The 222,449-nt window shown below is 69.1% G+C and carries 221 protein-coding genes, 2 tRNA genes, 1 pseudogene and 1 riboswitch (2 of these 225 only partly in view); of the genes and pseudogenes, 99 read left to right on the top strand and 125 right to left on the bottom strand.

Translation table 11 applies throughout. The annotated features are described in order from the left end of the window. On the bottom strand, positions 1-125 hold the beginning of the coding sequence (locus tag ACGFJ2_RS34570) for a Gfo/Idh/MocA family oxidoreductase (RefSeq protein ID WP_357944069.1). Its footprint begins 814 nt before the window's first position; the window shows 125 of its 939 coding nt (coding positions 1-125); the start codon lies at positions 123-125; the stop codon falls past the left edge of the window. A 48-nt stretch (positions 126-173) separates the two neighbouring features. Further along, positions 174-1,562: a PLP-dependent aminotransferase family protein gene (locus tag ACGFJ2_RS34575; protein WP_393475451.1), complete on the bottom strand. Its 1,389-nt coding sequence runs from the start codon at positions 1,560-1,562 to the stop codon at positions 174-176. A gap of 68 nt (positions 1,563-1,630) precedes the next feature. Between ACGFJ2_RS34575 and ACGFJ2_RS34580 the strand changes: the two genes are divergently transcribed. Continuing rightward, the gene (locus ACGFJ2_RS34580) at positions 1,631-2,494 is read left to right on the top strand and encodes a DMT family transporter (protein ID WP_393475454.1); all 864 of its coding nucleotides are present in this window, start codon (positions 1,631-1,633) and stop codon (positions 2,492-2,494) included. 168 nt (positions 2,495-2,662) lie between these two features. Next, on the top strand, positions 2,663-4,315 hold the full coding sequence (locus tag ACGFJ2_RS34585) for a fumarate hydratase (RefSeq protein WP_225296469.1): 1,653 nt from the start codon (positions 2,663-2,665) through the stop codon (positions 4,313-4,315). 152 nt (positions 4,316-4,467) lie between these two features. Here ACGFJ2_RS34585 and ACGFJ2_RS34590 read toward each other — a convergent pair whose 3' ends face one another. Then, positions 4,468-4,656, bottom strand: a complete 189-nt coding sequence (locus ACGFJ2_RS34590; protein ID WP_214639679.1) for a DUF5999 family protein — start codon at positions 4,654-4,656, stop codon at positions 4,468-4,470. Positions 4,657-5,431: 775 nt separating this feature from the next. Between ACGFJ2_RS34590 and ACGFJ2_RS34595 the strand changes: the two genes are divergently transcribed. The 3 genes from ACGFJ2_RS34595 to ACGFJ2_RS34605 all read left to right on the top strand — a co-directional run bounded on the left by ACGFJ2_RS34595 (position 5,432) and on the right by ACGFJ2_RS34605 (position 9,948). Beyond that, the gene (locus ACGFJ2_RS34595; protein WP_357944060.1) at positions 5,432-6,541 is read left to right on the top strand and encodes a serine/threonine-protein kinase; all 1,110 of its coding nucleotides are present in this window, start codon (positions 5,432-5,434) and stop codon (positions 6,539-6,541) included. A gap of 35 nt (positions 6,542-6,576) precedes the next feature. Continuing rightward, positions 6,577-8,460, top strand: coding sequence for a protein kinase (locus ACGFJ2_RS34600; protein WP_393475459.1), 1,884 nt, complete (start codon positions 6,577-6,579; stop codon positions 8,458-8,460). A gap of 96 nt (positions 8,461-8,556) precedes the next feature. After that, a complete protein-coding gene (locus ACGFJ2_RS34605; protein ID WP_357651720.1) occupies positions 8,557-9,948 on the top strand; it encodes a class II fumarate hydratase in 1,392 nt (463 codons plus the stop codon). Between the two features lie 37 nt (positions 9,949-9,985). Here the strand turns inward: ACGFJ2_RS34605 and trpD are convergent, their stop codons facing one another. Further along, entirely contained in the window at positions 9,986-11,023 is a 1,038-nt protein-coding gene (gene trpD / locus ACGFJ2_RS34610; RefSeq protein WP_393475462.1) for an anthranilate phosphoribosyltransferase, read from the bottom strand. A 260-nt stretch (positions 11,024-11,283) separates the two neighbouring features. Between trpD and ACGFJ2_RS34615 the strand changes: the two genes are divergently transcribed. From ACGFJ2_RS34615 to ACGFJ2_RS34635, 5 genes are read left to right on the top strand one after another with little or no spacing between them, the layout of a single operon-like run. Next, positions 11,284-12,036, top strand: a complete 753-nt coding sequence (locus ACGFJ2_RS34615; protein ID WP_357944054.1) for an SDR family NAD(P)-dependent oxidoreductase — start codon at positions 11,284-11,286, stop codon at positions 12,034-12,036. Positions 12,037-12,043: 7 nt separating this feature from the next. After that, positions 12,044-13,906, top strand: coding sequence for a GAF domain-containing protein (locus ACGFJ2_RS34620; RefSeq protein ID WP_357944052.1), 1,863 nt, complete (start codon positions 12,044-12,046; stop codon positions 13,904-13,906). A gap of 30 nt (positions 13,907-13,936) precedes the next feature. Next, a complete protein-coding gene (locus ACGFJ2_RS34625; RefSeq protein WP_357944050.1) occupies positions 13,937-15,208 on the top strand; it encodes an MFS transporter in 1,272 nt (423 codons plus the stop codon). Continuing rightward, positions 15,205-16,203 (top strand): alpha/beta fold hydrolase, encoded by a 999-nt coding sequence (locus ACGFJ2_RS34630; RefSeq protein WP_393475467.1) that lies wholly within the window; start codon positions 15,205-15,207, stop codon positions 16,201-16,203. Before ACGFJ2_RS34625 ends, ACGFJ2_RS34630 begins: the two co-directional genes overlap by 4 nt. Continuing rightward, entirely contained in the window at positions 16,203-17,336 is a 1,134-nt protein-coding gene (locus tag ACGFJ2_RS34635; protein ID WP_393475470.1) for an alpha/beta hydrolase family protein, read from the top strand. The genes ACGFJ2_RS34630 and ACGFJ2_RS34635 overlap by 1 nt, the downstream gene beginning before the upstream one ends. Here ACGFJ2_RS34635 and ACGFJ2_RS34640 read toward each other — a convergent pair. Continuing rightward, positions 17,326-19,323, bottom strand: a complete 1,998-nt coding sequence (locus ACGFJ2_RS34640) for a glycosyltransferase family 2 protein (protein ID WP_357944044.1) — start codon at positions 19,321-19,323, stop codon at positions 17,326-17,328. The two genes, ACGFJ2_RS34635 and ACGFJ2_RS34640, sit on opposite strands and share 11 nt — an antisense overlap. A gap of 70 nt (positions 19,324-19,393) precedes the next feature. Further along, positions 19,394-20,029: a lytic transglycosylase domain-containing protein gene (locus ACGFJ2_RS34645; protein WP_357944042.1), complete on the bottom strand. Its 636-nt coding sequence runs from the start codon at positions 20,027-20,029 to the stop codon at positions 19,394-19,396. Between the two features lie 353 nt (positions 20,030-20,382). Here ACGFJ2_RS34645 and ACGFJ2_RS34650 point away from each other — a divergent pair, with 353 nt between their 5' ends. The 3 genes from ACGFJ2_RS34650 to ACGFJ2_RS34660 are packed head-to-tail and all read left to right on the top strand — an operon-like array spanning position 20,383 to position 22,971. Then, positions 20,383-21,057, top strand: coding sequence for a response regulator transcription factor (locus ACGFJ2_RS34650; RefSeq protein ID WP_357944040.1), 675 nt, complete (start codon positions 20,383-20,385; stop codon positions 21,055-21,057). Continuing rightward, positions 21,054-22,466 carry an ATP-binding protein gene (locus tag ACGFJ2_RS34655; RefSeq protein ID WP_393475475.1) on the top strand — a complete coding sequence of 471 codons (1,413 nt, stop codon included), beginning with the start codon at positions 21,054-21,056 and terminating at the stop codon, positions 22,464-22,466. The genes ACGFJ2_RS34650 and ACGFJ2_RS34655 overlap by 4 nt, the downstream gene beginning before the upstream one ends. Further along, complete coding sequence (locus tag ACGFJ2_RS34660; RefSeq protein WP_357944036.1) at positions 22,459-22,971, top strand: hypothetical protein; 513 nt, start codon at positions 22,459-22,461, stop codon at positions 22,969-22,971. The genes ACGFJ2_RS34655 and ACGFJ2_RS34660 overlap by 8 nt, the downstream gene beginning before the upstream one ends. A 15-nt stretch (positions 22,972-22,986) precedes the next feature. Here ACGFJ2_RS34660 and ACGFJ2_RS34665 read toward each other — a convergent pair whose 3' ends face one another. The 9 genes from ACGFJ2_RS34665 to ACGFJ2_RS34705 form a co-directional block, all read right to left on the bottom strand. Then, positions 22,987-24,306, bottom strand: coding sequence for a PhoH family protein (locus ACGFJ2_RS34665; protein WP_357944034.1), 1,320 nt, complete (start codon positions 24,304-24,306; stop codon positions 22,987-22,989). A 207-nt stretch (positions 24,307-24,513) separates the two neighbouring features. Further along, a complete protein-coding gene (locus ACGFJ2_RS34670; protein ID WP_214639665.1) occupies positions 24,514-25,275 on the bottom strand; it encodes an isoprenyl transferase in 762 nt (253 codons plus the stop codon). An 82-nt stretch (positions 25,276-25,357) separates the two neighbouring features. Then, positions 25,358-25,873, bottom strand: a complete 516-nt coding sequence (locus ACGFJ2_RS34675) for a hypothetical protein (RefSeq protein ID WP_357944032.1) — start codon at positions 25,871-25,873, stop codon at positions 25,358-25,360. Positions 25,874-25,892: 19 nt separating this feature from the next. After that, the gene (locus ACGFJ2_RS34680) at positions 25,893-26,726 is read right to left on the bottom strand and encodes an amidohydrolase family protein (RefSeq protein WP_393475480.1); all 834 of its coding nucleotides are present in this window, start codon (positions 26,724-26,726) and stop codon (positions 25,893-25,895) included. 280 nt (positions 26,727-27,006) lie between these two features. Beyond that, positions 27,007-28,800, bottom strand: coding sequence for a phosphoenolpyruvate carboxykinase (GTP) (locus ACGFJ2_RS34685; RefSeq protein WP_357944028.1), 1,794 nt, complete (start codon positions 28,798-28,800; stop codon positions 27,007-27,009). Positions 28,801-29,049: 249 nt separating this feature from the next. After that, a complete protein-coding gene (locus tag ACGFJ2_RS34690) occupies positions 29,050-29,571 on the bottom strand; it encodes a hypothetical protein (RefSeq protein ID WP_357944027.1) in 522 nt (173 codons plus the stop codon). 69 nt (positions 29,572-29,640) lie between these two features. Further along, positions 29,641-30,774, bottom strand: a complete 1,134-nt coding sequence (locus ACGFJ2_RS34695) for a C40 family peptidase (protein WP_393475484.1) — start codon at positions 30,772-30,774, stop codon at positions 29,641-29,643. A 134-nt stretch (positions 30,775-30,908) separates the two neighbouring features. Continuing rightward, positions 30,909-31,409: a transcription elongation factor GreA gene (gene greA, locus ACGFJ2_RS34700; protein WP_225296428.1), complete on the bottom strand. Its 501-nt coding sequence runs from the start codon at positions 31,407-31,409 to the stop codon at positions 30,909-30,911. A 105-nt stretch (positions 31,410-31,514) separates the two neighbouring features. Then, complete coding sequence (locus ACGFJ2_RS34705; RefSeq protein ID WP_357944023.1) at positions 31,515-31,937, bottom strand: DUF4307 domain-containing protein; 423 nt, start codon at positions 31,935-31,937, stop codon at positions 31,515-31,517. Between the two features lie 134 nt (positions 31,938-32,071). Between ACGFJ2_RS34705 and mca the strand changes: the two genes are divergently transcribed. The 3 genes from mca to ACGFJ2_RS34720 all read left to right on the top strand — a co-directional run bounded on the left by mca (position 32,072) and on the right by ACGFJ2_RS34720 (position 33,479). Next, positions 32,072-32,956 carry a mycothiol conjugate amidase Mca gene (mca, locus tag ACGFJ2_RS34710; protein ID WP_357944021.1) on the top strand — a complete coding sequence of 295 codons (885 nt, stop codon included), beginning with the start codon at positions 32,072-32,074 and terminating at the stop codon, positions 32,954-32,956. Positions 32,957-33,020: 64 nt separating this feature from the next. After that, positions 33,021-33,185: a hypothetical protein gene (locus tag ACGFJ2_RS34715; RefSeq protein WP_357944019.1), complete on the top strand. Its 165-nt coding sequence runs from the start codon at positions 33,021-33,023 to the stop codon at positions 33,183-33,185. Further along, positions 33,186-33,479 (top strand): GNAT family N-acetyltransferase, encoded by a 294-nt coding sequence (locus ACGFJ2_RS34720; RefSeq protein WP_357944017.1) that lies wholly within the window; start codon positions 33,186-33,188, stop codon positions 33,477-33,479. A 9-nt stretch (positions 33,480-33,488) separates the two neighbouring features. On the opposite strand, the gene ACGFJ2_RS34725 is transcribed toward ACGFJ2_RS34720, so the two are convergent. After that, complete coding sequence (locus ACGFJ2_RS34725) at positions 33,489-34,640, bottom strand: hypothetical protein (protein ID WP_393475490.1); 1,152 nt, start codon at positions 34,638-34,640, stop codon at positions 33,489-33,491. Between the two features lie 108 nt (positions 34,641-34,748). Continuing rightward, entirely contained in the window at positions 34,749-35,102 is a 354-nt protein-coding gene (locus ACGFJ2_RS34730; RefSeq protein ID WP_393476284.1) for a Uma2 family endonuclease, read from the bottom strand. Positions 35,103-35,244: 142 nt separating this feature from the next. Here ACGFJ2_RS34730 and ACGFJ2_RS34735 point away from each other — a divergent pair, with 142 nt between their 5' ends. Continuing rightward, complete coding sequence (locus tag ACGFJ2_RS34735; RefSeq protein ID WP_393475493.1) at positions 35,245-37,215, top strand: thioredoxin domain-containing protein; 1,971 nt, start codon at positions 35,245-35,247, stop codon at positions 37,213-37,215. A gap of 56 nt (positions 37,216-37,271) precedes the next feature. Here ACGFJ2_RS34735 and ACGFJ2_RS34740 read toward each other — a convergent pair whose 3' ends face one another. Together ACGFJ2_RS34740 and ACGFJ2_RS34745 are read right to left on the bottom strand one after the other, a co-directional pair. Next, entirely contained in the window at positions 37,272-39,398 is a 2,127-nt protein-coding gene (locus tag ACGFJ2_RS34740) for a transglycosylase domain-containing protein (RefSeq protein WP_393475496.1), read from the bottom strand. A 125-nt stretch (positions 39,399-39,523) separates the two neighbouring features. Next, the gene (locus ACGFJ2_RS34745) at positions 39,524-40,003 is read right to left on the bottom strand and encodes an Lrp/AsnC family transcriptional regulator (RefSeq protein ID WP_357944009.1); all 480 of its coding nucleotides are present in this window, start codon (positions 40,001-40,003) and stop codon (positions 39,524-39,526) included. A 103-nt stretch (positions 40,004-40,106) separates the two neighbouring features. Between ACGFJ2_RS34745 and hppD the strand changes: the two genes are divergently transcribed. Both hppD and ACGFJ2_RS34755 read left to right on the top strand, forming a co-directional pair. Beyond that, the gene (gene hppD, locus ACGFJ2_RS34750; protein ID WP_357944007.1) at positions 40,107-41,216 is read left to right on the top strand and encodes a 4-hydroxyphenylpyruvate dioxygenase; all 1,110 of its coding nucleotides are present in this window, start codon (positions 40,107-40,109) and stop codon (positions 41,214-41,216) included. Positions 41,217-41,384: 168 nt separating this feature from the next. Then, on the top strand, positions 41,385-42,797 hold the full coding sequence (locus tag ACGFJ2_RS34755; protein WP_358179225.1) for a M1 family metallopeptidase: 1,413 nt from the start codon (positions 41,385-41,387) through the stop codon (positions 42,795-42,797). Positions 42,798-42,862: 65 nt separating this feature from the next. On the opposite strand, the gene ACGFJ2_RS34760 is transcribed toward ACGFJ2_RS34755, so the two are convergent. Continuing rightward, positions 42,863-44,047: an FIST N-terminal domain-containing protein gene (locus ACGFJ2_RS34760; protein WP_393476287.1), complete on the bottom strand. Its 1,185-nt coding sequence runs from the start codon at positions 44,045-44,047 to the stop codon at positions 42,863-42,865. Between the two features lie 171 nt (positions 44,048-44,218). On the opposite strand from ACGFJ2_RS34760, the gene ACGFJ2_RS34765 reads away from it, so the two are divergent. The 3 genes from ACGFJ2_RS34765 to ACGFJ2_RS34775 all read left to right on the top strand — a co-directional run bounded on the left by ACGFJ2_RS34765 (position 44,219) and on the right by ACGFJ2_RS34775 (position 48,394). Beyond that, a complete protein-coding gene (locus ACGFJ2_RS34765; protein WP_357944003.1) occupies positions 44,219-45,610 on the top strand; it encodes a sigma 54-interacting transcriptional regulator in 1,392 nt (463 codons plus the stop codon). Positions 45,611-45,673: 63 nt separating this feature from the next. Continuing rightward, complete coding sequence (locus ACGFJ2_RS34770) at positions 45,674-46,408, top strand: hypothetical protein (RefSeq protein ID WP_393475501.1); 735 nt, start codon at positions 45,674-45,676, stop codon at positions 46,406-46,408. A gap of 30 nt (positions 46,409-46,438) precedes the next feature. Then, positions 46,439-48,394, top strand: a complete 1,956-nt coding sequence (locus ACGFJ2_RS34775) for a hypothetical protein (RefSeq protein WP_357944604.1) — start codon at positions 46,439-46,441, stop codon at positions 48,392-48,394. Positions 48,395-48,505: 111 nt separating this feature from the next. Here the strand turns inward: ACGFJ2_RS34775 and ACGFJ2_RS34780 are convergent, their stop codons facing one another. Then, positions 48,506-48,928 carry a DUF6292 family protein gene (locus ACGFJ2_RS34780; protein ID WP_358179219.1) on the bottom strand — a complete coding sequence of 141 codons (423 nt, stop codon included), beginning with the start codon at positions 48,926-48,928 and terminating at the stop codon, positions 48,506-48,508. A 140-nt stretch (positions 48,929-49,068) separates the two neighbouring features. Between ACGFJ2_RS34780 and ACGFJ2_RS34785 the strand changes: the two genes are divergently transcribed. Next, a complete protein-coding gene (locus ACGFJ2_RS34785; RefSeq protein WP_357943998.1) occupies positions 49,069-49,194 on the top strand; it encodes a hypothetical protein in 126 nt (41 codons plus the stop codon). Between the two features lie 10 nt (positions 49,195-49,204). Then, on the top strand, positions 49,205-49,639 hold the full coding sequence (locus ACGFJ2_RS34790; protein ID WP_393475505.1) for a hypothetical protein: 435 nt from the start codon (positions 49,205-49,207) through the stop codon (positions 49,637-49,639). Between the two features lie 29 nt (positions 49,640-49,668). Here ACGFJ2_RS34790 and ACGFJ2_RS34795 read toward each other — a convergent pair whose 3' ends face one another. Both ACGFJ2_RS34795 and ACGFJ2_RS34800 read right to left on the bottom strand, forming a co-directional pair. Further along, positions 49,669-50,808, bottom strand: coding sequence for a cystathionine gamma-synthase (locus ACGFJ2_RS34795; protein WP_357943994.1), 1,140 nt, complete (start codon positions 50,806-50,808; stop codon positions 49,669-49,671). Positions 50,809-50,926: 118 nt separating this feature from the next. After that, positions 50,927-51,136 (bottom strand): hypothetical protein, encoded by a 210-nt coding sequence (locus ACGFJ2_RS34800; RefSeq protein ID WP_357943992.1) that lies wholly within the window; start codon positions 51,134-51,136, stop codon positions 50,927-50,929. Positions 51,137-51,724: 588 nt separating this feature from the next. Here ACGFJ2_RS34800 and ACGFJ2_RS34805 point away from each other — a divergent pair. Next, positions 51,725-51,991, top strand: a pseudogene (locus tag ACGFJ2_RS34805) (histidine kinase); the annotation flags it as partial. Between the two features lie 276 nt (positions 51,992-52,267). On the opposite strand, the gene ACGFJ2_RS34810 reads toward ACGFJ2_RS34805, so the two are convergent. After that, positions 52,268-55,894, bottom strand: a complete 3,627-nt coding sequence (locus ACGFJ2_RS34810) for a BTAD domain-containing putative transcriptional regulator (protein WP_393475509.1) — start codon at positions 55,892-55,894, stop codon at positions 52,268-52,270. A gap of 66 nt (positions 55,895-55,960) precedes the next feature. Between ACGFJ2_RS34810 and ACGFJ2_RS34815 the strand changes: the two genes are divergently transcribed. Further along, positions 55,961-56,818 (top strand): NAD(P)-dependent oxidoreductase, encoded by an 858-nt coding sequence (locus ACGFJ2_RS34815; RefSeq protein WP_393475512.1) that lies wholly within the window; start codon positions 55,961-55,963, stop codon positions 56,816-56,818. An 11-nt stretch (positions 56,819-56,829) separates the two neighbouring features. Here ACGFJ2_RS34815 and ACGFJ2_RS34820 read toward each other — a convergent pair whose 3' ends face one another. Then, positions 56,830-58,200: a cystathionine beta-synthase gene (locus tag ACGFJ2_RS34820; protein ID WP_357943986.1), complete on the bottom strand. Its 1,371-nt coding sequence runs from the start codon at positions 58,198-58,200 to the stop codon at positions 56,830-56,832. 129 nt (positions 58,201-58,329) lie between these two features. On the opposite strand from ACGFJ2_RS34820, the gene ACGFJ2_RS34825 reads away from it, so the two are divergent. The 3 genes from ACGFJ2_RS34825 (at position 58,330) to ACGFJ2_RS34835 (ending at position 62,002) form a co-directional block, all read left to right on the top strand. Then, on the top strand, positions 58,330-59,313 hold the full coding sequence (locus ACGFJ2_RS34825; RefSeq protein ID WP_357943984.1) for an SGNH/GDSL hydrolase family protein: 984 nt from the start codon (positions 58,330-58,332) through the stop codon (positions 59,311-59,313). A 58-nt stretch (positions 59,314-59,371) separates the two neighbouring features. Next, complete coding sequence (locus ACGFJ2_RS34830) at positions 59,372-60,715, top strand: hypothetical protein (protein ID WP_393475516.1); 1,344 nt, start codon at positions 59,372-59,374, stop codon at positions 60,713-60,715. 69 nt (positions 60,716-60,784) lie between these two features. After that, positions 60,785-62,002: an acetyl-CoA C-acetyltransferase gene (locus tag ACGFJ2_RS34835; protein WP_393475519.1), complete on the top strand. Its 1,218-nt coding sequence runs from the start codon at positions 60,785-60,787 to the stop codon at positions 62,000-62,002. Between the two features lie 104 nt (positions 62,003-62,106). Here the strand turns inward: ACGFJ2_RS34835 and ACGFJ2_RS34840 are convergent, their stop codons facing one another. From ACGFJ2_RS34840 to ACGFJ2_RS34920, 17 genes are all read right to left on the bottom strand, one after another. Continuing rightward, a complete protein-coding gene (locus ACGFJ2_RS34840; RefSeq protein WP_393475522.1) occupies positions 62,107-62,517 on the bottom strand; it encodes a PPOX class F420-dependent oxidoreductase in 411 nt (136 codons plus the stop codon). A gap of 61 nt (positions 62,518-62,578) precedes the next feature. Continuing rightward, positions 62,579-62,812, bottom strand: coding sequence for a DUF4287 domain-containing protein (locus ACGFJ2_RS34845; RefSeq protein WP_357943976.1), 234 nt, complete (start codon positions 62,810-62,812; stop codon positions 62,579-62,581). Positions 62,813-62,979: 167 nt separating this feature from the next. Continuing rightward, positions 62,980-63,768 (bottom strand): Bax inhibitor-1/YccA family protein, encoded by a 789-nt coding sequence (locus ACGFJ2_RS34850; protein ID WP_393475525.1) that lies wholly within the window; start codon positions 63,766-63,768, stop codon positions 62,980-62,982. A gap of 170 nt (positions 63,769-63,938) precedes the next feature. Further along, positions 63,939-64,011 (bottom strand) — tRNA-Leu (locus ACGFJ2_RS34855). Between the two features lie 49 nt (positions 64,012-64,060). Further along, entirely contained in the window at positions 64,061-64,585 is a 525-nt protein-coding gene (locus ACGFJ2_RS34860; protein WP_358541655.1) for a peptide deformylase, read from the bottom strand. After that, complete coding sequence (locus tag ACGFJ2_RS34865; protein WP_357943970.1) at positions 64,582-65,094, bottom strand: ACT domain-containing protein; 513 nt, start codon at positions 65,092-65,094, stop codon at positions 64,582-64,584. Before ACGFJ2_RS34865 ends, ACGFJ2_RS34860 begins: the two co-directional genes overlap by 4 nt. Positions 65,095-65,187: 93 nt before the next feature. Continuing rightward, a complete protein-coding gene (locus ACGFJ2_RS34870; RefSeq protein ID WP_357943968.1) occupies positions 65,188-66,504 on the bottom strand; it encodes an NAD(P)/FAD-dependent oxidoreductase in 1,317 nt (438 codons plus the stop codon). A gap of 95 nt (positions 66,505-66,599) precedes the next feature. Beyond that, positions 66,600-67,394 carry a uracil-DNA glycosylase gene (locus tag ACGFJ2_RS34875; RefSeq protein ID WP_393475530.1) on the bottom strand — a complete coding sequence of 265 codons (795 nt, stop codon included), beginning with the start codon at positions 67,392-67,394 and terminating at the stop codon, positions 66,600-66,602. Between the two features lie 318 nt (positions 67,395-67,712). Further along, positions 67,713-69,161, bottom strand: coding sequence for a hypothetical protein (locus tag ACGFJ2_RS34880; RefSeq protein WP_357943964.1), 1,449 nt, complete (start codon positions 69,159-69,161; stop codon positions 67,713-67,715). Between the two features lie 177 nt (positions 69,162-69,338). Beyond that, the gene (locus ACGFJ2_RS34885) at positions 69,339-70,283 is read right to left on the bottom strand and encodes an exopolyphosphatase (protein ID WP_393475534.1); all 945 of its coding nucleotides are present in this window, start codon (positions 70,281-70,283) and stop codon (positions 69,339-69,341) included. Beyond that, positions 70,274-70,762, bottom strand: a complete 489-nt coding sequence (locus ACGFJ2_RS34890) for a DUF501 domain-containing protein (RefSeq protein WP_393475537.1) — start codon at positions 70,760-70,762, stop codon at positions 70,274-70,276. Before ACGFJ2_RS34890 ends, ACGFJ2_RS34885 begins: the two co-directional genes overlap by 10 nt. A gap of 43 nt (positions 70,763-70,805) precedes the next feature. After that, positions 70,806-71,198 (bottom strand): septum formation initiator family protein, encoded by a 393-nt coding sequence (locus ACGFJ2_RS34895; RefSeq protein WP_357943959.1) that lies wholly within the window; start codon positions 71,196-71,198, stop codon positions 70,806-70,808. Between the two features lie 110 nt (positions 71,199-71,308). Beyond that, a complete protein-coding gene (gene eno, locus ACGFJ2_RS34900) occupies positions 71,309-72,586 on the bottom strand; it encodes a phosphopyruvate hydratase (RefSeq protein ID WP_357943957.1) in 1,278 nt (425 codons plus the stop codon). A 42-nt stretch (positions 72,587-72,628) separates the two neighbouring features. Continuing rightward, complete coding sequence (locus ACGFJ2_RS34905) at positions 72,629-73,567, bottom strand: MazG family protein (protein ID WP_358179211.1); 939 nt, start codon at positions 73,565-73,567, stop codon at positions 72,629-72,631. A gap of 2 nt (positions 73,568-73,569) precedes the next feature. Continuing rightward, on the bottom strand, positions 73,570-74,187 hold the full coding sequence (locus ACGFJ2_RS34910; protein ID WP_357943953.1) for a SurA N-terminal domain-containing protein: 618 nt from the start codon (positions 74,185-74,187) through the stop codon (positions 73,570-73,572). Between the two features lie 27 nt (positions 74,188-74,214). Then, a complete protein-coding gene (gene mfd, locus ACGFJ2_RS34915) occupies positions 74,215-77,703 on the bottom strand; it encodes a transcription-repair coupling factor (protein WP_357944601.1) in 3,489 nt (1,162 codons plus the stop codon). A 126-nt stretch (positions 77,704-77,829) separates the two neighbouring features. Next, positions 77,830-78,183, bottom strand: a complete 354-nt coding sequence (locus tag ACGFJ2_RS34920; protein WP_393476291.1) for a signal peptidase I — start codon at positions 78,181-78,183, stop codon at positions 77,830-77,832. A gap of 107 nt (positions 78,184-78,290) precedes the next feature. Here ACGFJ2_RS34920 and ACGFJ2_RS34925 point away from each other — a divergent pair, with 107 nt between their 5' ends. The 3 genes from ACGFJ2_RS34925 to ACGFJ2_RS34935 all read left to right on the top strand — a co-directional run bounded on the left by ACGFJ2_RS34925 (position 78,291) and on the right by ACGFJ2_RS34935 (position 81,549). Beyond that, positions 78,291-79,007 carry a methyltransferase domain-containing protein gene (locus tag ACGFJ2_RS34925; RefSeq protein WP_357943949.1) on the top strand — a complete coding sequence of 239 codons (717 nt, stop codon included), beginning with the start codon at positions 78,291-78,293 and terminating at the stop codon, positions 79,005-79,007. 449 nt (positions 79,008-79,456) lie between these two features. Then, positions 79,457-80,671, top strand: a complete 1,215-nt coding sequence (gene cysC / locus ACGFJ2_RS34930; protein WP_357943947.1) for an adenylyl-sulfate kinase — start codon at positions 79,457-79,459, stop codon at positions 80,669-80,671. Then, positions 80,668-81,549 (top strand): sulfite exporter TauE/SafE family protein, encoded by an 882-nt coding sequence (locus ACGFJ2_RS34935; protein ID WP_357943945.1) that lies wholly within the window; start codon positions 80,668-80,670, stop codon positions 81,547-81,549. The genes cysC and ACGFJ2_RS34935 overlap by 4 nt, the downstream gene beginning before the upstream one ends. Here ACGFJ2_RS34935 and ACGFJ2_RS34940 read toward each other — a convergent pair. Further along, positions 81,494-82,537, bottom strand: a complete 1,044-nt coding sequence (locus ACGFJ2_RS34940) for a hypothetical protein (protein ID WP_357943943.1) — start codon at positions 82,535-82,537, stop codon at positions 81,494-81,496. The two genes, ACGFJ2_RS34935 and ACGFJ2_RS34940, sit on opposite strands and share 56 nt — an antisense overlap. 347 nt (positions 82,538-82,884) lie before the next feature. Here ACGFJ2_RS34940 and ACGFJ2_RS34945 point away from each other — a divergent pair, with 347 nt between their 5' ends. The 6 genes from ACGFJ2_RS34945 (at position 82,885) to ACGFJ2_RS34970 (ending at position 89,484) form a co-directional block, all read left to right on the top strand. After that, positions 82,885-84,186, top strand: a complete 1,302-nt coding sequence (locus tag ACGFJ2_RS34945; protein ID WP_393475544.1) for a YveK family protein — start codon at positions 82,885-82,887, stop codon at positions 84,184-84,186. Beyond that, a complete protein-coding gene (locus tag ACGFJ2_RS34950) occupies positions 84,183-85,460 on the top strand; it encodes a hypothetical protein (RefSeq protein WP_393475547.1) in 1,278 nt (425 codons plus the stop codon). Before ACGFJ2_RS34945 ends, ACGFJ2_RS34950 begins: the two co-directional genes overlap by 4 nt. Then, positions 85,457-86,362, top strand: coding sequence for a hypothetical protein (locus tag ACGFJ2_RS34955; protein WP_393475549.1), 906 nt, complete (start codon positions 85,457-85,459; stop codon positions 86,360-86,362). The genes ACGFJ2_RS34950 and ACGFJ2_RS34955 overlap by 4 nt, the downstream gene beginning before the upstream one ends. Positions 86,363-86,367: 5 nt before the next feature. Further along, a complete protein-coding gene (locus tag ACGFJ2_RS34960; RefSeq protein WP_357944598.1) occupies positions 86,368-87,213 on the top strand; it encodes a sulfotransferase in 846 nt (281 codons plus the stop codon). Beyond that, the gene (locus tag ACGFJ2_RS34965) at positions 87,201-88,472 is read left to right on the top strand and encodes a lipopolysaccharide biosynthesis protein (protein ID WP_393475552.1); all 1,272 of its coding nucleotides are present in this window, start codon (positions 87,201-87,203) and stop codon (positions 88,470-88,472) included. The genes ACGFJ2_RS34960 and ACGFJ2_RS34965 overlap by 13 nt, the downstream gene beginning before the upstream one ends. 115 nt (positions 88,473-88,587) lie before the next feature. Further along, positions 88,588-89,484, top strand: a complete 897-nt coding sequence (locus tag ACGFJ2_RS34970; protein WP_393475555.1) for a sulfotransferase — start codon at positions 88,588-88,590, stop codon at positions 89,482-89,484. 240 nt (positions 89,485-89,724) lie between these two features. Here the strand turns inward: ACGFJ2_RS34970 and ACGFJ2_RS34975 are convergent, their stop codons facing one another. From ACGFJ2_RS34975 to ACGFJ2_RS35030, 12 genes are all read right to left on the bottom strand, one after another. Next, the gene (locus ACGFJ2_RS34975; protein ID WP_357943932.1) at positions 89,725-90,561 is read right to left on the bottom strand and encodes a WecB/TagA/CpsF family glycosyltransferase; all 837 of its coding nucleotides are present in this window, start codon (positions 90,559-90,561) and stop codon (positions 89,725-89,727) included. 289 nt (positions 90,562-90,850) lie between these two features. Beyond that, positions 90,851-91,771, bottom strand: a complete 921-nt coding sequence (locus ACGFJ2_RS34980) for a glycosyltransferase family A protein (protein ID WP_357943930.1) — start codon at positions 91,769-91,771, stop codon at positions 90,851-90,853. A 169-nt stretch (positions 91,772-91,940) separates the two neighbouring features. Next, entirely contained in the window at positions 91,941-92,849 is a 909-nt protein-coding gene (locus ACGFJ2_RS34985) for a sulfotransferase (RefSeq protein WP_393475559.1), read from the bottom strand. A gap of 271 nt (positions 92,850-93,120) precedes the next feature. Beyond that, complete coding sequence (gene cysN / locus ACGFJ2_RS34990; protein WP_393475562.1) at positions 93,121-94,383, bottom strand: sulfate adenylyltransferase subunit CysN; 1,263 nt, start codon at positions 94,381-94,383, stop codon at positions 93,121-93,123. A gap of 4 nt (positions 94,384-94,387) precedes the next feature. After that, positions 94,388-95,302, bottom strand: coding sequence for a sulfate adenylyltransferase subunit CysD (cysD, locus tag ACGFJ2_RS34995; protein ID WP_393475565.1), 915 nt, complete (start codon positions 95,300-95,302; stop codon positions 94,388-94,390). A gap of 18 nt (positions 95,303-95,320) precedes the next feature. Further along, positions 95,321-96,085 (bottom strand): 3'(2'),5'-bisphosphate nucleotidase CysQ, encoded by a 765-nt coding sequence (locus tag ACGFJ2_RS35000; RefSeq protein ID WP_357943923.1) that lies wholly within the window; start codon positions 96,083-96,085, stop codon positions 95,321-95,323. Beyond that, positions 96,085-97,437 (bottom strand): sugar transferase, encoded by a 1,353-nt coding sequence (locus ACGFJ2_RS35005; protein WP_358179445.1) that lies wholly within the window; start codon positions 97,435-97,437, stop codon positions 96,085-96,087. The genes ACGFJ2_RS35000 and ACGFJ2_RS35005 overlap by 1 nt, the downstream gene beginning before the upstream one ends. Positions 97,438-97,636: 199 nt before the next feature. Continuing rightward, positions 97,637-98,221: an aminoacyl-tRNA hydrolase gene (gene pth / locus ACGFJ2_RS35010; RefSeq protein WP_357943921.1), complete on the bottom strand. Its 585-nt coding sequence runs from the start codon at positions 98,219-98,221 to the stop codon at positions 97,637-97,639. A gap of 74 nt (positions 98,222-98,295) precedes the next feature. After that, a complete protein-coding gene (locus ACGFJ2_RS35015; RefSeq protein ID WP_225296327.1) occupies positions 98,296-98,910 on the bottom strand; it encodes a 50S ribosomal protein L25/general stress protein Ctc in 615 nt (204 codons plus the stop codon). A 92-nt stretch (positions 98,911-99,002) separates the two neighbouring features. After that, positions 99,003-99,980 carry a ribose-phosphate diphosphokinase gene (locus ACGFJ2_RS35020; protein ID WP_357943919.1) on the bottom strand — a complete coding sequence of 326 codons (978 nt, stop codon included), beginning with the start codon at positions 99,978-99,980 and terminating at the stop codon, positions 99,003-99,005. Positions 99,981-100,044: 64 nt separating this feature from the next. Next, positions 100,045-101,496 (bottom strand): bifunctional UDP-N-acetylglucosamine diphosphorylase/glucosamine-1-phosphate N-acetyltransferase GlmU, encoded by a 1,452-nt coding sequence (glmU, locus tag ACGFJ2_RS35025; RefSeq protein WP_358179191.1) that lies wholly within the window; start codon positions 101,494-101,496, stop codon positions 100,045-100,047. A gap of 119 nt (positions 101,497-101,615) precedes the next feature. Beyond that, positions 101,616-101,687, bottom strand: a tRNA-Gln gene (locus ACGFJ2_RS35030). 232 nt (positions 101,688-101,919) lie between these two features. Between ACGFJ2_RS35030 and ACGFJ2_RS35035 the strand changes: the two genes are divergently transcribed. The 4 genes from ACGFJ2_RS35035 to ACGFJ2_RS35050 are packed head-to-tail and all read left to right on the top strand — an operon-like array spanning position 101,920 to position 106,759. Continuing rightward, on the top strand, positions 101,920-102,858 hold the full coding sequence (locus tag ACGFJ2_RS35035; RefSeq protein ID WP_357943915.1) for an acyl-CoA desaturase: 939 nt from the start codon (positions 101,920-101,922) through the stop codon (positions 102,856-102,858). 58 nt (positions 102,859-102,916) lie between these two features. Continuing rightward, complete coding sequence (locus tag ACGFJ2_RS35040; RefSeq protein WP_393475571.1) at positions 102,917-103,819, top strand: TetR family transcriptional regulator; 903 nt, start codon at positions 102,917-102,919, stop codon at positions 103,817-103,819. Positions 103,820-103,872: 53 nt separating this feature from the next. Further along, positions 103,873-105,933 (top strand): RNA degradosome polyphosphate kinase, encoded by a 2,061-nt coding sequence (locus ACGFJ2_RS35045; protein ID WP_393475573.1) that lies wholly within the window; start codon positions 103,873-103,875, stop codon positions 105,931-105,933. Continuing rightward, complete coding sequence (locus ACGFJ2_RS35050) at positions 105,926-106,759, top strand: NUDIX domain-containing protein (RefSeq protein WP_393475575.1); 834 nt, start codon at positions 105,926-105,928, stop codon at positions 106,757-106,759. Before ACGFJ2_RS35045 ends, ACGFJ2_RS35050 begins: the two co-directional genes overlap by 8 nt. A 3-nt stretch (positions 106,760-106,762) precedes the next feature. Here the strand turns inward: ACGFJ2_RS35050 and ACGFJ2_RS35055 are convergent, their stop codons facing one another. Genes ACGFJ2_RS35055 through ACGFJ2_RS35070 form a run of 4 tightly spaced genes read right to left on the bottom strand, consistent with a single transcriptional unit; the run spans position 106,763 to position 110,581 of the window. After that, positions 106,763-107,938 (bottom strand): cytochrome P450, encoded by a 1,176-nt coding sequence (locus tag ACGFJ2_RS35055; RefSeq protein WP_393475578.1) that lies wholly within the window; start codon positions 107,936-107,938, stop codon positions 106,763-106,765. Continuing rightward, entirely contained in the window at positions 107,935-109,425 is a 1,491-nt protein-coding gene (locus ACGFJ2_RS35060) for a CYTH and CHAD domain-containing protein (protein ID WP_357943908.1), read from the bottom strand. The genes ACGFJ2_RS35055 and ACGFJ2_RS35060 overlap by 4 nt, the downstream gene beginning before the upstream one ends. Positions 109,426-109,478: 53 nt before the next feature. Continuing rightward, complete coding sequence (locus ACGFJ2_RS35065; protein WP_358179183.1) at positions 109,479-109,814, bottom strand: glyoxalase; 336 nt, start codon at positions 109,812-109,814, stop codon at positions 109,479-109,481. Continuing rightward, a complete protein-coding gene (locus tag ACGFJ2_RS35070) occupies positions 109,811-110,581 on the bottom strand; it encodes a trans-aconitate 2-methyltransferase (protein ID WP_357943904.1) in 771 nt (256 codons plus the stop codon). The genes ACGFJ2_RS35065 and ACGFJ2_RS35070 overlap by 4 nt, the downstream gene beginning before the upstream one ends. A gap of 108 nt (positions 110,582-110,689) precedes the next feature. Between ACGFJ2_RS35070 and ACGFJ2_RS35075 the strand changes: the two genes are divergently transcribed. After that, on the top strand, positions 110,690-111,190 hold the full coding sequence (locus ACGFJ2_RS35075; RefSeq protein ID WP_357653720.1) for a MarR family transcriptional regulator: 501 nt from the start codon (positions 110,690-110,692) through the stop codon (positions 111,188-111,190). Positions 111,191-111,214: 24 nt separating this feature from the next. Here the strand turns inward: ACGFJ2_RS35075 and ACGFJ2_RS35080 are convergent, their stop codons facing one another. Together ACGFJ2_RS35080 and ACGFJ2_RS35085 are read right to left on the bottom strand one after the other, a co-directional pair. Then, entirely contained in the window at positions 111,215-113,014 is a 1,800-nt protein-coding gene (locus tag ACGFJ2_RS35080) for an ABC-F family ATP-binding cassette domain-containing protein (RefSeq protein ID WP_358179181.1), read from the bottom strand. 407 nt (positions 113,015-113,421) lie between these two features. Next, on the bottom strand, positions 113,422-113,736 hold the full coding sequence (locus ACGFJ2_RS35085) for a hypothetical protein (protein WP_357943900.1): 315 nt from the start codon (positions 113,734-113,736) through the stop codon (positions 113,422-113,424). Positions 113,737-114,059: 323 nt separating this feature from the next. Here ACGFJ2_RS35085 and ACGFJ2_RS35090 point away from each other — a divergent pair, with 323 nt between their 5' ends. Both ACGFJ2_RS35090 and ACGFJ2_RS35095 read left to right on the top strand, forming a co-directional pair. Then, a complete protein-coding gene (locus ACGFJ2_RS35090; protein ID WP_393475584.1) occupies positions 114,060-114,623 on the top strand; it encodes an RNA polymerase sigma factor in 564 nt (187 codons plus the stop codon). Continuing rightward, the gene (locus tag ACGFJ2_RS35095; protein WP_393475587.1) at positions 114,623-115,558 is read left to right on the top strand and encodes a CU044_5270 family protein; all 936 of its coding nucleotides are present in this window, start codon (positions 114,623-114,625) and stop codon (positions 115,556-115,558) included. Before ACGFJ2_RS35090 ends, ACGFJ2_RS35095 begins: the two co-directional genes overlap by 1 nt. A 294-nt stretch (positions 115,559-115,852) precedes the next feature. On the opposite strand, the gene ACGFJ2_RS35100 is transcribed toward ACGFJ2_RS35095, so the two are convergent. Together ACGFJ2_RS35100 and ACGFJ2_RS35105 are read right to left on the bottom strand one after the other, a co-directional pair. Then, entirely contained in the window at positions 115,853-116,755 is a 903-nt protein-coding gene (locus tag ACGFJ2_RS35100; protein ID WP_357943894.1) for a 4-(cytidine 5'-diphospho)-2-C-methyl-D-erythritol kinase, read from the bottom strand. Positions 116,756-116,846: 91 nt separating this feature from the next. After that, positions 116,847-117,191, bottom strand: coding sequence for a hypothetical protein (locus tag ACGFJ2_RS35105; RefSeq protein ID WP_357943892.1), 345 nt, complete (start codon positions 117,189-117,191; stop codon positions 116,847-116,849). 326 nt (positions 117,192-117,517) lie between these two features. On the opposite strand from ACGFJ2_RS35105, the gene ACGFJ2_RS35110 reads away from it, so the two are divergent. Continuing rightward, positions 117,518-117,976, top strand: a complete 459-nt coding sequence (locus ACGFJ2_RS35110; RefSeq protein WP_393475591.1) for a hypothetical protein — start codon at positions 117,518-117,520, stop codon at positions 117,974-117,976. A 206-nt stretch (positions 117,977-118,182) separates the two neighbouring features. After that, a complete protein-coding gene (locus ACGFJ2_RS35115; protein WP_357943888.1) occupies positions 118,183-118,542 on the top strand; it encodes a hypothetical protein in 360 nt (119 codons plus the stop codon). Between the two features lie 85 nt (positions 118,543-118,627). Here ACGFJ2_RS35115 and ACGFJ2_RS35120 read toward each other — a convergent pair whose 3' ends face one another. Both ACGFJ2_RS35120 and ACGFJ2_RS35125 read right to left on the bottom strand, forming a co-directional pair. Then, a complete protein-coding gene (locus ACGFJ2_RS35120) occupies positions 118,628-118,945 on the bottom strand; it encodes a hypothetical protein (RefSeq protein ID WP_357943887.1) in 318 nt (105 codons plus the stop codon). A 2-nt stretch (positions 118,946-118,947) separates the two neighbouring features. Further along, positions 118,948-119,124: a hypothetical protein gene (locus tag ACGFJ2_RS35125; protein WP_393475595.1), complete on the bottom strand. Its 177-nt coding sequence runs from the start codon at positions 119,122-119,124 to the stop codon at positions 118,948-118,950. 485 nt (positions 119,125-119,609) lie between these two features. On the opposite strand from ACGFJ2_RS35125, the gene ACGFJ2_RS35130 reads away from it, so the two are divergent. Continuing rightward, complete coding sequence (locus ACGFJ2_RS35130; RefSeq protein WP_393476295.1) at positions 119,610-120,344, top strand: arginase family protein; 735 nt, start codon at positions 119,610-119,612, stop codon at positions 120,342-120,344. Positions 120,345-120,585: 241 nt separating this feature from the next. On the opposite strand, the gene ACGFJ2_RS35135 is transcribed toward ACGFJ2_RS35130, so the two are convergent. Together ACGFJ2_RS35135 and rsmA are read right to left on the bottom strand one after the other, a co-directional pair. Next, a complete protein-coding gene (locus ACGFJ2_RS35135; RefSeq protein WP_393475598.1) occupies positions 120,586-120,957 on the bottom strand; it encodes an NlpC/P60 family protein in 372 nt (123 codons plus the stop codon). 1,239 nt (positions 120,958-122,196) lie between these two features. Further along, complete coding sequence (rsmA, locus tag ACGFJ2_RS35140) at positions 122,197-123,060, bottom strand: 16S rRNA (adenine(1518)-N(6)/adenine(1519)-N(6))-dimethyltransferase RsmA (protein WP_363989986.1); 864 nt, start codon at positions 123,058-123,060, stop codon at positions 122,197-122,199. Positions 123,061-123,131: 71 nt separating this feature from the next. On the opposite strand from rsmA, the gene ACGFJ2_RS35145 reads away from it, so the two are divergent. After that, positions 123,132-125,087, top strand: coding sequence for a protein kinase (locus tag ACGFJ2_RS35145; RefSeq protein ID WP_393475602.1), 1,956 nt, complete (start codon positions 123,132-123,134; stop codon positions 125,085-125,087). Between the two features lie 2 nt (positions 125,088-125,089). Further along, positions 125,090-126,283, top strand: a complete 1,194-nt coding sequence (locus ACGFJ2_RS35150) for a hypothetical protein (protein WP_393476298.1) — start codon at positions 125,090-125,092, stop codon at positions 126,281-126,283. Positions 126,284-126,349: 66 nt separating this feature from the next. Here ACGFJ2_RS35150 and ACGFJ2_RS35155 read toward each other — a convergent pair whose 3' ends face one another. Both ACGFJ2_RS35155 and ACGFJ2_RS35160 read right to left on the bottom strand, forming a co-directional pair. After that, on the bottom strand, positions 126,350-127,207 hold the full coding sequence (locus tag ACGFJ2_RS35155) for a ubiquitin-like domain-containing protein (RefSeq protein WP_393475605.1): 858 nt from the start codon (positions 127,205-127,207) through the stop codon (positions 126,350-126,352). A gap of 142 nt (positions 127,208-127,349) precedes the next feature. After that, positions 127,350-128,204, bottom strand: coding sequence for a TatD family hydrolase (locus tag ACGFJ2_RS35160; RefSeq protein ID WP_363989991.1), 855 nt, complete (start codon positions 128,202-128,204; stop codon positions 127,350-127,352). A gap of 19 nt (positions 128,205-128,223) precedes the next feature. Between ACGFJ2_RS35160 and ACGFJ2_RS35165 the strand changes: the two genes are divergently transcribed. Together ACGFJ2_RS35165 and ACGFJ2_RS35170 are read left to right on the top strand one after the other, a co-directional pair. Then, positions 128,224-131,586 carry a BTAD domain-containing putative transcriptional regulator gene (locus ACGFJ2_RS35165; RefSeq protein WP_393475609.1) on the top strand — a complete coding sequence of 1,121 codons (3,363 nt, stop codon included), beginning with the start codon at positions 128,224-128,226 and terminating at the stop codon, positions 131,584-131,586. Between the two features lie 24 nt (positions 131,587-131,610). Continuing rightward, positions 131,611-132,834 (top strand): FAD-dependent monooxygenase, encoded by a 1,224-nt coding sequence (locus tag ACGFJ2_RS35170; RefSeq protein WP_393475612.1) that lies wholly within the window; start codon positions 131,611-131,613, stop codon positions 132,832-132,834. Here ACGFJ2_RS35170 and metG read toward each other — a convergent pair. Both metG and ACGFJ2_RS35180 read right to left on the bottom strand, forming a co-directional pair. Beyond that, positions 132,779-134,560: a methionine--tRNA ligase gene (gene metG, locus ACGFJ2_RS35175; RefSeq protein ID WP_358179164.1), complete on the bottom strand. Its 1,782-nt coding sequence runs from the start codon at positions 134,558-134,560 to the stop codon at positions 132,779-132,781. The genes ACGFJ2_RS35170 and metG overlap by 56 nt on opposite strands. A gap of 61 nt (positions 134,561-134,621) precedes the next feature. Next, the gene (locus ACGFJ2_RS35180; protein ID WP_357943865.1) at positions 134,622-135,845 is read right to left on the bottom strand and encodes a glycosyltransferase family 2 protein; all 1,224 of its coding nucleotides are present in this window, start codon (positions 135,843-135,845) and stop codon (positions 134,622-134,624) included. A gap of 99 nt (positions 135,846-135,944) precedes the next feature. On the opposite strand from ACGFJ2_RS35180, the gene ACGFJ2_RS35185 reads away from it, so the two are divergent. Beyond that, positions 135,945-137,489 carry a hypothetical protein gene (locus tag ACGFJ2_RS35185; RefSeq protein WP_357943863.1) on the top strand — a complete coding sequence of 515 codons (1,545 nt, stop codon included), beginning with the start codon at positions 135,945-135,947 and terminating at the stop codon, positions 137,487-137,489. Here the strand turns inward: ACGFJ2_RS35185 and ACGFJ2_RS35190 are convergent. Further along, on the bottom strand, positions 137,425-139,011 hold the full coding sequence (locus tag ACGFJ2_RS35190) for a phospholipid carrier-dependent glycosyltransferase (RefSeq protein WP_357943861.1): 1,587 nt from the start codon (positions 139,009-139,011) through the stop codon (positions 137,425-137,427). The two genes, ACGFJ2_RS35185 and ACGFJ2_RS35190, sit on opposite strands and share 65 nt — an antisense overlap. Positions 139,012-139,021: 10 nt before the next feature. Then, positions 139,022-139,870 (bottom strand): 16S rRNA (cytidine(1402)-2'-O)-methyltransferase, encoded by an 849-nt coding sequence (gene rsmI, locus ACGFJ2_RS35195; RefSeq protein ID WP_393475617.1) that lies wholly within the window; start codon positions 139,868-139,870, stop codon positions 139,022-139,024. Between the two features lie 189 nt (positions 139,871-140,059). Here rsmI and ACGFJ2_RS35200 point away from each other — a divergent pair, with 189 nt between their 5' ends. Together ACGFJ2_RS35200 and ACGFJ2_RS35205 are read left to right on the top strand one after the other, a co-directional pair. Continuing rightward, a complete protein-coding gene (locus ACGFJ2_RS35200) occupies positions 140,060-141,595 on the top strand; it encodes a phospholipid carrier-dependent glycosyltransferase (protein ID WP_357943857.1) in 1,536 nt (511 codons plus the stop codon). A gap of 113 nt (positions 141,596-141,708) precedes the next feature. Beyond that, the gene (locus ACGFJ2_RS35205) at positions 141,709-142,893 is read left to right on the top strand and encodes a hypothetical protein (RefSeq protein ID WP_393475621.1); all 1,185 of its coding nucleotides are present in this window, start codon (positions 141,709-141,711) and stop codon (positions 142,891-142,893) included. A gap of 115 nt (positions 142,894-143,008) precedes the next feature. On the opposite strand, the gene ACGFJ2_RS35210 is transcribed toward ACGFJ2_RS35205, so the two are convergent. Then, a complete protein-coding gene (locus tag ACGFJ2_RS35210; RefSeq protein ID WP_357944583.1) occupies positions 143,009-143,398 on the bottom strand; it encodes a MerR family transcriptional regulator in 390 nt (129 codons plus the stop codon). Positions 143,399-143,460: 62 nt separating this feature from the next. Between ACGFJ2_RS35210 and ACGFJ2_RS35215 the strand changes: the two genes are divergently transcribed. Both ACGFJ2_RS35215 and ACGFJ2_RS35220 read left to right on the top strand, forming a co-directional pair. Then, entirely contained in the window at positions 143,461-144,249 is a 789-nt protein-coding gene (locus tag ACGFJ2_RS35215; RefSeq protein WP_393475624.1) for an MBL fold metallo-hydrolase, read from the top strand. A gap of 371 nt (positions 144,250-144,620) precedes the next feature. Further along, positions 144,621-145,493, top strand: a complete 873-nt coding sequence (locus ACGFJ2_RS35220; RefSeq protein WP_357943851.1) for a Scr1 family TA system antitoxin-like transcriptional regulator — start codon at positions 144,621-144,623, stop codon at positions 145,491-145,493. 109 nt (positions 145,494-145,602) lie between these two features. On the opposite strand, the gene ACGFJ2_RS35225 is transcribed toward ACGFJ2_RS35220, so the two are convergent. Then, on the bottom strand, positions 145,603-145,818 hold the full coding sequence (locus ACGFJ2_RS35225) for a DUF397 domain-containing protein (RefSeq protein WP_357943849.1): 216 nt from the start codon (positions 145,816-145,818) through the stop codon (positions 145,603-145,605). Positions 145,819-146,049: 231 nt separating this feature from the next. Here ACGFJ2_RS35225 and ACGFJ2_RS35230 point away from each other — a divergent pair, with 231 nt between their 5' ends. The 4 genes from ACGFJ2_RS35230 (at position 146,050) to ACGFJ2_RS35245 (ending at position 149,903) form a co-directional block, all read left to right on the top strand. Then, positions 146,050-146,853: an AfsR/SARP family transcriptional regulator gene (locus ACGFJ2_RS35230; RefSeq protein WP_357943847.1), complete on the top strand. Its 804-nt coding sequence runs from the start codon at positions 146,050-146,052 to the stop codon at positions 146,851-146,853. A gap of 26 nt (positions 146,854-146,879) precedes the next feature. After that, complete coding sequence (locus tag ACGFJ2_RS35235) at positions 146,880-147,365, top strand: MarR family winged helix-turn-helix transcriptional regulator (protein WP_357943845.1); 486 nt, start codon at positions 146,880-146,882, stop codon at positions 147,363-147,365. A 76-nt stretch (positions 147,366-147,441) separates the two neighbouring features. Continuing rightward, positions 147,442-148,902, top strand: a complete 1,461-nt coding sequence (locus ACGFJ2_RS35240) for a DHA2 family efflux MFS transporter permease subunit (protein ID WP_393475629.1) — start codon at positions 147,442-147,444, stop codon at positions 148,900-148,902. A gap of 107 nt (positions 148,903-149,009) precedes the next feature. Further along, positions 149,010-149,903, top strand: a complete 894-nt coding sequence (locus ACGFJ2_RS35245; RefSeq protein WP_393475632.1) for an aminoglycoside phosphotransferase family protein — start codon at positions 149,010-149,012, stop codon at positions 149,901-149,903. Here the strand turns inward: ACGFJ2_RS35245 and ACGFJ2_RS35250 are convergent. The 14 genes from ACGFJ2_RS35250 to ACGFJ2_RS35315 all read right to left on the bottom strand — a co-directional run bounded on the left by ACGFJ2_RS35250 (position 149,900) and on the right by ACGFJ2_RS35315 (position 159,225). Then, complete coding sequence (locus ACGFJ2_RS35250) at positions 149,900-150,223, bottom strand: gas vesicle protein K (RefSeq protein WP_363990040.1); 324 nt, start codon at positions 150,221-150,223, stop codon at positions 149,900-149,902. The genes ACGFJ2_RS35245 and ACGFJ2_RS35250 overlap by 4 nt on opposite strands. Further along, a complete protein-coding gene (locus ACGFJ2_RS35255; RefSeq protein WP_357943837.1) occupies positions 150,213-150,422 on the bottom strand; it encodes a gas vesicle protein in 210 nt (69 codons plus the stop codon). The genes ACGFJ2_RS35250 and ACGFJ2_RS35255 overlap by 11 nt, the downstream gene beginning before the upstream one ends. Continuing rightward, positions 150,412-151,239 carry a GvpL/GvpF family gas vesicle protein gene (locus ACGFJ2_RS35260; protein WP_393475636.1) on the bottom strand — a complete coding sequence of 276 codons (828 nt, stop codon included), beginning with the start codon at positions 151,237-151,239 and terminating at the stop codon, positions 150,412-150,414. The genes ACGFJ2_RS35255 and ACGFJ2_RS35260 overlap by 11 nt, the downstream gene beginning before the upstream one ends. Further along, positions 151,202-151,579 (bottom strand): gas vesicle protein, encoded by a 378-nt coding sequence (locus ACGFJ2_RS35265; RefSeq protein ID WP_393476302.1) that lies wholly within the window; start codon positions 151,577-151,579, stop codon positions 151,202-151,204. Before ACGFJ2_RS35265 ends, ACGFJ2_RS35260 begins: the two co-directional genes overlap by 38 nt. A gap of 17 nt (positions 151,580-151,596) precedes the next feature. Next, the gene (gene gvpO / locus ACGFJ2_RS35270) at positions 151,597-151,986 is read right to left on the bottom strand and encodes a gas vesicle protein GvpO (protein ID WP_393475639.1); all 390 of its coding nucleotides are present in this window, start codon (positions 151,984-151,986) and stop codon (positions 151,597-151,599) included. A gap of 4 nt (positions 151,987-151,990) precedes the next feature. Further along, the gene (locus ACGFJ2_RS35275) at positions 151,991-152,263 is read right to left on the bottom strand and encodes a gas vesicle protein GvpG (RefSeq protein WP_393475642.1); all 273 of its coding nucleotides are present in this window, start codon (positions 152,261-152,263) and stop codon (positions 151,991-151,993) included. Between the two features lie 6 nt (positions 152,264-152,269). Continuing rightward, on the bottom strand, positions 152,270-153,079 hold the full coding sequence (locus ACGFJ2_RS35280) for a GvpL/GvpF family gas vesicle protein (RefSeq protein WP_393475645.1): 810 nt from the start codon (positions 153,077-153,079) through the stop codon (positions 152,270-152,272). A 1-nt stretch (position 153,080) separates the two neighbouring features. Continuing rightward, positions 153,081-153,476 (bottom strand): gas vesicle protein GvpJ, encoded by a 396-nt coding sequence (gene gvpJ, locus ACGFJ2_RS35285; RefSeq protein ID WP_357943825.1) that lies wholly within the window; start codon positions 153,474-153,476, stop codon positions 153,081-153,083. 83 nt (positions 153,477-153,559) lie between these two features. Continuing rightward, positions 153,560-154,714: an SRPBCC family protein gene (locus tag ACGFJ2_RS35290; protein WP_393475649.1), complete on the bottom strand. Its 1,155-nt coding sequence runs from the start codon at positions 154,712-154,714 to the stop codon at positions 153,560-153,562. Next, on the bottom strand, positions 154,714-155,193 hold the full coding sequence (locus tag ACGFJ2_RS35295; RefSeq protein WP_393475652.1) for a hypothetical protein: 480 nt from the start codon (positions 155,191-155,193) through the stop codon (positions 154,714-154,716). Before ACGFJ2_RS35295 ends, ACGFJ2_RS35290 begins: the two co-directional genes overlap by 1 nt. Positions 155,194-155,407: 214 nt before the next feature. Then, a complete protein-coding gene (locus tag ACGFJ2_RS35300; protein ID WP_357943820.1) occupies positions 155,408-155,923 on the bottom strand; it encodes a hypothetical protein in 516 nt (171 codons plus the stop codon). 45 nt (positions 155,924-155,968) lie between these two features. Next, positions 155,969-157,357: a cytochrome gene (locus ACGFJ2_RS35305; protein WP_393475655.1), complete on the bottom strand. Its 1,389-nt coding sequence runs from the start codon at positions 157,355-157,357 to the stop codon at positions 155,969-155,971. A gap of 170 nt (positions 157,358-157,527) precedes the next feature. Beyond that, a complete protein-coding gene (locus tag ACGFJ2_RS35310) occupies positions 157,528-158,136 on the bottom strand; it encodes a dihydrofolate reductase family protein (RefSeq protein ID WP_357943816.1) in 609 nt (202 codons plus the stop codon). Positions 158,137-158,277: 141 nt separating this feature from the next. Continuing rightward, positions 158,278-159,225 carry an NAD(P)H-binding protein gene (locus tag ACGFJ2_RS35315; RefSeq protein ID WP_393475658.1) on the bottom strand — a complete coding sequence of 316 codons (948 nt, stop codon included), beginning with the start codon at positions 159,223-159,225 and terminating at the stop codon, positions 158,278-158,280. Positions 159,226-159,261: 36 nt separating this feature from the next. Here ACGFJ2_RS35315 and ACGFJ2_RS35320 point away from each other — a divergent pair, with 36 nt between their 5' ends. Next, positions 159,262-160,128 (top strand): pentapeptide repeat-containing protein, encoded by an 867-nt coding sequence (locus ACGFJ2_RS35320; protein ID WP_393475661.1) that lies wholly within the window; start codon positions 159,262-159,264, stop codon positions 160,126-160,128. Here the strand turns inward: ACGFJ2_RS35320 and ACGFJ2_RS35325 are convergent. After that, positions 160,094-160,486, bottom strand: coding sequence for a hypothetical protein (locus ACGFJ2_RS35325; protein WP_358179142.1), 393 nt, complete (start codon positions 160,484-160,486; stop codon positions 160,094-160,096). The two genes, ACGFJ2_RS35320 and ACGFJ2_RS35325, sit on opposite strands and share 35 nt — an antisense overlap. A 55-nt stretch (positions 160,487-160,541) precedes the next feature. Continuing rightward, complete coding sequence (locus tag ACGFJ2_RS35330) at positions 160,542-161,726, bottom strand: SMI1/KNR4 family protein (protein WP_393475665.1); 1,185 nt, start codon at positions 161,724-161,726, stop codon at positions 160,542-160,544. Between the two features lie 151 nt (positions 161,727-161,877). Between ACGFJ2_RS35330 and ACGFJ2_RS35335 the strand changes: the two genes are divergently transcribed. Beyond that, positions 161,878-163,401, top strand: coding sequence for a serine/threonine-protein kinase (locus tag ACGFJ2_RS35335; RefSeq protein WP_393475668.1), 1,524 nt, complete (start codon positions 161,878-161,880; stop codon positions 163,399-163,401). A 70-nt stretch (positions 163,402-163,471) separates the two neighbouring features. Then, on the top strand, positions 163,472-163,945 hold the full coding sequence (locus ACGFJ2_RS35340; RefSeq protein WP_393475671.1) for an NUDIX hydrolase: 474 nt from the start codon (positions 163,472-163,474) through the stop codon (positions 163,943-163,945). 18 nt (positions 163,946-163,963) lie between these two features. Here ACGFJ2_RS35340 and ACGFJ2_RS35345 read toward each other — a convergent pair whose 3' ends face one another. Then, a complete protein-coding gene (locus ACGFJ2_RS35345) occupies positions 163,964-164,404 on the bottom strand; it encodes a MarR family winged helix-turn-helix transcriptional regulator (RefSeq protein ID WP_358179136.1) in 441 nt (146 codons plus the stop codon). Positions 164,405-164,495: 91 nt separating this feature from the next. Here ACGFJ2_RS35345 and ACGFJ2_RS35350 point away from each other — a divergent pair, with 91 nt between their 5' ends. Next, positions 164,496-165,950 (top strand): MFS transporter, encoded by a 1,455-nt coding sequence (locus ACGFJ2_RS35350; protein ID WP_393475674.1) that lies wholly within the window; start codon positions 164,496-164,498, stop codon positions 165,948-165,950. 59 nt (positions 165,951-166,009) lie between these two features. Here ACGFJ2_RS35350 and ACGFJ2_RS35355 read toward each other — a convergent pair whose 3' ends face one another. Beyond that, positions 166,010-166,708 (bottom strand): helix-turn-helix domain-containing protein, encoded by a 699-nt coding sequence (locus tag ACGFJ2_RS35355; RefSeq protein ID WP_393476305.1) that lies wholly within the window; start codon positions 166,706-166,708, stop codon positions 166,010-166,012. Between the two features lie 53 nt (positions 166,709-166,761). On the opposite strand from ACGFJ2_RS35355, the gene ACGFJ2_RS35360 reads away from it, so the two are divergent. Continuing rightward, positions 166,762-167,511, top strand: coding sequence for a polysaccharide deacetylase family protein (locus ACGFJ2_RS35360; protein ID WP_393475677.1), 750 nt, complete (start codon positions 166,762-166,764; stop codon positions 167,509-167,511). A 27-nt stretch (positions 167,512-167,538) separates the two neighbouring features. On the opposite strand, the gene ACGFJ2_RS35365 is transcribed toward ACGFJ2_RS35360, so the two are convergent. The 4 genes from ACGFJ2_RS35365 to ACGFJ2_RS35380 all read right to left on the bottom strand — a co-directional run bounded on the left by ACGFJ2_RS35365 (position 167,539) and on the right by ACGFJ2_RS35380 (position 170,789). Then, on the bottom strand, positions 167,539-168,279 hold the full coding sequence (locus tag ACGFJ2_RS35365) for a hypothetical protein (protein ID WP_393475680.1): 741 nt from the start codon (positions 168,277-168,279) through the stop codon (positions 167,539-167,541). Between the two features lie 67 nt (positions 168,280-168,346). Beyond that, on the bottom strand, positions 168,347-168,889 hold the full coding sequence (locus tag ACGFJ2_RS35370) for a dihydrofolate reductase family protein (protein WP_393475682.1): 543 nt from the start codon (positions 168,887-168,889) through the stop codon (positions 168,347-168,349). Next, positions 168,886-170,355 carry an MFS transporter gene (locus tag ACGFJ2_RS35375; protein ID WP_393475685.1) on the bottom strand — a complete coding sequence of 490 codons (1,470 nt, stop codon included), beginning with the start codon at positions 170,353-170,355 and terminating at the stop codon, positions 168,886-168,888. The genes ACGFJ2_RS35370 and ACGFJ2_RS35375 overlap by 4 nt, the downstream gene beginning before the upstream one ends. Further along, positions 170,352-170,789 (bottom strand): SRPBCC domain-containing protein, encoded by a 438-nt coding sequence (locus ACGFJ2_RS35380; RefSeq protein ID WP_393475688.1) that lies wholly within the window; start codon positions 170,787-170,789, stop codon positions 170,352-170,354. The genes ACGFJ2_RS35375 and ACGFJ2_RS35380 overlap by 4 nt, the downstream gene beginning before the upstream one ends. A gap of 149 nt (positions 170,790-170,938) precedes the next feature. Between ACGFJ2_RS35380 and ACGFJ2_RS35385 the strand changes: the two genes are divergently transcribed. Then, complete coding sequence (locus tag ACGFJ2_RS35385) at positions 170,939-173,632, top strand: ATP-binding protein (RefSeq protein WP_393475691.1); 2,694 nt, start codon at positions 170,939-170,941, stop codon at positions 173,630-173,632. Here the strand turns inward: ACGFJ2_RS35385 and ACGFJ2_RS35390 are convergent. From ACGFJ2_RS35390 to ACGFJ2_RS35415, 6 genes are all read right to left on the bottom strand, one after another. Beyond that, complete coding sequence (locus ACGFJ2_RS35390; RefSeq protein ID WP_393475694.1) at positions 173,583-174,725, bottom strand: NAD(P)/FAD-dependent oxidoreductase; 1,143 nt, start codon at positions 174,723-174,725, stop codon at positions 173,583-173,585. The genes ACGFJ2_RS35385 and ACGFJ2_RS35390 overlap by 50 nt on opposite strands. An 81-nt stretch (positions 174,726-174,806) precedes the next feature. Then, positions 174,807-175,976, bottom strand: coding sequence for an MFS transporter (locus ACGFJ2_RS35395; RefSeq protein ID WP_393475697.1), 1,170 nt, complete (start codon positions 175,974-175,976; stop codon positions 174,807-174,809). A gap of 109 nt (positions 175,977-176,085) precedes the next feature. Further along, a complete protein-coding gene (locus tag ACGFJ2_RS35400; RefSeq protein ID WP_393475700.1) occupies positions 176,086-176,883 on the bottom strand; it encodes an ArsR/SmtB family transcription factor in 798 nt (265 codons plus the stop codon). A gap of 33 nt (positions 176,884-176,916) precedes the next feature. Beyond that, complete coding sequence (locus tag ACGFJ2_RS35405) at positions 176,917-177,288, bottom strand: hypothetical protein (protein ID WP_393475703.1); 372 nt, start codon at positions 177,286-177,288, stop codon at positions 176,917-176,919. Positions 177,289-177,310: 22 nt separating this feature from the next. Next, a complete protein-coding gene (locus ACGFJ2_RS35410) occupies positions 177,311-177,970 on the bottom strand; it encodes a TetR/AcrR family transcriptional regulator (RefSeq protein ID WP_393475706.1) in 660 nt (219 codons plus the stop codon). Further along, positions 177,967-178,866 (bottom strand): alpha/beta fold hydrolase, encoded by a 900-nt coding sequence (locus ACGFJ2_RS35415; RefSeq protein WP_393475709.1) that lies wholly within the window; start codon positions 178,864-178,866, stop codon positions 177,967-177,969. The genes ACGFJ2_RS35410 and ACGFJ2_RS35415 overlap by 4 nt, the downstream gene beginning before the upstream one ends. Before the next feature lie 252 nt (positions 178,867-179,118). Between ACGFJ2_RS35415 and ACGFJ2_RS35420 the strand changes: the two genes are divergently transcribed. From ACGFJ2_RS35420 to ACGFJ2_RS35435, 4 genes are all read left to right on the top strand, one after another. After that, the gene (locus tag ACGFJ2_RS35420; RefSeq protein ID WP_357943780.1) at positions 179,119-179,469 is read left to right on the top strand and encodes a hypothetical protein; all 351 of its coding nucleotides are present in this window, start codon (positions 179,119-179,121) and stop codon (positions 179,467-179,469) included. A 112-nt stretch (positions 179,470-179,581) separates the two neighbouring features. Then, the gene (locus ACGFJ2_RS35425; protein ID WP_393475713.1) at positions 179,582-179,725 is read left to right on the top strand and encodes a hypothetical protein; all 144 of its coding nucleotides are present in this window, start codon (positions 179,582-179,584) and stop codon (positions 179,723-179,725) included. Beyond that, the gene (locus ACGFJ2_RS35430; RefSeq protein ID WP_393475715.1) at positions 179,725-180,144 is read left to right on the top strand and encodes a hypothetical protein; all 420 of its coding nucleotides are present in this window, start codon (positions 179,725-179,727) and stop codon (positions 180,142-180,144) included. Before ACGFJ2_RS35425 ends, ACGFJ2_RS35430 begins: the two co-directional genes overlap by 1 nt. 144 nt (positions 180,145-180,288) lie before the next feature. Continuing rightward, complete coding sequence (locus ACGFJ2_RS35435) at positions 180,289-181,128, top strand: hypothetical protein (protein ID WP_358179120.1); 840 nt, start codon at positions 180,289-180,291, stop codon at positions 181,126-181,128. 22 nt (positions 181,129-181,150) lie between these two features. Here the strand turns inward: ACGFJ2_RS35435 and ACGFJ2_RS35440 are convergent, their stop codons facing one another. Further along, a complete protein-coding gene (locus ACGFJ2_RS35440; RefSeq protein ID WP_357943774.1) occupies positions 181,151-181,735 on the bottom strand; it encodes a helix-turn-helix domain-containing protein in 585 nt (194 codons plus the stop codon). 109 nt (positions 181,736-181,844) lie between these two features. On the opposite strand from ACGFJ2_RS35440, the gene ACGFJ2_RS35445 reads away from it, so the two are divergent. Next, a complete protein-coding gene (locus ACGFJ2_RS35445) occupies positions 181,845-183,017 on the top strand; it encodes an FAD-dependent oxidoreductase (protein ID WP_393475719.1) in 1,173 nt (390 codons plus the stop codon). Positions 183,018-183,034: 17 nt separating this feature from the next. On the opposite strand, the gene ACGFJ2_RS35450 is transcribed toward ACGFJ2_RS35445, so the two are convergent. From ACGFJ2_RS35450 to ACGFJ2_RS35460, 3 genes are all read right to left on the bottom strand, one after another. Then, positions 183,035-183,907, bottom strand: coding sequence for a phosphotransferase enzyme family protein (locus ACGFJ2_RS35450; protein ID WP_393475722.1), 873 nt, complete (start codon positions 183,905-183,907; stop codon positions 183,035-183,037). A gap of 42 nt (positions 183,908-183,949) precedes the next feature. Then, entirely contained in the window at positions 183,950-184,861 is a 912-nt protein-coding gene (locus ACGFJ2_RS35455; RefSeq protein ID WP_393475725.1) for an aminoglycoside phosphotransferase family protein, read from the bottom strand. A gap of 104 nt (positions 184,862-184,965) precedes the next feature. Then, positions 184,966-185,466 carry a MarR family winged helix-turn-helix transcriptional regulator gene (locus ACGFJ2_RS35460; protein WP_393475728.1) on the bottom strand — a complete coding sequence of 167 codons (501 nt, stop codon included), beginning with the start codon at positions 185,464-185,466 and terminating at the stop codon, positions 184,966-184,968. A gap of 195 nt (positions 185,467-185,661) precedes the next feature. Here ACGFJ2_RS35460 and ACGFJ2_RS35465 point away from each other — a divergent pair, with 195 nt between their 5' ends. From ACGFJ2_RS35465 to ACGFJ2_RS35475, 3 genes are all read left to right on the top strand, one after another. Next, positions 185,662-186,816, top strand: a complete 1,155-nt coding sequence (locus ACGFJ2_RS35465) for a cytochrome P450 (protein ID WP_393475731.1) — start codon at positions 185,662-185,664, stop codon at positions 186,814-186,816. Between the two features lie 125 nt (positions 186,817-186,941). Continuing rightward, positions 186,942-188,306 carry an erythromycin esterase family protein gene (locus ACGFJ2_RS35470; protein ID WP_393475734.1) on the top strand — a complete coding sequence of 455 codons (1,365 nt, stop codon included), beginning with the start codon at positions 186,942-186,944 and terminating at the stop codon, positions 188,304-188,306. Between the two features lie 141 nt (positions 188,307-188,447). Then, complete coding sequence (locus ACGFJ2_RS35475; protein WP_393475736.1) at positions 188,448-189,365, top strand: phosphotransferase; 918 nt, start codon at positions 188,448-188,450, stop codon at positions 189,363-189,365. A 152-nt stretch (positions 189,366-189,517) separates the two neighbouring features. Here ACGFJ2_RS35475 and ACGFJ2_RS35480 read toward each other — a convergent pair whose 3' ends face one another. Genes ACGFJ2_RS35480 through ACGFJ2_RS35490 form a run of 3 tightly spaced genes read right to left on the bottom strand, consistent with a single transcriptional unit; the run spans position 189,518 to position 191,312 of the window. Next, positions 189,518-190,084 carry a dihydrofolate reductase family protein gene (locus tag ACGFJ2_RS35480; protein WP_393475739.1) on the bottom strand — a complete coding sequence of 189 codons (567 nt, stop codon included), beginning with the start codon at positions 190,082-190,084 and terminating at the stop codon, positions 189,518-189,520. A 25-nt stretch (positions 190,085-190,109) separates the two neighbouring features. Further along, on the bottom strand, positions 190,110-190,712 hold the full coding sequence (locus ACGFJ2_RS35485) for a dihydrofolate reductase family protein (RefSeq protein WP_393475742.1): 603 nt from the start codon (positions 190,710-190,712) through the stop codon (positions 190,110-190,112). A 42-nt stretch (positions 190,713-190,754) separates the two neighbouring features. Beyond that, positions 190,755-191,312 carry a YceI family protein gene (locus ACGFJ2_RS35490; RefSeq protein ID WP_357943753.1) on the bottom strand — a complete coding sequence of 186 codons (558 nt, stop codon included), beginning with the start codon at positions 191,310-191,312 and terminating at the stop codon, positions 190,755-190,757. A gap of 75 nt (positions 191,313-191,387) precedes the next feature. Between ACGFJ2_RS35490 and ACGFJ2_RS35495 the strand changes: the two genes are divergently transcribed. Continuing rightward, on the top strand, positions 191,388-192,596 hold the full coding sequence (locus ACGFJ2_RS35495; RefSeq protein WP_393475745.1) for a helix-turn-helix transcriptional regulator: 1,209 nt from the start codon (positions 191,388-191,390) through the stop codon (positions 192,594-192,596). A 103-nt stretch (positions 192,597-192,699) separates the two neighbouring features. On the opposite strand, the gene ACGFJ2_RS35500 is transcribed toward ACGFJ2_RS35495, so the two are convergent. The 3 genes from ACGFJ2_RS35500 to ACGFJ2_RS35510 all read right to left on the bottom strand — a co-directional run bounded on the left by ACGFJ2_RS35500 (position 192,700) and on the right by ACGFJ2_RS35510 (position 194,589). Beyond that, the gene (locus ACGFJ2_RS35500) at positions 192,700-193,218 is read right to left on the bottom strand and encodes a GNAT family N-acetyltransferase (RefSeq protein ID WP_393475748.1); all 519 of its coding nucleotides are present in this window, start codon (positions 193,216-193,218) and stop codon (positions 192,700-192,702) included. A gap of 166 nt (positions 193,219-193,384) precedes the next feature. After that, the gene (locus ACGFJ2_RS35505; RefSeq protein ID WP_393475751.1) at positions 193,385-193,930 is read right to left on the bottom strand and encodes an NUDIX hydrolase; all 546 of its coding nucleotides are present in this window, start codon (positions 193,928-193,930) and stop codon (positions 193,385-193,387) included. A gap of 2 nt (positions 193,931-193,932) precedes the next feature. Beyond that, a complete protein-coding gene (locus ACGFJ2_RS35510) occupies positions 193,933-194,589 on the bottom strand; it encodes a TetR/AcrR family transcriptional regulator (RefSeq protein WP_393475754.1) in 657 nt (218 codons plus the stop codon). Between the two features lie 129 nt (positions 194,590-194,718). Here ACGFJ2_RS35510 and ACGFJ2_RS35515 point away from each other — a divergent pair, with 129 nt between their 5' ends. Continuing rightward, a complete protein-coding gene (locus ACGFJ2_RS35515) occupies positions 194,719-196,305 on the top strand; it encodes an FAD-dependent oxidoreductase (RefSeq protein WP_393475757.1) in 1,587 nt (528 codons plus the stop codon). A gap of 260 nt (positions 196,306-196,565) precedes the next feature. Here ACGFJ2_RS35515 and ACGFJ2_RS35520 read toward each other — a convergent pair whose 3' ends face one another. From ACGFJ2_RS35520 to ACGFJ2_RS35530, 3 genes are all read right to left on the bottom strand, one after another. Beyond that, on the bottom strand, positions 196,566-197,213 hold the full coding sequence (locus ACGFJ2_RS35520) for a DUF5701 family protein (RefSeq protein ID WP_393475760.1): 648 nt from the start codon (positions 197,211-197,213) through the stop codon (positions 196,566-196,568). Further along, positions 197,210-197,575, bottom strand: coding sequence for a CatB-related O-acetyltransferase (locus ACGFJ2_RS35525; RefSeq protein ID WP_393475763.1), 366 nt, complete (start codon positions 197,573-197,575; stop codon positions 197,210-197,212). Before ACGFJ2_RS35525 ends, ACGFJ2_RS35520 begins: the two co-directional genes overlap by 4 nt. Positions 197,576-197,737: 162 nt before the next feature. Then, positions 197,738-198,127, bottom strand: a complete 390-nt coding sequence (locus tag ACGFJ2_RS35530) for a VOC family protein (protein ID WP_393475766.1) — start codon at positions 198,125-198,127, stop codon at positions 197,738-197,740. Between the two features lie 304 nt (positions 198,128-198,431). On the opposite strand from ACGFJ2_RS35530, the gene ACGFJ2_RS35535 reads away from it, so the two are divergent. Together ACGFJ2_RS35535 and ACGFJ2_RS35540 are read left to right on the top strand one after the other, a co-directional pair. Next, a complete protein-coding gene (locus tag ACGFJ2_RS35535; protein ID WP_357943737.1) occupies positions 198,432-199,079 on the top strand; it encodes a TetR/AcrR family transcriptional regulator in 648 nt (215 codons plus the stop codon). Positions 199,080-199,178: 99 nt separating this feature from the next. After that, positions 199,179-199,733, top strand: coding sequence for a dihydrofolate reductase family protein (locus ACGFJ2_RS35540; protein ID WP_357943735.1), 555 nt, complete (start codon positions 199,179-199,181; stop codon positions 199,731-199,733). A gap of 428 nt (positions 199,734-200,161) precedes the next feature. On the opposite strand, the gene ACGFJ2_RS35545 is transcribed toward ACGFJ2_RS35540, so the two are convergent. Both ACGFJ2_RS35545 and ACGFJ2_RS35550 read right to left on the bottom strand, forming a co-directional pair. After that, positions 200,162-200,731 (bottom strand): lytic transglycosylase domain-containing protein, encoded by a 570-nt coding sequence (locus ACGFJ2_RS35545; protein WP_393475770.1) that lies wholly within the window; start codon positions 200,729-200,731, stop codon positions 200,162-200,164. A gap of 127 nt (positions 200,732-200,858) precedes the next feature. Continuing rightward, complete coding sequence (locus ACGFJ2_RS35550) at positions 200,859-201,635, bottom strand: hypothetical protein (RefSeq protein WP_393475773.1); 777 nt, start codon at positions 201,633-201,635, stop codon at positions 200,859-200,861. A gap of 143 nt (positions 201,636-201,778) precedes the next feature. Between ACGFJ2_RS35550 and ACGFJ2_RS35555 the strand changes: the two genes are divergently transcribed. After that, positions 201,779-202,084, top strand: a complete 306-nt coding sequence (locus ACGFJ2_RS35555) for a hypothetical protein (RefSeq protein WP_393475776.1) — start codon at positions 201,779-201,781, stop codon at positions 202,082-202,084. Between the two features lie 344 nt (positions 202,085-202,428). Here ACGFJ2_RS35555 and ACGFJ2_RS35560 read toward each other — a convergent pair whose 3' ends face one another. Beyond that, positions 202,429-203,142, bottom strand: coding sequence for an MBL fold metallo-hydrolase (locus tag ACGFJ2_RS35560; protein ID WP_393475779.1), 714 nt, complete (start codon positions 203,140-203,142; stop codon positions 202,429-202,431). 107 nt (positions 203,143-203,249) lie between these two features. On the opposite strand from ACGFJ2_RS35560, the gene ACGFJ2_RS35565 reads away from it, so the two are divergent. Then, positions 203,250-204,194, top strand: a complete 945-nt coding sequence (locus tag ACGFJ2_RS35565) for a LysR family transcriptional regulator (RefSeq protein ID WP_393475782.1) — start codon at positions 203,250-203,252, stop codon at positions 204,192-204,194. Between the two features lie 113 nt (positions 204,195-204,307). On the opposite strand, the gene ACGFJ2_RS35570 is transcribed toward ACGFJ2_RS35565, so the two are convergent. Continuing rightward, entirely contained in the window at positions 204,308-205,150 is an 843-nt protein-coding gene (locus tag ACGFJ2_RS35570; protein WP_393475785.1) for a class I SAM-dependent methyltransferase, read from the bottom strand. Between the two features lie 84 nt (positions 205,151-205,234). On the opposite strand from ACGFJ2_RS35570, the gene ACGFJ2_RS35575 reads away from it, so the two are divergent. Continuing rightward, positions 205,235-205,696, top strand: coding sequence for a winged helix-turn-helix transcriptional regulator (locus ACGFJ2_RS35575; RefSeq protein ID WP_393475788.1), 462 nt, complete (start codon positions 205,235-205,237; stop codon positions 205,694-205,696). Between the two features lie 16 nt (positions 205,697-205,712). Here the strand turns inward: ACGFJ2_RS35575 and ACGFJ2_RS35580 are convergent, their stop codons facing one another. The 4 genes from ACGFJ2_RS35580 to ACGFJ2_RS35595 form a co-directional block, all read right to left on the bottom strand. Next, positions 205,713-205,847, bottom strand: a complete 135-nt coding sequence (locus ACGFJ2_RS35580) for a hypothetical protein (protein WP_393475791.1) — start codon at positions 205,845-205,847, stop codon at positions 205,713-205,715. A 197-nt stretch (positions 205,848-206,044) separates the two neighbouring features. Then, complete coding sequence (locus tag ACGFJ2_RS35585) at positions 206,045-206,863, bottom strand: MerR family transcriptional regulator (protein ID WP_393475794.1); 819 nt, start codon at positions 206,861-206,863, stop codon at positions 206,045-206,047. Positions 206,864-206,889: 26 nt separating this feature from the next. Next, positions 206,890-207,396 (bottom strand): VOC family protein, encoded by a 507-nt coding sequence (locus tag ACGFJ2_RS35590; RefSeq protein ID WP_357943727.1) that lies wholly within the window; start codon positions 207,394-207,396, stop codon positions 206,890-206,892. Positions 207,397-207,486: 90 nt separating this feature from the next. Further along, a complete protein-coding gene (locus tag ACGFJ2_RS35595; RefSeq protein ID WP_393475798.1) occupies positions 207,487-208,353 on the bottom strand; it encodes a CPBP family intramembrane glutamic endopeptidase in 867 nt (288 codons plus the stop codon). A 45-nt stretch (positions 208,354-208,398) separates the two neighbouring features. Here ACGFJ2_RS35595 and ACGFJ2_RS35600 point away from each other — a divergent pair, with 45 nt between their 5' ends. Continuing rightward, on the top strand, positions 208,399-209,046 hold the full coding sequence (locus ACGFJ2_RS35600) for a TetR/AcrR family transcriptional regulator (protein ID WP_393475801.1): 648 nt from the start codon (positions 208,399-208,401) through the stop codon (positions 209,044-209,046). A 166-nt stretch (positions 209,047-209,212) separates the two neighbouring features. Here the strand turns inward: ACGFJ2_RS35600 and ACGFJ2_RS35605 are convergent, their stop codons facing one another. Further along, positions 209,213-209,344, bottom strand: a complete 132-nt coding sequence (locus ACGFJ2_RS35605; RefSeq protein ID WP_357943721.1) for a helix-turn-helix domain-containing protein — start codon at positions 209,342-209,344, stop codon at positions 209,213-209,215. 51 nt (positions 209,345-209,395) lie between these two features. On the opposite strand from ACGFJ2_RS35605, the gene ACGFJ2_RS35610 reads away from it, so the two are divergent. The 16 genes from ACGFJ2_RS35610 to xerC form a co-directional block, all read left to right on the top strand. Next, complete coding sequence (locus tag ACGFJ2_RS35610; RefSeq protein ID WP_357943719.1) at positions 209,396-209,527, top strand: hypothetical protein; 132 nt, start codon at positions 209,396-209,398, stop codon at positions 209,525-209,527. Between the two features lie 74 nt (positions 209,528-209,601). Next, positions 209,602-210,129, top strand: coding sequence for an NUDIX domain-containing protein (locus ACGFJ2_RS35615; protein WP_357943718.1), 528 nt, complete (start codon positions 209,602-209,604; stop codon positions 210,127-210,129). 914 nt (positions 210,130-211,043) lie between these two features. Beyond that, positions 211,044-211,394, top strand: a complete 351-nt coding sequence (locus tag ACGFJ2_RS35620) for a serine hydrolase (RefSeq protein WP_393475806.1) — start codon at positions 211,044-211,046, stop codon at positions 211,392-211,394. After that, complete coding sequence (locus tag ACGFJ2_RS35625; protein WP_393475809.1) at positions 211,394-212,128, top strand: serine hydrolase domain-containing protein; 735 nt, start codon at positions 211,394-211,396, stop codon at positions 212,126-212,128. The genes ACGFJ2_RS35620 and ACGFJ2_RS35625 overlap by 1 nt, the downstream gene beginning before the upstream one ends. A 15-nt stretch (positions 212,129-212,143) precedes the next feature. Further along, a complete protein-coding gene (locus ACGFJ2_RS35630) occupies positions 212,144-212,290 on the top strand; it encodes a hypothetical protein (RefSeq protein WP_393475812.1) in 147 nt (48 codons plus the stop codon). 65 nt (positions 212,291-212,355) lie between these two features. Beyond that, entirely contained in the window at positions 212,356-212,511 is a 156-nt protein-coding gene (locus tag ACGFJ2_RS35635; RefSeq protein WP_393475815.1) for a hypothetical protein, read from the top strand. Continuing rightward, a complete protein-coding gene (locus ACGFJ2_RS35640) occupies positions 212,486-212,743 on the top strand; it encodes a hypothetical protein (RefSeq protein WP_357943713.1) in 258 nt (85 codons plus the stop codon). Before ACGFJ2_RS35635 ends, ACGFJ2_RS35640 begins: the two co-directional genes overlap by 26 nt. 4 nt (positions 212,744-212,747) lie before the next feature. Beyond that, positions 212,748-212,832, top strand: a riboswitch (ZMP/ZTP riboswitch). Positions 212,833-212,866: 34 nt separating this feature from the next. Further along, entirely contained in the window at positions 212,867-214,024 is a 1,158-nt protein-coding gene (locus ACGFJ2_RS35645) for a phosphoribosylaminoimidazolecarboxamide formyltransferase (protein ID WP_357943711.1), read from the top strand. A gap of 2 nt (positions 214,025-214,026) precedes the next feature. Then, positions 214,027-214,671 carry a hypothetical protein gene (locus ACGFJ2_RS35650; RefSeq protein WP_393475819.1) on the top strand — a complete coding sequence of 215 codons (645 nt, stop codon included), beginning with the start codon at positions 214,027-214,029 and terminating at the stop codon, positions 214,669-214,671. A gap of 203 nt (positions 214,672-214,874) precedes the next feature. After that, positions 214,875-215,795 (top strand): 2-dehydropantoate 2-reductase N-terminal domain-containing protein, encoded by a 921-nt coding sequence (locus ACGFJ2_RS35655; protein ID WP_358179074.1) that lies wholly within the window; start codon positions 214,875-214,877, stop codon positions 215,793-215,795. Beyond that, a complete protein-coding gene (locus ACGFJ2_RS35660; RefSeq protein WP_225296158.1) occupies positions 215,792-216,139 on the top strand; it encodes a helix-turn-helix transcriptional regulator in 348 nt (115 codons plus the stop codon). Before ACGFJ2_RS35655 ends, ACGFJ2_RS35660 begins: the two co-directional genes overlap by 4 nt. A gap of 264 nt (positions 216,140-216,403) precedes the next feature. Then, positions 216,404-217,480 carry a hypothetical protein gene (locus ACGFJ2_RS35665; protein ID WP_393475823.1) on the top strand — a complete coding sequence of 359 codons (1,077 nt, stop codon included), beginning with the start codon at positions 216,404-216,406 and terminating at the stop codon, positions 217,478-217,480. A 140-nt stretch (positions 217,481-217,620) separates the two neighbouring features. Further along, a complete protein-coding gene (locus ACGFJ2_RS35670; RefSeq protein WP_393475826.1) occupies positions 217,621-217,944 on the top strand; it encodes a hypothetical protein in 324 nt (107 codons plus the stop codon). Between the two features lie 676 nt (positions 217,945-218,620). Then, entirely contained in the window at positions 218,621-219,733 is a 1,113-nt protein-coding gene (locus tag ACGFJ2_RS35675; protein WP_358179066.1) for a TOMM precursor leader peptide-binding protein, read from the top strand. Further along, positions 219,730-220,998: a hypothetical protein gene (locus tag ACGFJ2_RS35680; RefSeq protein ID WP_393475830.1), complete on the top strand. Its 1,269-nt coding sequence runs from the start codon at positions 219,730-219,732 to the stop codon at positions 220,996-220,998. Before ACGFJ2_RS35675 ends, ACGFJ2_RS35680 begins: the two co-directional genes overlap by 4 nt. An 819-nt stretch (positions 220,999-221,817) precedes the next feature. Next, a protein-coding gene (xerC, locus tag ACGFJ2_RS35685) for a tyrosine recombinase XerC (RefSeq protein ID WP_393476321.1) crosses the window boundary here: on the top strand, positions 221,818-222,449 show its 5' portion. Its footprint extends 199 nt past the window's final position; the window shows 632 of its 831 coding nt (coding positions 1-632); its start codon is at positions 221,818-221,820; its stop codon lies beyond the right edge, outside the window.

The raw sequence follows: 222,449 nt of genomic DNA on the forward strand, positions 1-222,449 counted from the left end.
GGTCTGCCGTACGGCGACTCACGTACGGGATCCGAGACGATCAGCTCGTCCACCAGCGGATGTGCGGCCAGGGTGGCCGCGTGAAACGCGCCGATCCTGCCCAAGCCCAGCAGTCCCACGCGCATGGCGCCTCCAATGAGATGGGGATTTCTTTCTAAGCGTGACCTTCTCCATCAGTCAATATTTTGTCCTGACATTCTGACCTTTAAGCCTTGGATGACCCCTGCGGCGCGGTGGGCGGGGAGGCGGGCGAAGCCGACTACGACCCCGGGCGGTCCTGGCGTGAGACGCGTCGGGCCGACCGGGTCGGCGGCCAGGCCCAGCTCGCGCGCCGGCCGTACGAAGGCGTCCTCGTCCGAGCCCGGCGGCAGGTCCAGATAGGCGTGCAGGCCCGCCGCGATGCCCCGGACGCGCACCTCGGGCAGGTGCTCGGCCACCGCCTTGACCAGGGCGTCCCTGCGGCGCCGGTACTCCCGGCGCATCCGGCGCAGGTGCTTGTCGTAGCCGCCGGTACGCAGGAAGTGGGCCAGGGCGTACTGGTCGATGACCGGCGAGCCCAGGTCCAGCTCGCCTCTCGCCTGCCGCATGGACTCGGCCAGCTCGGCGGGAGCCGCCACCCAGCCGAGCCGCAGGCCAGGGGCCAGCGCCTTGCTGACGCTGCCGGAGAGGACCACCCGGGCGGGGGCGAGGCCCTGCAGGCAGCCGACGGGGTCGCGGTCGAAGCGGAACTCGGCGTCGTAGTCGTCCTCCAGGACGACCCCGCCGCTCTCGACGGCCCACTCCATGAGGGCGGCCCGCCGGGCCGGGGAGAGCACGACGCCGGTGGGGTACTGGTGGGCGGGGGTGACCAGGACCGCGTCCGCGCCACGGGCCCGCAGCGCCGTCACGTCGAGGCCCTGGTCGTCCACCGGGACCGGGACGAGCTCGGCGCCCGCCCGGCGGAGGAGGGGGACCTGGCGGTGGCTGTTCGGGTCCTCCACGGCCAGCCGCAGGCCGCCGGTCCGCTTGGCGAGCACGTGCAGCGCCAGGCTGAGCCCCTGGGCCACCCCACCGACGATCACCAGGTTGTCGGGGTGCACGTCCGCGGCCCGGACCCGCCTGAGGTAGCCGGCCAGCTCGTCGCGAAGCTCCCGGACGCCGCCGGGGTCGCCGTAGTCGAACGCGTCGGAGTGCATCGTGGTGAGCACATGACGTACGGAGGCCAGCCAGCGTTCCCGGGGGAAGCACCCGAGATCGGGAGAGGTGGGGCGGTGACCGTAGTGCGGACCGCACGCGGCGACCTCCGGGCGGGCGGTGGCCGCCACCGAGCCGCGGGACGGCGCGGGGGCCACCAGGGTGCCCGCGCCGACGCGGGAGATCAGGAAGCCCTCGGCCACCAACTGCTCGTAGGCTTCGACCACGACGCCGCGCGAGACCTGAAGGTCGGCGGCCAGGTCGCGGCTGGCGGGGAGGCGGGTGCCCGGCGTGAGGCGACCACGCCGGATGGCCTCACGAAGCTCCGAGGCGATCTGCCCGGCGATGCCCCCTTGATCACGATTTATCGTGACATGTAGGTCTGCCACATTGGTCCATCCTTTTGGCGGGACATTGGACTGCTGTTATGAGCCATTGTGTCCCTAGTCTCCTTTTCATGAGAAGCGGAGTCGCCGGGGCCGCCGCCGCCATGTTCCTCGTGGGGACGCTGGCGGGCGTGTCCGGCCTTATCCAGGACTACCCCGTGTACGGCGGGCAGGCGGTGCGCTACCTGGTCGCGGCGGTGATCTGGCTCGTCGTCATCCGGGCGCTCGGCCTGCGGTTCGTCCGGCTGACGCGGCGCGAGACGCTGCTGCTCGTCGGCCTGACGCTGCTCGGGCTGGTGCTGTTCAACATGTGCGTGATCGAGTCGACCCGCACCTCCGGCCCCGCGCTGGTCGGGACCGTACTGGGCACCGTGCCGCTCGCCCTGGCGCTGCTCGGCGGCCGTCCAGCGCCCCGGCTGCTGACCGGCGCGGTGGTCGTGGTGGCGGGCGCGACGCTGGCGACCGGGCTCGGCAGCGGCGACCTGCCCGGCCTGCTGTGGGCGCTGGGCGCGTTGGTGGGCGAGGTCAGCTTCTCGATGCTGGCCATCCCGCTGCTGCCGAAGCTGGGGGCGATCCGGCTGTCGGCGTACTCGACGGTGCTGGCCGTCCCCATGCTGGCCACGATCGGCCTGGTCAAGGAGGGCACCGGCATGCTCAGGACACCGACCACGGCACAGGCCCTCGGCTTCGTCTACCTGGCGGTCGTGGTGACCGTCCTGGCCTTCTTCCTCTGGTACACCGCACTGCCCAAGCTCGGCCCGGGCCACGCGGGCCTGTTCGCCGGCCTCATCCCGGTCGGGGCGATCACCACCGGCCTGGCTTTGGGCATCGCCACCCCAACGGTCTTCGACCTACTGGGCGCCTCATTGGTGATCGCGGGCATCCTGGTCGGGCTGACCACCACGAGGAAACGGGAACCGGTCCACATCGGCTAAGACCACCCAGATAGCCCACATCACGCACGTCACGGCGGCCCGCCACCTCCACCGGAGGAGCGTGTCCCTGGACAGGGCCCGGCCATGGTCGGCGGGTGGGGCCCACCGGGCTGGCCGTAAAAAAGACTGGTAGAAAAGATAGGCTCTGTGCGGCGAATGGGGAGGATCATGGGCGAGTTCGATTACAGCGAGTTGCTGCCGCTGGGGGCCGACGAGACGCAATACCGGCTCATCACGCCGGACGGCGTGCGGCGGGTCGAGGCCGCCGGGCGCAGCTTCCTCGAAGTGGAGCCCGAGGCCCTGCGGCTGCTCACCGAGACCGCGATCCACGACATCTCCCACTTTCTCCGTCCTTCGCACCTCGCCCAGCTGCGGAAGATCGTCGACGACCCCGAGTCCAGCGGCAACGACCGGTTCGTCGCACTCGACCTGCTGAAGAACGCCTCCATCTCGGCCGGCGGCGTGCTGCCCATGTGCCAGGACACCGGCACCGCCATCGTCATGGGCAAGCGCGGCCGCCACGTCCTCACCGACGGGCGCGACGCCGAGCACATCTCGCGCGGTGTCTACGACGCCTACACGCGCCTCAACCTGCGCTACTCGCAGATGGCGCCGCTGAGCATGTGGGAGGAGAAGAACACCGGCAGCAACCTGCCCGCCCAGATCGAGCTCTACGCCGAGGACCCCTACGGCCACGCGGACGAGTACAAACTGCTGTTCATGGCCAAGGGCGGCGGATCGGCCAACAAGTCGTTCCTGTACCAGGAGACCAAGGCCGTGCTCAACGAGAAGCGGATGCTGGCCTTCCTGGAGGAGAAGATCCGCTCGCTCGGCACCGCGGCCTGCCCGCCGTACCACCTGGCGATCGTGGTCGGCGGCACGTCGGCCGAGTACGCGCTGAAGACGGCCAAATACGCCAGCGCCCGCTACCTCGACTCGATCCCCACCTCCGGCTCCCCCTCCGCGCACGGTTTCCGCGACCTGGAGCTGGAGGCCAAGGTCTTCGAGCTGACGCAGAAGCTCGGCATCGGCGCCCAGTTCGGCGGCAAGTACTTCTGCCACGACGTACGCGTGATCCGGCTGCCCCGGCACGGCGCGTCCTGCCCGGTGGCCATCGCGGTGTCCTGCTCGGCCGACCGGCAGGCCCTGGCCAAGATCACGCCAGAGGGCGTCTTCCTGGAGCAGCTGGAGACCGATCCGGCCCGCTTCCTGCCGGAGACCACCGACGAGCACCTCTCGGACGACGTCGTCACCATCAACCTCAACCGGCCCATGCCGGAGGTCCTGGCCGAGCTGTCGAAATATCCGGTGAAGACGCGGCTCTCGCTGACCGGCCCGCTCGTGGTCGCCCGCGACATCGCGCACGCGAAGATCGCCGAACTGCTCGACGCGGGCGGCGAGATGCCGCAATACCTGAAGGATCACGCCGTCTACTACGCGGGCCCGGCCAAGACGCCGGAGGGCTACGCGTCGGGTTCGTTCGGCCCCACGACCGCCGGGCGGATGGACTCCTACGTGGAGCGCTTCCAGGCCGCCGGCGGCTCAATGGTGATGCTGGCCAAGGGCAACCGGTCGAAGCAGGTGACCGACGCCTGCAGGGAGCACGGAGGCTTCTACCTGGGGTCCATCGGCGGGCCCGCGGCCAGGCTGGCCCAGGACTGCATCAAGAAGGTGGAGGTCCTGGAATATCCGGAGCTGGGGATGGAGGCGGTGTGGAAGATCGAAGTGGTCGACTTCCCCGCGTTCATCGTCGTCGACGACAAGGGTGACGACTTCTTCACCGATCGCACCGGGCCGGTCCTGTCGATCGGCCGCCGCTGACGCTCTCGCGGACCGGTCGCCGAAAGGGTGCCGGGTGAGCCGTCTCCGGCCGCTCGGCACCGGCGGTCGGATGGCGCTCAGGCGGCACCCGTTAGGTGAAGCTCAGACGACACCGGTCAGGTGACACTTAGACGGCACTGGTCATTAACGGCTCAAGCGGCCACGAGACCGCGGTGGGGCGCGACGACGGAGCCGTCTGGAAGGAGCAACCCGGTGTCCTCGAACAGCACCACGCCATTGCACAGCAGGCTCCAGCCCTGATCAGGGTGAGCCGAGATCACGTGTGAAGCCTCACGGTCGGGTGAGTCGGCGGTGGGACAAAGCGGGTAGTGACTGCACATCGTGCACCTCTCAGGTGGCGCTCCTGTTGTGGGTTTCAAAAGGGCAGCTGTCGCCCCGACGGCGTGCGAAGGTCCAGTGCGGGTGCGACCGGCCTCTTTGCCGGTCGGCGACGAACCTGACTCTGGCGCATCCTCATCACGTCCCTCAACGAACTCGTCTCGGTTATTGGTTCCGGTAAGCACCAGGGCGTTTGTCCCCAGTGTGACCGCCGCCACTGACAGTTTCGGCCGTCTCCGGGTTCATCCGATCCCCTTAACTTCAGTCTGCCCCTGGGCCCTTACGACACCCTTACAAACTGCTGACGGCTGCGTCAGGCCCCTATGAGCAACCCTGCCGGACGCCTGCGAACTTCTTGCGGGCATCGCGCACAATCCTGGTGACCAACTTGGGCCGATTGCTATATCCGCAGGTCAGCGACCAGAGGCAGATTCGGACTGGCACCCTGCCGAGGCCCTCGGGCGCGACAAGGGCGAGCTCGGCGGCCATGGAACTTGGCGCGTTCCCGAAGCGGACGGCGGTACGCGGGGGTACGGAGCCGGGGTGTGGGGCCGGGGAACCGCTGGGCGGACGGCTGGCCATCGAGCGCGTTTACCACCATGATGGGAACACCGCCGGTGTTCGACGCCTGGGAGCACGCCTACTCCCTAATCAACTGGACCGATGCGGACGGCAGGTTTGCTGACGGCACGAGTCAGACCAGTTGACTTAACTTCGCAACAATTTATCGGCCCCGCCTCTACTGGTCGGTTTAGACAAATAGGTAAGCTGCCTGCCATGCGTGCGCCCTCCGGTTACCTACTAGCCGCGCGCTACCGGCTTCTGGAGCCGGTCGGCCGCGGCGGCATGGGTACCGTTTGGCGAGCGCACGATGAGCTGCTCGACCGGCACGTGGCGGTCAAGGAGGTCCGGCTGCCGGCCGTGCTCGACGAGGAGCTGCGGGCCGAACTGTGCGCCCGCACCGAGCGCGAGGGCAGGGCGACCGCGATGGTCGCGCACCCGTCGGTCATCACCGTGTTCGACGTGGTCACCGAGGACGACCGGCCGTGGATCGTGATGGAGCTGCTTCAGGCCAAGTCCCTTGAGCAGCTGATCCTTGAGGGCGGACCGCTCCATCCCCGCAAGGCGGCCGAGATCGGGCGGCAGATCCTCGGGGCGCTGCGGGCCGTACACGCCAAGGGGATCCTGCACCGCGACGTGAAGCCCAGCAACGTGCTGGTGATGGAGGACCGCGCGGTCCTGACGGACTTCGGGCTGGCCGCACTGGAAGGTGACGTTTCTATTACCCAGGCGGGCATCGTGCTGGGTTCGGCGGGATACATCGCTCCAGAGCGGGTGCTGGGGTCCAAGGCCAGTCCGGCCGGTGATCTGTGGTCGCTCGGCGCGACCCTCTACACCGCCGTCGAGGGCCGGGGCCTGCACGGGCGCCGCACTGCCGCCGCCGCGCTGGCCGCGCTCACCAGCGGCGAGCCGATCCCGATGACGAAGGCCGGGCCGCTGGCGCCGGTTCTCGACGCGCTGCTGCGCATCGACCCGCAGACCAGGCTCGACTCCGTACGCGCCTCGTTGATGCTGGCCAGGGTCGCGGCGGGCGGCTCCGCGGAGGAGCCGCTGGCCCCGACCAGATCGGTACGGCCGGCGCCGGTGATCACCACTCCCTCTTTCGCGCGCAGGCCCGCACACCGCGGGCTGCACCGAGCAGAGGCCACCGCGGCCGCTTTGGCGGTCCCGCCACCACGTCAGGAACGTAAACCGGGTGAAGGCGTCCATCGGAAACGGGTCGAGCCCCGACCTACACCATCCGCTTATGCCCGTTTCAAAGCGACGGTGATAAAGTTGTGCCTTCCTCGACGGTTCTGGCCAAGAGAACTTCGCAAGCGAGGGTAAAGCACTTCCCAAGCGAGAATCGATATCTTCTTCTCATGCCGGAACAGCAGACACGCCTGCTCGCGGAGCGCTACGAGCTCATCGCGCCCCTCGGCCGAGGGACCATGGGCACCGTATGGCGCGCCCGCGACCGCGCGCTCGGGCGCGAGGTGGCGGTCAAGGAAATCCGCCAGGACCCGGGTCTCACCGAGGAACAGCGGTCTGAGCTGCGCGAGCGCATGGTCCGGGAGGGGCGCATCGCCGCCCGGATCCAGCACCCGTCCGTCGCCGCGATCCACGACGTGCTCATCCACGACAACAGCCCGTGGATCATCATGGAGCTCATCGAGGCCCGCTCCCTGGAGCAGGTGATCGACGAAGAGGGCCCGCTGCCGCCCCGGCTGGTGGCGGAGATCGGCGTCGACCTGCTCGGCGCGCTGCGCGCGGCGCACTCCCAGGGCATCACGCATCGCGACGTCAAGCCGGGCAACGTGCTCATCACCGAGAACGGCCGCGTGGTGCTGACCGACTTCGGCATCGCCAAGGCCGAGGGCGACTCCCGGCTCACCAAGACCGGCATGGTCATCGGTTCGCCCGGATACACGGCGCCGGAGCGGGCCAGGGGCGAATACACCGGGCCCGAGTCCGACGTCTGGTCGCTGGGCGCGACGCTGTACTTCGCGGTCGAGGGCCGTCCCGCGTACGAGCGGTCCACGATCGCGGAGACGCTCGCCGCGCTGCTGAGCGAGAACGCCGACCCGCCCACCCAGGCCGGGCAGCTGCGGCCGGTGCTGACCGGGCTGCTGGACAAGGACCACAAGCGGCGACTGTCGGCGGCCAAGGCGGAGACCTTGCTCAGGATGATCGCCGACACGCCCACGAGCGAGATGCCGGCGATCACGGCGGAGGCCCTGATCGCCCAGGAGGCCGGCGTGCCCGACTCGAACGACACGGCGCCCGCCGTACAGCCCCCCAGGGCGGCCGGCACGTGGGGTCCCCCACCCGGCCGTGGGGCGCAGGCTCCGGCCGCGGCGGCCGGTCGGGACGCGCGGTCCCCGCACGCCGCGACGGACTCGAGCGGAATGACGCCGGGCGGAGCGGGTCCGAGCGGCCAGGCGCCGGGCGGGGCGTTCGGTCCCGGTGGGCAAGCCGATCCGCGCGGGCAGGGGCCGATGGGCGGGTCACAGGGGCCCAGGCCCGGTCCGAACGCGTTCGGCACGCCCCCGCAGGGCCCCCAGACAGGAGCACAGGCCGCACGGGCAGGCGGGGCGACCGGAGCGCGGCCACACGGCCCCGCAGGTGCCCCTCCCGGATCTCCCGGAACTCCCGGGTCTTCTGGATCCACGGGCGCGCCATCCGGCCCTGTGGGCGGCCCGCACGGCTCCACGGGCGCTCCGTCCGGGCCCGGTGGCCCTCAGCGTGGCGCCGGAGGGCCTGGCGCCCCGACCGGGCCTCGCCCGAGCGGTGCGTACGACCCCGAGCGGACCATCAGCGTGGCGCGTCCGAAGACCCCCATGCCCCAGGACCCGTCTCGGGGTGGCTCCGACGAGCAGAGCACCGTCACCACCCGCATCCACCACCCTCCGGGGCAGCAGGTCTACCCGGTGCCCCCGCCCCAGCAGAACCCGCGCGGCCCCCAGCCCGGTGGGCCACAAGCAGGGCCGCCCTATATGGGACCGCAGGCTGGACCTCCCATGGGACCGATGGGGCCGCAGCAGGGGCCGCCGACCGGCCCGCACCCAGGCCCGTCACGCCCGGCAGGGCAGTCGGGGCAGGAGCGCCAGGCCGGGCAGGGGCTGGGAACGGACCTGTTCGCCATCGCGAAGGAGCCCGAGCAGGGCCCCACGGGCAACCGCAACGGGATGCTGGTCCTGATGGCCGTGGCCGCGGCCGCCGCCGTGGTGATCGCCGTCCTCATCGTGGCGCTGCTGTCCAGCTGAGCCGAGACAGCCGCGTCCTGTCGAGCTGAGCTGGCGCGGCCTCGTCGTGGCGCCCCTTTCGGGCTGTTCCGGGATGCGTGAGCCAGACTGGGAGGCATGAGCGAGTTCCGCATTGAACATGACTCCATGGGTGAGGTGCGCGTTCCGGTCGGAGCCAGGTGGCGCGCGCAGACGCAGCGGGCGGTGGAGAACTTCCCGGTGTCCGGACGGCCGCTGGAGCCGTCGCACATCGCCGCGCTCGGCCTGATCAAGGCGGTCGCCGCCGAGGTCAACGGAGAGCTCGGCGTGCTGGAGAAGGACCTGTCCGAGGCCATCGCCCAGGCCGCGGCCGACGTCGCGGAGAACGAGCACGACGATCACTTCCCGATCGACGTCTTCCAGACCGGTTCCGGCACCTCCTCGAACATGAACGCCAACGAGGTCGTCGCGACGCTGGCCGAGGAGCGGCTGGGCCGCCCCGTGCACCCGAACGACCACGTCAACGCCTCGCAGTCGTCCAATGACGTGTTCCCGACCTCGATCCATGTGGCGGCGGCGACGGAGGTGACCTACCACCTGCTGCCCTCCCTGGAACACCTGGCGGCGGCGCTGCGAGCCAAGGCGATCCAGTTCGACCAGGTGGTGAAGTCGGGGCGGACGCACCTCATGGACGCCACGCCTGTGACTCTGGGGCAGGAGTTCGGCGGCTACGCCACGCAGATCGAGCACGGCTCCGTACGGGTGAAGACGGCGCTCGGCCACGTACTGGAGCTGCCGCTGGGCGGTACGGCGGTGGGCACCGGCATCAACACCCCGCCGGGCTTCGCGAAGCTGGCGATCGAGAAGCTGCGCGAGGCGACCGGGATCCCGTTCAGGGAGGCGATGGACCACTTCGAGGCGCAAAGCGCCCAGGACTCCATCGTCGAGCTGTCGGGGCAGCTGAAGGTGGTCGCGGTCTCGCTCAACAAGATCGCCAACGACCTGCGGTGGATGGGCTCCGGGCCGCGCGCCGGGCTGGGCGAGATCAACCTGCCGGACCTGCAGCCGGGCTCGTCCATCATGCCCGGCAAGGTCAACCCGGTGATCCCCGAGGCCACGGCCATGGTCGCGGCGCAGGTGATCGGCAACGACGCCGCGATCACGTTCGCGGGCGCGTCGGGCAGCTTCGAGCTGAACGTGCAGCTGCCGGTCATCGCGCGGAACATCCTGGAGTCGATCCGGCTGCTGGCCAACGTCTCGCGGCTGCTGGCCGACCGGTGCGTGTCGGGGATCACGGCGAACGTGCCACGGCTGCGGGAGTACGCGGAGTCGTCGCCGTCGATCGTCACGCCGTTGAACCGGTACGTGGGCTATGAGGAGGCGGCGAAGATCGCCAAGCAGGCGCTGGCCGAGCGCAAGACGATCCGCGAGGTGGTCATCGAACGCGGCCACGTGTCGGCCGGCCGGCTCACGGAGGAACAACTCGATGCCCTGCTGGACGTACTCTCCATGACCCGGCCCGCCGAGTGACGACGACCTCAGAACGCTCGCCGAGTGACGACGGGCCTCAGGCCGCCCTGTGGGTGGCCTGGGCCCAGCGGGTGAGCAGGGTCTCGGCGGCCCCTGAGTCGACGGCGTCCCCCGCCCGCTTGTAGGCGTGGGCCAGGGCCCCGGTGAGGTCGGCGGCGGGCGGTGTGCCGTCGGCCGCGACCAGGGCGGCGGCCGCGTTCAGCAGGACGATGTCGCGGACCGGCCCCCGCTCGCCCGCGAGGACCGCCCGTGCCACCGCCGCGTTGTGCGCCGCGTCGCCGCCGGCCAGGTCCGATGGGCGGGCTCGTGGGATCGACAGGTCCGCCGGGTCGAAGCGGGTCGGGGTGACCGTGCCCTTGCGGACGAGCCAGATGGCCGAGGGGCCGGAGGTGGTCAGCTCGTCGAGGCCGTCGTCACCGCGGAAGACGAGCGAGGAGCCGCCGCGCTCCGCGAGGACGCCCGCGATGACCGGCGCCAGGTCGGGGTGGAAGACCCCGACCGCCTGGGCGGCCGGCAGGGCGGGGTTGGTGAGGGGGCCGAGGAAGTTGAAGACCGTGGGCACCCCCAGCTCCCGCCGCGCCCCCGAGGTGCGTCTCAGCGCCGGGTGGAAGGTGGGCGCGAAGCAGAACGTGATGCCGACCTCCTCCACGACCCGTGCGACACCGGCCGGCGACAGGTCGATGACCACGCCGAGCTCTTCCAGCAGGTCGGCGGCTCCGGTGGCCGAGGAGGCGGCCCGGCCGCCGTGCTTGACGACCTTGGCTCCGGCCGCCGCCGCCACGATGGCCGCCATGGTCGAGACGTTGACCGTGTTGGCCCGGTCGCCGCCGGTGCCGACCAGGTCGACCGGGTCGCCGGGGATCCTGATGGCCGCCGATCTGGCGAGCATGCCGTCGGCCAGGCCGGACACCTCCGCCACGGTCTCGCCCTTGGCGCGCATGGCGATGGCGAACGCGGCGATCTGGGCGTCCGTGGCGGCGCCCGACATGATCTGGTCCATGGCCCAGGCGGCCTGGCCCGAGGTGAGCGAGGTGCCGTCGAGGAGGGTGCTGAGCAGCGCTGGCCAGGTTGTCACTGGACGCCCTTTCGTCTGAGGTGCTCGACAAGGGGGTCCTGACATGACGACGGCCGCCTCGTCGAGGCGGCCGGGATGCGTATGCGCTAGGAGGACCGCCTAGAAGGCGGGCCACCAGGAGTACGAATACGCGTGCATGGGAGAAACCGTATCAGGCAGGCGGGTGCCATGGCCGCCGGGACACACCACATAAGGGGCCAGCGATCTATGTCGTGGACACCCATGCCGCCCTCGGCCCGCGAGCGCTTAGGCTCGAAGACATGGCGAACGAGCTGACGGGGCGGACGGCGCTGGTCACGGGGGGCGGAGCCGGCATCGGGGCCGCCTGCGCGAGACGGCTGGCCGCCGGCGGGGCGAAGGTGCTGGTCGTCGACCGGAGCGCGGAGTCGGCGGAGAAGGTGGCCGCCGAGGTCGGCGGGGTGCCGGTGGTGGCCGATCTGAGCGATCCGGAGTTCGTCGGCGTGCTGCCGGACGGGCCCGTCGACATCGTGGTCAACAACGCGGGGTTCCAGCACATGGCGGCGATCGAGGAGTTCCCGCCCGAGGTGTTCGCCACGATGCTGCGGGTCATGGTCGAGGCCCCGTTCCGGATCGCGCGGCACGTGCTGCCGGGCATGTACGCGCGGGGGTGGGGGCGGTTCGTCAACATCTCCTCGGTGCACGGGCTGCGGGCTTCGCCGTACAAGTCGGCGTACACGGCGGCCAAGCATGGGCTGGAGGGGTTCTCCAAGGCCCTCGCGCTCGAAGGGGCGCCCCATGGGGTGACCTCCACCTGCGTGTGTCCCGCTTACGTACGGACCGGGCTGGTCGAGGGCCAGATCGCCGACCAGGCGAAGATGCACGGCATCGACCCGGGCGAGGTGGTCGAGGACATCATGCTGCAGCCCGCGGCGATCAAGCGGCTGATCGAGCCCGACGAGGTGGCCGAACTGGTCGCCTACCTGTGCGGCCCCGCCGGGTCGTTCATCACCGGCGTCTCCGTGCCCCTCGACGGCGGCTGGACGGCACGCTAAAGACGCCATGATGAGCAGACAATTCCTCGAATTGCTGGCCAGGGAGGCGTCGGCCGTCGAGTTCGAGGGGCCGATCATCCAGGCCAGGGCCGCCGGTGCCGACGCGGCGACCGTCGAGGAGCTGGAGCTGGCCAAGGTCGACGCCCTCAAGGTGCGCGACCTCCTGAGACGCCGGGCCAGGCGCGAAGCCGAGCTGTCGGCCCTCTACGACACCGCCAACGACCTGGCCGCGCTGCGCGACCTGGACGCGGTGCTGGAGGCGATCGTGCACCGGGCCAGGCAGCTGCTCGCGACCGACACCGCCTACCTCACGCTGCACGATCCGGCGCGCGGCGACACGTACATGCAGGTGACCGACGGCTCGATCTCGGCCAAGTTCCGGGCGCTCAGGCTGGCGATGGGGGCGGGGCTCGGCGGGCTGGTGGCGCAGAGCGCCACGCCGTACGCGACCGCCGACTATTTCGACGACGCCCGCTTCCACCACAAGAACCACATCGACGAGGCCGTCACCGAGGAGGGCCTGGTCGCGATCCTCGGTGTGCCGCTGCGGCTGGGGCAGCGGGTGATCGGCGTGCTGTTCGCGGCCAACCGCAGCCGCCGGCCGTTCCTGCAGGAAGAGGTGTCGCTGCTGGCGAGCCTGGCGGCGCACGCGGCCGTCGCGATCGACAACGCCAGGCTGCTGCAGGAGACCAGGAACGCCCTCGAAGAGCTGTCCACCGCGCACCGCACCGTCAGGGAGCACGGCCAGGCCGTCGAGCGGGCCGCGCTGGCCCACGACCGGATGACCTCGCTGGTGCTGCGCGGCGGCGGCATCGAGGACGTGGCCGCCGTGGTGACGGACGTGCTCGGCGGCTCGCTGGCCGTACTCGATGACCTGGGCCGGCCGATCACCGGAGACGTGGGCGAGCTGGACGCGGGCGTGTTCGAGGCCGCGCAGGCGTCCAGGGCGCTGGGCCGTACCGTGCGCAGGGCGGATCTGCTGATCGCCTCGGTGGACGTCGGCGGTGAGCCGCTCTGCACGCTGATCCTGCGCAGCGACGACGCCGACGAGCGCATCCTGGAGCGGGCGGCGCTGGTCTGCGCGTTGCTGCTGCTGTTCCGCAGGAGCGTGGCCGAGGCGGAGGGCCGGGTGCGGGGCGAGCTGCTCGACGACCTGATCTCCAGGCCCGGCTCCCCCGGCCTGGCCGACCGGGCGCGGCGGCTGGGCGTGGACCTGACCGCGCCGCACGTCGTGGTCGTGGTCCGGCATGACGGGCAGCGCGAGCGGGCCGCCTTCTGGGCGTCGTCGCAGGCCGCCGTGCGCCATGGGCTGGCGGCGGGGCGGGCCGATGAGGTCGTGCTGCTGCTTCCCGGCGGCGACGCGGGCGCCATCGCGCAGCGCGTCGCGGCCGAGCTGAGCACGTCGCTGCACACGCCCGCCACCGCCGGAGCCTCACGCAAGAGCGACGTGGCCGCGGCCTACCAGGAGGCCCGGCGCTGCGCGGAGGCGCTCATCGCGCTGGGCCGGGCGGGTGACGGCGCGAGCGCGAGCGAGCTGGGCTTCGTCGGCCTGCTGGTCGGCGACGGCCGCGACGTGCGCGGCTTCGTCGGCTCGGTGCTCGGCCCGGTGGTCGAGTACGACGCCCGCCGGGGCACCGTCCTGGCCGACACGCTGACCGCCTACTTCGGCTCGGGCGGCTCGCCCTCCCGTACGGCCGAGGCCATGCACATCCACGTCAACACCGTCACCCAACGGCTCGACCGCGTCGGCAAGCTCCTGGGCGACGGCTGGCTGGAGCCGGAGCGGGCGCTGGAGATCCAGCTCGCCCTCCGCCTGCACCGGCTCGGCCACACATCCGCACCACAGACTGTGGGTCGCGACGCCATATGAGTGACGCCGGTCACTCCCTAGCGTGACGGCATGGCCACTTCCATCAAGAAGATCGTCGCCGCGAGCCTGATCGGCACCACCATCGAGTGGTACGACTTCTTCCTGTACGGCTCGGCAGCCGCCCTCGTCTTCAACAAGCTCTTCTTCCCCACCGCCGACCCCCTGACCGGGACGCTCCTCGCGTTCCTCACCTACGCCGTCGGGTTCGTCGCCCGCCCGCTCGGCGGCCTGATCTTCGGCCACTTCGGCGACCGGCTCGGCCGCAAGCAGTTGCTGGTGGTCAGCCTGCTGCTGATGGGCGCCGCCACGTTCCTTATCGGCTGCCTGCCGACGTACGCGGGCGTGGGCGCCGCCGCGCCGCTGCTGCTGACCCTGCTCCGGCTGGTGCAGGGCTTCGCGCTGGGCGGCGAGTGGGGCGGCGCGGTGCTGATCGTCTCCGAGCACGGCGACGCGGCGCGGCGCGGCTTCTGGGCCTCCTGGCCGCAGGCCGGCGCGCCGGGCGGCAACCTGCTGGCCACCGGCGTACTGGCGGTGCTGGCCGCCACGCAGTCGGACGAGGCGTTCCTGGCGTGGGGCTGGCGGGTGCCGTTCCTGCTGTCGGGCGTGCTGGTGCTGATCGGCCTGTGGATCCGGCTGTCGATCAGCGAGTCGCCGGTGTTCCAGCAGGCCGAGCCCGAGGAGACCGCGCCGATCATCGGGGTGCTGCGCCACCACTGGCGTGACGTCGTCGTCGCGATCGGCGCGCGGCTGGCCGAGAACATCTCGTTCTACCTGCTCACGGTCTTCGTCATCACCTACGCGAAAGCGAACAAGATCGAGAACACCACCGTGCTCAACGCCGTGCTGATCGCCTCGGCCATCCACTTCGTCACGATCCCGATGTGGGGCGCGCTGTCGGACCGGATCGGCCGCCGCCCGATGTACCTGGCCGGGGCGGCCGGCATCGGACTGTGGATCTTCGCGTTCTTCCCGCTCGTCGACACCGGCAACTTCCTGGCGATCACGCTGGCCATCACCGTGGGCCTGCTCTTCCACGGCATGATGTACGGCCCGCAGGCGGCCTTCTTCGCCGAACTGTTCGGCACCAGGATGCGCTACACCGGAGTGTCGATCGGCGCCCAGCTGTCGGCCATCGTGGCCGGGGCGCTGGCCCCGATCATCGCGGTCGCGCTGTTGAAGAGCTACGGCAGCGGCCTGCCGATCTCCGTCTACCTCGGCCTGGCGGCCGTCCTCACCCTGGTCGCCGTCTACGCCGCCAGGGAGACCCAGGGCCGCGACCTGGCGGAGAAGGTGAACGCGTGAAGGTCACCACGCCCCGGCTCACCCAGCACGTCCTGACCGTGGCGGGCCGGGACAGCGGCGAGCCCGTGCTGTTCGTGCACGGCAACGTCTCCTCCGGCGCGTTCTGGCGGGACACCATGGCCGCGCTGCCCGAGGCGTACCGGCCGCTCGCGGTGGACCTGCGCGGGTTCGGCGAGACCGACCCCGAGCCCGTGGACGCCACGCGAGGCCTGCGCGACTACTCCGACGATCTGAGCGAGCTGATCGACCGGCTGGACCTGGAGCGGGTTCACCTGGTCGGCTGGAGCATGGGCGGCGGCATCGTCCTGCGGCTGCTGCGCGACCGTCCCGGCACGGTCAGGAGCGTCACGCTGGTCAACCCCGTCTCGCCGTACGGCTACGGCGGCACGGAGGGCGCGGACGGCCGGCTCACCCACGCGGACGGCACCGGAGCGGGTGCCGGGGCCGCCAACCCCGACTTCGTGTCCCGCCTCAAGGCGGGCGACATGACGGACGAATCCCCCACGTCCCCTCGCTCGGTGTTCCGGACCACGTATGTGAAGAACCCGGTCCCCGACGAGGACTTCTACGTCCGCTCCATGCTCACCACCCGCGTCGGCGAGGCCCACTACCCGGGCGACCCCGCCGGCTCGGCGCAGTGGCCGGGCGTGGCGCCGGGCAAGCACGGCGTGCTCAACGCCCTGGCCCCCACCCATTTCCGGCTCGACGACCTGCACGAGATCGACCCCAAGCCGCCCATCCTGTGGATCAGGGGCGCCGACGACGTGATCGTCTCCGACACCTCGCTGTTCGACCTGGCCCACCTCGGCCAGTTGGGCGTGGTGCCCGGCTCGCCCGGCACCACCGCGCAGCCCATGGTGACCCAGACCAGGGCCGTGCTCGACCGCTACGGCCGCTACCGGGAGGCCGTGCTGACGGAGTGCGGCCACAGCCCACACCTGGAGCGTCCCGCCGACTTCCAGCGCCTGCTGGCCGACCATCTCGCGGAGTCCTGATGTTCGTCGCGTTAACCCTGGTGGCCGCCCTGCTGACACCCGCCCAAAGCGGCATCACGGTGCCGGGCGCCGAGCACACCATCAGCGCCCGGCTCGACGACCTGACCACGGCGGGCACCGTCGGTACGGGCCACACCGATCCGGCCGACTGGGCCGGGCTGCACTCGGCGGCCACCGTCAACCCCACCGGCGTCCCCGGCGTCCAGATCGACGGCTACTTCCCCGACACCTCGGCCACCAACACCAACCACGGCTGGAACCACGACTCCCAGTTCGTCATCAGACTCCCCGAGAACTGGAACGGCGGCCTGGTCGTCACCGGCACCCCGGGCAACAGGGAGCAGTACGCCAACGACTTCACGATCTCCGACTGGGTCCTGTCGAAGGGCTACGCGTTCGCCGCCACGGACAAGGGCAACACCGGCCTGGAGTTCTACGCCGACGGCCGCCGCCCGGGAGACGCGATCGCCGAGTGGAACGAGCGCGTCACCCAGCTCACGGTCGCCGCCAAGGCCGTCGTCAGACAGCGGTACGGCCGCCAGCCCCGGCGCACGTTCATGGCCGGCATCTCCAACGGCGGCTACCTCGTCCGCTGGCAGCTGGAGAACCGCGGTTGGCTCTACGACGGCGGCGTCGACTGGGAGGGCACGCTCTGGCGGGTCAAGGGCGACAACCTGCTCAACTTCCTGCCCGAGGCGCTGAAGGGGTCTCCGGAGCAGGCCGGCTTCGCCGCAGGCTCGGAGTTCCTGTGGCCCTTCCACCGGCAGTACTACTGGGAGCTCACCCAGCGGCTCTACCAGAAGGAGCTCGACCCCTCCTACGAGGGCGCACCGGCGGACTACGACTACGACGCGCGCAAGCCGTACGCGGCCGTCGCCAAGATCGCGTTGACCGGCCGGATCACCAAGCCGCTCATCACCATCCACGGCACACTCGACTCGCTGCTGCCGATCTCGCGTGACTCCGACGTCTACGCCAAGATGGTCGGCCCGCACCGGCCGTTCCGCTATCACCGGGTCGAGGGCGGCAATCACCTCGACAGCCTGGTGGACGTCTACCCCGACAAGCTGAAGCCGATGCTGCCGGTCTTCAGAGACTCCTTCACCGAGCTGGAGGACTGGGTCAGTCCCTGAGGTAGCGATGCCTGCCCGCGCGCGCCAGCCGGACGATGTGCCGCGCGCCGGGCAGGCGCCGGCCGATCCGGTGCAGCAGCGTGTCCGTGCCCATCGCCGAGCGCCGCTCGGGGTCGACGGCGGCCGACGGCCGCACCTCGATCCTGCCCCTGCGCACCTCCAGCCCGAACCGCAGGCCGATCTCGTCGTCGGCGGTACGCAGCGACGAGAGCCAGGCCCCGGGGCCGAGGCTGTCCTTTCCCGGCATCATCCGCTTGACCGGCACCTTGGCCACCAACTGGCCGGCGATCTTGCCCGGCACCCCCGGCTCTACCAGCGCGGGCGCGCTCACCTCGCGTGGCCGCCGCGCGGTGTTGCGCAGCACCAGCTCCAGCGCGGGACCGCCGCTCGGCGGCACGTACGGCACGGGCAGCACGACGTACAGGTGCCCCTCCTGCCGCCGGATGATCACACCGGGCGACACCAGCGCGATCGACTCCGAGAACGAGCGCGGCTCGACGGCCAGCCCGAGCTCGCCCGCGTCGCTCCAGCAGGGCACCACCAGGCGCATCCTGGGCCGCTGGGCGAGCACGCCGAGGCAGTTCAGCGGGCCGTCCGGGCGGCGGACCCGGCTCCTGGCCTGGTGCGCGCCGCCGAACATGCGGACGTGCACCTCCCACTGGCCGGCCTTGAGCGGCTCGCCGTGCGCCGCGGCCGTCACGTCGACCCTGGCCTCGCCGACGATCCGCACGCGGACGTGGCGGCGCCCGTCCTGGACCCGTTCGACCCGGTAGGCGACCGGCAGGTAGTGGATGACGCTCGTCTCGCTGTGCCGTACGTACACCTCGATGCGGGCCCGCTCGATGGCGGCGGTGACGTCCAGGACGCTGTCGGGCAGCAGCCTGGCGTCGACCGATCGGGGTGGCTGCCAGAGCAGCCGCTCGCCGTCCGTACGGAATCTGGTGGGCCACCCGTCACCGCCCAGGACCTCCACGGACAGGCCGAGCACCAGCACCTGAGCGTCCCAGCGGACTTCGCTCAGGTCCGCCCGCAGCCCGGCCCGCCCGGAGGAGTTGGCCAGGACGACGAGCTGGTCCAGCCGTCCGGTACGGACGAAGGTGGCCACGGCCCGCAGCTGGACCGGCAGGTAGCGGTCGAGGCGCTCGGGGAAGCTGTCGAGCACGAGCTGCCTGATCAACCTGAAGTGCATGCCCCGGTCCACGGACGAGGCGAAGAACCGGCTGCTCAGCAACGGTTTGAGCACGGTGGTGCGCAGCCAGTGGCCGTACATGCGGTCGCGCTGGCGCCCGTCGCTCACGTAGGCGTCGATGTCGGCGAGCAGGATCCGCAGCTCGGCCACGGTGGTGCGCGGGTCCTCCACGACCTCCTCGCGCTCGCCGATGTGGCAGCAGATCTGATCGGCCAGCACGGCGACGACCTTGGCCTGCAGGTAGGCCCGTACGGCGAATGCCTGCTCGGCCACCTGCCCGCCGGGCACGGCGAAGCCCAGCTCGTGCTCCTCCAGGAAGGCGCGGCGGTAGAGCTTGTGCGGGGTGAGCAGGCTGAGCAGCCGGTCGCGCAGGATGTCGGCCCGTCCCCTGCTGCGCACGAACGCGGTCACCGGCGGCCCCACGTCCCGCACCAGGCGGCCGACCAGCACGTCGGCGTCGGTCTCCACGGCCCGCTCGTGCATGCTCAGCAGGGCGCCGCGCTCCAGCCGGTCGCCCTGGTCCATCAGGTAGATGTAGTCGCCCTTGGCGGCGGCCATGCCGACGTTGCGTCCTCGCATCGGTGAGCCGGTGTGTGGCAGGTGCAGCACTCGGACGTTCCTGCGGACCGCGGCGACCGTGTCGAGCCGCTCCGCGATCCCGTCCATGGAACCGTCGTCCACGAAGATCACTTCATAGTCGTCCGCGGGCATGCTCTGCTCCAGGACGGAGCGGATGCACGCGTCGGCGCGGCTTCCCGGGTTGTGGACATTAACGATCACACTGACCTTCACACCCATGTGGTCAGCGTGCGCCGACCTATCTCATGGGGCGCGGCGGCTTGCCGATTGCAGAAGAAAAGATGGCTCGTTAATACCATCCACTGGCCTGCGAGTGCCCCCAGGCGCCGCAGGGCGTGCCGTAGCGGCCCTTGATGTAGCCGAGACCCCACTTGATCTGCGTGGCCGCGTTGGTCTGCCAGTCGCCGCCTGCGCTGGCCATCTTGCTGCCGGGCAGGGACTGCGGGATGCCGTAGGCGCCGGAGTAGCGGTTCATGGCCCGCTCGTTCCAGCCGCTCTCCTTCTGCCAGAGCCGCTCCAGGCAGCCCCACTGGTCGGCGCCGAAGCCCGCCCCGGCCAACATCTGCTTGGCGACGGCCTTGTTACTGCCCGGCGAGGGGTTGCTGCCCGGCGGGAAGTCGGCGGGCGGGAACCCGTCGCCGCCCGGTGACTTCTTCTTGACCACGATCCAGTCGAGGTCGTCGGCCTTGCCGCCCTGGCGGCTCTCCTTGAGCTTGCGCGCCTGGTACGCCTTGACCCCCGCCTCCTTGAGCGCGTCGCTCTCGGGGTCGGGCGCGTAGAGGTCGCCGCTGGCGATCCGGCCGAAGTCCTCCGCCGAGATGGGCGTGGGCGGCGTGTTGGCGTTCTGGATCGCTCGGTAGGCGACGAAGGCACCGCCGCCACAGACGACCACGACGGACAACCCGATGACCACCACGCGCTTCACTGTCCGCGAGGACGAACGGGCCGGTCGACGTGCCGAGCGGGGGGTTTCCGGCGCGGGGCGCTCACTCAACTGCGGACCAGGGCTCACGACCCATGAGCTTGCCCTGTCATGGGGGGTGGTTCGCAACCGAAACGGGATATCCGATTGGCGCCACATTTACTAACGGGCTGGTTGGCGCACAGATTTACCAGCGGTGTGATTTTCGTCACATCATCCGGCCCGCCCTTCGGGCGCCCGTCACCGAAGGGAGGGCCGCTTCTAGCGTGCCTGGCGTTGTTTTGGGTCTTGTGCGCGCCATGTCACAGTTTCATGACAGAACGCAGATAGTCGCAGCTGGGAAGAATAATGTCCGCGTGGCTGGCATCCTCCTCGTCGAAGACGACCCCTCCGTCCGCACGGCTCTAGAGCTGGCGCTGACCAGGCAGGGGCACTCCGTCACCTCGTACGCGACCGGCGAGGAAGCCCTCGAGCACGTCAGGTCCCGCCGCCCCGAGATCGCGATCCTCGACGTCATGCTGCCCGGCATGGACGGGGTCGAGGTGTGCCGGCGCATCCGCCGGCTCGACCAGCTCCCGGTCATCCTGCTCACCGCGCGCGGCGACGACCTGGACGTGGTGGTCGGGCTGGAGGCCGGCGCCGACGACTACGTGGTCAAACCGGTCGAACCCCGGGTCCTGGACGCCCGCATCCGCGCCATCCTGCGCCGGGCCGAGTCCGCCGCCTCCGACCGGATCTCCTTCGGCGACCTCATGATCGACCGGGGCGCGCTGAAGGTCACGCTGGACAGCAAGGAGATCCACCTGACGCCGACCGAGCTGCGGCTGCTGCTGGAGCTCGTACGGCATCCCGGCCAGGTGCTCAACCGTCGCTACCTGCTGCGGGCCGTCTGGGACCACACGCACGTGGCCGACTCGCGCCTGGTCGACGCCTGCGTGCAGCGGGTACGCGCGAAGATCGAGCCGAGACCGGCGGAGCCGGTGTTCATCCACACCGTGCGCGGGTTCGGTTACCGGTTCAGCCCTCCGTGATCCCGCTGCCCACCGGGCTGCGCGCGCGCCTGGTCATCACGTTCACCCTGGTCGCCGTCACCGCCTCCTTCCTCGTCGCCACCATCGGTTTCGAGCTGGCCAAGTCGGCGCTCATCAAACGGGCCGAGGACACCTCCATCGACCTGGTGACCAGGGAACTGGGCCGCATCACCTTCCCGGTCGGCACGCTCCGGCAGGGCGAGGCCCCGCCCACCACCAAGAACCTGGAGAACGTCGCCCAGTCCCTCAACGGCCCCGGCCGCAGCGTCGTCGTCGAGTACAAGAACCTGGCCTACGCCGAAGGCCCGCTCAACATGAACGACGTGCCCAACGAGCTGTACGGCCGCGCCAAGCGGAACGTCGTCACCCAGCGCACCCTCATCCACGACGAGCTCTGGCTCATCGTCGGCGCCGAGGTCTACCGCAGCACCGACGCCGGACCCGAGGCCACCGGCCTGCGGGCCTTCGTGTTCTTCCCGCTGCGCGACGACGAGCGCCAGCTGTCCACGCTCAGGGGCAAGCTCACCCAGGGCGGCGTGGTCATCCTGATGATCGCCCTGGTCGTGGCCTTGCTGTCGGCCAGGCAGGTGCTGCTGCCCGTCAGGCGGCTCAGCGCCGCCGCGCAGGCGCTCGGTCAGGGCCGCCTGGACACGCGCCTGCCCGTACACGGTCAGGACGAGCTGGCCGAGCTCACCTCCAGGTTCAACGACGCGGCGGCGGCGCTGGAGCTCAGCGTGTCGGAGCTGCGCGCGCTGGAGGCGCTGTCGCGCCGCTTCGTCGCCGACGTCTCGCACGAGCTGCGCACCCCGCTCACCGCGATGACCGCCGTGGCCGACATGCTCTCCGAGGAGGCCGAGCGGCTGCCCAGCGAGCCCGCGGAGGCGGTACGCCTGGTGCTGCGGGAGATCGAGCGGCTGCGCGGCCTGGTCGAGCACCTCATCGAGATCAGCCGCTTCGACGCGGGCACGGCGACGCTCAACCTGGAACCGGTCAACGTGTGCGACGCCATCCACGACTGCCTGGAGGTACGCGGCTGGAGCGAGCAGGTGGAGGTGCACACCTCCCGCATCCTGACGGTCAATCTCGACCCGAGGAGGTTCGACGTCATCGTGGCCAACCTCGTCGGCAACGCGCTCAAGCACGGACTGCCGCCGGTGGTGGTCAACGCCAGGGCCACCAAGAACGGGCTGGAGGTCAAGGTACGCGACCACGGCAAGGGCATCCCGGTCGAGGCGATGCCCCATGTGTTCGACCGCTTCTTCAAGGCCGGCGCGGGGCGGGCGCGCAGCCAGGGCAGCGGTCTCGGTCTGGCCATCGCGCGGGCCAACGTACACCTGCACGGCGGCACCATCTCGGTGCGCCGGCAGGAGCCGGGCACGCTCTTCACGGTCTGGCTGCCTCATGGCTGACCGTCGGGCCCTCGTAGCCGCGCTCCTCGCTCTCTTCGCGGTGGCCGCCTGCGGCATCTCCCCCACGGACGTCGAGGAACGTGCCGCGCCGCCGGTCATCGAGGTGCCGCCGCCGTCGAAGACCATCTACCTGCTCAAGAACGGCAAGCTGACACTGGAGCCCGCCGACGTCGACTCCGACACGGTCAGCAGCCTGCTCACCGCCCTGTTCGACGCCTCCGGGATGCCGCTCGGCGACCGGGACACCGCCCTGCGCGGCTTCACCTTCGAGCGCATCGAGGACTCGCTGAACCCCATCCAGCGCGACGAGGTCCAGCTGCCGCGCACCTCGACGCTGACCGTCTTCATCAGGGGCGAGGGCACGCTGAGCAAACTGGCCAAGGCCCAGATCGTCTGTACGGCCCAGCAGGACGCCGCGTTCGAGCAGGTCAAGATCGTCCACCAGTACCCGGACGACCGCCCCTCCAAGACGGAGGGACGGTTCATCTGCGGCGACCTGAAGTGACCTACCTGAAGGGCCTTACAGGGTGATGTCCTCCAGCATCTCGGTCACCAGTGCGGCGATCGGCGAGCGCTCCGACCTGGTCAGCGTCACGTGCGCGAACAGCGGATGGCCCTTCAGCTTCTCCACCACCGCCACGACACCGTCGTGCCGGCCGACCCGCAGGTTGTCACGCTGGGCGATGTCGTGGGTGAGCACCACCCGGGAGTTGGCGCCGATCCTGCTCAGCACGGTCAGCAGCACCCCGCGCTCCAGCGACTGCGCCTCGTCCACGATCACGAACGCGTCGTGCAGCGACCGGCCGCGGATGTGCGTGAGCGGCAGCACCTCCAGCATGCCGCGGTCGAGCACCTCCTCGATCACCTCGGGCGAGCTGACCGCGCCCAGGGTGTCGAAGACCGCCTGGGCCCACGGGCCCATCTTCTCGCCCTCGGAGCCGGGCAGGTAGCCGAGCTCCTGGCCGCCGACGGCGTACAGGGGGCGGAAGACGACGACCTTGCGGTGCTGGCGGCGCTCCAGCACGGCCTCCAGGCCCGCGCAGAGTGCCAGCGCCGACTTGCCGGTGCCCGCGCGCCCGCCCAGCGAGACGATCCCGATCTCCGGGTCCATCAGCAGGTCGAGCGCGATGCGCTGCTCCGCGGAGCGGCCGTGCAGGCCGAACACCTCCCGGTCGCCACGCACCAGCCGCACCGACTTGTCCGGCAGCACGCGGCCGAGTGCCGAGCCCTTGGCCGACAGCATCCGCAGGCCTGTGTGCGTCGGCAGGTCTCTGGCCTCCTCCAGATCCGCCGTGCCGTGCTCGAAGAGCGTTCCCACATCCTCCGTGGTCACCTGGACCTCGGCCATCCCGGTCCAGCCCGACTCGACCACCAGCTCGGCGCGGTATTCCTCCGCGGACAAGCCGATCGAGGCGGCCTTGACCCTCATGGGCAGATCCTTGGAGACCAGCACGACATCGCAGCCCTCGGCGGCGAGCGAGCGCGCCACGGTCAGGATGCGGGTGTCATTGTCGCCAAGGCGGAACCCGACGGGCAAGATGGATGGATCACTGTGGTTGAGCTCAACCCTGATCGTGCCGTCTCCCGTGGGCATCGGCTCGTCCAGCCGGCCGTACTGAACTCGTAGATCGTCGAGGTAGCGCAAAGCTTTCCTCGCGAAATAGCCGAGTTCGGGGTGGTGTCGCTTGCCCTCCAGTTCGGTGATGACCACGATCGGGAGGACCACGTCGTGCTCAGCGAACCGGGTCATGGCCGCCGGGTCCGCTAGCAGGACCGAGGTGTCCAGCACGTACGTGCGCTTGGCCGGGTTGATCGAAGGGTTGCTCGAGGACACTGCCACACGTTCTCCCCCGGGCGCCCATCGAAACGGGCACCCTGCAGACGAGGTGGGAACCGGACCGGACCCGCGTCCCCGACCAAGACCTGTCGGCGGCGCCGGATTCCGGCCCCCCGCGGCAGGTGTTGGTGCAAAGGCGGGCCCTCTCCGGAGTGTCCGGCCTGTGACCGGACACTTATCACGTTACGTCCTGGATACCCAGTTGTCCCGTCAGGAACCGTAACGTCGGTGTCTCGCGGCGTAGTCGCGCAGCGCCCGCAGGAAGTCCACCCTGCGGAAGTCGGGCCAGTATGCCTCATGGAAGTAGAACTCTGAGTGAGCGCTCTGCCACAGCATGAAGCCCGACAGGCGTTGCTCGCCTGAGGTCCGGATGAGAAGATCCGGGTCGGGTTGGCCGCGAGTGTAGAGATGCTCCGCGATGTGCTCGACATCGAGTACCTCGACGAGGTCCTCGATGCTGGCACCCTTGCTGGCGTGCTCCTGGAGGAGTGAGCGCACCGCATCGGCAATCTCACGCCTTCCTCCATACCCAACTGCAACGTTCACAATCAGGCCGGGACGGTGCGATGTGACTTCTTTTGCGTTTTTGAGGACATTCGCCGTCCGGTCGGGGAGCAGATCCAGCGCGCCGACCGGGCTGATCCGCCAGCCCGCCTCCACCAGCTCCCGCGTCACGTCCTCGATGATGCGCAGGAGCGGCTCCAGCTCCTCGCTCGGCCGGTTGAGGTTGTCGTTGGACAGCATCCAGATGGTGACCACCTCGACGCCGGTCTCGCGGCACCAGGTGACCAGCTCGGCTATCTTGTCGGCACCCTTGCGGTGACCACTCGCGACATCACGCATGCCCATGGCCCGCGCCCAGCGCCGGTTGCCGTCGATGATGACCCCGACGTGCCGGGGGACGCTGTCCTTCGACAGCTTGGTCTCCAGCCGGTGCTCGTACAGCCGGTAGACCAGATCGCGCAGGCCCACGGAGTCCTCCCCATCGGTGCCGTGCCTATGGTCGAATGACCCAACAGGCAATTATCACCGCGTTTCACCCCCGCCTGCCCCCTCAACCGGAATCCCGGCCGCCCAGGCAGTCCTCCGCCTCGTCGACCAGACCGTGTACGAACGCGGCCAACTCGGACGATGTCAGGACCGCCCGCATCCCCACGCCGCTGGAGCCCCAGGCTTCGACGTAGGCCCTGCGGGTCACCCGCCACTCGCCCTGGGCGGGTAGCCAGATGGGGATGGTCCTGAGCTGGCAGCGTAGCTCCCCGCCGTTCACCGCGCCGGACCTCGCGCGATATCGGAACGAGAACAGCTCGCTCCCGCCTTCGTCGCCGGGAAACCTGTCATCAGGATCCGGCCATTTGCCCGCTTCGCCCTGCTCCTGCTCCTCGCGTGCCCGGCTGACGCCGCGCGCCAGCCGTTCCAGCAGCCAGCCGCAGCGCTCGCCCACGATCCCGTACGGCGCGCCGTCGCGGCGGAGTTCCAGGGTGATCTCGTACGGCATGCCGACGCTGTCCGTGCACGCGACGGGCGTGACGGTCAGGTATGAGCCGTCAACACAGCGGAGTCCTCCCATGTCAAGAGGGTATCCCCCGTCAAACCCCGGCAAACCCGTAGAAATACCCAGCTGTGCCACCGAATACCTGGTCGCGATCTGTGCCGCCGAGCAGGGCCGTGGCCACCTCCCAGACCGTCCGGTAGTCGGCCGCCAGCAGGGCCACAGGCCAGTCGCTGCCGTACATCAGCCGCTCGGGCCCGAACGCCTCCACCGCGTGCTCCACGTACGGCCTGAGGTCCTCCACAGTCCACTCCTGGTGGTCCGCCTCGGTGACCAATCCCGAGACCTTGGCGTACACGTTGGGGCACGCGGCGGCCCGGGTGAGCTGGGCGGCCCACGGCTCCCACTCGTGGTCCTTGATCCGCGGCTTGGACAGGTGGTCGATGACGATCTTCAGGTTCGGATGCCGCTCGGCGAGGGTGACGACGTGGTCGAGGTGGCGCGGCAGCAACGACGGCACATCGAGGGTCAGACCGGCCTCGGCCAGCAGTCCCAGCGACTCCAGGACGCGGTCTCGGACCACCCAGTCGGGGTCGGGCTCGTCGTGGATGAGGTGGCGGACACCGGCAAACTTCGGATGTCTCCCGTAGCGGTCGATGGCCGCCGCGGCCTCCTCCGGGCGCTCCAGCGGCACCCAGCCGACGACCGCGGCGATGAAGTCGTGCGCCTCGGCCTGGGCCAGCATGGCGTCGGTGTCCTCGTAGCAGTCGGCCGCCTGCACCAGGACCGTGGCTTCTATGCCGGTGGCGGCGAGCTCCGGCTGGAGGTCCTCGGGGGCGTAGGTGCGGTGCAGGGGGCCTAGGTCGGGGGTCAGCCAGGTGTACCAGCCGGTCTCGACATTCCAGAAATGCTGGTGCGCATCCACTATCACCCGGCAAACCTAGGATGTCTGGATTATCAGATCAAGAGGCAGCAGCCATGCGGTCGCCCGGCCTGACGCGCGACTGAGCGCGCCGCCCGCCCTGACGCCCGACTGAGCGCGCCGCCCGGCCGGACGCCCGACTGAGCGCGCCGCCCGGCCGGACGCCCGACTGAGCGCGCCGCCCGGCCGGACGCCCGACTGAGCGCGCCGGCCGTCTTCGTGACGGCCGGCGCGGTCGGTGCCGATTGGTTCCGGTGGCTGCCGGTTGGCGCAGATCGGTTCCGGTGGGTCAGCTCAGCCGGTCGAGGAGGGCGTTGTACTCCTCCCACAGCTCCTTGGGCAGGTGCGAGCCGAACTTGTCGAAGTGGGCCGGGATCAGCGCCGCCTCCTCCCGCCACACCTCGCGGTCGACCGTGAGCAGCGTACGCAGGTCCTCTTCCGCCAGGTCCAGGCCCTCGACGTCGAGCGCGTCCGGCAGCAGGCCGATCGGGCTGGACACGGCCTCGGCCTCGCCGTTGAGCCGGTCCACGATCCACTTGAGCACGCGGCTGTTCTCGCCGAAGCCGGGCCAGATGAACTTGCCGTCGGCGTTCTTGCGGAACCAGTTCACGTAGTAGATGCGCGGCAGCCTGGCGTTCTTGCGGCGGCCGATCTCCAGCCAGTGGGCGAAGTAGTCGCCCATGTTGTAGCCGCAGAACGGCAGCATCGCGAACGGGTCGTGACGCAGCTCACCGACCTTGCCCTCGGCGGCGGCGGTCTTCTCGGAGGCGACGTTGGCTCCGAGGAAGACGCCGTGCTCCCAGCTCAGCGACTCGGTGACCAGCGGCACCGCGGTGGCGCGGCGGCCGCCGAACAGGATCGCCGAAATGGGCACGCCCTTGGGGTCCTGCCATTCGGGGGCGATGGTCGGGCACTGCGCGGCGGGGGTGGTGAAGCGCGCGTTCGGATGGGCGGCGGGCTCGTCGGACTCCGGCGTCCACGAGCGGCCCTTCCAGTCGGTCAGGTGCGCGGGCGGCTCGGCGGTGAGCCCCTCCCACCACACGTCCCCGTCGTCGGTCAGCGCGACGTTGGTGAAGATGCTGTTGCCCCAGAGCGTCTTGACCGCGTTGGCGTTGGTGACCTCGCCGGTGCCGGGCGCGACGCCGAAGAAGCCGGCCTCGGGGTTGATGGCGTAGAGGCGGCCGTCGTCGCCGAACCGCATCCAGGCGATGTCGTCACCGACCGTCTCGACCTTCCAGCCGGGGATCGTCGGCTGGAGCATGGCGAGGTTGGTCTTGCCGCAGGCGCTCGGGAACGCGGCCGCGATGTAGCGGGTCTCGCCCGAGGGCGGGGTCAGCTTGAGGATGAGCATGTGCTCGGCCAGCCAGCCCTCGTCGCGGGCCATGACGCTGGCGATGCGCAGGGCGTAGCACTTCTTGCCGAGCAGCGCGTTGCCGCCATAGCCGGAGCCGTAGGACCAGATCTCGCGGCTCTCCGGGAAGTGGCTGATGTACTTGGTCGAGCTGCACGGCCACGGCACGTCCTCCTGGCCGTCAGCCAGCGGCGCGCCGACGGAGTGGACGGCCTTGACGAACTCGCCGCGCTCCTCGATCAGGCGCAGCGCCCGCTCCCCCATGCGGGTCATGACCCGCATGGAGACGGCCACGTACGGCGAGTCGGTGATCTCGACGCCGAGCTGGGAGATCTCCCCGCCCAGCGGGCCCATGCAGAACGGCACGACGTACATGGTCCGGCCGCGCATGCTGCCGGCGAACAGCTTGTCGAACGTCCGGCGCATCTCGGCGGGCGCGACCCAGTTGTTCGTCGGCCCGGCGTCCTCCTCGCGCTCGGAGCAGATGAACGTGCGGTCCTCGACCCGGGCCACGTCGGTCGGGTCGGACTTGGCGTAGAAACTGTTGGGCCGCTTGGCCAGGCGCGTGAACGTGCCCTGCTCGACGAGCAGGTTGGTCAGGCGCGTCCACTCCTCCTCCGAGCCATCGCACCACTCGATCCGGTCGGGCTGGGTCAATGCGGCGATCTGGTTCACCCAGGCGACCAATTCGGCATTGCTCGTCGGGGCGGGTACTTCCACGGAAACGGACACGGCGGCGGCTCCTCCACTCTTCAGGGCCCAAACATCATTCACGACGACGGCGCGAAAAAGCCAATTGGCATAGACCTATGCCTGGATCCGGCCGTCGCCGCAGGCTGCGGCCTCGATGATTGGGGGAGCCTACCCCGAAGAAGCGGTTTCAAAAGAAAGCGACTCGCTCCCTGCCGGCGAATGGAGTTGGTCTAAACCAATTTCGCAAGAGGTTTAGTCCATTCGCCGGAGAGTTTCTCCTGCGTACTCTCAGGAATTGACGTCCGGCCCGGCGGAGCGAACTCGGTCGACGTGTTGCAGCGCGTCTCGCAGTTCGGACAGCCAGGTGTCGGTGTTCTTTCCGACCAGTCGTACGCACCAGGCCAGCGCGTCACTGCGGCTGCGGGCCACACCCGCGGCGACGAGCGTGTCGAGCACCTGGCGTTCCTGCTGTCGCAGGCGTGTCATGACGGGCACCGAAAGAGTGGTGAACATCACAGTGGTGTCGCCGCAGACGACCCCCCAGGACACCTTCTGCCGGAACCGCCGCTCCGCCTCCTTGGCGATCTCGATGCGGCGCTCGCGCGTCTCTTCCCTGAACCGTCCGATGAGCCCCTCGATCAGGGCCGCCCGCTCGGCGTCCGATCCCTCGGAGCTGGGCTCCGGCAGCGTGCCGAGCACCGCGATCTCCTCGCGGTCCCGGACGATCTCCGGCGCCTCGGTAAACCATTCCTCGGGCAACCGCCCGGTGAACCAGCCCTTGATCTGGGCCGCTGCTTCGTCACTTGCCATGTAATTAGAATTACACGGTTGCGGGGAAAAAGCACGTACGGAAGGGCTGTCTATTGATGAATGAAGCCGTCAGCGAACGCGGGCCGCGAGCGTCGGGCTGACCCTGACGATCCCGGCCAGGTTCCGGGTGCTCATCGGGGCGATCTTGACCACGTCGCCGGTGCGCGGGGCCACCACCATCTTGCCGTCGCCCCAGTAGATCGCCACGTGCGAGATGTAGCCGGGATTGGTCGGGTCCAGGCGCCAGAAGATCAGGTCACCTGGCTGGATCTGGGCGAGGGGCACCTGCGGCCCGGCCATCCATTGCTGGTGCGTCACCCGCGGCATGCGCACGCCCGCCTGCGCGAAGGCCCACTGGACCAGGCCCGAGCAGTCGAACGTGTCAGGGCCTTCCGCGCCCCACACGTACGGCCTGCCCAGCTTGGTGGCGGCGGCCCTGAGCGCGACGGTGATCTGCTCGCCGCTCATGAACGAGCCGGCCGCCCAGGTACGGGCCTTGGCCTGCGCGGGAGGCAGCACCGGGTTGACCATGGCCGTCTGTGTGCCCTTGGGCAGCACCTTGAGCAGGGCCTTGCGCAGCTTGTCGGAGTTGGCCTTGGGCGCGCTCACGATCAGCGCGTTGTCGCGCGGCAGGCCGAGCGTGCGTCCGACCTCGCGGGAGACGACGGCGTCGACCGCCCCGAAGCCGGTCGTGGCATAGGCCCCGATGCGCAGCGGCCCGGCGGGCCCGCGCACCCGGCTGTGCAGACTGAGGCCCCCGTCGCTGCCGAGCACGAACGAGACCGCCACGTCACCGGCCGCCACGTTGTTCCACAGCGCGTCGGAGGCCGCCGTGACCTTCGGCGTGTAGGCGCGGAAGGTGGAGGGGTCGACCGCGAGCGTCTGCACCCGCTTGTCGTCGAGCATGATCGAGGCCGCGTCGGCGAGTTCGAGCGCGGTCACCCCTCGCAGCCGCGCCACCTTGCGCAGCAGTTCGTTGGTCAGCGGCTTGCGGGTGACCACGAAGAGGTTGGGCTTGTGTAATTGGCCCAGCGGCTTCACCGGCTGCGCGGTCTTGCCGGCCTCGGCCGCCAGGGTCTGCTGGGGCACGGGGCGATACTGCGGTCGTACGGCGGCCGCGGGCAGCTGGCCGCCCACCTGCCGCTGGCCCACCTGCGCGAGCAGCAGCAGGTCGACGGTCAGCACCGCGACGAGCGAAACCACGATGAACGGGACCAGCTTGTGGTGGTCACGCCGCTTCCTGGAGCGGACCAGGAAGCTGAGATCCTGCCGGATACCGGAGGAACGCGAAAAATCCGCCGGACCGTCGTGGGCCCGGCGGGTTGTGTCTTCGGAAGTCAGTTGCCGATGTACGGAACGGCCTCGAGGATCTCGACGGTGTTCTGGCGACCGTTGGGCATGGAGTAGGTCGCCTTTTCGCCGATCTTTTTACCATTGATCGCCGCGCCAAGGGGCGATTTCGGCGAGTACACGTCGATCGGGGCGCCGCTCTCCTCACGGGACGCCAGCAGGAAGGTCACCTCATCGTCGTCACGGACGAACCGGATCGTCACGGTCATGCCGGGGCCGACGACCCCTTCGGTCTTCGGTGCCTCTCCCACCTGGGCGTTGTCGATGATCTGCCGGAGGTGGAAGATGCGGGCCTCCATCTTGCCCTGCTCATCCTTGGCCGCGTGATAGCCGCCGTTCTCCTTCAGGTCACCTTCCTCACGGGCGGCCTCGATCTTCTTGGCGATGTCGACGCGCCCTGGGCCCGAGAGGTATTCATACTCCGCCTTGAGACGGTCGTACGCCTCCTGCGTCAGCCATGTGACGTTCTCATCGCGAGAGTCGGCCACGGGTTCTCCTTGCTTGCCTAGGGGGCCCTGAGATCACTAGAGGTTGCGTGCGGTTGAATTGCGAAAGGCTAACAACTCAACAGCTCGTACGCTTCCTCAAACGTCTCATTCTACGAGATTGCAGTACTGGATGTGGACGGACGTGGCCTGGGCACTCGTGTCCAGGCGCTCCTTGAGCTGCTTAGTACCCCCACCAGCCGGAATTCTTACTTCCCTGCTGCCCACTTCTGCGTGGTTGACATCTGTGGCCCTGATACGACATACGGCGACCCGGTCGGCCGGCTTGCTCACCTCGAAGGTGATCTCGGCCTCGTCCGGGCGATTGGCCTGGAACGACACCACCTGGGGGATGGCCCCGGTGTTGCCGCCGGTCATCGACCACATCACGTAGCCCCAGCCACCTGCGATGATGGCCACCAGCACGCCGATGACGACGTGCACGACGAAGCGGCCCCGGCGCTCAGGACGGTCGGGGAAGTCGTCGGGTGTGCCGAGAACTGGACGGCTCTCGACATCTTCGGTGGCCATGGCGGAATCTCCCTGCACTCCCTCAGCGTTATCCGAGACAATTGTTCCCTGCGGGGGTCACGCCCTCGCGACCGCCCAGCTGAACCTAACCTCTCTGGGCAAGTGATCGGTCCAACTGAGGAGACATCGAGCCCGTGAGTGCACCGTTGAGGCTGATGGCCGTCCACGCCCACCCCGACGACGAGTCGAGCAAGGGCGCCGCCACGATGGCGCGCTACGTCCGTGAAGGCGTTGACGTGCTGGTTTGTACGCTCACGGGCGGTGAGCGAGGCTCTGTGCTCAACCCCAAGATGGACCGGCCGGAGATCGTCGACAACATCGGCGAGGTCCGCAAAGCGGAGATGGCCCGCGCGCGGGAGATTCTTGGAGTTCAGCAGGAGTTCATGGGCTTCGTCGACTCCGGCCTGCCGGAGAACGAGGAGGAGGAGCTGCCCGAGGGCTGCTTCGCGGTGCAGAAGCTCGAAGACGCCTCCGCGCCCCTTGTGGCCGCCGTGCGCGCGTTCAGGCCGCACGTCATCGTCACGTACGACGACGACGGTGGCTACCCGCACCCCGACCACATCATGACCAACCGGGTCTCGGTGGAGGCGTTCGAGGCGGCCGGCGACCCCGACCGCTACCCGGGCACCGGCGACCCGTGGCAGCCGCTGAAGCTTTACTACCAAATGGGCTTCACCAAGGAGCGGTTCGAGGCGCTGCACGACGCGATGACCTCGCGCGGCATGGGCTCCCCCTACTCCGACTGGATCTCCCGCTGGGAGGACCGGCCCGCCAAGTGGCCGGTGACGACCCGGGTGCCCTGCGCCGACTACTTCGAGCTGCGCGACGAGGCGCTGCTCGCGCACGCCACCCAGGTGGACCCCGACGGCTTCTGGTTCGTCTGCCCGCGCGAGCTCCAGCAGGAGATCTGGCCGACCGAGGACTACCACCTGGCGCGCTCCCTGGTCGACACCGAGCTGCCGGAAGACGATCTGTTCGCCGGAATCCACGCCGACGAGGTCTCCGCCGCCTGCCACTGACCCGAATCCACGCCTGCCGCCTGCCACTGACCGGAGCATGACCCCCCGGTGGCAGACTGGAGGAGTGATAACTCTCGCAGCGGGTGATGTGAGTCCGGGCCTGCTCGGCTTCGTCGTCGTCGCCCTCATCGGGGTCGCCCTGTACGTCCTGATCAAATCGATGAACAAGCAGATGTCGAAGATCCAGGTGCCCCGGGCGGCCGACATCGACGACAAGAAGGCCGAATAGATGCCGGTCGAAATAGTCGACAACGTGGCGGAGAGCCGGTTCGAGATTCTCGTGGACGGCACGGTCGCCGGGTTCGCCGACTACCGTCTGCTGCCCACGAAGATCGTCTTCACGCACACCGAGGTGCTGCCCGAGCATGAGGGGCAGGGCCTGGCGGGCAAGCTGGTCGGGCACGCGCTCGACGCGAGCAGGGACACCGGCCTGCGGGTGGTGCCCCTCTGCCCGTACGTCGGCAAGTACATCGAGCGCCACCCCCAGTACAAGGACCTGGTCGACGGCTCAGCCGCGGAGTGACCAGGCGCGTCAGTCGCCAGGGGACCACGCGCGTTCGAGGGCCTTGGGCAGGCCCCACCAGCCCAGCGGGGTGAGCACGTCCTCGGTGTCGACGATGCCCAGATAGCCCCACAAGGTGACCACCGGCACGAACAGCCGCTCGGTCGCGTCGAGGTCGTCGGCGTCCTGGTCGTCGATGTCGATGTCCTCCGACTCGGCGATGAGCCGGGCCAGCCGCTCGGGCGAGGCGAGCACGCCAGGCCCCAGCCTGGTCAGGGCCGCCACCGCGGCCAGCCAGTCGGCGTGCTGGATGGCGCACAGGTTGGCCAGCACGGTGTCCTCGTGGCTGAGGTCGCCGTCGAGGTCCGCGAACTCCTCCAGGCTGTCGCCGGCCTCCGACAGGTCGGAGATGGGCCCGGCGATGCCGGCCGCCACCGACAGCCAGAGCTCGCCGTCGTCCTCGGGTATCGGCCGGTCGTCGAGCCCGGCGCAGGCCCGCAGCACGTTCGCCGGATAGCCGGGCAGGCCGAGCAGCTCACGTAGCAGTGTCCCGGCCCGTCGCAGCTCGTCGGCGGGCAGCTCGGGCGGCTTGGGCAGCTCGCCGACGATCCGCCGCAGCTCGGCCAGCGCGAACGCCTCCTCCTCGTCCCAGGCGGCGAACAGCTCCTCGTCCTGCTCGTCACTGACCGCGAACCCGGGCACCCGGCCGTCGGGCTGCGGCTCGCTCAGCCAGCGCTCCTGAAGCTCCTCGTACGTCCTGCGGGCCCCCGAGTCACCGGCGACCAGCGCGTCGGGATCGATCTCCCCCGCGCTGACGCGTTCCTCCAGATACCGCACGAGCAGCGAGAACATCTCCTCGGCCACCGGCCCGCGCTCGTCCTCCTCCGGCCAGACGAAGTAGCCGGGCGTCATCAGCATGGGCTCGGTGCCGGTCGACTCGACCCAGCGCTGCACGTCGCCGACCGTGGCGACACCCGACTCGATCGCGCCCAGTGTCGCCCTGGCCGACTCCCAGAACGCCAGGGAGAGCGGGTTGCCCGCGGCCATCAACGCGCGCCGCAGGTCGGGCAGCGCCACCAGCGCCACCCCGGAGGGCACGGCGAGCAAGGCGCGGGCCACGTCCCTGCGGGTGAGGGCGGCGGCGGGGCGGCCGGCATGCGTGCACACGAAGTCCAGATCCACGCTCCGTAACTTACGCCCCCACCATCCCCACCACACGCGTGTACGCGTGACCGATCTCCGTCGGCCTGTGCCGGCTGTTGATGATGCCGCCCAAGCGAATGCTGGTTGTCAGGTGGCTCCCAGATCCACGGTGACGGAGAAGGGGGCGGCAGTCTTGATCACTCCGGTGAACATTTCGCCGTCCCTGTAGGCATTGGTGGCCGGGTCGAGAACGTAGGTGTAGATGATGGGGACACCGGTTGCGGCCTGTTCGATACGCCAGTAGAAGGGGATGCTGGCCTTGGCGTACTGGTCCACCTTCACGATTCGGTCGGTGGTCTCTGAGCCGGGCGATACGACCTCGACTACCAGGAGTACGTGTTCGGGGCGGGTGGGCGTGAGGTCGATGGTCTCCGCCCGGTAGACGATGACGTCCGGACGGCGGTTGGTGAGGTGTGTGCCTCCTTCGAGGAGCCTCGACAGTTCAGCGCTGCCGAGCTCAGTTTACTGTCTGCGATGCCGAGGCGCCTGATCTCGGAAGAGCGCGATTGCCTTGCCGACTGAGCGGGGCGGAGCCCGTGCGGGGCCTCACCGACGGGATGGGCATTGTGAGAGGCTGAATCGTATGAACCGGCTAGCTGATGCAACGTCGCCGTATCTGCTTCAGCACGCTGACAATCCGGTCGACTGGTGGCCCTGGACGCCGGAGGCGTTCGAGGAAGCGCGACGGCGCGATGTACCCGTTCTGCTGTCGGTCGGCTACTCTGCGTGCCACTGGTGTCACGTGATGGCGCACGAGAGTTTCGAGGACGCCGACACCGCGCGGCTGATGAACGCGCACTTCGTCAACATCAAAGTGGACCGCGAGGAGCGGCCCGACGTCGACGCCGTCTACATGAGCGCCACCCAGGCCATGATCCACCAAGGCGGCTGGCCGATGACGGTGTTCGCCACGCCCGAGGGCCATCCCTTCTACTGCGGCACCTACTTCCCGCGGCTCCAGTTCCAGCGGCTGCTGCGTGGTGTGCGCGACGCGTGGGCCGGTGACCGGGCGAGCGTGACCGAGCAGGGGTCGAAGGTGGTCGAGGCGCTCAACGCGCACACGACGCTGCCCACCGGGCCGCTGCCCGGCGAGGAGACGCTGGCGCTGGCCGTACGGAATCTGCGGGAGTCGTTCGACAAGGTCCGCGGCGGGTTCGGCGGCGCGCCCAAGTTCCCGCCGTCGATGGTGCTGGAGTTCCTGCTGCGCTCCGGCGAGACCGAGATGAGCGGCCGCACGCTGGAGTCGATGGCGCGCGGCGGGATGTACGACCAGCTCGGCGGCGGATTCGCGCGCTACAGCGTCGACGCGGGCTGGGTGGTGCCGCACTTCGAGAAGATGCTGTACGACAACGCGCTGCTGCTGCGGGTCTACACGCACTGGTGGAAGGCGAGCCGGGCGCCCCTCGCCCGGCGGGTGGCGCTGGAGACGGCCGAGTGGCTGCTGCGTGAGCTGCGTACCACCGAGGGCGGTTTCGCCTCGGCGCTCGACGCCGACAGTGAGGGCGAGGAGGGCCGGTTCTACGTCTGGACGCCGGAGCAGCTGCGTGAGGTGCTCGGCGAGGAGGACGGGGACTGGGCCACGCGGCTCTTCGAGGTGCGGGGGACGTTCGAGCACGGCACGTCGGTGCTGCAGCTGCTCACCGACCCTGACGCGGATGATGCGGGGCGGTTCGACGACGTACGGGCGCGGTTGCTCGCCGCCAGGGAGCGGCGGGTCCGGCCGGGTCGTGACGACAAGGTCGTGGCCTCGTGGAACGGCCTGGCCATCGCCGCCCTGGCGGAGACCGGCACGGTGTTCGACCGGCCGGACCTGGTGGCGGCCGCCCGGCGGGCGGCGGAGCTGCTCGAAGACGTGCACATGGACGGCGGCAGGTTGCTGCGGACCTCGCGCGACGGGCGGGCGGGCCGCAACGCCGGAGTCCTGGAGGACTACGCGAACCTGGCCGAGGGGCTGATCGCCCTCTACGGCGTGACCGGGGAGACGCGCTGGCACCGGCTGGCGGGCTCGCTGCTCGACACCGTGCTCGACCGGTTCGAGGACGGCGAGGGCGGGTTCTACGACACGGCCGACGACGCCGAACGGCTGTTCCAGCGGCCACAGGATCCCACCGACAACGCGACCCCGTCGGGACAGTACGCCGCCGCCGGGGCGCTGCTGTCCTACTCGGCGCTGACGGGGTCCACACGGCACCGTGAGGCCGCCTACGCTGCGCTGGGCACGGTGTCCGTGCTGGCCACCGGGCACGCGCGGTTCGCCGGCTGGGGGCTGACCGTGGCGCGGGCGGCGCTCAGTGGTCCCGTCGAAGTGGCGGTCGTCGGGCCGATGGACGATCCGCGTACGCGGGCGCTGCACCGCGAGGCGCTGCTGGCCGACGTTCCCGGTCTGGTGGTCGCGCTGGGCGACGGCGAAGGAGTGCCCCCGGGCGGGCCCGAGCTGCTGGAAGGCCGCGGACCGGTCGGCGGCGCCCCCGCCGCGTACGTGTGCCGGGGCTTCACCTGCCGGATGCCCGTCACCACACCCGAGGAGCTGCGGGCCGAACTAGCCGACCGATGACCGGCCCAGCCGGCCGACGATCGGCCTAGCCGGCCCATGACCGGCTCAGCCGAGGCCTAGCCGACCGGTGATCGGCCGGTGTCGCTCCACCGGCCGGTGTTGTTCTCGTCGGGGCCGGTCGTGGGGACGTCCGGTTCGCCGGTGGGCGGGCCGCCGGTGTCGTTCTGCCGGGGCGGGTCCTGCTGCGTGTCGGGGCCCTGCGTGGTGGGCTGCTCCGTGCTCGGCTGCTCGGTGACCTCAGGAGTGGGCGAGGACCACGGGTCGGGTACCTGGGTGTGCTGCGGTTCCTGCGGCATGTCCTGGCGCTGGTCGGTGCGGCCCCAGTCGTCGGAGCCATAGCCGTAGTCCGACGGCTCGGGGAACTCCATGACCGGCTTGCCCGCCATGGCCTCGGTCATGAACGCCCGCCAGATCTGCGCGGGCAACTGGCCGCCGAACTGCACCCCGTAGCCGGGGATCTCCACCGGCTTGTTGTCCTCGCGGAACATGTCGACCGCGACGGCCAGTTGCGGCGTGAAGCCGTTGAACCAGACCGCCTGGGAGTTGTCCGTGGTGCCCGTCTTGCCGGCCACCGGACGGTCGTACAGCCTGGCCGCGGTGCCGGTGCCGTACCTGACGACCTGCTGCATCGCGTACGTGGTGTCGGCGGCGGCCTGCTCGCTGACCACCTGGGTGGACGCGCCCTTGATCACGTTCTTCTTGCTGCCGGGGGCGGTCACCGACTTCACGACGTGCGCCTCCATGTGGACGCCCTTGTTGGCGAAAGAGGAGAAGCCGGAGGCGTTCTGCACGGCGCTCAGCGAGGCGACGCCGAGCGGGAACGTGGCGGCCGACTCGTGCTGCTTGAGCTGCGCCTCCGGGATGCCCGCCGCGACCGCGGTGGCGGCCACCTTGTCGAGACCGACCTTCTGGCCGAGGTCGACGAAGGCGGTGTTGACGGAGTTCTGGGTGGCGCTGATCAGGTTGATCTCGCCGTACGAGCGGTCGCTGTCGTTGGGGATGGGCTTGCTGGCCGAGGCCACGCGCATCGGCGAGTTGCCGTTGACCCTGGTGGACAGGTCGAAGCCGTTGTTGAGCGCGGCGGCCAGCGTGTACGGCTTGAACGTGGAGCCGGCCATCACCTTGGCCGAGAAGGCGTTGTCGTAGTACTCGGAGCGGTCGGGGCGGCCGCCGTAGAAGGCGACGACCTCGCCGGTGGCCGGATCGACGGCCGCCAGCCCGGTGCGGACCTTCTTGGGCGTCGAGTCGGGCAGCACGGTCTTGACCGCGTTCTCGGCCGCGAGCATGAGCTTCTTGTCGAACGTCGTGACGATTCTCAGCCCGCCGCCGTTGATGTCCTCGTCGGTGTAGCCGCGCCGGTTGAGCTCGGCGGTGACCTGGTCGAGCATGTACTGGGCCTGGCCCTTGAGCTCGAACGGCTTCTTCGGCGCCTTGAGCGCCGGGAACGTCTGGGCGGCGGCCTGCTCGGCGGTGAGCTTGCCCGTCTGCCGCATGGCGTCGATCACGGCCTGCCAGCGGGCCTCGGCGGCGTCGAGGTCGGCGCCCTTGGGGTCGGCGAAGCGGCTGGGCTGCTGGATCACCGCGGCCAGGTAGGCGCCCTCGGCCACGCTCAGCTTGCCGACATCCTTGCCGAAGTACGCCTGCGCGGCCGCCTGGGCGCCGTTGGCGCCGCGGCCGAAGTAGATCGTGTTGAGGTACTGCTCAAGGACCCAGTCCTTGGACTTGGACTGGTCGACCTTGATGGAGATCATGATCTCCTTGAACTTGCGGGTGATGGACCGTTCCTGGCTGAGGCCGCTGTAGTAGTTGCGGACCAGCTGCTGGGTGATGGTCGAGCCGCCCTGGAGCTGCTGCCCGGAGATGGTGGACCACACGGCTCGCGCGGTGCCTTTGACCGAGACGCCGCCGTCTTGGTAGAAGGAGCGGTTCTCCGCTGCTATCACCGCGTCACGTACGTGCTGGGGAACCTTGTCCAGCGGAACGTTCCTGCGGTCGATGCCCTTCTTGGCGAGCACGCTCTTGCCGTCGCGGTAGTAGATCACCGACCCCTGGGCCGTGGCGTCCTTCTGGGTGCTGTCGGGGATCGGGGTCATCGCCCACGCGACGGCGAAAAGCCCTATGGCCAAGAGGATCCCGGCGCCGAAAACGATCAACAGCCGTTTAAGGATTCGCCGCTTTCGCATGCCTTTTTCACCACCGATCCGCACCCACAACCCCCTATCGCGCCTCACCAGACCCCCGTCAGCTGGGCGAATGTCAAGGTTAAGCGATCGATAACGGTGCCTCGTCCCCTCCCGCGATAGTACGGCTAGCGCGTTTCGCGCTGGGGAACATTCGCCACCAATGGCAAAACGCGGTAGGGAACAGGTGTGTCGAGGGCGATGATCGAAGAAGTCCTGAGAACACCCTGAACTTCGACGATCTGGTCGATCACCCGCTGCAGATCGGCGTTCGTCCGCGCCACCACCCGGCAGAGCAGGTCGCTGCCGCCGGTGATCGTGTGGACCTCCAGCACCTCAGGGATGTGGGCCAGCCGGTGCGCGACCGGGTCGTGCCCGGCGACCTGCCTGATCTCCATCGTCACGAACGCGGTGACGTCGTAGCCGAGCGCCACCGGCGAGATGTCGGGTCCGAACCCGGTGATCACCCCTCTGGCGATCAGCCGGTCGAGCCGGGCCTGCACGGTGCCGCGGGCCACGCCCAGCCGGCGCGAGCACTCCAGTACGCCCAGGCGCGGCTCGGCGGCCAGGAGGGCGATCAGCCGGGCGTCCAGTTGGTCGATCGTCATGGTGTACAGATCTCCTCCTCTACATGGGGGTGGGCCGTACATATTGTCTAGTCAAAAAAGTAACTGTTGCTCAACTCGTCCAGAGAATCCAAATATTGATGCTATGACTGATGTCTTTCCGGTTAACGGGATGCACGCCGTGGTGTTCGCCGTGGGCAACGCCAGGCAGGCGGCTCACTACTACTCGACCGCGTTCGGCATGCGGCTGGTGGCCTATCGCGGGCCGGAGAACGGCAGCCGCGACGAGGCGGCCTATGTCCTGACCTCGGGGAGCGCCAGGTTCGAGTTCCGGGCCTCGATCCGGCCGGGGACCGACCTGGCCCGCCACGTCGCCGAGCACGGTGACGGGGTGATCGACCTGGCCATCGAGGTGCCGGACGTGGAGGCCGCCTATCGGCACGCCGTGGAGCAGGGGGCCCGCGGGCTGGCGGAGCCGTACACGCTGGAGGACGAGCGGGGCAAGGTGGTGCTCGCGGCGATCGCCACGTACGGCGAGACGCGGCACACGCTCGTCGACAGGGCCAACTACAGCGGCGCCTACCTGCCCGGGTACGTGCCCGCCGAGCCGCTCGTCGCCCCGCCCACGACCAAGTCCGGACGACTGTTCCAGGCCGTCGACCACTGTGTGGGCAACGTCGAACTGGGCCGGATGGACGAGTGGGTGGAGTTCTACAAGCACGTGATGGGCTTCACCAACATGGCGGAGTTCGTCGGCGACGACATCGCCACCGAGTACTCGGCGTTGATGTCCAAGGTCGTGGCCGACGGGAGCCGCAAGGTCAAGTTCCCGCTGAACGAGCCGGCCGTAAGCCGCAAGAAATCGCAGATCGACGAATATCTGGAGTTCTACCGCGGGCCGGGCGTACAGCACGTCGCGCTGGCCACCAACGACATCCTGACCACGGTCGACCACATGCGCGCGGCCGGAGTGAGCTTCCTGGACACCCCCGACTCCTACTACGACGACCCCGAGTTGCGCTCGCGCATCGGGCGGGTCAGGGCGCCGATCGAGGAGCTGAAGAAGCGCAAGATCCTCGTCGACCGCGACGAGGACGGCTACCTTTTGCAAATCTTCACCAAGCCGGTGCAGGACCGGCCCACGGTCTTCTTCGAGCTCATCGAGCGGCACGGCTCGCTCGGCTTCGGCAAGGGCAATTTCAAGGCGTTGTTCGAGGCCATCGAGCGGGAGCAGGAGCGAAGGGGCAACCTTTAGCTCGCGCCGCCGTTGCCCTGACGGCGCAGGGGGAGTCTGCTCGACCTAGGCTGGATTCGTTCGGCCCGCGCCAGCAGGCTCCGCATGCCAAAGCCGCGAAGACGGTCGTGGTCCATGCCTGACTCCGCGTAGAATTCCTGTCACTTAGCGAAGGGAAGAGCGCAGCCTATGGGGTTTGACCAGCGCAGGGCCGCTTCGCTCGTGGCGCTTCTGAGCATCCTCGCCTGCGCGCCGTCCAACGGCGCCATAGCGCCCACAGCGGCCCGGCCGGTGAGCGGAGACACGGGCGCGTCCGGCATCGGTGACCCCGACTTCCCCCTTGACGGCAACGGCGGCTACGACGTCTCCCACTACGGCCTCGAGCTCGGCTACACGCCGAGCAGCAAGCACCTCGACGGCGTGGCGACGATCAAGGCCACGACCACGCAGGCGCTCTCGCGGTTCGACCTCGACCTGTCCGGCCTCGACGTGAGCGAGGTCACGGTCAACGGGGAGAAGGCCATCTTCTCGCGCAACGGCACCGAACTCGGTGTGCTGCCCACCACGCCGCTGGCCAACAAGGCCGACTTCACCATCAAAGTGACCTACTCCGGCGTGCCCAAGCCGATCAAGGACTCCACCAACCTCGGCACGTTCGGCTTCGTGCCGACGCCCGACGGCGCCTTCGTGGCCTGTGAGCCCGACGGCGCCAAGACCTGGTATCCGGTCAACGACCACCCAGCCGACAAGGCAGCCTACGACTTCGCGATCACCGTGCCCGACGGCGTGACCGCGCTGGCCAACGGCGAGCAGGTCGGCGAGCCGACGACCACCGACGGCAAGACCACTTTCCGGTGGCGCGAGCGGCATCCGATGGTGAGCTATCTCGCGACGGCCACGATCGGCAAGTTCGAGCTGCGCAAGGGCCGCACGCCGGGCGGCATCCCCAACTTCGCGGCGGTCGATCCCAAGCACCGCGCCTCGCTCGACGATCTCTACAACATCTCGGGCGAGGTCACCGACTACTGGAGCAAGGTCTTCGGGCCCTACCCGTTCTCCTCCACGGGCGGCATAGTCGACGACTTCTCGGCCGGCTACGCCCTGGAAAACCAGACCAAGCCGCTCTACGGCGGCTTCGAGCCCGACCAGAGCATCATCGCGCACGAGCTGGCCCACCAGTGGTTCGGCGACAGCGTGAGCATCAAGCGCTGGCGCGACCTGTGGCTCAACGAGGGCTTCGCCACCTATGCCGAGTGGCTCTGGGCCGAGCACAAGGGCACCAACACCGCCGACCGGCTCTTCCAGACCTTCTACAACCGCGCCGCGAGCGAGCCGATGTGGAAATATCCCCCGGGCCGGGCCCAGCCCAAAGACCTGTTCAACGACTCGGTCTACACCCGGGGCGGACTGACCCTCCACGCCCTGCGCAAGGCCATCGGCGACGAGACCTTCTTCACGCTGCTGAAGACATGGACGGCCGACCACAAATACGGCAACGTCACGACGGACGAGTTCATCGCGCTGGCGGAGAAGCTCTCCGGCAAGGATCTCAAGCCGCTGTTCGACGCCTGGCTCTTCCAGCCGACCAAGCCCGCCGCCTGACCGCCTGACTGCCCGATCACCTGACTGCCCCATCACCTGACTGCCCGATCGCCTGAGCGCGAGGCTCACGGGGCGCTGGGCGTGCCCGCGGGCGCTGAGAAGACCAGGACGGACGCCGTGAAGCCGTGCACGTGGTTCTGGCCGCCCACCGGGCCGACCTCGCCCGCGGCGAAGAAGCCCGCGAGCCCGATCGGCCCGAGCGTGTCGCGCAGCGCCACCGGATCGTGGTCGGCGGTGCCGAACATCGCCGACCCCCGGCCGTTGCAGGAGAACAGCAGCGCACCGTCGATCCGGCCGAGCTCCTCCCGGTGCGCGTCGAGCAGGTCGTAGAGGTCCTCGTCCGCCGTGGCCGCGTCGCGCACGTGGAAGCGTACGGTCCTGCCGACGTCCACGACGTCGCCGATGGCCACGGCCTCGCGTTCCGGGTCGATGCCGATCACGCCTCTGATGAGGAAGTCGCCGCGTTCGTGCCGTTCGGCGTACTCGTCCATCGCCACGCCGATCTGCAGACCGGCGGCGACCAGTTCGCGGTCGTCCTCGTCGAGCTCGCTGACGATGTCCTCCAGCCGGGCCAGGGCCGGTTGGCCGGCCAGCTCCAGCAGCAGGTTCTCCTCGGAGCGGGTGACGACCATGGTCGGGCCGATCGGCCGGCAGCCCTGGCTGACCACTGTGCTGACCCGTACGGAGCCGCTGAGCAGCACGCCGATGGCGCCCTCGGTGTAGATCTCGCCGTCGGCGAAGAGCCGGACCGACCCCCGGCCCCGCATCCCGTTGGCCAGCCCGCCGATCAGCGGCAGATTACCGAGCACGTCCACGGAACGCTCCACGAACGCGTCCGTGGGGAAGGTGTACGGATCGGCCAGCAGGATCGCCACGTGATCATCAGGTGTCCGCTCCGGCAGCCCCACCACCACGAACCGGTCCTCGGCGGTCAGCGTCTCCAGCGCGAACGTGGTCAGCTCGGCCCCGTCCAGCGTGGCCGCCCACGCGCTCACGGCGGACGTCAGCTCGATCCCCTGCCCGTCACCGATCACGCCGGTGGCGCTGCAGCCGATCACGTGGGCCTCGGGGGCCAGCCTCATCGCGCACTCCCCCGCCCTGGCGACCTCGTCCGGATCGTCGCCGCAGATGAAGAAGCACACCAGGTCCGCCTCGCCGCTGAGCCTCGACAGGGCCTGACCGACAGCACGCTCCGCGGCCTCCACCAGGTCGGAACCCACGGCGAGGCCGTCGGCGAAGCGGCTCGTCATCACAGCCACGGATCTCGCCTCCTCAGCGGGTCGAAGTTCCCTAGGAACCGATTCTCCCCATAAAAGGAACAAGCACGCGCACGAACCGTCACGCAATAGTCAAGATCCGAAATCTCCGCCAGATGCGAAAGTGTCTGCCGCAGTGGTCCCAGGGGACGTAGTCTCGTTCCCGTGCATCAGCCTCTAAATATCCGCGAGCTGCGAGAGAGCGGTCACGTTCATCGCACCGTGAAAGCAGAGGTCCGCGAAAACCTGCTGGCCAAGTTGCGGGCAGGTGAGCCCCGTTTTCCAGGCATCGTGGGCTTCGACGACTCCGTCCTGCCCCACTTGGAGCGGGCGCTACTCGCCGGGCACGACCTCGTCCTGCTCGGTGAGCGGGGCCAGGGCAAGACCCGACTCATCCGCACCGTCACCGGGCTGCTGGACGAGTGGACCCCGGTGGTCGACGGGTGCGAGATCAACGACCATCCGTACGCACCGGCCTGTACGCGCTGCATCACGCTCGCGCGAGAGTTGGGCGACGAGTTGCCCGTGGCGTGGAAGCATCGCGACGAGCGCTACGGCGAGAAGCTCGCTACCCCCGACACCTCCGTCGGCGACCTGATCGGCGACGTGGACCCGATCAAGATCGCCGAGGGCCGGACGCTCGGCGACCCGGAGACCGTCCACTACGGGCTGGTGCCGCGCACCAACCGGGGCGTGTTCTCCGTCAACGAGCTGCCCGACCTGGCCGAGCGCATCCAGGTGTCGCTGCTGAACGTGCTGGAGGAGCGCGACATCCAGGTGCGCGGCTACAACCTGCGCCTGCCGCTCGACATCCTGCTCATCGCCAGCGCCAACCCCGAGGACTACACCAACAGGGGCCGGATCATCACCCCGCTGAAGGACCGCTTCGGCGCCGAGATCCGTACCCATTATCCGCTGACGGTCGAGGACGAGCTGGTGCTCATCCGCCAGGAGTCCATGCCGGACATCGGGGCGGACCTCCCCGAGCACCTGGTGGAGGTGATCGCCCGGTTCACCCGCCTGGTCCGCGAGTCCACCGCGGTCGACGCCCGCTCCGGCGTGTCGGCGCGGTTCTCGATCGCGGCCGCCGAGACCGCCATGGCCTCCGCCGTACGCAGGGGGGCGATCGCCGGCGAGGAGCAGGCCGTCGCCCGCGTCTGCGACCTGACCAGCGTCGTCCACAGCCTGCGCGGCAAGGTGGAGTTCGAGGTCAGCGAGGAGGGCAGGGAGACCGAGATCCTCTCCCATCTGCTCCGCCGGGCCACGGCCGAGACGTTCAGGAGCCGGTTGGGCGGCATGGACCTGTCGCCGCTGACGGACAAGTTCGCCGAGGGCAACCAGGTGGAGTCCGGCGAGCTGATCCCGGCCGCCGAACTGCTGCGCCGCATCGGCCCGGTCAGCGGACTGGCGAAGGTCATGTCGCGGCTGGGCATGGGCGAGGGCGAGGAGTCGCCGGGACACGCGGCGGCCGCGCTGGAGTTCGCCCTGGAGGGCTTGTATCTCATGCGCCGCCTGTCCAAGGACGACGTGGACGGGGTCTCCGTCTACCGGACGTGAACATTCGGGCGGTCTCACACGTCGAACGTGATGAATTGATCACGCCGTCGGGGGAGACCGCCCATGCGTCTGCTTGTCTGTGCCACCGCCCTGAGCGCCACCGCCTTGTGCGCTCTCGCCGTCCCCGCCGATGCCGCGGACACCAAGATCGTGTACGGGTACGCCTGGGCGGCCGGCACGACCGAAATCCGCATCACGCCCATGACCGCCACGTACCGCAAGCCGCTCCACACGTTCAAGGCCGTCTCCGGCGCCAAGGAGTTGCGGCTCGACTACGCCAAGGCGGCCTTCCGGCGGGTGACCGTCGCCTGCGACCTCAAGGAGACCGAGGGGCGCGTGGCGATCGACCGCAAGGGCCTGGGCACCACCGTCTGCCAGGCCGACGCCCTGACCGACAAGCTGGCGGCCGGGCCCGCGCCGGTCCGCGTCGAGTATCGCGGCGCCGAGGCCGTCAAGATCAATGAAGTGCTCGCCAAGTGGCCCTCACCACGCACGGCCCGGGGCACGGTCAAGCGGGTGGACGACACGACGGTCCTGTTCACCGGGGCGGGCAGGACGTTCAAGCTCGGTTACACGAACCTGATGTCGTTCGCCAGGACCACCAAGCGCTGCGGCGACGGCTGGCTGGCCGGCAAGCCGGTCAACGCCGACAAGCACGGCCTCGGCAAGAAGGCGTGCCAGAGCCGCGACTTCACCAAAGCCCTCAAGACGGTCAAGCATCCGGTGCTCGTACAGGTCGATTACGTGCCGGACGTCAACGAACTCTCCGGTGTGCGTGAGGTCTTCGGGGACGCGTAGCCCTCGTTCTCGGGTTAGCGTGTGTTCGTGATGGCCTACCGCTATGGCGAGTACAACGATGGCCCCGACCCCCTCGCCCCGCCGTACGACGTGCGCGCCGCGCTCGACGAGATGGGTGACGCCATCCTGTCCGGCTCCACTCCCGTGCACGCCCTGCGCGACCTGCTCAAGCGCGGGCTGCCCGGAGCCCAGGACCGCCGGGGTCTCGACGACATGCTCAGAGAGGTACGACGGCGCCGCAGGGACCTGCGCGAGAGCGGCCGGCTCGACGGCACGCTGGAGCGGGCGCGGGCGCTCCTCGACAAGGCCATCGGCCAGGAGCGGGCCGAGCTGTTCCCCGACCCGTCCGACGACGCGCGGCTGCGCGAGAGCGAGCTCGACTCGCTGCCCGACGACACGGCCAGCGCGATCCAGCAGCTGACCCCCTACGAGTGGCGCTCCGCCGCCGCCAGGCAGACCTTCGATGAGCTGCGCGACCTGCTGCGCCGCGAAGTGCTCGACAGCCAGTTCAGAGGGCTGCGTGACGCGCTGGCCCAGCCGGACCCGGCGGCGATGGAGCGCGTCCGGCAGATGATGTCGGACCTCAACGACATGCTCGACAAGGACGCCAGAGGTCAGCACACCCAGCAGGACTTCGATGCGTTCATGAAGGAATACGGCGATCTCTTCCCGGAGAAGCCGCGCGACCTCGACGAGCTGGTCGACGTCCTGGCCCGGCGGGCCGCCGCGACCCAGCGCATGCTCGCCTCGATGACCCCGGCCCAGCGCGAGGAGCTGGCCAACCTGATGAGCCAGACGCTCGACCAGGCGGGGCTGTCCGACGAGATGCGCCGGCTCGGCGAGTCCCTCCAGGCCCGCCGGCCCGACCTGGCCTGGGACACCCCCGAACGGCTGACCGGCGAGGAGCCGCTGGGCATGGGCGACGCCGTCACCGCCCTGGAGGAGCTGGCCGACCTCTCGCAACTGGAGACCTCGCTCCGGCAGGACTACCCGGGCGCCAGGCTCGACGACGTCGACGAGTCCGCGGTCCGCCGCGCGCTCGGCCGCTCGGCGGTCGACGACCTGGAGGCACTCAAGCGGATCGAACGCGAGCTGGAGGAGCAGGGCTACCTCCTGCGCCGCCGGGGCAAGCTGGAGCTCACCCCCAAGGCCGTCAGGAGGCTCGGTGAGACGGCGCTGCGCCGGGTGTTCGCCTCGCTCGACGCGGGCCGGCGCGGCGACCACGACCAGCGCGACGCGGGCTCGGCCGGGGAGCTGACCGGCTCGTCACGGCCCTGGCGGTTCGGCGACGAGCAGCCGATCGACGTGGTCCGCACGCTGGTCAACGGCGTCCGCAACGGCGGCGTCCAGTCCGAATCAGGCGCCGTACACCTCTCCGTCGACGACTTCGAGGTGGCCGAGACCGAGCGGCGCAGCGCGGCGGCCGTCTGCCTGCTGGTCGACCTGTCCTACTCGATGGCCCTACGCGGGACCTGGGCGGCGGCCAAGCAGACCGCGCTCGCCCTTCAGGCGCTGGTCGCCTCCAAGTTCCCGCAGGACGCGGTGCAGATCATCGGGTTCTCCAACTACGCTCGGGTGCTGCAACCGGACGAGCTGGCCGGGCTCGACTGGGACATGGTCCAGGGGACGAACCTGCACCACGCCCTGCTCATCGCGGGCCGGCACCTGGATCGCCATCCCGACTTCGAGCCGGTCGTGCTCGTGGTCACCGACGGCGAGCCGACGGCTCACCTGATGCGCAACGGGCACTCGGCCTTCGAGTGGCCGCCGTCGCCCGAGACGCTGGAGCTCACGCTGGCCGAGGTGGACAAGATGACGCGGCGGCGGGCGACGCTCAACATCTTCATGCTGGCCGGCGACGACCGTCTCAAGGAGTTCGTGGACGAGGTGGCGCGGCGCAACGGCGGTCGCGTGTTCTCCCCCAGCGCGGATCGGCTGGGCGAGTATGTGGTGAGCGACTTCCTACGGGTACGCCGGTCCCGCTGAACACGCGGGCTCAAGGTCCCGAACGGGGCCTGGCTATCTGAACGCGGGCCTGATGTCGTACGACGGCGTTGATGTCCTACGACCGGCCCGCGACTTCAGGCGGTCAGCCGCTCAGGCGTCGACGAGAGACGCGTAGAAGTCGAGGGCGACGTCGAAGCCGTCCCGGCAGTTACGGTACGAGCGGTAACAGGGGCGCCAGGCGGAGCTGGCGCCCACACCCGTGCGGGCATCGCTCAGCGCCGACGGCACGCGCTCGGGCCGGGGCAGCAGGCCGCCGCCCAGGTAACGGACGCCGTCGAGCTGGGTGTGCTCGCCGCGGCCGCCGGAGACGAAGCCGCCGAGCCGCCACCCGCTCTCCTCGTCCCACACCAGCGCGCTGCCGTCCGTCAGTCGGACGGTCGCGCCACGCGGCTCGCAGGGGCCCTCCCACCAGTCGGCGACCTCGGCTCCGAGCAGGTCGACGACCCGCTGCACGTAGCCGGTCGGCTGCTGCAGCCACTCGTCGGTATACGGCTCGACATGCCTGATGGCCACGGACGGCACCCCCTTGTGCCCAGACGGTAAGGAAAAAGCGACGGTGGTCAACCATACCCGCGCTGAACTTATTCCGTTGCCAGAGCGTCTAGTCATTACGGACGATATTTACGTCCGACACGGGGAAGGAGGGGGGCTCCATGATTGCCATGATTCTTCTGATCGTGCTCATGGTGGTCGCGATCGCGGCCACCGAGCTGATCATGCGCTGCTCCTCAGAGGGTAAACAGAGTGTCGAGTCCGCGGGCGAGATCGTCGGGGACTAGTCTCCTTCGCATGTCGTCCCTGCTTCTCTGGCTGCACATCGGCTTCGCGATCTTCACGATCGGCCCGCTCACAGCGGCCACCATGGCCGCTCCGCGGGCCATCCGCGGCAAGAACGTGCCCGTCCTGCAGAACATCCAGCGGACCACCCGGATCTACAGCATCGGTTCGCTGGGCGTGCTGATCTTCGGGCTGGCCGTCGGCATGTCGATCGGCGGCGGCGTGCTCGGCAAGTGGTACATGACGGCCTCGATGACGCTGTTCATCGTGGCCGTCGTGCTGCTCGTCATCATCGACCGCGACCTGCGCGCCGCCGTCAAGGTCCTCGAGACCGAGACCCCGGACGACGACGCGAAGGTGCAGAACGGCAGGATCGCCGCCATCAGCGGGCTGCTGTCCCTGATCTGGCTGGTGATCCTGTTCCTGATGGTCGTACCGGGTTCCTAACCGAGCGTCCTGATGGTCGTACCGGGCTCCTAGCCGAGCGCCTGCGTGAGGTCGGCGAGCAGGTCGTCGACCGTCTCGATGCCGACCGACAGCCGCACCAGGTCGGCGGGCACCTCCAGCGGTGAGCCGGCCGCCGAGGCGTGCGTCATCCTGCCCGGGTGCTCGATGAGCGACTCGACGCCGCCCAGCGACTCGCCCAGCGTGAACAGCTTCGCCCGGTTGCACACCTCGACGGCCTCGGCCTCGCCGCCCGTGACGCGGAACGACACCATGCCGCCGAACCTCTTCATCTGCTTGGCGGCCACCTCGTGCCCGGGGTGGTCGCCCATGCCCGGGTAGAGCACCTGCGTCACGCGCGGGTGCGCGAGCAGCAGATCGACGATCCGTTCGGCGTTGTCGCAGTGCCGGTCCATCCGTACACCCAGGGTCTTGAGCCCGCGCAGCGTCAGCCAGGCGTCGAACGGCCCGGCCACCGCGCCCATCGCGTTCTGGTGGAAGGCCAGCTCCGCGCCGACCGACTCGTCGGCCGCGATCAGCGCGCCGCCGACCACGTCGGAGTGACCGCCGACGTACTTGGTGGTGGAGTGCACGACCACGTCCGCGCCCAGCGCGAGCGGCTGCTGCAGGTAGGGCGAGGCGAACGTGTTGTCGACGACCAGCAGCGCCCCGTTGTCGTGGGCCAGCTGGGCGAGCGCGGCGAGGTCGGCGATGCCGAGCAGCGGGTTCGTCGGCGTCTCCACCCAGATGATCCGCGTCTTCTGGGTCATCGCCGCGGCCACGGCGTCGAGGTCGCCGAGCGGCACCGGGTCGTAGTGCAGGCCCCAGCGCTCGCCGACCTTCGCGAACAGCCGGTATGTGCCCCCGTACGCGTCGTTGGGGATGACGACGTGGTCCTGCGGCTTGCAGAGAGCGCGCAGCAGGGTGTCCTCGGCCGCCAGGCCCGACGCGAACGCCAGCCCGCGCGCCCCGCCCTCGACCGCGGCCAGCGCCTCTTCGAGCGCGGTCCTGGTCGGGTTGGCCGAGCGACTGTACTCATATCCGGAACGCAGGCCACCCACGCCGTCCTGCTTGTAGGTGGACGTCGCATAGATCGGCGGCACGACCGCGCCGGTAAGCGGGTCAGGCTCCTGACCTGCGTGGATCGCCAGGGTTTCGAAACCGTTCGTCATAGGCCCACGGTAACGGAAGCGGCCCGCGGTCCGTTCCCCAACGGACCGCGGGCCGAAGCGGGCGCCGTCCCCAACCGCGCCCGCGCGGCTCGCGCGTCATGCCCCGCGCGAGCCGGTCTCAGGCTGCCTGAGGCTTCTTCCTGTCGCCGCCTGCCCGCGACGCCAGCGGTATAACGTCGGCGTCGCGTACGGGCACCTGGATGTGGCGGCCGCTGCCGCCTTCCGCGTGCTCCCCGTTGATGCGGGAGAGCAGCACCGGGTCGGCCAGCGCCAGCAGCAGACCCACGACCAACCCGATACCCAGCAGTACGAATCCAAGGACAATCATTTTCCCGTCCCCCTTCCGGACATGTACCAGCATCGTCGACGGCCCCCCGCCGCCGCCTCCACTGAAGGGCCGGTCCTCGGCGAGCCTCCTCAGCCGAACGGTCGATGCCTGCCATCCGACTTGCGGCTTAGGCTCCTAGGGGTGGGGGAAGCCAAGCACGTCGTCTATTGGATCCGCCGGCTGAGCGACATCGCGGCGATCGGCTGGCTGGCCATGATGCTCCTCATGGACCTCGCCATTGCCGCCACCAGGGGCGGCGTCCAGTGGCTCGTGCCGATCTGCGGGGTCGTGGGCGTCGCGGCCGCCATCCTGCGGCGCCGTTTCCGGGTCGAGACGTTCGTCGTCATGCTGGCCCTCTCGCTCGTCTCCTCGCTGGTGATCGCCATCAGCGGGTTCGTGGGCGTGCCCGGCGCGGCGGAGACCGGCGCGCTGATGATCCTGACGATCGGCGTGCTGCGCCACGTCGAGCCGGTCAAGCGGGCCGCGGTGTTCGGGGGCACCGCGCTGGTCGTCCTCATGGCGGAAGGCGCCTCGCGCGATCCCCAGAACAAGCTGGCCTTCTCGTTCATCCTCTTCACCGCGTGGACGATGATCGCCGCCGTCGGCGGCTACCTCCGCTTCCAGCAGGAGCGCCGCAAGGAGGCCGTCCATTCCGTACGGCGTGCGGAACGCCTTGAGCTGGCCAGAGAGCTGCACGACCTGGTCGCCCACCACATCACCGGCATCGTCGTACAGGCCCAGGCCGCCCGCACGGTCGCCGACCTGAAGCCCGACGCCGTGCTGCCCGCCCTCGACGCCATCGCCAGTGCCGGGACGGACGCGCTCACCTCGATGCGACGCCTGGTCACCGTGCTGCGGGCCGAGGACGAGGCCGCCAGGACCCCCGGCACGTCGCTCGCCGATCTGCGGCTGCTGACGGAACGGTTCTCGGAGAACGGGCCGCGCGTCGCGTTCGAGATCGGGTCCGGCATCGACGACCACACCCTGGCGCCGGAGGTCATGACCACGGTCCACCGGGTGCTGCGGGAGGCGCTCACCAACATCCGCAAGCACGCGCCGGGCGCCAGCTGGGTCGAGGCCGAGCTGCGCCGCTTCGACCAGCTCGTGCTGCTGCGCATCCGCAACTTCGGCTCAGCCTCCGACCCCCGGCTCTCGCGCCTGGGCGGCGGGTTCGGGCTGGTCGGGATGGCCGAGCGGGTGGAGGCGCTGGGCGGCCGCCTGTACGCCGGGCCCGGTTCCGACGGGGCCTGGGAAGTGGTCGCGGAGTTTCCCACGTCCTGAGGCGTACGCCGGGTCGAACTCGGCACCCATCGCCGCGCGCAGCCTGGCGGTGATCCGGTCGACGTCGGCCCGCTCGGGGGCGGGCAGCGGCACGCCCACCGCCTCTCTGAGCGCGGCGGCCACGCCGAGCATCCCGGCCGCCTCCCGGTACCCCTCGCGCTCCCGATGCCTCTCGGGAAGGCTCCATCGGGCCTGGCGTCCCCTCCCGGTCTGCTCAGCCGGTTGTCCCGTCCCGGTCTGCTCGGCCGTGAGTGACAGCGCGCCCGCCAGCCCTTCCAGGGCGAGCGCGACCGCTCTCGGGTCCCCGGTGGCCTGGGCCGCCTCGTAGCCCTGCCGCTGCCTGGCCAGCGCCGTCGCGGCGTCACCGCGCTGCTCGGCGGCGAACCCAAGCTCGGCCAGGACGAACGCGATGCCGGGCGTCCCCCGCACCTCACGCAGCCAGCCGAGCCACGGCGTCAGGAGCCCTTCCGCCCGTACGTAGTCGCCCTGCCGCCTGGCGCTCAGTGCCAGCCCGAGCACGGCATGCTCCTCCGCGGCCTTGTAGGACTGCTCCACGGCCAGCAGTCTGGCCCGCTCGTGGTAGTGGTCGGCTCGCTCGTACCGGCCCGCCAGGAGCGCCACACGGCCCAGCCCGGCCAGTTTGAACGCGACCTCGAAGCCGAGCTCCTCCGCCAGCCGCAACTGCTCCTCGCGCAACCTGGCGGCCTCGGCGTAGTCACCCCGTATCTCGGCCAGCCGGTCGAGCGCGTCCATGGCCTCCAACCGCCCCCACGCGTCACCCAGCTCGCCGAACAGCTCGAGGCTCCGCCGCCCGTCCCGCTCCATCGCGGCCAGGTCCCCCCGCCCGACGGCCAGCTTCGCGCGCAGGCTGAGCGCGGCGGCGATCCCCCAGCGGTCGCCGAGCGCCTCGTACGCGGCCAGCGCCCGGCTCGCCGCCGCTTCGTGCGCACCATGATCGCCGTACGCCCAGCGCACGTGGGTCAGAAACCAGTCGGCCAGTGCCCGCCCTCGGGCGTCGAGCCCGGCCACCCGCACCGGCGGCGCCACCTCCCCGACGGACAACGCCATCCCCGCCAACCACACCGACGCCACAGCCGCCCGCCCGGCGGTCAGATCCGTGACGGGCACGGCCGAGGTGGCTATGGACCCCGAGCCGGAGCCCTGCACGACCCCGGACCCTGGCACGGCGCTAGACGTCGAAGCGGCCCCGGCTGTCGGAGCGGCCCCGGACGTCGGAGCGACCCCGAACTCCAGGGCGGCTCCGGACGCCGAGGTGGCGCTAGACGCCGGAGCGGCTCCGAACGTCGAGGGGACTCTGGACGCCAGAGCGGCACTGGGCGCCGGGGCGGCTTTGAACAGGGCGGTGGACAGGGAGCGGCGGGCCTCGCCCATGCGGCCGCGTAGGAACCAGTACCAGGCCAGCGCGTTGACCAGGCGGAGCGGCTCGGGACCCGACAGGGCGAGCCGCAGGTTGGCGGTCTCGGCGTCCAGGCGTTCGAGCCACTGTCTCTGCCCCGGCCCGCGCAGGTCCGCCCGTTCGGCCAGCGCCGTGTAGTAGCGGGCGTGACGTGCGGCGATCCGCCCGTGCTCACCCGCCTCCGCGAGACGCTCGGCGCAGTAGACCCCGACGGACTCCAGCAGCCGGTACCTGGGCCCGGTGGACACCACCACCAGCGAGCGGTCGACCAGACCAGCCAGCACGTCCACCACGTCCACGCCGGGCTCAGCGCAGACCTCCTCGGCCGCCTCCAGCGCGCACCCGTCCGCGTGTACGGCCAGCCGCCGCAGCACGACCCGCTCGTGGTCGGACAGCAGGTCCCAGCTCCAGTCGATCACCGCCCGGAGCGTGCGCTGACGTGAGGGCGCGTCACGCATACCGGAGCTGAGCAGGCGAAACCGGTCGTCGAGCCGCTCGGCCACCTCCCGCGCACCCAACGCCCGCACCCGTGTCGCGGCCAGCTCCAGCGCCAGCGGAAGGCCATCGAGCCGCCGACAAATGGTCGCGACCGCCTCACACACCTCGTTCGACTTACTCGCCCTGCTGGTCGCGTCTGTGGGGGTGGCGTCCGGCTCGTTCAGCTTGATTCCGGCGCGGATGGTGAAGAGGCGTACGGCGTCGGGCTCGGTCAGCGGCGGTACGGCATGTATGCGCTCGCCGGTCACCCGGAGCGGTTCCCGGCTGGTCGCCAGGATCCGCAGCCCTGGGGCGGCCCGTAGCAGTGCGGAGATCAGCTCCGCCGCTTCCTCCACCAGGTGTTCGCAGTTGTCGAGTACGAGCAACGCGCGCTTGGTGGCCAGGGCGGTCGCCAGTCTCGGCGGCAGTGGCGCGGCGTCGTCGTCGCGTACGCCGAGCACGTCCGCGACCGCCTCGGCCACGTCCTTGATCCCGCCCAGCTCCACCAGCCACACCCCGTCGGGGAAGGCGGAGCTCTCGTCGGGGAGGGCAGCACTTGCGTCGGGGAAGACGGTGCTGTCGTCAGGGAAGGCGGTGCTTTCGTCGAGGAGGGAACGGGCGGTTTCCAAGGCGAGGCGGGTCTTGCCGACGCCGCCAGGTCCGGTGAGCGTCACCAGGCGGGCGACGTCCAGCAGGTCGCGGGCCTGGGCGACCTCCGTGTCCCTGCCGATCAGCTCCGTGAGCGGCGACGGCAGGTTGGAGCGGGGCGGCGGGGCAGCGGGCGGAGGGGCCTGCCGGACGAGCGAAGGATCCTGCCGAAGGATCGCCTCCTGAAGTGCCGCCAGCTCGGGCGTGGGGTCCAGGCCCAGCTCCTCCGCCAGCCGCTCGCGCAGCTCCCCGTAGCTGGCCAGGGCCTCGCTCTGCCGACCGGCCCGGTACAGGGCCGTCATGTGCTGGGCGCGCAGACGCTCGCGCAACGGGTGCCGGGAGACCAGGTCGGCCAGGTCCACGTCCTCGCCCAGGGCTAGCCGTACCTCCGCCTGCTCTTCGAGGGCGGCCAGGCGCAGCTCCTCCAGACGCGCGATCTCCGGACGGAGGAACTCCTCGTCGGCGAGGTCGGCGTACGCGGGACCGCGCCACAGGCTCAGCGCCTCGTGAAGCTGGGCGGCCCGCTCACGCGGATCCGCGGCACGCTCGCCGACGAGCTCACGGAACCGGTCGGCGTCCAGCGCGACACCGAAGCGCCCCTCACCCAGCGCGACATCGGAGTGCCCCACCTCCCATCGGCCCCTGGCCCGAGAAGGGTCGGCGAACGCCAGGCGGTAGCCGGCCGGGGTGTGGACGATCGAGCCGGGGTCGCCCAGGGTACGGCGGAGCTGGGAGACGCGTGCCTGGAGGGTGCCGACGGGATTGCGGGAGGGCCGCTCCCCCCACAGGTCGTTGATCAGCCGGTCCATCGAGACCGGCCCACCCCCGTGAGCCAGGAGGTCGGCCAGCAACGCCCGCATCCTGGGCTCCGTCACCTGGATCGGGCGGCCGTCGTCCGTCCAGACCGCCAGCGGCCCGAGCACCCCGAAACTCACCACGTCAGAGACAACCCGTAGTGAGACGGAAGGATTTCCGTAGGGGGACGTTCGATGGTGGGGCTCATGAGTCGAGTGACAGTGATCGGAATGGGCCCGATGGGGTCGAAGATGGCGGAGACGTTCCTCGCGGCGGGTCACGAGGTGACCGTCTGGAACCGTACGAAGAGCAAGACGGACCCGCTCGTGGCCAGAGGCGCCCGGCGAGCGGCCGAAGCGGCCGAAGGCGAGCTGCTGGTCATCAGCCAGGTGAGCTACCAGGCCATGTACGACAGTCTGAGCGACGCGCGGCTGGACGGGAAGGTGTTGGTCAACCTCAGCTCGGGCACGCCCGAGGAGTTGCGCGCGGCGGCGGAGTGGGTGGCCGGGCGGGGCGGCACGCTCGTCACCGGAGGGATCATGGTGCCGCCGCCGGGCATCGGCCTGCCCATGGCGTACACCTTCTACAGCGGCCCGAAGGAGGCCGTCGACCGGCACGCCGAGACGCTCAAGGCGCTGGCCACGATCACCTATGTGGGCGAGGACCAGGGCCTGGCGATGATGTACTACCAGGCGCAGCTGCTGATCTTCTGGTCCAGCCTGACCAGCTACATGCACGCGCTCGCGCTGCTCGGCACGGCGGGGGTGCCGCCCCGGGACTTCCTGCCGTTCGCCAGGGAGACGTTCACGCAGCTCGGGGGCGACGGGCCGATGGGGTTCGCCAAGATCCTGGCCGAGGAGGCCGAGGCCCGGGTGTATCCGGGCGAGCTCAACTCCCTGCACATGCAGGCGGTCGGCATCGGCCACGCCGTCCACGCGCTGAAGGACGCCGGGCTGGAGACCACGGTGCCGAACGCCCTCAAGGAGCTGTTCGAACGCGCCGACGCCGAGGGACGCGGCTCGGAGGGGCTCGGCACCGTGATCGAGTCGATCAAAAAGCCCTAGTGGTCAAGGCCCTAGTGGTTGGCGAGGAAGGCGAGCAGGTCCTGGCGGGTCAGTAGCCCGGCCGGCTTGCCCTCTTCCAGCACCACGGCGGCGTCCGCCTTCTCCAGCGCCTCCACCGCGCGCGCCACCGACTCGCCGCTGCCGATCATCGGCAGCGGCGACGACATGTGCTCGGCGATCGTGTCCTCGGAGGAGAGCCGGCCGCGGTAGAGGGCTTCGAGCAGGTCGCGCTCGACGATGGAGCCGACCACCTCGGCCGCCATGACCGGCGGCTCCTCCTTCATCACCGGGAGCTGCGACACCGAGTATTCGCGCATGATGGCGATGGCCGTACCGACCGACTCGTGCGGGTGCACGTGCACGAACTCCGGCAGGCCCGCCCCCTTACGAGCCAGTACGTCACGGACCAGCCCCTCCTCGGACGAGGTGGTCAGGAAGCCGTAGTCGGCCATCCAGTCGTCGTTGAAGATCTTGGACAGGTAGCCGCGCCCGCCGTCGGGCAGGAGGACGACCACCACGTCCTCGGGCCCCGCCTTGGCCGCCACCTCCAGCGCCGCGACCACGGCCATCCCGCACGAGCCGCCGACCAGCAGGGCCTCTTCGCGGGCGAGCCGCCGGGTCATGTTGAAGGAGTCCTTGTCGGACACCGCGATGATCTCGTCGCAGATCTTCGTGTCGTAGGTGGCCGGCCAGATGTCCTCGCCGACGCCCTCCACCAGGTAGGGACGACCCGAACCGCCCGAGTAGACGGAACCCTCGGGGTCGGCCCCGATGATCTTCACGCGGCCGTCGGAGATCTCCTTGAGGTAGCGGCCGGCGCCGCTGATCGTGCCCCCGGTGCCGATGCCCGCCACGAAGTGGGTGACCCGGCCCTCGGTCTGCTCCCACACCTCGGGACCGGTCGAGTAGTAGTGGGAGTCGGGGTTGTTGACGTTGGAGTATTGGTCGGGCTTCCAGGCGTTGGGCACCTCACGGGCCAGCCGGTCGGACACCGAGTAGTAAGAGTCGGGGTGGTCGGGCGACACGGCGGTCGGGCAGACCACGACGTCGGCGCCATAGGCGCGCAGCACGGCGATCTTGTCCTGGGCCACCTTGTCGGGCACCACGAACAGGCACTTGTAGCCACGCTGCTGGGCCACGATGGCCAGACCCACGCCCGTGTTGCCGGACGTCGGCTCGACGATCACGCCACCGGGCCGGAGCTCCCCCGACGCCTCCGCCGCGTCGATCATGCGGACCGCGATGCGGTCCTTGACCGAGCCGCCCGGGTTGAAGTACTCGACTTTGGCGAGCACCTGGGCGGGTAGGCCGGCGGAGACCTTGTGCATCCTGACGAGCGGGGTGTTGCCCATGAGCTCGACCAGGGAATCGTAAACGCGCACCGAGGTGTTCACCTTCTTTGCCGAAGCTTGGTCAGCTTGCCGAGGGCCGAGCTCCCGTGGGGGTGGCGGGCACTCGGCTAGTTTTCAAGGCAAACGCTACCGCCGTGTTCGGCCGAGAGGAGCACGCACGTGGTCTGGGCAGCGGGCACGGCGCGGGCAGCGCGCAAGATCGCGACAGCGGCGGCACTCGGCGGTGGCGGGCTGACGGCCCTCGGCGCCACCGCGTACGGCCTGCTGATGGCCGAAAGCCTGTTGGCCAGGAAGGTGATCGGCCGTCCGCACGGCATGGAGGGGCCGCCGTCCGACGGCGTATACGGCGACTTCCCCGGCACCCCGGTCTCCATGGTCCTGCTGGGCGATTCCCTCTCCGTCGGCCTGGGGATGACCGATCCGGCCGGAACCCCGGGCGTGTTGCTCGCGCACGGCCTGGCCTCCGTCGCCGAGCGCCCCGTACGCCTCCGCGTGGTCGGCAAGTCGGGAGCCCCGTCGGCCGAACTCGCCGACCAGGTCGACCGGGCACTGACGGCGGAGCCCCAGCTGGCCGTGATCTTCGTCGGCGCGAACGACGTCACCACCCAGACCCCGCCCGCGGTTGCCGTACGCCACCTGAGCAAGGCCGTGCGCCGGCTGCGCGAGGCGGGCGCCGAGGTGGTCGTGGGCACCTGTCCCGACCTTGGCACCGTACGGCCCATCGCGCAGCCGCTGCGCTGGGTGACGCGGCGCTGGAGCCGCCAGCTGGCCGCGGCCCAGACGGTCGCGGTGGTCGACGCGGGCGGACGTACGGTCTCGTTCGCCGACGTCCTGGGGCCGGATTTCGCGACAAATCCGGGCGAGATGTTCGGACCCGATCGTTTTCACCCATCTGCCCGAGGTTACGCACAGGCAGCTTACGCAGTGCTACCTTCTGTATGCGCTGCGTTGGGATTGTGGCCAGAGCCTCGACCCGCGCGCGGCGAAGGACTGCAACCGATTTACCTCGCGGCGGCTACGGCCGCGGAGGAGCCCGGCACCGAGGTCTCCGCGACCACGGTCGCCGGGCGGGCGACGGGTCTCCACGGCAAGTGGGCGACGTTGTTCCGCCGCCGGCTGGGAGAGTCGCCCAACGACGCCTGACCCCGGTCACCCTCCGAACCGAAGCCGTCACTCCTCGTCCCTTTGGAGTGGATTGCTCGTGCTTCGGCCCCTCGCGAACGCCGCCCTCACTCTCGCCGGAATCCTGGCCCTGGCCGGCTGTTCCGACAGCGGCGCGGCCACGGTCCACTTCCCGACCTGGCACAACGACGAGATCGACGCGGTCAGCCGGATGTCCGCCGCTGGCGGGGTCGTCACGACCACCTCCATGAAGCCCGACGGCTCGCTGGAGACCGTCGCCGTCGACCTCGCCCACGGCAACAAGCTCTGGGCCCAGCCGGCCACCATGGCGGGCCGCCTGCCCGGCATGGGTGTCTCCGCGCCCGCCATCGTCGAGACGGCCCCCGGCCAGGCTGTCGTCGTGGCGGTCGACCCGGTCAAGAAGGGCCGCTGGAACGCCACCGTCGTCGCCCGCGACGCGCGCACCGGCGCGCAGAAGTGGGCGCGGCCGGTGCATTCGACGTTCGGCCCCCAGCGCTGCGGGCCCTACATCTGCCTGCCGGAGCACACCGCGCTCTCCACCGCCCGCGTGGTGGTGCTCGACCCGGTCAGCGGCAAGCAGATGTGGAAGCTGCCCGGCATCGCCGAGGTCGAGTGGTCGGATCCCGACCGGGTGCTGCTGCTCCGCCTGGCCGCCAACCCCATGATCGAGTCGTACGAGCTCAAGACCGGCAAGCTGCAGTGGCAGCAGCCGATCGAGCAGGCGCTCGGCCCCGGCATCGACATGTCGGGCGGGTGGGCCTTCGGCGCGACCAGCGACAACCTGATCGGCTACGTCGCCCCCTACACCAACCCGCGGACGAAGAAGGCCTCCACCTTCGGCCTGTTCTCCATCAAGATCGGCGACGGCACGATCAACTGGATGCGTCCTTCGGTCGTCCGCGTCTACCCCAGCGGCAGCCCCGGCTACGCTCCCGTCGTACGCCCGGTCGACCGGCAGGGCACCTACGGCGGTTTCGCCCGGCTCGACGCCGAGAGCGGCCGGGTCATCGGCCAGATCCCCGCCTCCGAGGTGCCCGGCTCCGGCTGGTGGCTGGCCTTCCCCGACCGCATGGAGAAGCTCGGCTTCCTCAAGCACGACGCCAAGGGCGCCGCCTTCGACCTGACGACGGGCGAGCCGGTCCCGGTCGAGGACCAGCGCGGCTGGTCCTTCTGCGTCACGGACCCCAAACCGCTCCCGCTCCGCGGCCAGGCCCCCGGCTTCTACTCGATAGCCGCCGCCTGCGAGTACGACCTCGCGACCGGCAAGCGGCTCGCCTCCACGACGACCCCGCCCCCCTGGTTCACCGGCAGCCAGGGCGGCTGGCGCCTCTGGCGTGACGAGAAGGGCGCCGTCCACGCCGTCAACGACGGCACGGCCACGGCACCCGGCATGTACGGCTGACGCCCCACCCACCGTGCTCCGCCACCAGGACTGGAATATAGTTCTAAAGGCCGACACAGGAGGATGAAGATGGCTGAAGCTGTGATCGTCGCTACCGCTCGCTCGCCCATAGGGCGGGCCTTCAAGGGTTCGATGAAGGACATACGCCCTGACGACCTCACCGTGCAGATGATCCAGGCCGCGCTCGCCAAGGTGCCGCAGCTCGACCCGACGACGATCGACGACCTCATGCTCGGCTGCGGCCTGCCCGGTGGTGAGCAGGGCTTCAACATGGCCCGCGTGGTGTCGGTGCTGCTCGGCCTCGACAACGTGCCGGGCACCACGGTCACCCGCTACTGTTCGTCGTCGCTGCAGACCACCCGGATGGCCTTCCACGCGATCAAGGCGGGCGAGGGCGACGTGTTCGTGTCCGCGGGCGTGGAGATGGTGTCGCGGTTCGTGAAGGGCAACTCCGACTCGCTGCCCGAGACCCAGAACCCGGTCTTCAACGACGCCATCGGGCGCAGCAAGGCCTCCGCCGAGGGCGGGCACAGCTGGCACGACCCGCGCGAGGACGACACGATCCCCGACGTCTACATCGCGATGGGCCAGACCGCCGAGAACCTCGCCCAGATCAAGGGCGTCACCCGGCGCGACCAGGACGAGTTCGGCGTCCGCTCCCAGAACCTGGCCGAGAAGGCGCTGGCCGACGGCTTCTGGCAGAAGGACATCACCCCGGTGACGCTCCCCGACGGCACCGTGGTCAGCAAGGACGACGGGCCGCGGGCCGGGACCACGTACGAGGGGGTGGCCGGGTTGAAGCCGGTCTTCCGCCCCGACGGCACGGTCACGGCCGGCAACTGCTGCCCGCTGAACGACGGCGCCGCCGCCGTCATCGTGATGAGCGACACGCGGGCGGCCGAGCTGGGCATCACGCCGCTGGCGCGCATCGTCTCCACCGGCGTCACCGGCCTGTCCCCCGAGATCATGGGCCTCGGGCCGGTCGAGGCGTCGAAGCAGGCGCTGGCCCGCGCGGGGATGGCGATCGACGACGTCGACCTGGTGGAGATCAACGAGGCGTTCGCGGCGCAGGTCATCCCGTCCTACCGGGATCTGGGCATCGACCTCGACCGCCTCAACGTCAACGGCGGCGCGATCGCCGTCGGGCATCCCTTCGGCATGACGGGCGCGCGCATCACCTCCACGCTGATCAACAGCCTCCGCCACCACGACAAGGCGATCGGCTTGGAGACCATGTGCGTGGGCGGCGGGCAGGGCATGGCGATGGTCCTCGAACGCCTTTCCTAAGTCTCACGACCGGGCGTTCGACGCCCGGGCCGGTGGGCGCCAACCGCCATACGGGTTGGCGCCCACCCAGAAGCTCGCGTCAGCCGGGGCAGTGCGGACCGGCCTCAGCCGTGGCGGTCCGGGCCCGCCTTGGTCGGGGTCACGCGGACCAGGACCCGCTTGTCGCGGACCATCGCCGCCTCGTAGTCCGGCCAGTCAGGGTGCTCGCCCGAGATCCCCCGGTAGTAGGCGATCAGGTGATCCATGGCCTCCGGGAGGGAGATGATCTCCGCCTCGCCCTCCACCTGGATCCAGTTTCCGTAGAAGGCGTCCGTGAAGGCGCAGATCGTCACCTTGTTGTCGCGCCGGATGTTGCGCGTCTTGGCGGCCGTCTCCCTGGTGCTGATGACGAGGTAGCCCTCGTCGTCCACGCCCACCGACACCGGGGACATCTGCGGGCGGCCGTCGGCGTGCTTGGTGAGGAGCACCGCGCGGTGGTTGCCTCGCAGGAAGTCGCGTGCTTTGTCTAGGTCCATCCACCCATGATTCCGCGCCCGTACCGAGGGCACGGGCGCGGGTCGGGTCGGCGTGTGGGCTCTACAGGAAGCCCATACGGTTATGGCGGTACCGCTCGTGTTCGTGCACGATGGCGGCGGCGTAGCCATGGGACAGCCCGTGCTCGTCGGCGAGCCAGTTGGCCCGCTCGTCACACCTCAGGAAGGACGGGCCGTTGTCGATGGCTTGAAACCACTCGGGGAGTTCGCGTCCCGTTATCGTTGGGACCCTTGCGATCAGCTTCGTCTGCGTCTCCGGTGAGTGGTTCAAGGACATGGGCACCTCCACGGATTAAGGTCCTTTGCTCGACACTGCAACACGTCCCCCCGAATGACAAGCCCCAACCTCCGAGGTTTTTGTAACGGCGGGTAGATTTTCGGTCGCGCAAAGAGAAGGACCCCGCCGGATCGGCGGGGTCCAGACGGGGTCCGGGAGGCGAACGGTCAGTCGCTACGCGTGAAAATGCTGATGAACCGGAGCACCTCGAGGTAGATCCACACCAGGCTCAGCGTCAGCCCGAAGGCGCACTGCCAGGCGAACTTCTCCGGGGCGCCCTGCTGGACGCCCTCCTCGATCGAGTTGAAGTCGAGCAGCAGGAAGAAGCAGCCGAGCAGGATCATCGCGACGCTGAAGATCCACCCGATCGGGGAGTCGGTGCGCAGCCCGAGGCCGCCCGGGATGAAGATCCCGGCGATCAGGTTGACGAGCACCAGACCGATGGCCGCGAAGCCCGCGGCGACCACGAACCGAACGAACTTCGGTGTCACCCTGACGACGCGCAGCGCGTAGACGGTCAGGACTCCGCCGAAAGCGAACGCGGTGCCGAGCACCGCCTGAAGGACGATCCCGTTGTAGAGGGATTCGTAGGCGCTGCTGATCGCGCCGAGGAAGATCCCTTCGAACGCGGCGTAGCTGAGGATCAACGCCGGGTTGGTGCTCATCCTGAACGAGGCGATCAGCCCCAGGACGAGCGCCACGATGGCCGCGCCGACGGCCACGCCCAGGGGGACGTTGAGGTACCAGGCGGCGGCCGCGGCCACGACGAGCGTGCCCAGGGTCATGAAACCGCGCACCACGACGTCGTCGATCGTCATCGTCCGGTAGGCGGACGGTGCCGGGGGCGCGTACGACGGGGAGTCGTACATGTTCTGCAGTTGCCCGGGGGTGGGCGTCGCGCCCTGCCACCCGCCGGCCTGCCGGGACCGGTTGAAAACGGGGTTCTTGCTCTCCATCGCTGCCTCCTGTGCGCCGAGCTTATTGGACGCGGCGTCACCTAGGTCAACCCGCACTCAGATCTATGTGGTTTCGAGACTTCAGCAGGAGGACAACGAACGGATCCGTTCCTGAGTTCCCGCGGTTACTGAGGGTTGTTTAGTGAGGCATTTCCTCTGGTAGATGCGGGTGCCCCCGGCGGGATTCGAACCCGCACTACAACCCTTTTAAGGGGTTTGCCTCTGCCTTTGGGCTACGGGGGCGCCGCAATCATACGAAACGGACCATGCTTCCGAGGAGCACAACTTCGTATCAGGCGTCACAACTGTGAAGTCTGCGGTGAAGTGATAGGGCTCCTGACACTCTGTCCAGGAACAGAACGCCGTCGAGATGGTCCAGTTGATGCTGAATGCACCTAGCTTCGAATGCATCCGCCTCGATGGTGACGGGATCTCCCGTGCCAGGCAAGCTGCCGAGCACTGTGATACGCGTCGCTCGCCGTACGTCAGCGGTCAAACCCGCGATCGAGGCGCAGCCCTCCCGCCCGACGCACCAGTGAGACGCCTCAGCGAGCCGTGGATTGACCACCACGAGCTCGCCGGCCCACGACCTACCTCTTGGGTGCCCGGCGGCGTCGAAGGCGATCAGCCGCCAACTCAGCCCGATCTGGGGGGCGGCCAGACCCGCGGTCCCCGGCTCGCCGCGCAGAGTGGCGAGGAGATCGGCCGCCGCGGCCACCACGCGGGGGTCGGTGGGATCCACTTGCCGGGCCCGGGCGGACAGGAGCGGGTGCGGAGCGTCGAGCACTCCGCGGGCGATCCCGTCCGGCGGGGTCACAACAGGTCCGGTTCAACGGGCCGGAAGGTGATCTCGGACTCGAGGCCCGAGCCGACCGTGGCCAGCCCGCGCATCAGCCCGGCCACGTCGACCTCCTCGGGCAGCTCGACGTCGGCGATGAGGACGTACAGCCGGCCGGTGAGCCGGGTGCTCATGCCGGTGATGTTGCCGCCCACCGAGGCGAGCTCGGCGCTGATGGCCGAGATGATGCCCGGCCGGTCCGGCCCGTGGACGGTCAGGACATAGCCGAGCCCGGTCGGCCGGCCGCCGAAGTAGCGGCGGGCCTCGACGGCCGAGGCGGTCACCACCAGGTCCGGCGCGCACAAGTGCTTGGTCAGCTCGTCGGCGCTCAGGTCGCCCGAGACCAGCAGCATCATCGCGACATGGCCGCCGAGCAGCGTCATGGTCGAGTCCTGGATGTTCGCCCCGCAGTCGGCGAGCGAGCCGGTGACCGCGGCGATCACGCCGGGCCGGTCCACGCCGAGCACCGTCACCGCTGAGAGCCCCACTCGTGGATCCCCTCTCGATTGAGACCGAGAATATTGAGTCAAGAATGCCGAAACGCCCCGATGCGGCCGCACCGGGGCGCTGCTGTACGCGGGCTAGCGGCGGGTCGTCGCCACGGCGGCTCTGAACCCGTCGCGCGGGTGCTCCATCTCGCCCAGTGAGATGGTCTCCCGCTTGAAGAACAGGGCCAGAGTCCAGTCGACGACGACACGGACCTTGCGGTTCAGCGTCGGCACCCGCGACAGATGGTAAGTGCGGTGCATGAACCACGCAGGGAATCCGCGAAGCTTGACTCCATAGACGTTCGCGACCCCCTGGTGCAGGCCGAGACCGGCGACCGATCCGACATACTTGTGGCGGTAGTCGACCAGTTCCTGACCCCGGAGATGGCGGACCAGGTTGTCGGCCAGCACCTTGGCCTGACGTACGGCGTGCTGAGCGTTGGGCGCGCAATACTGGCCGGGGTTGGTCACGTCGGGGACACCCGCCGCGTCACCGGCGGCGAAGGCGTCCGTGACGCCCGCGACCGTCAGTTTCGTCGTGGTCTTGATCCGGCCGCGCTCGTCGAGGGGCAGGCCGCCGCCGTTGACCACCGGGCTGGGCTTGACGCCCGCGGTCCACACGAGGGTGTCGGCGTCGAACTTCGAGCCGTCGGAGAGCACCACGTGGCCGCCCTCGCAGGACTCCAGGCGCGTGTCGAGCTTCACGTCGATGCCGCGCTCGCGCAGCTGCTCCAGCGTCCACTTGCCCATCTCGGGGCCGACCTCGGGCAGCACCCGGTTCGTGGCCTCCACCAGCACCCAGCGGATGTCGGAGGGCTTGATGTTGCGGTAGTAGCGGGTCGAGTCCTTGGCCATGTCCTCGAGTTCGGCCAGCGCCTCGACGCCCGCGAAGCCCGCGCCGACGACGACGAACGTGAGCGCCCGGCGGCGCGCCTCCAGGTCATCGGTCGACTCGGCGACGTCGAGCAGGTGCAGGACCCGGTTGCGCAGCGCGATGGCCTCGCCCACGTTCTTGAACCCGATGCCGATGTCGGTCAGGCCGGGGATCGGCAGCGTCCGCGAGATCGAGCCGGCGGCCATCACGATCACGTCGTAGGCGATCTCGCGCGGCTCACCCTCGACCGGCTGGAAGGTGACGGACCGCTCGTCGTGGTCGACGGCGGTGACGCTGCCGTTGAGCACGCGCACCTTGGGTAGAACCCGGCGCAGCGGGGCGACCACGTGCCGCGGGGAAAGGTTGCCCGCCGCCGCCTCGGGCAGGAACGGCTGGTAGGTCATGTACGAGTGGGGGTCGATGATGGTGATGCGCACGTTGCCGTCGCGCAGCTCCGAGCGGAGCGTGCGCTGTAGCCGCAATGCCGTGTAGAGGCCGACGTAACCGCCGCCGACGATCAGAATGTGCTTGTTCATCCTCGGTTCCCCATCCCATGGGAGCGCTTGTGAAACTATTCACAAGGCTACGTCAAGGGCACCCCATAAAGCCAATCCCCAGGTGGTGCTACGCGTCACACCCCCAGCGCCCTGGCTCTGACGAAGACGTCGTCGAGCATCTGGGCGGTCACCCTGCCGGTGAAGGTGTTCTGCTGGCTGGGGTGATAGCAGCCCATGAGGGTCACCGGCGCCTGCCCGTACGTGACCTGGACCTCGACGCCGTGCCCGAACGGCGGCCTGACGCGCGGGAGCGTGTAGCCCGCGTCCTTCAGCGCGGGCCACATGGCCTGCCAGGCGAACCCGCCCAGCGCGACGACCACCCGCACGCTCGGCGCGGTCAGTGTGATCTCCCGCGACAGCCACGGGAAGCAGGTGGCCCGCTCCTCGGGCGTGGGCTTGTTCGCGGGTGGCGCGCACCGCACTGAGGCCACCACCCGGGCACCGATCAGCCGCTGCCCGTCACCGGCGTGCGTGCTCGTCTCCTGTACGGCCAGTCCGGCGCGATACAGCGAGGCGAACAGCCAGTCTCCGCTGCGGTCACCCGTGAAGATCCGCCCCGTCCTGTTACCCCCGTGCGCGGCCGGGGCCAGGCCGACGAGCAGGACACGCGGATGGTCATCGCCCCACCCGGCGACCGGCCGCCCCCAGTAGGTCTCGTCCGCGAACGCGCGCCGCTTCACCTCGGCCACCTCCTCGCGCCATTCCACCAGGCGCGGGCAGGCCCGGCAGACGGACTGCGCGGCCGTGAGCTCCGCCAGGGTGCTGCCGGCGGCGGCGAGGCGGCGCACGTCCGCGGGGTCGTGGGCGACCGGGGTGTCAGCGGTCGCCGGATCGCCGGGCCAGCCGGTGCCTGGAGGTACGAAGCTCATGGCACCGATGGTGCCCCATCACCTGGTCGCCGAAGGACTCGGCGTGGGCACGCGCTCCTCGGCCCGAAGAGGCGAGGATTCCGGTAATTCGGGCAGGAAGCCCGTGAGGCCCCGGTAGGGCGCCTGGCGCAGGAGCCGCGAGTGCAAGGTCGCCATCCGCTCCTTCGTCCGGCGGCGGGGCTTCCGACCGCTCGCAGGCCGGCCCCCGTAGGCGGCCAACTGCGATGGGGTCCCTCGTCCGAGGCCACACAGTAGTGGCAAACAGAAAAACCGGGCGGCGCCACGAGGGCACCACCCGGTTCAACTCAACTCAACTGATCAGGCGCCGGCCGGCTTCGGGCAGCTCACCGAGAAGCTGGTGGCCGCGGAAGCGGAGTCGGGGCTGAAGACCACGAGCTGGACGGAACCCTTGGTCTCGCTGGCGCTCTGCGCGCCCGCGACGCCCCAGGTCACGTCGACACTGCCGTTGACCTGACGCTCGAGGTCCGGGTTCTCCCGCTTGCCGTCGATCACCCAGTAGTACTTGACGGTGGTCGGGGCGGTGCTGGAGATCGTCGCCTTGAAGTCGACGCCGGGGCCGCGCTTGTCGGCGCAGAACTCGTTGCGCTGGCCGGAGACCGAAAGGCTCGAGACCGAGATCTTCGGCTTCGGCGCCTCGCAGGCGGCGTAGGACTGGCTGATCGAGTCGTTGTTCTTCGGCCCGGAGATGGCCAGGGTGATCCGGCCACCCTTCGTCGCGGAACCGGAGAGAACGCGGTCGGACAGCTCGACGGTACGCGAGCCCTCGCGGCCGAACCCGACCTCACCACGGTCAACGGACTGGCCGTTGACGTACCACGTGTACTCGACCCGCGCGCGGCCGGTCGAGTTGATGGTGGCGTGCGCGCCGACCTTGCAGCCGTCGTTGTTGGTCGCGGTCACCAGGTTGGTGGCCGACACCCGCACCGAGGGAGCCTCGTCCTTGCACCAGACCTTGTAGTAGGCCCGGTCGGAGGAGGAGCCGCCGCGCCCGACGACCTGCAGGTCGGCGTAGCCCCGCTGGCTGTCACGCGGCGAGTAGCCGAAGGAGACGGTCTTCGAGTGGTAGACCTTCGTCCGGCCATAGTCGACGACGCGACCGTTCAGCACCCAGCGGTACTTGACCCACGTCGGGTCGTTGACCTTGATCCGGCCAAGGAAGTTGACCTTGTCGCCGGGGGTACAGGGCCCGACGTACGAGCTGGGGTCGGCCCAGGCGCTGACCGAGATCCTCTTGCTGCCGCTCAGCTGATCCTTGTCGATGACGACGGCGTCCTGGCAGGTGACCGAGAAGTAGCCCTTCTTGGAGGTCACCTTGCGCGGACCGAGGATCTGCACGGCCTCCCAGCCCTTGACGTCCTCGTTGAAAGTGAGCGTCTGGCCGATCTTGACCGACTTGGTGCCGTGGCCCTTGAGCTTCAGCACCTTGACCTTGCCCTTGGAGCCGTCTCCGTGGAGCCAGCGGTAGGCGAGCTCGGTCTTGCCGTCGAGCTTGACGTTGATGTTGGCCGAGATGTCGACCTTCACCGGGCAGGAACCGTCGTTGTCGCGGCTCGACGCCTTGGGCGTGGACACCGAGACCTTGGGCCTGGCCTTGGTGGAGGTCGCCGCGGCGCCGGCCTTGCCCGCGGTGGCCTGGGTGGACGCCTGCGCGGGAGCGGCTGCCAGCCCCGCGACCATGGCGCCCAGCACGGCGGCGGAGGCGCCGAACGCCGCCGCCTTACGCGCTAATGGACGAGATGAGTTCATGTGAGAGTGCTCCATTCCGTTAGGGAAAAGATGCGCTCCGGGAACGGTCGCCACGCCGACACCACCCGTGTCCGGCAATATGACAAAGCCCCCGCAATGCCCCTTTACCTAAGCATAAAACTGATTGCACACTCAACACAGCCGAATCCCAGAATTGTCCGATTTTCGCCGGAAAAATCAGGCCATGGAGTAGGCGATTCCGTCGAGGATGTCGTGTTCGCTCACGACGACCTGCGTAAACGCGAAACGCCGCACGATGCGGTCCAGAATCAGGGCACCCACGCCAATCACGTCAACTCGACCTGGGTGCATCACTGGAATCTGTGAACGCTCACTATGGGTCATCGCGAGCAGCCGTCGCGTGACCTCGTGGACCTGCTGGGCGGTCATCCGCGAGTGATGGATCCGCTCCGAATCGTAGGCGGGCAGGTCCAGTGCGATGCCCGCCACCGTCGTGACGGAGCCGGCCAGACCCACCAGCGTGTGCGCCTCATGGACGGGCACCGCCTCGGCGACCCGGTCGAGCGCGGCCTCGATGTCGGCCACGATGGCCTCCAGCGCCTCCGCCGACGGCGGATCGCCCGCGTCGCGCAGGTGCCGCTCCGTCAGGCGTACGCAGCCGATGTCGACCGACAGCGCGCCGATGACGTGCTCGGAGCCGACCACGAACTCGGTCGAGCCGCCCCCGATGTCGACGACCAGGTAGGGCGGGAGCGGCCCCTGCGGCACCCCGGTCTCCCGCGACAGCCGGACCAGCCCCCTGGTCGCGCCGACGAACGACAGCTCGGCCTCCTCCGCGCCCGTCACCACCTCGGGCTCCACCCCGAAGATCTCGCGCACCCCGTCGACGAACTCCTGCCTGTTGGCGGCGTCGCGCGTCGCGCTGGTCGCCACCACCCGGGTCGCCGTGGCGCCGTGCTGGTCGATGAGCTTGCGGTAGGTGCGCATCGCGGTGAACGTCCGCTCCAGCGCCTCGGGAGCCAGCCGCCCCGTCTGGTCGACCCCCTCGCCCAGTCGTACGATCTCCATCCGCCGCTCGATCTCGGCGAGGTCGTTGTCGCCGACGTCGGCGATCAGCAGGCGTACGGAATTGGTGCCGCAGTCAACGGCGGCTACACGCATGGTCCGTCACTCCACCACTCGGGGAGGGCATCCAGCGCCTCCCGGCCGAACGGGTTGGATCCGGGCACGGCCAGCTCGTGCGCAACGAGCGCGTGCAGGCACTTCACCCGCAGCGGCATGCCGCCGGTGCTCTGCATGTCACGCGGCAGCGGCTCCGTGCCCTGCTCTTCCGCCGCCTTGTCGCGCCTGGCCACGTAGTCGTCGTGGGCGGCCTGGTAGGCGGCGGCCAGCTCCGGATCGGTGCCCAGCCTGGCCTGCATCTCGCGCATCAGCCCCGAGCCTTCGAGCGTGCCGATCGCGGAGGCCGCCTTGGGACAGGTCAGGTAGTAGAGCGTGGGGAACGGCGAGCCGTCGGGCAGCCTCGGCGCGGTCTCCACCACGTCGGGGTTGCCGCACGGGCAGCGGTGCGCCACCTCGCGCAGCCCTCTCGGCGGGCGGCCCAGCTGCCGCTGCACCGCGTCGACGTCTCTGCTGTCCAACGCTCTCCCCTCACACGCCGCCGACGCTCCTCCGCGCCGGTGCTCATCCGGCCTTGCGGCCCTGGCCCGTGTCGGCGGCTTCGACCGATTCCCACAGCGTTTGGTACCACGGCGGCGTCGCGGCGGGCTGCTTGACCGTCGTCGTGGTCTTGTCGGGCTTGGCGTCCATGACCACGTAGCACTTCTCGCCCGGCCCGCAGTAGTGCAGCCGTTCCTTGGCCGTCCGCTTGATCCAGTTGGGATCGCGGATCCGCTGCGCCTGCTCGGCCAGCGCCTGGCGGTCGGCCTCGACCCGTGCCTTCTCCGCCCGCAACTCCGCGATGCCGCGGCGCTGCGCGATGTACTCGCGTACAGGGTAGGCCAGGCTCATCGCGATCGCGCACACCACGATCGCCAGGATGGCGGCCCGCCCGGTCAGCTGCGGCCTCTTAGCCAACGGTTCACACCTCCGTGTCCAGTTCGGTGGCCGAACTTAGCGGATGGTGCTATTTGCACCCTTCTGACCGGCTCGCGGCATACCCGCCATGCCGCGAGCCGTACCCGAAACTAGCGCTGGAAACGCGGAAAAGCGCCGCGACCCGCGTAGCGAGCGGCGTCGTCGAGAATTTCCTCGATGCGCAGGAGCTGGTTGTACTTGGCCACGCGGTCCGAGCGGGCGGGCGCGCCGGTCTTGATCTGGCCGCAGTTGACCGCCACGGCCAGGTCGGCGATCGTCGTGTCCTCGGTCTCGCCGGAGCGGTGGCTCATCATGCAGCGGTAGCCGCTGCGGTGGGCCAGGTCGACCGCGTCGAGGGTCTCGGACAGGGTGCCGATCTGGTTGACCTTGACCAGCAGCGCGTTGGCGGTGCCTTCGGCGATGCCGCGGCCGAGCCGCTCCGGGTTGGTCACGAACAGGTCGTCGCCGACCAGCTGGACCTTGTCGCCGAGGGCCTCGGTGATGGCCTTCCAGCCGGCCCAGTCCTCCTCGTCGAGCGGGTCCTCGATCGAGACGAGCGGGTAGTTGTCGACCAGGTCCGCGTAGAAGGCGATGAGCTCCTGGGCCGAGACGCCCTTGCCGTCGATCGTGTAGACGCCGTCCTTGTGGAACTCGGAGGCGGCCACGTCGAGCGCGAGGGCGACGTCGTCGCCCGGCGTGTAGCCGGCCCGCTCGATGGCGACCAGGATCAGGTCGAGCGCGTCGCGGTTGGACGGCAGGTTGGGCGCGAAGCCGCCCTCGTCGCCCAGCCCCGTGGCGTAGCCCTTCTCCTTCAGCACGCCCTTGAGCGCGTGGTAGACCTCGGTGCCCATGCGCACGGCCTCGCGGAACGTGCTCGCGCCGATCGGCGCGATCATGAACTCCTGGATGTCGACGTTGGTGTCGGCGTGGGCGCCGCCGTTGAGGATGTTCATCATCGGCACGGGCAGCAGATGGGCGTTGGGGCCGCCCAGGTAACGGAACAGCGGCAGGTCGGCGCTGTCGGCGGCGGCCTTGGCCACGGCCAGCGAGACGCCCAGGATGGCGTTGGCGCCCAGCTTGGACTTGTTGGGCGTCGCGTCCAGATCGATCATGATCTGGTCGATGATGCGCTGGTCCTCGGCCTCGATGCCGTTGATCTCTTCGAAGATCTCGTCGGTGACGGCGAGCACGGCCTTCTCCACGCCCTTGCCGCCGTAGCGCTCGTCTCCGTCACGCAGCTCCACGGCCTCGAACTGGCCGGTCGACGCGCCGCTGGGCACCGCCGCGCGCCCCCTGCCGCCGTCGTCGAGGATCACCTCGACCTCGACGGTCGGGTTGCCCCGGGAGTCGAGGATCTCGCGCGCGTATACGACCTCGATGGTAGCCACGGGTTTGCGCTCCTAAATCGAAAGGCAATATGCCTTCAGAGCCTATCGGTGCTCCGACTCCCAGCGGAGCACGCGGTCACGGTAGTCGCGAGCGGCGGCGCGGAGCTCGGATTCGGCGTCGATCCCCGCGTCCTGGGCGCGGCGGACGAGGTCGAACAGCTCGCGCCCCACCCCCTGCGAGATCGCGGCGGCCAGCCCGTCCGGCGCGCCCCCGCGCTCGGCCCGACGCATCAGCTGGGCGGCCAGCGACAGCGCGGGCTGCCCCATTGGCACCCCGTCGAGCACCGACGGACGCTCGTCCTTCGCCGCCCGCTCGGCCGCCTTGATCGCCTCCCAGTTGTCGTTCACCTCGTCGGCGGTCTCCGCCCGCACCGAGCCGAACACGTGCGGATGCCGCCGCACCAGCTTCTCGACGATCCCCTCGGCCACGTCGTCCATGTCGAACCCGTCGGCCACCCGCGCGTGGAAGACCACCTGCAGCAGCAGATCGCCCAGCTCCTCGCGCAGCGCCGGGTAGTCGCCCTGCTCGATCGTCTCCAGCACCTCGTAGGCCTCTTCGAGCAGGTACGGGACCAAGGTCTCGTGCGTCTGCTTGCGGTCCCACGGGCACTCGGTGCGCAACCGCTCCATCACCGCGACCAGGTCGAGCACCCGCGCGCCCGGCAGGTCGTAGGAGCCCGGCACGACCTCGATCAGCGGCGGCTCGGCCATCGCGACGGCCGCGTGGCCGACCGCCCGCATGAAGTCCTCGGAATCCTGGGCGGCCAGCCAGACCACCGTCTCCGTAACCGCCCGCCGCGCCAGGTCGGCGGGGACAGGCGTGACGACGGCCACCTCGACCCCGGCCTCGGCCAGGTAGGGCAGTTGCGGATGATCCGCGGACCCGGTCAGCACACGACCCGAGCCGAACGCCTGCCACGCCTGGTGGCTCAGCAGGCCCGGCGCGACCCGCGGTGAGGTGGTGACGATGATCAGCGGCACGGCTAGCCCTGCGACTGCTGCTGTTGCTGTTGCTCGCCCTGGCCGGCCTGCTCGGTCGTCGCCGACGGCTTGCCGAACCGGCCGGCGTCGACGAAGCCCTGCTGGCTGATCTTGCCGTAGCGCGGGCTGAAGACCGGGGCGATCGCGTTGTAGGCGGCCTTGAACTTCTCCACGGCCTGCTGGTTCTGCGGCCCGCCGAGCTTCTCCAGCACCTTGTTCACGCCGAGCGCCGCCCGCAGGTAACCGCGCGGGTTGGCCGGGGAGACGGCCTTGGACAGCAGATTCATCTCGGCCGTCTGCTGCTCGCCCTTGTCCTGGGCCGCGGCGTCGATCTCCGAATCGCTGACCTGTACGCCGAACTTGTCGGCCAGCTGCTGCTGCCGGCTCTGCTCCGCCATCCTGGACAGAACGAACTGGTTGACCGACACACCGAGCTGCGACGGCTCGATGTTGACCTTCCGCAGCGCGGCCTCGTATTCCTGGACGTTCTTGTTCAGGTCGCGCGACGAGATCCGCTCACTGCCCACGACGGCCGCGGCTCCGGCCTCCATAGGCGAGGAGCAGGCGGTCAGCGCGACACCCACCACGGCAGCGGCCACTGCCACTCGAATCGACTTCACGTGCGTCCTTTCCCGACAAAACCGCGGCTAGCTTACCCTCGCGGGCTCCAAGAACATGGCCTCGACCAGGTCACCGCACCATTTGAGCAGGTCGAGGTCGCGCAACGGCTGCCCGCCCAGGGGCTTGGTCTTCGGCGCGGGCACCAGCAGCGTCTCCGCCGCCTGCTTGTAGATGGCCTTCTTGTACAGGCGGTCGAGGCGTACCTGCTGCGACTCCCGCAACCTGACCGGACCGAACTTGATGTTCTGGCCCTGCAGTGTGACATCGGTGAGCCCGGCCTGGCGGGCGCTGATGCGGAAGCGGGCGACGGCCAGGAGGTTCTCCACCTCGACGGGCGGCTTGCCGTATCTGTCCGTCAGCTCGGCGCGCACCTCGTCGATGTGGATCTCGGCCGAGATGGTGGCGATCCGCTTGTACGCCTCCAGACGCAGGCGTTCGGAGGTGACGTAGTCGTGCGGGATGTGCGCGTTGATCGGCAGCTCGACCTTGACGTCGGGGTGCTCCTCCGTCACCTCCACGCCCGACAGCTTGGCCTTCTGCTCCTGCACGGCCTCGGCCATGAGCCGGACGTACAGGTCGAAGCCGACGCCCGCGATGAAGCCCGACTGCTCGGCGCCGAGTACGTTGCCCGCGCCGCGGATCTCCAGGTCCTTCATCGCGACGTACATGCCCGCGCCCATCTCGGTGTGCTGCGAGATCGTCGCCAGCCGCTCGTGGGCGGTCTCGGTGAGCGGCTTCTCCGGCGGGTAGAGGAAGTAGGCGTAACCCCGCTCCCTGCCTCGCCCGACCCGGCCTCTGAGCTGGTGCAGCTGCGAGAGTCCGTAGTTGTCCGCCCGGTCGACGATCAGCGTGTTGGCGTTGGGCACGTCGAGCCCGGACTCCACGATCGTGGTGCAGACCAGCAGGTCGTACTCGCGCTCCCAGAAGCCGACCATGATCTTTTCCAGCTGGTGCTCGTTCATCTGCCCGTGCGCCACCGCGATGCGCGCCTCGGGCACCAGCTCCCTGATCCGGGCGGCGACCCGGTTGATCGAGGCCACCCGGTTGTGGACGAAGAAGATCTGGCCGTCGCGCATCAGCTCGCGCCTGATGGCGGCCCCGATCTGCTTCTCGTCGTACGGTCCGACGAAGGTGAGGATCGGGTGCCGCTCCTCCGGCGGGGTGAGGATGGTCGACATCTCCCTGATGCCGGTCAGGCCCATCTCCAGCGTGCGCGGGATCGGCGTGGCCGACATGGCCAGCACGTCGACCTGGGTGCGCAGGTGCTTCATGGCCTCCTTGTGCTCGACGCCGAACCGCTGCTCCTCGTCGATGATGATCAGCCCCAGGTCCTTGAACCGGACCTCTGGGCTGAGCAGCCGGTGGGTGCCGATCACCAGGTCCACGGCGCCCGTACGGAGGCCCTCAAGGGTGCCCTTGACCTCGCCGTCGGTCTGGAAGCGGGAGACCGCCCTGAGCGAGACGGGAAAGCTGGAGAAGCGCTCGGTGAACGTCGACATATGCTGCTGCACCAGCAGCGTCGTCGGCACCAGCACGGCGACCTGCTTGCCGTCCTGCAGGGCCTTGAACGCCGCCCGCACCGCGATCTCGGTCTTGCCGTAGCCGACGTCGCCGCAGATCAGCCGGTCCATCGGGACGCCGCGCTCCATGTCGCGCTTGACCTCGTCGATGGCCTCAAGCTGGTCACCGGTCTCGACGTACGGGAAGGCGTCCTCCATCTCCCGCTGCCACGGGGAGTCGGCGGCGAAGGCGTGACCGGGCGAGGCCATGCGGGCGGAGTAGAGGCGGATAAGCTCGCCCGCGATCTCCTTGACCGCCTTCTTCGCCCTGGTCTTGGCCTTGGCCCAGTCGGCGCCGCCCATCCGGTTGAGCGTCGGGGCCTCGCCGCCGACGTAGCGGGTGACCTCGTCCAGCTGGTCCGTGGGGACGTAGAGGCGGTCGCCCTTGGCGTACTCGATGACCAGGTATTCGCGCGTCGCGCCCTGGACCGTGCGCTGCACCATCTCGATGTAGCGGCCGACGCCGTGCTGCTCGTGCACCACGTTGTCGCCGACCTTGAGCTGGAGCGGGTCGACCATGTTGCGGCGGCGGGAGGGCAGGCGGCGCATGTCCTTGGTGGACGCCTTCTGGCCGACGAGGTCGAGGTGGGTGAGCACGGCCAGGTTGGGGGTGATGAACCCGTGCTCGATCAACCCCGTCGACACATGGACAACCTTCGCCTCAGGCGACTTATCCAGATATTTCACCAACCGGGCGGGAACGTCCACGCCCTTGAGGACCTCGACCATTCGCTCTGCCGGGCCGTGTCCCTCGCTCAGCAGAACGACCGCCTTGTCCTCGGCCAGCCAGCCCTTGACGTCTTCGAGCGCCTTCCTGGTGTCTCCCCGGTATGCCTCGGAGTCCTGCGCGTCGAGCTCGACCCCGGCCCCGAACGGCGCCATCGTCCACCACGCCTGCCCCAGCACGTCGGCGTGGCCACGGATGTCGTCGAGCGAGCGGAACGCCGCCGCCCCGAGGTCGATCGGCGCCTCGCCACCGGCCGCCGCGTTGATCCACGACGCCTCCAGGAACTCCTGCGAGGTGCGTACGAGCTCCTCGGCCCGGCCCCTGATCCGCTCGGGATCGCAGACGAACACCGCGGCGTTGCCGGGCAGGTGATCGAGCAGCAGGTCCATCTCCCCGGCCAGCACGGGCGCGAACGCCTCCATGCCCTCGACCGGCGTCCCCTCGGCGAGCTGGTCGAGCACCTCGGCCAGCGCCGGGTGCTCCCGGCCCAGCTCGCGCGCCCGCTCCCTGACCTCCGCGGTGAGCAGCAGCTCGCGGCACGGCGGCGCGAACAACCCGCCGTCCGCCGCCTCCAGCGAGCGCTGGTCGGCCACCTTGAACCAGCGGATCTCCTCGACCGTGTCGCCCCAGAACTCCAGCCGCAGCGGATGCTCCTCGGTCGGCGGGAACACATCGAGCAGTCCGCCGCGGACCGCCACCTCGCCGCGCTTCTCCACCATGTCGACCCGGTGGTAGCCGTTGTCGACCAGCCGCCGTACGACCCCGTCGAGGTCGGCGTCGTCGCCCGCGCGCAGGCGGGTCGGCTCCAGGTCGCCCAGGCCCTTGACGATCGGCTGGAGCAGCGCCCTGACCGGCGCGACCACCACGCTGAGCGGCCCGGCCGCCTGGTCGTCCTTGACCGGGTGCGCGAGCCTCCTGAGCACGGCCAGCCGCTGCCCCACGGTGTCGCTGCGCGGGGAGAGCCGCTCGTGCGGCAGCGTCTCCCAGGCGGGGAAGACGGCCACCGAGCTGGGCTCCATCAGGCTGGTCAGCGCGCTCGCCAGGTCCTCCGCCTCGCGGCCGGTGGCGGTGATCGCCAGCACGGTCCGCTGATCGTGCCCGGCCAGCGCGGCCACCCCGAACGGCCGCAGCGCGGACGGCGCCACCAGCGCGATGTCGCCGCCCTCTTCGAGAGCGGCGGTCAGCTTGGGATCGGTGACGACAAGATCAAGCAGCCCGGACAGACTCATTTTCGACAGCCCCACGACGATTACCCCCAGCCGGCGGGCGTGGGGGTTGTGCCACAAGCCTATTCGCATCTAGCCCACGCCCCCGTCCGGCTCCGGGACCTTGCCTGGCTCCAGGAGTTCATCCGGCTACAGGACCTCGTCCGGATGCGGGACCTCGTCCGGCCGCCGGACCTTGTAGCCCGGGACGGATGGCCAGCGGACCGTCAGGACCACCGACTCCTCCTCCGCGTGCCAGGAGTGGTCCACTCCCTTGCCCCAGACCACGTAGTCGCCCCGCTCGGCGAGCAGGACGCTCCTGCCCGGTAGTTCGACGCGGAAGCGACCCGAGATGAGGATGAGCAGCGCCGTACGCTCCTCGCCCCGCACCCACTCGGCGCGTTCGTCACCCGGGGAGTGGGTGCCCCATTTGATCTCCACCCCGTCGCTGTGTCTCGGGTCGCCATAGGGTTTGAAATGGCCCAGGAGCCAGCCATGGTCCATCGCGGCGTCGACATTCGCGTTGCCCACGTACACGAGATCACTCACGGCGCAGGACGCTAGCAGGGAAATGGCTTACTAATTGGCGTCGATTGATTACTCTGGGTGACATGTCTGAGGTGCGGTCGGTAGCCCCAAGGGGCGATCTCTTTGGTCAGCGCATCCGCGAGCAGTGGGCCGGACGGCTCGGCAGGCGGCTCGACGTGCTCGTCGCCGGATGCGCGCACGACGAGCCACTGGTCCTGGACCGGATCGACACCAGGGCCACCGGCGTCGACGAGGACCTGCCCCCGATCAGGAGAGTGGTCGGCGAGCGAGCCGATCTCGCCATGTGGTCACTGGGCGACCTGCGCTGCGTCCCGCTGCCCCCGAGGTCGGTGGACGTGATCCAGCTGTCGTTCCTGCTGGAGCGGATCCAGCACGCCGAGCTGGTCTTCGACCGGCTGCTGCAGGCGCTGCGCCCCGGCGGGCTCATCCTGCTGCGCATGCGCGACCGGAAATCCGCCTACGGCCTGCTCGACCGGATCACCCCGTGGTGGCTGCGGCGGCTCATCTGGCGGCACCTGGTGTCGGCCGGCACGCCGGGTCCGCTACCGGCCGTCTACGGGCCGGTGACCTCGCGCGACGGGATCCACACCTTCTGTCTCACGCGCGGGCTCATGATCACCGACGACCACACGGCTACCAGCGGTCCGGCCATGGGGCGTGTCGGCCGGCTGGCCGTCCGAATGACGGCCAAGCTGACCCGCGACCGGTTTCCGTCGACGCATGATGAGATCGCCATGGTGATCAAGAAGCCGCAGAATCACTTCGCTCGGCTCATCTAGGCGTGGTTCGTCACGACCGTCTCGGGCACCGCGACGGTCTGTGGTGGCTGACGTCCTTGGGAGGGATACCCCCTCCGGGGGCGAGAGGAAGACGGTCCGTCGTGGCCGAGGTCCTTGGGTGGGCTACCCCCTCCGGGGGCGAGAGGGAAGACGGTCCGTCGTGGCCGAGGTCCTTGGGTGGGCTACCCCCTCCGGGGGCGAAGAAGAAGACGGCCCGTCGTGACCGAGGTCGCCATAGAGGGCCCCTCCGGGGAGCGGAAGAAGTCCCCGTGGAGGGACGGTCCCGTAGTAGGCGGGCCGCCGCGACAGAGGCGCCCATAGAGGGACACTCACTCCGGGAGAGCGGAATGTCTGGCGAAGGTTCGGGGACACCGCACTAGCGACACACTTGTACCAAAGGCTAGACTCCTTTCCTACCAAGTCAATCGGAATAGTTGGGATGGCAGACCGTGGAGTGGACCCCAGGGGCGTACGAGCTGGCCGACCTGGAGCTGCTGCTCTCCGGCGCGTTCCAGCCGCTGAGTGGGTTCCTCGGGCACGACGACCTGCACACGGTGCATGAGCGCGGCACTCTCGCCGACGGCACCCCGTGGCCGGCTCCCGTCACACTCCACCTTCCGGAAGCGGCCACTCCCGGCACCGAGGTCACGCTGCTCGACCCCGAGGGCGTGCCGCTGGCCGTGCTCACCGTCGCCGAGCGCGAGCCCGACGGGCTGGCCTCCGGTCCGGTCAAGGGCCTGGGCGCCCCGGAGCACGGGCCGTTCGCCCGGCTTCGCCGTACTCCGGCGCAGATACGCGAAGAGCTCGATGGGCGGGCGGCGCTCGCCGTCACCATGCGGGGACCGCTCGACGACCTCACCGAGATCGTCGCCACCGCCAAGGAGCTCGACGCGGTGATCGTGCTGCTCCCCCTCTCGTACGGTGAGACGGGCCCGGCCGTCGTACGCGCCGCGCTGCGCGCCAAGGAGCAGCTGCCCGAGGGCACCCTGGTGGTCTCGGTGCCGCTGGCGCCGCGCGCGGAGCCCGAGATCGATCTGGAGCTGCGCGAGCACGTCGCCACCGCCTACGGCGCGACCGAGCACCTGGCGGGCCCCGAGCCGGTGCGCATCCCAGGACCGCCGCACCGGCGCGGGCTCGTGGTCTTCTTCACCGGCCTGTCCGGCTCCGGCAAGTCCACGATCGCCCGCGGCCTGCGCGACTCGCTGCTCGAACTGGGCAGCCGTCCGGTCACCTATCTCGACGGCGACGTGGTCCGCCACCTGCTGTCCAAGGGCCTGACGTTCTCCAAGGACGACCGCGACCTCAACATCCGGCGCATCGGCTTCGTCGCCGCCGAGGCCGCGCGCCACGGCGGGCTGGCGATCTGCGCCCCCATCGCCCCCTACGCCGCCACCCGCGAGGAGGTGCGCGAGATGGTCGAGTCGGTCGGGGCCGACTTCCTGCTCGTGCACGTGGCCACCCCGCTGGAGGAGTGTGAGCGCCGCGACCGCAAGGGCCTGTACGCCAAGGCCCGCGCCGGGCTCATCCCCGAGTTCACCGGTATCTCCGACCCCTACGAGGAGCCGGACGACGCCGATCTGATCATCGACACGACGCACATCTCTATCGAGGCGGCCGTCACCCAGGTGCTGGGGGCGCTGCGGAGCGGAGGCTGGGTTCGTTGATCGACTTCCCCCTGATCGCCGGGTCCTTTCTGGTCGCGATCGTCGTCGGGCTCACCGGCATGGGCGGCGGCGCGCTCATGACGCCGATGATGATGCTGTTCTTCAACGTTCCGCCGCTGGCCGCGGTCTCCAGCGACCTGGTCGCCTCCGCCGTGATGAAACCCGTCGGCAGCGCCGTACACCTGCGCAGGGGCACGGTCAACCTGCGCCTGGTCGGCTGGCTCTGCGTGGGGTCGGTGCCGGCGGCGTTCTGCGGGGTGTTCATCGCGCGCGCGTTCGCGGTCGGAGACGCGGTGAAGTACGCGCTCGGCGTGGCGCTGCTGCTCGCCGTCGCGGGCCTGGTCGCCAAGACGTGGCTGGCCGGGAAGGGCGGTACGTCGAGCGCCCACGACATTGTCGTGCGCCCAATCCCGACCGTACTGGTCGGTACGGTAGGCGGACTCGTCGTCGGCATCTCCTCGGTCGGCTCGGGTTCCCTGATCATCGTGGCCCTGCTGGCCCTCTATCCGGCGCTCAAGGCCAACCAGCTCGTCGGCACCGATCTGGTGCAGGCGGTGCCGCTCGTCGCCTCGGCCGCGCTCGGCCACCTGCTCTTCGGCGACTTCCAGCTCACCCTGACGGTCTCGCTGCTCATCGGCTCGATCCCGGGCGTCTACCTCGGCGCCCGGATCTCCTCCAGGGCGCCGGGCGGCCTCATCAGGGCGCTGCTCGGGATCGTCCTGCTCGCCTCCGCGCTCAAACTGCTCGACGTGAGCAACACAGTGACGGTGTGGGCGCTGGCGGGCGCCTCGGTCGCGACCGTCGTGGGCTGGCGCTGGCGCGTCAGGGCCGCGGCACGGGCGTCGAGTGAAAGTAAGGATCTCGTGCGAGCTCGCTGAACGCCCGCCCGGCGGCGGGATCGGAGTCGAAGCTCGTGTCGCCGCGCGGCGCGTGTGGCGAGTCGAAGTAGATCAGCGCCTTGATCTGCGGATAGCGCTGAATCTGCGTACGCACCGACTCGAAGAACGAGCGCTTGGCCGTACGGTCGTCGGCCCGCTCGAACACCCCCCATTCCGCGACCATGACCGGCTTGCCGGGAAAGCGCCACTGCATCCACCGGTAGAACCCCGGCCACTGGTCGAAGTCGGGCCGGGTCTTGTTGACCAGACCGTCGAAGTCGCGGACCCGGCCGTCGGCATAGGGGTCGAGGGCCACCCAGTCGACCACGTCGTCACCCGGATAGAGCTGCTCGAACCAGGGCTTGGCCGCCCAGTTGGGCGCGCCCATGTAGGTCATGACGGTGACCGCGTTCTTGACGCCCTCGTCGCGCAGCCTGAGCACGACATGGCGGTACATGGCCGCGTAGTCGGTGGCCTGCATGCCCGAGCCGGGGGCGGCGTCGACGTCGTTCTCCGGCTCGTGGTGGAGGGTGAGGAAGAACCGCTCGGGGAAGGTGCGCCTGATGTAGTCGGCCAGCCGGTCGATCCTGCGGTCGATGGCACCGCGGGCGATCTGCGCCCAGGTGTAGTCGAGCGACGGCTTCCAGTTGATCAGCAGCAGCCTGGGCCGGACCGGGTCGCGGGCCAGCGCGACCTCCTCGCTGGTGGGGAACTCCTCCTTGCCCCGGTGATAGACGTGCAGCACGTCGGCGGTGCCACCGATGCGGGACTCGGCGCCGTGGAGCGACCTTTCGATGCCCGCGCCGGTGAAGACCTCCGGGGCGATCCCCCACCAAGCGCCACAAGATGGGATGAGCCGGGCAGTGACCGCGCAAGCCGGCGAAGTTTCCACGTTCGGCCTGGCGCTCGGCTGGGCGACCTGCGCCGGACTCCCCGAACCCTGCACAGCTGAGCAGCCCGCGAGCACGGCGACGACCAACAGCGCCACACCTTTGACGCTGATATTTACCGCTTTATGAGAAATTCCCCACCGGTTCAAGGCCGTTCAACCCCCTCAACCAAGGACCCCCGTCCTATCAAACCTGAACCATGCCATGCCATTCCCAGAACTTCAGCCGGAGCGGGTGTATCGCCAGGTCAACAACCATCCGACCAGCCCTCAATTTCGCATTATTTCGGGCTATCGTGGGGTGAATTGCTGGCCGCACCAGAGAAAATCTTCTGGATTCAGCCTGGGTAATATCTGTCCGGCCTATAGTGGGCGGACGCCGCGACTTGTGACGCACAGTCGCCGATCGGCGACACCGCGCACACACTCGAAGGAGATCCGCTCCAATGAGCCTGTCGCCGGACTTCCCGGGCCGCCGCCACGCCACCGACCTGGCGGACCACCTGTCGCTGGTGCGCAGGCGCTGGCTGCTGTTCCTGGGGTTCCTGCTGGCCGGCGGCACGGCGGGGCTGGCGCTGCTGCGGTTCACCCCGGCCGCCTACACCGCGACCACCCAGGTCCTGGTCGCGCCCGTGGGCGTCCAGGACCAGAACAACCAGGTGACCAACCGGCAGCGCGAGCCGCTCAATCTCGACACCGAGGCGCAGATCGCCCAGTCGTCCGTGGTGGCCGACAAGGCCGCCAAAGACCTCAAGACGGGCACGCCCGAGCCCGTCGAGGTCTCGGTGCCGCCCAACTCGGCCGTGCTGTGGATCTCGGTCACCGCGGCCGACCCCGCCGTCGCGGCGGCCCAGTCGCGGGCGTACGCGCACGCTTATCTGGCCAACCGCACCGAGAACGCGCAGGCGACGATGACCGCGCAGCAGAAGGCGATGCTGGTCAAGCTCAAGCAGGTCAACACCGCGCTCGACGCCGTGATCAAGGAGCTCGCCCTGGCGAGCAAGGGCAGCATCGAGCACACGATCGCCGCGCACCGGCAGAGCGTGCTCAACCGGCAGGCCTACAGCCTCACGCTCAAGTACGACGCGCTGCGGACCGTCGCCATCACTCCCGGGTCGGTCATCAGCCAGGCCACGCCGCCGACGGTGCCCAGCTCGCCCAGCCTGCCGCTCTACCTCGGCACCGGGCTCATGATCGGCCTGCTCCTCGGCACGGCCACCGCCTACGCCCGCGACCGGCTCGACACCCGGTTGCGCACCGCCGCCGACGTCGAGCGGCTGACCGGGCTGCCCGTGCTCGGCGACCTGTCGGGCCCGCTCCGCCAGAGAGTGCCGCACGACCTGGCCTCGGCCGTGCTCGCCGCCTGCCCGGGCAAGCGGCTGCTGGTCAGGGCGATCCCGGCGGAGCTCGGCGCGACGCCGGTGGTCGGGCCGCTGGCCGTCACTGCCCCGCTGTCGTTGCTGACCGGCTCCGACGTGGGCGACCTGGCCCGGGCCGACGCGGCCTTGCTGCTGGTGGGGCTGCGCCGGGCCACCTCGGCACAGGTGGCCGCCGCCGTACGCCATCTGGGCAGGCACAACGTACCGATCATCGGTGTCGTGACGACGAGGGACCTGACCCCGAGGCCCGAGCCGGTCGACGGCAACCCGCTCGGCAAGCTGGTCGCCAGCGGCGAGCTGGAGCCCGGCCAGTCCGGCGAGGCGGCGCCCATGACCTCGCTCCCCCGCCCGCCGGGCACATCGGCATGAGAGGTCCGGCATGGCCGATCGGCGCGCTCCTCATCGGCTATCCCGTGTGGTGGGCGCTCGGCTTCGGCGGGCTGTCGGTGATCGTCCTGGCGGTGCCCATGGCCGTCGTGCTCTGGCGGCGCCGGCCGATCCGGGTGCCGCGCGGGTTCGGGCTGTGGCTGCTGCTCCTGGCCGGTTACGCGGTGAGCGCGCTGATGCTGGCCGACATGCCGCCCGACACGTACGGGGCGTTCAACGCCGGGCGGGTCATCGGCTACCTCATACGGTTCGCGCTCTACGCGGCCCTGTTGATCATGGTGCTCTACCTGGGCAACCTGACCGAGCGGGAGCTGCCGCAGCTCAGGCTCGTACGGATGCTCGGGGTGCTGTTCGTCACGACCGTGGCGGGCGGGCTGCTCGGCGTGTTCTTCCCCCGGCTGGAGTTCACCTCGCCGGTGGAGATGGTGCTGCCGGGGTGGATCAGCGACAACGCCTTCGTCCAGAACCTCATCCACCCGACGGCCGCCCAGACTCAGAAGGTGCTCGGCTACGCCTCGCCGCGCCCCGAGGCGCCGTTCGAGTGGGCCAACGCGTGGGGCAGCAACGTGTCGGTGCTGCTCATCTGGTTCGTGGTCGGCTGGTGGGTCTACGGCGGGGGCGGTCGCAAGGCGGTGGCCATCGCGTTGACCGCCGTGGCCGCCATCCCGATCGTCTACTCGCTCAACCGCGGCCTCTGGATCGGCCTGGGGCTGGCCGGGCTCTACCTGATCGTCCGGGTCGGCGGACGCACCAGGCTGGCCCTGTGCGCGACGGCGGTGGCGGCGGCGCTGGCGTTCGCGCTCAGCCCGCTCGCCTCGCTGGTCGGCCAGCGCCTGGACAACCCGCACTCCAACGACATCAGGGCCTTCACCGTGTCGGCGACCATCTCGGCGGCCACGCACTCGCCGATCATCGGCTACGGCAACACCCGCAACGCCATGGGCAACCACCGCACGATCACCACCGGCAAGACCGAGTGGTGCGGCGGTTGCGGCCATCCGCCGCTGGGCAGCGACGGGCAGCTCTGGCTGCTGATCATCACCCAGGGTTTCGTGGGGGCGGCGCTGTATGTGGCGTTCTTCCTGGGCGCGATCCGGCGCCACTGGCCCGACCGCAGCCCGATCGGGCTCGCGGGGGTGCTCGTCATGATCCTCGTGCTGCTCTACATGTTCGTGTACGACGGCCTGGTCACGCCGCTCAGCCTCTACCTCATCTCCTTCGCCCTCCTGTGGCGTAACACCGGGGAGAGCGCGTGAACGACGCGAAGGTGCGGCTGCGCTACCTCGACCAGACCGTGCGGGCGCTCTACCCCGGCCCCGGCTCGCCGCGCGCCTACAGCGTGCTGCCGCACCGGCTGCTGCCGCGCCGCCTGGCCCCCCGGCGCCGATGGCACGGGCTCCTGGGCCGTCCGGTCATGGTGCCGGTCGAGGGCTCGATCGAGACGTACCTGAGCGACATTCTCGGCGTACCCCTCGAGACCGTCCTCCACGTACGGCCGGCTCGCCGGGCCAACCGCAAGCCCATCCTGGAGGCGTACGGCGAGGGCTCCCGCCTGGCCTTCGTGAAGATCGGCGACACCCCGCGCGCCCGCGAACTGGTCGACGGCGAGGCCGCCACGCTCAAGAAGCTGAGCAGTCTGGCGCTCAAGACGGTCGTCGCGCCGACCGTGCTGCGCCACGAGCGCTGGGGCGAGTACTCGGTCCTGGTCCTCTCGCCGCTACCGATCAGGCGCGGCCGGGTCCCCGCCGCCCTGCTCACCGAGGCCGTCAAGGAGATCGCGGGAACCGGCGGTTCCGAGGGAGCGGCCTGGCACGGCGACCTGTCGCCCTGGAACATCGCCCCTTCCGATGACGGGCGGCTGCTCGTCTGGGACTGGGAGCGCTACGCGGTCGGCGTGCCCTATGGGTTCGACGCCGTGCACCACTTCTTCCAGCGCGCGCTGCGGCGGATGGACCCGGCCACGGCCGCGCGGGCCTGCCTGGCGCAGGCCGTACCCGTGCTCGCCCCGCTCGGGCTGTCGGCGGCGGAGGCCCGGCGGACGGCCCTGCACTACCTCATCGCGCTGGCCGACCGGCACGCCGCCGACGGCCACGAACCCCTCGGGCCACCGGGCATATGGCTCAATCCCCTCGTCGATCACCAGGAGCCGCTGACGTGAACACGATGAAGCAGTCGGTCCTGTCCGTCTCCCGGACCACCGGGAGGTTCACGTCGAGCGTACGGATGCTGCCGTCGTTCCTGATCGCCGGAGCGCAGCGGTGCGGCACCACGTCGCTCTACCGGGCTCTGGCGCGGCACCCGCTGCTGCTCAAACCGGTGCTGCACAAGGGCGTCCACTACTTCGACGCCGACTACGGGCGGGGTCTGTCCTGGTACCAGGGGCACTTTCCGCTCCGGGTGGCCGCCGCGCGGCTCGCTCGCCGCCACGGCACGCATCCGCAGGCGTTCGAGTCCTCGCCCTACTACCTGTTCCATCCGCTGGCCGGGGAGCGCATCGCGGCCGACCTGCCCGGGGTCAGGCTCATCGTGCTGGTGCGCGACCCGGTCGAGCGGGCGTGCTCCGCGCACGCCCACGAGCTGGCCAGGGGCTACGAGACCGAGTCCGACTTCGAACGGGCCCTGGAGCTGGAGGAGCGGCGGCTGGCGGGCGCCGAGCAGGCCATCCGCGAGCGGCCCCACACCGTCCACCACGCGCACCGCCACCACGCCTACCTGGCGCGCGGGCGCTACGCGGAGCAGCTCGACCGGCTGGAGCCGCTGTTCGGCCGCGAACGCGTCCTGGTGCTCGACAGCCACCGCTTCTTCGCCGAGCCGGAACGCACCTACGACCGGGTCCTCGACTTCCTCGGCCTGCCCCACCTGGGCTACCCGGTCTTCGAACGCCACAACGGGCGGCCGCTCCCCCGGCCGCTGCCCGACTCGGTCAGGCAGCGGCTCAGGGACCACTTCGAGGTGTACGACACGCGGCTGGCCCGCTGGCTGGGCGGTGAGCCGTCGTGGCGTCGCTGACCACGGGGCCGCTCGGTCAGGTGGCCAGGGGCGGCATCGCGGGCATCGCCGGGGCCGTCATCAGCGCGGGGGCTCAGTTTCTGCTGGTCGTGGTGGTCACCAGGGCGTTCAGCGCGCACCAGGCGGGCACCTTCTTCACCGCCACCGCCCTGGCCCTCATGGTGGCCGGCGTGGCCAAGCTCGACGCGGGCAACGGCCTCATCTATTTCATCGCCCGCGCCAAGACCTACGACTACCACGGCATTTCCGGATATATCCGGGTAGCTCTGGTCCCGGCGGTCCTGCTCGCCACCGCTTGCGGAGCGATCCTCTATCCGCGGCTCGGCCTGCTGGCGGCGGCCCTGCCCGTGATGGTCGCCGCCGACCTCCTGCTCGCCGCCACCAGGGGCTTCGGCGCCATGCGGCCCACCGTGCTGCTCGACGGGATGGCGTTGCCGACGCTCCAGTTCCTGCTCGTCGCCGCGGCGGCCGTCGCCGCCAGGCCGCAGTGGCTGCCGTTCCTCTGGGCGCTGCCGTACGTGCCGGTGGCGCTGCTCGCCGCGATCCAGCTGCGCGAACGGCTGCCGCGTACGCCGTACCTGCCGGGCACCGCCCGTGACCTGTGGCTTTACACGGCGCCGCGCTCGGTGGCGGGTGCCATCCAGGCGGTGTTCCAGCGGCTCGACATCGTGGTCGTCGCACTGCTCGGCGGCCCGGTCCAGGCCGCCGTCTACACCGCCGCCACCCGGTTCAAGGTCGTCGGCCAGCTCGCCAACCAAGGACTGGCGCAGGCTGTGCAGCCGCGCTTGGTCAGGGCGCTGGCCGACGGCGAGATGGGGCGGGCGCGGGAGCTGTACCAGGCGGCGACGATCTGGCTGGTGCTGCTCACCTGGCCGATCTGGCTCGGGTACGCCGCGCTGGCGCCGTGGCTGTTGCGCCTGTTCGGGCCGGGTTACGGCGCCGCCGTGCCGGTGGCGCTGGTGCTGGCCGGCACGATGATGCTGGCGACCGCGTGCGGCATGGTCGACGTCGTACTGACTGCCGCCGGGCACACCACGGCCAGCCTGCTCAACCTGGTGGCGGCCATCGCGTGCACGGTCGCGCTGGACGTGGCGCTCATCCCGGTCCACGGCGCGTTCGGCGCGGTGCTCGGCTGGGCGGGCGGGATGATCGCCAAGAACCTGCTCCCGCTCTGGCAACTGCACCACCGCTACGGCCTGCACCCTTTCGGCCGCCACAGCCTCCCCGCACTCCGCTTCCGCTCCTGGACCACAGCGTGACCGGCCGCACCCCGCGCTTCGCGAGCGCGCCCCTTCTCGCACTCCAGGACCACGGCATGAGCGGCCCCGTCCCGCGCCTCGCAAGCGCGCCCTTCCCGCAGTCCTCGGTCGTGGCATGAGCGGTCCCATTCTGGTGACGGGCCTGCCCAGGAGCGGCACGAGCTGGACGGGCAAGATGCTGGCGGCCGGGGGCGACCTCGTCTATGTCAACGAGCCGCTCAACCCCCAGCACCCGCCCGGCCGCTGTCCCGGCGTCCTGCGGGCCCAGGTCACCCACCGCTTCCAGTACATCTGCGACGACAACACCGCCGACTGGCTGCCCGCCTTCCAGGACACGGTCGCGCTCCGCTACCGGTACCTGGCCGAACTGCGTACCAACCGCTCGCCGTACGACCTGGCCCGCATGACCCGCTATGGCACGGCCTTCACCCTCGGCCGCCTGCTGGGACGGCGGGCCCTGCTCGACGACCCGTTCGCGGTGCTCTCGGCAGGCTGGTTCGCCAAGCGGCTGGGCTGCAAGGTGATCGCGCTGACCCGGGACCCGGTGGCGTTCGTGGCCAGCTGGCAGCGCCTGGGCTGGACCGTCTACTTCCACGAGCTCCTCGAACAACCCCTGCTCGTCCGCGACCACCCCGAACTCCTGGACCTCCGCGCCCTGGTCGGCTCCCAGGACCGCATCGCCAAGGCGGCGGCGCTGTGGCGGGTCACTCAGGCGATCCTCGCCCGTACCCCCGGCATCCTGCTGACCTCCTACGACGAACTGGCCTCCGCGCCGGTCCAGGGCTTCCGGCAGCTGTACGAGTACGCGGGCCTCGCCTGGTCATCCACGGCCGAGCGCCGCATCACCCGAGCATGCACGGCCCCCGTCGGCGTGGGGAGCGCTTTCGCCTGGTCGGGCCTGTCCCGCACGGCCTTCCGGCCCATGAACTCACGCCGCGCACTCGAAACGGCCACCCTCGGCCTGACGCGGGCGGAAGCGGCCCGCGTACGGGAGCTCACCTGCGCTGAATGAGCCCGCCGGCGAACTCGTCCCGCCGGAACCGTGGGCCAGCCAGCCACCGCTCCTGCCATTGAGCGGGCCTGGGCGGGTCTGGTCTGGGCCGGTCTGGGCGGGCCTGGTCTCGGCGAGTCTGGGCCGATCCAAGGTGTCCTGGACGGGTCTGCGCGGGACCGGACCGGGCGTAAGACGGGCCTGAAAGGTCTGTGCGGTCTGTACGGGTCCCTGAGGAAGCGAGACCGTCGCCTGGCCGACCTATTCGCGTGCGCTCCCCGACGAGTCGCGTGCGCCTCCCGACGAGTCCTGGGTATTTCCCGACGAGGCCCGTGCTCTCAGGCAGTCGCCCAGCAACCGGGCCGCGAACGGCAGGTCGTCGACCAGGTAGCGCCTGGCCAGCCGACCGGGCTCACTCACCAGCCGGAACGCCCACTCCAGCCCCGCGCCCCGCATCCACTCGGGCGCCCTGGGCACCGTACCGGCCGCGAACGCGATCGCCGACCCGCACCCCACGAACCACGCCCCCGGCAGATCCTTACTAAGCCGCGCGATCAGCCGGTCCTGGCGCGGAAACCCGAGCCCGACGAACACCATCTTCGGCTCCGCCCCCACAACCTTCCGTCGCACCCGCTCACGCTCACCGGCACCGCTCTCGAACCGGTAGGGCGGCGCGTCCACTCCGCAGACCTGAAGCGTGGGATAGCAGGCGGTGAGCTCATGAGCGGCGGACGCGGCCACGCCCGGCGGGCCACCCAGGAGATAGACGGGCCACCCTCGGCGAGCGGCCAGCTTGCTCAACGACCAGATCAGGTCGGCCCCGGTGACCCGCTCGGGTATCGGCGTGCCGAGCAGCCGCGACGCCCACACCAGCGGCATCCCGTCGGCCACGACGAGGTCCGCGGAGTTGACGAGGTGACGGAGTTTGACGTCCTTCGCGACGGCGCGGCAGATGTCGACGTTCGGCGTCACGATCCGCCCACCCCTCCCCGCGCCCAGCTCACCATCGACGTGCTCGACGACCTGGCGCTCGGTCAGCGGATCGACGGCAACACCCCCGACCAGCACCCGCACCGGCCTCGCCTGCTCCCCAACCATCCCCGGCCCCTTTCCCCGCGTCCCCATGAACCCCACCCGTGTCAAACCCCGATATCCGGCCCCCGTGTGACGGGGTCGACATCGGGACTCCCTGCACCGAGCCCCGCGCCGCGGCTCCCTGCACCGAACCCCACATCGCGGTTCCCTGCATCAAGCCCTGCGCCGGGGCTCTCTGTGATGACACCCGCCGTGGCCACGCCCGCCGAGAACACATCCCCCGAGAGGACGCCCGCCGAGACCCTGGCCGCCGTGACGACGCCCGCTGCAACGACGCCCGCCGTAACCGCGCTCAAATGCCGTGCCCCCGATCGTGGAGCAGGGCGAGCACCGCCGGCGCGGAGATCAGCCCGACGGCGACGGCGAGGGCGATCGGGGCGCGTGGTTCGCCGATGCGCTCGGCGAACGTGCGCAGGGCCCAGCGACCGGCCTCACGGCGCCGCCCCAGCGCGGCGTGGTGGAAGGCGAGCTGGCCGTAGACCCGCGCCGCGCCGCGCGGATCCACGGCCAGTTCGGGGTGTCGGGCGAGCATCCACTCCAGCCCGGCGATGCGGTCGGCCCAGCAGGCGACATAGTGGGAATTGCCCCAACGGATACGTACAAGTGGGCGATCGACGTTCGCGATCGGATGCCGCTTGGCCGCGCGCAGGGCCAGATCCCAGTCCTCGTTCTGGCCGGCCGGGGCGCTCTCGTCCACCCACAGGGCGCCACGCTTGAACAAGAACGTCGACGAGTGCACCATCACCATGCGCGAACGCACCAGGTCGGCCGCCGTGACCGTGTCGCTGCCCGCGAGCCTCGGCACCCGGCGCACGCCGTACTCGACCTCGATGCCGCAACTGACGAACTCGGCGCCATCCTCGATCGCCTGCTGCTGCGCGGCCAGCTTGCCGGGCAGCCACACGTCGTCGTCGTCGCAGAAGGCAATCAGATCGGTGTCGCACGCGGAGATGCCGGTGTTACGCGCGCCCGGCAGCCCGGCGCTGAGAGCGTTGGGCAGGACGAGTACGCGGTGGCGGGCGTTCGTGGCGGCGCCCGGCGTCACCACGTCGGCCACCTGCTCGGCGACTGCGGCGGGATCGCCACCGTCGACGACGATGACCAGCGAGATCCGGCCGGGGTAGTCCTGGGTCAGGACGGCACGGGCGGCCGCCCGCAGCTGTTCGGGCCGGTCACCCCGAGTGGGGATCACCACGCCGACGGACGCACTCATGCGACCCCCACTTCGAGAGGTACGGCCCACGCTGCCGCGTCGGCAACCAGTTCACGAGGCCCGACCATCCAGGGCTCGGCTTCACGAGACTCGAACACACGAGACCCGACCACCTGAGACCCGACCGCACGAATACCGACCACCCAAGGTCCGTCCGCACCAGGCCCGCTCATGCCGCCGCCTCCCCATAGCCGTACCGAGACCTGAGCGGCCAGGTGAGGGCCGTGACCAGGTGCCGGTGGTGGCGCGGGAGGCCGGAGTGCCACGCGTCGTCCCGTCGCAGTTCGACCGGGCCGACGGTGAAGCGCATGGGGTTGCCCGAGGCGGTGTGGGCGGTGGTCAGGTGGGCGGTCGTGCCGGTCAGGAACGGCAGCGCCGTGCCCAGGCCCAGGATGTCGGCCAATGTCGCCAGAGCGGCCGCTGGGTCGGCCAGGAGGTCCTCGTAACGGAGTCTCGTCACCGGGACCCCGCGGGCGGCAAGGAGGTCCAGGGCGAGGTTCTGGGCCGTCCAGTGGGCTGCCGTGCGGGCGGAGCCCCAGCGGGTCATCGGGCGGCCGTCCTCGGGGCGTTCGACGGTCTTGCGCCAGGAGTGGGCGACGGCCCGCGGGTCTCTGACCACGTGGACCACCTGCACGTCCACTCCGGCCGCCGCCAGGCAGAAGGCCAGGGAGGCGTGTTTGCCGGAGTCGATCACGACCGTCGCGCCGGCGGTCTTGGCCGCTGCGTCGTAGAGGCGCTGGTAGGTGCCGGCGTACTCCGCCAGCTCCGGGTGAGCGATGCGGGGGATCCTGCGGGTGCGGTCGACGCGGTGTCGCAGGGTGAGGACGCGTTCGGCCAGGTCCTGCGTCCATCCGCCGAACGCGGTCTCGCCGACCTCGCGCCAGAACGGGCAGGCGCGGAAGGGCTCGCCACAGCCGCATGGCTCGCCGGCCAGTACGCCTCGGGCCCAGAGGTGTACGACCTCGCCGAGGGGTGCCACGCCGGGGATCTCGCCGAGCAGTCTCTCGAGCAGCGTGGTGCCGCTACGGCCGAGGCCGCCCAGGTAGACCACCTGGTAGGCGGTCGAACGGTGCGTCACGGGGGAATGGCCTTCACGTCACGGATACGGAACGTGGAGAGGCTAGCGCGGAGAGTAATCATCGCATCCGCGAAACGACAAAGGATCTACCTAAGCCCCCGAGTCACCTACGCCAATCCGTCACAGCCCAGGCGGACACCCGCGTCAGCCCCTCAGCCACGGGCGCGCGGATGCGAGCGCCCGGCCCGCCGGACGCCTGTGCCAAACCCTTAGCCGCAGGCGCGCCGACACGGGCGCCCAGCCCGCCGGACGCCCGCCATGAATCAGTCGGCTACCGCAGATCCATGATCATACCGGCCCCGACGGTCGCGTTCGTGGGCTCGTCCACCAGGATGAACCCACCGGTCAGCCGGTTACGCGAGTAGTCGTCCACGAACAACGGCTGGGTGATCCGCAACGACACCCGCCCGATCTCGTTGAGCGACAGCGAGGTGGCCGTCTCGTCGCGGTGCAGCGTGTTGACGTCGAGCCGATAGTGCAGGTCACGGACGAGCGCCCGAGCGGTCCGCGTCGTGTGCTTGATCACGATCTTGGAGCGCGGCGCCAGCTTGGCGCTGTCGGCCATCCAGCAGATCATGGCGTCGATCTCCTGCGCGACCTGCGGCTGGTTGTTGGGCCGGGCGATCATGTCGCCGCGCGAGATGTCGATGTCGTCCTCGAAGCGGAGCGTCACCGACATGGGCGGGAACGCCTCCTCCACCGGCCCGTCGAAGGTGTCGATCGAGGCGATCCGGGTGGCCAGGCCCGAGGGGAGGTGAACGACCTCGTCGCCGGGCTTGAGCACGCCGCCCGCCACCTGCCCCGCGTAGCCGCGGTAGTCGTGGAAGGCGTGGTCGGTGGCCCGCTGCGGGCGGATCACGTATTGGACGGGGAAGCGCACGTCGACCAGGTTGCGGTCGGAGGCGATGTGGACGTTCTCCAGGTGGTGCAGCAGGGACGAGCCGTGGTACCAGGGCATGTTCTCGGACCGGGAGACCACGTTGTCGCCGTTGAGCGCCGAGATGGGGATGAACGTCAGGTCGGCCACGTTGAGCTTCGAGGCGAAGGCCGTGAACTCCTCGCGGATCTCCTCGAAGCGCTCCTCGGAGTAGTCGACCAGGTCCATCTTGTTGACGGCCAGGACCAGGTGGGGGACCCGCAGGAGCGTGGTCAGGAAGGCGTGCCGCCTCGACTGCTCAAGGACGCCCTTGCGCGCGTCGATGAGGATGATCGCCAGGTCGGCGGTGGAGGCGCCGGTGACCATGTTGCGGGTGTACTGGATGTGGCCGGGCGTGTCGGCGATGATGAACTTGCGGCGCGGCGTCGCGAAGTAGCGGTAGGCCACGTCGATCGTGATGCCCTGCTCCCGCTCGGCCCGCAGGCCGTCGGTGAGCAGCGACAGGTCGGTGTATTCGGTGCCGCGGTCGCGCGAGGTGCGCTCGACCGCTTCCAGCTGGTCCTCGAAGATCGCCTTGGAGTCGAAGAGCAGGCGGCCGATCAGGGTGGACTTGCCGTCGTCGACACTTCCCGCGGTCGCGAAACGCAGAATGTCCATGGGTTTAGAAGTAGCCTTCCCGCTTGCGATCCTCCATGGCGGCCTCCGAGGCGCGGTCGTCGGCCCTGGTGGCCCCGCGCTCGGTGATCCGGGTGACCGCGATCTCCTCGATGATCTCCTCGACCGTGGCGGCCGTGGACTGCACGGCCCCGGTGCAGGTCATGTCGCCCACTGTGCGATAGCGCACCACCGCCTCGAACAGCGGCTCGTCATCGCCCCGCTTGACGACCTCGGAGTCGGGCAGCAGCATGCCGTCGCGCTCGAAGACCTTGCGGGTGTGGGAGAAGTAGATGGACGGGATCTCGATGCCCTCGCGCCGGATGTAGTCCCAGATGTCGAGCTCGGTCCAGTTGGACAGCGGGAAGACCCGGATGTGCTCGCCCTTGCGGATCCGCGCGTTGTAGAGGTTCCACAGCTCGGGGCGCTGGTTCTTGGGGTCCCACTGGCCGAAGTCGTCGCGGAAGGAGAAGACCCGCTCCTTGGCGCGGGCCTTCTCCTCGTCACGCCGGGCACCGCCGAAGACGGCGTCGAACTCCTGCTCCTCGATCGCGTCGAGCAGCGTGGTGGTCTGCAGGCGGTTGCGCGAGGCGCGGCGGCCCGTCTCCTCGACCACGCGCCCGGCGTCGATCGAATCCTGCACGCTGGCCACGACCAGGCGGGCGCCCAGCTCCTCGGAACGGCGGTCACGGAACTCGATGACCTCGTCGAAGTTGTGGCCGGTGTCGACGTGCATCAGCGGGAACGGGATCGGTGCCGGCCAGAACGCCTTCTCGGCGATCCGCAGCATGACGATGGAGTCCTTGCCGCCCGAGAAGAGCAGACAGGGGCGCTCGAACTCCGCCGCCACTTCACGCATGATGTGAATGGCCTCGGCTTCGAGTACGTCGAGCTGCGACGTCGTGTAGTCGCGCTGGAGCATAGGGGCTTCCTCCGGCCTTCAGCGATGCAGGTCCCGAATCCCGGCGAGCAGGGCAGACGCCAAGTCAGGTAGGGAAACAAGGATATCTGGTAGTGAGGGGTCGGCTTGGTTGTAGGTCAGCGGCGAGCCGTCGATGCGGCTGGCGTGGGCCCCGGCCGCCTGCGCGACGGCGACGGGCGCGGCCGAATCCCACTCGTACTGGCCGCCGGCATGCACGTACGCCTCGACCTCTCCGGTGAGCACGGCGGAGATCTTCGCCCCGGCCGACCCGATCGGCACGAGGTCGGCGCCGACCAGATAGGCCAGTTTCTGGACGAACTCGGGCGGCCTGGTGCGGCTGACCGCGATGCGGAAGCGGCCCTTGTCAAAGGTGGGCAGCGTGGGCGGCTCGGCGGTGGTGAGGGTGCGGCCCTGGGCGGGCAGCGCCACCGCGCCCGCGCTCAGCGCGCCCTGCTCCCAGAGCGCCACGTGGACGGCCCAGTCGGACCGGCCCTCCTCGGAGAACTCGCGGGTGCCGTCGAGCGGGTCGACGATCCACACCCGTGAGGCGCTCTGCCTGCGTGGGTCGAGGCGTTCCTCGCGGGTGGCCTCCTCGGAGAGCACGCAGTCGCTCGGCCGCAGCCGGGCCAGCGACTCCATCAGGAAGACGTGCGCGCTACGGTCGCCCTCGGCCCGCAACGCGGACGCGTCGGCGAAACCGGTACGCCGGCGAACCTCCAGCAACCGCTCGCCAGCCTCCGTCGCCAGATCGGCAGCGAGGGCATGGTCGTCCCGAATCGTCATCAATATGCTCCTTGCCCGCGGGCGACGGCCGACCAGGTTTTCCAAAGAATCTGTAGATCCAGCATGAGAGACCAGTTCTCCACGTAACGCAGGTCGAGGCGGACCGATTCCTCCCAGGACAAGTCGGATCTTCCGCTGACTTGCCATAGACCGGTCAAACCAGGTCGGACCAGCAGCCTCCGGCGGACGTCGTCGCCGTAGCGGGCGACCTCCTCCGGCAGCGGCGGGCGCGGCCCGACCAGCGACATGTGCCCGAGCACGACGTTGATGAGCTGCGGCAGCTCGTCGAGCGAGTGCCGCCGCATCAGCGTGCCGAGCGGCGTCACCCGGGGATCGTTGCGGACCTTGAACAGCACACCATCACTGTCGCTGACGAGGGTGATCTTCTGCTGCTCCGAGCCGCGCCGCATCGTGCGGAACTTCACGATCATGAAAGGCCGGCCGTCCTTGCCGACCCTGATCTGCTTGAACAGCGCCGCCCCGGGACTGGTCACGCGTACGGCCAGCGCCAGCCCGCCCAGCAACGGAGCCAGGCACACCAGCAGCAGGGCGGCCACCACCCGATCGAAACCGTTCTTGACCAGCTGCCTGACCCCCGCCAGCTCGGGGTGCTCGACGTGCAGCAGCGGCAGCCCGGCGGCCGGCCGGATCATCGTGCGCGGCCCGGCCACGTCCATCAGCGCCGGGGCGACCACCAGGTCGGTGCGGGTGCGCTCCAGCCGCCAGGCCAGCCGCCGCAGCGCCTGGCCGTCCATCTCGGGGCAGGCGAGCACGGCCACGGTGTCGGCGCCGGACTGGTCGACCACGATCGACACGTCGCTGAAGCCGCCCGCGACGGGCACCTCCCCGACCCGTTCACCGGGCGCGTCGTCGGGCAGGCAGGCGGCCACGACCTCCATGCCGTGATAGGGCTCCCTGCGGAACAGGTGGACCAGCTCGGCGATCGCGGAGGCGTGCCCGACGGCCACCACCTTGCGCATGCACGCGCCCGCCGCCCGGCGCCGGTGGAGCGAGCGGCGCAGGGCGTACCTGCAGAAAAGAGTGAGGAGTGTCACCAGCGGCAGGGCGAGGACCACGTAGCCGCGGGCGATGTCGGTCTTGGTCACGTAGGAGCCGATGGCCGTCGCGGCGGTCAGCGCGACGCCGCACTGCACGACGCGGCGGAACTCCTCGGAGCCGATGCCGAGCATGCGCGGCTCGTAGGCCCGGTTGAAGGCGACCGTGCAGATCCACAGCACCGGCAGGACCATGCTGACCATGAGGTACGGCGCGGCGTAGGCGGTGACACCGCCGAACCTGGCGAAGAACGCGAACCCGGACGCCGCCCCCGCGCACAGGAAGTCGCCGAGCATGGTGCGCACACGGTAGGCGCGTATCCAAGGGGGCAGGTGCGGACTGGGCCGCCCGGACCTGGCGTGGCCGGACCGGACAGCGGTCAGCAGCCCATCGCCGTCGCGCACGAATCCTCCACGTGACCGATGATCAACAGACAGTCACCAGATCGTAGCGCTGAGCGACGCGTGGGAAACCGCGAACGCCTCTATGCGATGGTCAGCGAGGAGGGCCGGAAATGTGCAGATCGGCGCGGTGGAACTCGTTCTGCGTGGTCTCGAGCCCACGCTCCATCAGCGACTCCACCACGTCGGCCGCCCGGTCGACCAGGAAGCCCAGATCCTTGCGCTCGGCCGTGGCGAAGTCCTTGAGCACGTAGGCGGCTGGGTCCATGCGGCCGGGCGGGCGCCCGATGCCGAAGCGGACCCGCAGGTAGTCGCGGGTGCCGAGCACCTTGGTGATCGACTTCAGCCCATTGTGGCCGTTGTCGCCGCCGCCGAACTTGGCACGCAGCGCGCCGTAGGGGACGTCGAGCTCGTCGTGGACCACGATCAGCCGGTCGGGGCCGAGCTTGTAGAAGTCGGACAGTGCCTTGAGCGGGCCGCCCGAAAGGTTCATGTACGTCAGCGGCTTGGCCAGCACCGCGCGACTGGACTCCAGGACCTCGGCCCGGCTCCGGTGCGCCTTGAACCGCCCGCCGGCCCTGGCGGCCAGCTCGTCGAGCACCATGAAGCCCGCGTTGTGCCTGTTGCCGGCGTATTCGGCGCCCGGGTTGCCGAGCCCGACGATCAACCAGCGGTCCATGTGCCTTCCTTAACGTGTCTCCCTCAAGCGAAACGGGGCAGCCAACCGGCTGCCCCGTCGCCGAACAGCGGTGGTTACTCGCCGGCTTCCTCGGTGACCGTGGCGGTCGCGGCAGCCTCGGCGGCCTCGGCCTCGGCCTCGGTGGGCTCCTCGACCGGCTTGGGGATGACCTGGAGGATGACGGTCTCGCCCTCGGCGATCAGCGTGGAGCCCTCAGGCAGCTTGAGGTCCGCGGCGGTGATCACGGTGCCGATCACCAGACCCTCGACGTCGACCTCGACGCCGGTCGGGATGTGGGTGGCCTCGGCCTCGACCGAGACGGAGACGAGCTGCTGGTCGAGCAGGCCCTCGGAGTTGACGGCGCCGACCGTGGTGACCGGGATGTCGACGGTGACCTTCTCGCCCCGCCGGACCAGGAGCAGGTCGACGTGCTCGACGAAGCCCTTGATCGGGTCGCGCTGAACGCCCTTGGGCAGCGCGAGCTCGTCGACGCCGTCGCCCTTGAGGTGGATCAGCACGTTGGCGGTGCGCAGCGCGAGGAGCACCTCGTGGCCGGGCAGCGTCAGGTGCTTGGGGTCGGTGCCGTGGCCGTAGAGGACCGCGGGCACCTTGTTGTCACGACGGATCTTGCGAGCGGCGCCCTTGCCGAACGTGGTGCGCGGCTCGGCGGCGATACGTACTTCAGACACGACATCTCCTAGGGATGCTTTGCGGGATTTGCGTTCCCCCTCACCCGCCCTAGCGGAAGGCGTTACGAACGCAACCGTAAAAGTCTACCGGCTCAGGTGTCGCCCTCGAACAGGCTGGTGACCGACCCGTCGGTGAAGACCTCGGTGATCGCGCGCGCGATCAGCGGTGCGATCGACAGGACGGTGAGCTTGTCGAACCTGTTGGCCTGGGACAACGGCAGGGTGTTGGTGACGATGACCTCGGAGATCCGGGAGTTCTTCAGCCGGTCGACCGCGGGATCGGAGAACACCGCGTGGGTGGCGGCGGTGATCACGTTGGTGGCGCCCTGCTCGTAGAGGGCGTCGGCGGCCTTGCAGATGGTGCCCGCGGTGTCGATCATGTCGTCGATCAGCACACAGGTGCGGCCCCGCACCTTGCCGACGACCTCGTTGACCTTCACCGAGTTGGCCACGTCGAGGTCGCGGCGCTTGTGGATGAAGGCCAGCGGCGTGCCGAGCGTGTCGGCCCAGCGCTCCGACAGCCGGACCCGGCCGGTGTCGGGCGAGACGATCGTGGTGTTGGCCAGGTCGAGCCGGTTCTTCAGGTAGCTCTCGAGCACCGGCATGGCGAACAGGTGGTCGACCGGGCCGTCGAAGAAGCCCTGGATCTGCGAGGTGTGCAGGTCTATCGACATGAGCCGGTCGGCGCCCGCGGTCTTGAACAGGTCGGCCATCAGCCGGGCCGTGATCGGCTCGCGGCCGCGGCTCTTCTTGTCCTGCCGGGCGTAGCCGAAGAACGGCATGACCACGGTGATGCGCTTGGCGGAGGCCCGCTTCAGCGCGTCGACCATGATGAGCTGCTCCATGATCCACTGGTTGATGGGCCCGGTGTGGCTCTGGATCACGAAGGCGTCGCAGCCGCGGACGGATTCGAGGTAGCGGGCGTAGATCTCGCCGTTGGCGAAGTCGATCAGCTTGGTGGGCGTGAGGGAGACGCCGACGTGCTCGGCGACCTCCTCGGCGAGCTCCGGGTAGGCCCGGCCGGAGAAGAGCATGAGGTTCTTCTCGCCCGGCTGCTTGATGCTGGTCATGAGATCTCCTTCGTCGGTCTCGTGACCACGGTGCGGTTGTTACTGATGACCTCGGCAAGCTCGGTCATGCGCCACTCTCCTGCTGTTCTTGCTCGGCCAGCGCCTTTTCGGCCGCCGCAGCCGACTTCGTGCCCGCGCGCCTGCGCAAGACCCATTTCTCGATGTTGCGCTGTCGCGCCCTGGCCACGCCGATAGCGCCCGGAGGGACGTCGCCGTCGATGACCGAACCGGCCGCGGTGTACGCGCCGTCGCCCACGGTCACGGGGGCGACGAGCATGGAGTCGCAGCCGACGAACGCGCCGTCGCGCACCGTGCTGCGATGTTTGTTGACGCCGTCGTAGTTGACGAAGATCACGGCCGCGCCGATGTTGACGTCCTCGCCGATCGTGGCGTCGCCCGCGTACGACAGGTGCGGCACCTTCGACCGGTCGCCGACCTGGGTGTTCTTCATCTCGACGAACGTGCCCGCCTTGGACTTGTGCCCGAGCACGGTGCCGGGGCGCAGGTAGGCGTAGGGGCCGACGCTCGCTTCCGGGCCGACCACGGCGTGGTCGCAGACCGCGTTGCGCACGACCGCGCCCGCGCCGACTTTGGTGTCGGTGAGCGTGGAGCCCGGCCCGACCTCCGCTCCGGCCTCGATGACGGTATGGCCGTGCAGCTGCGTGCCGGGGTGGACGACCGCGTCGGGCTCGATCTCGACGCCGACGTCGATCCATGTGCTGGCCGGGTCGATGATCGTGACTCCGGCGCGCATGTGGCCCTCGAGCAGCCGCTGGTTGAGCACCTTGCGGGCGACGGCCAGCTGCACCCGGTCGTTGACGCCCTCGACCTCGGTGAAGTCGGCGGCGGCGTGCGCGCCGACCCGGTGGCCGTCCTCCCGCAGGATGGCCAGCACGTCGGTGAGGTATTCCTCGCCCTGCGAATTGTCGGTCGAGACCCGCTTGATGGCGTCGGCGAGCAACAGACCGTCGAAGGCGTAGATGCCGGAGTTCATCTCCGTGATGGCGCGCTGCTCCGGGGTGGCGTCCTTCTCCTCCACGATCTCCAGGACGGCGCCGCTGGAGTCGCGGATGATGCGCCCGTAGCCGGTCGGGTCGGGCACCTCGGCCGTCAGCACGGTGACCGCGTTGCCGTCACCCGTGTGCCGGTGGAGCAGCTCGGCGAGGGTCTCCGTACGCAGCAGCGGCACGTCTCCGTAGGTGACGAGGACGGTGCCGGCGATCGTGCCGAGCTCTTCGAGCACGGTGCGGACGGCGTGGCCGGTGCCGCGCTGCTCACGCTGGACGACGGCGCGCGCGTCAGGGCTCGTCTCCGCCAGGTGCGCGCCGACCCGTTCGGAGGCATGGCCGATGACAACGATGAGCCGTTCGGGACCGAGGTCGCGAGCGGCGGTGAGCATGTGGTCGACCAGGGTGCGGCCGCACATCTCATGCAGGACTTTGGGGGTCTGGCTCTTCATCCGGGTGCCCTCGCCTGCGGCGAGGACGATGACTGCGGCCGGGCGCGGCACACTCACGGACTGGGGCTCCCTGTGGCTGGGCGGTTCGGGGCGGCAGCTGTCGCACCGCCACCCTCCCGACACCGTGAGGATACCCAACCGACACTCGCGCACTAGCGGCGGGGAGTGCCTCCAAGCTCCCGGAAGAGGACTCGAACCCCTACAAAGTGGACCAAAACCACTTGTCCTGCCGATTAGACGATCCGGGACTAAATCGGACACCTGAGCGTCCGACGCACTCCTACGATACCGATCCCTGGCCCACGCGCGCGCCACATAACAGACCGCCCGAAAAGCCGCAAGGCACAGAAGCTACTCCTCTCATAGGACAGAAGTCGCCTTCGCCACACTCGCCGCTTAGGTCTTACTAACTTACGATGGCGTAGGTTACGGTGGCGTAGCCAGGACATTCATCCTCATACATGTCGTGAGAGGTAGCCCATGACCGTTATCACCGAGCGCACCTCCCCAGGACCGAAGCCCGACGTCGAACCCGAGCCCCGGACCAAGGCCGAACTCATCACCTTCGCCCTCGTGGTGGGGCTCCCCCTCATCGCGATCGTGGCCGCGGTGCCGTTCGCGTGGGGATGGGGTCTCGGCTGGAGCGACATCGTCATCGCGTTCGTCTTCTATGTGGTGAGCGGGCTCGGCGTGACCGTCGGCCTGCACCGCTTCTTCACGCACGGCTCGTTCAAGGCCAAGCGGCCCCTGAAGATCGCGCTGGGCATCGCGGGCAGCCTCTCGCTGGAGATGTCCGTGCTCGACTGGGTGGCCACGCACCGCAAGCACCACAAGTTCTCCGACAAGGAGGGCGACCCGCATTCGCCGTGGCGCTTCGGCCCCGGCTTCAAGTCGCTGTCCAAGGGCCTGCTGTACGCGCACATGGGCTGGATGTTCGACGCCGACCGCACCAACCGCGAGAAGTACGCCCCCGACCTGGTCAAGGACGAAGACGTCGTCAAGCTGCACAAGTGGTTCGGCCCGCTGGCCCTCACCTCGCTCCTGCTGCCCGGCATCCTCGGCGGCCTGGTCACCTGGTCCTGGCAGGGCGCGCTGACCGCGCTGTTCTGGGGCTCGCTGGTCCGCATCGGCCTGCTGCACCACGTGACCTGGTCGATCAACTCGATCTGCCACGTGTTCGGTGAGGAGGACTTCCAGGTCCGCGACAAGTCGCGCAACGTGTGGTGGCTGGCCATCCCCTCCTTCGGCGAGTCGTGGCACAACCTGCACCACTCCGACCCCACCTGCGCCAGGCACGGCGCGCTGAAGGGTCAGATCGACCTCAGCGCCGGCGTCATCAGGATCTTCGAGCGGCTCGGCTGGGTCCACGACGTGCGCTGGCCGACCCCCGAACGCCTGGCGGCGAAGCGCATTGGCTGATTCCGGCTCGTTGATGACCAGTCCGTTGATGACGGGCTCTTCTTCGAGCACCGCCATTATGGAAACCGTGACCGAACCCAGATCTCGCAGGCGGATGACCGGCAGAGAGCGAAGAGAGCAGCTGATCCAGATCAGCCGCACCCTCTTCGCCGAGAAGGGGTTCGACGGGACCTCCATCGAGGAGATAGCGGCAACGGCCCAGGTCTCGAAGCCGGTGGTCTACGAACACTTCGGCGGCAAGGAGGGCGTCTACGCGGTCGTGGTCGACCGGGAGATGCAGAAGCTGCTCAGCATGATCACCGAGGCGCTCTCCGCCTCCCACTCGCTGATCAAGCTGGAGCGGGCGGCCCTGGCGCTGCTCCACTACATCGAGGAGAGCAGCGAGGGCTTCCGCATCCTGGTGCGCGACTCGCACGCCGCCTCGGGCACGGGCACGTTCGCGAGCCTGATCAGCGAGATCGCCAGCCAGGTCGAGGACGTACTCGCCGACGAGTTCGTCTCCCGCGGCTACGACCCCAAACTGGCGCCGATGTACGCGCAGATGCTCGTCGGCATGGTGGCCCTGACCGGCCAGTGGTGGCTCGACGTGCGCAAGCCGGGCCGCGAGGAGGTCGCCGCCCACGTGGTGAACCTGGCCTGGAACGGCCTGACCGGGCTCAACCCGCAGCCGGCTATCACGGCGACAGGACGCGCCCACCCCGTCGTCGCCGTGCCACGCGCCAGCGAGAAGGAGCTGCGCGAGCTGGAGAAGGCCCGCGACAAGGAGCTCAAGGAGGCCGAGAAGGCCCGCCAGCGGGAGCTCAAAGAGGCGGAGAAGGCCAGGGTCCGCGAGCTGAAGGAGCGCGAGCGGGTGCTGAAGGAGGCCGAGAAGGCCCGCGAGCGCGAGGAGAAACTGCGCCAGCGGGAGGCCCGGCTGGTCGAGCGCGCGGCCCGGTTGGAGCAACCTGACCAGGTGGAATAAGCCGTTGCCGCTTAGTTCACGTTCTGTTCAACCAAATGGGGCATATTTCTCATATGTCCGCGGAACCGCTTCACCCCGAGAGTGACCTTCCCCTGCCGCAGGAGAGGTTCCTCAACCGTGAGGAGAGCTGGCTACAGTTCAACGAACGTGTGCTGGAACTGGCCGAAGACTCCTCTCTCCCTCTCCTCGAACGGGTGCGGTTCCTGGCCATCTTCGCCAGCAACCTGGATGAGTTCTTCCGGGTACGCGTGGCCGGGCTGAAACGGCGGATGGCCACCGGACTGCTGCTCAGGACGAAGAGCGGGCTGAAACCGCGCGAGGAGCTGGCCCGGATCGCCGCGATCTCCCACACGCTGGCCACGCGGCACTCGGCCGCCTTCCACGAGCAGGTCTGCCCGCAGCTGGCCACCGAGGGCATCGAGATCGTCAGATGGGACGACCTGGGCCGCGAGGAGCGCACGGAGCTGCGCAAACTGTTCAGGGAGCGGATCCGGCCGGTGCTGACGCCGCTGGCCGTCGACCCCGCACACCCGTTCCCCTATATTTCGGGACTCAGCCTTAACCTGGCGGTCCTGGTGCGGAATCCGGCGAACGATCACACCGTGTTCGCCCGGGTCAAGGTGCCCTCGCAGCTGCCGAGGTTCGTCACCGCCTCCAAGGACAGGTTCGTCCCGCTGGAGGATGTCATCGCGGCCCATCTGGGCCAGCTCTTCAAGGGCATGGAGATCGTCCAGCACCACGCCTTCAGGGTGACCCGCAACGAGGACCTCGACGTCGACGAGGACATCACCGAGAACCTCATGCAGGCTCTGGAGCGGGAGCTGAAGAACCGCCGCTTCGGCCCGGCCGTGCGGCTGGAGGTCGAGGACACCATCACGCCCGAGGTGCTCGACCTGCTCGTCGAGGAGCTCGAAGTCGCGCCGCACGAGATCTACCAGCTCGCCGGGCCGCTCGACCTGACCGGGCTGCACGCCCTCGCCGACCTGGACCGGGCCGAGCTGAGCTATCGGCCGTTCGTCCCCGCCGAGGCCGTGCTGGCCGACGACGACATCTTCGCCGCGCTGCGCGAGCGGGACGTGCTCCTGCACCACCCGTACGACTCCTTCGCCACCAGCGTGCAGCGCTTCATCGAGGCGGCGGCCGAGGACCCGAACGTCCTGGCGATCAAGCAGACGCTCTACCGGACCAGCGGCGAGTCCCCGATCGTCGACGCGTTGATCGACGCGGCCGAGTCGGGCAAGCAGGTCGTCGTGGTGGTGGAGATCAAGGCCCGCTTCGACGAGCACGCCAACATCGAGTGGGCGCGCAAGCTGGAGAAGGCCGGCTGTCACGTCGTCTACGGCGTGGTCGGGCTCAAGACCCACTGCAAGCTGGCCCTGGTCGTCCGGCAGGAGCCGTCAGGCGAGCTGCGCCGCTACTGCCACATCGGAACGGGCAACTACAACCCCAAGACGGCCAGGCACTACGAGGACATCGGCCTGCTCACCGCGGACCCGCTGGTCGGCGAGGACATCACGGACCTGTTCATCCACCTGACCGGCTACTCCAACCACTCGGCCTACCGCAGGCTGCTCGTCGCCCCGCACTCGCTGCGCGGCGGCCTGATGGCCAGGATCGAGCGGGAGATCGCGCACCAGGAGGCGGGCCGTCCCGCGCGCATCAGGATCAAGACGAACTCCCTCGTGGACGAGCCGCTCATCGACGCCCTCTACCGGGCGTCCCGGGCCGGTGTGCAGGTGGATCTGTGGGTGCGGGGTATCTGCACCCTCCGCCCTGGCATCCCGGACCTGTCGGAGAACATCCGCGTACGGTCGGTGCTGGGGCGTTTCCTGGAGCACTCCCGCATCTACGAGTTCGGGCTGGGCCGGCGGCCCGAGGTGTGGATCGGCAGCGCCGACCTGATGCGCCGCAACCTGGAACGCCGGGTCGAGGCCCTGGTCAAGGTGACCAGCCAGCAGCACCGGGCGTACCTCATCGACCTGATGGACCGCGCCACCGCCGACACGACGAGCGCGTGGCTGCTGAACTCCGATGGCACCTGGGTGCGACATCCGGGCGAGGACCTGCAGAGCATTCTGATCGGCACCCGCCGCTGGAGGAGCGTTGATGACTGACCCGCTCCGCGCGGCCGGAGCCGTGGTGTGGCGCGGTGACGAGCGCCACCCCGAGGTGGCCGTCATCCACCGCCCGGCCTACGACGACTGGACCTTTCCCAAGGGCAAGCTGAAGCAGGGCGAGCACGTGATCGCCGCCGCGCTGCGCGAGGTGCGCGAGGAGACCGGCCTGGTCACGACGCTCGGCCGCGCCCTGCCGCCCGTCCACTACCTGATCACGGACCGGCTCAAGCGGGTCGACTACTGGGCGGCCCAGGCCACGGACGAGAGCGAGGCGTTCGCCCCCGGCGACGAGGTGGACGAGCTGCGCTGGCTGCCGCTCGACCGCGCCCGCGAGCTGCTGACCTGGGAGTGGGACGCCGGGCTGCTCCACTCGCTGGAGGCGGCGCCGCTGGCCACCGTCCCTCTTGTCCTGGTACGGCATGGCTCCGCCGGCTCCAGGCAGGCGTGGAAGGGTGATGACGCCCTGCGCCCCCTCGACACGGACGGCAAGGCCCAGGCGCAGACCATTGCCCGGGTACTGCCCGCCTACCGTCCCGAGGTCCTGGTCAGCTCGCCCAGCCTCCGATGCGTACAGACGCTCCAGCCGTACGGCAGGGACATCAGGACCGAGCCGCTGCTCAGCGAGGAAGATCAGGACTCGGACAAGACGCCCGCGCTGGTCGCGGAGCTCAGGACGGCGGCGGCCGTGTCCAGCCACGGCAAGGTGCTGCCCGAACTGATCCGCTCGCTCAGCGGCAAGGACGTGCACCTGCGCAAGGGGGCGTTCGCCGTCCTGCACCGGCTGGGCGAGCGGGTCGTCAGCGTGGAGCGATACCCGACCTGACAGTCACCAGGTGACTGGCAGTTCGGCAACGCCTTCCGTGATCCGGCCCTCGTTGCGGCGGAGCTGATCGAGCGGCACGGCCACGCGCAGGTCGGGGAAGCGCTGGTAGAGCCGGCTGAACACCCCTTCGAGCTCGACCCTGGCCAGGCTGGCGCCGATGCAGTAGCGCGGGCCGTACCCGAAGCTCAGGTGCGGGTCCAGGGACTTCCGGCCGACGTCGAAGGTGTCGGGGTCGGAGTAGATCCGCTCGTCCCTGTTGGCGGCGCCAGGCATGATCAGCACGGCCTCGCCCCGGCGGATCGTTACCTCGCCGATCTCGATGTCGCCGTGGGCGTAGCGGGGCAGACCGTGCAGGCTGGGCGAGGCCATGCGCAGGATCTCCTCGACGGCGGCCGGCGCCCGTCCGGGATCGGCCTTGAGCAGCGCGCGCTGGTCGGGGTTGGCCTCCAGGAACAGTACGCCGTAGTCGATGCGGTTCACCGTGGTCTCGTGCCCGGCGAACAGCAGCCCGCCGGCCAGCTGCGCCACACTGCCGTCGTCGTCCAGCACCCCGGCCAGATCAGACAAGACGTCCTCGCCGGGCTCGTGCCGCTTGCGCTCGATGAGCCCGGCCATGTACGCGCCCAGCTCCTCGCGCGCCGCCATGCCCTTGGCCTCGTCCGCGACGTCGCCCATCCGGCCGGAGACGCCGCTGAAGTAGTCCCGGTCCTCGAAGGGGACGCCGAGCAGCTGGCAGATGACCAGCACGGGCAGCGGGAAGGACAGCTCGGCGTGCAGGTCGGCGGGCGGCGTCAGAGTGGCCAGGTGGTCCAGCCGCTCGTCCACCAAGGCGCCCACGTGGTCGCTGAGGGCCTTCATCCGGCGGGCGGAGAAGGAGGGCATGAGCAGCCGGCGCATCCGCTCGTTGTTGGCCTTCTCGGTCGCGCTCTCGCCCAGGGGCCCGCCGAGCAGCGCGGAGCCGGAGACGCGGGCGGCCTTCTCCGGCTCGGGGTGCGAACGCCCGAGCCGGGGGTCGGCGAACAGCTTGCGGGCGTCCTCATAGCCGCTGACCAGCCAGATCTCGTCGCCCACCCGGGTGCGTACCCTGGTGATGCCCTTCTCGGCCCGCAGCTCCCGATAGGCCGCGGGGACCTCCAGGGCGTCCTGTCGTTCGAAAGGTATGACTGGTAAGTCACTCATAGTAGTTTCCTAATGGCTCTCGCCGTCTCAGCCCAGACCTTGGGGAAGTCCGCGTGTGCTCGCTCCGCCGTGCCCCGTTCGAGGCCGATGAGCAGGCCATAGGTGAAGGTGTCCTCACCCGCCTGCCGCGCGGCCTCCGCCTCCTTGGCCAGCGTCTCCTGCGCCACCACACCGTCCTGATGGGTGCCGAGCACCTCCTGTACGGCCGCGGCGTGCTTGGCCAGCTTGACCATGCTCTTGCCGAGCGTGGGCTGGAGGGCCTCGGCGGTGTAGCGGGCGCGTTTGGCCGCCTTGCGGACATCGTGCATGGCGAGCTCGCGGCGTTCGAGGTCCGAGATCGCCTGGGCGGTGTCATAGATCTTGGCCACCCGGTCCCAGTTCTCGGCGGCCACGTCGCTGAGCTTGTCGTGCGCCGGCTCCGCCGCGGCCTTGGTCAGCTTCGGGGCGGCCGTCAACGCGTCGAGGGCGTCGAGCAGCGCGTAGTAGCGCTCGCCACTGAGCGTGTCCTTGATGCGCTCGTACGCCTCCAGCTCGCGGGCGTGCAGGTCGTCGCCGAGCCTGGCCAGGATGCGGCCGGTGACCAGCTCGGGGGCCAGCGCCGCCAGCTCGCGGGCGAACCTGGCCCTGATCACCTCCAGGTCACGCGCCTCGCCGAGGACCGTGGCCAGCCAGCGGAGCTCGTCCTGGACCCGCTTCGTGCCGGTGATGATGCCGCCGAACGCCCTGAGCGCGCTCCGCAGCCGCCGGGAGGCGACGCGCATCTGATGGACGGCGTCATGTTCCGCTCGCCGTACGCGGGGATCTTGTGAGAGGAGGGCCGTCACCTGGCCCGCCAGGTAGTCCATGACGGTCTGGCCGGCCGAGCCGTCCTTCGTGGGGGCATGGGCGACAGGTGGCGGTTCGAGGAGCCTGGCGAGCTTGCTGGCCGACTCCGACGGGGTGGCGCCGGCCTTCCTGAGCCGTTTGCCGACCTTGGCGAGCAGGGCTTGGTCGCCTTCCAGCAGCTCCGCCTCGACCTCACGCCACCGTACGACCCGCGGCCCGCCTGCTGATTCTTCGGCATCGAAGACCGTGCCCTTGACGCGGTCGTCGGCGATCTCGACGAGCCCGGTCGGGCCGTCGTGCAGCAGCGTCACGGTCCGGCGGGTGTCGAGCTCGGCCACCACCTGGAGCTCCGCGCCGCGGGTGTAGGCGCGGACGAGCTCGGCCAGCTCGGCGGGCACTACCTTCGTGCTCCGGGTGAGCGGGTGGGTGATCTCCTGGCGTACGCCCTTGGCCTTGGGCAGCTTCAGATGCCAGCCGGCGTCGTCACCGCCGCGTCTTCGCCGGAGCGTGATGCCCCGGGTGGCCAGCCGCAGGTCGGGCGTGTCGTAGTAGAGCGCCACGAGCTGGTAACTCTTCGGGCCCGCGATCTCTGCCAGCTTGCTCAGGTCGGGTATCGCGTAGTCGGAGGGAACGTCGAACTTGTCCTCGATTTCGATGCCCACAGCACCTCACAGCCTTGGCCGATTTGGACAATCATGCCACCGCTGGACGAACTTCACACGCCTTGGAGGAGCTCGATTCGATTCCCCACCGGGTCCATGAGGTAGATCCGGCGGTAGCCGGGGAGCAGGTCGTCGGGTCGTTCCGTGCTGAAGGCGCCGAGGTCGTCCACCAGGAACGCCGGGTGCGCCTTCCTGGCGGGCCGAAAGTCGTCCTCGATGCCGAGATGCACCTCAACCCCGCGGCCACGAAACCAGACCCCGCCGCGTTTGTCCAGTTCAGGCGGTTTTGGCACCTCCTGGAGCCCGAGGACTCCGCCGTAGAACTCCCTCAGCAGCGGCTCGCTCCCCGCGGGCGCGGCGAGCTGGACGTGATGCAGGCCAGTGATCATTTCTGCGCCACCACGAAGACGCGTCGGAACGGGAACGGCGTACCGTACGGCCTGGCCGGATAGACCTCGTCGAGCCGCTGCCCCAGCTCGGCGGTGAACTTCTTCTGCTCGTCGGGGTCCAGCCGGTCGAAGACCGGGCGCAGGGCGGTGCCGGAGATCCAGTTCAGTACCGCGTTGTCGCCGTTGTCGCTCTGGAGGAGGTGGACGTATGTCGTCTCCCAGGCGTCGACCCGGCAGCCGCTCAGGAAGTCGACGTAGTCGATGGGGTCGTCCACCGGGCGGCCCCGGTTGAGGTCGCCGAGCCGATCGGACCACTCGGGCGCGGCGCAGAGCTCACGGATCGCCACGTGGCTGGGGGCGTCGAAGTTGCCGGGCACCTGGAAGGCCAGCCAGCCGCCGGGGTTGAGCGCGTCGACCCAGTGCTCCAGGACGTCGCGGTGCGTGGGCACCCATTGCAGGACGGCGTTGGAGACCAGCACGTCCACCGGCCGGTCGGGCCGCCAGGTGGTGACATCCGAGACCCAGAACCGCTGCTGCTGGTGCTGGCGCGCCTTGGTGATCATGGCTGGGGAGGCGTCGAAGCCCTCCACGGTAGCCTGGGGCCAGCGGCGGGCGAGTTCGAGGGTGAGTTCGCCGGTGCCGCAGCCGGCGTCCACGACATAATCAGGATTGTCGGCGCCGATTCTGGCGGTCAGCTCGAAGAACGGGCGTGATCGCTCGTCGGTGTACCTGGCGTATATGGTGGGATCCCAGATATCTCTCGACATAGAGATAATTGATATCGAGATATGTATCTCGATGTCAAGACAGTACACTCTGACCATGACGCAGGATGCGCTCCCCCCGACCTGGCGATCTCATGGCGAGGCGGTGTCATGAACGAGGAGCCGCAGGACGAGGTCGACCGGCTGGTGGCGGCCTGGCGGACAGAGCGTCCGGACCTCGACGTCGAGCCCCTTCAGGTGCTGTCGCGGGTGTCCCGCCTGGCTAAACATCTCGACCGGGCCAGGCGGGCGGCGTTCGCCGAGCACGCTCTGGAGCCCTGGGAGTTCGACGTGCTGACAGCGCTGCGGCGCGCGGGCAAGCCGTACGAGCTGAGTCCCGGAGCCCTGATCCGGGCCACCCTGGTCACGTCGGGCACGATGACCAACCGCATCGACCGGCTCGCCCAGGCGGGCCTGGTGCGGCGCCGGCCGGATCCGGAGGATCGGCGAGGGGTGCTGGTGTCGCTGACGGAGAGCGGACTGGCGCGGGTGGACGCGGCGTTCGCCGGGCTGTTGCGGCGCGAGCACGACCTCCTCGCCGGCCTGCCCCTGACCGACCAACGCACCCTCTCCGCCCTGCTCCGCACCCTCCTCGCCCCGTTCGACTCCTGACGCCGAATTGCGGTTCAGGCTGCTTCAGTCGCCCAGGCGGTCGGCGAGTTCGAGCCACTCGGCCTCGACCGTGTCCTTCTGGTCGAGGATGTCCCTGAGCTGGGTGTCCAGGGAGCCCAGTTTGGCGTAGTCGCTGGCCGCGTCCGCCATTGCCGCGTGCAGCTTGGCTTCCTGGTCGCCCAGCCGGTCGAGCTGGCGTTCGAGGCGGTTGAGCTCCTTGCGCAGCTCGCGTTCTTCCTTTGCCGACATGCCCTCCTGAGGGGCCGCGGGCTGGATCGGTGCGGGAGCCGACGACTGGGGTGAGGTCGTCCGGGCCGTCAGGGCGGTGCCTTGGGCCCGGCGGGACAGGTATTCGTCCACTCCCCCCGGAAGGAAGGAGAGCTTGCCGTTGCCCAACAGCGCCACACATTTGTCCGTGACGCGTTCGAGGAAGTAGCGGTCGTGGCTCACCAGGATGAGGGTGCCCGGCCAGCCGTCGAGGAGGTCTTCGAGCTCGTTCAGCGTCTCGATGTCGAGATCGTTGGTCGGCTCGTCGAGCAGCAGCACATTGGGGTCGTCCATGAGGAGCCTGAGCAGCTGCAGCCGCCGCCGCTCGCCACCCGACAGGTCGCCGACGACCTTCCACTGCGCCTCGCCCTTGAAGCCCAGGCGTTCGAGCAGCTGGGAGGCGGACCACTCCTTCTTGCCGACCTGGATGTACTTGCGGACCTCCTCGACCGTCTCCAACACCCGGCGGGTGGGGTCGAGCTCGGCCAGCTCCTGCGACAGGTGCGCCAGGCGTACCGTCTTGCCCCTGATCATCCGCCCCGAGTCCTGCTGGACCGAGTCGGCGAGCAGCCGGAGCACGGACGACTTGCCGGAGCCGTTGACGCCGATCAGCCCGACCCGATCGCCCGGCCCGAACTGCCAGGTGCAGTCGTCGAGCACCAGCGGCCCGCTGCCGGGGCCACCGGCGTGCAGGGTGACGTCTTCGAGGTCGTAGACGGTCTTGCCGAGCCGCACCGCCGCGAACCTCAGCAGCTCCACGCTCTCCCGCGCCGGCGGCTCGTCGGCGATCAGCGCCTGCGCGGCCTCCACCCTGAACTTCGGCTTCGACGTGCGGGCGGGCGGGCCGCGCCGCAGCCAGGCGATCTCCTTGCGCATCAGGTTCTGGCGGCGTTCCTCGGCGGCCTGGGCGATGCGCGCCCGCTCCGCCTTCGCGAGCACGTAAGCGGCGTAACCGCCCTCATATCGCTCGACCCGACCGTCCACGACCTCCCAGGTCCTGGTGGAGACCGCGTCGAGGAACCACCGGTCGTGCGTCACGACCACCAGCGCGCTCTTGCGACCGGCCAGATGACCGGCCAGCCAGGCGATGGCCTCGATGTCGAGATGGTTCGTGGGCTCGTCGAGCATGATCAGGTCATGCTCATCGATGAGCAGCTGGGCCAGCGCGGTGCGCCGCCGCTCGCCACCGGACAGATCCCCCGCCTTGGCGTCGAGATCGAGATCGCCGATGAGGTTGCCGAGAATCTCGCGGACGCCCTGATCCCCCGCCCACTCGTGCTCAGCCTTCTCACCCAGCACGATCTCCCGGATGGGCATCGCCGGATCGAGCGCGTCATGCTGCGACAGCACGCCCACCCGCAGCCCCCGGGTATGGGTGACCCGGCCGCTGTCCGGGCGTACGTCCGCCGCGATCACCGACAGGAGCGTGGTCTTGCCGCCGCCGTTACGTCCGACGACACCTATGCGCTCGCCGACCTCGACCCCGAGGGAGACGTCGTTGAGCAGCGGTTTGGGCCCGTAGGCATGGGAAACAGACTCGAGATTTACCAGATTCATGGCCCTACCAGGGTATCGGCCTCAAAGGCGCTGTGGTGACGGCACCAGGCCGACCTCACACCCGTCACCCGCCCGACCTCACACCCACCACCCGGTCGACCTCACACCCACCACCCGCCGGGCGCAGCACCCGAAAACAGCCCTAATGCACTGATATCACCATGCCCGCACACCCCAGACCGGCGCGGTGCTCCCGACCTATGGGGCGAGCAAGTCAACGTGAAGCCGACGAAGAACAGCGATCACGGACACACTCCCCCATGTCCGCAGATATTCGGAACAACTCGTCTAGCACCCACCCCGCGCGGACCTCCGCGGCGGGCTTCGAGGCGCTCGACGTAGCGCGGATCAGCGGGTCGAGAGCGCCCTCGGGCCCGGACCTCGAAGACAGGCCCAGGCCCGGTGGCTCAGCATTCGTCAGCCTTGTCGCATTGGTGCCTGTCCCACTCGCCGCTGTAGTAACCGTTACTGGTGGCCTTGCTCGTGCCGCCCATTCTGACCAGATTGCCCGGCTGCCACTGGCAGTTCGAGGTGGAACAGAAGTAGCCATAGGCCCGGAAGTAGGTCCCAAGCCCGCCGGTGCACTTGACGCTCACGGAGTGGTCGGTGCTCGCGGTCTTGGAGCAGCTGAGCGCCGCGGCTGCGGGGGAGGCGTTGACGCCGACGAGGGCGGCGGCCCCGAGAACGATGCCGATACCGGTGGAAATGATCTTTTTCGTCACGGGCGTTCATGATTGCGCGTCGGGATGATCTTGACAAGTTGGAGCGCGATTCTTTGACAGGCGCCTTCGGCTGCGCCACTTGCGGTAGTTGGCACGGTGCAACGGGACCAGGAGCAGGACGATGACGGCCGACGAGGCCGGCATGGTGAAGACGAGCGGTCGTTGGACACGCCCATCTCCGCAAGGGATATTGCCTGGCACCTGCGGGCGGCGACGTCACGTGCTCCGCCGCGTCACGACTTTCGGGAACCACGTGTCTTGGGAACTGGGTGACGCCCTTCGGGAGACAGCACGGTGAACTACCTACTCACGGAGGAGAGGCGTTGAGTGCTGAGACTGTCGATATCGACGACGGAGAACTGATCCGTCGTTCGGCGCACGACCCAGAGCAGTTCGCCGCGCTCTTCGACCGCTACGCCAAGCAGATCCACCTGTACGCGGCGCGGCGGCTCGGCACGCAGGCCGCCGACGACATCGTGGCCGAGACGTTCCTGGCCGCCTTCCGCAGGCGCGGGACGTACGACACGTCGTTCACGCTGGCCAGGCCCTGGCTGTACGGCATCGCCACCACGTTGATCGCCAAGCATCGGCGGCAGGAGGAGCGACTGCTGCGGGCGCTGAGTCGTACCGGGGTGGACCCTCTGCCTGAGGAGTTGGCCGACACCGTGACGCGCCGGGTGACGGCGCAGGGCAGGGATCGTGAGCTGGCGGGGGCGCTGGCGTCCCTGCCACGTGGGCATCGGGACGTGCTGCTGCTGGTGGCATGGGAGGACATGTCGTACGAGGAGGTGGCGCGGGCGCTGGACATCTCGGTGGGGACCGTACGGTCACGGCTGCACCGGGCGCGGAAGAAGGCCAGGAACGTGCTCGGGGGCGAGGAGCTGTGATGAACGCGATCAAGGAGTTTCGCCGGAACACCCCGGCGATGACCGCCGAAGCCGCGGATGCGGCCAGGGCACGGCTGATGACGGCGATCCACGAGCCGGGGGCCGTACGGAAGCCGACCGCGACCCGCGCGAGAAGGCTCGGCTGGCGGCTCGCTGTGGCCGCGGCGCTGGCCCTGGTCGTCGGCGGGACCGTCGTGGCGCTCAGGGACCAGCCGGCCATGGCGCCCGTGGCCGGTGTGGCCGAGCTGGGCGAGCGCGCCGCCCGTGCGGCCGAGAACGACCCCACGCCCGCCCCGGACCCCGGCCAGTGGCTCTACACCAAGGAACTGCAGCTGGCCGGCGTCGAAGGGGACGTCGACCGAGACCAGCGCGACACCTGGGAACGGTGGACCAGCGTGGACGGCAAGCGGTCGGCCTGGTACCAGGGCGGCAAGTTGATGTTCCAGGGCAGCGCGGTCATGAACCCGGCCGAGCTGGCCAAACCCCCTGTCACCCCGGCCGGAGTGATTACCAAGATCAAGGCGGCCATCCTCGATGAGGACCGCCGGGGGCCGCAGGAGCTGAACGGCCATGTCCCGCCCGAGATGCTTTTCATGGAGATCAATCAGCTCATGACCGAGCAGTGGCTCGCCCCCGATGTACGGGCCGCGCTCTTCCGCGCGCTGCCCACGATCAAGGGCATGACGGTGACCCAGGATGTGCCCGTCGCCGACGGACGGCGAGGCGTGGCGTTCAGCCTCACCGACGCCGAGGCGCGCAGCTACCTGATCCTGGACCCGGAGACTTTCCGCTACCTGGGCACCAACTCGACGCGGCTGAAGGACCGGACCTACAAGTGGGCCGGCGGCAGCAAGGAGACCTTCAAGGCGGGCACGGTGGGCCTGACCGCCCAGCTCGAAGCCAAGATCGTGAACCAGCCCGGCCAACGCTCCTGATCACCTCGGAAGCAGGCTGACGGCAGCGAGACCCAGGGCGGCGGTCCATCCGACCGCCCTGGGTCGCGGCACAGGCATCCGCCTCTCACCCCTGGCTCCCGACCTGAGAAAGTCATTACCAACAGCCCCGGACCAGCCCCGGACCAGCCCCGGACCAGCCCGGACCAGCTCGGACCAGCAGCCGGCTAGGGGCGGGCCTGCATCCGCCGCACCTAGGGGCTGGAGGAGGAGGTTCTGGGTGACCTGGCCGTCGAGATCGAGCTGTCCAACGAACCGCCCGGCCGAACGATGACGTCAGACCACCACGGCGCCTGGGACAGGGCCGTGAGCGGGGATCGCGGTGCGGGTGATGCCGGACGTGGTGAGGGCGGCGGCCAGGCGGTCGGCGTGGGCGGCGTCGGTCGCGAGGAAGGCGCAGGTCGGACCGGAGCCGGAGACGATCGCGCCGAGCGCGCCGTACTGGCGACCGGCTTCGAGGGTGTCGGCCAGCTGAGGGCGGAGCGTCAGGGCAGCGGGCTGGAGGTCGTTGGTGAGGTACGCGCCCAGCTTGCGGGCGTCCCCGGCGCCGAGCGCCTCCAGCAGAGGGTCGCTCAGCTGCGGCCAGGGGGTCTCCGCACCGGTCGCGGCACGAAGCCGGTCGCACTCGGCATAGACGGCGGCCGTCGACAGTCCGCCCTCCGCCACCGCGAACACCCAGTGAAACCGGCCGCCGGTCGGCAACTCGCTGAGCTGCTCACCCCGCCCGATCCCCACCGCCGTGCCTCCGAGCAGCGAGAAGGGTACGTCACTTCCCAGGTCGCCGGCGATCTCCATGAGGTCGTCGAACGGCAGGCCAAGCCCCCACAACTCGTTGCACGCCACCAGAGCCCCCGCCGCGTCCGCGCTTCCCCCGGCCATGCCACCGGCCACGGGGATCGCCTTGTGGATCACCAACGCCGCGCCATAGGTGCGGCCCGCGTGCTTGGCCAGGGCTCTCGCGGCCTGAATCGCCAGGTTCTCGTTATCGATCGGGACCCGGTCCGCCCAGTTGCCCCCCACCGTGACAGTGATCGACTCGGACTCGTTGGCGACCACTTCGTCGAAGATCGATACGGCGTGGAAGACGTTGACCAGGTCGTGATAGCCGTCTTCCCGAAGCGGTCCGACGGATAGCTGCACGTTGACCTTCGCGGGCACCCGTACGGTAACCGAGCTCATCGATCTTCTGTCACTTTCGTCGTTTGCCGAGGTTGAGGACTCTTCTCGAGCTTGTCGAGGACACTCGAGCCTATAGGGGCTCGCTTCCCGCTCACATGATTCTCGGCAGAAGTGGTGACGCCTGTACGGGACCGATGCAACACCCGTACCCGAGGGGGCGATTCTCCGGCGCTGCGGTCGGCGATCCTGGTAGACCATCGCCATGGCGCGTGGAGACGTCGCCGATGAGGGATGGACTTTGATCGACGAGGTACGCGGCGATGGACCTCACCACGATGCTGCCTGCTGTCGGGCCGGTCAGGTCATCGACGGGCACGGCGAGCGTCTGGGCCACGCGGTCGGCGTAGCTGGACGCCAGGCAGGCGGCGTAACCGGACGCCAGGCAGGCGGCGTAGCTGGCGCAGGCGGCGGCGCTCTGCTCGGATCGACGTGACATAGGCAGCTCTCCTCTGGCCTGGAACAGGACGACGATGCCGCCGCCGAGACCGGCTGGTAATGGGTGCGGCTCCAGCAGACGCGCGGCGGCCGAAATGTTCACTCGCGGGGCGGACGCCCGCGACCGCGGTGCCAGTCGCCGGCGTTGCCATTGCGCTGAGGGCTCCTCCGGCCCGCTTGGCGGAATGTCGCGCGAGTGCCGCATACGAGAGGAGCTACGCGATCATGCGGGCTGCAGCCACCATGCAAGCGGCATCTGATCAACTATCGACATCGGAACGGACAAGGCCGGCTGCCAGGCTCCGCCTCTCAGCGTGAGGAAGAACGATGCCATCGATCGTCTTCGGGACACTCGCCGTGATCGCAGTGATCGTGGCCGTGGTGTTGTTCCTCGTGTTGCGGCGAAAGCCACACACCCGGGTCGGGGCGTACGTCAGCGCGATGTTCCTCCTCCTGGGCGCGGGGCTGCTCGCCATGGGCTCCATCTCGTTCGCGAGCATGGAATCCGCCGCGCTGCGAACCTTCACGCCGGAGGAGCGCGCGGTCGCGGTGCCGTGCAACGCGGCGGTCCTGAGGATTGAGGAGACGTCCAACAAGTTCAACGGACGTTACATCTGGCTGCTGCGGCTTCGCGTAACCCCTCAGGGCGGCAGCCCGTACGAGATCGAGCGCACAGCCCGGCTCACCTCGTCCATGGGGGAACACCTGGAGCGGGGGAACGTCGTGCTGTCGTGCCTGCTTGACCCCACCGACCACACCCGGATCGAGATCTCGGCCCTGGCCTGAGCTGTCCATGCGGGCTTACAGCCGCAGCCGACTCAGTACCCAGCATCTGGCGCGATGTCCTGCCACTCTGACGAGAGCATGTCGAGAATCGCGTGGCAAGATCGGGATAACGTGGCGCCCTCTGGAGGAGGTCGACAATGTTGGATGCGCCCAGACATCACCTTCAACCATCGCGCTGGCAGAACGTTCTTTGAGAAGGAGGACGCGTGACAGTGGCACAAGTACTGGTGGTCGGCCTCGATCCCGCCAAGATCCAGGGCTGGGATCCGGAGCCAGTTCAGGCGGCGATGGCACGCGGTCAGGCCCGTTTCGACGATCATGGTATCGAGGCCGACTGGTGCCTGTTGGCACTTGACGAGAACCCCGAAGGAGCGATCGTGGAGGCCCTGACCCGCAAAGACTACGTCTGCGTGGTGATCGGGGGCGGCATCCGCAAGCACGAGCCGTTGCTCGAACTCTTCGAGAAGGCGGTCAACCTGGTCCGGCAGCACGCGCCCAACGCGGCCATCGCCTTCAACAGCAGCCCCGAGGACTGCGCCGACGCAGCTCTGCGGTGGCTGCGCTAGCGGCAAGCCAACCTCGCCGACGGCCGTGCTCCGCGTCCTGCCCGACTCGGGCGCCCGCCGCCACACCGTCGACGTGGCCCAATGATCAGCGTGGGCGGCTGAGGGCAGCCTCGGCCAGATCCGTCCATTTCTCGACCGAGGAGTGGGGCACGACCACCCAGTCCTTCATCACCCTGCCCTGCTCCGAGGGGTCGAACAGGAACGCCCCGGCCAGCTGGAGCGCGGCTGCGTGTTCAGGGGTGTCCCTGACCAGCCGGAACACCATCGCGCCGTCGCGCTGCAGGCTCGCGAACACCTTCCCCGCCTGATCTTTGAGCGCGGGACTCCCCATCATCCTGGAGATCCGTACACCTAGGTCGGCAAGCTCGGCGCCGACCTGCTTGAAATCCTCTTCCGCGCTCATCGTCAGTCGGTCCCGAACTCCATGGCGTCGTGGTCGAGCAGCTCATCGTGGTCGGGGCTCTTCCCGCCCGAGGTGATCGCCTCGGCCCCGCCTTCCAGCAACTCGGCGATCAGGCTAGTCGTCCCGGCGGCACCGATCAAGGCCGGATGCGGGGTGCCGACCGTGCCGAATCCCGCCACCGTTCCTCAACTATGCGATAGATCACCATCAGCGCCGACTAAGAAGATGTGAAGATCAGAAGGTCGGGCGACCCAGGACATCGCAGCCCTGGGCTCCCACGGAACCGTGCGTAACAATCGCAGCCTTGAGCTCCCACGGAACCGTGCGTAACAGTCGCCCGTTACCGGGGTGAGCGCGTCGCGGGCGATCGCGGTCCCAGGTGTGTTCAGCGACCGAAAACCAGCCCCTCATGCGGCCTGGTAGATGACGTGTCACTACATCGTTGATTCGCTGCTCGGCGGGACACCACCCGGAAGGCACAGACCGCGTGAAGTATGGCGCCAAGTGACTCGACCTTGACGACGTTAGATTGGGGGAAATAAGGCCTTTTGGAGAGAAAGAGGGCGTTTTGTCGGAAGTGACGGTTGTTGAGGTGCCGCAGTGGCGGGGGTCGGGGTCTGCTACGGCGGAGCGGCTTCGGGAGGGGGCCCAGTTGGTGGCCGGGATGGTGCCTGCGAGGCGGCGACTGCGTGTGCAAGTCGATGATGATCTGGTTATCACGGCTTCTCGAGTGCGGGCGGTGATGTCGCAAGTGGGCGAGGGGCTCATGGTCACTGCTGGAGGTGATTGCGGGGTCGAGTTGGAGCCGGTGGCGGCGGCTCGGCGAACGTACGGGGATCGGCTGGTGGTCGTCTGGTTCGATGCTCATGGGGATCTCAATACGCCGTCCGGCTCACCGTCTGGGGCGTTTCACGGGATGGTGCTGCGGGCCCTCACCGGTGAAGGACCGGAGGGGCTGGTGCCAGAGGAACCGGTCCGTCCGTGGCAGATCGTGCTCGCCGGGGTGCGGGATCTCGATCCGGCCGAGGGTGCGTTCGTTGAGGCGAGTGGGGTGTGCCACCTGGGCATGCCGGACTCCGCGACGCTGGTCGATGCGATCGCTTCAGCTGGTTTCGATCGGGAGCGGGGCGGCTTTCCGAAGGAGCGTGGATTCGAGGAGAAGGTCGTCTACCTACATATCGATCTTGATGTACTGGATCCGGAGGTGTTCGCCAGCGTGGGGACGCCGGCGCCGGGCGGGATGCGACCTGATGGGTTGCTTGGACTCGTCAGCGCGGTGGCGGAGCGGTTCGAAGTGGCAGGGCTGGGGATCGTGGAGTATGAGCCGGGCAGGCCCGAGGATCAGGAGTTGCTCGCGCCTCTGGTCGAGAAGTTGGTCAAAGTCTGCGCTCGTGCTTGAGGAGCCGGGCCGCACCCGGCGAATCCGGGGGATGGGTGCGGCCCGAAAACAAGAACTGGTCCTCGTGCGGTGGTGAGGGCCAGGAGTCGCTTGGTGGAGTGCGGCCCGAGCACGAGAGCCGGCCCTCGTGCCGTGGTGAGGGCCAGGAGTCGCTTGGTGGAGTGCGGCCCGAGCACGAGAGCCGGCCCTCGTGCCGTGGTGAGGGCCAGGGGTGGCTCGGGGGTGCTGTCGGCTGTCGGGGTCAGCCTGGGCGTACGGCGCCTCGGTATAGGGGGCGATAGTAGGTGGAGGTCAGGAACGGGGTTCTTCTGACCACGTCGCCGGTTTTGGGGGCGTGGATCATTACGCCGCCCCCGAGGTTGAGGCCGACGTGTGTGGGGTCGCCGGTGCCGCCACCGAAGAAGACCAGGTCGCCCTTGCGTAGCTCGCCGAGTGTGACTCTGCGGCCCTGGCGGAACTGGGTGCCTGTGTAGTGGCCGAGCCTTATGCCGGCTTTGGACCAGGCGTAGAGGGTCAGGCCGCTGCAGTCAAAGCCCTTGGTGTGGGCTCCCCTGCCTATGCCTGTGGTGGGGCCTGACGGTGTGCCGCCGCCCCACGAGAACGGGGTGCCCAACTGGTCGATGGCGGCTGCCGCCGCGATGTCGCCCTTGGTCCGGGGCTTAGTCCCAGGCTTGATTCCAGGCTTGGTGGGTCTTGGCTTGGGCGGTGTGTCTCGGGGGTCTCCGGGGTCTCCGGGGTCTCCGGGGTCTCCGGGGATTGTGGCCGGAGGGTTGAGGGCGGGGCAGGCTTTTGGGGGTAGGGGGATGAGGACATAGATGGGCTGCTGGTCCGCGCCACCGGGATTGTCTGCGCCATCAAAATGGTCCACGCCCTCAGGAGGCAGGGCCAAAAGTGTCTCTGGCGCGACGTCCTGGGAGAGCCTCGTATCGTGTCCGCTGTTCGCGGGGCTCGTATTGCGTCCGCCGTTTGCGTTGCGTCCGCCGTTAGCGAGGCTCGTCTCGCGTCCGGCATTCACGGGGCTCGTATCGCGTGCGCCGTTCACGGGCTTGGTGGGTAGGGCGATCAGGTGGAAGCACTGATTGGTTGGTGGCTTGAGTGAGGTCGCGCTGGTGCTCGCGGCGACAGCCGTGTTGGGGAATGCGAGGAGCGCCGCGAGCGTGCCTCCTCCGACCGCGAGCCCGGTAAGAACAGGGCGGAGAGTCAGGGCGGGGCGAGGGTCCAGGGCAGAGCGGGTGTTCAGAGCGGGGCTGGTGCTCGCGGCGGGGCTAGTGGCCGAGCTGGAGTGGATGTTCAGGCCGGAGTGAGTGGCTGGGCTGGAGCGGATTCCCAGGTCGGGGTGAGGGGTCGGGGCGGGGCGGGTGGCCGGGCTGAAGCGAGTGCCCAGGTCAGAGTGGAAGGTCAAGCCGAAGCGGCGGGGCAGGGCGGAGCGGGGGGCTAGGCCGGAGCGGCGGGTCGGGGCGGAGTGGGGGGTCATGTGGGCCTCCTGCGACGTGCGGAACGGAGGCCCCAGGATCTTGCGATCGGGCTTGGGGCGGGGAGCCGAGCGGGGTTCTGTGGATAACCGGAGTTGTGGAGGCGACCCTCTGTGGATAACCGGGGTGGCCAGGGATGGCTTTTGTGGCTTCCAGGCCCCGAAGTCCGATCGCCTAAGCACGCGGGCCCTCGGGCACCAGTCCCCTCGGGCATCAGTCCCCTCGGGCACCAGTCCCCCTCGGGCGCGGACCTCCAGAGGGCCGGACCTCCACGGCGGCGGACCTCCAGGGGGGCGGATCTCTAGGGCGCGGAGCTCCACAGACGCGGACCCTCTCAAGCGCGCCGATCGCGCGAAACTTGCGAGCCGTACCCGCCCGCTCTACGAGGGCTTGGCCTCGGCGATTCGGGCGAAGGCAGTCACGTCGAGCTGCTCCCCCCGCGCGGACGGGTCAACCCCGGCCGCCCGCAAGGCGATTTCGGCCTCCGCCGGACTGCCGGCCCAGGATGCGAGGGCGGCCCGCAGCGTTTTGCGGCGCTGTGCGAATGCGGCGTCGATCACCGCGAACACCTCCTCGCGCGAGGCTGAGGTCTCGGGTGGGTCCCGGCGGGCCATGGAGACGAGGCCGGAATCCACGTTCGGTGCGGGCCAGAAAACCGTCCGCCCCACCGGGCCTGCTCGCCGTACATCCGCGTACCAGGCGGCCTTCACCGACGGCACCCCGTACACCTTCGACCCGGGGCCGGCCGCGAGGCGGTCGGCCACTTCCGACTGGACCATCACGAGGCCCTTGCGCAGTGACGGCAGCACTTGCAGCAGGTGCAGGACCACCGGGACCGCGACGTTGTACGGGAGGTTCGCGACCAGGGCGGTGGGGGTGTGGCCCAGCAGGTCGGCGGAGGTGATGCGCATGGCGTCGGCCTCCACGACCGTGAGCTTGTCGCCGAGGCCGCGGCCCGCCACGGTCAGCGGGAGCTGGCCCGCGAGTACGGGGTCGATCTCGACGGCCACCACATGCTGGGCCTCGGGGAGCAGTGCGAGGGTGAGAGAGCCGAGGCCGGGGCCCACCTCTATGATCACGTCGTCTGGGGCCAGTGAGGCCACTCTGACGATGCGCCGCACGGTTCCCGCGTCGATCACGAAGTTTTGGCCTAGCTTTTTCGTCGGACGAAGATTTAGCTTATCCGCCAAAATACGTATTTCTGCAGGGCCCAACAGGCTCATCATCCAACCAGTCTCCCGCATCGAAGAACCTGCGATGGCGGATGGGGGCACCACAGGGGAGGATGGGCGTGGAACAGGAAGGGACGTCCTTGATGGAGCCAACGGGCGCCGCGCCGCTCCGCCCGACGGATCTGCGGGAAATCGGCCCGTACCGGCTGCTCGGCCGACTCGGCGAGGGCGGCATGGGTACGGTGTTCCTGGCCAGGGCACCGACGGGGCGGTTTGTCGCGGTCAAGGTGGTGAAGGCCGAGTTCGCCAACCAGCAGGGGTTCGCGGACCGCTTTCACGCCGAGGTGGAGAACGCGCGACGGGTGGCATCGTTCTGTACGGCCCAGGTGCTGGACAACGGCAACACTGGCGACAGCCGCCCGTACATGGTGACCGAATACATCGGCGGCACCCCGTTGTCGGACCAGATCGCCAAGTACGGCGCGCTGGACCCGGGGCCGCTGCACGGCGTCGCGCTGGGAGTCGCCGCGGCGCTGGCGGCGATTCACGTCGCCGGGCTGGTGCACAGGGATCTCAAGCCGGCCAATGTCATATTGTCGCTGTCCGGGCCGCGAGTGATCGACTTCGGCATCGCCAGGGCGCTCGACAGGGAGACCGGGTTCACCATGTCCGGTGAGCTGCTGGGCAGTCCCGGCTGGTGGGCGCCCGAGCAGGTACGGGGGGAAACGGTCACTCCCGCCGTCGACATCTTCGCCTGGGGCTGCCTGATCGCGTACGCCGGTAATGGGCGCCACCCGTTCGGGCGCGGCGACCCCATCACGCTCGCGACGCGCGTACTGAACGCGCCGCCGGACCTGGGCGCTCTGCCCGCGCCGCTCGATGAGCTGGTCCGGCGGGCTACCGACATGGATCCGGCTCAGCGGCCCAGCGCCCAGGACCTGCTTATCGCCCTGGTCGGAGGCGCTGCGCCCGCCCCTGCGGCGACATCGGCGGCACCGGCGGTCGATCCGCCGACTCTGGTGGCTCCCGGGCTGCTCGACGACTGGGAGCCGCCGCAGAACGTGGTGAACGAGCCCGACATCACGGCCACGTTCGCCACGCCGCCGCCCAGCGACACCACAGCCAAGGGGCCGGCCGTGGCGACCGACCCGTCCCAGCCCCCATCTCGGCCGGAGGCGACGCCGGGGTCACAGCCGGGGTCACAACCGGGCTCACAGCCTGGGTCACAGGCGGGGGCGCAGAGGCATCAGGCGTTCCAGGCACAGTCGTCGCCAGGGCAGGAGCAGCCCGATCTGCAGGAGTTGGCTCGCCGGGAGGAGCAGGCGGCTCGCGAGGAGCTGGCGCGCTGGGAGGTGCCCGCCCCTCAGCAGCCGACCGCCAAGAAAGCGCTGCTCAAGAAGCCGAGCGCCAAGAAGGAGCAGGCCCGCTTACCCGAGCAGACGCGGCAGCCGGACCAGGCTCAGGTCCAGGCCCAGGCTCAGGTCCGTCAGGAGGAGCTGAACGTACAGGGTCGCCAGACGAATCCGGGGCTCCAGGCAGAGGCGCTGTCCTCGGACGACACCCAGGCCCCGGCCCCCGGACGGTCCCTGAGCACCCGCTGGCTCATCGCGGCAGCCGCGGCCGTGGCGGCCATCGCCGTCACCTTCGCCGTCCTCATCGTGACCTCCAGCCGCAACACCACGCTGCCCGTCCAGTCGCAGACCCAGACGGCCTCCGCCTCGGCGCGGCCCAACGACCTCGGTCACCGGTTCGCCCTCGGCAAGTCCTTCGACGACCCGCAGCTCATCGTCGCGGCTGCCCCGCAATGCGGTCTGAAGGAGTACGAGGGCAAGACGCAGAGCCTGGGCCAGCTGTGCGTGGTCCGCTGGACGATGCTGAACCCCGGCGGCGAGCGCCAGGAGATCGGCGACCCGATCGTCTCGCTGCTCGACGACAAGGGCGGGCGTCACGACCCGGTGGCGCCCGCGTTCCCGGCGGCGATCACCGCGGGTGACCGCATCGACAACGCGTTCGTGTTCGACCTGCCGCTGTACCGCAAACCGGTACAACTCATCGCGACCAGGCTCAAGAACGGTAACCAGATCGAGGTCCGGTTGTGAAGATGATCGGTTCGGCGCTTCTGGCGCTGGCCGTCCTCATAGGCGGCATGAGCACCGCGGCGACGGCCGCCGCCGAGAAGGCCGCGTGCTCGGGTACGAGCGACTTCGACGGCGACGGCGTGGAGGACGTGGCGGTCGGCGATCCGTTCGCCAACGACGGCAAGGGCGCGGCGTACATCCTCTCCGGGGACAAGGTGATCCCCGTGCCGGTGCCCGCCATCGAGGGCGACGCGCTCGGCTGGTCGGTGACGCTGGCCAAGATCGACCCCGGCAATGCCTGCGCCGACCTGGTGGTGGGCGCGCCCTACGCCGATGTGGACGGCGTCAGGGACGCGGGTGCGGTCTATGTCGTGTACGGCGGGAACAGCAAGGGACCGGAACGCCTGACGGCTCCCGAGCCGCAGCGCAACGCCCACTTCGGCTGGTCTTTGGCCGCAAGGGGCGACGTGGTGGCGATCGGCGCGCCGTACGAGGACCAGGCCCAGATCGCCGACGCGGGCTCCGTCTACGTACGCCAGGGCCCGGGTCGGCTTATCCGGATAAATCAGGACTCGGTGGAGGTGCCGGGTAACGGCGAAGTGGGCGATCAGTTCGGCTGGTCGGTGGCGGTCGGGCCGGGCAACAGCCTGCTCGTCGGTGTCCCGTACGAGAACGACGACGGCGCCGGCCGCCAGGTCGACCAGGGCAAGTCCGACTCGGGGGCCGCGGTCCGCATCGACAACGCGCTGGCGCCGAGGCTCTCGGGGATCAAGGTCGACTCGCCCACCAAGGAGGCCGGAGACAGGTACGGCTACGCGGTGGCGTACGCCGAGGGGGCCGGGTTCGCGGTGACCGCGCCGGGCCGTGGCTACGTCCAGCTCTACGACCAGGCCATGCGCCCGACGAGGCGGGTGGGGCAGGGCGCCGGGTTCGGCTTCTCGCTGGCCGCCTCGGCGGAGGGCCGGGTGGCCGTCGGCTCGCCCTACGAGGGAGCTGTACGGGTGCTGTCGCTCAAGAACGAGGCCGAGGACAAGAGGCTCCCGACATCGGACGGCCTGTTCGGCTGGTCGCTGGCCTACAGCGGCAACAAGCTCTACATCGGCCAGCCCGACGCCGTCCCGACCGGCAAGGTCATGGTGCTGGCCCGCAACTCCGATGAGCTGCGGCCGCTCCAACCGCCCAAGGGAGCCGACTTCGGCACATCGATCGCCGGTTGATCCAGCCGACTTCCCCAGCGTCCCGAACGGCCGACCGGCCGAAACCAGCCGGGGCCTGGGGAAGTGTCAGCCGAACAGCCGGGCCCCGCACTCCCGCCACTGCCCCTGCCACCGCCCGCCGACCAGCTGGTAAAGGAGCTGTGCCCGATAGGTCTGCTCCTCCGGCGGCCAGGTGTGCGGTAGCCCGGTGCCGCCGACGGCCGTCCACATGGCCTGGCTGAACCCGTACATCCCGTAATAGGGCCCGGCGGGGTTCACCGCCAGCGGGTCGCCGTTCGACATGCACTGGGCCAGCGCCGCCCAGTCGAGCGCCGCCACGGCCGCCGGCACGACCACGGTGTGCGGCGGCGCGGGCGGGCTGACCCTGATGACGGTCCCCTGCGCCGGGAAGCTGTCGAGCGGCGGGCGCACGCGGTAGCCGGGTCGCACCGGGATGCGGCGTTGCCTGAGCACCTCGCGGATGGTCCGGCCGGTGGTCGTGGTCGCCATCCGGAGACCGCCCGCCTCGATGTACACCTCACGCCGCGTGTACACCGAGAGCGACATCCCGGACAGCGGCACATGCTTGGTCGGCGGGGCCGACAGTCGGCCGCCCGCCGGGCTGATGTCGAGCTCGGCCAGTGCGTCGCCCACGTTCGTGGCGGTCACCAGGCGGCGGGTGGTGCGCCCGTCGAGGGTCAGCGTGATCGGGCGGGCGTGGCGTACCACGATCCGCGTCCCGTCGGCGATCTCCTCCTGCCCGGCCGGGCGTACGGAGTCACCGAACCCCACGGAAACCCCGGCTTCGCCGAGGAGCTCCTGCACCGAGCCGGCGAAGCTGCGCAGCGCCATCGGCTTGCCGTCGACGACCAGCACCACGCTCTTGACCAGCGCCGCGACGGTCCCGATGCCGCCCACGGCCACGACCGCGAGCAGGCAGATCACCGGTGTCCACGGTGATCGCCAGGCAATACGAGGGCGCGGGGCGCGCCTCTTTCCGCGCACGGACTACCTCCGGTAGTGGCTTCGGGCGGCACGACGCTAGTGGCGCCCGCGCCGCCGCCTCTACCGGTTCACGGAAAGATGGTCACCACTCTCCGAAGACCGTGACTCCATTGACACTGATGGCCTCGCACAGCTCATCCGGATGGACCCCCTTGACCTCCGCGAGACAACGCAGAGTGAGGGGTATGAGGTAGGGCGCGTTGGGCTTGCCCCGATAGGGCACCGGCGGCAGGTAGGGGGCGTCGGTCTCGACGAGCATGAGCTCCATCGGCGCCACCCGTGCCGCCTCACGTAGATAGGAGGCGTTCTTGTAGGTAACCGGCCCCGAAAAAGACATGAAATATCCGGCTTCGGCGCACTTTTTCGCCATCTCGGGGTCGCCCGAGAAGCTGTGGAACACCACCACCGGCGGCGCGCCCACCTCGGCCAGCACCTTCAGCACGTCGTCGTGCGCGTCACGGTCATGGATGACCAGCGCCTTACCGGTGCGCTTGGCGATCTCGATGTGCGCACGGAAGCTCGCGTGCTGGTCCTCTTTGGCCGCCCAGTCGCGGTAGTAGTCGAGCCCGGTCTCCCCCACCGCCCGCACCTCGTCACGCCCGGCCAGTGCCTCGATCTCGGCCAGCGTCTCGGGCGTGGCCGCGTGCGCCTCGTTGGGGTGGATGGCGACGCCGGCGTAGATCCCCTCGTGTTCGGCCGCCGCCTCGGCGTTCCACCGGGAGGACGGCAGGTCGTAGCCGATCGTGACGAGCCGGGTCACGCCGACGGCACGCGAATCGTCGAGGATGCTCCGTACGCTCGCCGCAGCCGCCTGCGCCGCCTGTGCCACGGGATCGCCCGAAGACGCCTGCCGGTTGCCGACCATGATGTCGAGGTGGCAGTGGCTGTCGAACACCGGTGCGGACAGCGGCTCGGGCGGGCTGGGAATCTTGCTCACGCCCTCTAAAGTAACGTCCATGCGCTTCGGCATTCTCGGCAGCACCCGTGCCTGGCGCGCGGACGGCGCCGAGGTGCCGCTTGGCGGCCGGTCCCGGCGAGCGCTGCTGGCCCTGCTGCTCATCCGGCCCGGCGAGGTCGTCCCCCATGACCGGCTCATCGACGTCCTGTACGGCGAGCAGCCGCCCAAGAACGCCCAGCACGCCCTGCATTCCCAGGTGTCGAGGCTGCGCGGCGACGGCATCATGGTCGAGCGGGCGGCCACGGGCTACCGGCTGGCCGTCGATCCCGGCGACGTCGACGCGCACCGGTTCCTGCGGCTGGCCGAGGAGGGGCGGCGGGCGCTCGACACCGATCCCGACCGGGCCGCCGCGTTGCTGGGCGAGGCGCTGTCCCTGTGGCGCGGCCCCGCGCTCGCCGACCTCGACGCGACGCACGCCGTACCCCTCGAAGAGCGGCACCTGGCCGCCCAGGAGGACCGGATCGAGGCCGACCTACGGCGCGGCGCGCAGCGGGCGGCGATCCCAGAGCTCGGCGAGCTGATCGACCGCCACCCGCTGCGCGAGCGGCTACGCGGCCAGCTCATGCGGGCGCTCAGCGCGGACGGCCGGCCGGCCGAGGCGCTGGTCGCCTTCGAGCAGGCCAGGCGGCTGCTGGCCGACGAACTGGGCACCGACCCCTCGCCCGAGCTGTCCGGCCTGCACCAGCGCCTGCTACGCGGCGAACTCACCCACCTGACGCCACCCACCGCACAGACCGCACCCGCACAGACCACCACCCGACCAGCCAAGCAGAGGCCGACCATACAGAGGCCAGCCGAACAGGGGTCGGCCGGACAGGGGTCGGCCGGACAGGGGTCGACCGGACAGGGGCCGACCGAGCAAGACGGCAGGTCGGGGATACCGGCCCGGCTCACCACGTTGGTCGGCCGGGCCTACGACCTGGCCGCGGTCGACACACTGCTCGACTCGGCCCGCCTGGTGACGCTGCTGGGGCCGGGCGGCGCGGGCAAGACGCGGCTGGCGGTCGAGGTCGCCGGGCAGCGCCCCGACGCCTGCCTCGCCGAGCTGGCGGCCCTCACCGAGGGCGCCGACCTCCCGCGCGCGCTGCTCGCCGCGCTGGGCATCCGCGAAGGCGGGCTGCTCGGCCCCCGGTCCACCGCCTCCGACGGCTTCTTCGCCCGGCTGGTCACCGTGCTGGCCGACCGGCCGTTGCTGCTGGTCCTGGACAACTGCGAGCACCTGATCGCGGACACCGCCGCCCTCGCCGAACGGCTGCTCGAAGCCTGTCCCCAACTGCGCGTCCTGGCGACCAGCCGCGAGCCGCTGGGCATCACGGCCGAGCACCTCTGGCCGGTCCGCCCGCTGGCCGAGGCGGACGCTGTACGGCTGTTCACCGACCGGGCGAAGGCGGTTCGACCGGATTTCGTGGCTGACGAGGCGGTCGGCGAGATCTGCGCGGCGGTCGACGGCCTGCCGCTGGCCATCGAGCTGGCCGCCGCCCGCGTACGCACGCATGAGGCCCGCGAGCTGGCCCAACGCCTCGGCACCGACCGTTTCAAGCTGCTGTCGCGCGGCAGCCGCACCGCCGACGCCCGGCACCAGACGCTGCGCGCGGTCGTCGCGTGGAGCTGGGAGCTGCTCACCGAGGGCGAACGTGCGATGGCCGCGCGGCTCACGGTGTTCGCGGGCGGCGCGACGGCTGGGGCCGCCGCCGAGGTGTGCGGCCTGCCCGACGCCGAGGACCTGCTCGACTCGCTCGCCGACAAGTCACTGGTGACCGTCACGGACGGCCGCTACGGCATGCTGGAGACCATCCGCGCCTTCTGCGCGGAAGAACTGACCGGCGAACCTTCCGTACGGCGTGCGCACGCGAGCTACTTCCTCGCCCTCGCCGAGCGGGCCGACCCGCACCTGCGCGCGGCCGAGCAGCTCGCCTGGCTGGAGTCGCTGTCCGCCGAGCACGACAACCTCCGGACGGCCCTGAGCTGGGCGGCCGAGGCGGGCGATGTGCGGCTCGGCATGCGGCTGCTGGCGGCGCAGTCCACCTACCTGTGGATGCGCGGGATGCGCGGCACGGCCACGGCTCCGGCCATTGAATTGCTCAACAAGGTGGAGCCGGATCCGGACCTCGGCGACGCGTACGTGCTCTGCCTGCTGACCACGGCCGGCGACGAGGCGGCCGGCGAGCTGTGGACCCGCCATTCCGCCGTGGCCGACGTGATCGTGTCGAGGGGCGAGGGGGCACGCGAGTTTCCCATTCTCACGTTCCTATGGCCGATGATCACGTCTGCCATGCACGCCCCCGAGGCGACGCTCACGGTGATCTCCAGGGCCGCGCACAGCCCCGACCCGTGGGAACGCGCGATGTCCCGGTTCATGTGGGCCTATTCGCTGATGGCCAGGGGTGAGCACGCCCAGGCGCAGGCCGATCTGGTCTCGGCGCTCGACGACCTGCGGGCGCTCGGCGACCGGTGGGGCTCGATGCTCTCGCTCGACGCGCTGGCCATGCTGGCGGGCATGCACGGCAGCCGGGAGGCCGCGCTGGCCCACACCGACGAGGCGATCGCGCTGGCCGAGGAGCTGGGCGCGACCGAGGACCTGGCCGATCTGCTGTGCAACCGGGGCGACCTCAACCTGCGCGCCGGGCCGGCCGCCGCCAGGGCCGACTACGAGCGGGCCGCCGAGCTGGCCCGGCGCGTGGGCGTGCCGACGAATGTTGCCTCCGCGCTGCGCGGGCTCGGCGACCTGGCGCTGGAGGAGGGCGACCTGGTCAGGGCCCGGGAGCTCTACGAGGGGGCGCTGCGGCGCTCGGATCCCGGGTGGCTCAGGAGCACCGGCAACAGGGTACGGATCCTGCTCGGGCTGGGCCGCCTCGCGGAGGCCAACGGCGACCGCGACGCGGCCAGGGCCTCATACCGGCAGGCCGTGGAGGTCGCGGTCGCGACGGGCCCGGCGCCGGAGAGCGCCGGCGCGTTCGAGTCGCTCGCCCGGCTCGCGCTCACCGACCTCGGCGCGGGCGACGGGCGGCCCGGCTCCAGCACGGGCGACAGGCGGCCCGACCTCGGCGCAGGCAATGGGCAGCCCGGCCCCGGCGACTCGCGAGCGGCCACCGGCGGCGCGTGGCTGGCCGCCAAGCTGCTGGGGGCCGCCACCGTGATGCTGGGCGGGACCCATCCCGAGACCCCCGTCGCGGCGGACGTCTCCGCCCGGGCGCGGGCCGTCCTGGGCGCGGAGGCGTACGAGCGGGCCTGGACCGAGGGCGCGACGCTCACCCACTCCCAAGCGGCCCTCCTGGCGGGTGTGTCCGAGGCGGCGATCGCCGCCTCACCGTTGCGACTGATCACCGCTCTGCCCGGTGAGCTCGGGGTGAGCCCGCGGTGAGCACGCCCGGCGAAGCTCGTCGGCATGGACATCCTGATCTCCGGCGCCAGCGTCGCCGGCCCCGCCCTGGCCTACTGGCTGAACCGCTCCGGACACTCCACCACGATCGTCGAACGGGCGCCCGCCCTGCGTGAGGGCGGCTACTCCGTCGACTTCCGCGGCGACGCCCACCTGACCGTGCTCCGCAAGATGGGCATACTCGGCGAAATCCAGCGGCAGCAGACCAACATGGGCGCCATGTGGAACGTCAACGAGGCGGGTAAGAAGCTGAGCGCCCTGCCGGCCGACCTGTTCGCCGGCGACGTCGAGATCCTGCGCGGCGACCTGGCCAAGATCCTTTACGACCTCACCAGGGACCACACCGAGTACGTCTTCCACGACTCCATCGCCGCGCTCGACGAGGACGCCGACGGGGTCACGGTCACGTTCGAGCGGGGTCCGAGCAGGCGCTTCGACCTGGTGGTCGGCGCCGACGGCCTGCACTCGAAGGTACGTGAGCTGGCCTTCGGCCCCGAAGGGGAGTTCATCTCGTACCTGGGCCTGTACTGCGCGGTCTTCACGACGGAGAACTACCTCGGCCTCGACTACAGCGGCCACGCCTACAACACGCCGGGCAAGATGGTCGCCCTCTACAGCTCCAGGCAGAACACCGAGGCCAAGGCCATGTTCTGGTTCGGCTCGCCGGAGCTGACCTATGACCGCCACGACACCCGCCGGCAGCAGGATCTGCTGGAACAGGCGATGGCGGGCGTCGGCTGGGAGGCTCCCCGGCTGCTGCGGGACATGCGGCGGGCCGACGACTTCTACTTCGACGCCATCGCCCAGGTGCGCATGGACCGCTGGTCACACGGCCGAATCGTGCTGCTCGGCGACGCCGCCTGGTGCCCCTCGCCGCTGTCGGGCATGGGCACCGGGCTCGCCATGGTGGGCGCGTACGTGCTCGCGGGTGAGCTGGCGGCAGCCCGCGACCACCGGGCCGCCTTCGCCGGGTACGAGGCGGCCATGCGCGACTACGTGCTCACCTGCCAGAAGTCCGGCGAGGGGGTCAGCAAGTTCATGGTGCCGGAGACCAGGTTCATGCGGTGGTTCATGAACCAGAACTACAAGCTGATGCCCTATCTGCCCTTTACCGGGCTGATGGCGCGGACCGCACGGAAGACGGCCAGCGCCATCACGCTCAAGGACTATGACCTCAGTCGGCCAGCCGGGCCAGCTCCTCGTCCACGACCTTCGGGTCGAGCTTCTTGAACAGCGGCACGGGCGGCGCGAGCGGCGTGCCCGGCTTGATCTGCCGGTGCTCCCACTGGGCAGCACCGTTGTAGTCGCCGGTGATCACCGGGTAGGGGGTGCCGCCGTCCTCGTCGACGTCATGCATCTCCGGCATGCCGGACCAGACGCCCTCGCCACCGAGCATCGCGTGGACCTTGTTGGACGAGCCGGGCAGGAACGGCGTGAGCATCGTCTTGGCGTCGTCGACCACCTGGAGGGCGACGTGCAGGATCGACTTCTGCCGCTCCGCGTCGTCCTTGAGCTTCCACGGCTCCTGCTCGGCCAGGTAGCGGTTGGCGTCGCGGACCACGTCGAACGCCTCGGTGATGGCGTTCTTGAACCGCGAGCGGCCGAGCTCCGCCCCGACGGGCCCGAAGGCGTTGCGCGAGCGCTCCAGCAGCGCCCGGTCGGCGTCGGTCAGCTCACCGGCCTCGGGGATCGCGCCGAAGTTCTTGGCCGCCATGGAGATCGACCGGTTGACCAGGTTGCCCCACGCGGCGACGAGCTCGCCGTTGTTGCGGTTGACGAACTCCTGCCAGGTGAAGTCGGTGTCCTGGTTTTCCGGACCGGCGACGGCGATGTAGTAACGCAGCGCGTCGGCGTCGTAGCGGGCCAGGAAGTCGCGGACGTAGATGACGACCTGCCGCGAGGAGGAGAACTTCTTGCCCTCCATGGTCAGGAACTCGCTGGAGACCACCTCGGACGGCACGTTGAGCGCGCCCAGCGCCCCCGGCGAGCCGCCCCTGGCGCCCTGGCCGCTGTAGCCGAACAGCATCGCGGGCCAGATCTCGGCGTGGAAGACGATGTTGTCCTTGCCCATGAAGTAGTAGCCACGGGCGTCGGGATTCTGCCACCACTGGCGCCACGCGTCGGGGTCGCCGGAGCGCTTGGCCCACTCGATGGAGGCGGACAGGTAGCCGATGACGGCGTCGAACCAGACGTAGAGCCGCTTGTTGGGCTGGTCGCGCCAGCCGTCGAGCGGGATCGGCACGCCCCAGTCGAGGTCGCGGCTGATCGCCCGCGGCTGCAGGTCACCGAGCAGGTTGAGGGCGAACTTGAGCACGTTGGGCCGCCACTCGCCCTGCTTGGACTGCAGGTAGGAGCCGAGCACCTCGGCGAAGGCGGGCAGATCGAGCATGAAGTGCTCGGTCTCCACGAAGATCGGCGTCTCGCCGTTGATCCGGCTCTTGGGGTTGATGAGCTGGATCGGGTCGAGCTGGTTGCCGCAGTTGTCGCACTGGTCGCCGCGGGCACCGTCGTAGCCGCAGATGGGGCAGGTGCCCTCGATGTAACGGTCGGGCAGGGTGCGTCCGGTGGACGGGGAGATCGCGCCCATCGTGGTCTTGGGGAAGATGTAGCCGTTGTCGTAGAGGCCCTTGAAGATCGCCTGCGTGACGGCGTAGTGGTTCTTCGTCGTCGTGCGGGTGAACAGGTCGTAGGACAGCCCCAGGCCGGTCAGGTCTTCGGCGATCACCCGGTTGTAACGGTCGGCGAGCTCGCGGGCGGTCACGCCCTCCTTGTCGGCCTGCACCTGGATGGGCGTGCCGTGCTCGTCGGTGCCGGACACCATCAGCACCTTGTTGCCCGCCATCCGCTGGTAGCGGCTGAAGACGTCGGACGGCACGCCGAATCCGGATACGTGCCCGATGTGGCGAGGGCCGTTAGCGTACGGCCACGCTACGGCGGTCAAGATGTGCTGGGACATAGGCCAAGCCTACGGTGCGACCACGGTCGCCTCGTACCGAATACCGGCACGAGGCGGATGATCAGCGCGTCGTGGACTCCTCGCGGGACACGGCCTCGGCCGCCTCCTCGGCCACCTTGGCGGCGGCGTCGATCGAGCTCTCGCGGGTGCGGCGAATGCCCAGGATGCTGATGAACAGCGCCGCGAAGATGGTCTGGAAACTCATGATGAGCGCCGTCGCGGAGGGCACGACGATGCGCAGCGACTCGCGCGGGTCGAGCGAGCCGAAGCTGCGGACCTGCCAGTGCACCAGCGACATCACCAGGCCGACGAGACCGGCCAGGGCCAGCAACCCGCCGACCACCAGGCCCTTCTCCAGGGTGACGATGTCGATGAGGCGGCGGACGCGTGGCGACTCGGGCAGGAAGCCCTCCTCGGCCGCGTAGACCTTGGTGAACAGGGCGAACAACGCCGCCTGGAAGCCGATCACCACCGCCGCCGACGCGCCGACCAGCGTGTCGACGTCGAAGGCCAGCTCGCCGATCTCGACCGGGCCGAACGTCAGCGCCGTGCCCGCGACCAGCCCGATGATCATCAGCAGGATGCCGGGATAGAAGAACAGCCACTTGGGGCTGTACAGCAGCAGGAAGCGCAGGTGGCGCCAGCCGTCACGCCAGGAACGCAGGTGCGGCGGCCGGGAGCGGCCGTCGGGCGACAGCGTCGTGGGCACCTCGCGCACGTCGAGGCCGGACAGCGTGGAGCGGACCACCATCTCGGAGGCGAACTCCATGCCGCCCGTCTGCAGATGGAGCCGCAGGATCGAGTCACGCCGGAACCCGCGCAGGCCGCAGTGGAAGTCACCGATGGCCGACGGGAAGAACAACCGGCCGACGAACGACAGCACCGGGTTGCCCAGGTAGCGATGGAGCGGAGGCATGGCGCCGGGGGCGATGCCCCCCTTGAACCGGTTGCCCATCACGAGATCGGCACCGTCGCGCAGTTGTTCGACGAATGGGAGCAACGAGGTGAAGTCGTAGGAGTCGTCGGCATCGCCCATGATGACGTATTTGCCGCGCGCGGCACGGATGCCGCCCATGAGGGCGTTGCCGTAACCCTTCTCATCGATGTGGACGACACGCGCACCGGCGTCGCGGGCGAGCTGCTGCGAGCCGTCCGTGCTGCCGTTGTCGGCGATCAGGACCTCGCCCTCGATGCCGTGCTCTTCCATGCACGCCAGCGCCTTGCGCACACAGACTTCCACGGTCTCCGCCTCGTTGAGGCAGGGCATGACCACCGTCAGTTCCACGTCTCAACCCTTCAGTTAAGGCTCTTCCAGCCCACCATCATGCCCTGTGCCCGTGGATGGTCGGGTCAAGTCCTAAAAACGACTGGCATTCTTTACAGCATGGTGAGCGCTGCGGAGATGACCCCTGTGGACCCCTCCGCCCCTGGCCGGTTGGCACGCGCGCTGGCGTTCCTGGGCCGCCATCGGGTGTTCGCCGCCGCATTCGCCTTGGGCGGGGTGCTGCGGCTCATCACCATGCTCGGGTACGGCCCGGCGATGTGGTTCAACGACTCCTACGAGTACGTCTCCGTCGCGCTGCACCCCAGGCCACACCCCATCAGGCCGGACGGTTACGGGTTCTGGCTGCTGCTGCTCAAGCCGTTCCACAGTTTCTCTTTGGTAACTCTCTCCCAGCATCTGATGGGCCTGGCCACGGGCGCGCTCATCTACGCGTTGCTGCGCCGGAAATTCAGCCTGCCGAAGTGGGGGGCGACGCTGGCGGCCGTCCCGGTGCTGTTCGACGGCTACCAGATCCAGCTCGAACAGCTCATCATGTCCGACACGCTGTTCACGCTGCTGGTCGTGGGTGTGATCACGATCGTCCTGTGGAACCGGCGGATGTCGTGGAAGTTGGGCGTGGTCGTCGGGCTGCTGCTCGCGCTCACCGCGCTCACCCGCTCGATCGGCCTGCCGATCCTCGCCCTGGTCGTCGCGTACCTGCTCATCAAGCGGACCGGGTGGAAGACGATCGTGGCCGTGATCATGGCCTGCGCGGCCCCGGTCCTCGCCTACATGGGGTGGTTCTCGACAAATTTCGGTAAATTCGCGATGACCAACAGCGACGGGCTCATCCTTTACATGCGCACGGCGATCTTCGCCGACTGCAACAAGATGCACATCGACAAATATCGGGAGCTCCAGATGCTCCTCCTGTGCATCACCGATCCGGTCGATCAGCGCAAGGAGTACGCGCAGTGGTACCTCTGGGGCCAGGGCAGCGGCGGTAGCCAGGGCACGGGTGAGGTGCTGCACCGCTGGGGCGCGGGCAAGAAGTTCACCGGCATCACCAACGAGGCCGCCAGCGCGTTCGCCACGCGGGCGATCACCTCGCAGCCCGGCGACTACCTGGCGGTGGTGGCGCGTGACTTCTTCCGCGCCTTCAACTGGGGCAGGCCGCGCTTCCCGGACGAGAAGACGTACAACATGTATCGCTTCATCCCGTTCTACGAGCTGGATGACAGCGGCAACCCCAAGCGACTGCCCCAGTGGCCCTCCTACCAGGGCCGTACGGACACCGACGCCTACACCTACGAGCAGGGCCCGCCGGAGACGAAGATCGTCGCGCCCTTCGCGCAGATCATGAGCGGCTACCAGCAGGTGGTCTACCTGCCCGGCATCGTGCTGGGCGGCGTGATGCTGATCGGTCTGTACGGCACGGTGGTCCGCTGGCGCCGGTTCGGCGGGCCGGTGATCCTGCCCTGGCTCGGGGCGTTCGGCCTGCTGCTGGCGCCCGCCGCGACGGCGGAGTTCGACTACCGCTATGTCCTGCCGGCGGTCCCCCTGGCCTGCATCGCCGCGGCGATCACGCTGCGCCGCGGCGTCACTTTGGCGCGGGTACGACCCAAGCCCGCGTCAGCATCCGAGCCCACCACTGTGCCTGCGTGAGCGTCTCGGCGACCAGCACCGGGTAGAGCCACCAGAAGTTGATCAGGACGATCAGCGTGAACGCCCCCACGACCGCGGCCCCCACCGCCCGGCGCGCGGGTGTGGCGCTCTCCTTCCCGATCACCAGCCCCGCGACCAGGACGAGCGCCAGCACCATGAACGGCACCACGGGGATCATGTAGAAGAGGTACATCGTCCGCTGGTCGGCGATGGCGTAGTAGAACCACGGCAGCCACCCGGCGGCGAAGGTCAGCAGCACCGCCCCGGCCCGCCAGTCGCGCGTGGCGACGTACCAGGCGATGAGTCCCAGCAGGGCGAGCATGGCGGCGTACCAGAGGGCGGGCGTGCCCACCCCGAGCACGGCCTGCGAGCACTTGTCCGCCCCGCACGCCGACGGCGGCAGGTTCGTCGGGTAGAAGAAGGAGACCGGCCGGAACAGGGCCGGCCAGGTCCACGGGTCCGACATGTACGGGTGATAGTCGTGCAGCCCGGTGTGGTAGCCGAGCACCTGCACCTGGTACTTCAGCCACGATCGCACCGAGTCGACGACGAAGAACAGCGGCCCCGACGACGTCGCCTGGTCCCAGTTGCGCCCGTAGCCGCCCGCGGTGACGAACCAGCCCGTCCACGAGGCCACGAAGGTCAGCGCGGGCACCAGCCCGAGCGCGGCCAGCCCCGAGGGCACGTCCTTGGCGAAGGCGCCGGAGTAGGGACTGCGCAGCCCGACGGCCCGCCTGGCCCCCATGTCCCACAGCAGGCTCATGACCGCGAACGCGATCAAGAAGAAGATCCCTGACCATTTCACCGCGCAGGCCGCCCCCAGGCAGAGGCCCGCGGCGATCCGCCATGGCCGCAGGCCGAGCGGCGGCCCGGTCGGGGTGAGCGGCGAGCTGTCGTACCAGTCGGCCAGCCGTTGCCGTGACCAGTCGCGGTCGACCACCAGGCAGGCGAACCCGGCCAGCACCCAGAACATCAGGAAGATGTCCAGCAGCGCCGTACGCGACAGCACCAGGTGCAGGCCGTCCAGCGAGAGCAGCAGCCCGCCCAGGCAGCCCAGCATCGTCGAGCGGGTCATCCGCCGCGCCAGCCGGGCCAGGATGAGGATCGACAGCGTCCCGACCACGGCCGCGGCGAACCGCCAGCCGAACGGGTTCACGCCGAACAGCCACTCCCCCAGCCCGATCATCCACTTGCCCAGCGGCGGGTGGGCGACGAACGAGGCACAGTCGGTCGTGTTCGGGCAGTGCTTGAAGATGTCGAGGTTGCCGGCCATCAGCCGGTGGTCGGCCTCCGGGTTCTTGGAGTCACCGAGCGTGACCCGCTCGACGCCGAACCTGAGCAGCGAGTAGGCGTCCTTGAGGTAGTACGTCTCGTCGAAGACGATGGCCCTCGGCTCGCTTAATCTGACGAATCTCAGTATTCCGCCGAAGAGGGCGACCGCGATCGGCCCCAGCCACCCCCAGAGGGCGCCCCCTTGCATGGGCGGGACCAGCCGCTGTGCGGAAATCCCCCATTTCTTCACGATGCGCACCCTATGGCGTGGACGATCTCCTGTGAACCGCGTCGTAGAGCTCCCGCTTGGGCAGGCCCGCCTCTTTCGCCACGTCGGCGACGGCCGCCTTGCGCTGCTCCCCGTCGGCCACGCGGCGGTCCACCTCGGCGACCAGTGACTCGATATCGGGCTCGGTGTCGGCCGCGACGTGACCGGCCACCACGACGGTGATCTCACCCTTGACGCCCGCCGCCGCCCACGCGGCCAGCTCGCCCAGGCCGCCGCGCCGTACCTCTTCGTAGGTCTTCGTGAGCTCACGGCAGACGGCGGCCTTCCGTTCCTGACCGAAGGCCTCCGCCATCGCCTCCAGCGCGCTCTGGAGCCGGTGGGGCGCCTCGAAGAACACCATCGTGCGCTCCTCCTTCGCCAGCGCCGAAAAGCGGCGAGCGCGCTCTCCAGGCTTGCGCGGAGGGAAGCCCTCGAAGCAGAAGCGGTCGCTGGCCAGGCCGGAGACGGCCAGCGCAGTGGTGACGGCGCTCGGGCCCGGAAGGGCGGTGACCGTGATCCCCTCCTCAACCGCGAGGTGCGTCAGGCGGTAGCCGGGGTCGGACACACCCGGCATGCCCGCGTCGGTGATGACCACCACCGTCTGCCCCTGCTTGAGCGTCTCGACCAGCTCCGCCGCACGTCCGGCCTCGTTGGCGTCGTAGTAGGAGACCACCCGCCCCCGGATCTCCACGCCGAGGTCGCCGGCCAGCCTGCGCAGGCGCCTGGTGTCCTCGGCCGCCACCACGTCGGCGTTCTCGAGCACCTCGCGCAGCCGCGGCGAAACGTCGCCCGCCTGCCCGATGGGGGCCCCTGCCAGCACCAACCTGCCCTTTACTGTCACCCGGCCATTGTGGCAGGGCATCCCGATAAGACCCTGTTTCCTGGGTAAGCACTGGCTTGAGGCCCGTACGATGTCCGAATGGCGGTGACCGATTTCCCGTACGAAACCTTTGGCCAGTCAAGTGGCCAACCGGCGGCGGACGAGAGCAGTCCCGGGACGCGATCCATCCGAGATCGGATGGTCCCGCCGATGCGTGGCAGCGTGTTGTGGGGCTGGTTGGGGCCGCTGTTCATCACTGTCTTCGGCGGGGTGCTGCGCTTCATGGGGCTCGGCCACCCCAAGGCCGTCGTCTTCGACGAGACCTATTACGCCAAGGACGGCTATTCGCTGATCACGTGGCTCGTGGAGCGGGTCACGATCAAGGATGCCGACAAGGCGCTCATCGCCGGCAACACCGACATCTTTCAGAAGTGCACGGAGGCGACGCTCGACAAGTGCGCCTCCTACGTGGTCCACCCGCCCCTGGGCAAGTGGATGATCGGCGTGGGCGAGTGGCTGTTCGGCATGAACCCCTACGGCTGGCGGTTCGCCGCGGCGGTGATCGGGACGCTGTCGATCCTGGTCCTGGCCCGCGTGGCCCGCCGGATGACCCGCTCGACCCTGCTCGGCTGCTTCGCCGGGCTCCTGCTCGCCCTCGACGGGCTGCACTTCGTGCTGTCGCGTACGGCGCTGCTGGACATCTTCCTGATGTTCTGGGTGCTGGCCGGGTTCGCCTGCCTGGTGGTCGACCGCGACCGGGCGCGGGAACGGCTGGTCGACTGGTACGAGACGTCGCCGCTGTCGCCGCAGGGCCCCTGGCTGGGGCTGCGGCCGTGGCGGATCGCCGCGGGCCTCTGCCTCGGTGCCGCCATGGGGGTCAAGTGGTCAGGGGTGTTCTTCCTGGCCGCCTTCGCGGTCATGAGCCTGCTGTGGGACTTCGGCGCGCGGCGGGCCGTCGGCCTGCGCAATCCCTACTCCGGCGCCTTCGCCAAGGACGTGCCGACCGGTCTGGTCGCCTTCGCGCTGGTCCCGTTCGTGACGTACATGACCACTTGGACCGGCTGGTTCGTCAGCGCGGCCGGCTATGGCCGCAACTGGGACCAGGCCACCTCGTCGGGGCCGATCTACTTCGTCATCGACTCGATGCGGTCGTGGGTGCAGTACCAGTGGCAGGTCTTCTCCTTCCACAGCGGGCTGGCGACCTCACATCCCTACATGTCGGATCCGTGGCAGTGGCCGCTGCTGCTGCGCCCGGTCGCCTTCTACTACGAGGGCAACAAGGGCGGCGCCTGCGGCGCGAAGGACTGCGCCGAGGCCGTGCTCGGCGTGGGCACCCCGGTGATCTGGTTCGGCGCGCTGGCCGCGCTGATCGCCCTGATCGCCTGGTACGTCGCCACGCGGGACTGGCGGGCGGGCGCGGTGCTGCTGGCCTACGCGATGGGCTGGCTGCCCTGGTTCTACTTCGCGATCACCGAGAACCGCACGATGTTCCTGTTCTACGCGGTGCCGATGGTGCCGTTCATGGTGCTGGCCATCACCCTGTGCGCGGGTTTGCTGATAGGCCCCTCAGCGAAGACACCGGGTGGGGCTGTACCGTTGAGGCGTACGCTCGGGGCTGCGGCCGTCGGCGCGTTCGCACTACTGGCACTGATCAACTTCTGGTGGCTGCATCCGGTTTTGTCCGCCGAGCTGATCCCCTACACCGAGTGGAAGGCACGGATGCTCTTCGACAAGCGGTGGATTTGACCCGGTCACAGTTCCATATTTACTAATTTCATAGGGTAGTCGCAGTGCAAGACCCAATACGCACCGGTTTCGGTCATCGTCAGGCCCGGGGTCGATACGGCAAACTTCGAGGCATGAGTGCACCAGACGTCACCGCCCTGCTCGCCGAGTTGGAGCGCTCCGAGCCGGACCTGGCCGAAGAGGCCAGGACCGCTGTGGAGTGGTTGACGGGCGGGGAGCCGCTGGAGACGGTTACGCAGCTCGACGTCTGCGAGTTCCTCTGGTACACACTGCCGCTCAAGGTCGGTGGCGACCATGAGCGGCTGGCCCGCGCGCTCGGGCGGCTGCTGCAGGTCGGCGGGCTGGAGCGCTATGCCGGGTTGTGTGAGTCGGCCCTCACGACCAAGATCCTGCGCACCTACGCCCGTGAGGGCGAGGACGCGGGCACCAGCGCCTACCAGGTGGCGCTCGAGGCCACCGGCGTGCTCCCGCCCGACGTGCCCGACCTCCAATGGAGCATGATCATGGGCCCCGAGGAGCTGGGCGCGCACGTCGCCTGCTCCGCGGCGCTGGAGCTGGCGATCGTCTCGGGCGACGACGTCGATCCCGGCGCGCTGACCAGGCGCTGGCTCACCGCGCCCCGGACCGAGCTGGGCGGCGACAGCTGGCTGCACCGCGTACACGGCGAACGGCTCAACCGCTGGGTGCTCGGCCGCGGCCCGGCCCGGCGCGAGCTGGCCCAGCCGTTCGAGGTGCGACTGCACGCTCCCGTCTCGGTCCAGCAGCTGCCCGCGCTGCACGGCCTGCTGTCGCTGGCCGCCTCGGAAGGCAGCCTCCCCATGCGCCTGGCCCCCTCACCGGAGGCACTCCGGCTGCGTGAGCTGGCCGAACGCGAGCTGGGCGCGATCAGCCGCTCCGGCGTCCGATTGTCGATCACCGACTACGGCCGGCGGCTGCTCGACTCCCCCGAGGCCATGTGGGACGCGGTCACCAAGCTGCTCCTGGCCAGGGGCGAGCACGAGTTCGAGCTCTCGGCGCGCGAGGCCGCGCTCATGCTGCTCGCCGACGGCGCCCTGATGTCGCCTGCCGAGCTGCGCGAGCGGGTGGCCGAGGTGGTCGGGGGCGAGGGCTGGCATCCCGCGACGAGCCTTGAGGACGTCGCCACGCCGGTCACCGACCTGGTCGCCCAGCTCAAGGCGCTCGGCCTGGCCTTCGCCGACGACCTCGCCGTACGGGTGACCCGCTCCGGCCAACTCGCCGCCCTGGCCGCCCTCCGCGCCCACGCCCTGAGACCGAGGCAGTACGTGAGCGCAGGCTGACCCCCACGGACCCCGACCCTCCTCTCCCCCGAAGGGGGCTTCCCTCCCAGGAACCCCAACCACCACGGACCATCGCAGGGGCCGAGACGGTCGTGTGACGGACCTCCCTGGGCTCCTACGGGACGCTGACGCGGCGGATGGCCCGCTTGAAGTCCGGACACTCCACGAACGGGTCGTGGTCGCACACCGCCGCGTGACGCAGGCTGTCGCGCAGCCGGGTGAGTTGCGCGATCCGCTCGTCCACCTCGCGCTCCTTGGCGGCCATCCGCTCGCGCAACACGGCGTCGGACGGCCCGGCGCGCAGGAACGCGGCGATCTCGGTGAGCGTGAACCCGGCGTCACGCGCGCAGGTGACCAGTGCCAGGCGTTCGAGCATCTCCGGCAGGTACGTGCGGCGCAGGCCGTTGCGCCCGTCGGCCGTGATGAGCCCCTTGCGCTCGTAGAACCGCAGCGCCGACGGCGCCAGCCCGGACCGCCGCGCCACCTCACCGATGTCGAGCAACATCTCGTCCACAGCCCGCTCCTTGACTTGACTTGAACCGCGCTTCAAGTCGCAGTCTAGGGCACATGACAATCCATCACCTGAATCTCGGCTCGATGCGCGAGATCGATTCGACCGAGTCCCTGCCCTCCGCACCCGCCGTCTGCCACGCCCTGCTGGTCGAGACCCCCGACTCGGGGCTCGTCCTGGTGGAGGCGGGACTGGGGCTGGACGACGTGACCCGGCCCGGCGAACTGCTCGAAGCCGAGTGGGTCGAGCTGGTCGGGCCCGAGCTCCGGCCGGCGGAGACCGCCGTCCAGCAGGTCGCCGCCCTCGGCTACGACCCGGCGGACGTACGGCACATCCTGCTGACCCACCTGGACGTCGACCACAGCGGCGGGCTGCCCGACTTCCCGCAGGCCGAGGTGCACGTCATGGCGGCCGAGCTGCAGGCGGCGCTGACCGAGGCGCCGAACCGCCGCTACCGCCCCGGCCACTGGGCGCACGGCCCGCGCTGGGTCACCTATCCCGGCACCGGAGACACCTGGAACGGGGTCGAGGGGGTGCGGCCTTCGACGTTCTCGCCGGACTTCCTGATGGTGCCGCTCGCCGGGCACACAGTGGGCCATGTGGGTGTGGCGGTCAGGGACGGCGACCGGTGGCTGCTGCACGCCGGGGACGCCTACTTCTACCACCGCGAGCTGTCGGCCGACGACCCGCAATCGCATCCGCTGCTGGACATCGTGCAGCTCGACTCGCAGGTGGACGAGGGGTCGCGGCTGACGAGCCGGGACCGGCTGCGCGAGCTGGCGAACGTGCACGGGGTGGAGGTGTTCTCCGCCCACGACCCGTGGGAGCTGCACCGCATGAGTTGAGGTCTGGTCAGTTGTCATTGAGCGCGCTCTACTGGGCATGAACCGGTTGTCGCCCGCGCGCGTATCTCTGGCTGCCCGGCCACCGCGGCGCGCAGAACGCGGTGGCCGGGCTCCGAGCCCGCCGCGCGCCGCCATCTCGCTCCCACCGAAGCCGAGCTCGCACCCTCTGAATCACTGTGAATCACGCCGCCGCCCCGCCGATGTGAGCGCCCCCGCGCGTGGACCAGCCATCTCTCTCTAGACCAGCGCAGGACCGGGCACCGCCCACCGGTTTGACGTGTGCGACATTAGCTGATTTAGTGCATCATCAATTGGCATCAAACTGGTTCGTAGAGAATGGTGCGCCGGATGCTGTCGAGGGTGCGGAGCGGATGAACGGTGACGGCGCGGAACAGCGCACCAAGCGTGAGCGTCTGGCCACAGAGCTGCGGCGCCTGCGCGACCTGGCCGGGATCTCCGGTCGCGACCTGGCCCACCGGGTCGGCATCAGCCAGTCCAAGGTCTCCCGCATCGAGTCAGGGACCGTGATCCCCTCACTGCCGGAGGTGACGGCGTGGGGCGAGGCGGTGGAGGCGTCGAGTCAGACCCGGGAATGGCTGACCGACCTGACCGAGGCGGCCTTCACCGAGATGCACAGCTGGCGGGCCGCGCTCCAGCGGCAGGCGCACCTGCAGGACGAGATCCGGGAGCAGGAGGACCAGGCGCAGCTGGTGCGGGGATTCCAGCCCACCGTCATTCCGGGGCTGTTGCAGACCGCCGAGTATGCCCGGCGCATCTTCGCGTTGTTCGACCCGCCGTACACCGAGGGCAATCTGTCCATGGCCGTCGCGGCTCGTTTGCAGCGGCAGCTCGCCCTGTATGAGGAAAGCCGGCGTTTCGAATTCCTCATTACCGAGGCGGCGCTGCGGTGCCGTCCTGGACCGGCCAAACTCCTGCTCGCCCAATTGGACCGGATAGCCTCGCTGAGCACCCTGGAGAACGTCTCCATCGGCTTGATACCGCACAACACAGAAGCGCTTGTCTGCCCCCCGCACGGTTTCACGCTCTACGAGAGCGACGGCAGCGCGGCGGACACTTTTGTGGAGATAGAAGTCGCGCACGTGAGGCTGAGCGCCGGCCACGCCGACGACATCGCGGTCTATCAGCGGCAGTGGTCCCTGCTGAGCCAGATGGCGGTCTTCGGCGACGAGGCGCGGGACTTCCTCGCCACGATCAGTGCCGACGTCCGCGCCGCGGATCGGTGACCCCGCCTTGCGCACGGCCGTCCGCCCATCCCCGGGGAGCGGGCACCTCGCGCACTCCCCGAGGCCGTCCGGGAGGTCGCGACCCGCGCTCCCCGGACATGGACCCGGATCACCTCAGGTCGAACTCGCCCGCGTACACCCCGGCGAGGAACGCGCCCCACTCCTCACCGCTGAAATAGAGAACGGGCCCCTCGGGGTCCTTGGAGTCGCGCACCGCGACCACGTTCTCGCCCAGCGCGACCTCTACGCAGCCGCCGCCGTTGTCACTGAACGTCGCCTTGAACCATTCGGCGCGCCGCGACCGGCCTTCCTTGGCAGTACCCATTATTTCTCTCCTGTTCGTCCGGGGAGCCTTGTGCCGCCCGCTGTCTGGTCGGCCTGGGTATCGGCTCGGTGCCGCGCCGTCGGTCAGCCATAGGAATTCTATGAACGCCGTTAGTCATATCCAATACACGTAGTACGAAGGAGTGGACCGATGCAGTTTCGATTGTTGAACGGCGTGGAGGCTTACCGGGACGGTGTGCGGGTTTATGTCGGTGACCGAAAACAACGTTTGATGCTGGCTTTGCTCCTGCTCGCCGGGGCCCGGCCGGTCACCATGGAGGAGCTGATCGACAAGATCTGGGGCGCGGAGCCGATAAACAGCGCGCGCAAGGTCATCCAGCATTATGCGAGTGACCTGCGTGCTCATCTGGGACATTCCAGCGGACCGAAATTGGGCGACATGCTGCCTAAATACCAGGGCGGCTACCGGCTGCTGGCCGACCGGAACGAGGTCGACGTCTACCGCTTCCGCGATCTGGTGAACGAGGCGCGGCCGCTGATCGGGCGTGACGACGCGCAGGCCGTACCGATCCTGCGTGACGCCCTTCGGCAGTGGGGCACCCGCGGCCTGCGGCCCGGCGAGCCGCTCAGCGGCCTGACCGGCCAGTCCGCGGCGAACGCCCGCGCCAAGCTGCTGGCGGAGCACCGAGCCGCGGTGATCGACTGCCTGGAGGCCGAGCTGCGGCTCGGGCACCACGCGCTGCTCGTCCCCGAGATCCTGGACCTGGCCACCGCCGGGCCGCCCGACGAGCAGCTGACCGGCCTGCTCATGCTGGCCTGCCACCGCGCCGGCCGACCGGCCGAAGCGCTGGGCGCGTTCGCCGCCCTGCGGAAGCGGCTGGCCGACGAGCTCGGAGCCGATCCGGGGGCGGACATCGAGCGCCTCCATCAGCGCATCCTCAGCCAGGACCCCGCCCTCGATGATTCGCCGGGATTCGCGCCGTCCGGAGCACCAGGCGAGGCCGACAAGAGCGCCGTCCGCCGCGTGGCCGAAGCCGCCAGGAAGGGCGACGCAAAGCATCGGGATAATCCATAACGGAACTAATTGCTAAACTGGACGACATGACTGCCATGGCCCCTTCCCGCACCGCGCCGGACCTGTCGTACCTGCTGGACCACACCGGCCACATCCTGAGGACCCGGATGGCGGCGGCTCTGGCGGAGATCGGGCTGACGGCGCGGATGCACTGCGTGCTCGTGCACGCTCTGGAAGAGGAGCGCACGCAGATCCAGCTCGCCGAGCTCGGCGACATGGACAAGACCACGATGGTGGTCACCGTCGATGCCCTGGAGAAGGCGGGCCTCGCCGAGCGCCGCCCGTCCAGCACGGACCGGCGGGCCCGGATCATCGCCGTCACCGAGAAGGGCGCGGAGGTTGCCAAGCAGAGCCAGACCATCGTCGATGGCGTACACCGGGCGGCCCTCGCCTCGCTGCCCGAGGACGAGGCCGAGGTGCTGCTACGGGCCATGAATCGCCTGGCCACGGGGCATCTGGCTACTCCCGCTGAGGCGCCGCAAGGGGTGCGAAGGGCTCGACAGAAGGGCTAAAGGTCCGAGACATATAGTCTGCAACGGAACTATCTGTTATGGTTCCTCTTGTTCGCCTTTTGAGCAGGAGATGGCCATGTCATATACCGCACCTTCCCCCCAACCATCGCGCTGGCTGGCGCTCATGGTGTTGTCCGCCGCGATGCTGATGACGGTCCTGGACGGCAGCATCGTGACCGTCGCGATGCCGGCCATGCAGCGGGATCTGGGCTTCTCGCCCGCCGGGCTCAGCTGGATCGTCAACGCGTACGGAATCGCTTTCGGCGGATTGCTGCTCCTGGCCGGTCGGCTGGGTGACCTCATCGGCCGTAAGAGCATGTTCCTGGCCGGAAACGCGGTCTTCACCGCCGCTTCGCTGCTGGCCGGCGCGGCGACCGGGCCCGGCCTGCTGATCGCCGCCCGGTTCCTACAGGGCGTGGGCAGCGCGATGGCCTCCGCGGTCGTTCTCGGGATCCTGGTGACGCTGTTCACCGAGCCCGCCGAACGCGCCAAGGCGATCGGCATCTTCAGCTTCACCGGCGCCGCCGGCGCCTCGATCGGCCAGGTTCTGGGCGGAGTCATCACCGATGCGCTCAGCTGGCACTGGATCTTCTTCATCAACCTGCCGATCGGCCTGGCCACCATCGCGCTGGCGATCCGGGCACTGCCGGGCGACCGCGGGGCCGGACTCGCCGCCGGGGCCGACGTCATCGGCGCCGTCCTGGTCACCAGCGGTCTGATGCTGGGCATCTACACGGTGGTCAAGATCGAGGAGTACGGCTGGCTCGCCGCGCACACCCTCGGCCTCGGCGCGGTATCCCTCGCTCTGCTGGCCGCCTTCGTCATCCGTCAGGCGACCGCCAGAACCCCGCTGATGCCGCTGCGGATCTTCCGTTCGCGTACCGTCTCGGGCGCCAACCTGGTCCAGATGCTGGCGCTGTCGGCCATGTTCTCCTTCCAGATCATCGTCGCGCTCTTCATGCAGAAGGTCCTCGGCTACAGCGCGCTCGGCACCGGCCTGGCGATGCTGCCCGCGGCGGTGGCCATCGGCGCCGTGTCGCTGTTCGTCTCCGCCCGGCTCAACACCCGCTTCGGTGCCCGCCGCGTCCTGCTGTTCGGCCTGGCGCTCCTGTTCGCGGCGATGGGCTGGCTCACCCGCGTCCCGGTGACCGCCAACTACGTCACCGACCTGCTCCCGGTCATGCTGCTCATCGCGGGCGGCGGCCTGGTCCTGCCGGCGCTGACGACGCTCGGCATGTCCGGCGCCAAGGCCGACGACGCGGGCCTGGCCTCCGGGCTGTTCAACACCACCCAGCAGGTCGGCATGGCGATCGGCGTCGCGGTGCTGTCCACGCTGGCCGCCTCCCGTACCGGGGATCTGCTGTCCGCCGGGCAGAGTCAGGCGGTCGCGCTGACCGGTGGCTATCACGTGGCCTTCACCATCTCCGCCGCGCTGCTCGTGGCCGCCTTCATCGTGGCGCTGACAGTGCTGCGCCGGCCCGAACGGGACACCACCGCCACCACCGCTCAGGACCCGGCTGTACTTACCTCAGCCTGACTTTCCCAAAACAGCCTGACTTTCGCCGGCAACGGCCGGGCCGGTCCCGGCCGTTGCCGGCGAAACTCCGTTGCGACGGTCCAGGCGGTTCACCAAGATTGACCGCGATGAGAGCGACCAAGATGCACACCGACGAGATCGAGACCGACGTCGCCCTCGTGCGTCACCTGCTCGCCGAGCAGTTCCCGCGCTGGGCCGAGCTGCCGATCGCGCCGGTCGACTCGTACGGAACCGATCACGACATCTACCGGCTCGGTGACCACTTGGTCGCTCGGCTCCCGCGCATCGGGTGGGCCACCAAGCAGGCGGCGAAGGAGGCGGAGTGGCTGCCGAAGCTCGCGCCGCACCTGCCCCTCGCGCTTCCGGTGCAGCTGGCCATGGGCCGGCCGGGCGGGGGTTATCCCTACGACTGGTCGGTGTACGAGTGGCTGCCCGGCGCGAACGCCAACGGCACGATCGACGACCTGGACCAGGCAGCCGTCGACCTGGCGGCGTTCGTGACCGCGCTCCGTCAGATCAGTACGACCGGCGCGCCCCCGCGCTCCCCGCACAGCCGAGGCGGACCGCTCGCGGAGAGCGACGCGTCTGTTCGTCAGGCGATCGCCCAGCTCGGCGACCGGATCGACGGCGACGCCGCGCTCCGCTCGTGGCAGGAGTCGCTCGACGCCCCGGCCTGGGACAGCCCGGAGGTCTGGCTGCACGGCGATCTGCTGCCGGGCAACCTGCTCGTCGTCGACGGCCGTCTGTCGGCGGTCATCGACTTCGGCGGCCTCAACGTGGGTGACCCCGCCTGCGACCTCCAGCCCGCGTGGAACGTGTTCGCGGGTGAGAGTCGACGCCGATTCCGGCGCGAACTCGGCGTCGACGACGCCTCCTGGGTGCGCGGCCGCGGCTGGGCGCTCGCTCAGGCGGTGATAGCGCTGCCGTACTACTGGGAGACCAACCCCGGCATGATCCGCCAGGCATCCCATGCGCTGGCGCAGGTCCTCGCCGACAGCTAGTCCCGGGGAAGCAGCGTCCCGAGCGGTCCGAGGTCGATATTGAGGTCGGAGGGCGACAGACCGAACTTGTCGCACATTTCGGTCATCGCCTCTTCCAGTCGCATCAAGGTCACGCCCAATGCCTCGATCTGTTCGTCTGACAGGTCCCCTTGCTCCATCCGGCGCACACACTGACGCTCCACGAGTTGGCGTACGAGCTCGACCAGGGTGAGCACCAGGCGCGACAGGTCGCGCTCCACCGCCTCGGCGTCGGTCTCGATGCGCAGCCGTCTCGACGGCACCTTCCGCACCGATGACGCCTTTTCCAGGTCATTCCTCATCGGTACTCCGGACCGACATGATCAGCGCGCGTACGGAGATGCGCACCAGGTCGATGTCCGCGATGGACAGGACAAGGTCCCCGCTCACCACGACCCCACCCGCCAGCAGCCGGTCGAGGAGGTCCACCAGCGCCACGCGTTCGGGCGGCAGCCGGTCCTCCCGGGCGAGCACGGCGCCGCGGGGCTGATCAAGCGTCATCGCCGGTCCCTCCTCCCGGCCTCTCCGGTGTCTCGGCGAAGGCGGCGAAGGAGTACGGCGCCCACGGACCGGTGAGCTCCACGTCGATTCCCTCGCCCCGCAGCCCGTCGACGACCCGCGCGAACTCCGCGCCGCGGTCGAGATCGACCAGGTAGGCGCCGTTGAGGATCATCCACTCCGCGCGACCGGACAGCTGCGGGTCCTGGGGGCGATGCCGCTGGCTGGCGACCGCCACGGACTTGAGGACGTCATGGATGTGCTCCCCACGCGCGGCGGCCTGGCGCCAGGTCTCCTCACGGCTGCGCAGACTCGCCTGCCGTTTCTTGAGGTACGCCAGGCCCGGGCTGGTCGCGCTCTCCGCCCCCGTTTCGGCGGGCGGCGGCGCGGCCGGATCGACGTACGCTTTCACCCCCCACTCCTGGCGGTCGGCGATCCGCCCGAGCGTCTCGGCGAAATCGTCATGCCGCCGGTCCAGGAGCTCCCTGATCTGGTCCTCGCCGCTGTAGACCGTGACCAGACGGACCGGGGCCGTCGGCGTCGTCCGGGCTACCGCCTCCACCACGCGATGGTGCGCCCGAGCGGTCTCGCCCAGCCAGTCCAGGTCTTCCATGGACCGCCGCAGTGGCTCCTCGCCGAACCGGTCCAGCGGGACCGTGCTCACGTACGCGACGAGACCGGCATGCGTGATGGCGCGCACCCCTTCACCGGCCACACCCTTCAAGTCTTCGGGAAGGGTGACACCTTCGTCGCGGGTGACCGCGTACAGGTAAGTCCCCGCGTCATTCATCACGCTCGTCCACTTCGGCTGCTCGCTCATCGACGTACTCGACCTCCGCGGTCGGACCGCGCGGAAGTGCGGCGCCCTCCTCCGCCGCGGCGAGCCGTCGCCGGAGCCTGCGGTTCTCCTCGCGCAACTCCTGGTCCTGCCCTTTGAGCCAAGGATCGTGCTCCCACCAGTCGATCCCCATCTCCCTGGCGGTGTCGACCGAGGCGATGATCAACCGGAGCTTGATGGTCAGCAGCTCGATGTCCAGGAGGTTCACGCGGATGTCTCCCGCGATCACGATGCCTCGGTCGAGGACCCGTTCCAGGATGTCGCCGAGGTTCGCCGGCTCGTGGTTGGACAGCCGCCCGGCGGGGGCGCTGGACTGGCGCATCACAGAGCCGGGCTCGGTCATCGCGAACCGCCCTCCCCGGTGGTACCGCTGCCCCGCCGGTACCGCTGGATGCGCCGGTAGGACAGCAGGTTTCCCTCCGGGTCCAACTCGGCCTCGTAGAGCGCGAGAATGTCGCCGGAAGAGGGAATGCGGTGATCTTCCAGGACCTCCACGTTCACCACCCAGCCGCGCTCGATCGGCTTCACCATCGTGATGCCTTCCGGCTCGCCCGCGACCAGATCGGCGATGTGCGCCAAACCGGCTTCGCCGACGTCCGCCACTGACAGGCCGCGTGGGCGGCGTTTCTGACGTGGCTCCGTCCGCCTCTCGTCGGGTTCCTCCCCTGAGCGCCTTGGTGCCTGGCTGCCGGCCGGCCGCTCTTCGCGGACACTGCGCCTGACAGGCATGCGATCACCCCTCCTCTTCCTCTTCCTCACCTGTCGGCGCGACAGCCTGGCCGGGCTTGCCGATCATCGATTCGAGCGTCTGCTTCATCTCCAGCGCCTCTTCCTCCTCGGAGATCAGGCCGGCGGCCCTGGACTGCTCGATCTCCTCCAGCCGGCGCCTGACCATCGCAGGGTCATGCGTCTGCCGCTCCACCTGCTCCTGTATCAGCTCGCCGAGCCGGATCACCCCTTTGACGGGCGCCAGCGGCCAGCCGAAGAGCAGGCTGATCAGTCCCACCCGTCATCACTCCTGAGTCCGCGCGGTGATGAAGTCGTACGGTGCCAGCGGGCCCAATATGCGCATCTCAACCCGTCCGGACCAGCGATCGGCGAACTCGTTCACCACCCGCTCCAGCTCGTCCTGCCGGTCCGTCTCCATGAGCACGGCCACGTGAACGGCGTCCTGTTCGTGAGAGGGCTCCCGGATGACGGTGAGGGCGGCGAGCGGGCTCACCTCCTCGGTCAGCGACTGCGTGTCGGCTTCGCGTTTGGCCACGACCGACTGGTTGATCAGCTCCCCGAGCCGGATCCGCGCGTTCCGCGTCAGATCCTCCGGTTGTCCCTGGATCTGCTCACGCAGCTGCTCGGCCTCCGGGACCTCGCTCAGCACCTCACGGAACAGCGTCTGATCGACGTAGCGTCCTTTGATGACGTACTCGGCCCGCCCCTCCAGCTCGTCCAGCGCGCTGCGGAACTCATCGTGGTGCGGCGTCAGCAGCTCCTCGACGACGGCCTCCTCGTTCGTCATCACCGAGCCGAAGCGGAGCGGGATGACGGGCACCTCGGCGGCGGTGGCATCGAGCAGGGCCCCATGCCGGAACAGGTCGTCGGGAGTGCCGAGCGGGCGGTCGAGCGCGACGTCGCTCACCAGAGCGGCGATCTCGCCATGCCGGATCAGCCTGATCTCCGCAGCTTCGTCCCCTATGCCCTGCGCGTCGCTGGACACCTCGACGTCCTCGGGTACGAGACCGTAGATGTAGATGCCGGTCTTCTTGGTGACTTGCTGGGGAGCATCCTGACCGGCGGCCTTCGCGGCTTCCGCAGATTGCGCCATCTCAGCGCTCCTCTCGCTCTTGCCGCCGGCTGCGCGTCTCCTGTTTCTCGCCGAGTTCGCCGACGAAGTCGCTCAGCTTCTCCCCTGCCGCTTCCAAGACCCCTTGGGTGACGTTCTTGCCCTTGCCCTGCGTCATGTTCTGCATGATCTCGGGCAGCCCTTCTCCCCCGGACTCCTCGAGGTCCAGCCGGTTCACGGCCTCGGCGTAGCGCAAGTAGGTGTCCACGCTGGCCACGACGATGCGCGCGTCGATCGTCAGCAGTTCGATGCCGACGAGTGAGACCCGGACGTAGGCGTCGATGACCAGCCCTTTGTCGAGGATCGTGTCGATGACGTCGGCCAGGCCCGACGGAGACGGACGGTCGGCTATTCCGCCTGTCGCGGGTTGCACGGTCATTACTTCTCCCTCGGTATTCGCGGACGCCGCCCGCCGCTCTTCGGGGACGCTGCCCCGCCGGTCTTCGCGGACGCCGTCCCGTGTTACGTCGTCCGGGTACCGGCTCTGCGACGAACCGGCCGCGCCGGTGGCTCCTTGGCGCGCCCCCGTCTCCGAGAGGCCGCGCGAGGCGGCTCTTCTTCCTCCTCCTCTTCCTCTTCTTCTTCCTCCGGCTCCTCCTCTTCTTCCTCTTCCTCTTCGGGCTCTTCCTCCTCCTCGTACTCGTCCTCCGGCAGTTCCTCTTCCTCTTCTTCCTCCGGCTCCTCTTCCGGCCGTTCCTCTTCCGGCCGTTCCTCTTCCGGCCGTTCCTCTTCCTCCTCCTGCGCGGCCTGCTCCTCCTGGACCGCGGTCTCGTGGTCCTTGACGACTTCACCGTCGTGGATCACGCCGCGCCACCCGCCGGAGGCGATCTCCTCGGGGTGCAGCATGATCTGCGTCATGACATGCCGCTTGAAGTGCTTGAACTCCAGCCGTACCCGCCTGCCCGGCGCACGCCAGACATTGCCGACGTGCTCCACCACCCCGCGCGGGTGATATTCGAGTACGAGCAGGACCCGGGTCAGGTTGGGGGTTAGCGCGTGGAAACTCACAGCGCCGTCGACGTAGCCCTTGGGGCCCTTGGAGCGCCAGATGATCCGCTCGTCGGGCACCTGCTCGACGATGTCCGACTCCCAGTTGCGATGGGACAAGAAGACCTGTGTCTTCCACGACAGCTTCTCGTCGCTCTCGTTCTCTACATGCTCCACCTTCTTCATGAAGGTCGGGAAATCCTGGAACTGCGTCCACTGGTTGTAGACGACCCGTACGGGAGCGCCGATGTCGAGCGCTTCGGCGATGTTGACGAACCGTAGCTTCTTGGTCCCCTTGCCCATGCCTCCGAACAGGCCCTTGAGTGCCCCCTTGGCCGCGCCACCCAGCATCGAACCTTTGACGGACTTGCCGCCAGATTCATCCGATCCGGTGAGCGCGCTGAACAGGCCGGAAACTCCGCCGCCTGCCGCGGGATCGGCGAGCCGGCCCGCCATGTCCTCGACCTTGTCACTCACGGACTGCAGCGCTCGCTCGATGAAGGCCTGTGCGAGGTTTTTGAGCTCTTGGGTGAGCGCTTCTGTCGGCAGGGCCTCCGCGACCTTCTTGACGTCTGCCGGCAGGGCCTCAGTGACCTTCTTGATGGGCTGAGTCTTCGATACCTGAGCCATCAAGCTCGCCTCCGTGTCCTGGTGACCGGCCGCGTAGCGCGTGCGGGCTCGGCCTTGGGATTCCTTCTCCGTGGTGCCGGCTTGGGCGGTTTCTCCTCAGGCGCCTCTTCCTCTTCCTCCTCGTAGCCCTCTTCGTAGTCCTCTTCGTCCTCGGCCGTTTCCTCAGGCGCGCCCGGATGGCGCAGACCCTCGGCCCGCTCGTGCAGCCTGGATGTCAGCGATTCGAGCTGCCTGCTCGTCATGGCCACGGCCGCCGCCTTGCCGACGTCCATCAGCTCGCCACGCAGGCGGCCGGTGAGCTTGTCCATCTCGGGCGACGAACCGAGCATCTTGATCCCCTGCGACAGCAGGCCGCCCTGGCCGCGCAGCCGGCTGAGCACCCCGGCCAGGGCCAACGTGGTCGCCCAACGCAGCTTGTGGCGTCGGCCGAGGTAGTAGCCCGCGGCGATGGCCAGCCCTATCTGAACTTTGTCTTTCATGACCAGCGCTCCTTGCCCTCCCGCTCGCCTGGAACAACCGGTCTCCACCTGCCCCACAAAAAAGACAAACAAACACATGATCGGAGAAAACGGACATACGAGGTGAATCAGGTGCCAGAGGCCCGCAGGGGCCGCACAAGGAGCGCCATATGCACTTCGTACAGATATAGTCAATAGTTCGCTTTTTACAGCGATTTGCACGCTTCCCGTGCGGCTAGAGAACCCGCTCCGCGCGCCGCCGGACCCGCATGCCCGCGACCAGCATGACGACCGCGCTCCCGTATCCGAGCATCGGCAGCAGGCGCCAGACCAACCACGGCAGCCTCCCCGCCCAGCCCGCGCAGCCGAGCATCATGACATACGAGATCGCCATGAACGCCCAGTCCAGCGCGACCACCGCCACGACCAGGGCGGCCAGCACACCCACTACCGCGCCGAGCCGCCGCCCCGCCCACGCGGAGGCCACGGTCGCCAGCAGGACGCTGAGCGTCGGCAGACCGTTCAGGGCCAGACTCCCCCCGAACGAGTACGCCACGGGCTCACGGAGATGGAGCCACATTGATTCGAGCTCGGACCACACCTCCGCCAGGCCGAGCGGAAGAGGGCCGTAGCTGGTACAGCCGATCGCCGCGTCGGCCTTGAAGAACATCGGCAGCCACAGGGTCAGGAAGCTCAAGACGCAGGCCGCCAGCGCCGCCAGCCACCATCGCAGGTAACGCCACCGGGGCATGGGCCGCCTTCCTACGCCACATGATCGACTACGGGAGTGCGCCGCCTACCCTAATGGGGACCATTTCCGTGATCCACGCAGCCCGCGCAGGAAACGCCACAGCGCGGAGCGGGGCGGCTCCGCTTCCACGGTGACCGCGTCTGCCGCCACTGGCGGTTCGGTGTTCGCCGGAGCCTGGGCGAGTTCGTAATCGACCGGCAGGGACCGCAGCGCCCGCATGAAGGGAGAGGAGCGCCACGGGAGCTGGTCGGCGGGCAGCGCGAGCCGCAGCCTGTCGAGGCGATCGAACAGCCGCTCCACGGCGATCGTGGTGATGCGGGTGGCCAGCAGTCGCGCGAGGCAGGCATGCGGCCCCGCGCCCCATGCCAGGTGGGCGCGGGTGCTGCGGATGGCCTCCCGGTCGATCGCGCTGCCGAACAACGGATCGCTGTGAGCTCCGGCGACGGACAACATGACGGGATCGCCCGCGGAGATGGCGAAGCGCCCCAGCCGCACATCCGCCGTCGGGAACCGGAACGTGAGGTTGGCCATCGGCGGGTTGGCCAGCGCGACCCGGTTCACGGTCTCCTCGATCGTCCCCGCGGACAGGCCCGACCGCACCTCCGGATTGGTCATCACCTCGAGGATCGTGTTGCAGATCAGGCCCCCGGTCATGTCGCCGACGACCCCCGGCAGCATGAGGAGCTCCCGGGACAGCCCTTCGACGGTGAAGTCGGAATTGGCCGCGAGCATGTAGGAAGGCAGGTCGTTCCCGGGGCGGCTCATCTTGGCGCTGGACAGCTCCATCATCGCGGCGAACAACCGCTGCGAGGCCGCGGCCGCCTCGGGACCGGCGTCCAGCACCCGCCAGGTGTCCATGACCACGTCATCGCCACGCGCGGTCTCGAAGCCGAAGAGCCGGTTGGCGACCATCAACGGGAGCGGTCGCGCGTACTGTGCGGACAGATCCGCCCATCCGGTACGGGATTCGCCTTCGGCCAGCAAACTGATGAGGTCGTCGGCATATCGCCTGATCGCGTCTTCCAGCAGCTGCGCCTGAGGGTGACCGCGGTCCTGGAAGGGGGCGAGCGCCGAGGTCCACGTGTCGCGGAGCCGGTGCAGCGTCATCCCGTCCTGGAAGGCCACGCTGTTGAGCTCGAACGCGGGAAGCACGGGCCAGTCCGGTGGCAACGCGCCTTCCGCCCTCGCCCGCCAGTTGTCCAGGCGCTTGCTCCAGATGTCGCCCTCGTTCTTCATGACCCGCAGCACTTCGGCGTACCCGAGGACCAGCCACACCGGCACCCCGAGCAGGTCCACCGGCGCGACCGGCCCGTACTTGGCGCGCAGGCGGTCATGGACGAGCGCGGGATCCGCGTCGTAGTCCCTGGTGAGCAGCGGTTCTACGGATACCGACGCCAGTGGTTCAGGGGTCGATGGGGGCCACGCGCCAGGCATCAAGGTGATGCACGACCTCTCACTCGGTCCGCTGCTTCTGTGAGAGCGGTCGCATCCCGGCGCCCACGTGGAAGACCAAATTGGGGGTTTTGTATCACCACGCGGGCGCGAAAAGGATACTTTCCGGAAAAATCACAGCACAGCATGTGACGAGGGAGATCTGACTCCTACTATGCGACCGATCCGTAGGAGGGCTTGCCCGCCCACTCGTAGGTGACGTAGATGACGCCGGCGTCGGTGGTGGTCGACCCGGTGACCTTCAGCCCAGCGGGCGCGGTGCCTTCGGCGAAGAGCCGTTTGCCCTGGCCGAGGACGACGGGGAAGATCAGCAGCCGATACTCGTCGACCAGTTCGGCCTCTTGCAGCGTACGCATCAGGTCGCTGCTGCCCTGCACGAGGATCTCGCCGTCGGTGCTCCGCTTGAGCTCGGCGACCGTCTGGGCGGCCTCGCCCACCAAGACCTGGGTGTTGCGCCACTCGGCGGTCATCGGTGCCCTGGTGGTGACGTACTTGGGCATGCTGTTGATCTTGGCGCCGCCCTCCTCGTCCGGCACGTTGGGCCAGTACGAGGCGAGGATCTCATACGACCTGCGGCCCAGCAGCATCCCGTCCGCCCGCTCGAGCTGGTCGTTCATGATGCGGCCGAACCCCTCGTCCACGTGCGGGGGCAGCCATCCGCCGTGCTGGAAGCCGTGAGAATCGTCCTCGCCGGCACCGCCGGGGCCCTGCATGACACCGTCCAACGACACGAACGTCGAAACGACCAGCCTGCTCGCCATTTGTCTCACTCCTTTGAGGGCTGGGCGGGTCCGTCCGGTCCCGCCGTCTTCATCTGCCTTCAGCGTGGCGCGACCCGTTTACGGAATCCTTAAGGCGTCCCTATGGTCCGGACGGCAGCCCAGCCCAGCCCGCTCGCTCGCTCAGCGAAAGTCGTCGGCGTGGTCGAAGGCCCAGTCTCGGAACGTACGCGCCGGAGTTCCGGTGACCTCTTCCACGGTGGAGGTGATCAATGCTGAGTGAGGTCGCGTTTCTGCGCTGGCCAGCAGGGCCTCTACCAGGGCCGGCGGCCTGCCGTCCGCGAGCATCTGCTGCCGGGCGAGTTCTACGGGCACCTTCTCGAAACGCAACGGGCGGCCGATCGCCTCCCCGATGGCGTGTACCTGCTCGGTCCTGCTCACCACCTGCGGGCCGGTCAGCACGTACGTCATGCCGGCATGGCCGTCCTCGACCAGCACACGTACCGCCACGGCGGCGATGTCGCGCGGATCGATCACCGCGGTGGCGGCGATGTCAGGACCACGCACGACACCCGCGCCACGGATCTGCTCGGCCCACCCACGAGTGTTGGAAGCGATGGTGTTCGCCCGCAGGATCGTCCACTGCGGGCCGGACTCCTCGATCAGGCGCTCCATGTCGGCGTGGAGCTGGTTGATCGGGTCGCTCTGCCGCTCGGCCTCGTCGTTCACCCCTGACGAGGAGAGGTAGACGACGCGGCGGGCATGGCCTTCGACCACGTCGAGCACGGCGGAGGCCCCGTCCGTGGCGAGGAAGGGCCAGATCAGGAACACCGTCTCGACCTCCACCAGCGCCCTCTTCAGGGTGCCCGGCCTGGACAGGTCACCTTCGACCGCCTCAACCCCCTCAGGGAGCCGAGACTGCTGACCATCTCTCACAAGCGCCCGCACAGGGACGCCGGAGGACACAAGCTGGGCGATAACCTGCCGTCCGACGTTGCCGGTGGCACCGGTCACAAGAATCATGCCCCGGTCAGCCTGGCCATTTGCGGAAATATTCCGACTCGGTGCGCCGTCCCTTTGTACCGGCTCCGCAGGCTGTTTTGTCGGATCGGGCTGCGAGACTCCGCGCATGCGTGATCACGAGCTCCCAGAACGCCGGCGGCCGACATGAGCGCGTCCGAGCGGTTCAGCCTCCAGCCGAGCCCGGACAAGTGGCAGCCCGCGTGGCGCGCCCGCGGAACACTACGTGAGCAGCGTTTCGACCTTCCTGCCGGAGTGTCCAGTGTGACCTTCGACAAGACGCTGATGGTGGGCGTGGACTTCTCCGGGATTCACTTCGTCTCCTTCAGCGCCCACGGCAGCCGGTTCGAAAGCTGCGACTTCTCCGGCACCACCTTCGAAAACCTGTCGATGGGGGCCACCGGCGTGCGCGGGTCGTGGAACCGCCGCGTCAGTTGGCCGCAGTCGGTCTTCCGCGACTGTGTGTTCCGCCGCACCCGATTCGCGCCGCTCACCTTCTTCGGTAACGTCCGGTTCGAGAGATGCGTGTTCGACGGGTCCCGGCTGAGGGACCAGACGTCCACGTCCGAAGCCGAATTCGTCGACTGCGTCTTCCTCGGCCGCGTGCGGGATGTCAACTTCTGGGGCCGTCCGACCCACGACCAGGCGGCGCTGGGCAGGGACCGCAATGACTTCACCGGCAACGACTTCACCGGCGCGGAGCTCGACGGTGTCGCCTTCCGGCACATCGACCTGCGGGCCCAGCGCTTTCCCGGCCTGCCCGGCTACGCGCTCCTCGACCGGGTCAGCGCGCGGGTGGAGGCGGCGCTGCCTGTGGTGGAGCGCTGGCCGGACCCACGTCACCGGGAGAAGGCCCGCTTCAGCTTGGAGTTCCTCGCGGAGAGGGCTCTCGAGTACAACGACGACCACCGGCTGGTGAGCCCTTCGGAGCTGGGCCGGAAACTGCCGCCCGCGCTCCGCGAGGAGTTGTTCGAGGCGCTCAGAGGCACGACCAGCGATATATCCCCTGGTTGAGCCGTACCGCCTCGCGAGCCAGGTCCCGCAGGCCGGTGATGCGTTCGACCTCGAACTCGTCGAGCAGTTCCTCCTCGGCGTACTCGCGCAGCCGCGCGTCGTCCACGGCGGCGAGCGCGGCGGTGGTCTCGGGCGCCGCCAGTTCAACGCCCGCCGACTCACCGTCGTCGATGACGGCCTTGCTGTCGCCGAACTCGCTGAGGTCACGTCCGCTCAGCTCGGCGGCCAGCGTGTCGAGGTCGTCGAGCCAGCCTTTGCAGTCGACGTACGGCAGATTCAACGCCGCCGGCCCACCGGACAGGGCCAGCCGGGCGGACTGCTCGGAGTCCACCGTGAAGTAATCGACGAGAACACCCATAGTGCGCGACTCTACCGATCATGCCCGCACCGGGCGCATTGCTCGCCTCAGGCGCTCAGAGGACGTCCCAGTCGAGCTCACCGTCGACCACCTTCGGCTTCCAGTAGCCGATGGAGCCGCCCTTCTCCATGGCGTCTGCGGTGGTCTTCAGCAGGGCGTAGAAGGAGCGGATCCGGACGCCTCCCGGCGTGAAGCCCATGGAGCCCTCATGATCGGTTTCGCCGATGTCCTTCCGCGCCGAGTCGATCACCAGGTGGTCGCCCATTCCGTCGGCGCCGACGGGGATCATTCGTCCGTCCCACCATTCCGATCGTGGATCGGAGAATTCCCCGTCACTTTCCTCCTCACCGTCGATGTCGCACAACCGTCGCCACGTGACACGCATTTCCTGGACGCTCGAGTACGAGTTGCCCAGGAGGCCGAAGGCCCAGGTGTCCTTGAGGTAGACGGCCCCGTCATGCCGCAGGAGTGAGGCCCGCAGATCGTCTGGGAAACGTATTCCCATATACGCCTCCGCGGCCGCGATGGTTTTCGCGTCTCCGTTCTTGCCGAGTGTGCGATAACTCCGGGGAGCGTTGGTCTTCAGCCAGTCCTCGATGCGCTGCCACTGCCGGTCCACCGCCCGCTCAACCTTCGCGTCGATTTTCCGTACGCGCGGTTCGGTGCCCACGGGCCGGCAGTCCGCGTCGGGACGGGCCTGCGTTTCCTCACTCTCCGCCGACTGCTGGGACACGTAATCGGCGTCCGGACCGTACTCCTCCTCGTTTCCGGCGAACGTGCAGGCCGTACCGCTGTCCGAGGTGTTCTCAAGGCATGGCCCCCACCGCACGTCAGATGAGGGCTCGGAGAAGACCGCGGATTCAAGGACTTGAGTACCGAGAGCCAGCATGAGAATCGCGAGTCCGGCAACGGCCCAACGAGTCAGGCGGCGGCGGGTGGCATCGTCCAGCGGCTCCCTTGGCTCGCCGCGTTCGAAGAACTTGGTGAACTCGGGGCGGTCGAAGAGGGACGGCTTTTCGGCGCCATAGCGCTGGAGATCCTCAGCGGTGGGAGTGCCGAGGATCGGAGCCGGCGGCCACTGCGCATTCTCGCGCCGGACCGGAATCGAAGAGATATCGGAAGCCACCTCCTCCCGCTGGACCGGGCGCCGTCGAGAGCGCGCGATCACCACGATCGTCGCTGCCGCAATGGCCGCCAAAAGCGCGAGCCATAGCCCGCGGGATGTGATCAATCGCCGCATGTCCGGCACATTACCCGGAATTGATCTAGACGGACGCCGACTCCGCTCGCGGTCACCCTGCCGACGATCACGCTCCGAGGGCGAGCGCACACACCCGGGCACCTGTCATTAGGATCATTGCCGTTGCGATGATCCGGCGAGCGGAGCCTCGATGAGTGACCCCGGCGGCTTCGGCCCTCTGGTGAAGGACGAGCGCGAAGCGATCGGTCCGTACCGGATCGTGGGCCGGATGGGCGCCGGCGGCATGGGCGTGGTCTACGCGGGGGTCGCGGACGACGGCGCCCGGGTCGCGGTCAAGGTCATCCATCCGGGATTAGCCGCTGATCCGCAGTTCCTCGCCCGCTTCGTCCGCGAGGTCGATCTCCTGTCCCGGGTGCGCGGGCGCTGCACGGTCTCGGTGATGGCCTCCGACACCGCCGCGATGCCTCCCTGGCTGGCCACCGAGTTCGTCCCCGGCCCGACGATCAGTACGTACGTACAGGACAACGCGCCACTGCCGCCGGACGAACTGCTCTCGTTCGGCGTGGACATCGCCGAGGCGCTCACCGACATCCACGGTGCCGGCATCGTGCACCGCGACCTCAAACCCGGGAACGTGATCCTCTCCGACTCCGGCGCGAAGGTCCTCGACTTCGGCATCGCCCGAGCCCTCGACGAGAGCGGCCTCACGGGCACCGGCGCGCTGATCGGTACGCCCGGCTGGATCAGCCCTGAGCAGTACCGGGGCGACGAGGCGGACGCCGCCGCCGACGTCTTCGCCTGGGGCGCGCTGATGGCGTACGCCTCGACGGGGCGCCCGCCGTTCGGCACCGGAGCCCCCGACGTCCTCGCCTACCGCGTCATGAGCGTCGATCCCGACCTGTCCGGGGTACCCACACAGGTTCGGGACCTGGTACGAAGCGCGCTCGCCAAGGACAGGACGGCCCGGCCCACCGCGGACGAGCTGCTCGCCCAGGTCACCGCACTCAAATCGGGCACGACCCCACTCACGGCAGGCACGATCCCCATGCCGCCCCCACCCAGGTCGGGCACGGTCGTCATGCCGCCGCCGGTATCACCGCCTGCCAATCGCGTGCCGTTGTGGCCGGCCGCCGCCGTCCTGGCGACGGTCGTGGCCATCGGCGCGCTGGTCTGGGTGGGCTCGGAGGGGATACCGGCGGCACTCCGGAGCCTGAGCGACCCTCCCTCGTCCACGCCCGCGGAGAACCTGACGCCGGACACGAGCGCGACCCCGACCCCCGAGGAGACGACGGAGACCCCGACCCCGACTCCCGAGGAGACGACCAGCACGAGGGAGACCCCTGAGGAGACGGAGACCCCTGAGGAAACGCCCGCCACAACGGAGAAGGCGAGCGCGTCCCCCACCACACGCCGCTCGGCCACCGCCGTGCCGTGCGCGTCCGCGAGCTCGATCCTCCGGCAGGCCGCCACGCTGAACGGCGGCCTGCCGCAGGACGCCAGGGTCGCCCGCAAGCGATGCGTGGGCTACTGGGTGGCGGCCGAACTCGACTCCCCGAGCGTCGGCGGCATCGACCTGATCGCGAAGCGGAACGCGACCCGATTCGTCAACGCCGAGATCGGCAGCGACTTCTGCTCGCTGGAGAATGAGTCGGCGCTCCTCAAGAGCGCGCCGAGTGCCATCAGAGCCTTCCTCTGCCCCAACGGCTTCGGCTGACCGCCTCCGCCCGAGACCCGAAGGAGATCAGGTTGCACCCCGCGCTCGTACGGAGGATGGGACGGGCCGCTTGATCGCGCGTCCCAGCGCCCGAGTCGTGCTCATCGACGCCGCCGATCGGCTCCTGCTGTTCTCCAGCCGCAACCGGCTCGACGGCACCCTTCGCTGGTACACCCCCGGCGGCGGGCTCCAACCGGGCGAGACGCATCAGGACGCGGCACTGCGCGAGCTGTACGAGGAGACCGGGCTGACGGGCGCGACCCTGGGCCCGGAGGTGTGGAGAGGACGCCCCTGGACCGTCGATCGAGACGGCGTCACCTACGAGGTACGGCAGCGCTACTACCTGGCCCGCGTCCCCGTCTTCGAGATCGACACCACCCGGATGGAGGACTTCGAAAGGACGAGCATCACCGGCCACCGCTGGTGGACGGCGCAAGAACTGACCGAGACCACCGACCTCCTGCGACCCGCCGGGCTACCGCACCTGCTGGCCACCCTTCTCGCCGACGGCCCGCCTCGCAACCCGGTACTTGTCGACGGCTGACGCGGTCATGTCTCCCGGCTACCGTCTGACCACGTGATCGAATACCCGTCTCAGCAGCTCCAGCAGCTGCGTGCGCTCGGCTTCTGACAGCGGCCGCAGCAGCTCTTCCTGAACCCCGGCCAGGATCGAGTCGAGCTCCTCCAGCCGCCGCCGCCCGGCCGGGGTCAGGGTGATGATGTTGCGGCGCCGGTCGGCCTGGTCGGGCGCGCGCTCGACCAGCCCCTGGTCCGCGAGCTCGTTCACGGTGGCGTGGGTGTCGCTGCGGTCGATGCCGCAGCGCTGGCCGAGGGCGATCTGGCTGGCGGGTCCGAACTCCTCCAGGGCGGCCAGGATCGCGAAGTGGTAGCCACGGGCGTCGACGGGCGTCAGCACCTCGCCGATGAGTCGCTGCGCGTGCAGCGAGGTCTTACTGATCAACCAGCTGGGCTTGCCGCGCAGGCGGGCGGGTGCCGACTCCATGGACCGAGTCTACCGTTGGCTCGCCCCACGATTATGGTGCTACCGTTGGCCGGGCCAACGTTGGGTTGGCCAACTAGTTTCGAGGTATGCCATGACCACGACAGTCGGCTCCGCCCGGCACCCCTCCGATCCCCCGCTTCCCGACCCGCGCCGCTGGTGGGCACTGGCCACGGTCGCCACGGCCCAGCTCATGGTCGGGATCGACCTGATGATCGTGAACATCGCGCTGCCCTCCGCGCAGCGATCACTGTCCATGTCCGACCCCACCCGCCAGTGGGTGATCACCGTCTACGCCCTGTGCTACGGCGGCCTGCTGCTCCTGGGCGGCCGGCTGTCGGACCTGTTCGGCCGCCGCCGCAGCCTGCTGATCGGGCTGGCCGGCTTCGCCCTGGCCTCCGCCCTGGGCGGCGCGGCCACCGGGCCGGCGACGCTGCTGGCCGCCCGGGGCCTGCAAGGCGCCTTCGGTGCCCTGCTGACGCCTGCCGTCCTCGGCACCATGGCCGCCTCCTTCCCGCTGCCCGCCGAGCGGGGCAGGGCCTTCGGCGTGTACGGGACGGTGATGGGCAGTTCTTCCGGCCTGGGCGTACTCCTGGGCGGGGTTCTGACCGAGTACCTGGACTGGCGCTGGTGCATGTACGTGAACATCCCCATCGCTCTGGCGGCCGGCACGGGCGTGCTCTACGCGGTCCGCTCCACGCCGGCCGGATCCAGACCCCGAGTGGACGTGGTGGGCGCCCTGCTGGCCACCGGCGGCCTGATGGCGCTGGTGTACGGCTTCTCGCGGGCCGAGACCGACGGCTGGGGCGCGGCCCTCACCTTCGGCCCGCTGATCACGGGAGTTCTGCTGCTGGCCGTCTTCGCGTGGGTCCAGCACCGGGTCAACCATCCGCTGCTGCCGCTGCGCGTGATCCTCGACCGCCACCGCGGCGGCTCCTACCTGGCCGTGCTCAGCCTGGCGGTGGGGATGTTCGCCGCGCTGTTCTTCCTCACCTTCTACCTGCAGACCGTGCTCGGCTACCCGCCCGTACGCGCCGGACTGGCCTTCCTCCCCCTCACTGCGGGCCTAATGCTCGGCGCGCGGACGGTCGGCCGGCTGGTGCCCCGTGCCCCGCTGCGCGCACTGCTGACCCCCGGGCTGCTGACCCTGGCGCTCGCGCTGGGCCTGCTCGGCCTGCTGCGGCAGGACAGCGGCTATTGGCTTCATGTCCTGCCGGTGCTCTTCCTGGTCGGCCTGGGCACCGGCTGGGTGCTGATCACCGCCAACAGCACCGCCACCCTCAACGCGGGCGCCGACACCTCCGTCGCCGGCGCCGCCGTCATGACCGCCCAGCAGATGGGCGCCTCTCTTGGCACCGCGCTGCTCAGCACCATCGCCGGTACGGCCACGGCCGGCTACCTGGCGGCCCATCCCACCGCCGTCGCCGAGGCGACCGTGCACGGGTTCACCGTGGCGAGCCTGTCGGCCGCCGCCTTCCTCTGCCTGGCCGCGCTGGCGGTCTTCCTCATCACCGGCAGAAGGGATCGTCGTGGGCTACCTGGGGCTTGAGGTCGAAGACCGCCTTCCTCGCCGGCCACCCGTCAGCCGCCGCCGCGCCGGACCGGCGCTCACATTGGGCCACTCGCGCGGATGGCGGCCGGTCCGTGGCCGTACCAGCGGTGGATGGCTCGCCGCAGGGCCCGGGGGTCGGTGAAGCCGACCCGCGTGGCGATGGACTCCACGCTGAGCGTGGTTTCCCGCAGCAGGCGGTCCACCCGTCGCTGGCGCAGCTTCTCCAGCTCCTCTCGCCAACTGCTGCCCTCGTCGCGCAGGCGGCGCTGGAGCGTACGGGGGCTCATGGCCAGTCGCCGGGCCACTTGGTCAAGGCCCGGCGGGCCGTCGGCGACCGCGGACTCGAGCGCGGCGTGGAAACGGTCGAGCCAGCCCCGCACCGGACGGGCGGCCGCGGTGGACAGCTGCGCGTGGTTGTCCAGGATCGCGGCGAGGGCGGGGTCGGCGCGTGGCAGGGGCGCGTCGATGTCGGCCTCGGCGAACGTGATCGACGGGTGGGCGGCCTCGTACTCGACGCGCCTGGTGTCGTACAGCGCGGCCAGGCGTTCGGGCGCGGTCGGCGGGCGGCGCGGCAGCCCCACCCACACCGGCGTGAGCCGCCGACCGGCCCCTGAGCCGGCCAGCATGAGCAGCATGTACGGCACGAACTCCGCGATCATCGCGTATTCGGGGTAGTCGCGGTACGGACCCTCCCAAGCGACGGTCACCCCGCCATCGTGACGGGTGACCGTGAGCCGGTCGGCCGGGTCGGCGATGGCGGTGAAGCGACGGCCTCGCCTTCTACGTGGGCCTGAACGTCGAGCACTTCATGATCGACCGCCCCTCCACCAGCATCAACGAGGCGACCGCGACCCTCGTACCGGATCCGCTCAACTACGGCTGGCGCGACTACGGACCGCGGGTGGCGATCTGGCGCGTCATGGAGGTACTCGACCGGCACGCCATCCGGGCGAGTGTGCTGCTCAACGCCGACGTGTGCGAGCACTACCCCCAGATCGTCGAGGCGGGCAACGCCCGCGGCTGGGCGTGGCTCGCCCACGGCAAGAACAACTCCACCCTCCAGGCCGACGTCGACGACGAGCGCGCCTACCTGACCGAGGTCGTCGACACCATCGAGAAGGCCACGGGACGGCGGCCGCGCGGCTGGCTGGGTCCCGCGCTCACCGAGACGTTCCAGACGCCGTCCCTGCTCGCCGAGCTCGGCCTGAGGTATGTGCTGGACTGGACCAACGACGACCAGCCGTACCGGCTGAACGTCCCGGGAATGCTGAGCGTGCCGTACTCACTCGAACTCAACGACCTGGGCATCTTCACCATGCACGGCAGGAGCGGCGCCGACTTCGTCCAGATGGTCAAGGACCAGGTCGACCAGCTCTGTGCCGAATCCGCGGAGAGCGGGCGCGTCATGGCGCTGGTGCTGCACCCGTTCGTCATCGGCCAGGCGTTCCGGGCGAAGTACCTCGATCAGGCGCTTGAGTACATCGCCAATCGCCCCGACGTATGGCTGACGACCAGCGACGAGATCGCCGAGCACTGCGCCGGGTTCCCAGGACGCTGAGTCTGAGCTTGAAGCGAGCGAGTGGGGTCAGCGGAAGTCGGTGGTCACCTTGGCGGGATCCGGCGCCTTGACCGACACCTTCGCACCCCACCCGCTGTAGCGGCTGTCCACGGCGATCATGGCCTGTCGCCCGGCCTCCGTAGCCGTGAACTTGCTCTGCACCCTGCTCACCAGGCCCCCCGAGGTGAGCGTGAGGGTGTAGGAGACCTTCGTGCTGTCGAACGAGCTGGGCGCCTTCGCGCCCGCCCACCAGGCCGAGGCCTGCTTGAGGTCCTTGAAGGTGATCGTGCCGGTGATGGAGTTCTTCGTCGACTTGCCGTGCTTGATCAGTGCGGCCAAGGTCTTGGGCTCGGCCGGGTTGAGAATCTGACCGTAGGAGTCGGGCACTCCGTAACTCTTGACCTTGTACCAGGTCTTGCCCTCCGGGAGCACCATGGGCATGACCCCGCCGGTGTGGTACGTGATGTTGCCGACGCCGACGGCCCTTTGCCGCCCGTAGGTGTCGTCGTCCCAGTGGATGTTGATGTCGAACGCGGCGACGCCCTTCTTGTCGAACTGGAAGACGCCCTTGCGGTCCTGGATCTCGCTCTCCTCCGTGCCGTTCGACCAGGCGACCGTTTCGGTGAAGCGCACGCCGTGCCCGGGTACGAGCTGGGCCTTCAGCGCGCTGACGGGGTCCTTGGTCGCCGCCTGAGCGGGGGCGGCAACCGCCGATAAGGCGGCCGATAGGGCAGCGCAGGCCGCCAGAGCAGTGATCATCTTCTTCATGGTCAGCGATGATGCCGGAGCCGGATCACAAACGGGGCACGGCGCTGCCCGCCAGGACGTCAGGACATCAGGGCGTGAACGTGTACGTGACGGAGATGGTGCCGCTCTTGTGGACACGCGAGGCGATGAGCGTACAAGGCAGCCGCTCACCCCCGTCCTCGAACAGCTTCCGGCCCTCGCGCACGACGACCGGGTCGATCAGCAGTCGCAGCTCGTCGAGCAGGCCGGCCCGCAGCAAGGTCTGGACCAGGGTGATGCTTCCGGTGACCACGATGTCCTTGCCGTCCTGCCGCTTGAGCCGCGCGACCTCCTCGGCGATATCACCCTCGGTGACCAGCGTGGAGTTGCACCACTCGGCCGCGGGCAACGTGGTGGAGAAGACGATCTTGTGGATGCCGTTCATCAGGTCCGCCAGGCCGCCGCTCGCCCCCGGCCAGAAGCCGGCGTGCTCCTGGTAGGTGTGCCGGCCCAGCAGCATGGTGTCCGCCGCCGCCAGCCCGGCCTGGATGTCCTGCTCCATCTCCTCGCTGTGGTACGGGCCGTGCCACTGGTCCGGCGAGGCGACGACGCCGTCCAGCGACGAGAACAACTCTGCGACGATCTTCCTCATGGAAGGCTCCTTCGGTGGGGGTGGGCGGTGAGGAGGAATGCCAGGGCGGTCACGGCCACGCCGACGAGGCCGACGATGTTGTAGGCGTCGGTGAAGGCGGTCCGTACGGCTTGCAGGAGCTGCGGGTCTCCGTGAGCGTCGGCGATGCCGTCAACGATGCTGACGGCGGCCGGCGAGTCCGGCAGGTTCAGCCGGGCGCGGTAGACGACGGTGCCCAGGGAGCCCAGGACCGTGAGGCCGACCGCGATGCCGAGCTCGTTGCTGACCTGGGCCAGCGCCGCGCCCGCGCCGGCGCGCTGGGGTGGGGTGGCGCTGATGACGCGGTCCATGAGCAGCGGGAAGGCGGCTCCGATACCGAAGGCGGCCAGTGCGGCTCCGGCCGCCGCCAGGGGACGGCCGATCCAGGTGACGGGCAGGACGGCGTACAGGACGAAGCCGAGCATCGTGATCAGCAGCATCGGCCCCACGATCATGCGGTGGCCGAGGACGCGATGGAGCCAGGGGCCCAGGTTGGAGGCGGCGATCATGAGGATGATCTGCGGAAGCGTCCACCAGGCGGCGTCGAGCGGGGTCAGGCCCTGCACGTCTTGCAGGTAGAGGTTGAAGAACAGGGAGCTGCCGCCCATGATCAGCGCGGTGAGGAACAGGGCGGCCAGCGTACGGCCGACCGCCGGGGTCCGGATCAGGGCCAGGTCGAGCAGCGGATCGTCCAGCCGCCGTTGCCGCCGGACGAACAGTACGGTCAGGACGATGCCGACCACGAGGGTGAGCCAGGCCGAGGCGTCGGCGCCGTCGTTGACCCAGGCCTTGAGCGCGTAGACGATCGCGAGGACGGCCCCCAGGCTTTGCAGCGTACTGAGCAGGTCGATGCGCGGCGCCTGGTCGGAGCGGGTCTCGGGCAGCACCCATGGCGCGATGGCCATGGTGACCGCCATGACCGGCACGCTGATCAAGAACACCGAGCCCCACCAGAAGTGGGCGAGCAGCACCCCGCCGACGAACGGTGCCACGGCCATGCCGCTGAGGAACACCGTCATGTACGCGCCCATCGCCTGCACACGCGACTTCTCCTCGGTGAACAGCACCCCGATGAGCGACATCGACGCGGGCATGATGGCCGACCCGGCCACCCCCATGACGGCCCGGGCGAGGATGACCAGCGGCGCGGTGGTGGCGAAGGCGCCGACGGCGGAGGCCAGCGCGAAGATCGCCGCGCAGATGAGGATCATCTTCCGGCGGCCGATCCGGTCGCCGACGGCGCCCATGGCGAGCATGGATCCGGCCACCAGGAAGTTGTAGCTGTCGGTGATCCACAGCAGTTCGGCGGCGCTGGGCCGCAGGTCACGCGCTATGGACGGCAGGGCAGCGCCCATCACGGAGATGTCGATGGCCACGAGCAGCGTGGGCAGCGCCAGGACGGTCAGAGCCATCATGGGATTCATCCGCGTGCTCAGCAGGTACTTCATCTCAGCTCCTCAGCCAGGGACTTCAGTACGTCCCTCATGTGCTGCTCGAACGGGGCGGTCTCCTCGGCGGTGAAGAAGGCGACCTGCTCGGTTTGGACGAGCCTGGTGCCCGGTCCATCCCGGACGAACTCCACCGTGGCCAGGGAGACCAGGCTGCGTACCTGGTCGAGCAGCACGTCGTAGCTGTAGACGATGCGTTTGCTCGGCACGATGTCGAGATAACGTGCCTCGATCGTGTGCGCGGGGCCGCCCACCGGGGTGCTGTGATACCGCTCCAGCCCACCGACCCGGAAGTCCACGTCGAGCCGCGGACTCCAGTCGGCGGGACCGCTGGACCAGCGCGCCTTGACGGCCGGGTCGGCCCAGGCCGAGAACACCTCGACCGGTGGAAGATCATAGACGTGCTCGGCCACGAAGGTGGCGTGCTTGATCATGGGAGCCTCTCGAGTGTCAAGGCGCTGTCGTCCAGACACCGGCAACCTTGGCCTGCCCGACCATGCCGGGACATCCGTGGAGATCACCGGACCACTACGAGGCCGGCACTGATTCGCTACGGAAGGGCCACCGAGGCCACAATGGCCGCATGTTGCCGGACAAGCCGCGAGAGGTCTCGCCCCGCGAGGCCGAGGTGCTGGCGGGGGTGGTCGAGCATCTGACGAACGCGCAGATCGCCCACCGGCTGCGGGTCTCGGTGCGCACCGTGGAAAGCCACGTCTCCTCGCTGCTGCGCAAGTACGGCGTGGGCAGCCGCGCCGCCCTGGCGGCCATGAACCGGCATCAGCCATCGCCCTCGGTCAAGCCGGGGCACATCGAGGGCATCCCGGTCAGTCACACCTCCTTCATCGGACGCCGTCAGGAACGGCAGGAGGCACTGGCCGCGCTGGCCCACGCCGCGCCGGTCTGCCTGGTGGGGCCCGGCGGCGTCGGCAAGACGCGGCTGGGCGCCGTGGTGGCGCAGGCGGCCTCGACGTCGTTCCCCGCCGGCGGGGCGTTCGTCGATCTCGCCCCGATCGGTGAGGGGTACGTCCTGCGCGCCGTGGCCGACGCGCTGGGCCTGGCCGAACGTCCGCCTCAGCCGCTGGAGCAGGCGGTCACCGAGCGGGTCGCGCTGGGACGATCGCTGCTGGTTCTCGACAATTGCGAGCACCTGCTGGACGAGGTCAGCGAGCTGGTCGAAAGACTGCGCTCGGCCTGCCCCCAGGCGGGCATCTTGATGGCAAGCAGGGAGCGGCCGGGTCTCGCCGGCGAGCGGGTCATCACGGTGCCGCCGCTGGCGGAAGAGGCGGCGGCGCTGTTCCTCGATCGGGCGCACGCCATCGACCCGACGTTCGCCGCCGAGCCCGCCGCGATCGCCGAGGTGTGCGCCCGGCTCGACGGATTGCCGTTGGCGATCGAGCTGGCCGCCTCACGCGTACCCGCACTCGGAATCGACGCCCTGCGCGTGGGGCTGCAGGACCGGTTGCGGCTGCTGTCCGGCGCGCGGGGCAGGCCGGCACGGCATCGCTCGCTGCGTATGGTCATCGGCTGGAGCTACGACCTGCTCGACGATGAGGAACGCGCGCTGCTGCGCCGTCTGGCGGTGTTCACGGGCGGGTTCAACCTGGCGGCGGCCACAGCGGTCATGCCGGACACGCCGCCCAGCGCGATAGCCGACGTCATAGGCCGGCTGACGGACAAGAGCCTGATCGGAGCGGCGGGCGGCGGCTGCTGGCGGTTGCTGGAGACCATCAGAGCCTTCGCCGCCGACCAGCTCGAAGACCGCGGCGAGAGGGAAGAGACGCTCCGGCTCCGGCTGCGCTGGGCGGCGGACACCGCGGCGACGCTGGAATCACGACTCGACGGCGGTTGGCAGCCGCAGTTCGATCTGGTCGCCGATGATCTGCGGGCAACGCTCGCCGACACGGCCGCCGTACCTGACCGGCAGGCGCATCAGCTGGCCAGGTCGCTGGCGCACCTGACGTTCGCGCGGCACTTCCACCGCGAAGCGATCGGCCACTACCTGGCCGCCGCCGACCGGGCCGGCGATGCCGCGGACAGCCACCAGGACCTCCTGCGCGCGGCCGCCACGGCCGTCTCGATCGCCGACGGCCCACTGGCTTTCCGTCTGCTGATGCGGGCCGCCGAACACGACGGCTTGCGCGCGGCCACGCTCGCCTCCGCCCTCGTGGTCGCCCACCGCTACCGGCGCGCGGACGATCGCGACTCGATGTCCGTGTCGGCGCTGCTCGACCAGGCGAGCGCCGACCCCGCCGACTCGCGCACCGCGGCGCTCGTGGCGACCGCGCGGGCCTGGGATCAGGGCGGCCTGGAGCTCGCCGGCTCCGCCGTCAACGCCGCTCGCGAGTGCGGCGACACCATCGTCCTCCTGGGGGCGCTGGACGTGCTGACCCGGGCGTACGCGCGGGCCGGCCGGTTACGCACCGTCCAGCGGATCTGCCAGGAGCGGCTCACGCTCATCGAGCGCCTGCCGAGGCACGAGCCGTCCGCGGCGGCCGAGATCGTCGACACCTTCCACTCGGCGGCGCGTGCCGAGCTGTGTGTCGGCGACCTGCCGGCCGCGCTCGCCGTCGCCGACCGCGCGCACCGCGAAGACCCCATCGGCGAACACCCCTACCTGTCCATCCCCAAGACCATCAGACCGCTCGCCCTGAGCGGTCGTTTCCCGGAGGTCTTCCAGCAGGCGCCCGCCATGTGGGCGGCCTGGCATCAGGCGGGCAGCCCGCGCAGCGCCTGGATGTCGACCGCGGTCTCCGCCGTGGCGCTGGCCCATGGGCTGGCGGGCAGCGGCGAGTTCGACCTGTGGCGCTCGCGCGCGCTGGAGATGGCCGAGGTGGCGGACGCGGCCTCCTCACAGGTCCTGGCTCCGTTCGCCGCCTTCGTCGAGGCCAGGGTCGCCCTGCACACCGGCGCCCACGACCGGGCCGCCACGCTGGTCGAGCGCGCCTTCGCCCCCTTCGCCGTCCGCTGGTACGAGGCCTACGCCCGCGCCGCCGGTGCCGAGCTGGCCGTCGTCGCGGGCCTGCCGGACGCCGCCGAACGGCTTGCCGCCGCTCTGCCGTACGCGGAGCAGAACGCCTGGGCGGCCGCCGCCCTGGCCCGTACTCGCGCGATCTTGTACGGCGATCGTGACGCGCTGACGGCGGCGATCGAACAGTGGACCTCGATCGACGCCCGATTCGAGCGCGCCTGCACCCTGCGTCTGCTGCCCGGCCGGGAGCAGGAGGCGATCAGCGAACTCCGGGCCATCGGCTGCCACCCACCGCGAGCGGTGGGCTGACATCGAGAAACGAGCCGTCTCCGAACAGAACGCGCGCCGCCAGAGCACGCCCGGCACGACCACGTAGCAGGGTCACCACCGCCTCCGCCGCGGCGGGAGATCGGATACCGGCGAACACGCGGCGCAGCAACAGGCGACCTCGGAACCGGGTCCGCAAGGCAGCCCCGTCGTACCGGCTCAAGATGCTTTGATCGCCGGTACGCAGATACCCGGCCGCGACCGACGCTGCCCATTCGGACATGCGTAAGCAGGGGTCCAACCCGCCGGCCGTCAGCGGCGACACCGCGCCCGCCGCGTCTCCGACCAGCAGCCCGGCCGGGCACGCCAACCGTCGCAGCACACCACCGACCGGAATCGGCCCGCCTCGACGCTCGACCGGACCGGTCGGCACCGCACGGCCGGGCGCGTCCGCGGCGAAAGTGTCCAGCAGGTGGCGGATGCCGGTGCGCATCGCGGCCGGATATCCCGCCACGCCGACATGCGCGTGCTGACCGTCGTCGATGACCCACCCCAGGTACCCCGGAGCCACCCGGGGATCCAGCACGCAGTGGAACGCCGGGGCGGCCGTGCCAGGAGCGATCGGGTGGACGAGCTCGGCACCGAGCAGGGAGCGCCGGTTGACGTCGAGGCCGAGATCACGGGCCACCCGGGAGCGGGCGCCGTCCGCGCCGATGATGAACCGAGTCGTCACCGGGTCCGCATCTGCGAACCGCACAAAACCCCTCGATGCGCCGACATACCGTACGCCCAGGAGGACCCGCGCCCCGGCCGACTCCGCCGCGCGGCGCGCGTGCTCGTAGATGCCCGCCATGTCGGCCACGCGGTACTCGTCGCGGTCACTGGTGAGCTGGATCGGTGCCCGCCGCGACGGCGGATACAGCAGCACGTCCCGGATACCGGGCCCGAGCAGATGGTCCGGCAGGTCGAAGTCGTCGAGGGTACGCCGTACGAAGATCCCTGTCGTACGGATGCCCGTTGACAGCGACCTGCGGCGGTCGACCACCAGCACCTTCAGTTCCCGCCGGGCGAGCGAACGGGCTGTGCGCAGCCCGGCCAGACCCGCACCTACGACCAGTACATCGACGGCCTGCATACCTGCGACGGTAGGCGCGGGACCTCACCCATACGCCCGTTTGCACGCTACCTGCCCCGTATCTCCACGCGGCCGCCACACTCAGGGGGTTTTGGAGTACAGGGATACCGCCATCAGGAGAGCGGTCAGCCCGCCGCAGATCATCGCGGTGGAGACAGAGAAGGCGTCGACGACGCGGCCGCCGAGGAACGCGCCGAGGGCGAACGTCGCCTGGAAGGAGGAGGTGAAGACGACCGTGGCGGCTTCGGGCGTGTGCGGGGCGGCGGCGATGAACGAGGCCTGCGAGCAGACGGGCACGCCTCCGTAGGCCAGTCCCCAGACCACGAGCAGCACCACGGCGCCGACGGTTGTGCCGCCGACCGAGGGCAGCAGCAGGGTGGTGGCCGCGATCAGGCAGCCGCAGGTGGCGAAGGCGGCTCGCAGATGTGTGGCGGTGGCCTTGCCGGCCAGGAAATTACCGGCGATTCCGGCGATGCCGTACGCCAGCAGGACGGCGCTGACCGCCACGGGAGACAGGCCGGTGACGTTCTGGAGGAACGGCGTGACGTAGGTGTAGGTGCCGAAGTGGGCCAAGACGATGAGGAAGGTGGCCAGCAGGGCGATTCCGGCGCCCCGGGCGCGTAGCAGGTCGAGCAGGACGCGCGGGCTGGTGACCTGGTGGGCGGGCAGCGGCGGCAGCAGCATCACCAGGGCGACCAGGACCAGGATGGCCAGCGCGGCCAGGACCAGGAACGCGGTTCGCCAGCCGGCGAGGTCGCCGATGAAGGTTCCGGCCGGTACGCCGAGCACGGAGCCCAGCGGAACGGCGGAGAAGATCACCGCGGTGGCGGAGCCGACGGCGTGCGGCGGCACCAGACGGCCGGCCAGCCCCGCCCCGATGGACCAGAAGCCGCCGATGGTGAGGCCGACGAGCACTCTGGAGATCAGCATCACCCAGTAGGAGGTCGCCACGGCGGCCAGCACGTCGGCCACGGCGAGCACCACCATGAGGGCGCACAGCATCACCCGGCGGTCCAGGCGCGCGGTGGTCAGCGTGACAACGGGTGCGGCAACCGCGGCGACGACGCCGGGCAGGGTCATGGTCAGCCCTGTGGTGCCGTCGGAGATGCCGAAGTCGGCGCCGATGGCGGTCAGCAGGCCGATGGGCAGGATTTCGCTGGTGACGATGGCGAAGATGCCCAGCATGAGTGAGGTGACCGCGAGCCAGGTGATGAGAGGCGGGCGTGGCGGGGCCAGGGTGGTGGTTGACATGGTTCCCGTTCAGGCAGGTGCACGTGGACTGGGACACCCACCCAAGCAGTCATGAAGCCGCTGACACTGGCACGTTTCAGACTCAACCATCACCTTTGCGGCTTCGGCCTCAGGCGTGCGCGCTGTTCATGTCCCATGGCGCCTGCGGAAGGACCTCGCCGGTCTCCAGCAGCGACTTGAGGTTCGCCAGCACGGCCGGCCAGCCGTCCGAGATGCCGGTGAGCATCTCCTGATTGGGGAGATTCTCGTGGGTCACGGTGAGGCGGACGATCTCCTGGTGGGGTTCGACGAGAAAGGTGACGACCGACGGCTCTCTCGGCGCTTCGGTGTCAGGGGCGTCGTCGAAGGTGATGACCAGGCGCGTCGGGGGTTCGGCCTTGATCACTCGGCCGACGACATCGATGACGCCTGATCCGTCGGCGCGCCGGTGCTCCCAGGTCGAGCCCGGCTGCCAGTCCGAAACGTTGGCGTGGCCCCAGTATTGCGCCGTCAGGTCCGCGTCCGTCAGGGCTCGCCACACCTGCTCGGCGCTCGCGCGGATGTAGGTGACATAGACATAGGTGGGTACTTCGGTCATGGCGTACTCCTCTGCCTGGTTCTTGATGGCACTGATCGCTTGCAGGCGGGGCTTGTCGAACCCCGAGATCCAGCGCTCCTCGATCTCATGGATCGGTGTCGGGTTGAGGTAGTGCAGCCGCTCCCGTCCGCGTCGTACGACGGTGACGAGGTTGGCCCGCTCGAGGATGTCGAGATGCTGTGTCGCTGACTGGCGCGCCATGTTCAGGCGGTCGCACAGCTCGCTCAGCGTCTGGCCGTTGTGCTCGCGCAGACGGTCGAGCAGGAGTCGTCGGGTGGGGTCGGCCAGCGCTTTGAAGACCGAGTCCATCGCTCTCGCTTCGAGGCTCACGCCTCCATTATGCAGGTATTTGCCTGCATAATGTCAACGGCGCCTCACTGCCGGAGCCCACCCGCGTGCGTCCATTCGGCCGTACCACCAGGTGAGGCCGGCCGCGGCCACGACGAACACGGCCGCCAGCGGCGCGAGAAGCACGGCGCCGGCGGCGTCGAGCACGATCCCGCCGGCCGCGCCGGACAACGAGACCGCCAGATACAGCGCTGACTGATTCAGCGAGGCGACCATCGGCTGCGTGCCCGCCGGGGCGTACCCCATGATCAGGTGCTGCTGCGGCGTCGTGACGGTGAAGGAGAACACGCCGCAGGCCGCGACCGCCGGCAGCGCCATGGCGTACGAGACGCGCAGCGCCGGCACCAAGAGGAAGACGGCGGCGAGGAGCAGGTTCCCGGGCCGCAATCGATGCCGCTGACGAGACGCCTCAGCGCATGCGGGCGGACTGTTCGAAGCCACTCAGGATCGCGGTGAGCCCCGTCTCGAAGTGGTCGTCGAGGGTGGTGGCGTCGGCGGCTTCGGCGAGCAGGTTGTAGTCGGGGCTGCCGGGCTCGGGTTTGCGACTGCGCTGGTCGGCGCCGAGCTTGGTCACGGCGATGGCGAGGGTGTGGCCGATGGTGAACTCTCGCAGGCAGCGGATGATGCGCAAGCCCTGCGCCGGAGGGATGTCGGCGTCGCTGAGCTTGGTGAGCATCTTCACGCCGGTGTCGATGGAGGCTGGTGAGCGTACCGGGCGGGTGGCGAACAGTGGCACAGCCTGGGGGTGGCGCAGGAGTGTGTCGCGCAGGCGCAGGCAGTAGTTCTGGGCCAGTTCCCGCCAGGGGCCGTCCCAGGGCAGAGTGTCGACATTGACCTCGGTGAACAGCGTCTCGGCGACGCCATCGAAAAGGTCCTCCTGGTCGTCGTAGTGACGGTAGACGGCCATCGGGTCGAAGCCGACGGCGGTGCCGAGCTTGCGCATGGAGAATTTACGCAGGCCATGGGCGTCGATCAGGGCGAGCGCGGCGGCGGCGAGGTATTCGCGGGTGAGGGTGGGCCGGGTGGGCGGCTCTGGAAATCTGACCGGTGGGCTGGGGTCGGCCGTCATGGCTGGAAGCCCTCCAGGATCTTCGTGAGCGTCGGGGTGAACTCGTGCGGGTGCCGCATGAACGGGACGTGGCCGCCGGGGAACTCCTGGCAGGGTACGCCAAGGCGCTCAGACAACAGGTGCGCGGGCGCGTGGTACGGCTTGCCGACACTGTCGCGGCCGGTGGCCAGGCACCAGGGCGCTGTGGTGGCGGCCAGCGCGGTCAGGTCCGGCTGGTACTCGAAGCAGAACGCGGGCAGTTCACGGCGCAGGGTCAGCTCGGCGTTGCGGAGCTGGCGGGTCATCACGTCCGGCGTACGTCGGGTGATCTTTCGTACCAGGCCGTCGGCGGCGAGCATGAGGTGAGTGGCGGCGGCGATCGTGGCTTGGCCGGATGGCGACAGGAACACGCGCGGCGGGTCCGGTAGCGTCATCGCGCCGAAAGCGGCGTAAGCCCGCATCAGGTGACCGTCTCGGGCAAGGCGGCCGATGTGTTCGATCTCGCGCCGTTCGGGGCTGTCGGGAGCGAGGAGTTGTACCAGCGGCGGCTCGTGCACCACCGCGCCCAGGAGTCGGTCCGAGTGTCCGATCACCATCTCCAGGGCGATGATCGCGCCCCCGCTGTTGCCGAAGACATAGGCGCGTTCCATGCCGTAGTGGTCGAGGACGGCGACCGCGTCGCCAGCCTGCCGGGCAACCGTGATCGAGGCACCGGGATCGGTGAAGGCGCTGCGCGAGTTGCCGCGCCGGTCGTAGGCGATCACGGTGAAGCTCCGGGCCAGGAGCGGGATCACGTCCGCGTACATACCGGCGTCGCCGCCGCCTCCGGAGATCAGTAGGAGCGGGGGTCCGTCGCCGGTCCGCTCGACATGCAACCGCGCTCCGGACGCTTCCACCACATCTACACTGTAGTTCATGTCTACAGTGTAGATGGAGCCCCGCCGTCTCAAGAACGGCCCTGAGTGGGATGTTCAGGAGAGGGGATGACCTGGCGAAATAGGCGAATCCAAAGATCGCTGCGACGGGTTTGGCGTTCGATGATCCCGGAAATGAAAGCCGTGCTTCCCGAGCCGTCAGCATGCTCGGCCTCGAGAACGAGCGACTTCGCCCCACCCACCCGACATCGGGAAGCTCCAAGCCCTCCCACTCGCCCCAGGAGGAATGCCACGATGACGCACTGGTTCCGCAGCCACTGGGCCGACGAGGACACCTGGTTCTACATCGAGGCCGACGACGAAGGCTGGGTGACCCGGCAGATCGAATTCCGCGGCCCCGACGAACAACCTTTCGCCGCCGCCTCCCTGGCCGAATGGCAGACGGCTTTCGAGAGCGGAGAAGTCGCACGATACGGAGCTGTCTACGACCGAATAGCCGAGCAACCCGTCCATGAGTGGGAAGGTCACAACCCCGAGCCGCTGACCCTCGACGCTTTCGACCAAGCGTGGGCAAGGGCTCACGAGAGCCTCAGCGGTCCGGACTACGGAACCAGCCCGCTTCGGGTTCGTGATTTCGGGACCTGAGAAGAACCTCACCCGGCCGCGATATGCGGGTTTTGTGGAGATTCCGCGCAATTGCGGTTACGGCACCGCGGTGCTGTCATGATCTCGGTGGCCCCCCACCGATGGGATTTACATGTCTCGCTCACTCGCGCTGCTGGCCGCCTCGCTCTGCGTGGGCGGTCTCGCAGCTCTGGTGTACTTCCACGACTCTGACTTCGTGCTCTTACGGGAACATCTGAACCATCCGTTCGCACTCGGCGTGCTGGCCTGCTCCTGATGGCGTTGGCCGCCGTCGGGCTGCGGTGGATGTGGCTACGCGTCGTGATCGTCCTCCTTGCCGGACTGGGCGCGAGTGTCGCGCTGTTCGGGGGGTTGCTCGCCATTGGGTTCTCCTCTGCCGAGGAGGTCGGCTTCGTCGACGGACCGCCCCCGTACAGGATCCGGCTCCAGCGGTCGATGGCGGGTCTCGGGCCGGACATGGTGATATCGCTCAGCGTCCGCAATGACGGCGGGCTGCTCAGCAGGGAGTGGGATCTCGGCTGCTTCAACGACGACGTCCCCGACGACACCTTCGACTCGGTCAAGTGGACGGGGCCGAGTTCGGTTGAGATCCGGGTGGCCGACGGGCGGACGTTCCCTGTGGCCTTGGATCCCGACTCGGGCCGACCCCAGACCACCGCCACTCTCAATTGTTAACGGCGGCCCCACAAACCACAGGCGGCACAGCTCTCCGATTCCGGCATGCCCATCGAGGCCATCTCACGATCGCGGTTCGGTTTGACAGTTGATCTCGTATGCACGAGATTGATCGTCCCTCCGACCAATTTCCAGGGGATCGTGATGAAGCGGACCGTCGTGGGTGCAATCCTGATCGCGGGACTGGCACAGCTCGTCGCCACCCCCGCGCAAGCAGCGCCCAGGGTCGACCCGGTAAAAGCGCTCCAAGCCGCATTGACCCGCGGTAAGGGCGTCAACATCGTGTCCACCGTAAAGGTTGATCAGGGTCGCGGCTTCTACTACACCGTGGATGTGGACGGCACGGTCGGGTTCGGACCGCAAGGCGAGACCGCCGCTGATACGTCCCAGCGCCTGCGGTTCAGCAAGACGATGATGAGCGGCCTGAAGAAACTCGGCATGGCGGAGGACGCCGCCCTGGAAGAGACGCCCCTAAGGGTGATCTCGTCAGGCTACGACGACTACGTCTCAGGCCCCCAGTTCGCCGACGCGCTGCCACAGGGCACGAACTGGGTGCGCTACTCCGCCACCGATCAGCCTGCCAGCAACCCGCCGCTGGAGGTCTTGGAGCCCGCCACGCTCAAGGCACTGCTGGCCCACCGCACGTCCTGGCGGGACGGGTTGGTGAAGGGCACGATCAAGGCCGACAAGCTGGTTAAGGTATCCCGTTCCTTCGCCTCTCGCTTCCGCGGCTACTCCATCAGCAAGCCCGTCAGCACCATCTCCTACACCCTCCGGCTGAGTGCGGCCGGACTGGTGGAGCGGGTTACGGCCAGGGGCGTCCTGCACCACTGGAAGGGTTCCCTGCTCCGTGTCGAGTCGGACACCCGCTACTCCGGTTGGGGACGGGAGGTCACCGTTCTGCTGCCGCTGAGAGGCGAGGTGCTCGACCAGGAGCAGCTCGAGGGCAAGGTGCCCTACCAGGTGCCTGGCGCCTTCAATTAGCCCCGCATCCTGCCGCCGGTGCTCAGGTGCCGGGATGGGCGGTGGTCCAGCCGTGTTCGAGCAGGTTGAAGATTGCGGTGGCGGCCTGTTCGGGGGCCGGGTGGCCGTGGATGACGTGGGCGGCTTCGAGGACGAACCTGGCGAAGGCGGCGCAGGTGATGTCGTCCTGAGGGGCGCCGGTCTCGTCGGCGAGGGCGCGGGCGAGGGCGGCTTCGTGGCGTAGCCACATGTGGCGGGCGTAGTCGCGAAGGGCCGGGGTGCTCTCCACCATGCGGGTGAGGGCCGCGGTGTGAGGGAAGGCCGCGACTTCGATCGCTCGCCTGAGGATGTGCTCGCGCAGGGCGTACGGGATGGACTGGCCGGGGTCACGATCGCGCACCGCGGCGACGACCTCGGCCTCGAGGTCGTCGTCGAGGTCGAAGACCAGGGCCTCCTTGCTCGGGAAGTACGCGAACAGCGTGGACACCGCCACGTCGGCGGCCTCGGCCACGTCCTTGACGCCCACCTGGTCGTAACCGCGTTCCAGAAACAGCCGCAGCGCCGCGTCGGCCAGCGCCTTGCGGGTCTGGGCCTTCCTGCGCTCGCGGCGCCCGACTCCTTCGCTCACTCGCTCAGCGTACGGCAACTCGGATCGAGTGCGAAATCGGAGCTGTTGCGAATTCGGAGTAACTATGATTTTCTGGCCGCCTCGGAGCCGCTACCCGGAGGTATGTGCCATGAACTCCCAAATCGCGATCGTGGGCGCCGGCGTGGGCGGCCTCGCCTGCGCCCGCGGCCTGCAGACGTACGGCATCCAGGCAGCCGTGTTCGAGCGGGAGGCCTCCCGCGATGCCCGCTGGCAGGGAGGCATGCTGGATCTGCATGTGCCGACCGGTCAGGCCGCGCTACGGGCGGTCGGCCTGTTCGAGCGGTTCACCGAGCTGGCTCGGGCGCAGGGGCAGGAGTTGCGCGGGCTGGATCCCTTCACCGCCGCCTTGGTACACCACGAGCGGCCCACCGACAGCCGCGACGAGAGCTACGCCCCGGAGATCGACCGGGGCCAGTTGCGGGGGCTGCTGCTGGACTCCCTCGTCCCCGGCACTGTGCGCTGGGGGCGCCCGGTGGACGGGGTCGTACCGCTGGACGGCGGCGGCGCTCGCCTGTGCTTCACCGACGGCACCACCGCGGACTTCGACCTCGTGATCGGCGCCGACGGCGCCTGGTCCCGGGTCCGCCCCGCCGTCTCGGCTGCTGTGCCTCGCTACACGGGCGCCACGATCGTCGAGGCGTACCTGGATGATGTCGACGTACGCCACCCCGACCTGGCCCGCTGGGTGGGGCCAGGCACGCTGGCGGCGCGAGCCGACGGGAAGATGATCTCGGCCCAGCGCAACAGCGGCGCCCACATCCGCCTGTACGCCGGCTTCGACGCACCGGCGAACTGGTACGCCACCGCCGGCCTCGACCTCGACGACACCGCGGCGGTGTGCGATCACCTCCGCGCCTTGTTCAGCGGCTGGCACCCCCGGCTCCTCGACCTGTTCCGCGACAACGACAGCGGGTTCGTCAGCCGGCCCCTGCACGTCCTGCCCGCCGGGCACACCTGGGACCACGTCCCCGGCATCACCCTGCTCGGCGACGCGGCCCACCTCATGCCGCCCTTCGGCATCGGCGCCAACCTCGCCCTGATCGACGGCAGCGACCTGGCCACCGCCATCGCCACCCACCCCGACCTCGACCAGGCCGCTGCCGCCTACGAGAAGATCATGCTGCCCCGGTCGGAGGCCGCCGCCCAAGCCTGCGCGGAACTGATGAACACTCTGTCCGAGAACTCCACCACCGACGTCGACAGCGTGCGACGCACCCTCAACGACCGCATCCGCCAGGCGCAGGCCACCATCCAGCGATAGGGACGCCGGTACGGCTGTCAGGGGCGCAGCCGGTGGAACAGCTCTACCCGGGCGCGGTGGTATTCGATGTCCTCCTCGTCATGCGTCACCCCCTTGTGGAAGTAGGCGTACTCCCTGCGGAGCTTGTGCCTGACGAGCTGAGCGAGCGACTCCTCGTCCAGGCGGGCTGCCGTGCCGCCCGCCTCGTGGTACGCGGCCACGAACTCCTCACTCGGCCCGGCCAGGTCGTCGCCCCATTCCAGGGCGGCGGCGGCCAGCTCCAGCTCAGGGGCGCCGACGAAGGTCTCGTCCCAATCGAGAACCGCCACTATCCGACCGTCCCTGGCCAGGGTGTTGCCGGTGTAGTAGTCGCCGTGCAGGGGGTGGCGCACGGCGTGCTCGGCGTGGAAGGCGGCCAGCCAGCGGTCCAGGTCGGGGTCGGCCAGCTCGGCGGCGTCCTGGGGCGGATCGCCGTACAGGCCGGACTCCTGGAAGGCGGGCACCGGGCGGGGACCGGGGCGGAAGTCGGCCAGGGATCTGTGCAGCCTGGCCAGCAGACGGGCACCGGCTGCGCGTTGGGCCGGGATGTCGGAGTCCGGCCAGGCACCCTCGACATACGGCCAGCAGGAGATCGGGCGGCCGCCCACGACGATGACCGTCGCCCCTTCGGCGGTCGGCAGCGGGGCGACCGCCTCGGGGAGGTCGGCGGCGGCGTGTCGGGCGATCGCGTGACACCACTCCGACTCGGCGGCGGCGCGCCACACCGGGCCGACGCGGATGACGTGCCCGTCGAGGCGGTAGGCGGCGGAGTCCTCCCCGCCGTGCAACCGCTCGCCGTCCCCCGTGACACCCCAGGTCAGGGCCGCGGCTTCGCGGATCTCAAGGGTAAGGGGCGTCTTTGCGTAGATCATCCGTACTTCCGTTCGGCTTGCGGGCAGGCGCGTGGCGCGACATCACCGGCGTAGCAGAATCGTGCCAAGGACGACCTGGGCCGGTTCCAGCGTGGGCTTGCCGTCCTCGATGTCCCACAAGGCGTTCTGCAGGATGCGGCCAAGTGTCCACCCGGTCGCCCGCTGCCGGTCCAGGCCGAGCACCTCGGTAAGGAGGTCGAAACGGCGCAGGACCGTACGGGTCACGTCGCCGGTCGCCACCACCGCCTCCTCCCATCGACTGTCCAGCGCCGGCCACAGGTCGAACCCGGGGTCGCCGGCCAGCGGTTCGGGGTCGATGGCCAGCCATGGTTCCCGTTGCCCGGCGAGGATGTTGTCGTAGTGCAGGTCCCAATGCAGCAGGCGGTCGCCAGGTTCGCCGATCAATTCGGCCACGGCGGACGCGCAGGTGCGTACCAGCTGCTGCTCGGCCGGGTCGCGCAATGCCAGTACAGCGCGTGGAACCTGATCCAGCATGGCGGCGGCGATGTCGGACAGATGCCGCAGACCGGGTGGGGCGGGCACCGCGACCAGGCGCGCCATCAGCTCGGCGAGGATCTGCATGGCGACATCGTCGTCAACCACCGATGACAGCGGCCGGGCCGCGTCCAGCCGCTCCAGCAACATGGTGCCGGTGTCGGGGTCGTGGTCGAGCAGGTGCACGATGCCGTTGCCGTTCCATACCCGCAGGCCGAGGGCGGCGCCGGCGTTGTCCTCGCTTGCTTGCTGGAATTTCAGCACCGCGGGAGCGCCATCTGCCTGGATCACCGGCAGCACGAGCGAGGCCATGCCGTGTGCCGCGGGGCCGTCCGGCCGCAGCGTCCAGCGGTCGAGGAAGTCCGCGGCCAGCCGGGGCAGCTCGGCGATCCAGGCACGGGCGGTCGGGCTGTTGTTGCCGTACGACGCGGCGAACGCGTCAGGGATGAACGTGCTCATGTCAGGTGTCTCCTTCGTAGGTTGTTCGGGATACGAAGGAGGCCATGGGGGTGCCCGACTTCCGGGCAAGCGTCAAAACATACCTCCACCCTAGCCAAGCACGATCATGTTCGGCCCTGGAGCGTGGCTTGGAGTCGGTGGATCTCGGCGGCGGTGCTGCGCTCGGCCGTTTTCATGAAGCGAACGATGGTGCTGAGCTCCGCGTCGTCGAAGTCGCCGAGGTCGTCTCGCGTACGGGCGATCAGTCCCGAGTAGGCGGCGCTGACCCGGTCGAGGCCTTCCTGGGTGGGTTCGATGAGCACTCGCCTGCGGTCGTGGGGGTCGGCCACCCGTCGGACGCAGCCTGCGGCGACGAGCCGGTCGATCATGCGCGAGGCCGATCCGGTGGTGAGGTTCACGTGCTTGGCCAGGACGCCGGGTGTTGTCGGACCGTGCCGGCCCAGCACGAACAGGCATTGCACGTCGGTGTCGGTGACGCCCAGCCGCTCGGCGACAAGGCTGTTGAGCTGGACGACCAAGATCGCCCAGCTGGGCACCACGTCCGTGGTGACCTCGGCAAGTAGCGCCTCCCTGCCCGCCGCCGGCTCCGCCATCGCGACACCCATCCCTTCCATTTCACTGCGTCGCGCAGCGAAGCTTGTGGTAGATTCACTGCGTGGCGCAGTTACTGTGCTACGCAGTCATTCTATCTCATCGCCTCATAGATCGACTCCGTTCAGGCGCACGGCCGTCGTCGTTCCGCCAGCGATCGGCCAGGACGCCTTCCTCACCATCCGATTCGGACACCCCATGGAGACTCGATGACCGACGCGCCCCGTGCCACCGTCGACCCGTTCGCCGTCACCGTTCGCGGGATCGGCGAACCCCATCCCGTCCGCGCCGCCCTGCGCGCCACCGGTCCCATCGTCCAGGCCGATGCCCCAGCCGGCGGCCCGGTATGGATCATCACCGACGACGCCCTCGCCCGTGAGGCCCTCGTACACCCTCACATCGTGAAAGACCCCGCCTACGCACCGGCGCACTGGGACCCGCGTATCGCAGGTCTGGAACCGACTGCCGCCGCGCAGCCGTCGCTGACCACCTTCGACGGCCCGGCGCACACGCGGCTGCGCCGAGCGCACGCCCCGCTCTTCACCGCCCGGCGGATGCAGGACTATGCCGAACGGATCACGGGGTTCGCCCGCGATCAGCTCACCGTGCTCGCCGCGACAGGTGAAACGGTCGACCTGATGGCCGACTTCACCACTCGGTTCCCCCTCACCGTGGTCTGCGACGTGATCGGCGTACCACTCGACCGGATCGACCAGGCCATCACGGCCTGCCGGGGCATGCACAGCGCCGATCCCCAGGAGGTGGAGGCGGCGATGGCCGCCTTCGGACAGCTGGCCGCCGCCGCGCTCAGCGACGGCCGGCCCGGCCTGGCCACCGAGCTACGCGAACGGGTCCCCGACGAGCTCACCGAGGAACAACTGCACTACCTGATCTTCACACTGATCTACGCCGGGCAACTGACCACCGACCCATCGCTGGGGTTCCTGCTCGCCCACGTCTTCGACTCCGACGGCGCTTCAGCGCAGGAGATCACGGTCGAGGAGTTCGTCAAGGAGACGCTGCGCCTGCACGCGCCCGCACCCTTCAGCCTCTGGCGGTTCACCTCCGCCGCCATCGATCTCGCCGGGGTACGGCTCCCCGCCCACTCCCCCGTGCTCATCGACATCCAGGGCATCAACACCCATCCCGGCCGGTCGATCGGGCCTGACCTCACCTTCGGCGCCGGTCCCCACTACTGCACTGGTGCGCAATTGGCTCAACTCGAACTGAGCGCGGTCGTGGCGGTCGTACGGGCCGACTTCCCCGACGCACGCCTCGCGGTGCCGATCTCCGAGCTCCAGCAGGTCGACTTCGGCGGCATACAGGGGAGCCGACTGACCGCTCTCCCGGTGAATCTGCGGTGAAATAGACAGCCGTATTTTTGTGCCGGTGTCCCTTGGGCATCGTCAGCGGACTGTCGCTGTACTGTCAGCGCTCCCGCCGAGGCTTACACCCGTCAACAACACGCACTCATGCGACGGGACACCATATGCACACCAAGACCTGGGGCGGCGCACTCGTTCTCGGCCTCGCGCTCACCACCGCCATCGGCCCCGCCGCGACCGCCGACGCCGACAGCCCGGCCGCCGTCGTCGCGGCGCTCAACGCGGTGGCCAAGCCTCTCGTCTCCACTTCGTCTGGGGGTGGCCTGCGCGACCTAGACGTGTTCGGCGCGATGGTGGCAGGCGCGAAGGTGGTCGGCGTCGGGGAGGCCACGCACAGCACCGCCGAGTTCTACACCCTCAACCACCGGCTGTTCCGTTACCTTGTGACGGAGAAGGGGTTCACCACCTTCGCCAGGGAGCTGAGCTGGAGCACCGGTGTACGGCTGAACGACTACGTCCTGCACGGCAAGGGCGACCCACGGCAGATCCTGCACGACGAGGTCACCGGCCCTTACGCCCTGTTCAACAACCGCGAGTTCCTCGGCCTGATCACCTGGATGCGCTCCTACAACACCACCCACCAGGCGAAGGTCCAGTTCATGGGCGCCGACCTGCTCTACCCCGGCGACGTCCTGTTCGACAAGGTTCTCGGTTACGTTGCCGAGCACCATCCCGACCTGACACCCGAGTTCACCAAGCTGTACGAGGGGCTACGGCCCACCACCCCGAACGCCGGGCAGTACATGGGCATCGCGCTGTCCCAGCCGCTGGAGACCCGCAAGGACAACGCCCGCCGCGCCACCGAGGCCCTCGAACTTCTCCAGCGGCAGAAGCCCGGCGGCGACGACTACCGGTGGGCGGTGCAGCACGCCCGCGCTCTGTCGCAGACCTTCACCGACTTCGCCTTCGACCAGGCCACCGCCGAGGGACGCCGGCAGGCCCAGGAGTACCGGGACACCACGTTGGCCGACAACGTCGTCTGGTGGAACAAGACGACCGGCCACAAGATCCAGATGTCCGGCCTGAACGCGCACATCAGCTACACCCCGATCGACACCGTGTTCGTCCCCGCCCCGATGGGCGGCGTACTGCGCGAACGCCTCGGCGCCCGCTTCGTCACCGTCGGCACCAGCTTCGACCAGGGCGGCTACAACTTCACCCTCGACAAGGGTGAGTGCCCGGCCGGCTCCACCCCAGCCGAGCGGCCCCTGACCTGCAAGGGCTCGGTCGCAGCGGCCGACAGCGACTACAACGAGTACGTCCTGGACCAGGTCCGCTACCGCGACTTCATCCTCGACACCCGCGCCGCACCGCAGGCGGCCAGAACCTGGCTCGCCGAACCCCGCCCCACCCGCCTGATCGGCGGTGGCTTCTGGTCACCCGACCAGGCCACCAAGGCCGCCCTCGGCAAGTCCTTCGACATCCTGATCCACCTGCACAAGGTCAAGGCCGCCGCACTGCTGCCGTGACGTCTCCGGGGAGACGGGCGAGACCAACTCGCTCGTCTCCCCTGTATCTGGGGGGCTGTCAGTCTGTTCCCTGGACGCCGAACCGTTGTGCCGGCAAGTGCCCTGGCGGTCGGCGCGGCGACCAGGTGGGACGATCAAGACATGTTCACTCCGCCTCTGTCGCCGACCGATCATGATGTGCTTTCGGCGGTGCGGGATGGCTGGCTTCCGGTTGCGGGGCGCGCCGCCTATCTGCCGGTGGGATTCGGGGCGCACCACTGGCGGATCGACCAGGATGGCGTGCCCGTGCTCTTCGCGACGCTCGACGTACCGGGCGGGCATCGAACCCCCGACTCGTTCGAGGGAGCATACGCGGCGGCGTCCGAGCTCGCGGCGACAGGCTTTCTCGGGGTGCTCGCACCGGTCCGATCCACGAACGGGAGCTTCACGATCCCCCTGGCCGAGGGGATTCTCAGCGTCACTTCCTGGGCGACGGGGCGCACGCCCGACGAGGCAGAGGCCGCACGACCCGACCATACCGCCAAGACGAGACGGCTGCTCGCCGAGCTGCACAGCGCTCCCGCTCCGGTTTCGCTGCCGCACTGGCAACCGCGGATCACACCGGACTTCTCCGACCAACTGCCTCATGCCGCCACAGGATTGTGGAATGCGGGCCCGTTCGGGGAGGACGCTCGTCGTCTGATCGTCGAGTCCGCCGAATCGATCGCCGGCTGGGCGTCACGGTACGCCGAGCTCGCCGAGAAGGCGCTGGCCGCCTTTGACCGCTGGGTGCCGACCCACGGCGAGCCGCACCACGCCAACCAGATGCTCACCGATTCCGGGCTCGTGCTGGTGGACTGGGAGTCGTTCGCGCTCGCCCCGCACGAGCGGGACCTTCTCGACCTGCCCGAACACGACCGACGAGTCCTCGGCGGCGAGCCCGAGATGATCGAGCTGTTCGAACTGGAGTGGCGGCTGACCGAGATCAGAGAGTACGCACGCTGGTTCCAGGCACCGCACACCGGCAGCGAGGACGACCGGATCGCGCTCGCCGATCTACGCAACGAGCTCGCACACTGACGCCGCACGCCACGAGAGCCTGGTGGAGGGTGCACTGGCTTGCCCGACGAACACGCAGGTGGACCTCCGAGTCCTGACAATGGTTCCGTAGCTGACAACGGACAGCGTTCGTCGGTCGGCGGCCGTGCTCTGATCGGGAGGGACTTCGCGGGTCACGGGCGGCGGATGCGGTAGCGCAGGTGCATGACGTGCTGTGTGGGTTCCTCGGCCTGCGGCGTGGTCAACCGGCGGACCGGGTCGAGTTCGATGTGCTCGGCCGGCAGGTCGTCGAACAGCCGGCGTCCCTGCCCGAGGAGGACCGGTACGACGTGTAGTTCCAGCTCGTCGAGCTGGCCTGCCCGCAGCAGCGCCTGCGCCGCCCCGGCACCGTGCACCATCACGTCGCCGTCCCCGGCCGCCGCGCGGGCCTGTGCGGCGCACTCGTTTACGTCGGTGACGTAGCGGACGCTGCCCGGCGGCGGCTCGTCCGGGACATTGTGGGTCAGGACGAAGATGGGGACGCCGTCGTGATGGTCGCCCTGCCAGCGGTCGGCGTGTTCGTAGGTGCGGCGGCCGGCGATGAGGGCGCGGCTGGCCAGCGCCTCGGCGTACACCTGTCCGCTGGGTCCCGGGGCGTTGCGCCGGTCGAGCCAGTTGAAAAGCCGGAACCCGCCGATTCCCAGCGGGGTGTCCGGGCTGTCCCGCGGCCCGGTGACGTAACCGTCCAGGGACATGGTCATGTACAGCCGGATGAGCGCCATCGCCTCAGCCCGCCGTTCTTACGCGGTAGCGCAGGTGCGTCACGCCCGGCCCGTCCGCGGCGCGGAGCAGTTCGAGCTCGATGTGGTCGGGCGGCATGTCCTCGAACAGCGGTTCACCCTGTCCGATCAGGACCGGGACCAGGTGAATCTGCAGCTCGTCGAGGACGCCGGCGGCAAGTGCCAGCCGAGCGGTGCGGGCTCCGTGGACCAGTACGTCCTTGTCGCCGGCCGCCTCCTTGGCCATGTTCATCGCGGCCGTTACGTCGCTCACATAGGTGACCCCGGGCCATTGCAGCTCGGGATCGGGCTGACGGCGGCTCAGGACGAAGATCGGCACGCCATCGTGGTGGTCGCCGCCCCAGCCGTCGGCGAGCTCGAACGTCCGCCGGCCGACGACGACCGCCCCGGTGGCCATGACCTCGTCCGTGACCTCACGGTTCGCGCCCGCCAGGTGGTCGAGGTCTTTCCTGTGACCGGCGTCGGCATCCGGCAGAAACCACTCATGCAGCCGATGCCCTTTGTCACCGAGCCCGTTGCCCGGCGCCACGTTCGGCCCGGCGATGAACCCGTCCACCGACATCGACATGTACAGCACGGTCTTACTCACGTTTCCGGTCCTTTCAGTACGTCCAACGGAATGCCAGGAGAGTCATCGCGGGTCCGATTCGGTGGTCGTGAACTCGATCTCGATGGCGATCTCAATGGTGTCGGCGACCACGACGTTGCCGGCGCCGAAGCCGAGCTGGATGTCGACGCCGAACGCGGCGCGGCTGATGGTGGTGGTCGCCGAGAACCCGGTCCGCACCGCGCCGGACGGGTCGTCGACGACGCCGAGGAACTCGGCCTCCATCTCGACGGTCCTGGTGACACCGTGCAGGGTCAACTCGCCCACCAGAATGAAGGTCTCGCCGTCGAAGCCGCGGACCTCGGTCGAGGTGAACTCGATCTGCGGGTACTTCTCCACGTCCAGGAAGTCGGCCGACCGGATGTGCTGGTCGCGCTGTTCGTTGCCGGTGTGCACCGAGGCGGGGTCGATGAGGGCGGTCACCCGGCCGCCGCCCTCGCCGACGCTCAGCGCTGCCGAGGCGAGCGCGAACGTTCCCCTGACCTTGCCGACGCCCATGTGGCGGACCTTGAACGAGATGTCGGAATGAACGGGATCGCCGACCCAGGTGCCGGCGGCGAGGGTGGTATCGACGGTGATCATGGCGTACGGGTGCTCCCTCTGTGCGGCCCGGCCTGCCCGGGCGGATACTGATCTGTGCGACCAGCATGCGAGATCGTGGAGCCGGGTTGTATCCCAGATTTCTGGGATGACGCCGTCGATCGCCATAAGCTTCCGATCGTGGTCAACGCATCGGCGGCGCATGCGCGCGTCCGCGACGAAATCGTCAGGCTGGTTCACCGAGGGTTGCCCGTGCCGGACTTCGCGCGGGCCGTCGGCGACGCCTTGGCCCGGGCCGTGCCCGCCGAAGGCACGTGCCTGATGACGACCGACCCGGCGACCATGCTCCCGACCGCCGAGTTCGTGGAAAACGGCCTGCCCGCCGCAGAACTGCTCCGGCTCGTGGAGATCGAGGTGCGTGAGCCGGACTTCAACACGTGGGTACAGCTCGCCCATGCGGGCCGCCCAGCCGGCAGCCTGAGCGAAGCCACCGCCGGTGACCTCGACCGTAGCCTGCGCCAGCGGGAGATCCGTCGCCCGGGGGGATTCTCCGATGAGTTGCGGGTGGTGCTCGCCGGCAGCACGGGGACATGGGGGCAGCTGACCGTGTTCCGGGAGGCGAAGCGCCCGTACTTCTCCTTGGCCGAGGTGGAGTTCGTATCGTCGATCGCCCCCCTGATCACCGATGGACTACGGCGCGGCCTGTTGCTCGGTGACGCACAGGCCGGTGACGACGACGTCGGTCTGCTGATCCTCGACGCCGATGACGGCGTACGCATGTCCAACAAGGCAGCGGATCGTTGGCTGGACGAACTGGGCACCGGTGACAGAGCGGGCGCCCGGCTGCCGCTGGTGATCTCCGCTGTCGCTCGCCAGGCCCGTTCCCTCTGCGGCCCGGCGACAAGTACGGCACCAGCGCCGACCGATCTCCGGCCGGCCAGGGCCCGAGCGCGCACCCGGGCCGGTCAGTGGCTGATCGTCCGAGGCTCGCTGCTGAACGACGGTCCGGAACCGCAGGTCGCGGTGATGCTGGAAGTCGCTCGCCCCGCCGAGATGGCACCCCTGATGGTCGATGCCTACGGCTTCACCGACAGCGAGCGCCGGGTCACCGAACTGGTGGCCAAGGGCTTGTCCACCAAGCAGATCGCCGGCCGGCTGAATGTGTCGTCGTACACCGTGCAGGACCACCTGAAGTCAATCTTCGCGAAGTCGGGCACCGGTTCACGCGGCGACCTGATCGCCCGGCTGTTCCTCGATCACTATGCCTCCTCCTTGACGTCGGGAGTCGCGCCGCCGACCGCATCCGATCGAAGAACCCTGACGTAGGTTTGATCGTTCCGCGGACAGCGTGATTTGTGCGGTAGGAAAGCATCGTGGCTAACGATCAACGACATAGTCGGCACAGAGTCACCGTACGCACCCCGCACGGTCAGTTGACTACACGGCGGTACCGAATTTCAGTGAGCAGGAAGCCGCGTGTCTCGTCCTGTTTGACGGAACCGTCACTGTGCCAGCCGTTGATTTCGTAGAAGCGCCGAGCGCGTACGTTGGCCTCCAGCACCCACAAGGTGGCCTTCTCATAACCGGCCTGAGCCATGGTTTCCAGCGCCGTCGTCATGAGTTGCCTGCCGACGCCGGCACCCCAGAACTCGGGTGCCAGATAGATCGTGGTGATCTCTGCGACGGTCGCGGAATTCTCATCCCGATCTCGTGTGGGGCCAAACCCGGTGAAGCCCGCAACGGAGCCGTCGAATTCGGCTACCAGGATTCCTTTCCAGGGCCACGACGTTTCGGCCAGCAGACGCTCCCAGACGGGTTGCCGTTGGGAGGAAGTCATCCGGTCAAGATATTCCTGGGGGACCAAGCCCTGGTAGGCCGCTTGCCAGGATCGCACGTGGGCAACAGCGATCGCCTCGCTGTCAGCGAGTTCAGCTGGTCGAATGCGCATCAAAAGGTCATAGCACTCCCCAGCCATCGCCGTCGACAGGCTGAATTGCCCCGGCCGGAACGACAGACGAGAAGAAAGACCTCTGCCTGACAATGCTCAGCCTTCGCTGCGGCAGGGCAGGAAACGCGAACAGATCAGACGGGATCCCGCCCGGGCATGCGGGCCGTTACGTACGGATGTGCCTTTTCCAGCCACTCGCTGGTCCCCCTACGGCCAGCACGTCTGCCAACAGCTCAGAGAGTCCCACAGGCCGCAGAGTCTCTGTGGTCGCGACAAGCTCGGCCAAGGACCACCATCGGTGGTCAATGATGCCCTGCTGTTCCTCCGGCTCCAGGTAGGCGCGGGTGATGGTCTGCGCACCACGCGCCCGCGCCAGAAAGTACCGCTCGTGCATGTGTACGGGTTCGCCGCCCCACCGGACGTCCGCATCCAGAGTCCACAAGCACGGCCCCCACTCGACCTCCGTCAGTCCCGTCTCCTCCAGCAGTTCCCTGCTAGCGGCCTGAAGGAAGTCTTCGTCCTCCGTCAATCCTCCGCCTGGGGGCACCCAGAAAAACTCCTGGACCGGAGACCCAGGGACGACGATGACGCCGTCGTACCTGTGCCGGATCATCAGAATCCGATCGTCCTGATCCAGCAGCACAATCCGGGCACCTCGTCGGGTCCGCATCACTCGCTCCCATCCGGCGTAGCCACCCGGCAACGCTCCCATAACTAGGAATCAGCTGGGCGGTGTGCCCGTTGCTCCGCGGCGTCGAGTGCGGGCGTGAGTGGTGCGAGCGTGCTGCGCAGCAGGTCCGCTAGCGAGCCGGACGGCACGACGAGCCCGCCGGCCGTGACGGACGCGGCAGTGGCGTGCAGCCACTGTTCGATCGCGACGCGGACCGCGGCGGCCACGCTGGCCGCGAGCACACGGGCGGTGTGCGGGTCGATATCGCCGAGGCGTCTGGTGATCGCGTCGGTGAGGGGATGTTCGAGCGCGCTGGTGGTATCGAAGAATGCCTCGCGCAGCGCGGGACGGGTGGTGATCATCAGCAGCGCCTCGCGGCTGGGTACGCCCGGATCCGTGTACTGATCCACGATCGCCTCGATGATCGCGGCGGCGAGGCCGACATCGTCGGGCCGGCCAGCCACTGCCGCCGCGACCCGCGCTTCCCGTTCGCTGTTGATGGCGGCGACGATCGCCTGTTCGCGGCTGGAGAAGTAGTTGTTGTAGGTCCGGACTGAGACGCCGACGGCCTCGGCGATGTCGTCGACGCGCACGTGGTCCGGTCCACGCTCAAGGGCCAGCCGCAATGCCGCCGCGCTCAACGCCTCCCGGGTGGCCTGCTTCTTCTGCTCGCGCAACCCGGTTCGTCTTGTCGTCACCATCTCAGCATTCCAGCTTGATTGCGTACGCGCAAATTTGCGTGCACGCACTTTTTTGCCTAGCCTCGCGTCCCATCCCTATGCGAGTCGCATGCAAGTCCCATGCGAGTCCCATTCGAGCGAAGGAGCAACATGATCACAGATGTCGTCATCGCCGGCGGCGGCCCGAACGGGCTGATGCTGGCCTGCGAACTACGCCTCGCAGGAGTCCGGCCGCTCGTGCTGGAGCGGCTACCCGAGCCCAGCCAGGAGCCGAAAGCGAACGGATTGCTGGGCCAGGTCGTCAAGATGCTCGACCACCGCGGGTTGCACGAACGTCTCAGCGGCAGCCCGGAACCGCCACGGCCGAACTCCGCGTACTTCATGTTCGGCGCGATGGGCCTTGACCTGAGCCTGCTGGCGGACAGCCCTGTCTACGCCCTGCCAGTGCCGCAGCGACGCATAGTGCAGGTCCTGGAGGATCGAGCGATCGAGCTGGGGGTGGAAATCCGGCGGGGACACGAGGTCGTGGGCCTGTCACAGGGCGACGACGCCGTCACCGTCGACATCACGAGCCCGGACGGGGAGTACCACCTACAGGCCCGATACCTGATCGGCGCCGACGGCGCCCACAGCGCCACGCGCAAGCTCTCCGGCATCGGATTCCCTGGCGTCACCCACGACCGGATGACCGTCCGCTCGGCGCACGCGACCGTCCCCGCGGACTGGGTCGACCCCGCCAACGGCGCGCTGAACGTGCCCGGCTACGGCGCCGTCATGCCGTTCCTGCCCCACCGCACCGAGCAGGGCGGGTTCTCGTACGCGCCGATGCCCGGCCATCCACCGCTGGTCACCACTACCGAGTGGGACCAGCCCGCGACCGACGCCGCGATGAGCCTGGAGGAGTTGCGGGCGAGCATCCGCCGCGTGCTCGGCGTCGACGTACCACTCGGACCGCCCAACGGCGAAGGGCCGCACGCCTTGCGCCGGCTGACCGGCGGCAACACCCGGGTCGCCGAACGGTTCGCCCACGGCCGGGTGTTCCTGATCGGTGACGCCGCCCACGTGTACGCCGCCACCGGGGGCGGCCCCGGGCTCAACCTCGGACTGCAGGACGCGATCAATCTCGGCTGGAAACTCGCCGCCGAGATCCGAGGAAGCGCCCCGCCCGGACTGCTGAACACGTACGAGACAGAGCGGCGATCGGCCGCGCACCGCATGGTGTTGAACGCCCAGGCGCAGTCGGCGCTGATCGCCCCCGGCAGCGACGTCACCGGACTGCGCGAAGTGTTCAGCGAACTGCTCCGCGACCCGAACACCGTACGGCGCCTGGCCGAACTCACCGCGGGCGCCGACGTCCGGTACGACATGAGCGAAGACGTGGGCGAAGACATGGGCGGACCCAAGCCGCACCCGCTGGTTGGCCACTTCGTCCCGGACCTGGAACTGCACACCCCGACCGGGCCGGTCCGGCTGGCCGAGCTGGCCAGAACCGCACGCCCCCTGCTGCTCGACCTGACCGAAGGAGCATCGCTGGCGCAGGCACCTGCCCTACGACACGACCAGGTCGACATCGTCACCGCACGCCCCCAGCCCCACGCGCCCACCGCCCTGCTCCTTCGACCGGACTGCTACGTGGCCTGGGCATCCGAATCACCCCAACCAGATTCCGCGGAGATGGAAACGCTCCGGGCGGCCTTGCAGCGGTGGTTCGGCCCCATGGAACCCGCCCGCATCTGAAAGGCATCCCGGGAGCTCAAGTGGTGAATCGATATCACCGCAACCTGCGAATCGCAGGTACGAGACTCGGCAAGCCGCAGGCCCAGTCGCTCGTCGTGCGGGGACGAACAGCGGCCGACCACCGCCCCGCACGACAGGGTGTACCGCCAGGAACACGCCCGCCTTGATGCGCTGCTCGGCGAAGTCCTCATCGATGACCATTCCGTCGTCAGGGTCCGTAAGCCGGGCTCCGAGCATTCTGGCTGTCTGGTGGGAATCTGCTATGCGGCCGCGCGGCGATCGCCGGCGGAGGCCATGCCGAGCCAGGTGTGCGGATTGCGTTCCCAGCACCAGCCGAGTTTGGGGGCGTTCTGGCTGATCCACAGCGCCGGGACGCGGCGGTCGCCGGAGCGGGAGCCGCCGAGGGAGAAGCACTTGTTCTTGACCAGGATCTCCGGAAATTGGGTGATCACCGCGATGCCCTCCTCGATGGTGAGCAGAGTGCGCCCCCGCGCGGTGATGGTGTCCATGGCGTCCCGAGGTATGGCCCCGCAGAACTCCTCGCCGCGCTCGCTGTCCACCAGCAGGTAGACCGGCTGGTCCGGAAGCTCGGTCTCTGTGATGGCGACGAATCGTTCCAGGGAGCCGGGCTCGAAGGAATGGTCGACGAAACCGGCCTTTCTCCGCAGGGTGGTCCGCGGCATCATCTGCTCGATCGGGACGACCTGACGGGTGACCACGAGCACGAACGGAAGCCGGCCGGTGTCGGGCTCACAGGTGAGGTTCCCGGTCGTCGCGGCGAGGTCGCGCAGGGGTGCGACCAGAGACTGGAAGTGCTCCGGCGTCAGGCCCGCCATCGCCGGGTATTCCCGTTTGAACAAGTTGTGGGTCTGACGGTCGAATTCTGCGGCTGCGTCGATCGTTGTCACAGGATCCTTTCGGCGATGCGGGCGATGTCGGCCGGGGTGCCGGCCATGATGGTGCGGGCGTGCTCGGTCACCAGGTCGGCGGGCCAGTCCCACCAGGCGGCCCGCAGCAGTTGTTCAACGTCGGCGGCGGCGAAGCGGTGGCGGATGGTCCTGGCCGGATTCCCGCCGACGATCGTGTACGGCGGGACGTCGGCGGTGACCACGGCGCCGGCCGCGATGACGGCGCCATCGCCGATGGCCACCCCGGGCATGACGGTGGCCTGGTAGCCGAACCACACGTCATTGCCGACCACGGTGTCTCCCCGGCTGGGCATACCGGTGACGATGTCGAGGGTGCGTTCGGTCCACTCGCCGCCGAACATGGTGAACGGGAAGGTGTGTACTCACCCACCGTGATCGTCGGCGAGCTGATCAGCGGTCTGAGGAAGACCACTCGCTCGTGGGCGGGCAGTGGGTGCACGGTCATCGGGTCGGGCGTCAAGGGAAGCTCCTTCCTGAGGTGTCGGTCAGCAGGTGGGGGCGGGTCAGAGGTGTTCGGGGGCGGCCCATTCGACGAACTGGACGATCACGCCGTTGGGGTCGGTGACCTGGAACAGGGCTTCGCCCCAGGGCTCCTGGCGCAGCGGCATGGTGATCTGCGCCCCGGCGTCGCGCAGCCGCTTTTCCTGCTCGGCCAGGCCACCGGCGAGGGTGAAGGCGATGATCAGACCGCTGGCCCGCTGGTCGCGCTGCTCGGGCGGCAGCACCTCGATGCCGCGGGCGAGCAGGACGATGTCGACCGCGTCGTCGCGCGACAGGGAGGCGAAGCCGTCGGCGGCCTGCTGGACGGTGTAGCCCAGGTAGGTGGTGAAGAACGCCTGGGAGGCGGCGACGTCGTCGACGGTCAGCGAGACGGTGGAAGCGATGAACTGCACGGGATCTCCTCTGGTGGGGTGGGGTCAGTAGCTACGGCGCCGCGGGACGATGCGCATGCCCCGGACTTGCTGCGACGCACGGATGCTGTGGTCGGACGGTGGACGACGCAGTTCGGCGCCGTGCAGCGGGGCCCGCTCGGGCTGCTGCGACCGGGGTATACGAGCGAACTCGTGGGTGTGCTTGCGCATGGGCGTCCCCCTTCGGATTAGGCGTTCCATCGTCATAAACTTACGACGGAGGTAAACTTAATCCAAGACGTCCAAGAGTGTCAACATAAAGATGCTACGAGGGTAAGATTGCGTCATGGCTACCCAGACTCCCGCCCCGGCCGCCGGGCTGCGCGAGACCAAGAAGCACGAGACCCGGCAGCTCATCTCCGACCACGCGACCCGGCTGTTCATCGCTCAGGGCTTCGAGCAGACGACCATCGCCGAGATCGCCGCCGTCGCCCGCGTCGCCAAGAAGACCGTCACTAACTACTTCCCGCGCAAGGAAGACCTGGCCCTGGACCATCAGGAGGAGTTTGCCGCCTCCCTGGCCCACGCCGTCACCGCACGACGCCCAGGGGAATCAGCGCTGGCCGCGCTGCGCCGCGCGTTCGCCGACGCCGTGGCCGTCCAGGACCCGGTCGCCGGATTCTCCGGCCAGGAGTTCGCCCGCATGATCGCCGACAGCCCCACCCTGACCGTCTGCCTGCGCGGCCTGCACGACCAGCGCGAACACCACCTCGCCCAGGTGCTCGCCCACGTCACCGCCGCTCAGCCCGGCGACATCACCGTGCAGACCGCCGCCGCCCTGCTGGGCACCGTCCACCGCGTACTGTTTCACCGGATCCAGGCCCTCACCCTCGCCGGACACCCCAACGATCAGATCGCCCACACCATCGCCGCCGAAGCCGGCCAAGCCTTCGACTTGCTGGAGCCCGCCCTGGCCACCTACGCCTCCACCTGATGTGAGTCATCGGGCCTGCTGCTGGCCCGGCCTGCGATGAGTTCCGGCGCTCCATCGGGTCTCCACTCCACACGACCTCTACGACCAAGGAGAAGTTTCATGGGCAAGGTCATCTACTGGATGAACACCTCGATCGACGGCTACATCGAGGATCCCGAGGGCGGCATGGACTTCATGGACCCGGACGAGGACTTTCGCCAGGCGGCGAACGACCACGTCCGCCGGATCGCGGCGTTCCTGTTCGGGAGGCGGCTGTATGAGGCGATGGAAAAGCCCTGGACGCAGGACCTCGGCAAGGAAGGCGCCCCGGCCCTCGAGCGGGAGTTCGCCCAGTTCTACAAGGAGACGCCGCGGTACGTCTTCTCCGACACCCTCCAGACCGTCCCCGAAGGGGTCACGATCGTCCGTCGCAAGGACGCCGTGTCCGCGGTGACGCGCCTCAAGCAGGAGATCGACGGCACTCTCCAACTCGGCGGCCCCGAGCTGGCCGTCTCCCTGCTGGACCTGATCGACGAGTTCTGGGTGTACGCCCTCCCCGTGATCGTCGGGGGCGGCAAGCCGTACCTGCCCGTGGGGGAAAAACTGCGGCTGCGCCTGGTCGAGCACCGTTCCTTCGCCTCAGGAACCATGTTCCGGCGCTACGTACGGTGCTGACCGGCCCAGGAGCGGACCCACGAGGCGGCCCTATCCCTGGCGTCCGCCGGGGTGGGGGACGCCGTCGACCGACGTCGTCGGTAAGGCTCACTTCGCGGCCGAGGTCTACGGTGACGTGGTCTCAGGACGATGGCTGTCCAGGCAGGTCCTTTGGAATCCGGCCGGGGCATGCCGAGGCACCGGTGTTCGCCTCGGCGGTTCCCGACGCGGCCAGTAGACCACCGGCGGCCAGCGGGACCGCGCCCAAGAGCCCGAGGGCTGAGCGGCGTGAAGGGTCGTGTCCGGCCAGGGGACGCGACAACACCATGGAGACTCCTCTCACAGGAAACGATCTGTGAGAGATGCAAGCAAGAAGGTCGTTTCCTGGACGTTTCCGTCCCTTCGCCATGCTCACCGGCTCGGGTCTCGGTCTTCGAGACTGGGTCAGGTCAGCGGGGGCCGGTGAGGCGGACGTCGCCCTGCGCGGACAGGACGAAGACCTGCCAGTTGTAGTACGCGTAGAAGCTGCGCGAGTCGCGCTTGATCTGGCGTGCGTGCGCGAGGACGGCATCCACGTACCGGGCGTCGTGGTTGTAGGCGAACACCGCACGCCGGTAATCTCGCGGCGCCCCCGACGCCTTGAGGTAGTTGGCCGCGGCGAGCACCGCGTCACGCGCGTCCTGGACGTCCCCGCCCAGCCCGTACTGCCGCCACGTACCCGGCATGAACTGCATGGGCCCCTGCGCCCCGGTGGAGCTCGCCGACCTGACCCGTCCGAACTTCGTCTCGACGAGCATGATCGCCGCGAGAACCTCCCACTCGACGCCGAACCGCTTCTCGGCCCGCACCATGTAGCCACGCAAACGCTCGGCGGGCTGCGGCTCCACCAGACGCATCCGCTTGCGCTGCGCCGCGCTGATCGGACGGGCCAGGGACAGCAGCTTCCCGATGGCCGTGGCGTTGTCGCGCGCCTCAGCGGCCAGCCCCTTGGGCAGACGCCTGACGACCCCCGACGCCACCACGCACCACCCGCGCCAGAGCCAACCGCGAAGGAGGCCCTCGGAAGATCGCCTCCCGGGACCGGAGTGATCGTTTCCCGTATCCGATGGTCCTCGCCAGGCGCTCGATGCTTAGTACCTAGGGCATTCAGCGCTTCACCTTGGCGTGGTCGATGGTCTGAGCGGCGGGCGGAGGATTGACCGTGAGCTTCATTCCCCAGTCCGAGTAGCGGACATCTTCGACGAAGCCGAACCATCCCTGCCCGCCGGTTGCGCCCTTCAGCTTGTCTCCTTCGGGCTGACGCCACTTGGACCAGGCCCGGCGTACGAGACCGTCTTTGCCGATCCACAGCCGCCAGTCGATCTTCCACTCACCATGATCGTCTTTAACGCCCTCGCGCAGATCGGGCGCGACGTCCCACAGTTGACGAAAGGTGATCGACCCTTGACGAAGGGTCGTAGGTGAGCCGTCGTAGGTGCCTGAGGCTTTTGTGGTCGCCGTGGTCGCGAGCACGGCTGTCAGCACGGCCGGCCTGTCCAACCGCAGAAGTCCCGTCTCCAGCCGCAAGGCGCAGGGCCATTTGAAGGTGGCCCATTTCTTGCCGTTCGGCCGCTTCTCCTTCGGGTCGTACTCCCAGGCGCGCTTGCCGATGCAGATATCGCGGACGCCCGCCTTCCGCACCTGGAAGTCCCACAGGTCGGTCGCGACCACCTTGCCGTCGCCGAATCCAACGACGCCCTTCGTAGGCTTGAAGCGCTCCCAGCCCGAGCCCGAGTTGAATGTGCTGTATCGAGCGATCCGCACCCCGTGCCCTTTGACCAGTTGACGCTGGATCGCCGCGGCCGGGTCATCGGTCGTGGCCGCATCGGAAGCGGGCGCGCCAACGAGGGCCGGTCCGGCCAGAGTGAGGGCCACGACCGTCATCCATCGCCTCATCGGGTTCTCCTCACGATGGGCCCGATACTTTCGCCGACACGAGCCGAAGCGATGATCTTCGCAGAGGGAGGTCTCGCCGTGATCACGGAGTGTCCCGCCCGAGGACCACGGGCTGGCCACAAGCCCGATCCATGGCCGCCGGCACGCTCGTCAGGCGAAGCAGATACCCGGTGACGGCTACCGTAGGTTCCTGGCAGTTAGATGTGATCAACGCCATCATGGGCATCGTGACTCCGACACCTGGCGCGTTACAGGACGGCGACTTGTTTAAAGCGCCCGTCCCTGATGAGTTCTTCCCCATCAAGTCGTACGCCGACTCGCTGGACGAGCCCACCTTCACCGAGCAGGTCGTGGCATGGCTGCCTGTCCTCGCCGGAGTAGCGGCTGGGGTCGTTCTCGGCGTCGTAGTCACCCTGATCATTCTTCGGCGCGCCTGATGAGCTCTACTTCGTCTGCGGAGCGGAGCAGGACTGCATCCATCTGAGAGGGGAGTATGTGCCCGACACCCTTCTGGTCGGGTACGGGGACGATGGTGCATTTCTCCTCAATTCTCAGAGCGCGGTCGTCGTCCCCGTCCCCGGCATCCAACCGGCTGGTCGTCGCCCGGTCTGCCTGGGAGCAGCACCTGACCGAGGCCGCCCATGCTGCGGGCGTGTACTTCCTGTTCCGGCCACGGCGCACCACGCCCGCGGCCAAGAACCTCGTTGAGGTGGCGCTCGCCGAACGGCCCGCGCTTCTGCCCCGGGCGGGGGCGCTCCTCAAGAAGCGCCGGGTCATGGCCCTAGGTCAGGTCCCGCGGGTCGGAGAGGGCCGCCGCGGCTGCGGTGAGGGCAGTGTGGGCGTCGGGGAAAGGTTCGCCGTGGCCGACGCAGGCGAGTCGCGCGTCGATCCGGGCGAGTCTGTGGAAGGAGCGGAGCATCTCGGCGCGGTCAAGGTTGAACACGCCGGGCATGATCTGCCCATTGACGTGCGCGACGGTGTCTCCGGTGAACAGCACGCCGGATCGCGGCAGGTGGAGGGCGATGCTGCCGTCGGTGTGACCGGGTGTGTGGATCGCCTGTGCGCCGCCGCCGAAATCGATCACATCGCCGTCCTCCAGTTCGCGGTCCACCCTGCAGGCCGGTGCAGGGGGCAGCAGGTGGGCGCCAAGGCTGCGGTGGAGAGCGGCCTCTTCGTCGGTGAACCGCGGAGCGGGAGCGGGCTTGTCGCCGCGGATCACCGGTGCCTCCAGGCGGTGGGCCAGCACGATGGCGTCTCCCCAGCGGCTGATCTCGGCCGCGCCTCCGCAGTGATCCTCGTGGAAATGGGTGAGCACGACGCGCTTGACGTCGCTGGTACGGAAGCCCAGCTTTTCGATCGCGGCCGCGATATCGCCGCCGGAGGTGGCGATCCCGGTGTCGACCAGGGTGAGCTCGCCGCCGTCGTTCCACAGATACGCCTGGCCGAACTCCAGCAGGAGCAGGTGCAGCTCGGAACGGAGTTCCACGGTTTTCATCTCGTGCCCCTTCGGTAGGACAACAGCAAATCCGCTGCCGGCCGGTGGCGTCCAACAACGATTTCCGCCGGATTGACAACCAACGGTTTCCAATCCAGGCTCGGCACGTGGAAGCGGACATCGAGGGTCTGCGCGCGTTCGTCGTCACCGCGGAAGAACTGCACTTCGGGCGGGCCGGCGGGAGGCTGTTCATCACCCAGCAGGCGCTGTCGAAAAGGATCCGCCGGTTGGAGGAGGCTCTGGCGGTTCCGCTGTTCCAGCGAACCACCCGCGCGGTGGAGCTGACCGAGGCGGGGCGGCTGCTGCTGCCGCGCGCGAGCGAGGCGGTGTCCGCCTTCGACCGGGCGGTGCAGACGGTCCGCGCGGTGGACGAGATCCTGCGGGTGGACGTCTACGACGAACGATTCACGCCGTTGCGGATAGTGCGCCGGGTGAGTGAGCGCGACCGACGCATGCGGATCGAGCTGAGTATGCGCCAAGGGCTGTCCGCGGCGTTGCCGGCACTGCGGCGGCAGGAGATCGATGCCGCGTTCGGCCGGGTCCACGACGCGTCGGCACCGTGGCCGGCCGAGCTGGCGTACAAGCTGGTTCACTTGGAGCCGCTGCACGCATTCGTGCCCGAGGATCATCGATTGGCCGGCAGAAGCGTGCTGCGGCCGGCCGACCTACGCGAGGCGGGTATCGCGATGCCTGACCCAGCGGGCGCGGTCGAATGGCGGCATTACCTGAGACGGCTGGCCCACCGGTTCGGGGTGCCGTTGCGGTTCAACGCACCGGCCATCGGTCAACGACATCTGGTGGAACAGTTCTTGGCAGAGAAGATGGCAGTGGGGTTGGGTGAGATGAGCATCGACCCGGGCGGCAGCGGTCTGCGCCGCATCCCGATCGTCGACCCGACGCCGCTGATGCCCTGGTCGGTGGCCTGGCACCGACGCAACCCCCGCCCCCTGCTGCGGGCCTTTCTACGACAACTGCGCCCATCTACGCTGCCTTCGCCGTCCGATCCGACGGTATGGCTACCGGAGATCGATCTGACCCCCATGAGGCCTTGACCAGCGGGGCGGGCGGCTTTGCTCCGCGACTCAGGGCACGAGTCGTACCAAGCCGCATGATCGAACGTGACGAATGTTCGTGGTCACCAGTGACGCTTGGGCCGATCGCGTCGCTACGCGGGTTTGACAGCTCGGACGCACCAAGCTGTTGACGGCAGTAGGACCGAGCCGTCCGGACCGGCAAAGGGCTCGGCCGCCGCCATGACGGCCGCTGCGATGGCTTCGCCGGATCCCAGCCGCCGTCTCGCTGCCTCCAGGAGACCGGGCGGTGTCACCACCAGGCTGAGCTCGGCATAACGGCGCGTACTGGCGAACTGGAACGGGACCACCACCTCCTCGATCCGCACCCCCTCGAACCCGGCGCCCTCGAGGTGTTCCGCCAAAGCACGTGCGTCCGCCATGGCGAAAGGGCTTGGGGCGCCGGGTGGAGGCGGCGGGGCCTCAACGGCGCGGGCGATCGCCAGCGTGCCGAGGGCGAAGCGATTGAGCTGCGGTACGGCCCACACCGACGCGGCCAGCGTCCCTCCGGGGACAAGGACGCGCAGGATCTCGCGGAAGGTCCGTAAGCGGTCGGGCGTGAACATCAGGGCAAACCGTGCGATCACTGCGTCCGCCGATGCGTCGGGACGGGGAAGGGCGTCGAAGTCACCCACGAGGAACTCAACGTTCGGCATGCCCGCTCCACGCCGCCTGGCCAGCTCGATCATCCGGGGTGACAGGTCGATGCCCGTCACCGCGCCATCGGGGCCGACGGCGCGGGCGAGGGAGAGAGCGGGCTCGCCGTAGCCGGTGCCGAGGTCGAGAACGGTCTGTGCCAGTCGAATCTCCGCCATCTCGGTGAGGTGCTTCGTAACCACGCCCAGTGCGACTTCGAGCTCGTCGGCGAAGGCGGCGAGCCCCTGCCCCGCCGCATCCCAATCTCGTGCTTGTGCGCGCTTGATGTCCTGGTTGGCCATGGGACCTCCGCCTCGGTGGTTGCGTGATAGGACCACGAATGTACGATGAGATGGTCTTGTCATGCAACCACTATGGTGGGACACATGCTGGGCCGTACCTATGAAGGACAGAACTGCTCCGCCGCCCGCACACTCGAGTCGGTCGGGGAGCGCTGGACGCTGCTTATCCTGCGGGACGTACTGCTGCGCGGCATGAGACGGTTCGGGGAGTTCCAGGCGAGTCTCGGCTTGGCCAAGAACGTCCTCTCCAACCGGCTCGACCTGCTGGTGCGCGAGGGCATGCTGGAGCGCCATCCCTACGGCAGCCACGCCGATCACTACGAGTACCGGCCCACGGCGAAGGGAGCGGACCTGCTGCCCGTCATCGTGGCGCTAACGGCGTGGGGCGACCGCTGGGCCGCTCCCAAAGGGCCACCGGCCCTGTTCAAGCACGACCCCTGCGGCCACGACGTCGAGCAGGTGATCAGATGCGTCGGCTGCGGCGACGTCTCCGAACCGGCCGAGATCACGGCTGTGCCTGGCCCCGGACGATCATCCGGCACCTGATCGACCCATCAGTGGTTCAGTCACACAAGGCACGGATCAGTACGGACATCGCGACCAGCAAGGCGATTCCTCTGCCGAGGCCGACGGTCACGATGCTCCATAGCGCGGGGACGAAGCCGCTGACGGCCAGCAGGACGCCGAGCACGATCATGTTCGAGCATGGCGACTACTCTCGGGGCATCCCTGAACGGTGCAGCTACCTAGGCTCGTTGCCGCAGCACCGTCCTCATCCTGTTGCCATCGGCGCCAACGCCATCACCACGCTCAAACCCCTGGCCGCGCTCGGCCTATCCGGGAATGCTGCGAAAGGCTACCGGGAGCGCATCTGGTGACGCGGGCACGGGTGCGTCAGGTCCAAGTCGCCGAATCCGGGTCGATGCCTCGATCGCGGGCGTTGGCGTCGATGATGTCACGGAGCCAGATGGTCAGGCCTGGCTCGATCGCGTCGTAGTAGGCCGTGAAGCCAGGGTCTGCGGCGTGCTTCCTTCCCAGGCAAACATGCATCGAAAGGGTGCAGTCGAAGTACGCGTCAATGGAGGCCCTGTGTCGTTCCGCCAGGGCGTTGGCTTCGGCACTGCCAGGCCTGACGCCGGCGCGCTTGGCTTCCGCCAGGTCGTGCTCGAGCGTTGCGATGTTGTCGGCGATCTGCTGCCAGTCCTCGGGGGTCATGCCCGCGGCGCGCTCGGCGTACTGTGCCCATTGAACTGTGTCGCCCCATTGGTCACGTGCGTCCGCGACCAATGACGGCTTCCAGCGCTGCCCGAAGATCGCGACTTGTTCCTCCGCGGAGAGCAGGATGCCGGCGCGCGCGGCTTCGATCATGCGATCGACGGCGTCGACCATTGCCTGCAAGCGGGAGATGCGATCGAGGAGTTGGGTGCGCTGCTGTCTCAGCGGCACGGTCATATCGACCGTCGGAGCATCGAGAAGTTCACCGATGTCGTCGAGCGACAGGCCGAGCTCGCGGTAGATGAGCACCCGGTGGATACGTGCGACGTCGGCGGCGGAGTAGAGCCGGTAACCGCCGGTGGTTCGCCCGGACGGACGGACGAGCCCGATCGCGTCCCAATGATGGAGGGTGCGGACGGTGACTTTCACGTGCGCTGCCGCGGCCCCGACGGTCAGCCCGCCGGGTCCCGCGGCATCATCCATCGCGGCGTTGGTCACGCCGTCGAGTCTGACATGCGCCGGTTTCACCCTTTGGGGAGGGTGAAACCGTTTGCTTCGAGGTAGCGCGCCTCGGCGCTGTCGGGGTCGAGGGGACGGGCCGCGGTCATGATCACGCGAGCGTTCTCCGGCGTGATGACTTCCAGTTCTACGGTGTTCCACGGAGTCTGTCGCGGTCCCGTCGTGCATCCGGGCACCAGCGCGGTGCACGCCTGCGCGATCTCGTCGACCTGGCTCAGCACGCAACTGAAGCCGATGCTCACCGTTGAAGTGGCCGGCAGGACGTCGGTCGGGACGAGCAGAGTGTCTTGGAACGCCCACCGTCGAAGGTGCGTGACCTGGCCCGGGACCGTGAACAGGTCGATGAAACCGAGCCCGCGGGTCCAGAAATTCACGGACGCGGCCAGGTCCGGCGTCGGCACGGTGACGAACATCGGCATGCCGTAGATGCCCCGGTAAATCTCAGGTGGCGTCGCGTCGGGCCCGGGCGGAGGGACAGGGCTGATATCGAATGCCTCGTAGTATTCGGTCATGCGCTCATCGTGGAGCCTGACGCAACGTTAGGGTCAAATCCCGCAAGTCGTACCGGCGCCCGACGTTGCAGGCCATGCGAGCGACAGGCATTACAGCATGCCCAGAAGTACGGGGCCGGCGTTCATGGCAGCGTGGACAACGAGGATGGGCCACATCAGTCGGTATCGGCTCCACAGATAACCGAGGAACAACCCCTGCACTCCTTGATTGACGAAGACCGAGGAGAGGTCTGTGAGAAGGTGTCCCGTGCCTTGGATGCCGACATGCCAGGCCGCCCAGAGCAGGGAAGTCAGCACGATGGCGGGCCAGCGGCCGATGACGTGCTCCCATCGGGTCTGCAGCCAGCGCCGGTAGAAGACCTCTTCGAGCAGGCTGTTGACGCTGAACACCACGACGATGGTGAGCACCAGTGTGACAGGGTCGACTCTCGCCGCGTAGTCGCTGGACGGCACGGCCAGCGGACCTGTGTAGGTGAGAACGAGCCAGGCGGTCACCGGTGCGATGGGGCCGTAGTCACGCCAGGCCGCGGGCCGCTCATGGATCTGGCCGCGATCCGTGGAATCGCGCCGTGACAGCCAGAACAGCAGTGCGGGTACGGCGAGCAGCAGGATGAGCTTCAGCAGCGTGTGGGCAGGTTCACCGCCGCCCGACAACCATAACCCCGCGGCGAAGAGTGTGGCTGAGACCAAGAGGAGGATGGCCTGGAGGTGAAGGCCGCCGCGTGCCGGCGCGGCGCCGACGGGAGTCGTCTTCGGCGGCAGCAGCCGTATGAGGACCAGTCCGGTGAGGGCCGGGATCCAGCGGTGCCACATGGGCACGGTGTCGGCGTGGTCCGCCGAGTAGCGGATGCCGGTGTTGCCGTTCAGCGCCAGCCATAGTGCCGCTCCGGCGATCAGGGCCAGGCCGGCCACCAGGATGCTCAGGCCCAGCGTTGGTTGCCATGCTTTATTTCGCACGCCCGTACTATATAGGAGACCGTACAGATGTGCTGTAATAGGGGCATGCCGAAGATCGTGGACCACGAGCAGCGGCGCGAGGAACTCACCCGGATCGTGTGGGGCATCATCAGCCGGGATGGGATCGAAGGGGCCACCGTCCGCAAGGTCGCCGAGGCGGCAGGCGTCTCGGTCGGTGGGTTGCGCCACTATTTCGACAATCAGCGCGGCCTGCTCAGCTTCGCGGCGCAGGCGGTCGCCAGAAGCGTCACCAAGCGCATCACCGCCCACCTCAATGCGGACCTGCCAGGCATGCAGCGCGCCCAGCTCATCCTCGAAGAGCTCCTTCCGCTCGATGACAACCGCCGCGTCGAGGTGGACGTATGGCTGGCATGTCTGGTGCGCTCGCATGTGGATGAGTCCCTGGCGGAGCTGCGTGACGCGAGTTGGCCGGGGGAACGCCACATCTGCCGCCTGGCGATCGCCTCTTGCCACGGCCTGCCGCTCCCCGATCGCGTGGGACAGGAGCTCGCCGAAACCGGGCTGGAAGGCCAGGCTACGCGCCTTCACGTGTTCGTGGACGGCCTGACGCTCCAGACAACGACCTTCCCACACCACTTCACGCCTCAAGCCATTCGTCGGATCGTGCACGACGAACTGCGCCTCCTCACCGAGGCGCCACCCAGGTCGCCGCGGCCCGGCACCGACCGCTGACGGATCGAGCACTGCCTCAGTCCGCCGGACCTCGGCAGGTGAATCGTGAAGCCCAAGCGGCCCGGAGACCGCATCACGAGCCGTGCGCGGCCCGTTCCGCATAGCCGCACAGGAAGGTCAAAACCCCTGCGGTGACCATCTCTCGGAGCGCGCGAGCGCGGCGACCTCACGAGTGGTTGTAGATGGTGCGGTTGGACACCCCCGCCTCGACAGCGATCGCGTCCAGCCCGGCGCGCGTGTAGCCGTCGCGGGCGAACAGTGTCAGCGCCCCGGCCATGATCGCCCGGCGGAACGACAAGGCGGCCGGCTTCGTCGGCTACGGCCACACCTCGGCGGATGGGACGGGCCGATGAAAGCACGCGTCATCAGCGGCGCTTACCACCCCTCCAGGGACGCGACCGAACACCTCGCCGTCGCCTCCCTGCCCGATGCGTTCGACGTGCTCGTCCACCTGCGCCAAGTGTCCCCGTGCACTGGTTGACGGCGTAGAGATGCGCTGAGAGAAGATCGCTTCCCAGCGCCCATGGTTGCTGGGACCGCCTTATGATCTCGCTCATGAGCGAAACGATCTTCCGGTCAACCGCTCGCGTGCTGCTGGTAGATGCCGTCGATCGGCTCCTGGTCTACCGCGGGCTGCTGCTTCAGGTTGAGGAGCCTTTCTACGCCTGGTTCACGCCGGGGGGCGCCGTTGATCCTGGTGAAAACCTGCATCAAACCGCCGCTCGCGAGCTTCGAGAGGAACTGGGCTATGTCATCGCCCCTTCGACTCTTGGACCGGTCGTCGCGACCAGTTCGGGAACATGGTCACTAGGCGGTGAGACGTTCAGCTCAGTGGATTCCTACTTCTTTCATCGTGTCGGCGGGCTGGAGGTGGATACCTCCGGCATGGACGATGAGGAACGGCGGGTGACTGACCGTTTCGAGTGGTGGACGGTTTCGCAGCTCAGGTCGGCAGCCGAGCTGGTCGTTCCGGCGGGCCTGGCCGCGCTGATGGATCTCCTGCTGCCAGGGGATCTTCCAGCTCAGCCGGTCGCGCTGCCGTGGCATTTGCCAACTGCGGGTGCGGCGGCAACGTCTGAATGAGCGTGACTTCCCATCCCTCGGGGGTGTTCACGTCCGCTTCCAGCGTCCGGCGGCAGGCACATCCCCATCGGTCACCTGCCCCCGCTTCGACCGCCTCCACCAGCGCGCTCCACCGTCAGGGCCATGACAGAGGGGCTGAACGGCCGTCTCAAGGGCCACGACCTCGACCTGAGTGACCCGAAGAACCGGCTCGCCCACGGCCGCGTCGCGCCCAGACCATCCTGGTCGCGCTGCTCGTCACCGTCGCCAACGATCACTTCCTCGACCAGTGGCGCCATGCCCGCCAGCCCCCAGACGAGCCCGACGCACCCGTCGACATCCTCGAGATGCCCGCAGAGCACATGGACCGCACGCCGCTCACCGGCCGGAGCAGGCCACTACCCGTCCCATGACCTGCAATTCAGATCACCTTGTCGCAGCACCAGCTCGGAGCCGGTGTCGGCATGCCCACCGACGCGAACGTGGATCTTCACCAGCCGCCTGACATCACCCGGGCCTCCCCGGCTACCTGCTCCGCGGCTCCCAAACCAGGACGAACCCGATTCGGAAACCCCTGCAAAACAAGATCCCGCCCGATCGCGATGATCAGACGGGATCCCGTCAACTTCAGTCCAGCCGTCTCAAGAACGGCCCCTGGTGGGGTGTTCACGAATAGCCCCGACCTGGGCCGGAAGAACGGTCGAGAAGATCGCGTCCCGGCGTAGCGCTGATCGTTTCCCAGAGTGCGGGAGGGGAGGGCCAAGGTTCGCGCCTGTGCTCTGGGCTCCGTGCAGAGCCACCTGGCCTGCACGGTAACGCCGAGGAAACACCGCCCTCGTTAGAACTTGTGGCTCGACAGCCGAGTATTCGGACCTGGAAGAGGGAGACTTCATGATTCTGCGTCGAGCGACGTTCACTGGCGCAGCCTCGCTGGCATGCGCGGCGCTGGTCTTGAGCGCGGCCCCGCCCGCCACCGCCTCGACAGCTGCCGCCCCCGTCAAGCTCGGGAATGTGCAAAAGGCGATGGAAGACTTGGTGAAGACGGGCCACGTGGTGGGAGCCATCGGCGAGGTGTACGTGGACGGCAAGCGTGTCGGAAAGGGATCAGCCGGGTCCCGCCTGCTCGACGCAAGGGCGGCGCGATCCCGTCGACCGCCCGCTACCGGATCGGCTCGCAGACCAAGACCATGACCGCCACCGCGGTGCTGCAACTGGTCAAGGAAGGCAAGCTGAGCCTGGACGACGAACTCAGCGAGGTCCTGCCCAAGGTGCGGAAAAGGCCCTAGTGGAGCGGGCCGACGAGATCACGGTCCGCAATCTGATCCAGCTCACCTCGGGCATCCCCGACTACATCGGCCCGGACCCCTCCGACCCCACGCGCGACTACCGCCCGACCGACCTGCTGGCGGCCTCACGCAAGAACGCCCGGCCCGTGGAAATCGGGACCTTCAACTACTCCAACACCAACTACATCCTACTCGGCATGATCATCGAGAAACTGTCCGGAAGGCCACTGGCGGCCGAACTCAACCGGAGGCTCTTCGCCCCGCTCGGCATGCGCGATACCTACCTGCCCACCAAGGCGGCCGAGGGCATCAAGGGCCCGCACGGGCACGGCTACGCCCCGGACGAGACGGGCACGATGCGCGATGCCGACAAGATCAACGCCACCACCATGCTCGGCGCCGGCGGCGTGATCTCCACCGCGCGCGAGATGAGTGTCTTCCAGCGCGCCTTCCGCCAGGGCAAGCTGCTGCCCGCGTCCCTGACTAAAGTGATCACCGATCCGCCGCCCGGCCAGCCGTCGCCACCTGCGGGCGGCGCGTGCTCCGGCAATCCCGAGTTCGCCGCCGGGGGTGGAGGCAGCGCCCCCGGCTTCACCGCCGCGACCCTCACCTCATCCGACGGCCGCCTGCAGTTCGCCGTGTCCCTCACCCTGGCCATGGACGATGCCGAGCGCGGCACCGTGCCGTCGCGCATCACCAATGCCCTCAAATCGCTGTTCTGCCCCGCGAAGTGATCACTCCAGCCGCACTTGCTGGACGACTCCGGCGTCCTGCCGCTGATCGACGCCGAACTCGGCCCGAGGCCCGGCCCGCCCGGATTGCCCATCACCGCGGTGCTGACCTGCCTGCTGCTGTCCATCAACCACACCGGCAAGGCCACTCTCGTCGAGGCCTGACGGATCGCCGCGTTCTGTCTGACCGCCGCCGCACGCGGCTCGGCCTGCCCAAAGATATCCATCAGGTGCTCGCCTCCTCCCGCCGCTTCTACCCGGCTTTTGACCGGCTGACCACCGTGCTGGATCCGGCCCGCCACGATCGGCGCGCCCGCCTGCCCCATCATCAGGCCGACACACTGGCCACCGCCTGGGAGGATGACGACCCCAGCACGCTCGCATAAGCGGGAACTGCTGCAAGACATCGTCACCGCGCTGGTGCTCACCCCGGTGCGCTGGGCCAAAGGCCGGGGCTACCTCCGCCACTTCCGCGGCGATATCGGCATCGACACCACCGCCACCCCGGTCGAGTTGTCCGCTATCGCCATGCACGCGAGTGTGGCCGAGCGGATGGCCGACTGTGGCGCGGCCGTGTTTGCTCTAGTGGCTCAAATTGGTCCGAACGTGTGTGATTAGGATTGTGTATGGCCGCGACTGGCGAAGGTGGACAACCACCGGGGAGCGGCCGCATTCTCGCGTGAGCGTCGACCGCCTGGGCGCCTGCGTCAGTGATGTTCAACTGACACAGGAGGTCGTGACGTGGACCTGCGCTACGGAATGAATCCGCAGCAGCGATCGGCTATTGCCACACCGGTGGGTCCTGGCCGTTGGCCGGTCAGGGTGCTGCATAGCAGCCCGTCCTACATCAACATGCTCGACGCGCTCAACAGTTGGCAATTGGTGAGCGAGGCGAGTAACGCGCTGGACAGACCGGCAGCGGCGTCCTTCAAGCACGTATCGCCCGCCGGAGCGGCAGTTGCCGGGCCCGTGGACGAGGTCACCGCCGAACTCAACGGCGTCGACCGCGCCGCTGTCGGAGCGCTCACGAGCGCCTACCTGCGAGCCCGCGACGCTGATCCCAAATCCTCCTACGGCGACTTCATCGCGGTCTCGCAGCCTGTCGATGCCGAACTCGCCGAGTTGCTGACCCGGCTGGTCTGCGACGGCGTCATCGCTCCCGGGTACGCTCCGGGCACCGTGGCGGCGCTCAGCCAGAAGAGGGGTGGCCGGTTCCTGGTCATGGAAGCGGACCCGGCCTACGTCCCGCCGCGGCAGGAGGCGCGGGAGGTATTCGGATTGCGGCTGACCCAGGAGCGCGATGAGGTTGTGCTCTCGACCGCGCTTCTGGACGACGTCGTGTGCGGGACGCTACCGGCCAACGCGGCCGAGGATCTGCTGTTGGGCTTGATTGTTCTGCGCTACACCCAGTCCAACTCCGTGTGTTATCTGCGTGGCGGCGCCACGTTGGGTATCGGTGCCGGTCAGCAATCGCGTGTGGATTGCACCCGCTTGGCCGGCGCGAAGGTCGATACCTGGTGGCTGCGGCGCCATCCGATGGTGCGCGCGCTCGCGTTCCGGTCGGACGTCCGGCTTCAGGATCGGATCAACTGGCAGATCCGCTTCATCGAGGGTGACCTAACCGCAGAGGAGAAGCTGCGCCTGTCGGGAGCGCTCTCCTCGCCGATGCCTGAGCTGACGAACGAGCAGCGCACATCGTGGCTCGCGGCCCTGGGCGAGGTGGCGTTCGTCTCCGACGGCGCCCTGCCCTTCCGCGACAACGTCGACCACGCCTCCCGCCACGGCGTCCGCTATATCGCCGAGCCGGGTGGTTCGATCCGGTCCGCGGAGGTGCAGGACGCCTGCCGGGAGCACCAGATCGCGCTCGCCCGTACCGGCCTTCGACTGTTCCACCATTGACGATGCATGGCCTGAAGCTCCTGGACGGCCCGCCACACCCCGACCGGCGGCCTGCCCGCCTTGTCGGTGCGCGGGCTGCGCTCCTCGTGGATCGTCGAGCTGCTGAGCGCGAGGATCGACTTGGGCGTGGTGGCCGCCGCGGCCGGGATGAGCGTCTCCGCGCTGGCCCGCTACCAACAGTTCGTCCCGGCTTTGGAGGCCGAAGCCTGGCGGCTGGCCGCCTCTGCCTGTCCCCGACTACCCGTGAGCATCTGGGACTGGACGCCGACCGGCCACCTGCCGACGATCCGCACGCCTGCCTGGCCGACAACTGGCGTTTCTACCGCGCCTTCGACCGGCTCACCAGCCTTCTCGATCCGGCCCGGCACGACCACCGCACCCGCCTGCCCCAGCACGAGGCCGACCTGCTCGCCACCGCCTGGCAAGACCACGATCCCGACCACACCCGCAAGCGGAACTTGCTGCAAGACATCGTCACCGCGCTTGTGCTCACCCCGGCCCGCTGGGGCAAAGGCCGCGGCTACCTGGCAGGATTCCGCGGCAACGTCGGCATCGACACCACGGCCGCCCCGGTCTTCGCCCGCCCACCCCGAACTCGCCGCTCCACCGGCGAACTGTTCGCCTCCACCGAGATCACCGCGGGCTAGCACCACTCGGCCGGCAGCGACCCACCCGAATACGGCTACGTCCGATCCGACCAGAACGGTTCCAGCGACAATCGCGGCGCTCGCCCAGACCGGCACCGCCTCGGTGATGGCGGCGGCGCCACCCGTTGGATTGTCCAACCAGCGCCAATCCCGAGATACTCTATCCATCGAAAGATTTAAATATTCCTAAGGATGGAGACCGGATGAAGGTGCTGGTGGTGGGGGCGGGAGCACTTGGGCAGGTCTTCGGGATGTGGCTGGCGGCCGGCGGCGCCCAGGTCAGCTACCTGGTCAAGCCCGGCAGGGAGCACTGGGCGGACGGTGACGGCGCGCTGCTGTACCGGCTGCGCCGGCCAGGACGGCCCGTCGAGCAGCGGCTGACGCCGTACCAGGTGGTCACTGAGCCGGTGGCCGGAGAGTGGGACATGGTGTGGTTGTGCGTGGACTCCACCGCTCTGCCCGGCTCCTGGACGGGAGACCTGCACGCCGCGACCGGCGGCGCGACCGTGGTCACCATCAGCCAAGCACCACAGGACCACGCGGTCCTCACCCGGACCTGGCCGGCGGAGCAGATCATCCAGGTGGTACCGGCCCTGCTCGCCTACCAGGCGCCGATGCCCGGCGAGGTGTGCGAGCCCGGCATCGCCTACTGGGCGCCGCCTGGGGCAGCGCTCGGCGTCTTCGGGGCGGAACCGCGCGCCCGGCAGGTGATCGCCGCGCTCTCGGCGGGCGGCGCGCGCGCCAGACGCACACGGCAAGCGGGGGCGGCCGACATCACCGCCGCCCGGATGATGCCCTACATCGCCGCGCTGGAGAACGCGGGCTGGTCGATCGCGGCCACCCGGTACGCGCACGCGGCACGAGCCAGCCGGGAGGCTGTCGCGATCGCCGCGGCAGTGCACGGAAGGCGGGCCCCACTGGCGATCCCGGCCTGGGCCGTGTCCGTGGCCCTACGCGCGCTGCCACTGCTCGTACCCTTCGACCTGCCGCGCTATCTTGAAACGCACTTCACCAAGGTGAGCGCGCAGACGCGCCTGATGCTGGACGGCTGGATCGCCGAAGGCGCGGCCCGTGGCCTTCCCGTCACACACCTCACGCAGCTGCGTGCCGAGGCGTCCGCATGACCGGCCATGCCGAGGCGCAGGACGTCCTGGCGCTGTTCGCCACGACCCGGCCGCTGTTCACCGCGCTGGGCGACGAACGCAGGCAGGAGATCATCGTGTTCCTGCTCGAATCCGGCGCTTCGCGCAGCGTGAGCGACATCGCCGACCACCTGGGCCTGTCCCAGCCTGCCGTGTCGCACCATCTGAAGATCCTGCGTGACGCGGGGCTGCTCACCGTGCGCCGCAACGGCGCACAACGCCTGTACGCGCTCAACGCGGCCGACTATCCGCGTCTGCTGACCCCGCTGCGCGATCTGACCTCTTCGATCATCGCCTGCGCCACGATCCCCGGCCCTCCGGCTTGACCCTGCGCCAGGGGCCGCCCTGATCGCCATGCTGGACCGGCCGTCTCACCCGGGCACCCGCCGCCCCACGGCGTCGGCGGCGCGTACGGCCGACAGGTCCCGTTCCAGCGGCTCGGTCGCCGGCCAAGGCATCCCGAGAGGACCTAGTACGGAAACCCTCAACCGCCCCCGCCTTCGGCGCCGTCCACACCCGGCACGTTCGCCCATCCCGCACGCGAACTCGGCCACAGGCTCGCCCTCGACTACAAAGTGGATCAACGGGGGGTGCCGGGCAGCGTCCACGGCGCCCTGCTCATCGACGGCTCCCTGGCCTGCCCGCTGATGCCCGACCGGCTCGCCCAGGTCACCACCGGTCTGGACGACGCCGCCATCCGCGGCCCATCGGAAGAACTCACCGCGCTCATCAGCGCGCGAGCGCCGTACCTGCTGCGCCTCAAACAAAACACGAACGCGGACGGCGCCATCCGCTTGCAATGCCCGACAGCAGGCACCTCCCCGTCGGTCACCTGCCCCCGCTTCGACCGCCTCCACCAGCGCGGACCCAACCGGCCCGCCGCAGTCGACCTCACCAACACCCGACAACGAGGCGCTCACCCCGCGGCCAAACCCCGCGTCCTGCCACCGCAGCCTGACCTGAAGACCGACCAACTGCCGAAGATCTGCCGCCAGCACACCATCACCCTGCACCCCGGCGATCTCGGCCACCTCGACAAGTTCCGCCAGGACCTGGCCTACCTGAGTCCCGCCTGGATCGGGACCTACAAGCCTGTTCGCGCCAACACCGAAGGCATCAACGGCAGACTCAAGGGACACGACCTCGACCTCGGCGACCCCAAAAACCGGCTCGCCCACGGACGCGTCGCCCAGACCATCCTGGTCGCGCTGCTCGTCGCGGTCGCCAACGACCACTTCCTCGATCAGTGGCGCCACACCCACGAGCCCCAAGACGAGCCCATCACACTCGCTGACACCAGCCGGGACCTTCGACGGCGCACCACCCGCAGGCCAGAGCAGGCCACCACCCGCCCCATAAGCCGCAAAACCCGCCACCCCACCGCAGCACCCAACCCACCGTCGGCTTCGCCATGCCCAACGGCCGAATGTCGGTCCTCCACCAGCGGCCTGACACCACCCGGGCCTTCCCGGACACCTGCTCCGCGGTTCCCAAACCAGGACGAACTCGATTCGGAAACTCCTGAAACGACAAGATCCCGCCCGATCACCAAGATCAGACGGGATCCCGTCAACTTCAGTCCAGCCGTCTCAAGAACGGCCCCTGGTGGAGATGAGGGGATTCGAACCCCTGACCCCTTCGATGCGAAGGAAGTCCGGGAAGTCTGAGGATGTCGATCCGAGTCGATCGGATGCCTCTCACCTTACAGAACGCTCCGGGGAGGACGCGGGAAGTCCGAGGGAGCCGTAAGGCGGTGGCTCCCGAAATTGGCTCCCGTGGCTCCTCCCCGGGGTGGGAGAGGAATCCCATGATCGAGTACCTCCCTGACGACAATGACGGGCGTTTCCCCGAAGACGCTCCCGTCCTCGTCAGGTATCCCCTACGCGATGACCAGAACGACGATCGCGACTCGTGGCCGTGGCTGCCGGGCACTGTCCTGGCTCAATGCGGTCCCGACGAGTGGCGGGTCGTCGTCGAGGTGCCTGCTCTGGCCATAGCTGACCCTAGCGTGCCTAACAGCGACGCTCCCGAGAACCTGCTCTACCCCGCATGCTTTCGCGACGCGACCGAGATTCGCGCCGTCAGCATGCACGCCTGGCAGTGTGTACGGAACGAAGTAGCGAAGAGCTGACGCGGTTAACAGGCCATCACCACTAGGCCGAGCCGCGCAGCGGTCTACGGGCTATTGCGGGGGCGGCGCGGCCAGCCCCAACGGCATCGCTGCCTCCGCGCACAGGTGATCGTGGACGCGATCGATGAGCTGTTGCAGACAAGTAGAGGCCACAGGTTAGCTCCAAGCGAGGCTAGTCTGGTGACGCACACGGAAACGCGACCCGGTTCGGTAGCCCGGGCGACCACGCGCACTGCAAGGGCTCACCCGATCAGGCGCTTCGCGCCCAGGGGCCGCGGCGTGCTCCCCGGGGCCTTCGACCCCTCCCATGCGAGATCGTCTCGCTGGCAGTAGGAGCGGAGCGGTATGTGATGGAACGGGCGTTCAGCGACCTGATGGCCTAATCACACCGTTCAATCCGAAGGCGCAGGAAATCGGGGCTTATGTCGGCGGAACCTTGTGGCTATGATCGCTGATCATGGTGCGTAACTCGTCGCGCACCGCCCTTCGTTCTATCGAGGAGGCAACGTGGAGAAGTCAAGCCAGGTAACCGAGGACAAGAAGCCCACGAAGAAGATCGACCTCAAGATCAAGCGGCTGGAGAAGGTGGAGACCACCCAGCTCCGTCTGGTCGGCTGACACCTACGGATACCCGGCCGGTCAGGCAGGACCTGGCCGGCCCTCCTGTGTTCTCGGCGTGATCTGGAAGGTTCTCGTGCACTTCCCCCGCATCAAGAGTGTCCATCAGCCCATGGCCTTGCCGGATGGTCGCATCGTCATAGGTCTCATGCAGCAGGGCATCTCCTCCGAGATCCAGGACGATGAGGACGGCGCGATCGCCCAGCTGATCGTCCTAATGGACGGCACCAAGACGATCGATCAGATTTGTGCCACTTTCGCCGAGACACACCCAGATTTCGATGACCAGAGTGTCCGCGAGGTCATCGCGGGGCTGATCGACAACGGATTCGTCGAAGACGCCGGCGCGCCGCTTCCCGGCAACCTCACCCCGCGTGAGGCGGCACGCTACGGACCGGCCAGAAACTTCTTCGCGTGGATCGACTCCACTCCGCGGAGCTCTCCGTACGACATTCAGTCCAAGATCAAAGCTGCCAAGGTGTGCCTGCTCGGCATCGGCGGCACGGGCTCCGCCGTGGCGGCCGGACTGGTCTCCAGCGGTATCGGAGCTCTGCACATCGCCGACTTCGACACAGTCGAGGAACCGAACCTCACGCGCCAGCTCCTGTACACCGAGCAGGACATCGACCGGCCCAAGGTCGACAGCGCCGTGGATCGGCTGCGTGCCATGAACAGTCTGGTCACAGTGACCGGCAGCACCGTCAAGGCAGGCGCGTCCAATGACATCGCCGCCCTGATGGAAGACTGCGACGTGTTCGTCCTCTGCGCGGACAAGCCGCACCCGGACATCATGTTCTGGACCAACGAGGCGGCGCTGCGCACCGGCACGCCATGGTTCGTCAGCTTCTACACGGGGCCGATGGCCGTCGTCGGATCCCTGATCCCAGGCGAGACCGGGTGTTGGGCGTGCCTGCACCGTCAGGAGGACCGTCGCGAGGTCAACGCCCACGGCCGCCCACTTACCGAGGAGCGTCCGAACGCCGTGGTGGCGGCGAGCGCCAACATCAGCGGGCATCTCTGCGCGCTGGAAGTTCTGTATCACCTCGGCGGCCTGCCGACCCAGGTGCGCGGCCGGGTCTTCCACTGGAACTACGCCATGTGGGATCACTCCTACTACATCGACGTTCCGCACGACGACGACTGCCCCGCCTGCGGGCCCACAACGTCGTGAGTGCCGCACCGCTCACCGCCGACAGCAACGTCGGCTTCCATCCGCTGATCGTCCGCCCGGACGACGACGACCCGGAAGTCGTGGTCGTCGGCCGGTCAGAGATCGGGGAGTTCATAGAGCTGCCGGCGGTCTACGGCGACGCAATCAGCCTCCTGAGCGCGGGGCTCTCCATAAGCGCCACCGAGGAGCGGATGGCAGCCGAGCAGGAGGTGGAGCTCGACGTCGCGGAGCTCGTGGAAGCCCTGGCGGATATGGGATTCGTCCGTTCCGTCGATGGACAGCCGCTGCCGGATCCGGAGGCGAACACTCCGCGCAGCCATTTCAGCCGACTGACCGAGCTGCATGTGGCGTGGCTCTTCAGCCGGTCGATGAAACTCGTCTGGCTGCTGGTCATGGGCGCGGCACTGGTCACCCTCGCCATGCGGCCCGATCTGCTGCCGAACTACACGGACTTCTTCTGGGGCGACTACGTCGGCCTGACGGTGCTGGTCAACACCGTGATGATGTCGATCAGCATCAGCATGCACGAGCTTATGCACCTGACGGCGGCCCGGTCACTCGGCGTTCCCGGGCGGATCGGCTTCGGCACCCGCCTCCACAACCTGGTGGTGCAGACCGACGTCACGGCGGTGTGGGGCGTGCCGAGGCGATCCCGCTATCGGGTGTATCTGGCGGGGATGGCCTGGGACCTGTTTCTCATCGCGTCCCTGACCCTGCTGGTCGCCCACGTAGCCATGCCTCAGCCGGTGAAGGCCGTACTTCAGGCACTCGTCGTCTGCGTCCTCCTGAGCATTCCGTTCCAGCTCCAGGTCTACATGCGCACCGACCTGTACTACGTTCTTCGCGACCTGCTGCGGACCCGGAACCTTTTCGACGACGGGCTCGCCTACGCCAGGTATCTGCTCGCGAGAACCGTCGCAGGCCTGCGCCGCCGTCCCGCTCCTGTCGCGGACCCGACGACCGGGCTGGCCCCCCATGAGCGGCGGGCGACCCGCGTCTACTCCGTCTTCCTCGTACTCGGTGCCACCATCAGCCTCAGCTTCCTCGCCCTGTTCGGCGTTCCGATCGCGATCGCGGCGCTGGTGCGAGCCCTCCTCGCCATCGCCGACGGCTTCAACGGCGGACCGGTGCTCCTAGCGCTGGACTCCGGGCTCCTGGTGCTCATCGAAGGCGGCATCCAGGTCCTCTTCGTAGTGACCTTCATCCGGGGCCACCGGCGTTGGTTCCGTCGGCGAAGCACAGCCCCCGCCACCCGCTCCTCGTAGGGCGGCGTCACATGTCGATGCTCGATATGTCCCCGTACCGCCCCAGCTGATCAGCGGCTTCACCGCCGTAACCTCAGCCTTTGAACCTCTCTATCTATCACCCCACCCCCAACCAAATTTACTGCAGATGACGTAACCATACTGCGGCGTTCCGATCTCCCGCAGCCACCCGTTCATGCAGCCAGGCCAAGGCAACATCCAATTGACCGATGTCACTGAAAAGCTTTATTGCCGTGTCATAGGCGCCAACGATACCATTCTCTGCCGCACGTTGATGAATAGGTATTAGCTCGTCTACCCGCCCCAGATCAGCGAGAATGTGAGTAACAAACGTAAGCATCAAGAGGTCTCCGGACTCGGCCGCATACCGGTATAAGCCTATTGCCTCTTCGGTACGCCCTTGCTTCTGAAGGTAACCTGCAGCGCGGCCGAGTGCCGTTGAGTCTCCTTGCCGTCCGGCTTTCTCGCACAGTTCGATAGCCTAGGCGCCTAAGGGCGACAGGGTCACCGTGATTCGCAAGGCGAGAGCTTGAGTGTCAAATCGTTCTGGAACAGATATATCTGTACCGGAAAGTAATTCTCTTGCGTGGGCATGTGGATCATTTGGATTGTTCAGATTGTTATCGTCCACTCTCGAAGTAAGAGTAAACCAGTAGCCAGGCCAGGCGGTACCAAGGAGCAATATCGGTCCCCGCTCAGGGTCTCGCAGCAAGTTTCTCAGTTCGGCTGCAACTTGCGCACCGATGCTGCTGTCAGGAGTAAGGAGGTAGAGCTGAATTTCATTCAGCCATATTACGAATGTGCTCGCCCTCGTCCGCTATGTCCTCCACCACCAGAGGCGATAACCCCGAGAACACCATATGCGTCAGCTCGTCGACGTTGGCCACAACTCAGCGTGACGTTGTAACACCTTCCGTCACCACCGAATCCGCGACAGAGCCGAAAACCCGTACAGTCCCGCTACGTGCCGATCACGTGGACGAGTGGATTGACCAGCTCGCCAACACGTTGGCCACCACCACTCTTCGGGAGATTCACGGCGTGCTGAAGCGAGCTATCCGGCAAGCTCAGGCACGCGACATGGTGCTCAGGAACGTTGCCGAGCTGGTCACCACACCAACGGGTACGGATGGACGCCCCAGCAGGGCGCTCACTCGGCAGGAGGCAGAGGCCGTACTCAAAGCCGCCGAGTTCTCCGAACTCCACGCCTACGTGGTGCTCAGCCTCACCGCAGGCGTCCGTACCGAGGAAGCCCGCGCACTGCGCTGGGATCATGACGTCGCCTGGATCCCCAGCCTCAAGACCTGGCATCCGGAGACGGAGGTGGGATTTCAGCACAAGAAGTTCGCCATCTACGTATGGCGTGCCGACCGAGAAGGAGGGGACACCAAGACACGCAAGTCGCGTCGCACGCTGGACCTGCCCAAGCTGGCGGCGCGGGCACTCCGGCA

Origin of the sequence: Nonomuraea sp. NPDC049028, from assembly GCF_043197735.1 — a bacterium.
Lineage (GTDB): Bacteria > Actinomycetota > Actinomycetes > Streptosporangiales > Streptosporangiaceae > Nonomuraea.

Excerpts from the sequence above, each read along its gene's own strand:
- ACGFJ2_RS34580 (WP_393475454.1), top strand. The coding sequence starts at position 1,631 with ATGAGAAGCGGAGTCGCCGGGGCCGCCGCCGCCATGTTCCTCGTGGGG.
- ACGFJ2_RS34585 (WP_225296469.1), top strand. The coding sequence starts at position 2,663 with ATGGGCGAGTTCGATTACAGCGAGTTGCTGCCGCTGGGGGCCGACGAG.
- ACGFJ2_RS34590 (WP_214639679.1), bottom strand. The coding sequence starts at position 4,656 with ATGTGCAGTCACTACCCGCTTTGTCCCACCGCCGACTCACCCGACCGT.
- ACGFJ2_RS34595 (WP_357944060.1), top strand. The coding sequence starts at position 5,432 with ATGCGTGCGCCCTCCGGTTACCTACTAGCCGCGCGCTACCGGCTTCTG.
- ACGFJ2_RS34600 (WP_393475459.1), top strand. The coding sequence starts at position 6,577 with ATGCCGGAACAGCAGACACGCCTGCTCGCGGAGCGCTACGAGCTCATC.
- ACGFJ2_RS34605 (WP_357651720.1), top strand. The coding sequence starts at position 8,557 with ATGAGCGAGTTCCGCATTGAACATGACTCCATGGGTGAGGTGCGCGTT.
- ACGFJ2_RS34615 (WP_357944054.1), top strand. The coding sequence starts at position 11,284 with ATGGCGAACGAGCTGACGGGGCGGACGGCGCTGGTCACGGGGGGCGGA.
- ACGFJ2_RS34620 (WP_357944052.1), top strand. The coding sequence starts at position 12,044 with ATGATGAGCAGACAATTCCTCGAATTGCTGGCCAGGGAGGCGTCGGCC.
- ACGFJ2_RS34625 (WP_357944050.1), top strand. The coding sequence starts at position 13,937 with ATGGCCACTTCCATCAAGAAGATCGTCGCCGCGAGCCTGATCGGCACC.
- ACGFJ2_RS34635 (WP_393475470.1), top strand. The coding sequence starts at position 16,203 with ATGTTCGTCGCGTTAACCCTGGTGGCCGCCCTGCTGACACCCGCCCAA.
- ACGFJ2_RS34640 (WP_357944044.1), bottom strand. The coding sequence starts at position 19,323 with ATGGGTGTGAAGGTCAGTGTGATCGTTAATGTCCACAACCCGGGAAGC.
- ACGFJ2_RS34660 (WP_357944036.1), top strand. The coding sequence starts at position 22,459 with ATGGCTGACCGTCGGGCCCTCGTAGCCGCGCTCCTCGCTCTCTTCGCG.
- ACGFJ2_RS34675 (WP_357944032.1), bottom strand. The coding sequence starts at position 25,873 with ATGGGAGGACTCCGCTGTGTTGACGGCTCATACCTGACCGTCACGCCC.
- ACGFJ2_RS34690 (WP_357944027.1), bottom strand. The coding sequence starts at position 29,571 with ATGGCAAGTGACGAAGCAGCGGCCCAGATCAAGGGCTGGTTCACCGGG.
- ACGFJ2_RS34705 (WP_357944023.1), bottom strand. The coding sequence starts at position 31,937 with ATGGCCACCGAAGATGTCGAGAGCCGTCCAGTTCTCGGCACACCCGAC.
- ACGFJ2_RS34720 (WP_357944017.1), top strand. The coding sequence starts at position 33,186 with ATGCCGGTCGAAATAGTCGACAACGTGGCGGAGAGCCGGTTCGAGATT.
- ACGFJ2_RS34735 (WP_393475493.1), top strand. The coding sequence starts at position 35,245 with ATGAACCGGCTAGCTGATGCAACGTCGCCGTATCTGCTTCAGCACGCT.
- ACGFJ2_RS34740 (WP_393475496.1), bottom strand. The coding sequence starts at position 39,398 with ATGCGAAAGCGGCGAATCCTTAAACGGCTGTTGATCGTTTTCGGCGCC.
- ACGFJ2_RS34745 (WP_357944009.1), bottom strand. The coding sequence starts at position 40,003 with ATGACGATCGACCAACTGGACGCCCGGCTGATCGCCCTCCTGGCCGCC.
- hppD (WP_357944007.1), top strand. The coding sequence starts at position 40,107 with ATGACTGATGTCTTTCCGGTTAACGGGATGCACGCCGTGGTGTTCGCC.
- ACGFJ2_RS34755 (WP_358179225.1), top strand. The coding sequence starts at position 41,385 with ATGGGGTTTGACCAGCGCAGGGCCGCTTCGCTCGTGGCGCTTCTGAGC.
- ACGFJ2_RS34760 (WP_393476287.1), bottom strand. The coding sequence starts at position 44,047 with ATGACGAGCCGCTTCGCCGACGGCCTCGCCGTGGGTTCCGACCTGGTG.
- ACGFJ2_RS34770 (WP_393475501.1), top strand. The coding sequence starts at position 45,674 with ATGCGTCTGCTTGTCTGTGCCACCGCCCTGAGCGCCACCGCCTTGTGC.
- ACGFJ2_RS34775 (WP_357944604.1), top strand. The coding sequence starts at position 46,439 with ATGGCCTACCGCTATGGCGAGTACAACGATGGCCCCGACCCCCTCGCC.
- ACGFJ2_RS34785 (WP_357943998.1), top strand. The coding sequence starts at position 49,069 with ATGATTGCCATGATTCTTCTGATCGTGCTCATGGTGGTCGCGATCGCG.
- ACGFJ2_RS34790 (WP_393475505.1), top strand. The coding sequence starts at position 49,205 with ATGTCGTCCCTGCTTCTCTGGCTGCACATCGGCTTCGCGATCTTCACG.
- ACGFJ2_RS34795 (WP_357943994.1), bottom strand. The coding sequence starts at position 50,808 with ATGACGAACGGTTTCGAAACCCTGGCGATCCACGCAGGTCAGGAGCCT.
- ACGFJ2_RS34800 (WP_357943992.1), bottom strand. The coding sequence starts at position 51,136 with ATGATTGTCCTTGGATTCGTACTGCTGGGTATCGGGTTGGTCGTGGGT.
- ACGFJ2_RS34815 (WP_393475512.1), top strand. The coding sequence starts at position 55,961 with ATGAGTCGAGTGACAGTGATCGGAATGGGCCCGATGGGGTCGAAGATG.
- ACGFJ2_RS34835 (WP_393475519.1), top strand. The coding sequence starts at position 60,785 with ATGGCTGAAGCTGTGATCGTCGCTACCGCTCGCTCGCCCATAGGGCGG.
- ACGFJ2_RS34840 (WP_393475522.1), bottom strand. The coding sequence starts at position 62,517 with ATGGACCTAGACAAAGCACGCGACTTCCTGCGAGGCAACCACCGCGCG.
- ACGFJ2_RS34845 (WP_357943976.1), bottom strand. The coding sequence starts at position 62,812 with ATGTCCTTGAACCACTCACCGGAGACGCAGACGAAGCTGATCGCAAGG.
- ACGFJ2_RS34850 (WP_393475525.1), bottom strand. The coding sequence starts at position 63,768 with ATGGAGAGCAAGAACCCCGTTTTCAACCGGTCCCGGCAGGCCGGCGGG.
- ACGFJ2_RS34870 (WP_357943968.1), bottom strand. The coding sequence starts at position 66,504 with ATGAACAAGCACATTCTGATCGTCGGCGGCGGTTACGTCGGCCTCTAC.
- ACGFJ2_RS34875 (WP_393475530.1), bottom strand. The coding sequence starts at position 67,394 with ATGAGCTTCGTACCTCCAGGCACCGGCTGGCCCGGCGATCCGGCGACC.
- ACGFJ2_RS34880 (WP_357943964.1), bottom strand. The coding sequence starts at position 69,161 with ATGAACTCATCTCGTCCATTAGCGCGTAAGGCGGCGGCGTTCGGCGCC.
- ACGFJ2_RS34885 (WP_393475534.1), bottom strand. The coding sequence starts at position 70,283 with ATGCGTGTAGCCGCCGTTGACTGCGGCACCAATTCCGTACGCCTGCTG.
- mfd (WP_357944601.1), bottom strand. The coding sequence starts at position 77,703 with ATGAGTCTGTCCGGGCTGCTTGATCTTGTCGTCACCGATCCCAAGCTG.
- ACGFJ2_RS34920 (WP_393476291.1), bottom strand. The coding sequence starts at position 78,183 with ATGGACCATGGCTGGCTCCTGGGCCATTTCAAACCCTATGGCGACCCG.
- ACGFJ2_RS34925 (WP_357943949.1), top strand. The coding sequence starts at position 78,291 with ATGTCTGAGGTGCGGTCGGTAGCCCCAAGGGGCGATCTCTTTGGTCAG.
- ACGFJ2_RS34945 (WP_393475544.1), top strand. The coding sequence starts at position 82,885 with ATGAGCCTGTCGCCGGACTTCCCGGGCCGCCGCCACGCCACCGACCTG.
- ACGFJ2_RS34950 (WP_393475547.1), top strand. The coding sequence starts at position 84,183 with ATGAGAGGTCCGGCATGGCCGATCGGCGCGCTCCTCATCGGCTATCCC.
- ACGFJ2_RS34960 (WP_357944598.1), top strand. The coding sequence starts at position 86,368 with ATGAAGCAGTCGGTCCTGTCCGTCTCCCGGACCACCGGGAGGTTCACG.
- ACGFJ2_RS34970 (WP_393475555.1), top strand. The coding sequence starts at position 88,588 with ATGAGCGGTCCCATTCTGGTGACGGGCCTGCCCAGGAGCGGCACGAGC.
- ACGFJ2_RS34975 (WP_357943932.1), bottom strand. The coding sequence starts at position 90,561 with ATGGTTGGGGAGCAGGCGAGGCCGGTGCGGGTGCTGGTCGGGGGTGTT.
- ACGFJ2_RS34980 (WP_357943930.1), bottom strand. The coding sequence starts at position 91,771 with ATGAGTGCGTCCGTCGGCGTGGTGATCCCCACTCGGGGTGACCGGCCC.
- cysN (WP_393475562.1), bottom strand. The coding sequence starts at position 94,383 with ATGGACATTCTGCGTTTCGCGACCGCGGGAAGTGTCGACGACGGCAAG.
- cysD (WP_393475565.1), bottom strand. The coding sequence starts at position 95,302 with ATGCTCCAGCGCGACTACACGACGTCGCAGCTCGACGTACTCGAAGCC.
- ACGFJ2_RS35000 (WP_357943923.1), bottom strand. The coding sequence starts at position 96,085 with ATGACGATTCGGGACGACCATGCCCTCGCTGCCGATCTGGCGACGGAG.
- ACGFJ2_RS35005 (WP_358179445.1), bottom strand. The coding sequence starts at position 97,437 with ATGCTCGGCGACTTCCTGTGCGCGGGGGCGGCGTCCGGGTTCGCGTTC.
- pth (WP_357943921.1), bottom strand. The coding sequence starts at position 98,221 with ATGGACCGCTGGTTGATCGTCGGGCTCGGCAACCCGGGCGCCGAATAC.
- ACGFJ2_RS35020 (WP_357943919.1), bottom strand. The coding sequence starts at position 99,980 with ATGACCAGCATCAAGCAGCCGGGCGAGAAGAACCTCATGCTCTTCTCC.
- ACGFJ2_RS35035 (WP_357943915.1), top strand. The coding sequence starts at position 101,920 with ATGACCGTTATCACCGAGCGCACCTCCCCAGGACCGAAGCCCGACGTC.
- ACGFJ2_RS35040 (WP_393475571.1), top strand. The coding sequence starts at position 102,917 with ATGGAAACCGTGACCGAACCCAGATCTCGCAGGCGGATGACCGGCAGA.
- ACGFJ2_RS35045 (WP_393475573.1), top strand. The coding sequence starts at position 103,873 with ATGTCCGCGGAACCGCTTCACCCCGAGAGTGACCTTCCCCTGCCGCAG.
- ACGFJ2_RS35050 (WP_393475575.1), top strand. The coding sequence starts at position 105,926 with ATGACTGACCCGCTCCGCGCGGCCGGAGCCGTGGTGTGGCGCGGTGAC.
- ACGFJ2_RS35055 (WP_393475578.1), bottom strand. The coding sequence starts at position 107,938 with ATGAGTGACTTACCAGTCATACCTTTCGAACGACAGGACGCCCTGGAG.
- ACGFJ2_RS35065 (WP_358179183.1), bottom strand. The coding sequence starts at position 109,814 with ATGATCACTGGCCTGCATCACGTCCAGCTCGCCGCGCCCGCGGGGAGC.
- ACGFJ2_RS35070 (WP_357943904.1), bottom strand. The coding sequence starts at position 110,581 with ATGTCGAGAGATATCTGGGATCCCACCATATACGCCAGGTACACCGAC.
- ACGFJ2_RS35075 (WP_357653720.1), top strand. The coding sequence starts at position 110,690 with ATGAACGAGGAGCCGCAGGACGAGGTCGACCGGCTGGTGGCGGCCTGG.
- ACGFJ2_RS35080 (WP_358179181.1), bottom strand. The coding sequence starts at position 113,014 with ATGAATCTGGTAAATCTCGAGTCTGTTTCCCATGCCTACGGGCCCAAA.
- ACGFJ2_RS35095 (WP_393475587.1), top strand. The coding sequence starts at position 114,623 with ATGAACGCGATCAAGGAGTTTCGCCGGAACACCCCGGCGATGACCGCC.
- ACGFJ2_RS35100 (WP_357943894.1), bottom strand. The coding sequence starts at position 116,755 with ATGAGCTCGGTTACCGTACGGGTGCCCGCGAAGGTCAACGTGCAGCTA.
- ACGFJ2_RS35105 (WP_357943892.1), bottom strand. The coding sequence starts at position 117,191 with ATGTCACGTCGATCCGAGCAGAGCGCCGCCGCCTGCGCCAGCTACGCC.
- ACGFJ2_RS35110 (WP_393475591.1), top strand. The coding sequence starts at position 117,518 with ATGCCATCGATCGTCTTCGGGACACTCGCCGTGATCGCAGTGATCGTG.
- ACGFJ2_RS35120 (WP_357943887.1), bottom strand. The coding sequence starts at position 118,945 with ATGAGCGCGGAAGAGGATTTCAAGCAGGTCGGCGCCGAGCTTGCCGAC.
- ACGFJ2_RS35130 (WP_393476295.1), top strand. The coding sequence starts at position 119,610 with ATGGTGCCTGCGAGGCGGCGACTGCGTGTGCAAGTCGATGATGATCTG.
- rsmA (WP_363989986.1), bottom strand. The coding sequence starts at position 123,060 with ATGCGGGAGACTGGTTGGATGATGAGCCTGTTGGGCCCTGCAGAAATA.
- ACGFJ2_RS35145 (WP_393475602.1), top strand. The coding sequence starts at position 123,132 with ATGGAGCCAACGGGCGCCGCGCCGCTCCGCCCGACGGATCTGCGGGAA.
- ACGFJ2_RS35150 (WP_393476298.1), top strand. The coding sequence starts at position 125,090 with ATGATCGGTTCGGCGCTTCTGGCGCTGGCCGTCCTCATAGGCGGCATG.
- ACGFJ2_RS35165 (WP_393475609.1), top strand. The coding sequence starts at position 128,224 with ATGCGCTTCGGCATTCTCGGCAGCACCCGTGCCTGGCGCGCGGACGGC.
- ACGFJ2_RS35170 (WP_393475612.1), top strand. The coding sequence starts at position 131,611 with ATGGACATCCTGATCTCCGGCGCCAGCGTCGCCGGCCCCGCCCTGGCC.
- metG (WP_358179164.1), bottom strand. The coding sequence starts at position 134,560 with ATGTCCCAGCACATCTTGACCGCCGTAGCGTGGCCGTACGCTAACGGC.
- ACGFJ2_RS35185 (WP_357943863.1), top strand. The coding sequence starts at position 135,945 with ATGGTGAGCGCTGCGGAGATGACCCCTGTGGACCCCTCCGCCCCTGGC.
- ACGFJ2_RS35200 (WP_357943857.1), top strand. The coding sequence starts at position 140,060 with ATGCGTGGCAGCGTGTTGTGGGGCTGGTTGGGGCCGCTGTTCATCACT.
- ACGFJ2_RS35205 (WP_393475621.1), top strand. The coding sequence starts at position 141,709 with ATGAGTGCACCAGACGTCACCGCCCTGCTCGCCGAGTTGGAGCGCTCC.
- ACGFJ2_RS35210 (WP_357944583.1), bottom strand. The coding sequence starts at position 143,398 with ATGTTGCTCGACATCGGTGAGGTGGCGCGGCGGTCCGGGCTGGCGCCG.
- ACGFJ2_RS35215 (WP_393475624.1), top strand. The coding sequence starts at position 143,461 with ATGACAATCCATCACCTGAATCTCGGCTCGATGCGCGAGATCGATTCG.
- ACGFJ2_RS35220 (WP_357943851.1), top strand. The coding sequence starts at position 144,621 with ATGAACGGTGACGGCGCGGAACAGCGCACCAAGCGTGAGCGTCTGGCC.
- ACGFJ2_RS35225 (WP_357943849.1), bottom strand. The coding sequence starts at position 145,818 with ATGGGTACTGCCAAGGAAGGCCGGTCGCGGCGCGCCGAATGGTTCAAG.
- ACGFJ2_RS35230 (WP_357943847.1), top strand. The coding sequence starts at position 146,050 with ATGCTGGCTTTGCTCCTGCTCGCCGGGGCCCGGCCGGTCACCATGGAG.
- ACGFJ2_RS35235 (WP_357943845.1), top strand. The coding sequence starts at position 146,880 with ATGACTGCCATGGCCCCTTCCCGCACCGCGCCGGACCTGTCGTACCTG.
- ACGFJ2_RS35240 (WP_393475629.1), top strand. The coding sequence starts at position 147,442 with ATGTCATATACCGCACCTTCCCCCCAACCATCGCGCTGGCTGGCGCTC.
- ACGFJ2_RS35245 (WP_393475632.1), top strand. The coding sequence starts at position 149,010 with ATGAGAGCGACCAAGATGCACACCGACGAGATCGAGACCGACGTCGCC.
- ACGFJ2_RS35250 (WP_363990040.1), bottom strand. The coding sequence starts at position 150,223 with ATGAGGAATGACCTGGAAAAGGCGTCATCGGTGCGGAAGGTGCCGTCG.
- ACGFJ2_RS35255 (WP_357943837.1), bottom strand. The coding sequence starts at position 150,422 with ATGACGCTTGATCAGCCCCGCGGCGCCGTGCTCGCCCGGGAGGACCGG.
- ACGFJ2_RS35260 (WP_393475636.1), bottom strand. The coding sequence starts at position 151,239 with ATGAGCGAGCAGCCGAAGTGGACGAGCGTGATGAATGACGCGGGGACT.
- ACGFJ2_RS35265 (WP_393476302.1), bottom strand. The coding sequence starts at position 151,579 with ATGCGCCAGTCCAGCGCCCCCGCCGGGCGGCTGTCCAACCACGAGCCG.
- gvpO (WP_393475639.1), bottom strand. The coding sequence starts at position 151,986 with ATGCCTGTCAGGCGCAGTGTCCGCGAAGAGCGGCCGGCCGGCAGCCAG.
- ACGFJ2_RS35280 (WP_393475645.1), bottom strand. The coding sequence starts at position 153,079 with ATGGCGCAATCTGCGGAAGCCGCGAAGGCCGCCGGTCAGGATGCTCCC.
- gvpJ (WP_357943825.1), bottom strand. The coding sequence starts at position 153,476 with ATGACCGTGCAACCCGCGACAGGCGGAATAGCCGACCGTCCGTCTCCG.
- ACGFJ2_RS35290 (WP_393475649.1), bottom strand. The coding sequence starts at position 154,714 with ATGGCTCAGGTATCGAAGACTCAGCCCATCAAGAAGGTCACTGAGGCC.
- ACGFJ2_RS35295 (WP_393475652.1), bottom strand. The coding sequence starts at position 155,193 with ATGAAAGACAAAGTTCAGATAGGGCTGGCCATCGCCGCGGGCTACTAC.
- ACGFJ2_RS35300 (WP_357943820.1), bottom strand. The coding sequence starts at position 155,923 with ATGCCCCGGTGGCGTTACCTGCGATGGTGGCTGGCGGCGCTGGCGGCC.
- ACGFJ2_RS35305 (WP_393475655.1), bottom strand. The coding sequence starts at position 157,357 with ATGCCTGGCGCGTGGCCCCCATCGACCCCTGAACCACTGGCGTCGGTA.
- ACGFJ2_RS35310 (WP_357943816.1), bottom strand. The coding sequence starts at position 158,136 with ATGGCGAGCAGGCTGGTCGTTTCGACGTTCGTGTCGTTGGACGGTGTC.
- ACGFJ2_RS35315 (WP_393475658.1), bottom strand. The coding sequence starts at position 159,225 with ATGCGCGGAGTCTCGCAGCCCGATCCGACAAAACAGCCTGCGGAGCCG.
- ACGFJ2_RS35320 (WP_393475661.1), top strand. The coding sequence starts at position 159,262 with ATGAGCGCGTCCGAGCGGTTCAGCCTCCAGCCGAGCCCGGACAAGTGG.
- ACGFJ2_RS35325 (WP_358179142.1), bottom strand. The coding sequence starts at position 160,486 with ATGGGTGTTCTCGTCGATTACTTCACGGTGGACTCCGAGCAGTCCGCC.
- ACGFJ2_RS35330 (WP_393475665.1), bottom strand. The coding sequence starts at position 161,726 with ATGCGGCGATTGATCACATCCCGCGGGCTATGGCTCGCGCTTTTGGCG.
- ACGFJ2_RS35335 (WP_393475668.1), top strand. The coding sequence starts at position 161,878 with ATGAGTGACCCCGGCGGCTTCGGCCCTCTGGTGAAGGACGAGCGCGAA.
- ACGFJ2_RS35345 (WP_358179136.1), bottom strand. The coding sequence starts at position 164,404 with ATGGAGTCGGCACCCGCCCGCCTGCGCGGCAAGCCCAGCTGGTTGATC.
- ACGFJ2_RS35350 (WP_393475674.1), top strand. The coding sequence starts at position 164,496 with ATGACCACGACAGTCGGCTCCGCCCGGCACCCCTCCGATCCCCCGCTT.
- ACGFJ2_RS35360 (WP_393475677.1), top strand. The coding sequence starts at position 166,762 with ATGATCGACCGCCCCTCCACCAGCATCAACGAGGCGACCGCGACCCTC.
- ACGFJ2_RS35365 (WP_393475680.1), bottom strand. The coding sequence starts at position 168,279 with ATGAAGAAGATGATCACTGCTCTGGCGGCCTGCGCTGCCCTATCGGCC.
- ACGFJ2_RS35370 (WP_393475682.1), bottom strand. The coding sequence starts at position 168,889 with ATGAGGAAGATCGTCGCAGAGTTGTTCTCGTCGCTGGACGGCGTCGTC.
- ACGFJ2_RS35375 (WP_393475685.1), bottom strand. The coding sequence starts at position 170,355 with ATGAAGTACCTGCTGAGCACGCGGATGAATCCCATGATGGCTCTGACC.
- ACGFJ2_RS35380 (WP_393475688.1), bottom strand. The coding sequence starts at position 170,789 with ATGATCAAGCACGCCACCTTCGTGGCCGAGCACGTCTATGATCTTCCA.
- ACGFJ2_RS35385 (WP_393475691.1), top strand. The coding sequence starts at position 170,939 with ATGTTGCCGGACAAGCCGCGAGAGGTCTCGCCCCGCGAGGCCGAGGTG.
- ACGFJ2_RS35390 (WP_393475694.1), bottom strand. The coding sequence starts at position 174,725 with ATGCAGGCCGTCGATGTACTGGTCGTAGGTGCGGGTCTGGCCGGGCTG.
- ACGFJ2_RS35395 (WP_393475697.1), bottom strand. The coding sequence starts at position 175,976 with ATGTCAACCACCACCCTGGCCCCGCCACGCCCGCCTCTCATCACCTGG.
- ACGFJ2_RS35410 (WP_393475706.1), bottom strand. The coding sequence starts at position 177,970 with ATGACGGCCGACCCCAGCCCACCGGTCAGATTTCCAGAGCCGCCCACC.
- ACGFJ2_RS35415 (WP_393475709.1), bottom strand. The coding sequence starts at position 178,866 with ATGAACTACAGTGTAGATGTGGTGGAAGCGTCCGGAGCGCGGTTGCAT.
- ACGFJ2_RS35420 (WP_357943780.1), top strand. The coding sequence starts at position 179,119 with ATGACGCACTGGTTCCGCAGCCACTGGGCCGACGAGGACACCTGGTTC.
- ACGFJ2_RS35425 (WP_393475713.1), top strand. The coding sequence starts at position 179,582 with ATGTCTCGCTCACTCGCGCTGCTGGCCGCCTCGCTCTGCGTGGGCGGT.
- ACGFJ2_RS35430 (WP_393475715.1), top strand. The coding sequence starts at position 179,725 with ATGGCGTTGGCCGCCGTCGGGCTGCGGTGGATGTGGCTACGCGTCGTG.
- ACGFJ2_RS35435 (WP_358179120.1), top strand. The coding sequence starts at position 180,289 with ATGAAGCGGACCGTCGTGGGTGCAATCCTGATCGCGGGACTGGCACAG.
- ACGFJ2_RS35445 (WP_393475719.1), top strand. The coding sequence starts at position 181,845 with ATGAACTCCCAAATCGCGATCGTGGGCGCCGGCGTGGGCGGCCTCGCC.
- ACGFJ2_RS35450 (WP_393475722.1), bottom strand. The coding sequence starts at position 183,907 with ATGATCTACGCAAAGACGCCCCTTACCCTTGAGATCCGCGAAGCCGCG.
- ACGFJ2_RS35455 (WP_393475725.1), bottom strand. The coding sequence starts at position 184,861 with ATGAGCACGTTCATCCCTGACGCGTTCGCCGCGTCGTACGGCAACAAC.
- ACGFJ2_RS35460 (WP_393475728.1), bottom strand. The coding sequence starts at position 185,466 with ATGGGTGTCGCGATGGCGGAGCCGGCGGCGGGCAGGGAGGCGCTACTT.
- ACGFJ2_RS35465 (WP_393475731.1), top strand. The coding sequence starts at position 185,662 with ATGACCGACGCGCCCCGTGCCACCGTCGACCCGTTCGCCGTCACCGTT.
- ACGFJ2_RS35470 (WP_393475734.1), top strand. The coding sequence starts at position 186,942 with ATGCACACCAAGACCTGGGGCGGCGCACTCGTTCTCGGCCTCGCGCTC.
- ACGFJ2_RS35475 (WP_393475736.1), top strand. The coding sequence starts at position 188,448 with ATGTTCACTCCGCCTCTGTCGCCGACCGATCATGATGTGCTTTCGGCG.
- ACGFJ2_RS35480 (WP_393475739.1), bottom strand. The coding sequence starts at position 190,084 with ATGACCATGTCCCTGGACGGTTACGTCACCGGGCCGCGGGACAGCCCG.
- ACGFJ2_RS35490 (WP_357943753.1), bottom strand. The coding sequence starts at position 191,312 with ATGATCACCGTCGATACCACCCTCGCCGCCGGCACCTGGGTCGGCGAT.
- ACGFJ2_RS35500 (WP_393475748.1), bottom strand. The coding sequence starts at position 193,218 with ATGCGCATTCGACCAGCTGAACTCGCTGACAGCGAGGCGATCGCTGTT.
- ACGFJ2_RS35505 (WP_393475751.1), bottom strand. The coding sequence starts at position 193,930 with ATGGGAGCGTTGCCGGGTGGCTACGCCGGATGGGAGCGAGTGATGCGG.
- ACGFJ2_RS35510 (WP_393475754.1), bottom strand. The coding sequence starts at position 194,589 with ATGGTGACGACAAGACGAACCGGGTTGCGCGAGCAGAAGAAGCAGGCC.
- ACGFJ2_RS35515 (WP_393475757.1), top strand. The coding sequence starts at position 194,719 with ATGATCACAGATGTCGTCATCGCCGGCGGCGGCCCGAACGGGCTGATG.
- ACGFJ2_RS35525 (WP_393475763.1), bottom strand. The coding sequence starts at position 197,575 with ATGTTCGGCGGCGAGTGGACCGAACGCACCCTCGACATCGTCACCGGT.
- ACGFJ2_RS35535 (WP_357943737.1), top strand. The coding sequence starts at position 198,432 with ATGGCTACCCAGACTCCCGCCCCGGCCGCCGGGCTGCGCGAGACCAAG.
- ACGFJ2_RS35540 (WP_357943735.1), top strand. The coding sequence starts at position 199,179 with ATGGGCAAGGTCATCTACTGGATGAACACCTCGATCGACGGCTACATC.
- ACGFJ2_RS35550 (WP_393475773.1), bottom strand. The coding sequence starts at position 201,635 with ATGACGGTCGTGGCCCTCACTCTGGCCGGACCGGCCCTCGTTGGCGCG.
- ACGFJ2_RS35555 (WP_393475776.1), top strand. The coding sequence starts at position 201,779 with ATGGCCGCCGGCACGCTCGTCAGGCGAAGCAGATACCCGGTGACGGCT.
- ACGFJ2_RS35560 (WP_393475779.1), bottom strand. The coding sequence starts at position 203,142 with ATGAAAACCGTGGAACTCCGTTCCGAGCTGCACCTGCTCCTGCTGGAG.
- ACGFJ2_RS35570 (WP_393475785.1), bottom strand. The coding sequence starts at position 205,150 with ATGGCCAACCAGGACATCAAGCGCGCACAAGCACGAGATTGGGATGCG.
- ACGFJ2_RS35575 (WP_393475788.1), top strand. The coding sequence starts at position 205,235 with ATGCTGGGCCGTACCTATGAAGGACAGAACTGCTCCGCCGCCCGCACA.
- ACGFJ2_RS35580 (WP_393475791.1), bottom strand. The coding sequence starts at position 205,847 with ATGATCGTGCTCGGCGTCCTGCTGGCCGTCAGCGGCTTCGTCCCCGCG.
- ACGFJ2_RS35590 (WP_357943727.1), bottom strand. The coding sequence starts at position 207,396 with ATGACCGAATACTACGAGGCATTCGATATCAGCCCTGTCCCTCCGCCC.
- ACGFJ2_RS35600 (WP_393475801.1), top strand. The coding sequence starts at position 208,399 with ATGCCGAAGATCGTGGACCACGAGCAGCGGCGCGAGGAACTCACCCGG.
- ACGFJ2_RS35610 (WP_357943719.1), top strand. The coding sequence starts at position 209,396 with ATGAAAGCACGCGTCATCAGCGGCGCTTACCACCCCTCCAGGGACGCG.
- ACGFJ2_RS35615 (WP_357943718.1), top strand. The coding sequence starts at position 209,602 with ATGAGCGAAACGATCTTCCGGTCAACCGCTCGCGTGCTGCTGGTAGAT.
- ACGFJ2_RS35620 (WP_393475806.1), top strand. The coding sequence starts at position 211,044 with ATGCGCGGCGCTGGTCTTGAGCGCGGCCCCGCCCGCCACCGCCTCGAC.
- ACGFJ2_RS35640 (WP_357943713.1), top strand. The coding sequence starts at position 212,486 with ATGACGACCCCAGCACGCTCGCATAAGCGGGAACTGCTGCAAGACATC.
- ACGFJ2_RS35650 (WP_393475819.1), top strand. The coding sequence starts at position 214,027 with ATGCATGGCCTGAAGCTCCTGGACGGCCCGCCACACCCCGACCGGCGG.
- ACGFJ2_RS35655 (WP_358179074.1), top strand. The coding sequence starts at position 214,875 with ATGAAGGTGCTGGTGGTGGGGGCGGGAGCACTTGGGCAGGTCTTCGGG.
- ACGFJ2_RS35660 (WP_225296158.1), top strand. The coding sequence starts at position 215,792 with ATGACCGGCCATGCCGAGGCGCAGGACGTCCTGGCGCTGTTCGCCACG.
- ACGFJ2_RS35670 (WP_393475826.1), top strand. The coding sequence starts at position 217,621 with ATGATCGAGTACCTCCCTGACGACAATGACGGGCGTTTCCCCGAAGAC.